Genomic DNA, 230,686 nt, shown 5'->3' with positions numbered 1-230,686 from the left:
TGTTGACGACATACGCTGCCGCCCTACTGTGCAACTCAAAATCTATTGGGTATGAAATGACAATATTTGTTTAAGCTATATTGGGCTCATGGTGAGCTTGAATATTTCAATTAATAATAAGCTATTTTCAGAATTTGGCCATACAGTTTTAATCCCCGAGGTTAGGCAACAAATAACGCATATACCCATGCTAACCAGCAACCGGGATAGGTATTTTATCTGATGAAAAGATAATCTGCACAATAATGGTGAGCACAAATAGCGCATAACGCCATTATCTGCCAGGGGATGTGGCGCAAATGTCCCCCCAGGCCCAGGAATGGCGCTTTTTTCGGCGGTGACGGTGTGTTTTTGTTCCAGTGCCCTGTCTCGGCGTACGATGGCGCCACTTGAGTGACGTGACGGTTACCATCACGTCTACTTTATTACCAGGATAGTCGAATAGGGTATAAGAAAAACTAACAAAATGTGAGCTAAACCTCTTGTTTTCTTTTATAAGTAAATGAATAAATATTCTCGAATATTGCATTGGACGTTAGCATGTGTTTGCGCTAAGGTTATCGATAAATGGTACAGAAATCATGACAGTGGTTAACGCTATAATCCGCCAGGTGAAACTTTCAGCGGGTAGTAGATAGTGTCGCCTCTTGAATGTAACTGAACGATTTAATTATGTGCGACATATCCGGCCCTGGTTAAAAATGGCTTGCCATTGATAACAGAGTATGTGATAACGCAATTGAGTAAAACGAGGTACAGTTCTGTATATGAATGGCATTTTCAGTAAAGAAGTTTTGCGTAAAGACGATATCGTTGCATACCGCTTCTCTGCCGATCCTAATCTTAGTGCCTCAAGCAGTAACGACTCCAGTTTGTCTCTGTCTCGCCTTAGGGCGATTTAAACACTCCAAAGGAAATATGCAAGATGGCAAAGATCAAAGGTCAAGTGAAGTGGTTCAACGAGTCTAAAGGTTTTGGTTTTATCACTCCGGCCGATGGTAGCAAAGATGTGTTTGTTCACTTCTCCGCTATTCAGGGTAACGGCTTCAAAACTCTGGCCGAAGGCCAGAATGTAGAATTCGAAATCCAGGATGGCCAGAAAGGCCCTTCAGCAGTTAACGTAACTGCTCTGTAATCCACGTTACGTCAGTAACACTCAGTCTGTTGACTGATGGATAACATGTCTTCCCCTGCCAGTCCAGAACTGGCAGGGTGTTCAATTCCCCACATTGTCATGATTCCTAAACACTGACTGCTGCGCACACTACTGCTACGCACACTCAATGTTTTTTTATCGCCCTGAACCCTATGGTAAGATAAGTAACCCTGAGTGTTGATTCCGCCCGCTGATAGTGGGATAACGTGGGTCAACGGCGCGTCTATGGCTGTTGCGACGAAAACTGGTGTACCGAAAACTGGGCTCCTGCCGCGTATTGTCTGTATTCTTGCTGGTGCTGGTCGTGCAAGTAGTACTGACAGGACTGACAGGACTGACAGGACTGATAGAACTGATAGAACTGATAGAACTGATAGAACAAATAGTGCAATGACCAATATCATCCACTGCCCTAAACCCCAAATGCTCGAGTTTATAGCGAGCAATCCCAGGCAGATCCAAGTGTCGATAGGTCGGATTGACCAGTTTGGCTGGAATGGGTAATACCGTTAAAAATTCGGACACCAGTTTTTCATCGACTTCATAACAGCACGGACCGGCTGCCGGCCCGATGACCACGACCCACTGACCGACATCATCATCCTGCGCCAGCACATCGGCAAACCTTTCGATAATGCCGGCCAGCAGTCCGCGCCAGCCAGCGTGCAGCACGGCGATGCGTTTGCCATCACGGCGGCAAAATAACAGCGGAAGGCAGTCGGCGGTCAGCACCGTCAACAGCAGACCTGGCGTCGATGTCATCAATCCATCGGCGTCACCGCAGTGTTCGCCCGGCTGTGTCACCTGGTGGACATGGGTGCCATGAACCTGTTTTTTTATCGGTAAGCTATGTTGCCAAGGCTGCAACGCTGCCGGTAGCAGCGCGGTTTTATCGCCAAAGGCATGCAAGACTCCGGGGATGCTGTCAATAAGAGAAGAGTGCGCTGTCATATCCGCCTGGTGGAAGTGGGGCAAGCATGTTTTAAAAAACCAGTTTAGCGCGCTTGCACCAGAACAAAAGATCAAAAGTGTCTCAGTGGGAATAAATTCGCGCTTTGTTGCAAAATAATAGACCTTGTAGCACTGTTTTATCCCTTATCGCGGATGGGATCAGGTTTAATGCCAGCAATCAGCATTGGCAACAAGAGGATGGCGTGAAAAAAAGTTCTGATAAGGGAAAGCAAAACTTTATCCAATGGCGTTTCGGTTTGATGTGCGTGGGTATTTCTTTAATTTTGGTGGTTCTACTCATTCGCATTGGCTGGCTGCAGGTGATCAAACCCGATAACCTGGTGGCGCAGCAAAACATGCGTTCGCTGCGGGTTGAACAAACACCGATTCCACGGGGTATGATCACCGATCGTAATGGTCAACCGTTGGCGGTCAGCGTGCCGGTGGACGCTATTTGGGCCGATCCTTATGAAGTCGCGCAAAAAGGCGGGGTGGTTATTTCGTCTCGTTGGCAGGCGTTGGCGCAAACGGTGAACATACCGCTTGATGAGTTATCCAAACGGATAAACCAAGACCCGCATATGCGGTTTATCTATCTGGCACGGCAAATCGAACCTAATGTGGCGGATTATATCAAGCAACTCAAGCTGCCCGGCATTTATTGTAAACAGGAATCGAGGCGTTTTTACCCAGCAGGGGAGACGACCGCCAATTTGGTGGGTTTTACCAATATTGACGATCAAGGTATCGAAGGGGTAGAGAAAAGTTTTAATCGCCTGTTAACCGGTGTCGCTGGCGAACGGGTTGTCAGGAAAGACCGGTTTGGCCGGGTGGTTGAGATGTTGTCATCCACCGACAGTTCGCCGGCGCATAATCTCGCGTTAAGTATCGATCTGCGGCTGCAACGTGAAACCGAAGAGGCACTGAGCAATGCGGTCGTCTTTAATAAAGCCGATTCTGGCGCCGCGGTGTTGCTGGACGTCAATACCGGCGAAATCCTGGCCATGGCGAATTATCCCACCTTCAATCCCAATAATCGCACCGGCGCCACCGAGGAAGATTTTCGCAATCGCGCCATCAGCGATATTTTTGAACCAGGCTCGACGGTCAAACCGATGGTGGTGATGACGGCATTAAAACAGGGGATCGTGACACCCAATAGCCTACTTGATACACGCCCTTATACACTCAGCGGCCATTTGATCCGCGATGTGGCCTATTATCCGCAATTAACCTTGACGGGCGTATTGCAAAAATCCAGCGATGTTGGCGTATCACGTTTGTCCTTGGCAATGCCGATCACCGCGTTGTTAAAAACCTATGAGGGATTTGGACTGGGTAAACCCACCGACTTGGGTTTGACCGGGGAGAGTTCCGGGCTAATGCCGCATCGAAAGCGCTGGAGCGAACTGGATCGAGCTACCTTTGCATTTGGTTACGGTCTCATGGTGACGCCGTTGCAGCTGGCCAGGGTCTATGCCACCATCGCTACCGACGGGATTTATCGACCTTTGTCCATAACCCGTATCGATCCGCCGGTACCGGGACAGCGCGTGATGGACCAAGCGTTAGTGCATGAAGTCAAGCATATGATGGAGAGCGTCGCGTTACCAGGCGGTGGCGGAATAAAGGCGGCAGTCCGTGGTTACCGCGTGGCAGTAAAAACCGGTACCGCCAAAAAAATCGGCCCTAATGGCCAGTACATTGATAAGTATATTGCGTATACCGCCGGTATTGCGCCCGCCAGTCGTCCGCGATTTGCCTTGGTGGTGGTGATAAATAACCCCCAGGGGGGTAAATATTATGGCGGTGCGGTATCGGCACCGGTATTTAGCACCATTATGTCGGAGGTACTGCGCATCATGAACGTTGAGCCGGATGCCTTGCCTGACCAGGGCGACCATCTGGTTCGCATCAACCGACTGAATGGGCCCGCTTCCTGACGGCGTTCAGGATAAAGCAGACTGCCGCAGACCGGGGTTTTGCGCTAAGATAGGCGCCACATTGTTTTTAGCCCGGATCCGGTTATGCCCTGTTACCAATGCCCTCTTTGCCACTTACCACTCGTACGCTCAGATAATGTCTGGTCCTGCGAGGGGCTGCACCGTTTTGACTGTGCCCGCGAAGGCTATGTCAATTTACTGCCGGTGCAATTCAAACGCAGTAAAATACCCGGCGATAATCAGGACATGATGCATTCCCGTAGAGCATTTCTCGACGCTGGGCATTATCAGCCGCTACGCGAGCGGGTGGTTGGCGCCATCTTGGCGTTACAGCCGCAGCCGACCGGTAACTGGTTGGATATCGGTTGCGGGGAAGGTTATTACACCGCAGCATTGGCTGAACTCGTTTCTCAGGGGCAGGTATACGGCCTGGACATCGCCAAGAACGCAATACGGGCAGCGGCGAGGCGGTATCCACAGGTCCGCTTCTGTGTTGCATCCAGCCAGCGCCTGCCGTTTAATGACCACGCACTGGACGGTATCCTACGCATTTACGCCCCTTGCAACCCGGCCGAAATGTTACGCACCGTTAAGCCTGGTGGGGTGGTGGTGACGGTAGCACCGGGGCCACGGCATCTTTTCCAGCTAAAAGCACAAATCTACCCACAGGTGCTGCTCCATGCGCTAAAAGATGAGCAGTTTCCCGGTTTCACCCCGGTGCTATCGGAGAGTTTGTCCTATGAGATGGATTTGTCAGGCGCCGCCGCTGCCGCCCTGCTGCAAATGACACCGTTTGCCTGGCGCGCCTCCATCGACGTTATGGCGCGACTCAGCGGATTGTCCCACTTTACCTGCGAAACAGATTTTATTATTCGGGCTTGGCGCCGGGATAGCGAATCTTATGATCCGATTATTGCGGCCTGACCGAGATGGGTATAAAGAATATTGCAGCCGATACCGATAAGGACAACCCCACCGATAATTTCGGCCTTTTTACCGAGCAGGGGGCCAATAAACCGGCCGAGTAACATCCCCAAGGTGGCCATTAGCATGGTCGCCATACCGATAATCATCGCGGTATGCACGATGTTCACTTCCAGGAATGCCAGTCCCACGCCAATCGCCATAGCATCCAGGCTGGTCGCGATGGCGGTGGTGACCAGAACCCGCAGGCTATGATGGCCGATGAGCGGCAATTCGCTGGTGGGGTGTTTGCAACCGGTCACAATCATTCTTACGCCCAGGCAGCCGAGCAACGTAAAGGCGATCCAGTGGTCCCACGCCATAACGTAGCGGCTGGCAATCAGGCCAAGTGACCAGCCGATTAACGGGGTACAGGCTTCGATAACGCCAAAGATGAGTCCGGTACGCAGTGCTTCGCGTAGCGGTGGTTTATGCAGGGTGGCGCCTTTGCCAATAGACGCAGCAAACGCATCCATGGACATGCCAAATGCCAGAATTAACGTTGAAGAAAGGTTCATCATACTTTTTGTCTCGGCTGGGGCCAGTATCCACGCTTCCCCATCTCCCAACCTAACGATGGTTATTCGTGTCTATAGTCTCGCCTACCTTCCTGGTCGTCCGCACCACGTTTTAAACTAACAACGAGTATGTTGATACGGACATTTCCGCTTAACAACAACGGAAATCGGCTACTCCCCAATGACAAGGCAACCTTACCATAATATTTCCGCCCAAAACAACAATAAAATAATAATGGTCTTTTAAATGCAAATGATATCTATTATCAATAAAATAATATAGCCAATGCTATATTAAAAATAGGCAAAAAAAGCAGCTAAGATTGTAGAAAATGTATCCATATACGCGGCGACCATACTAATACCTTATCAGTAAGAATTGTATTTATGTTAATGATTTTCTAAGAAAAACTTATAAATTGTCTCTAAGTCGTCTAATTTTCGCACTTGAATCAACAAGCGTCGTGTTTCGAGGTCAATCACCAGATAACCGTCTTCGGATAAATTCATATTCTTGATACGGTTATATTTAATAAACATATTGGCATAAAAAAAACCTTCCGATTTGAAGATTAATTTGGGTTGTCTGATATAGGCCAGATAGATTGCCATGACAATGAGAATTAATAATAATGTTGTCGTAAAGACAGTGCCGTTATTAATAATATTCTGATACACCAGAATCATCACCAGGCCAATAAAAATCATGCCGTCGACCCGACTTAACCGGCGTAACCCGATTTTTAGCTGGGTCTTGCCCTTAAGTGCCCAGTCGACGATAAACTCATCGTAGAGTGCAAATGCCAAAGCCAAAGCGATAATTATCACCAAAACCATATCGGTGAGGGACATGCTTCCTCCTGAAAAATAAACATAAAAAAACCGGGGTATTTACCCCGGTGGGTTCAACCATGTAATTCGACATCTATTGGCTATGTTATAGGCCCAGCAGCCCGATCCAATAACCGAAGATACCCAGAGCAAAGAAGCCGACGATAATCCACAGCGCATTGACCTTGCGACGCAACAGCCACATACACCCGAAGGTCAGCAGCAGCGGTACCAGGCCTGGCATCAACTGGTTGAGGATAGATTGTACCGTGGTGACGGTAGTCTGACCATCAGGTCCAGTGATGCGTGATACCACCATGGGAATATTGACATGGGTCCACTTATTGACCAGCGCCCCCATGACAAACAGCCCCAGAATGGAGGCACCCTCCGTCAGTTTCTGTAGCAAACCACCACCCATATCGCTAACGATATCGGCACCTTTGCGATAACCATAAGCCACGCCATAATAACGGGTGGCCAAACGCACGGCATTGAACAGAATAAAGAATAACAGCGGACCCAGCAAGCTGCCGCTCATGGCAATACCGGCGCCCAATGCGGCAAATACCGGTCTTACGGTACCCCAGAATATCGGGTCGCCGACACCGGCTAACGGCCCCATCAACCCGACTTTAAGGCCGTTGATGGCCGCATCGTCGATGGGAGCACCGTTGGCGCGTTGTTCTTCCAGCGCCATGGTCACACCTAATACCGGAGCGGCCACATAAGGATGGGTATTAAAAAATTCCAGGTGACGTCTAATCGCCTGTTTGCGATCTTCGTTGTTCTCAGGGTACAGGCGACGGATCACCGGCACCATGGAGAAACAAAAACCTAACGCCTGCATACGTTCAAAGTTCCATGATCCCTGAAAAAGGTTCGAGCGAATAAAGACCGCGCGCACGTCGCCGGGAGTCAGTTTCTTTTGACCAGTAGTTTCGACCATTTCTCTCACCTTTTAATCAAGTTCATTATCAAGATCGTTAGTGCCCTGGGACGGGCCGCCATTACCACCCGAGGTGCGATTGTATTTCGGGCTTAACTGGATATAAAGGACTGCCATGACCACACCAATCACACCCAAGGAAACCAGGTTGAAATTGGTGAAGGCCGCGGTAACAAAACCCAGGTAGAAGAATGGCATCAGGTAGCCAGCGCGCATCATGTTGATGACCATCGCATAACCCACTACCACGATCATACCACCGGCGATATTCAGACCGTTGGTCACCACTTCCGGAATGGAACTCAGCAGCGAATGGACGGCGTCGGTCCCGACGGAAACCGCGACGATCACGGCCGGAATCGCAATACGCATGGCCTGCAATAACAACGCACTCACGTGTATCCAGCTGATGGCGCTGAGGTTGCCGTTTTCTGCGGCTTTATCCGCGGCGTGCTGGAAAGCAACGGTAATGGTACGCACGATAATGGTCAGTACCTGTCCTGCGGCGGCCAGCGGTATGGCCAGGGCAATACCGGCACCCACACTTTGATTACCGGCAATAACCAGAATGGTTGAAATAATCGAGGCCAAGGCGGCATCGGGTGCCACGGCAGCGCCGATGTTCATCCAGCCCAGTGCAATCATCTCCAACGTACCGCCGATGATGATACCGGTTTTCATATCGCCCAAAACTATGCCGATTAATGTACAGGCGACCAGCGGACGGTGGAACTGAAACTCATCGAGGATAGAACCCATGCCTGCAATACAGGCCACTAAAAAAATCAGCACAATTTGAAGCGTGGTGATCTCCATTGTACTTCTCCTATGACAAACGTAAGAAAGCGGTAAATCAATATGTTACGTAAATTTAAGCGCTCTTGAGTGTGTAAGTTCTGATCGGCAACGTTACTTGCCAAGTTTATTAATTAAATCCATCATTTTTAGTGGCGTGTCTGAAGAAACCTTGCGGACTTCAAGTTCGATTCCCCTGTCATTTAATTTATGAAACGCGGCAATATCATTTTCATCTACTGACACTGCATTGTTCACCTGGGTTTTACCTTGGCGAAATGCCATACCACCAATATTCACCGTGGTAATTTTTACTCCGCCTGCCACAACACGTTCGACATCGGTCGGGTTGGTAAATAAAAACATCACGCGATCTTTAGCGTACGCCGGGTTGTCGTAAACGCGGATGGCCTTGGCGACATCAACCACGTGAGCGGTAACGCCCGGAGGTGCGACCTGGGTCAACAAGGTTTTGCGCACGGTATCGGCGGCGACTTCGTCACTGACCACGATAATGCGTTTAACGTTGGTTTCTTTGGTCCAGCGGGTGGCGACTTGGCCATGGATCAGACGATCATCAATCCGTGCCAGACCGATGGTCATGTGTTCACCCGCATTTGGATGGGCGGCGGCAGGCGCTTTTGCGACCACCGGTGCCGCTTTGGCGGTTGTTTCTTCCGGTGCTTCTGGCGCTTTTAACGCCTTAACGCCGGCACGTCCGGTTTCTACTGCAATGCTGACCAATTCAGCAAACCCCGGATTGTCATCGCGGGCCATAAAGGTCTCTGCCAGCATGGGGATATTAACGCCGGTAACGACTTCATAATGATCTTTATCTACTGCAATGCGACTGGCAGCGTTGAATGGACTGCCTCCCCAGGTGTCCACCAGAAATAACACACCTTCCTTGGTATCAAGTTCCGCTAGGCGTGCAGTATACTTTTCAATCAGTGTCTCAGCATTTTCACCGGGTATAAAATCAATCCAAGCGACATTTTTCTGGTCGCCTAATATCATTTCCGCGGTTTTAAGCAATTGCTCCGCCGCTGACCCGTGAGTGCCAATTATGATAGCAATACTCACTGATACCTCCTATGTTAACAAATGGGTTAAGCGGTCAAACACCCTGACATTTGAATGTCTTAAGTGGGAAGAAAGCTCGCTTAGCCAGGGTAAAATTCGCCACCCTGTTTGATGTCCGCGTTGTTAGTTGAATCGATTCATGCAAACTAAACGATTCAAATACGGTTAAACGCGATTTATTTTAGTGTGTAAAAAAATAAAAATTGTGACGACGCTCAGCTATTTGCGTATGAAGAACTCAATTAGCACACAAACCATTGTAGATGACTCTTATTGCACCTTGTAGGCAAAAAAATTTATGCGTCGCAATATTTACCTGTTAGAGTGAGCAGTGTTGATGAAACAGGAGTGAAGGGCCGCAGCCCCCCGTATGGACTGTCACCGAAAAAACAACATCCCCGATTTTTATTTGTTAACGTTATTGATCCCGATCCCCTCGGCGTTTTTCGCCGTTTCCCTGCGATACCTCAATGTGGGCCTGTTTGGCCGAACAACGGCCTTTGTGATGCGTAAACCCGCGAGCCTCACTTTTTTTTGTCTTCTCGGCCCAGTGTGGGATTTTCACGCATCATTTGCGAGGTATCGCCGCGCAGGTGATGGGCAGGCGATCGTGGGTCATCAGATCTGTTTTGCATGGTTATTACCCTGGAGCATTGAATGGAATTCTTAATGGACCCGACCTTGTGGGTGGGCCTGCTGACCCTGGTCTTGCTGGAAATCGTCTTGGGCATCGATAATCTGGTGTTTATCGCCATTCTGGCGGAGAAAGTGCCACCCAGACAGCGCGACAAGGCACGGGTTATTGGCTTGGCGCTGGCGCTGCTGATGCGCTTGGGGCTGCTGTCGTTGATCTCATGGATGGTGACGCTGACCAAACCGCTGGTCACGCTTGGGGATTTTAGCTTTTCCGGCCGCGACCTGATTCTGTTGTTGGGCGGCTTGTTTTTGCTGTTCAAGGCCACCACGGAACTGCATGAGCGTCTGGAAAATCGTGACATACATAATAACGCCGAACGCGCCTACGCCAGTTTCTGGGTCGTCGTGGTCCAGATTGTTATTCTGGATGCGGTGTTCTCCTTGGATGCCGTCATTACCGCCGTGGGGATGGTCAACAACCTGGCGGTAATGATGACCGCAGTCGTGATTGCCATGGGCATCATGCTGCTGGCGTCCAAGGCATTGACCCGCTTTGTGAATGCGCATCCCACCGTGGTCGTGCTGTGCCTCAGCTTTTTGCTGATGATTGGTTTGAGTTTGATAGCTGAAGGTTTTGGCTTCCACATTCCCAAAGGGTATCTGTACGCGGCCATCGGCTTCTCGGTGATCATCGAATTTTTTAACCAGATTGCGCGGCGCAATTTTTTGAAAAACCAGTCACGTGGCCCGATTAGGCAACGTACCGCCGAGGCCATTATGCGACTAATGGGCGGCGCAAAATCTCGGCAGCAGGGCGAACCGGCTTCAACCGACATTCCTAAGGAACAAGAGTTTGCGGATGAAGAACGTTATATGATCACTGGCGTGTTGTCTTTGGCATCACGCTCTTTGCGCAGTGTGATGACGCCACGTAATGAAATCTCCTGGGTCGATTGCCGGGAGCAACGGGCAGATCTGCGTGCTGCGCTACTCACTACGCCGCACAGCATGTTTCCGGTTTGCGACGGTGAGCTGGATCAACTGATCGGTATTGTCCGCGCCAAGGATTTGATGGTTGTGCTGGATCAGGGGGATGATGTTCGGGCCTATGCGGAGAAAAATCCGGCTATTGTGGTACCGGAGACGCTGGATGTGCTCAACGTGTTAAGTGTTTTGCGGCGCGCGCGCGGCAGCCTGGTGGTGGTGTCTAATGAGTTTGGCGTCATCCAGGGGTTGGTCACACCGCTTGACGTGTTGGAAGCCATCGCTGGAGAATTTCCCGATGAAGATGAAACCCCCGATATTGTGGTCGAACCGGACGGCTGGTTGGCCAAAGGGGGGACGGATTTACATGCGCTGCAGCAGGCGCTAGACAGCTATGAACTGATTCAACATCATACCAATGCGGCGTCACTGGCCGGCATGCTATTGGCTGAACGGGATACGTTGCCGGTGGTAGGGGAAGTGATTGAACTGGAACCGTGGCGTTTTACCATCTTGCAGATGCATGAATACCGCATTGAGCTGGTGCGAATTGAGCGGATTAGCCCAGTGGAAAGTGAGGCAGACGAGTAAGACTCACCGATCTGGTGAATCAGAAGGTACTCATTGCCCCACAACAAAACCTGCACCGGATGACCATCAACTCAATCGCACTGCACCTTAATAGCCAAACCACCGCGTGAAGTTTCGCGGTATTTGGCATTCATGTCCTTACCGGTCTCGTACATGGTTTCAATCACCTTATCCAGCGACACCCGCGGAGCGCTGGTGCGTCGCAGCGCCATGCGCGAGGAATTGATGGCCTTGACCGAGGCTATGGCGTTGCGTTCAATACACGGCACCTGCACTTGGCCTGCCACCGGGTCGCAGGTCAGCCCCAAATTGTGCTCCATGCCGATTTCCGCCGCCACGCAGACCTGCTCGGGGCTGCCGCCCATCAGTTCGGTCAGTCCGGCGGCTGCCATGGAGCAGGCCACGCCCACTTCGCCTTGGCAGCCGACCTCGGCCCCGGAAATTGAGGCGTTAAGTTTGTATAGAATACCTATAGCGCCGCAGGCCAGGAAGTACTGCAGATAAATGGCGGGGGTGACCGGTTCGATAAAATGATCATAATAGGCCAGCACCGCCGGCACAATGCCGCAGGCGCCGTTGGTTGGGGCGGTGACGACCCGCCCACCAGCGGCGTTCTCTTCATTCACCGCCAATGCAAACATATTGACCCAATCGATCACGATCATGGGATCAGTATTGTTTTTGTCTGACGAGACCAACATACGCCGCAGTGCAGCGGCGCGGCGCGGTACCCGCAGCGGGCCTGGCAGCACGCCTTCGGTATTCAGACCGCGGTCGATACAGGCGCGCATGGTCTGCCAGATATCAGCAAAGTAGCTGTCAATCTCGTCACGTCCGTGCAATGCCAGCTCATTAAGCAGTACCAGCCCGGACAGTGAGAGGCCGGTTTCTTTGCAATGATCGAGCAGTTGTTGGGCGCTGGCAAAAGGATGCGGTACGTTAACTCGGTTTATTACCGGCTGACCGAAATGCGCTTCATCCACGATAAAACCGCCGCCCACAGAGTAATAGGTCTGGCTGTAGAGTCGCTGATCTGCGGCGAAGGCATGGATGCGCATGGCATTTTCATGTAAAGACAGGTAATCGCTATGGAACACCATGCCGCCTTCTCGCGGGAAGTCAACCTCATGGGGGCCACCGGCTAGCATCAGTCGCTCGCGCTGTTCAACATCACGAATAAATGCCGGGATCGCATTGATGTCCACTGTGTCGGGACGATTACCCGCCAGACCCAGGATAATGGCAATGTCGGTATGATGTCCCTTGCCGGTCAGCGATAATGAGCCGTACACATCAACGACGACACGGGTAACACGGTCAAGCAGTTGTCGTTCCACGAGATCATCCGCGAATTGTTTACCGGCTTTCATGGGCCCAACGGTATGGGAACTAGACGGGCCGATGCCGATTTTAAACATCTCGAAAACGCTAAGCACGGTAACTCTCCTAAAACGTATAAATGATGCATACCTGATGGTAATGCCGTTAAGTGTAATAACCTGCCCCAAGCTGAGCGTGTGCACGCTGCATGAAATAAATAAATCAGGTTTATAAAACACCAATATATATTATGTATGTATATTATATTCTGTTTTTTTCTTATTGGCGGAATATTCTAACGACAATTTGATTTTTTGAAAGGACTTTATTGCTGTGTGATAATAAAAGTATAGGTCATGATTTTAATGATGAATCTGTTCACCTAATCGATACAGGATCTGGGCGGTCATACCCCACACCATATGGCTTTGATACCATGAGAAATAGACCCGCAGGGTTTTGGCATTCCGCTGTATTTGCAACGGGGTATAACTGGCTAGGGTCAGTGCCTGATGCAATGGAATTTCAAAAATTTCTGAAACTTCATCGCGGCTAGCGTGAAAGGATGTTCCGCTGTCCAGCAGCCCGATAATGGGCGTGACCTGAAAACCACTGTTGCTGTCCACCGGTGGCAGTTGGCCTAAAATCCTCACCGCATTGCTGGGAATCGATACCTCTTCTTGTGCCTCGCGTAAGGCGGTGGCAATCAGTGAGTCATCCCCTGGGTCCGCAGAACCGCCGGGAAACGCCACCTGACCGGCGTGTTTGCGCAGCGAGCTGGCGCGCCGAGTGAGCAGTACGGTGGGGGTCTGATGACAAATAATCGGGATCAGCACCGCCGCCTGGCGTAGATTGCGCGATGGCGGATAATTACCCGGTGGCTGCAATTGAAAACGGGCGATAAACTCAGCTAACGCCAGGGTATTATTTTTATTTTTCATGGGTGCGATCCAGCGACATTATTCATCGGTGTTTAACTCAGCCAACAGCGGCAGAATTTTGGCCACTTTATCCAGGGTTTCCTGGTATTCCGCTTGCTCCTCGCTATCGGCCACGATACCGCCGCCGGCCCAGCAGTGAATATACCCCCGCTCGGTCAGCAGTGTGCGGATGGCAATATTGCTATCGACGGTGCCACACAGGCTAAGGTAACCGATGCTTCCACACCAGGCATTACGGCGCTGGGGTTCAAGTTGGTCGATGAGTGTCATGGCTTTTACCTTTGGCGCGCCGGTAATGGAACCGCCGGGAAAGCAGGCGCGCAACAGCTCACACGAAGAGCGGTTGTCGGGCAACCGGGCGGTAATGGTGCTTACCATATGGTACACCGCCGGGAATTTTTCGATTTTGAATAATTCGGGAACCTGTACACTGCCCGGTACCGCAAGACGGCCGATATCATTACGCAATAAATCCACAATCATCAGATTTTCCGCTCGATCTTTTTCCGAATCCGCCAACTTTTGCGCCTGCAGGCGATCTGCTGCCGGATCGGCCAGCCGCGGCAACGTACCTTTGATGGGGCGGGTTTGAATCTCTCGCTGGCAAATACGCAGGAATCGCTCCGGCGACAAACTTAACACTGTCTGCTCAGACAAGCGCATAAACGCGGAAAACGGGGCGCCGTTGTCTGCCAGCAGGCAAAGGAATGCTTGCCATTCATCCCCCGAGTAGGTGGTGCTAAACCGCTGGGCCAGGCAAATTTGGTAACAATCGCCGGCTTGCAAATGCTGCTGGATGCGGCGGAATTTCTCTCCGTATTCGCTGCGGGTCATATTCGCTTGCCAGGGGCGAGTTAAGTGAAATGGCGGGCATTGGGTAATAGGTCCAACGGCCATTAACCTTTTGAGCAACGGTGCCGGATCGCTATAGCTCACCAACGTCAGTCGTTTAAGCCGGTGGTCGGCGATAACCGCCCACGTGTAGATGCCTATGGCCATGTCGGCCAGTGCCAGATCCGCATGGGCATGGTTGGGCAACACTTCAATTCGTCGCCCTAAATCGTAGCCGAACAGGCCAAGAGCGCCACCGAGAAACGGCAGATCCTCCCGAGCGTCGGGATGGCAACCCAGGCGGTCGAGCTGCTGTTGCACCAGGGTAAAGGGATCCTCTGGACTATGGCGCGATATGCCGTTGCCGCAGATATGGGTATCTGCACCCTGGGTGAGCAAGGTGACCGTTGGTTCCGCTACCATGATATCGAAACGGCTGTCCTGGTGTTCAGCATGCCCCGAATGGAGTAGAGCAGACCACGGCTGCGAGGCAAAGGGGGCGAATAGCGCCATGAGGGCATCGCGTTGATAGGGTAAAACGCTCAGGTGTGGCTGCCTTTGCTGCATATAAATTCACAAGATCCAGAACAATTGACGATGAAAAGAACGGCCAGCGAAACGCGCAGGACCTGGAGACAAGAATAATAACGGCTCCAGTGGCTAACATAAAGCGCATTGATTGGCGTGTCTCACGCCGGCGTGAGACAATGACCCGCCGATAAGCCTACTGGAGAAAAATCATGCTGACTGATATGCCTGCGTTGAATCACCAACAACAGCAAGAGGCCGTTGAGCGCATTCAGGCGCTGATGTCTGAGGGAATGAGTAGCGGTGAGGCCATCCGGTTGGTTTCCAGCGAAATTCGCGCCAATCATACGGGTGAACGGGTATCGATACGCTGGGATGACGATGACGATGACGATGATGAGGATGAGGATCAGGAACGTGATCGACCCGATGCCGCCGGGCAGGATGATGAGGTTTTTGACGATGACGATGAAGAGGGTGCGATCTAGACGGCATCCCGCCCAGCGCTCAGCGGCTTTCGGCGGGAGACGCGACCTGGCCAGATTTAGATTGCTGCGATGATCTTGATTTCGACTTTATAGCGTGGATTCATCAGGCGCGCTTCCACGGTGCAGCGTACCGGGGCGTTACCCGGCACTACCCAGGCGTTCCAGGCAGCATTCATCGCGGCAAAGTCATCGCCATCGGCAAGAAATACTGTGACATCTAATAGGCGGGTTTTATTGGACCCCACCCGTTTTAATAACCGATCAATGATGGCGAGCGCATCGGCCGTTTGTTCAGTGGCATCGGCGTCGAGGTTCTCCGGCACGCTGGTGTAATAGACGGTCTGATTATGGACTACCGCCTCGGACATTCTGGCACCGGCATCGATACGTTCGATGGTCATGTGATCCTTGCCGCTACGTTCATGGGGCATTCTGTCATTGGTCATGTTAATTCGCCTGAGGCCTTACTGAAAAAAAAACAGCATAACATAGGCGGGTTTTAAGCGACCAGCCGAGTAGCAAAATCCTCGAGATGACATCCATTAACGGCAACCGTAGCAAGGGTAGAACGAGTGACTGACGATTTTGCGCCACAAGGCGCGTTGGCCAAGGCCATTACCGGTTTCAAACCGCGCGAGTCTCAGCGTCAAATGGCCGACGCCATCCGCGAGGCCATCTCCTTAAAGCAGCCGCTGGTGGTGGAGGCCGGCACCGGTACCGGAAAAACCTATGCGTATTTGGTACCGGCGTTGCGATCCAAACAAAAAGTCATTATATCCACTGGTTCCAAAGCGTTGCAGGACCAGCTTTACGCCCGTGATTTGCCCAAAGTGGCTGAAGCATTGGCTTACAGAGGCCAGGTAGCCTTGTTAAAGGGGCGCTCAAATTACCTGTGTCTGGAGCGTTTGGAGCAGCAAACCCTGGCCGGTGGCAATCAGGCTCCGGAAACTCAGGTTGAACTGGTGGGCGTGCGCGGCTGGTCTTCGCGCACGGTGGATGGCGATATCGCGAACTGTACCGGTATCGCCGAAGACAGCCCGGTATGGCCACTGGTGACCAGCACCAATGACAACTGCCTTGGCGGCGATTGCCCATTGTATAAAGACTGTTTTGTGGTAAAGGCGCGGCGCAATGCCATGGAAGCCGATGTGATCGTGGTGAACCACCACCTGTTCCTGGCCGATATGGTGGTGAAGGAAGGTGGCTTCGGGGAATTGATCCCCACCGGTGATGTGATGATTTTTGATGAGGCGCATCAGCTACCGGATATTGCCAGCCAGTATTTTGGCCAGCAGTTGACCAGCCGTCAGTTAATGGATTTGGCCAAGGACTTGACGCTGGCCTATCGCACCGATGTGCGTGATATGGCGCAACTGCAAAAAAGTGCCGATCGGCTGGCCCAAAGTACCCAGGATTTTCGCTTGGCATTAGGCGAACCGGGTTTTCGTGGCAACCTGCGCGAGGTACTGGCACAACCGTCATTGCAACGCGCCTTACTCTTGCTCGATGATGCCCTGGAGTTGTGCCACGACGTGGCTAAACTGGCGTTGGGGCGTTCGGCGTTACTGGATGCGGCGTTTGAACGGGCGGCGCTGTATCGCGAGCGCCTCAAACGGCTGAAAAATGTTCAGGAGCCCGGCTTCAGTTATTGGTTCGAATGTAACTCGCGATATTTTGTGCTGGCGTTGACACCACTCTCCGTGTCGTCACGGTTTCGCGAGGTGATGGGCGAAAAAGCAGGCACCTGGATATTTACATCGGCGACACTTTCCGTCAACGATCGGCTGGAGCATTTCACCCAGCGTATCGGATTGGAGGACGCGAAAACCTTGCTGTTACCCAGCCCATTTGATTATGCCACCCAGGCGCTGCTTTGCGTGCCGCGTTTTTTACCTGAACCTAATCAGCGAGGCATTGCGGTGCAACTGGCGCGCATGCTGCTGCCGGTGATCATTGCTAACCGGGGACGCTGTTTTTTCCTCTGTACATCCCATCAAATGATGCGGGATTTGGCGGCTGAATTCCGCGCCTCGCTAACGCTTCCGGTGCTACTGCAGGGCGAAACCAGCAAACGGCAATTACTGGAACAATTTGTTACCGCCGGCAACGCCCTCTTGGTGGCCACCAACAGTTTTTGGGAAGGAGTAGACGTACGCGGTGATGCGTTATCCTGCGTCATCATCGACAAGTTGCCCTTTACCTCCCCGGACGATCCGCTATTAAAAGCACGCAGTGAAGATTGCCAACTGCGTGGGGGCGATCCCTTCGCCGACGTTCAGATCCCCGAAGCGGTGATTGCCCTTAAGCAGGGGGTTGGCCGGTTAATCCGCGACAGCGATGATCGAGGGGTGCTGATTATCTGCGATCAACGCCTGGTCACGCGGCCTTATGGACAGATTTTCTTGAAAAGCCTGCCCCCGGCGCCTCGGACGCGTTCGTTGCAGCGGGCCATTGATTTCCTGCAGGCACGCTGAGGCCTTAGCGCGCCACGTTGGCAGGTGAGCGTGGCGATCACGCATGGGACACTGCCTGGGCATATCCCTTTGCCGGATCGGGTGTGTTATGATGCCCCTCTATTTTGGCGATATTTTTCCCCGCCTGAGGTTTGGCATGTCTACGCGAATTTTAGCCCTTGATACCGCAACCGAAGCGTGTTCTGCGGCGCTTTGGATTGATGGTGAAATCAGCGAACGTTACGACGTTTGTCCCCGAGAACACACTCAACGTATCCTGCCCATGGTCGATAGCCTGCTGAGCGCAGCCGGCATCGAACTCAAGCAGCTTGATGCGTTGGCCTATGGTCGCGGTCCCGGTAGTTTCACCGGTGTACGCATCGGCATTGGTATTGCCCAGGGCCTGGCATTGGGTGCCGGGCTGCCGATGATGGGGATTTCGACCCTGGCGGCACTGGCGCAAGGGGCTTGGCGCCGGACTGGCGCGGCGCGGGTCTTATGCGCTATTGACGCCCGTATGGGGGAAGTCTACTGGGCGCAGTATTGCCGGCAAAACGACGGCACTTGGCTCGGAGAAGAGAGTGAGCAGGTGATCAAACCGTCCGAACTCGCGCCTAAGGTCGCCGGACTACGCGGCGCATGGGCCCGGGCCGGCACCGGATGGGAAACCTATCCCGATCTGGTTGTAAACGCCGACGTTGGGCTGGTTGCTGGCGAGACGACGCTGCCGGCGGCGGCGGATATGCTGCCATTGGCAGTGCGCCGCTGGCTGGACGGCGGAGCACAGGCGGTAGAACTGACCGTACCTACCTATTTACGCAATGAAGTCGCATGGAAAAAATTGCCCGGACGCGAATAAACGACAACGTCCCGTTTTTGCGGCAGGTCAGCGGAAGGTCAAAGGCAGTGTGGCAGCGACGGTCGTTATCATCCTTCTGCGACCCACGGGCATCAGCGTGAAAGGCAACTATAATTATCGGTACCCTGATAATGATTTTCGGATCCGAGCAGCATGGGGAATAGGGCAATGATGGGCAATATAGGAACAGTGCGCGCGATGTTCAAAGTAACCCGCGTCACTCGCGGTTGTCGCCGGGGAGGGATGGGCATGGGATTGGCTCTTATCCTCGCGCTGTCGGGTTGTGCTACCGTGCCGCAAGCGGTGCGCGGTACCTCGGCTACCCCCCAGCAGGATTTGGTGAGGGTGCTGAACGCGCCTTCACTCTACGTTGGTCAGGAAGCCCGCTTTGGCGGCAAGGTGGTGAAGGTGACTAACCTGCCTGGTCGTACCCGCCTAGAGATTACCAGTGTAGGCCTTGATGACTCCGCTCGCCCACAGATGCATCTACAGTCTGATGGCCGCATTGTTGCTTACGTCAACGGCTTCCTTGAACCTGCGGATTTCGACCATCAGTGGGTAACGGTGGTGGGGCCCATTGTCGGCACCGAGCAGGGTACCATCGGCCAGACACATTATACTTTTGTGGTGATTCGCGCCGAGGGTTATAAACGTTGGCAACTGGTGCGCCAGATTGTGGCACCCATGGGGCCGCCTATGTCTCCTTGGGGTTGGGACGGACGTTATGGGCGCGGTTGGGGACCGGATTTCGGCATGGGTTACGGCTACGGCAACGCCGAAGTAGAAAACGTACTCGAATAGTTGCCTGACAGGCCATGGGAAACCACTATGAACACATCAGACGATACCGGTCGGGCCATGGAACGTATTTGGACCGGCCGCTACCCCGCCGATGTCCCGGTGGAGATCAACCCCGATCACTATTCCTCCCTAAGTGAACTCTTGGATAATGCGGTGCAGCGTTTCGCCGACCTGCCTGCGTTCATTCATCTCGGCCAGGCGTTGACCTTCCGTCAGTTGGATAAACAAAGCCGAGAGTTTGCTGCGTATTTACAGCAAGGCTTGCTGCTCAAACCGGGAGACCGTGTTGCACTGATGATGCCTAATGCGCAACAATATCCAGTGGCGTTGTTCGGCATCTTGCGCGCTGGCATGGTGGTGGTGAATATTAACCCCCTTTATACGCCGGCGGAGTTAAAGCACCAGCTACTCGATAGCGGGGCCAGTGCGATTGTGATTATGGCCAATTTTGCCCATACTCTGGAACAGGTCGCTCAGGAAATTCCCGTCGGTCATGTGATTTTGACCCAATTAGGTGACCATTTCCGCTGGTCTAAACGTCTGGCCATTCATTTTGTGCTGAAATATATCAAACGCAAACAGCCGGCGTTCCGTCTGCCGGGTGCGATCTCTTATCGGCATTTACTCCGCCAGGGGCGCCAAATGCGCTTTACCCAACCTGATATTGCCCCCGGGGATTTGGCCTTCTTGCAATACACCGGCGGCACCACCGGCCCGTCGAAAGGCGCCATGCTGACCCACCGCAATATGCTGGCTAATTTGGAACAGGCTAAGGCTGCATATGGGCCCATTCTCCACCTCGGTGCCGAACTGATGGTCACCGCGCTGCCGCTATATCATATATTTGCGTTGATGGTGAACTGTCTATTGTTCGTGGAAATGGGCGGATGCAATTTGCTCATCACCAACCCACGGGATCTGCCCGCGATGGTAAAGCAAATGCGTCGTAACAGGTTTACCGCCATTTCTGGGGTGAATACCCTATTTAATGCGTTATTACATAACCCGGCTTTTCGTCAGCTCGATTTTTCGTCGTTGCACCTCTCTGTAGGCGGGGGAATGTCGCTGCAGCCATCGGTAGCGGACGAGTGGCAGGCCCTGACGGGTAAACATTTACTTGAAGGTTATGGGCTGACCGAGTGCTCACCGTTGGTGTGTGGCAATCCCTATAACCTAAAGCAGTTCAGCGGCAGTATTGGTTTGCCAATACCCTCGACAGATATCCGTCTGGTGGATGCCCAGGGCCACGATGTACTCCCCGGGCAGCCCGGCGAGCTGTTGGTGCGCGGGCCACAGGTGATGGTGGGGTATTGGCAGCAACCGCAGGCGACCGCCGATGCGCTTAAAGACGGCTGGCTTTCTACCGGCGATATCGTTACAGTGGATCAACAAGGCTTTGTCCGCATCGTGGATCGCAAAAAAGACATCATTCTGGTATCCGGATTTAATGTCTTTCCTAATGAAGTTGAAGATGTCGTCGCGCGGCATCCTAAAGTTTTGGAAGCGGCGGTAATAGGCGTTCCCAGCGATGATTCAGGCGAAGCGGTTAAAATCTTCGTGGTAAAAAAAGAGCCTTCCCTGACCCGCGATGAACTCCTCCACCACTGCCGGCAGTACCTGACCGGTTATAAAGTGCCAAAACTGGTGGAGTTCCGCGACGAACTACCCAAATCCAATGTCGGTAAAATCCTGCGCAAACAGTTGCGCCATGAGAACCGGTATACTTTCCCCCGGTAAATCCATTTTTTGCCGCCAGACAACATCAAGAGACTGCAGTGTCAAACTACCAATTAATTACCAACGACGACGATTTACAGCAACTGTGCGAACGTGCCCGCCAACATCCCCAGGTTGCACTGGACACGGAGTTTGTTCGAACCCGCACTTATTACCCCCAATTAGGGTTAATCCAATTATTTGATGGCGAGACGTTGTCGCTCATCGACCCGCTGGCGATTGGCGAGTGGCAACCGTTTAGGGAGCTGTTGGCTGACCAGACGGTGGTGAAGATTCTTCACGCCTGCAGCGAGGATCTTGAAGTGTTTTTACACTCTTTTGGTCAAATGCCGATACCGATGATCGACACCCAGGTGCTTGCGGCATTTAACGGTCGACCACTGTCATGTGGTTTTGCCATGCTGGTGGCGGAATACCAACAGGTGATCCTGGACAAAAGCGAATCGCGTACCGATTGGCTGGCTCGGCCACTGAGTCTAAAGCAGTGTGACTATGCCGCAGCTGACGTTTATTGGTTGTTACCGATGGCCGGCCAATTGATTCAACAGACCGAGCAAGCTGGCTGGACCTTGGCGGCTGGGTTGGAATGTGCTGCCCTTTGTCAGCGCCGCCAGGAGATTGTAGACCCCGAACTTGCCTACCGTGAAATCGGTAACGCCTGGCAATTGCGGAGCCGGCAGTTGGCTTGTCTGCAGAAATTGGCCTCTTGGCGCCTGCGTAAAGCCCGCGAGCGGGATATGGCGGTCAATTTTGTGGTGCGTGAGGAAAATCTTTGGCAGGTAGCGAGGTATATGCCGGATTCGCTAGGGGAATTGGATAAACTGGGTCTGAGTGGGCCGGAGATTCGTTACCATGGCAAACAACTGTTGATCCTGGTGCAGGAAGCGGAGGCGGTGCCTGAGGATGCGCTACCTGAGCCGGTGGTTAATCTGATCGATCACCCAGGTTATCGCACACTGTTTAAAACCATCAAGGAACATATTGCCACGGCCAGTGATCAATCCGGACTTAGCGTGGAACTTTTGGCTTCTCGCAGACAAATCAATCAGTTGCTTAATTGGCATTGGGCATTAACGCCACGTCGAAAGATGCCTGAGCTGTTGAGTGGCTGGCGTGAAGCATTATTTGGCGAGACACTGCGTACCCTACTTAACGGCGACGTGGTTCAACAAAAGTGAGCCTATTCCCCCTGCGCGTGGCAGGGGGGTTATGAACGTGGCATCATTTCGGCGTTTCTTCCGTTTCAGGTAGCGTCACGTTTAACTCAAGAATAGAAATATCGCCTTCTCGCTGTTCAAGCTGGACGGATACCATTTCTGGATCGATTTGCACATATTTGCAAATCACCGCAAGAATGTCCCGTTTCAGTTGAGGTAAGTAGTGGGGTTCACTATCACCTCGCCGACGTTCCGCAACGATAATCTGTAGCCGCTCCTTGGCTATATTGGCTGTCGTTTTTTTGCGGGAGAGAAAAAAATCGAGTAATGCCATGGTTTATCCCCCAAACAGGCGTTTTAAGAAACCCTTCTTTTCTTCTTCAATGAAGCGGAAGGGGCGTTCTTCTCCTAACAGGCGATCAACCGTATCCGAATAGGCTTGTCCAGCATCGGATTCAGCATCGAGTATCACGGGTTCGCCCTGGTTGGACGCGCGCAAAACCGACTGATCCTCCGGGATCACACCCAGCAGGGGAATTCTCAGTATTTCAATAACATCCTCCATGCTGAGCATATCACCACGACTCACGCGTCCGGGGTTATAGCGGGTCAGCAGCAGATGTTCCTTAATCGGATCCTGACTGTTTTCTGCACGACGGGATTTAGAGGACAGTATGCCCAGAATCCGATCGGAATCGCGTACCGAAGAGACTTCCGGATTGGTGGTGATGATCGCCTCGTCGGCAAAATACAGTGCCATCAGCGCACCGGTTTCAATGCCGGCCGGTGAATCGCAGACGACAAAATCAAAATTCATCTCATTGAGGTCGTTGAGAATTTTTTCAACACCTTCACGAGTAAGTGCATCTTTATCGCGGGTCTGAGACGCGGGCAGAATATAAAGATTATCGGTCCGCTTATCTTTGATTAACGCCTGATTCAGGGTTGCGTCGCCCTGAATGACATTAACAAAGTCATAAACGACTCGCCGCTCACATCCCATAATAAGATCAAGGTTGCGTAAGCCGATGTCAAAATCAATGACCACGGTTTTTTTTCCTTTCCGGGCCAGGCCAGTAGCAATGGCCGCACTTGATGTGGTCTTGCCTACGCCCCCTTTGCCCGAAGTAACAACTATAATACGTGCCATAAATGGATTCCTTGTCAAGGGCTTAATTTAGCGGTTGAATGGTCAGCGCGCTGTCTTTGAGGCTAAGATGGGCAGCTTTGCCTAAAAATTCAGGCGGGATTTGGTCGCTTAACCAATACTGACCAGCAATTGAAACGAGTTCAGGTAACAGGTGGGTGCAAAAGATTTGACACTGCCCATCCCCGGACGCACCCGCTAGAGCCCTACCTCGCATCATGCCATAAATATGGATATTACCATCCGCAATCAGTTCGGCGCCGGCGCTTACACTGCTTGTGACAATCAGGTCACAGTTGCGTGCATAAATCTGTTGGCCCGAACGTACCGGCGTATCAATCCGTTTCGTTTTCTGGGTGGCCATGACCACCTCTGCGGGTGCCGCGCGTTTTGACGACTTGCCTTCGTTTAGCAACGGTAAGCCGCTGCGTACGATGGCCTGTTTAAGACGCTCGTCTTTGCACCCACTTACCCCAACTACATGCAGGCCGCTGGCAATAAAAGCCTGACGCAAGTGTTCCCAGTCCGTCTCGCGCGTCAAACTCGCGACGTTAATGACGACCGGTGCATCCTTTAAAAATGTAGGAGCCTGATCAATTTTTTCCTGTAATGCCTGACGAATATCCTCAGGTTTGGCGTCATGAACGTGAATTACCGATAAGGTAAAACTACTGCCTTTTAACTCAATGGGCGTCTGTGACATCTATCCTGACTCAGTCATATACCCTTTATATTTCACGTTGCAGGCGTGTTGGCAATACTCGGCTCTTCCCTTGGCCTAGCCCCTAACGGGGCCGCGACAGATTGGGCTCAAATCTGTTCCAAACAGATTTGTCGTGGTGTTACCATCACCCTGCAACTCGAATTATTTAGGGTATAACTCATGTATTTCCCGGCAAGCTGCCGGTAAGCGATATTCCGAAACACTGCATGCATGTTATAGTTACTACTATATACAGGCAAGACAACAAACCACGCAAATCGGGTAAAAAATATGTTTTGTGCGATCTACCGGAGTACCAAACAAGATCAAACCTATCTTTATATCGAGAAAAAAGACGATTTTTCCCGAGTTCCCCTGGATTTAATGGCTCGTTTTGGTAAACCGGTGCTGTCAATGCTGTTTCCATTAAATGGTAGCAAAAAATTGGCCGCAGCGGATATAAATAAAGTTAAGCAAGATCTTCAGGACCAAGGATTTTATCTGCAGTTGCCGCCGCCAATTGAAAATCTTCTGTCACTCCATCAACTCAGCGCGAAAAAAGGCTGATCATTAATCCACTATTATCATCCTAATAATTTAATAATAGGAGACATGCCGTATGTATCAACATCGTGATTGGCAAGGTGCGTTACTGGATTTTCCGGTCAACAAAGTGGTCTGTGTCGGCAGCAATTACGCGGATCATATTAAGGAGATGGGGAGTGCAACACCCAGCGAACCCGTGCTGTTTATCAAGCCGGAAACCGCCTTATGTGATATTCACCAGCCGATTGTCATTCCCACGGGCCTGGGTGAAGTCCATCACGAGATTGAGTTGGCCGTGTTAATCGGTTTGCCGCTTAAGCAGGCAGACGACGATCGTGTCGCTCGGTCTATCGCCGGCTACGGGGTTGCGCTAGATCTGACGCTGCGCGATTTACAGGCGACATTTAAAAAAGCCGGCCAGCCTTGGGAGAAAGCCAAAGGTTTTGACGGGTCATGCCCAATATCCGGTTTTATTCCCGTTGCAGAGTTCGGCAATGCGCAGCAGGCTCGCTTAACGCTGAAGATCAATGGTGACGTTCGTCAACAGGGATCTACTCAGAATATGATTTCGCCCATTGTGCCGTTGATTGCATATATGAGCCGCTTTTTCACCCTGCGCCCCGGCGATATTATTTTGACGGGAACGCCTCAAGGCGTTGGAAAACTGAGTTCAGGCGATCAGCTTGAGGTGTTGCTCAACGATTTGGCGATAAAGACCCGTATCATCTGATAAATGACGCCTATAAGCCGTTCCGAAGACGGAACGGCAAAAAGAGTTGCATCTTGTCGCCGGACGATTTATAAAACCCGCCCATTTACCAGCAGGATCCCATGATGACAACACGCCCTTTCTGGCAGGATAAAACCCTGGATGAGATGACCGACCAAGAGTGGGAGTCATTATGTGATGGCTGTGGCCGCTGCTGTTTGCACAAGCTGATAGACGACGACACTGAAGAGATCTATTTTACCAATGTGGCTTGCAATCAGCTCAACATCAAAACCTGCCAGTGCCGTCATTATTCCCACCGTTTCGAATACGAGCCTGATTGCATCAAGCTTACCCGGGACAATTTGGCAACGTTTGATTGGTTGCCCCCGACCTGTGCGTATCGCCTGGTGGCGCAGGGCGACCCTTTGCCCCATTGGCACCCGCTACTTACCGGTTCCAAGGCCGCTATGCATGGGGAACGTATCTCGGTGCGTCACATTGCGGTGCGAGAAAGCGACATGACCGAATGGCAAGATCATATTTTGAACAAACCTGACTGGGCACGTTGAGAACCACAATAACCCTAAAAAAAAACAGCCCGCCGTTAGCGAGCTGAAACAGGGTAGAACCACAGCAACTTTTACAATTGCCTACCTTGATCTTAGTTCACGTGGGAAGGGCTGCACAGATAATCGGGATGAACAGGATGTGACAGGGCCATAATAAGTCGTGGCGAATAGCCCTATTTTTTTACATACTCATGGTGAATTTTTTACATAAGGGGGGCGATCCCCTTATGTATTTTCGGTTCAGCGATTGAACAAATCGCGTTTTTTCGGACGAAATGGCTGGGCTATCAGTACGAGCACCCCCACCACGAAATAGGCGCCGAAAATCACAATCATCCATTGCGGCATTTCCAACGACATAAAATGCCATTGCCTTACTGCGCAATCGCCAGTAGCGCTGAATATTGACGGTATCCATTTATCCAGCGGTAGCCAGGAAGGGAAATTGACGAAAAAATCGCAGGTGACGAAAGGCGAGGGATTGAGCTGAATATCCGTATGTTTCATTGCCAGCAGCAAACCTTCCCAAGCACTGTAAAGCCAAATGGCAATGGCCCCATAACGTAGCGGCGTCGACGGGGCAATTGCGCCCACGATACCGGCGCCCATGATGCCATATAATGCACAACGCTGATAAATACACAGCACGCAGGGCTTTAATAACATGACATGCTGAAAATAAAGCGCCACCATCTCAAGGACAAATGCGGTGAAGGCTAATAATAACCAGGCACCGCGTCCTCTTGAACAGCGGTTAAGAAATTGCAACATAAATTATTATCCAGGACAGTTGCTTTCAAACAGGCAGTTTAAATCAATTAATGCCAGATGCCAGCCTCTTTTTTACGGATTGTGTCGGTTAATGGCATACTTGTTTCGTTTTTATTCAAACTTATAGCGTCGATGGTTTTTCATGTCGATCCTATGGCCACGTTGATACGACTAGCCAAGCCGTTACCGCCCATCTAATGAGACTGAAAACGCTAGCCTGGCTAGGGTCTTGACGACGCAAAAGTGAAAAGCAGGACACATTATTACCACCCATAACCCGGTTTTACTGTTACTCTCTCTATCACCCTATGTCGGCACTGTTTGTTCTGCTATCATTAGGCCGTTTTTAGCTATCATACGCATGCTGCTACGGAACATATATTATGGTCATTAAGGCGCAGAGTCCTGCCGGTTTTGCGGAAGAGTATTTGATCGAAAGCATCTGGAACAACCACTTTCCTCCGGGTTCAATTTTGCCAGCGGAGCGTGAACTGTCTGATGTTATCGGTGTGACGCGCACCACGCTCAGGGAAGTGCTGCAACGTTTGGCCCGCGATGGCTGGTTGACAATTCAACATGGCAAACCCACCCGGGTGAACAATGTTTGGGAAACCTCAGGGTTGAACATTCTGGAAACCCTGGCTCGGTTGGATCATGACAGCGTACCCCAGTTGATTGATAATTTATTGTCGGTGCGCACCAATATCGCCTCGATTTTCATCCGTATGGCGGTCCGGTTTTACCCTGACAAGGCGCAAACAGTGCTGGCTCAGGCTCAGGATTTGGAAGATCAGGCTGACGCCTTTACCGAAATGGATTACCGCATTTTCCATGAACTGGCCTATGCGTCCGGTAATCCAATTTACGGTCTGATTTTAAATGGTCTAAAAGGTTTGTATCTGCGAGTGGGGCGATACTATTTTTCGAATCCCCAGGCTCGTGATCTGGCGCGTAATTTTTATACCCATCTAGCGGGCCTATGTCGGGACGGATTATATGATCAGGTTATCGAACTGGTGCGTCACTACGGTAAGGAAAGCAGCGTCATCTGGAGCAGCATGCAGTCCACCATACCTCACGATATTGCTGAACTAAGACGCTGATGGAGCGGCAACAGTGAAGGTCAACAGACAGTGACCCTCACCGCTTCGTTTGTTGCCAACCCAATGGGTTACAATGGAATATTCCGTGGTGGACAGCGTTCAAGCAACTCCACATTGCCGTCCTCGTTGACCTGCTCCATATACACATCAAAACTCCATAACCGATGTATGTGTTTCATTACCTCACGGCGATTTTTAGCCAGCGGTGCGCGATTTTGTGGCGTATACCGCAGCGTTAGCGATCGATCGCCGCGCAAATCCACACTCCAAACTTGAATATCCGGCTCCAGATTGCTCAAATTGTATTGTGAGGAGAGCTCTTGACGGATAGCCCGGTATCCCTCTTCATTATGGATGGCAGAAATTTCCAGGAAATTATTATGGTCGTCATCCAGCACGGTAAACAGCTTTAAATCGCGCATAATTTTCGGCGATAGAAACTGGCTGATAAAACTTTCGTCCTTAAAATTATGCATGGCGAAGTGCAGTGTTTCCAACCAATCACTGCCGGCGATATCAGGGAACCAATGTCTATCCTCTTCGGTAGGTGATTGGCAGATACGCTTGATATCCTGGAACATGGCGAACCCCAGGGCATAAGGATTGATGCCGCTATAATAGGGGCTATTGTAAGGTGGTTGAAACACGACATTGGTATGGCTATGCAGAAATTCCAGCATAAACCGATCGGTGACTTTCTTCTCATCATAGAGATGGTTAAGAATGGTATAGTGCCAAAAAGTCGCCCAGCCTTCGTTCATGACCTGGGTCTGCTTTTGCGGATAAAAATACTGGCTGACTTTGCGCACGATGCGTAAAATTTCACGCTGCCAAGGTTCAAGCAGTGGTGCATTTTTCTCCATAAAATAAAGCAGGTTTTCCTGCGGTTCATGGGGATAACGGCTAGCTTGTGTCGAGGGCTCCTCTTTTTCGCGTCGTGGTAACGTGCGCCATAGTTCGTTGACCTGGCTTTGCAGATATTCCTCACGGCTTTTTTGACGTGATTTTTCTTCCTGCAAAGAGATCTTTTGCGGACGCTTATAACGGTCAACGCCATGGTTCATCAAGGCATGGCAAGAGTCGAGCAACTGTTCCACCTGCTCAACACCATAACGTTCCTCACACTGACTAATGTAACTGCGCGCAAAAATCAGATAATCAACAATTGAGCTGGCGTCGGTCCAACTGCGAAACAGGTAATTATTTTTGAAAAAGGAATTATGGCCGTAACAGGCATGGGCTATCACCAATGCCTGCATGGTCATGGTGTTTTCTTCCATAAGATAAGCGATGCAGGGGTTCGAATTAATGACTATCTCATACGCCAGTCCTTGCTGACCCTGTTTGTAACGCTGTTCGGTTTCAATAAATTTTTTACCGAAAGACCAGTGTGTATAATTAATGGGCATGCCGATGCTGGAATAGGCATCCATCATCTGCTCAGAGGTGATAACTTCGATCTGGTGTGGGTAGGTATCCAGGCGATAGTGTTTTGCTACCCGGTCAATCTCGTCCAGGTACTCTTGTAGCAGTTCAAATGTCCAGTCGGGTCCATCGCTAAGACACAAGGTATTCTTAACACTTTTTTCAAGAGAAATTGTCATCAGCGCACCTCATTGTTACAGACAGTACGGGATCATGCTGGCTTATAATTAATCGTAGTGCAAGATGAAATTCACGCGGTGGCGATCCATACAAATATAATGAACTGCAAAGACTTTCGGCCGGGTTCACAATAATCAGGAATATTACAATGCGGGTTATTATTCTGGGAAGTGGGGTGATAGGTGTGGCAAGTGCTTGGTATCTTGCCAAAGCGGGTCATGAAGTGACGGTGCTCGACCGGCAACCTGGCCCGGCGCAAGAAACCAGCGCTGGCAACGCCGGTCAGATATCCCCTGGCTACGCCGCGCCGTGGGCGGCACCGGGTGTGCCGCTGAAAGCTATTAAATGGATGTTTCAACGGCATGCCCCGTTAGCCATTAGGCTCAGCGCCGGCGATCACCAGTTGCGCTGGATGTGGCAAATGCTGAGCAATTGCGATAGCCACCATTATTATGTCAATAAAAGCCGCATGGTTCGTTTGGCTGAGTACAGCCGTGATTGTCTCAAGGTGTTGCGCGCTGAAACGGCCATCAACTATGAGGGCCGTCAAGGCGGCACGTTGCAGTTGTTTCGCACCGAGCAGCAATATGCGGGGGCCATCAAGGATATTGCCGTCCTGCGCGACGAGGGTGTTCCTTATCAACTACTGGAATCACATCAGTTGGCCACGGTCGAGCCGGCGCTGGCAGGGGTGGCGCATAAGCTGACCGGTGGGCTGCGATTACCCAATGATGAAACTGGCGATTGCCAATTGTTTACGCAACGGTTGGCAAATATGGCCGCCGAGTTAGGCGTCACTTTTCGCTATAACAGCAATGTCACGGGCCTGATGCGCTCGGATAAACTGATTGCCGGTGTGAAATGTGATGGTGAACTGCTGCAGGCTGACGCCTATGTGCTGGCGTTGGGTGCATATTCCACCGCCATGCTCCGGGACATTATGATGACCATTCCGGTCTACCCGCTAAAAGGCTACTCACTTACGATTCCTTTAGCTGATGAGGCCGCGGCACCGTTATCGACCATCCTGGACGAAACCTATAAAGTGGCCATTACCCGTTTCGATCAGCGCATTCGGGTCGGCGGCATGGCGGAGATTGCCGGCTTTAATACCGAGCTTAAAAAAGCCCGCCGAGATACGCTCGAAATGGTCGTCAAGGATCTGTTTCCCCACGGTGGTCATATTGCACAGGCAACTTTTTGGGCCGGATTACGGCCGATGACGCCGGACGGCACGCCAATAGTGGGTACCACGCCACTGAAAAATCTGTATCTCAACACCGGTCACGGCACCTTGGGGTGGACCATGGCCTGCGGCTCCGGCCAGCTATTGGCCCACATTATCAGTGGCATTCGGCCGGATATTCCTTGTGATGATCTCTCGGTTGCACGTTATGCCAACAATTTTCATCCTGGCATCGAACCCACCGCGTAGTGGCAGCGCACGACCACAGCATGCTGCGGCCGGATCGGCTAGGGTTGCGACGCGATGGAGGTAAGCCGACCCGATAAGCGGCGTGTATGCGCCCGCGCCACCCCGGCAAATATCGCACCCAGTATCATCACCAGCGCCAGCGACAGCTGAGGCGGCAGGGGTAGGGCAATAAACGTCAGGCTCACGGCGGCAGCACCGGCCATTTGCACAAAGCCGTTAAGCGCCGACGCCACGCCAGCTTGATGGGGATACGGCTCCAATGCGTAACTGGTGGCGGGGCCCATGAGAAATGCCAGGCCAGAGCAGGCAACCGCCACTGGCAGCATATAACCCAGCCAGTTCAATTGCCAGGGGGTAGGCAGTACCGTGAGCAGCGCCAGCAGCATAATGCCGCCTAGCGCCATCAGCAGCGCCCCTGTGGACAAGCAGGCAGGGCGTCCCACTTTACGTATCACCCGGTTGGCAATAACGCTGACAAACATGATCCAAAATCCATTACAGCCAAAAGCGAGGGCGAATTGTAGGGATGTCAATTGGGCATCGCCCATCAACACCTGTGATGACAATGAGACATAGGTCAGCGCCATGGCCATGGCGCCGGTGTTGACTAAAGCAAACACCACGAATCGTCGTTGTTGTAGAATTGACCAATACGCCTTAAACGGTAGGTTGAGTTTAGGATTGGTCTGTGCCGGGCGGGTTTCCGCCAGTCCGAGCAGAACCAGGGTGAATACCACCAATGAATAGGCCGCCAGTGCCCAGAACGGCGCGCGCCAACCCAAATGTGCCGCCAGCAGACCGCCGGCCAGGGGCGCCAGGGCTGGGACAATATTCAGGGTACCATTAAGAAAACTGAACGCGCGCGCGGCGTCATCGCCATTAAGCCGGTCACGCACACAGCTAAATAGCGCCACCGTCGTTGAGCATACCGCCAGCCCCTGCAGGATTCGGGATGCGATAAACCAGGTTGGTGTTGGCGCGAGGGCTGCAATCATCGCACCGATACCATATAGGGCAATTCCAACCAGTGCCATAGGCCGGCGACCGAAGTAGTCCACCAGCGGGCCGGTCAGCAACTGTCCCATGCCCATCACCAAAATAAACAATGGAATGGTGGACTGTATCAAGGCTTCGTTGCTACCCAATCCTTTGGCAATTAATGGAATCACCGGCAGGTAGAGATCAATACCAAGCGGGCCGAGTAACACCAATAGTAATAACAGCAGCAAGAATTTTTGCATTAGGAACCAGATTGCACAAAGACCTTTAGGATAAAGTCTGTTTATGGGCATTGAAAGCAGAAAAGTGCTGTTTATGCGCTTATTTTACCTATCATGACGCCAAGGACAATTTTATGCACTTGACACTGGCTCCAAGGCTGGAGCGCTGCGCCTGTTCCGTAGTACAAAGCTGCTCTGTCATTGGTTTTTCGGGGCAATGTATGCTAATTTTTACTTGTTATTATTAGCTTGCCACTGACTATGAATATTGAATATAAAAATTTTTCTAAATTATTACATCTCACCTCGCGGGCATTGCGCATGGCCATCGATCGCCGATTGAAATATCTCGGATTGAGCCAGGCGAGCTGGGTCGCCGTGGCCGCCATCGCCAGTGCTCAAGAGCCTTTGTCGCAAAGTGAACTTGCCCAATTTCTGGGCGTTGAGGGGGCGACCATCGTCTCGATGGTCGATAGATTGGTCAAGCTGGATTTAGTGCGGCGGGTACCGACGCTGGCGGATCGGCGCAAAAAATTGTTGGTAGCGACTGTTCAAGGAAAGGAACTGTATGAAAAGGTTCGTAGCGAGGCCGACGCCATTGGTAAGGAAATTCTGGAAAACGTCGCTGAACAGGATATGCAAATAGCCATGCAGGTGTTAACCAAAATTTATGCTGCGACTGAATCCCTTTCTTAGCCAAATCCGCCGTAAAACCTCGCTCAACATGCCTGAGGGGCTATAAGGCTCTAGGTTCTCCTCAGCCGCCGAGAGCATCAATGATGCTCTTCGTTGATTTTAATACCGATCTTGCTGACCCGCTGATCGTCTTTTTCCGCAATAGTCCAAATCAGGCCATCGGATATCACGCTGTCGCCGACCACGGGTTCGCCGCCGCCCAAAAGCCCCATGACATATGCCTCTAACGTCAGCGACGGATCGTCTGTTTCTACCCGATCAAGTCCATAGATTGCCGCCACGTCCTCGAGTTTTGTCGTGGCTTCTAGAATAAAATCGCCGAAGAAGCGTTGATCTAATGCCACCGGTGGTGATTGGCTAAACAAACGGCCCAAGGCCGGGAGATCGCGTTCGCGGCCGATAACACATAGCACGTCACCCTCCTTCAGTCGGGTATTACCGGTAGGATGCATCATCACATTATCGCGAAACAGTGCCGCGATACGGGTATTTTTCGGCATTTTCATATCACGTAATGCAGCGCCGACGCACCAATTCTCATGGTCTAATTGGTAAATGAACTGTTCCCAAGGATTTTCTGGATGAATATCCATGCCGACCCGACTAATGGGTGAGGCGGTTGGCGGCACAACCACTTTTGCCAGCTTAGCGGCGAACCCCAAAGAGGTGCCCTGTAACAGTAACGAGATAAGCACAATAAAAAACGCGACATTAAAATAGAGTCGCGCATGATCCAGCCCGGCCATCATGGGAAATACCGCCAAAATGATCGGCACCGCGCCACGTAAACCGACCCAGGAGAGAAAAAAACGTTCGCGGGTGGTGAAACTGCGAAACGGCAGCAATCCTACCCAAATTGACAGCGGCCGGGCAATGAGCATCAGCCACAGGGATAAAATGAGTGCCGGGACAGCAATGACCCAAAGATCGCTTGGCGTAACCAGCAGGCCCAACACCAAAAACATACAGATCTGGCTCAGCCAGGCCATGCCGTCAAAGGTTTGCAAAATACCATGACGGTTACGGATAGGCCGATTACCCAGCAAAAAGCCGCACAGATAGACGGCTAAAATGCCACTGCCTTCCAGGGCGGTGGTCAGTGCGAAAATCATGATGCCGCCGCTTACCGCCAGCAAAGGATAGAGACCATTGGCCAGTGAAATGCGATTAATGGTTTGTAGCAGCAGCCAACCGCCCCCTAGGCCGAACAACAGTCCCAGGCCGAATTGTTGGATCAGATGTACCAGGAACATCCAGCTTAAATGCGATTCATGGCTCTGAATCATCGAAATCAGCGTGATGGTCAGAAACACCGCCATAGGATCATTACTGCCGGATTCAATTTCCAGTGTGGCGTTTACCCGTTCATTGAGGCCTTTATTTCCGAGTAAGGAAAATACTGCTGCGGCGTCGGTTGAACCAACGATGGCACCGAGCAACAGCCCCTCGATCAGATTCATGTGAAATAACCAGGCAGCGACCATACCCGTCAGCCCAGCGGTAATCAGTACCCCGACTGTCGCCAATGAGAGCGCAGGCCACAGTGCAACACGAAATGAGGCGGCGCGGGTGCGCATACCCCCATCCAATAGGATAACCGCCAAAGCCAGGTTACTGATCAAATACGCGACAGGATAATTGTCAAAACCAATACCGCCGATACCATCTACGCCAGCCAACATACCAATAGCTAGAAATATCAACAGGATAGGAATCCCCAATCGCGTTGAAAAGGCGCTAAGCAATATGCTCCCGCCGACCAGGATGGAACCAATAATAAATAAACTAGTGATGGTACTGCTGTCCAAATCGAGTTCTCCTTTTGATCACCATTTCTTATCCCGATTTCCAAACCGGACCTAAACAAACTACCCGCTTTTAGCGCAACAAAAAAGGCGTTTTTTATTAAAACACCGCTTTTTAGCGATTTGGCGTGATAAAATAAGGATAAGCCTTAAAAATCACGTATCCATCCTGCATTAGTCAATTTGGCGATCTCTTCGGGTTGACTTGCCTCAGGCGAGTCAACCTGTCACAAGACGGCTTGTATCAAGGCGCAGGCGATGAAAACTGGTCGGGACTGCGGCAACCGGAAGCGTTCGACATCGTTTATCTGCGGTGAGCTTGGAGGATTTTGAGTGGGTGAATAACCGGTCGGTGGTGTGGAATCAGCCAGAAAACACATGCTGTCTGGCTGATTGTCAGCTGAGGGTTATCTTTCATTGACCTGTTTGTGAAACAATTCGCGAAACACCGGATAAATATCGTCCTGATCACGGATATGTTGCATGGCAAAGTTTTCATATTTGTCCTGCAAATCCTCATATTCGCGCCACAGGGTTTGATGAGCCCTGCGGGTAATTTCAATGTAGCTATAATAACGCACCATGGGCAGCAGTCGGTTGGCCAGCAGCTCGTGGCACAGCGGAGAATCATCCGCCCAGTTGTCACCATCGGAAGCCTGCGCCGCATAAATGTTCCACTGCGCCGGATCATAACGGTCTTCTACCACCTCTTCCATTAACTTCAACGCGCTGGATACTATGGTGCCACCGGTCTCCTGAGAGTAGAAGAATTCATGTTCGTCCACTTCTTTGGCTTGGGTATGATGGCGGATATACACGACATCAACGTTCTTATAGGTACGACTAAGGAATAAGTACAACAAGATATAAAAGCGTTTTGCCATATCCTTGGTCGCCTGGTCCATTGACCCGGAGACATCCATCAGACAAAACATAACCGCCTGGCTAGAGGGTTCTGCACGGCGTTCGAAATTTTTGTAACGCAGGTCAAACGTATCAATGAACGGCACGCGGGCGATTTTTTGCCTTAGCTCTGCAATCTCCTTTTGGATCCGCTCTTCTTCGAGCAATTGTACCGGTTCGCTATTGGCCAAGCGCGCCAGCTCATCTTCCAATTGCCGAATGGTGCGACGTTTACCTGCGGTCATGGCGGTACGCCGCACCAATGAGTTTTGCAGCGAACGCACTACACTGATATTGGCCGGTACCCCGGTAGAGGTATAACCGGAACGATGTGTTTTAAATTCATTAAGCTGTTTATGCTGGTTTTTGCGTAAATTAGGTAACGCAAGATCCTCGAACAGCAAGTCCAGATATTCATCTTTTGAGATTTCAAAGACAAATTCATCCTCGCCTTCGCCATCTTGGCTGGCATTACCCTCACCACTACCGCCGCCGCCACCCGCTGGTGGCCGTTCGATCCGATCGTTAGGGACAAAATGATCGTTTCCCGGGTGCACTCGATGGCGCAACCCCCCTCGTCCTTGATGGAAAAAAGGCTCATTGATATCGGTATTGGGAATTGAAACGGATTCCCCGCTCTCTATATCGGTAACCGAACGCTTGTTGATGGCCCCGGCAATCGACTGTTTGATTTGCGACTTATAACGACGCAAAAAGCGCTGGCGGTTAACCATGCTCTTATTTTTACCGTTAAGTCGTCGGTCAATAAAGTAGGCCATATTTCTCCTCCGGACGACGGTGTCCACACGCTGCGGTGATATTTTTTTGGCGCCGCGACACGAGTAGCGACGCCATCAGCAATACTATCTCACCGCAATCAAGACGATTTCCTGACCCGTAAATACCATTCACACAGCAGGCGTACCTGCTTACGGGTGTACCCTTTTTCCATCATGCGGTCGACAAAGTCGTCATGTTTTTTCTGTTCGTCGTTGGACGTTTTTGCATTAAATGAAATAACGGGCAGTAACTCTTCCGTATTGGAGAACATTTTTTTCTCAATGACGGTACGCAGCTTTTCGTAACTGGTCCAGTTCGGATTGCGGCCGCTATTGTTGGCGCGGGCGCGCAATACAAAATTTACAATCTCATTACGAAAATCCTTCGGGTTACTTATGCCGGCTGGTTTTTCAATTTTTTCCAATTCGGCATTCAACGCTTCTCGATCGAATAATTGACCGGTATCGGGATCACGGTACTCCTGATCCTGAATCCAGAAATCAGCATATGAAACGTACCGGTCAAATATATTTTGACCATATTCCGAATAGGATTCAAGATAAGCGGTTTGAATCTCCTTACCGATAAATTCCGCATATTTTGGAATCAAATAGCCCTTAAGATGCTCAAGGTATTTTTCAGCAATATCCTGTGGAAATTGCTCACGTTCGATTTGCTGTTCCAAAATATAGAATAAATGAACTGGATTGGCCGCCACTTCACCATGATCGAAATTGAAAACCCGCGAAAGGATTTTAAAAGCAAAACGGGTAGATAAACCGTTCATGCCTTCATCCACCCCCGCGTAGTCCCGATATTCCTGGTAGGATTTAGCTTTAGGATCGGTATCCTTTAGGCTTTCACCATCATAAATCCGCATCTTGGAATAGATGCTGGAGTTTTCCGGCTCTTTCAAACGAGAAAGAATCGAGAACCGCGCCAGGGTTTCCAAGGTGCCAGGGGCACACGGAGATTCAGACAGTTCACTATTAATTAACAGTTTTTCATAAATTTTCATTTCCTGCGATACCCGCAGGCAGTAAGGAACCTTAACGATGTACACCCGGTCAAGGAATGCTTCGTTGTTTTTATTATTGCGGAACTGTACCCACTCTGATTCATTGGAGTGAGCCAGAATGATGCCACTGAACGGTAGGGCGGCAATGCCCTCGGTTCCGTTATAGTTACCTTCCTGAGTGGCGGTTAACAGCGGATGCAGTACCTTGATCGGTGCCTTGAACATTTCAACAAATTCCATAATGCCCTGGTTGGCTCGGCACAACGCGCCTGAGTAACCATAAGCATCGGGATCGTTTTGGGCGTGATCTTCGAGTTTGCGGATGTCTACTTTACCCACCAAGGCAGAGATGTCCTGATTGTTCTCATCGCCGGGTTCGGTTTTAGCAATGGCGATTTGTTCCAGAATCGAAGGCCAGACCTTAACCACCTTAAATCGGGTGATATCACCACCAAACTCGTGTAAACGCTTGGCAGCCCAAGGAGACATAATGGTGCCAAGGTATCGGCGGGGTACGCTGTACTCTTTTTCCAGAATAGTGGCATCCTCGATGGGATTGAATAAGCATAACGGATGATCGTTAACCGGGCTGCGTTCTCCATTGGCGCTAAGGATATAAATAGGCACTCGTTGCATCAACGCTTTTAGACGTTCCGCCAGGGAGGATTTACCGCCACCCACCGGACCGAGCAGATACAGGATCTGTTTTTTCTCCTCCAATCCCTGGGCAGCATGCCTCAGATAAGAGACGATTTGCTCAATGGCTTCTTCCATGCCATAAAATTCTTCAAACGCAGGATAGCGCGCGATGACACGGTTTGAGAAAAGACGGGAAAGCGGCGGCTCCTGGGCGGTGTCCACCATCACTGGATCACCGATAGCCATTAATAGCCTTTCCGCGGCATTAGCGAATGCGCTGCGGTCCTGGCGACAGATAGTGAGAAATTCCTGTAAGGTGAACTCTTCGTCCTTGGCAGCTTCGTAGCGCTGACGATATTGGTCAAATATGTTCATGGCGATGCCCGTCCTTCGTTATTAGCACAGGTAAAAGGAGCCAATGTCGATATTTAGCAGCCCCTGAAAAAAACGGTTTCTCCTTTAGGTAGCAACAACTCTACAGCAACAGCTATGCCAACTTTGTTCGCCGCGTAGGCTACCTGCTGAAGGAAAACCATTCTCTATAATAAAGTCTAGTTGGCATCTGGCAAATGTCATTTAAGTGTTACCGCATTTTTTAAGTAATATCAATGACTCAATTAACGTTTTTACATGAAGCCTTGTTTGGTGCGGCCTGCAGGCCAATCCTGGCTGATTCAAAAGCATATATAGAATTAAGATATAATTTATATGTTTATTGTTTATTTCTGTAAATATTAGGCAGCCCGCTACTGTTTCCTTTACACTTCTTGTTTATATTTATGTAGTACACTCTTTTTTTTAACACTACAGGAAGCATCCATTGTGAAAACTCATACTTTTTCATTGCTCGGTATTGTACTGGCCTCCAGCCTTTGCGCACCGTTGGCTCTGGCTGGAAGTTGGTCACTGGGCGCTTCCGCGCTGCACGCGACCAGCCCATACAGAGGTGCTGACGATAAGACCTTACCCTTCCCCATAGTGAACTATGATGGGGATAGTGTCTATCTTCAGGGCCTGAGTGCCGGCTACTACCTATGGAAAGATCCGCAAAATCAACTGTCTTTAACGGCGGAATATTTACCTTTCGGTTTTAAACCCAGCTCCAATGATTATGGTGATATGAAACATCTGGATCGGCGTGATGGCACGGTGATGGCGGGTCTGCGTTATAAATACAGCGCTCAATGGGGTATCATCCGCACCGCTTTTCTGGGCGATATCCTAGATAATAGTAATGGTCTCACCGCCGATCTGGCTTATCTTTATCCGTTTAATCGCGATAAATTGACCATTTTGCCAGGCATTGGCGCCTCCTGGGCTAGCAGTAACCAGAATGATTATTATTATGGGGTTAGCCAAAGCGAATCCCGGCGCAGCGGAATAAAGGCCTATGACGCCGGTGACGGCTGGTCACCTTACGCCGAGCTTACGGCCATCTACGCGCTGAATGAAAATTGGAACGCCTCGTTGATGGCGCGCTATACCCGATTAAGTAGTGAGGTGAAGGATAGTCCTATGGTGGATGCAAAATCCACTACGCTTATCGGTGTAGGTATGACCTATAGCTTCTAAATAGAGCAGGGCATGCAACATTTTGGTGCACATCACTCTATTTGCACCAAAATTGACCGCCCGACAGTATGGCATGACAGGAGGAGGTATGTCGAAGAATCCGGTGCTGTTTCCTGATGGGCAGACTGTGCCCGCTATCGGTCAGGGTACGTGGTATATGGGCGAGCGAAATAGCGATGTTGTCAGCGAAGCCCGCGCATTGCGTCATGGTCTTGATTTGGGCTTATCGCTAATTGATACTGCGGAAATGTATGCAGATGGCGGGGCAGAAAAGGTGGTGGGCCAGGCGATTCATGGGCGGCGAGATGAGGTGTTCCTGGTCTCTAAGGTCTACCCACAAAACGCCGGTGGCCAAAAAGCGGCGGTGGCCTGTGAAAATAGTTTACGTCGTCTGCAAACTGACTATATCGATCTTTATTTATTGCACTGGCGTGGGGGTATTCCATTATCCGATACCATTGATGCCATGGAACAACTGCAGCGGGAGGGTAAAATCAAACGCTGGGGCGTGTCGAACCTTGATGTCGCGGATATGGAAGAGTTGTGGTCTTTACCGGGAGGTAGCGACTGCATGACCGATCAGGTGCTTTATCATTTGGCATCACGGGGTATTGAGTTTGATCTCCTACCCTGGTGCCAGCAGCGTTCTTTGCCAATAATGGCCTATTGTCCACTGGCGCAGGCCGGTAATTTGCGCAGCGGTTTACTGGACAACCAGTCGGTACGAGATATTGCCTATCAGTTGGGTATTACCGTGGCACAGGTGCTGTTAGCATGGGTTATCAGTCGGCCAGGCGTGATGGCTATCCCAAAAGCGACGAGTATTGATCATGTCACAGAGAATGCCGGCGCATTGGCAGTGACTCTGAGTGAAGCACAATTGCAAACGTTGGATAAGGCCTTTCCCGCGCCAGCGCGAAAAACACATCTGGATATTGTGTGATCCTTGTCTGACACCTGCAACTGGGCTAACACTGTTGGGTAAAACCTACGGGTGGGGCAGATTGACTGACTCACCCGTTTTAACCTAACCGCAAAAAATCAGGCTTTGCGAACGCTAAACCGGGTCGCCAATTTTGCAGGTGCTACATGTGACGCGTGCAGCGGTTTATTCACGCGCGCGGTTTCCACGCAAACATAGGTTTTATACCCATCATCAGCAACATCACTCATTTTACGCGCTAATTCGGCACCAGGATTCCAGGCTACCACGTCACTAAAATGCTGATGCTGGACTTCAATGATACGTTTATTCAGCCGGTCGTGGATCAGGCTGGTGCTGTCTGGGTGGGTGTAGATCCGATCCACTTCGCCGAGAAAGGTGACATCCCCATCTTGGCGCGCACTGACGCCGCCATTGACCTTGTCAACATAGCTGGTACCCAACCCGCCGACACTCACCTGAGCGATGTCGCCAATATTGAAATAGGTATGTAATGCGCTGGTGTTTTGGAAATCACCGTCGGCTTGCAGTTCGATGCTGCAGGTTTTACCCAACACAAATGTAACGCTTAAGGTAAACGGTTTCGGCCAGTATTGCTCGGTGACGGCGCTGTCGCTCAGCGTTAGCGTTAAGGTCGCTTGTTCGGCGTCTTCGTGGTGCGCGGTTAATTGCCACGGCAAAATACGCGCAAAACCATGGTTGGGACTGGCAATCTTTCCGAACCAGGGCCAGCAGATAGGCACGCCGCCACGGATGGCTACGCCATCTTTAAATTCGCTAATATCACTTAACCACAACACGGGTTGCTCGCCAGCAGGTTGCCAGGCTAATAAATGTGCCCCCTGTAGTGTAATGGCAGCTTTTACTTTGGGATGGTCGATAACGATAACCGGCAATTCATCCAGCTGGCGCAGGCTGATGGTGGCAGAGAGTTGCTCTTTAACCGGTAACGCAAAAAGAGAGTCGTGCATGGAGTGGACCTTCTTGGGTTAACATGCGAGTCAAATAAAAAGGGCGACATGACTGTCGCCCCTATAACCATAAGCCGTACACGCTATATTTTTTCCCACATTGCAACCGTGTTGACTACGTTCGTTCACCCGAATCACTTACCTGAGGCAACTCCGGGTTTGCTCACATGCCACCGTGGTGCAACGCAAAATCAAGAGGATATAGCGACGATAACTACTTGGCGATATGGGATATCAGATCCAATACTTTATTAGAGTAACCGGTTTCGTTATCATACCAAGCTACCAGTTTCACAAAATTCTTATTCAGTGAAACACCGGCTTTGGCATCGAATACGGAAGTCAGTTTTTCACCATTGAAATCGGTGGAAACTACGGCTTCATCGGTATAACCCATGACGCCCTTCAGTTCGCCTTCAGCTGCGGCTTTCATTGCCGCGCAGATTTCTTCGTACGTTGCGCTTTTTTCAATGCGCGCAGTCAGATCGACGACGGAAACGTTAGGGGTCGGAACGCGGAATGCCACACCGGTCAATTTACCATTCAGTTCTGGGATAACTTTACCCACAGCCTTGGCGGCGCCAGTTGAGGACGGAATGATATTCTGTGACGCGCCACGACCGCCGCGCCAGTCTTTATGAGACGGGCCGTCAACGGTTTTCTGAGTCGCAGTGGTAGCATGTACTGTCGTCATCAGTGCTTCAATGATACCGAACTTGTCATTCAGTACTTTAGCCAACGGCGCCAGGCAGTTGGTGGTACATGACGCATTGGAAACAATATCCTGACCATCATAAGACTTGTGGTTCACGCCCATAACAAACATTGGGGTGCTGTCTTTAGAAGGGCCAGTCAGAACGACTTTTTTGGCGCCGGCAGTGATGTGCTTACGCGCAGTTTCGTCGGTCAGGAAAAGACCCGTGGCTTCTGCAACCACGTCGACACCTACGTCACCCCATTTCAGGTTAGCCGGATCACGTTCTGAGGTGACACGGATGGTTTTACCGTTGACCACCAGGTGGCCATCTTTTACTTCCACGGTGCCGTTGAAACGACCGTGGGTCGAATCGTACTTAAGCATGTAAGCCATGTAATCAGCATCTAACAGGTCGTTGATCGCAACGATTTCAAGATCTTTACGTTCCTGCGCGGCACGGAAAACAATACGGCCGATACGGCCGAAACCGTTGATACCTACTTTGATAGTCATATATTCCACCAGCTATTTAATAGTGAATAAAAGGTTGCCTGTAAACTTACAAAAACCTCACGCAGCGTCAAGCGGAATCGTGTCAATTGTTGCTAAAAATCAAACCCAATCGCACCTTTTGAACGTTAATTGTTCATTCCGCTACCCGCACAGCTACGAATAAGATGGAGGCCTGAGCCCGCCGTGTAAACTGCACTTGGCAGCTAAGTGTGATGTGCGTCACACTTACCGCTCACGTTGTTTCTCGTCCCTTAGTTTATGCTAAAAATGGCTTCGACGTTGTTAATTATTTGTTATAATGCGATAGATCGAGCCTTATTCATTTTATTACCCGGCAGAGAATCGCACTTATGGCTAAAAATGATCCCACCCCGTTAATGCCTGATTCCTTAACCGACATGCAGCGCCACGTCACTCAGGAGAGGGGCACCGAACCGCCCTTTAGCGGTAAGTTACTGGAAAATAAGCGCACCGGCCAATACCATTGTCTTTGTTGCCATGCGCCGTTGTTTTTTTCTGAAACAAAATATGACTCAGGCTGCGGCTGGCCGAGTTTTTATCAACCAGTAGATGATAACGCCATCCGTTATTTGGACGATAACTCGCACGGTATGCAGCGGGTGGAGATTCGCTGTGCCCGGTGTGATGCGCATCTTGGCCATGTTTTTCCTGACGGTCCCCAACCTGGTGGTGCCCGTTATTGCGTTAACTCCGTCTCGTTGCGTTTCAAAGATCAGGATAACGGTGAGGAGATCGTTGGGTAATATCCCGGCACTGAGTGCCGTTCGCCCGGTTTTTTTGTGACGATAAAATTGCAAACTTAATCGATTCAGCTAATTATTCTTATGCAAGGAATTTTTCGTGGACGTTGATGGGCTAATGGCGAACGTAACGCCGGAAATTTACCAGCGGCTAAAAACGGCGGTAGAACTGGGTAAGTGGTTGGATGGTGTGGCTCTGACGGCCGAGCAACGCGATAACTGTCTGCAGGTGGTGATGTTATGGCAGGCGCGGCATAATCATCAACCGGAGCACATGAGCATTGGCACCGACGGTCGGGTGGTGATGAAAAGCAAACGTGAACTGTTAGATGAACTGCAGGGGAACGCGCCGCCGTTGGCGCGGTTTAAACCCTAACGTGTGTGCGGCACTATCAGCAAGGGGCGGCAGCAAGGGGCGGCAGCAAGGGGCGGCGCGTTGGCAAAATTCATCCAGGGTAACGGCCAACGCGCCCTGATTGCACATCTGTGCCATCGCCTGACTGCCGTCGGTAGGGGCGAGGTTAACGGCGCGACACCCGCTACTGATGACCTCAACGGTGTAACCCAGCGCTAAGGCGTCCAGCACGGTGAATTTCACGCAATAATCCGTCGCCAGGCCCATCACCACGAGCTCAGTGATATGACGTGCGCGTAGCCACTGGTCCAGTTCGGTGGTCCGACGGTGGCCGTTATCAAAAAAAGCGCTGTAACTGTCAACCTCTACCTGCTGTCCCTTATAAATGCGTTTGGTGATCCCTTGTTGGTTCAAGCGAGGGTGTAACCGTGCACCTTCGCTTTCTTGCACGCAATGTGCGGGCCACCATACTTGTGGCAAGCCGTCCAGGATTCCGGTGCCGCCAACCTCATGTCCCGCGTTGATGGCAAAACTGCCGTGATTGCCTGGATGCCAGTCCAGAGTCGCGACAACGGGTATATTCGCCTGTTGGCAGTATGCCAAGGCCTGATTCGCCACATCGATAACATCGTCGCCGGCCGGAACGGCCAGTGCGCCGCCGCGGCAGAAATCATTCTGTAAATCTATCAGCAATAGTGCTTTGCTCATGGCAGCCTCTGGATTAATCGTTAGCGGTTAACTCACCACGTAAGTCCTGTTGCATTAGCTGGCGTATATCCTGCGTGCTCAACGCTGGTTGCAGCCGTGACGGAGGTAACTCGGGCGGGTAGGTCATTTGCTGACTGAGTAAAAAGTGCAGTTTGGTCAGGCTGGCTTCTACCGTCATATCAAAGCCGCTAATGACGCCGGCCTGCGCCAAAGCGTTGCCGGTGGCATAGCCCCCCATATTGACCCGGCCGGAAAAACATTGCGTTAGGTTGACTACCACGCTGCCGCGATCCACCGCTTGGCGCAATTCATTGAGTAATGCCGGATGCTGTGGGCCGTTGCCCACTCCGTAGGAACGTAAAATTAGCGCTTTGACCGGCTGGCGCAGAAAATTGCCCACCACGTCGGCGGAAATGCCGGGATAGAGCGTAACGACCCCCACCGGCTGTGGTGTTATCGGATGGACGATCAGTTGAGCACCAACCGGTTGGGGCCGCTCAGCCGCCAGCCGACGAATATGGATCCCGGCTTCAAGCAACGGCGGCAGGTTGGGGGAGGCAAAGGCATCGAAACCATCGGCGTGCGCCTTGGTTGAACGGTTGCCACGAAACATTTTATTATTAAAAAACAGTGTGACTTCGTTGATCGGATAATTGGCGGCCAGATACAGCGCGTTAAGTAAATTGGTTTGCCCGTCTGAACGAAGCTCCTCCAGGGGGATCTGTGACCCTGTCACTATTACCGGTTTATTCAGATTTTCCAGCATAAACGACAGCGCCGAGGCGGTGAACGCCATGGTATCTGTGCCGTGTAGTATGACAAACCCATCGTAGCGGTGGTAGTTTTGCGCGATGTCCTGGGCAATATTCTGCCAATCGACCGGGCTCATATCGGAGGAGTCAATTAGCGGCACAGACTCATGCACGGTAAAGTCAGGCATTTCGTCGCGGTAAAACTCAGGCATTAGCGCCAGTTGGCGCTGCAAATGTCCCGATACAGGAATATAGCCATTTTCGGACCGTTGCATACCGATAGTGCCGCCGGTATAGGCCACATAAATAGATTTTTTAGACATGTCTGAGATAAGGGGTTAACGGGGCAATGCGGTAATTATACGGCTAAACGGTAATAAAACCAGCGTGGCCTTGGTGCTGCAGGTAATAAGGCGCCCGAGAGCGCCTGGAGAGAATAAGGGGCCGGCGAACCGAACCCTATTGGTTATTGTACGTCACCGCAGGAAAGACAGTAAGCGTAGCGATTTTGTGGATCGGTAAGATGTGCGAAAAATACAGGTTGGGCATTAAACAGCGCATTAACCTGGCTGGTGGGTACCGGCAGGAAGGCTTGAATCATGGCCGGCAGATGGGCATAGATCGATACGCTGGCTTGCGACAAGATAAGATCGATCAAGCTCGGTTCCTCAATATACCAATTCAGATGAAATTGCTGCAGTTTGGCCAGCTCAGCAGCCTTGGCTACCGCATCATCGAAATCGCCCAGTTGGTCGACCAGGCCGTTGGTTTTTGCATCTGTACCTGCCCAGACGTGGCCTTGAGCAATTTTATCCACCTCTTCGGGGGTTTTATTGCGTGCTTTGCCGACCAGGGTAATAAAGTTTTTATAACCGTTCTCAATATTAAGCTGCATCATCTGCGAGAACTCTGGCGGCAACGCTTTGGTCGCTGACAAATCGGCCAGCGGCGAGGTAGCCACCCCGTCGGTGTGAACGCCGATGCTGGCCAGGGTATTCTCGAAGGTATTGACGACACCGAAAATCCCTATCGAGCCGGTCAGCGTGCTGGGACTGGCGATGATATAGTTGGCCGGCGTAGATATCCAATAACCGCCGGAAGCGGCCATTCCGCCCATAGAGACCACCACCGGCTTGCCTGCCTTACGTGCCGCTTCGAGCTCGGAGCGAATCATCTCGGAGGCACTGACGCTGCCGCCGGGACTGTTTACCCGCAAGATGATCGCTTTGACATTCGGATCAAGACGGGCATCGCGAATTTGACCTGTGGTGGTATCGCTGCCGACTGATCCCGGGGTCTCTGGACCGTCGATGATCGCGCCATTAGCAAAAATCACCGCAATTTCGCCGCCTTTTTGTGGCTCCGGCGTCATGCGGTAATCATAGATACTCACCGCGTTAAACGCTTTTTTCTGTTTGTTCCAGCCAAACGCTTTGATCAGGTCGCTTTCAATGCTAAAACGCGAGGCAATGGTGTCTACCCATTTATTTTTCAGGGCGAACTGTGCGGTATCGCCATCGACTGAACGCAGGTCGGCGAGCATGGTTTGCGCACCAGGGAACAGTTGCTGGGGGGTGATCTGACGATTAGCGGCTACGGTATTGAGATAATTTTGCCATAGAACGCCGACCCAACGTGAGTCCGCGTCGCGGGCATCGGGTGACATATCATCACGCATGAAGGGCTCAACGGCGGATTTATAGGTACCGACGCGGAAGATGTGCGTGCTGACTTTCAACTTGTCCAGCAACGACTTGTAGTAAAGGCTGTTGGTCGCGAGGCCATGCAGATCCACGGCACCCTGCGGCGTTAGGTAGATTTTATTGGCAAAGCTGGCCAGGTAATATTGTGCCTGATTATAACTGTCGCCAATGGCATAAATAGGCTTGCCGCTATCGCGAAATTCCCGCAGTGCTTTGCCGATATATTGCAGCGATACCTGATCGGCCCCGACAAAATCCTTCAGTGAAAGCACCAACCCGGTAATGTTTTTATCGGTTTTAGCCTGGCGCAGCATATCCACCAAATCAAATAAGGCGTTTTCCTGCAGTCGATTACTGGATGCACCCAGCAATTCTCGGCCTATCTGACTTAACTTGTTCTTAACCGAAGGCTTTTCAACCACCACGCCGGCAAGGTCGACCAACAGCGCACCTTTATCAGGCTCAGGTGATGAACGATGGGTTTGTAGATAAACGCCCACGCACACGACAATGATAAAAATCAGAAACAGATTTAGAATGAATTCGCGGATGAAATTCAACAAACGCCAGCACCACTTGAACGGGCCGGATATTATTCGCCACAATGTGCGCATGTGCTCTCCATAAAAACTACGTTTGCAGGAATCATAATGTAAAATCTTACCGGACGCATTTAACATCAACGCCGGGAGGGTTAATTTTTAGTGATAAGACCTATCTGACAGCAAAGACAGGTATCCTAAAGATCCCCTCGGCAAAAGTCAGCACTAAAGATAATAAAAGTATCGACAAAAAAACGTCATACTGTTTCCTGCGAATGGCCTCGCATGGGGGCAGCGAGTCACCGACAGCCTACATTTCAGGAGTAAAATAATGGATGCATTAGAACTATTGTTACATCGCCGTTCCGCCAAAAGGCTCATTGAACCCGCGCCCTCAGGGGAAATTCTGGACAATATTATCCGTGCCGGGATGCGGGCACCCGATCACGGTACACTTCAGCCTTGGCGGTTTGTGATCATTGAAGGGGAGGGGCTTGCACGTTTTAGCAAATTACTGCATCAGTCGGCGCTCATTGTTGGAATGGACGAGAAAGGTGTGGAAAAAGCCGTGCAGGCACCGTTTCGTGCGCCGCTGATTATCGCGGTGCTGGCGTGGTGCGATACCCAGACTAACGTGCCCCATTGGGAGCAGGTGGTTTCGGCCGGGTGCGCAGTACAGGCAATGCAAATGGCGGCATTGGCCCAGGGGTTCAATGGCATCTGGCGCACCGGCCTTTGGGCGACTCAGCCTGAGGTGAAACAGGCTTTTGGCTGTCGCGATCACGATGAAATTGTCGGTTTCCTCTACCTGGGCACCCCGCAGCTAAAAGCGTCCAGCGCGCAGATCCCACCGGCGATCGAGCCGTTTGTCCGCCATTTTTAACCAGGTTGCCATCGGCCCGCGTGGCCTGACGCGGACAACGATGGTATTCTACTGCCCGCAGATAAAGACATGACAAGACGTCAAAGGGTGAAATGTGATGGTGCATGATGCAGCTTTTTATCGCTGAAAAACCCAGCCTGGCGCGGGCCATTGCCGATGTTCTACCTCAACCCCATCGCCGTGGCGACGGGTTTATTGCCTGTGGGCCGGATCATATGGTGACCTGGTGTATTGGTCATCTGCTCGAGCAGGCACAACCGGATGCCTACGATGGGCGATACGCGCGCTGGTCGCTGGCAGACTTACCGATAGTACCGGATAAATGGCAACTACAACCGCGTCCCTCGGTGCTTAAGCAGTTAAACGTGGTGAAAAGATTGTTGGCTGAAGCCACTGAAGTCATTCATGCCGGTGACCCCGACCGTGAAGGACAATTGCTGGTGGATGAGGTGCTGGATTATTTGGCGCTGTCCGGCGATAAACGGCGCAATGCCAAGCGTTGCCTGGTGAACGATCTAAATCCTCAGGCGGTGAGTAAGGCGATCTCGCGCCTGCGCGAAAACCGCGAATTTATCCCGCTGTGCGTATCCGCATTGGCCCGTGCGCGGGCTGATTGGCTCTATGGTATTAATATGACCCGCGCCTATACGTTGCTTGGGCGCAACGCGGGTTATCAGGGGGTGTTGTCCGTAGGGCGCGTACAAACGCCAGTGCTGGGTTTGGTGGTCAAGCGCGATGAAGACATCGAGAACTTCGTTCCGAAAACCTATTTCGAGGTGAAAGCCCATATTCTGACCCCGGCGCAGGAGCGCTTTGTGGCGTTATGGGTGCCCAGCGATGCCTGCGAATCTTATCAGGATGAAGAAGGTCGACTGCTGCATCGCCCGCTGGCGGAGCATGTGGTGACCCGGATTGCCGGTCAACCGGCATGGGTTGCTGCCTATCAGGATAAGCAGGATCCGGAAATCCCACCGTTGCCTTTTTCCTTATCCACGCTGCAAATCGAAGCGGCTAAGCGTTATGGGCTTAGCGCTCAACAGGTGCTAGACGTTTGCCAACGCCTGTACGAGACTCACAAGCTGATTACCTATCCACGTTCCGATTGTCGCTATTTGCCAGAAGAGCATTTTGCCGGCCGACAGGCAGTGCTAAACGCGATTACGGCACACCAGCCGGGGCTGATGGAACAGGCCACCCTTAATCCTACCCAGAAAAATCGTTGCTGGGATGATAAGAAGGTTGATGCACATCATGCCATCATCCCCACCGCCCGCGCCGGTAAAATCTCGTTAACCGAGAACGAACAGCGGGTTTATGCCCTGGTGGCGCGGCAATATCTGATGCAGTTTTGCGCTGACGCAGTATTTCGCCGCTGCGTGATCAACGTGGATATTGCTGGCGGCAAGTTTGTCGCCAAGGCGCGGTTTTTAGCCGAAGCGGGCTGGCGCACGTTGTTGGGCGGTAAGGAACGTGATGAAGAAAATGATGGTACGCCGCTGCCCGTGGTGGCTAAAGGTGACCAGTTGTTATGTGAGTCCGGTGAAGTTGTTTCCCGTGAAACCCAACCGCCCAGGCCGTTTAACGATGCGACGCTGCTGTCAGCCATGACCGGTATTGCGCGGTTTGTTCAGGATAAGGAATTGAAAAAAATCCTGCGGGCCACCGACGGTTTGGGAACTGAAGCAACCCGTGCTGGAATTATTGAATTGTTGTTTAACCGTGGTTTTTTATTCAAAAAAGGTCGGAATATTCTTTCTAGCCCAACTGGACGTGGTCTGATCCACGCATTGCCGCAGAGTGCCGCCAGCCCTGACATGACCGCCCATTGGGAAGCGACCTTAACCAAAATCAGTGAAAAACAGTGCCGTTATGAGGATTTTATGCAACCGTTGACCCAAACGTTGCATGGTCTGATTATCCAGGCCCGCCAGCAACCGTCGCCTCCTTCGCTGCGAGGACTTCCTGCGGCCATACGTTCGTCGGGCGGCAAGACTGCCAGCGCTAAATCGACGCGGTCGACACCGAAAAAATCACGCAAACCTGCGGCAAAGCCATAATAGTGACAATGTCACCATTATGGCGGCTACCTCCTGAACCGGACTGACTTACAGCAGTCGATTCATTGGCCAGCCCCAGGCCAGTCTCTGGATTACAGCGTAAAATCAGCCCAAATGGGCGCATGGTCTGACGGTTTTTCCATGGCGCGGATGTCATAATCGATGCCAACGGCAGCACAAGCCTCGGCCAGTGGTTTGGAGGCTAGTAGCAAGTCGATGCGCAGACCCCGGTTTTCATCGAACCCACGTGAGCGGTAGTCAAACCATGAGAAGCGGTCGGCGCTATCGGGATACTGTTGACGGAAGGTATCAATTAATCCCCAATCTTGTAACCGGGCAAGCCATTGCCGTTCTTCGGGCAAAAAGGAACACTTGCCGGTGCGTAACCAGCGCTTACGGTTTTCCTCCCCGATACCGATATCCAAATCGGTGGGGCTGATATTGATATCACCCATAATCAACAGCAGTGATTGGGCATGGTGATTTTGTTCTACGTAGTGCTGCAGATCCTGATAAAACCGTTGTTTGGCCGGAAATTTTATGGGGTGATCGCGACTTTCCCCTTGAGGGAAATAGCCATTCACTACCGTGAGGATCCCCTGTGGTGTGGTGAAATCCGCCATAATGATTCGGCGCTGGGCGTCAAGTTCATCGGTGACGAAACCCTTACGGATGGCCAATGGCGCCTCGCGGCTAAGTAGCGCTACGCCGTAGTGGCCTTTTTGCCCATGATAATAAACGTGATAACCATACTTGCTAACATCCTCAAGCGGGAACATGTCATCGTGGACTTTGGTTTCCTGCAGGCCGATAACATCGGGCTGATGTTGCTCGATTATCGCTGCCAATTGATGTGGTCTGGCACGCAGGCCATTGATGTTAAAGGAGACAAACTTCATTATGCACGCCATCGAAAAGAAGGTTGAATGATGGTAGCAGAAAAAGGCGTGCTTTCAAATGCATCGGCTCGAACCTTGGTGGGCCGATGCAACGCATCGTTGTCTCGCTACGCTCGGCTCGAACCTTGGTCGAAGGTTCTCATCCTCCCCCTAATGGGAAGTCTGTTAATTTGGTGGTGTTGATAAGGCGGGTGTGACTCTGTGAAATGGTGGTGGGGGAAGGATAATTCGTCACTGCGTTCCTCACCCTGCGGGCCGATGCAATGCATCGTTGTCTCGCTACGCTCGGCTCGAACCTTGGTCGAAGGTTCTCATCCTCCCCCTAATGGGAAGTCTGTTAATTTGGTGGCGTTGATAAGGCGGGTGTGACTCTGTGAAATGGTGGTGGGGGAAGGATTCGAACCTTCGAAGTCAGTGACGGCAGATTTACAGTCTGCTCCCTTTGGCCGCTCGGGAACCCCACCAGGGGTATCGGTATTATCGCGTTAAGCGGGGCGCATCATATCAAATAAAGGCACAGTGTAAAGAGTAAATATCTCTATAATGATTCACTTGCCGGTTTTTTCAACATAAGGCGGCAAAAGCCGCCATTGTGAAACTGTTGCCCACGTAAAAGTTCGTGGGCAGCGTCATTTACATGCTAGAGAATAATGGTGCGGTTGCCATAGACAAATACCCGCTGTGCCAATACGCGGTATAACGCCCGGCTCAAAACATTTTTTTCCACATCACGGCCGGCACGCATCATATCTTCCGCAGTATAAGTGTGGTCCACGTTAATGACATCCTGGCTAATAATCGGCCCTTCATCAAGATTGTCATTAACGTAATGTGCCGTGGCGCCGATGATCTTGACGCCGCGTTCGTAAGCCTGATGATAAGGGCGGGCGCCAATAAAGGCGGGGAGGAACGAATGGTGGATATTGATAAGCTTATTGGGATAACGGCGGACAAATGTCGGCGTTAACACGCGCATATACTTTGCCAACACCACATAATCCGGTGCATAGGTATCAATTGTCTCCGCCATGTGCTCGTCATGTTCCTCGCGGCTAAAGCCTTCATGGCTGACCAAATGAAACGGAATCGCGAAACGCTCGACCAGGGTACGCAGCGTATCATGATTACCAATAACGGCAGCGATATCCACGTCCAGACCGCCGTAGGCGCTTTTCATCAACAGATCACCCAGACAATGCGCCTCTTTGGTCACCAGAACCACGATTCGCCGCCGGCCGGCATATTTCAACTCTCGAATCGTGCCCTGAGGCAATACCCGATCGAGGTCGTCCAGCAGACGTTGATCATCAAACACCCCTTCGAGCTCGGTACGCATAAAAAAACGCCCGCTGCGGTGATCAACATATTCATTATTTTGCACGATATTCAAATTGTGACTGAAACAAATGCTGGTGATTTGTGCAATCAAACCCTTCTCGTCCGGGCAAATAGTACGTAATATTTTTCGTTGGATATTTTGCGACTGCATTAACGTGCCAATCCTGTACATACTGAACTAATGATAAAAGGTTGTGGAATGCCGAGCACATATTTCGGTTTAGCCGCCACAGCACTTTTTGAATTTTTTACCCGAACCGCAGGGGCAGGGGTCATTTCTAGCGGGCAACTTATGCACACCGTCCACATAATACCAGCGTTCAGCCATTCGGACAAAGCGGGAGCGCTCATGAATAAAACCCGGCTGCTGTTTTGCTTCATCATAAAACCGAGCAATAAACTCCACATAGCCTTCATCGGATTGCTTAACCTCTGTCGTGTGCAAAATAGCCAGTCCAAGCCACTGCGTAGTGGCGAAATTTGCGGAAATTTCACTACGCCACTGGGCCGCCTTGCAGTCCGGATACCAGGTGGCAATCAGGTAATCCACATTTTGCAGTACAAAGGCGGTATAACGTGAACGCATTAATTCGACGGGCCGCTCCGGTTGCCGAGTTCCGGCTATCAGCGGAGCGCAGCAGTGCTGGAAATCTACACCGCTTTGGCAAGGACACAAATTTTCCACATAACCTCGGTTGATGGTGGTGTCTGTTGGGTGTGGGATCGAGGGGGTTTATCCCGAGATATAAAAACGATAATTAGGATTTTTCGCACCACAATCTGGCAAAAATGCTGAGATTTTTTAGCGCCTAACTCGGGGTAAGTCTAAGCAAAAACGTAATACTTTTGAACCACTAATGATACGAAATTTCAATGAAATGGCTATTTAACCTTGTAAAGCTGCCGACAAAGCTCCATCATTTTGCCCCGATATGATGCTTTTTTACCTAATGGCGACTAGGCTCCTTAGTAAAGTAGCATCATTTTAACGCTGTCGTCGACGCTCTCCGGGGGGGTTAAAAAGGTTATCAGGGGGCGTTAGATACGTCACAAGGTAAAAGGTGGAACATACGGATAAAAGTATAGTAGGCAACACTCGTAACCCCTGACATTTCTTAAAGTAAATGTGGTATGGCTGAGCCACGGCGAAGCTGATCGCGGCAAGGGGTCTTTAATGGCGAATCCGTTAGTAAACAAACAAATTTTGATTGTGGAGGACGAGGCTGTATTTCGGTCCGTACTATCTGAATTTCTGACGTCGCTGGGAGCACTGGTGCATCAAGTCAACCACGGACGCGAGGCGCTCAACTTGTTGCCATCCATCCGTCCTGATCTGGTGATATGTGATTTGGAAATGGGGGAAATGGACGGGTTGACCTTCGTGGAACGTTTTCGCGCGGTGGATGCTGCGACACCGGTGCTGGTGGTTTCCGGTACCGATCAAATGACAGATATCGCGAAAGTTTTGCGTCTTGGGGTTCAGGATGTGTTGCTCAAACCAGTGGATGACTTTGTTCGCCTACGCGAAACGGTGCTCGCGTGCCTTTACCCCGATATGTTCACCTCGCAGGTGGATGAAGAGGAACAGCTATTTCAGGACTGGGACGCACTTAGCCAGCATCCTGGGGCTGCGGCTAAACTGCTTAAGCAACTCCAGCCACCGGTCCAACAATATATAGCCCGTTGCCGAGTAAATTATCGGCAATTAACCGTGGCTGAACAGCCGGGCATGGTCTTGGATATTGCTGCACTTTCAGAGCATGATTTGGCCTTTTATTGTCTGGATGTCACCCGCGCCGAGGAAAATGGGGTACTGGCGGCCCTGCTGTTACGTGCATTATTTAACGGTTTGCTACAGGCGCATATGGCTAATAGAGCACATAAGTTGCCTGAGTTGTCTACGCTGCTTAAGCAGGTGAACCAATTATTGCGCAAAGCCAATCTTGACGGCCAATTTCCTTTGCTGGTGGGATATTATCACCGTGGCTTGAATAACTTGATTCTGGTATCGGCGGGACTGAATGCGACGCTGAACGCCAATAACCAACAAATACAGTTAAATAGCGGCGTACCGCTAGGCACCATGAACAGTGCTTATCTTAACCAGGTGAGCCTGAATTGCACTGCCTGGCAATGTCAGGTCTGGGGCGCGGGCGGTAAGTTAAGATTAATGCTGTCCGCTGAATAATTCACCACCGGTTGCCCTTACAGCCGGTTACTGCTTATTTGAACCAGCAAGTTATTAATTTTTAAACCATTCCAATATGGGTAATTGTCCTAAATTCTCATCAAACCCCTCCTTTCATTGAGCACCTTTTTGGTAAGCTGGTATACTTGATAGGTTTGAAATTAAATAATTAAATTTATTATTTTGATGATAGAAGAGAGGTGGTTGATGTCTACTAATAATACCAAAGTTACAAAAGCCGTAATACCGGTTGCGGGATTGGGAACGCGAATGCTGCCGGCAACCAAAGCTATTCCTAAAGAGATGCTTCCATTGGTAGATAAGCCGCTGATTCAGTACGTTGTTAACGAGTGTATCGCCGCAGGTATTAACGAAATCATCCTGGTTACTCATTCATCCAAAAACTCGATTGAAAACCACTTCGATACCAGTTTTGAACTGGAAGCTATGCTGGAAAAACGCGTTAAGCGCCAGCTATTGGCCGAAATCCAAGCCATCTGTCCGCCTCATGTCACCATTATGCAGGTTCGCCAGGGGTTGGCTAAAGGTCTGGGCCATGCGGTGATGTGCGCACATCCGCTGGTGGGTGACGAACCCGTGGCCGTTATACTGCCTGACGTTATTATCGATGAATATGAATCTAATCTGAAAACCGAGAACCTTAGCGAAATGCTGGCCCGTTTTTCTCAGACCGGCCGTAGCCAAATCATGGTTGAACCCGTTGATGACGTCACCAATTATGGCGTAGTGGATATTCAGGGCCGTGAACTGCAACCGGGTGAGAGTGCACCCATGGTGAATGTGGTGGAAAAACCAGCGGCCGATGAAGCACCGTCTAACCTGTCGGTGGTAGGGCGTTACGTGTTGTCAGCCGATATTTGGCCGCTATTGGAAAAAACGCCTCCCGGAGCGGGTAACGAAATCCAACTTACCGACGCCATCGCGTTATTGATGGAAAAGGAAACGGTGGAAGCCTACCACCTCAAAGGCCTTAGCCATGACTGCGGTAACAAACTGGGTTATATGGAAGCCTTTGTTGAATATGGTATGCGACATGAAACGTTGGGCGAAGAATTTACCCAATGGCTTAAAGAAACCATCGTAGAGTAACGATTTTACATATTTTCAGAGTTAATTTTCAACCGGGAATTTCAACATGAAAGTGACTGTATTTGGTATTGGATATGTGGGTTTAGTACAAGCCGCAGTGTTGGCGGAAGTGGGTCACGACGTTCTTTGCGTCGACGTAGATGAACGTAAGGTGGAAAACCTAAAAAACGGTAATATCCCAATTTACGAACCGGGTCTTACGCCACTGGTCCAGCAAAACTATGAATCTGGCCGCCTGCAATTTACCACGGATGCCAAGGCCGGTGTGGATCACGGTGTTATGCAGTTTATCGCCGTGGGTACCCCCCCCGATGAAGATGGCTCGGCCGATCTGAAATATGTTACAGCGGTGGCTCGTACTATTGCTCAATATATGACCGACCATAAGGTGGTATTGGATAAATCCACCGTACCTGTAGGCACGGCGGAAAAAGTTCGTTCGGTCATGCAAGAAACACTGAATGGCCGCGATAGCACGCTGACCTTCGATGTGGTTTCCAATCCGGAATTTTTAAAAGAAGGGGCGGCGGTAGCGGACTGTATGCGTCCAGAACGCATTGTGGTGGGTACCGACAATGATGACGTTGTTGATCTGTTGCGCGAACTGTACGAGCCCTTTAACCGCAATCATGACCGCATGATCCTAATGGATATCCGCAGTGCGGAATTAACCAAATATGCCGCGAACTGTATGCTGGCCACCAAGATCAGCTTTATGAACGAGATCTCTAACCTGGCAGAATTGCTGGGTGCGGATATTGAGAAGGTTCGTCAGGGGATCGGTTCGGATTCGCGTATTGGTTATAGCTTTATCTACCCCGGTTGCGGTTATGGTGGTTCCTGCTTTCCGAAGGATGTCCAGGCGCTGATTCGGACTTCCGAACACATCGGATATCAACCGAAACTGTTGCAGGCAGTGGAAGATGTTAACTATCAGCAAAAAGATAAACTGCCGCAATTTATCAAGCGTCATTTCGGTGAAGATTTACAGGGGAAAACCTTTGCCCTCTGGGGACTGTCGTTCAAACCTAATACCGATGACATGCGTGAAGCTTCCAGCCGAGTGCTGATGGAAGCGTTATGGCAAGCTGGCGCACGGGTGCAGGCGTTTGATCCCGAGGCAATGGATGAAACCCAGCGAATTTATGGTGACAGGAGCGACCTGGCGTTAATGGGGACCAAAGAAGCTGCGCTTCGTGGTGCTGATGCGCTGGTCATTTGTACCGAATGGCAAAATTTCCGCGCGCCGGATTTTGATACCATCAAGTCAGCCCTGAAACAACCCGTTATATTTGATGGCCGTAATCTTTATGATCCAGAGCGTGTAGCATCACGAGGATTTGTTTATTACGGCATTGGACGCGGTGCATCTCTCACGTCATATAAGTAAGAGGCAGCATGAAATTTTTGGTAACCGGCGCAGCTGGGTTTATTGGTTATCATGCCAGCGAGCGTTTACTCGCTGGTGGTCATGAGGTTGTGGGTATCGACAACCTCAACGACTATTATGACGTTAATATCAAGCTTTCACGTCTTAATCGTTTACGCGATAACCATGCGTTTCAATTTATCAAGTTGGATTTAGCCGATCGACCGGGTATCGCCGAGCTTTTTTCTCAAGGTCAATTCCAGCGGGTCATCCATTTAGGCGCACAAGCCGGGGTGCGCTATTCGTTGCAAAATCCTTTGGCATATGCAGATTCTAACCTGATTGGTCATCTGAATATCCTAGAAGGGTGCCGACATCACCAGGTGGAACATCTTCTTTACGCTTCATCTAGCTCAGTATATGGCCTAAATCGCAAACTGCCATTCTCGGCGGATGATGCTGTTGACCACCCGATTTCATTATATGCGGCCACCAAAAAAGCCAATGAGTTAATGTCTCACACTTATTCACACCTTTATCAACTTCCTACTACTGGGTTACGCTTTTTTACGGTTTACGGACCCTGGGGCCGGCCGGACATGGCTTTGTTTAAATTCACGCAAGCAATGCTAGCCGGACGTGATATTGATGTTTATAACCGTGGAGATATGTGCCGAGACTTTACCTATATTGATGATATAGCCGAAGCGATTTTCCGTTTGCAAGAGGTGATACCTCAAATCGATAGCCGTTGGACGGTGGAAACCGGTTCTCCCGCCTCCAGTTCTGCACCCTATTGCGTATATAATATAGGCAATGGCCAACCGATGAAATTGATGCAATACATCCAGGCGTTGGAAAATGCATTGGGTATTAAGGCAAAAATGAATTTAATGCCGATGCAGCCGGGTGATGTGAGGGAAACCAGTGCGGATACCGAGCCTTTGTATCGAGCCACCGGGTTTAAACCGCATACGTCGGTAATCGAAGGTGTCAAAAATTTTGTCAATTGGTATCGTGATTATTACCAACAATGAATCAATGCAACAATGTTTTTGGTCGTTGGATAACAACGGGAAGAGGTGGCTATAGTGCCGCCTTTTTTGATCCTGCGGATATGATTCGATATTGTAGCCAATAACTTTTGGGCGGGGAGGTTTTTCGGCGCGATACCTGTCGTAAGGTCAATGGATAATTTTTCTGCTCATAATTTACACATAATGTGATTTGTTGTCGTTTTTGAACGCAAAAAAAACACCCGCTGAGTATTCAAACGGGTATTTAGAATAGTGATATATTGGATTACAGCAAGAAATCGTCCAGCGTTTTGCCTTCATCTTCAATCGATTTTTTGATGACAGCTGGGGTACGGCCTTGGCCGGTCCACGTTTTACTTTCACCATTCTCATCGATGTACTGGTATTTAGCCGGACGAGCTGCACGTTTCGTTTTACCAGTTGCTTTAGCAGCGCTCATGGTTTGCAGCAATTCATTCGGATCGATACCATCAGCAATCAGCATTTCACGATATTGCTGTAATTTGCGGGTGCGTTCTTCGATTTCAGCCTGTACTTGACTGTCTTCCTCACGGCGTTCGTTGACAACGACTTCAAGTTTCTCCAGCATTTCTTCCAGAGTTTCAAGAGTACATTCTCTAGCTTGCGCACGCAGAGTTCGGATGTTGTTAAGAATTTTAAGTGCTTCGCTCATTGTCCTAATCTCGAATAATATAAATGGGGCGTCGAGGTAATAATAGAGCGGTAGTTTCTTTTCTGCAATAGCTAGTTTGTAAGTTAAGTGAAAAATAATCTTTTTTTTAAACCGCATCGCGGTGGTAAAGGTAAATATAAGGAACATTCAGGCTAATGACAAATTGATTCGTGTTGTGGGGATTTCCAGCGCCAGAGCGGGCGGCAGCACATATTGCACCTACCGTTTCATTATGAGGCATGTTTATATCGGTTGAAAAACGCGGGTTTATAACATTCTGATTAAACGCGGGCGGCAAAAAGACAGTTAGTGACCTGTTGCACATACCGACGGAAGGTAACAAATCACTAGCCAGTGAATGGTAAACAGGCATAGAAATGATTCAGTAAAATTACTGAGATTTTATTCGACCTTAGCGGGTCTACATTATTAACCTTGTGACCGCTGCGTGCCTGGCCTAACCGGGTGGGGCCGCCGCTGCGTGATACCGGTCCCGTGCGTTAAACATTATGATACACTTACGGCAATATTTATTATCCTGATGGTTTCTGCCGGAGTGATGGGTTGATGGCTCAACTATATTTTTATTATTCTGCAATGAACGCGGGTAAATCCACCGCACTACTTCAGTCTTCGTATAATTACCAGGAGCGCGGCATGCGCACTCTGGTATTTACCGCTGATATAGATAATCGCGATGGTCACGGGCTGATCAGTTCGCGCATTGGTCTTTCCTCCCCGGCGCAGCTTTATCACACCGATACCGACATGATGGCCATTATCAGCCAAGAGCACCAGCAGCAACCGTTGCATTGTGTGCTGGTAGACGAAAGCCAGTTTTTAACCCGCGAACAGGTAAATGGACTTTGCGAGGTGGTTGATCAATTGGAAATCCCGGTACTTTGTTATGGATTAAGAACGGATTTTCGCGGGGAATTATTTCCCGGCAGCCTATTTCTTTTGGCCTGGGCGGATAAATTAATTGAATTAAAAACCATTTGCTACTGCGGGCGCAAGGCCAATCGGGTGCTGCGCTTGGACGATATGGGTAAACCCATACATGATGGGCAACAGGTGTTTATTGGTGGCGACGATCGCTACGTCTCGGTATGCCGCAAACACTACACCCTAGCACTACGACAAGAGATCCCCGTACCGGGGTATATACACCTGACACCGTCGAGGTGATGGTTTCGGTGGTCGGGTTGACCCTCAGTCTCAGTGGCACCATTCACAACAACCAGCTTGGCACCGTTACCCGATTGTGGTTCTAACCACGTCGTTAAGCTGGCTATCGGCGCCGTGACGGCCTTTGTTGACCTTACCCTATCAACACACAGCCTCTCGGTTGCCAATGTGCCACTGAGGGTTGTGTGCCACCATTAAGATGATGGGCTTGCGTTTGATGGACGTTGTTTCCGTCTGGCCATGGGGCTGGTCGACTGGTGGATGCCGCAGCGCCATAAGTCCATCGGTGCTGGGAACTGATAAGGACGTGCAGGGGTAAAAACGAAGCAGATTCTAGCTCGGCTCAACGGCCCTGTGTGGCGTTGGGTTCGCGGACCATCACACAGTGCCAGCCAAACGAAAAAAGCCCCCTGCGGGGCTTTTAGGCGTCCCCCCACAAGGGCGGGGAATCTCAGTGGATCCGGCCAAGCCGGATCCACTGAGATTAATCAGCTAATGACTTTCTTACCTTTTTTGTCGGTTTTTTCGACCTTGGCTTCGTGCGTGGTCGTTTTGCTATTGCCTAACGGTGCCGCAGCAAGCGATGCCGCTACGACATTTTCAAAGGGCTCAACGAACTTGCGTCCATAATAGGTATCCAACAGGATTTGCTTGAGCTCGGCAATCAGCGGATAGCGCGGGTTAGCGCCGGTACATTGGTCATCAAACGCATCTTCAGACAGTTTATCCACCTTGGCCAGGAAATCGGCTTCCAGCACACCGGCTTCGCGAATTGAAGCAGGAATCCCCAAATCGGCTTTGATTTCATCCAGCCAGGTCAGTAGATTCTCAATCTTCTGCGCGGTGCGATCGCCCGGCTTGCTCAGTCCCAAATGATCGGCTACTTCAGCGTAGCGACGACGCGCCTGCGGACGGTCATACTGACTGAACGCGGCCTGCTTGGTCGGGTTGTCGTTGGCGTTATAACGGATCACGTTGGAGATAAGCATGGCATTGGCCAGACCATGGGGAATATGGAACTCAGAGCCCAATTTATGGGCCATAGAGTGACATACACCCAGGAAGGCGTTGGCAAATGCAATGCCGGCGATGGTGGCGGCATTATGTACGCGTTCACGGGCAACCGGATTTTTGCTGCCTTCGTGATAGCTTGCTGGCAGGAACTCTTTTAGCAGCTTAATTGCCTGCAGCGCCTGACCGTCTGAGAACTCGGTGGCCATAATGGACACATAGGCTTCCAGGGCGTGGGTCACCGCATCCAGTCCGCCAAAGGCGCACAGAGATTTAGGCATATTCATCACCAGGTTGGCATCGACAATCGCCATATCCGGCACCAGAGCATAATCGGCTAACGGATATTTCTGGCCGGTTGCGTCATCGGTCACCACGGCAAACGGCGTGACTTCCGAGCCGGTACCCGAGGTCGTAGTTACCGCGATCAGCCGGGCTTTGACACCCATTTTCGGGAACTTGTAGATACGCTTGCGGATATCCATAAAGCGCAAGGCCAGTTCTTCAAACGGAGTGCCTGGATGTTCGTACATCACCCACATGATTTTGGCCGCATCCATCGGTGAACCGCCGCCCAGAGCAATGATCACGTCCGGTTTAAAGGAGACCATCTGTTCAGCCCCTTTGCGCACGATGCTCAGGGTCGGATCCGCTTCCACTTCAAAGAATACTTCGGTTTCGACGCCCTGATTTTTCAGCACTGAGGTGATCTGGTCGGCATAACCGTTGTTGAACAAATAACGGTCGGTGACGATGAACGCGCGTTTGGCTCCGTCGCTGACCACTTCATCAAGCGCGATAGGTAATGAACCACGACGGAAATAGATGGATCTAGGAAGCTTATGCCACATCATATTTTCAGCTCGCTTAGCCACGGTTTTTTTGTTGATCAGATGCTTGACCCCGACGTTCTCGGAAATCGAGTTACCGCCCCATGAACCGCAACCCAGCGTCAGTGACGGCGCCAGTTTGAAGTTGTATAGATCGCCGATGCCGCCTTGGGATGCTGGGGTGTTGATCAAAATACGCGCGGTTTTCATCTTATCGCCGAAGAAATTCACGCGTTCCGGTTGATTGTCCTGATCGGTATACAGGCAGGAGGTATGGCCGATACCGCCCATCTCTACCAGTTTTTCCGCTTTGGTCACGGCGTCTTCAAAGTCTTTGGCGCGATACATGGCCAGCATAGGGGAGAGTTTTTCGTGGGCAAAAGGCTCAGAATCATCCACCAGCGTCACTTCACCGATCAGCACCTTGGTATTACCGGGTACCTTAATTCCGGCCATGTCGGCGATTTTAGCTGCCGGTTGACCCACGATAGCGGCGTTAAGTGCGCCATTTTTGAGGATGATCCCCTGAACCGCTTTGAGTTCGTCCCCGTGCAGCATATAACCGCCATGGCTGGAGAAGCGTTCGCGCACGGCGTCATAGATCTGATCGACAACAATAACCGACTGCTCGGAGGCGCAGATCACGCCGTTATCGAAGGTTTTTGACATCAATATTGAGGCGACAACCCGTTTGATATCGGCGGTTTCATCCACCACTACCGGGGTGTTGCCGGCACCGACGCCAATGGCGGGTTTGCCGGAGCTATAGGCGGCTTTCACCATGCCTGGCCCGCCGGTAGCGAGGATCAGATTGACTAGCGGATGATGCATCAACTGGTTCGACAGTTCGACGGTTGGCTCGTCAATCCAGCCGATAATATCTTTCGGTGCACCCGCGGCAACGGCGGCCTTAAGCACGATTTCTGCCGCGCGATTGGTGGCGTTTTTAGCGCGTGGGTGAGGGGAAAAAATAATGCCGTTACGGGTTTTCAAGCAGATAAGCGCTTTGAAAATCGCCGTAGATGTAGGGTTGGTGGTCGGGACGATACCGCAGATAATACCGATAGGTTCGGCAATGGTGATGGTACCGAAGGTGTCATCCTGGCACAGGATGCCGCAGGTCTTTTCATCTTTATAGGCATTGTAGATATATTCGGAAGCGAAGTGATTCTTGATCACTTTGTCTTCCACAATACCCATGCCGGATTCTGCCACAGCCAGTTTAGCCAGGGGAATACGGGCATCGGCCGCTGCCAGAGCGGCGGCACGGAAAATCTTGTCCACCTGCTCCTGGGTAAAATTGGCGTATTCGCGCTGAGCTTTTTTCACGCGTTCTACCAAAGTGTTAAGTTCAGCGACATTAGTAACAGCCATAATGCTCTCCTAATTAATGTTAAAATTTGGGTTAAATTGTTAAACTCTTTAAGTCAAAAGTCTATGCGCCTAAATATAAGTATAAGACGCATTTTATACTAGGTAGTCTATCTGCCTAATGGAAAATAGGCATAGGCACAAAAGGCTATTGACTTAACGAGTCTAAATAACACACTAAGGCAACATTTTTATAACAAAAACCACACTTGAATTCGCTGCCCCGCGCGATAATGACCGAAATAGTAAAGTGTATTGCGGGAAATAATCGTGATATAAATCACAAAATATTGATGCTGACTCCATTCAGCATGCAAGAGTTAGCTGAAATGTTACAACTATTCCATTACAACGTTAAACGATGAAATGTTGGGATAAATCGAAAAACAATATTTTGACAATTTGTTTTCAAATAAACGTAAGTTGTTTACTTCGCCACGGGACAGGGCTGGGGATTGATTGCCAGCTGACGTGTTGACGTATATAGGCACAAAACGCGAGCAAAAACAGCATATGCATTATAGGTTCACGCCACCCTGTGATCTTCGCAGGTTCTTACAATCGTAATAACACGTTTGCTAGCAAGTGTATAAATATTCTGCTATCCACCCGGACGGTAATGCTCCGTTGAGTGTATATAAAGCATAGCTTGCACCAATCTGAACAACATGCACCTTTTTGTGTCACCTTTTTTTTTCAGTGGTTGATATCGTTAGGCAACCTTTTCCTTATCAAATAAAGAATAAATCAATAATAGATTCATGGAGATAAGCTAACGATGAAAAATCAATCCGTTTTTTTTTATCACTATTCTACAAAGGGTCTTGTCACCATTGGCTACAGATGTTATTAGTGTTTGCAGATCAATCATTAGGGATTTATCCTCTTTACAGACGATATTTAACCTTATGTTTTTTATGTAACAAACTATTAATTAATGATTTTTTAAGGCTGATATTCTTTGTTTTCACTATGACGGAAAATGACTTATTAAAGGGCCTGCGTCCCATTACCCTCTCCCATTTACCGGTACAAACCGGAATGTTTCTCATGCTTGTTTTTTGCGTGTCCTCTCTAGAGTGTGTAAATAAAGAATATCGTCCTTTTACCCTGCGGTTTGGTTTGTCTCAATGGGTAGGGTGTTGTTATACCCGGTTATCGGGAATCTGCGGGTCCTATAGCAGGGCCATGCAATAATAAAAAAACTGGAGTGCACTGATAATGACCAACATCACGAAAAAAACGCTGCTGGCAGCCGGGGTTATCGCCGCGCTAGGAGCGGTATCGGCAGGAACTTCTTTCGCCGCCGATGTCCCCGCCGGAGTACAGCTTGCTGCCAAGCAGGAGTTGGTACGTGGCAATGGCGCTGAACTTCAATCGCTCGATCCCCATAAAATTGAAGGGGTACCAGAATCCAACGTCAACCGTGATTTGCTTGAAGGGCTGACGATTACCGATCTACAAGGTCATGTCCAACCAGGCGTTGCCGAGAGTTGGGAAACTAAAGATTCCAAAGTCTGGATTTTCCATTTACGTAAAACCGCCAAATGGAGTAACGGCGATCCGGTAACGGCACAGGATTTTGTCTACAGTTGGCGCCGCCTGGCCGACCCCAAAACCGCTTCGCCGTATGAAAGTTATCCGCAGTATGCGCATATGCAAAATATCGATGAGATCATTTCAGGGAAAATGAAGCCCGATACGCTTGGCGTGAAAGCCATTGATGCCAATACTCTGGAAGTGACGCTAAGCGAGCCGATTCCTTATTTTCCTAAGTTGTTAAGCCACCCGTCTATGTCGCCGGTGCCGCAAAAAGTGGTGGAAAAATACGGTGATAAATGGACTCAACCAGAAAATTGGGTCGGTAACGGTGCTTATAAATTGAAGGATTGGGTGGTCAATGAACGTATCGTTCTGGTACGTAATTCAGATTACTGGAATAATGCGAAAACCGTTATTAATCAGGTGACCTATCTGCCGATTCCTTCTGAAGTTACCGACGTAAATCGCTATCGCGCCGGCGAATCGGATATGACGTATAACAATCTGCCCATTGAACTGTTCCACAAATTAAAGGCTGAAATTCCCAAAGAAGTCCACGTCGATCCCTACCTTTGTACTTATTATTATGAAATGAATAACCAAAAAGCGCCGTTTAATGACGTCCGGGTACGTACCGCGCTTAAATTGGGTCTGGACCGTGATATTATTGTCAATAAAGTTAAGGCTCAGGGGGATCTCCCGGCCTACGGTTTCACTCCTCCCTATACCGATGGTGCAAAATTAACCCCACCAGCATGGTTTGGTTGGTCCCAGGCAAAACGTAATGAAGAGGGGCGTAAGCTGCTTAAAGAAGCGGGATATACCAAAGATAAACCCCTGACGTTTGATCTGTTGTACAACACGTCTGATCTGCATAAAAAACTGGCCATTGCCGCAGCGTCCATATGGAAAAAGAATTTGGGCGTGAATGTGAAATTGGAAAATCAGGAATGGAAAACATTCTTAGATACACGTCATCAGGGTACTTATGATGTGGCCCGCGCTGGCTGGTGTGCCGATTATAATGAACCCTCGTCGTTCCTGAATATTATGCTAACCAATGGTTCGAGCAATACTGCTCACTATTCTGATCCAACCTTTGATAAACTGATTGGCGAAGCGGTGGCCGCGTCATCAACCGAAAGCCGCGCCGGCTTGTATCAGCAAGCTGAACAACAATTGGACAAAGATTCTGTAATTGTTCCCGTCTATTATTATGTTAACGCCCGTTTGGTGAAACCCTACGTTGGCGGTTATACCGGGAAAGATCCACTGGATAATGTGTACGTGAAAGATCTCTATATCATCAAACATTAACCGCGTGTTAGTGACGATCACAGGGCAGGGCCTTTACGGGCCATGCCCTGTTTTTACTGTTCAGTGTGAACGCTTCAACAGTGCACGTTATAGGTATTAGGCATGTTAAAGTTCATTATCCGTCGGTTTCTGGAAGCCATACCGACGCTATTTATCTTGATTACCCTCTCATTTTTTATGATGAGATTGGCACCAGGCAGTCCGTTTTCCAGTGAACGTGGTTTGTCGCCGGAGGTGATGGCCAATATCGAAGCCAAGTATCATCTCAACGATCCCATGTTAAAACAGTATGGTGATTATTTAGTTCAATTAGCCCATGGGGATTTTGGCCCGTCCTTTAAGTACAAGGATTATTCGGTCAACGATTTGGTCGCCAGCTCGTTCCCGGTGTCGGCTAAACTCGGCTTGGCCTCCTTTATTCTGGCGGTACTACTGGGGGTCACTGCCGGGGTTATCGCGGCGCTGCGGCAAAATACCAAGTGGGACTATCTGGCAATGGGGTTCGCCATGACCGGCGTTGTGATCCCCAGTTTTGTCGTGGCTCCGCTGCTGGTGCTGATTTTCTCGATTACCCTGAGATGGCTGCCCGGGGGCGGTTGGAACGACGGTGGTTTGCGCTACATCATGCTGCCGATGATTGCCTTGTCGTTGGCCTATATTGCCAGTATCGCCCGTATCACCCGAGGTTCGATGATTGAAGTGTTGCACTCCAACTTTATTCGCACCGCCCGGGCCAAGGGATTACCCATGCGGCGTATCATTTTTAACCACGCGCTCAAGCCCGCCCTGTTGCCGGTTATCTCTTACATGGGGCCCGCGTTTGTGGGGATTATCACCGGATCCATGGTAGTAGAAACCATCTTTGGCTTGCCTGGTATTGGTCAGCTGTTTGTTAACGGCGCCCTTAACCGCGACTATTCGCTGGTACTAAGCCTGACCATTCTGGTAGGTACCTTGACCATTTTCTTTAATGCGATTGTCGATGTGTTGTATGCGGTGATCGATCCAAAAATACGTTATTAACGCTGGAGCACTCACCATGATGGTAGGTAATAAAAATAGCGAGGCTCTGGAGAAATTCAGCGAAACACTGGAAGTAGAAGGCCGTAGCCTCTGGCAAGATGCCCGTAGGCGTTTTATTCATAATAAGGCGGCCCTCACCAGTCTTGTGGTCTTGGGGCTCATTGTACTTTTCGTTGTATTTGCGCCCTCGCTAGCGCGGTTTAGCTATTATGATACGGATTTCTCTATGATGTCGAATGCGCCGGACTTAACGTCCGGACATTATTTCGGCACTGACTCATCCGGCCGCGACTTGCTGGTGCGAGTTGCTATTGGCGGACGTATTTCGCTGATGGTCGGCGTCGCCGCCGCGCTGGTGGCGGTGGTTTTAGGAACCCTTTATGGCGCCATGTCCGGCTATTTAGGCGGCAAAATTGATTCACTCATGATGCGGTTGCTGGAAATCCTCAACTCGTTTCCATTTATGTTTTTTGTGATTTTGCTGGTGACGTTTTTTGGTCAGAATATTTTCCTGATATTTGTCGCTATTGGCATGGTTTCCTGGCTGGATATGGCACGTATTGTGCGTGGACAGACCCTAAGTCTAAAACGTAAGGAATTTATCGAGGCGGCGGTGGTTAGCGGCGTTTCCACGCGTAATATCGTCTTGCGGCATATCGTACCAAACGTACTGGGCGTGGTGGTGGTCTATGCGTCGCTATTAGTGCCCAGCATGATTTTGTTCGAGTCTTTTCTCAGCTTCCTCGGCTTGGGTACGCAGGAGCCGCTGAGTAGCTGGGGCGCGTTGCTCAGTGATGGCGCCAATTCAATGGAAGTCTCCCCGTGGTTGCTGGTCTTTCCTGCGCTATTTTTGGTGGCTACGTTGTTTTGTTTTAATTTCATCGGCGATGGCTTGCGTGATGCCCTCGATCCGAAAGATCGTTAAGGAGTCCCGTTATGAGCATAATCGACAGTTCCACCCAGGTTAGCGCGGATCAAGAGCCGGCGTTACTGGATGTTAAGGCGCTGCGGGTCTCGTTCGCCACATCCGACGGTGACGTTACCGCGGTTAATGATCTGGACTTTACCCTGCGCGCCGGGGAAACCTTGGGCATCGTGGGAGAATCCGGCTCCGGGAAATCCCAAACTGCCTTTGCCCTGATGGGTTTGCTGGCCAGCAACGGCCATATCGAGGGTTCGGCTAAATTTAACGGCCGCGAGATCCTTAATTTGCCGGATAAAGAACTCAATAAGCTGCGCGCGTCAGAAATGTCCATCATCTTCCAGGATCCCATGACCTCACTCAATCCCTATATGCGGGTAGGGGAGCAGCTTATGGAAGTCCTGATGCTGCATAAAAATGTCAGCAAACATGATGCGTTCGAACAATCGGTGCAGATGCTGGATGCGGTAAAAATGCCGGAGGCCCGCAAGCGGATGCGCATGTATCCACATGAGTTTTCCGGTGGGATGCGCCAGCGGGTCATGATCGCCATGGCACTGATGTGCCGTCCCAAACTCCTCATCGCAGATGAACCCACTACGGCGCTGGATGTGACGGTACAAGCCCAGATCATGACGCTGCTCAATGAGTTAAAGCGGGAATTCAATACCGCCATCATCATGATCACCCATGATCTTGGTGTGGTGGCCGGTATCTGTGACCGGGTACTGGTCATGTATGCTGGACGGACTATGGAGTATGGCAAAGCACGGGATATTTTTTATCGACCCAGCCACCCTTATTCCATCGGCCTGCTGGCTGCGGTTCCGCGCCTCGATGCCGACGGGTCGGAGATGATGGTGACCATACCGGGTAATCCACCCAATTTGCTGCGTTTGCCACAGGGATGTCCCTTCCAGCCCCGCTGTCCTTTTGCCATGGATGTGTGTTCTACCATACCGCCGTTAAAGCAGTTTGATGATCAGCGTCTGCGCGCATGCCACAAATCACTGGAGGAGTTGGTATGAATGCCATGGCCGATAATAAAAAGGTGCTGCTTGATGTCGAAAACCTGAAAGTGTATTTCGAGGTGAGGGGCGATAAACAATGGTTCTGGCAATCAGCCAAAAACCTAAAGGCGGTTGATGGGGTCTCTTTGCGGCTCTATGAAGGCGAAACCCTAGGGGTCGTGGGAGAGTCTGGTTGCGGTAAATCGACTTTTGCTCGTGCATTAATAGGATTGGTTAAATCCACCAGCGGGCGAATTGCCTGGTTGGGTAAAGAATTACAAGGGATGAACAGCGCGGAATGGCGGGCGACGCGTAATGATATCCAGATGATTTTTCAAGATCCGCTGGCGTCACTGAACCCACGTATGACCATCGGCGATATTATCGCCGAGCCGCTGCATACCTACCATCCGAAGATGCCGCGTCAGCAGGTCAAAGACAAAGTGAGAAATATGATGTTGAAGGTGGGGCTGTTGCCCAATCTGATCAATCGTTATCCTCACGAGTTTTCCGGTGGTCAATGCCAGCGTATCGGCATTGCGCGCGCGCTGATCCTGGAACCCAAGCTGGTCATCTGTGATGAGCCGGTGTCGGCGTTGGATGTTTCCATCCAGGCCCAGGTGGTGAACCTACTGCAGCAACTGCAGCGGGAAATGGGATTATCGCTGATTTTTATCGCCCATGACCTGGCGGTGGTGAAGCACATCTCAGATCGGGTGTTGGTGATGTATTTAGGTCATGCAGTGGAGTTGGGCACCTATGATCAGGTGTATCACAACCCGCAACACCCCTACACCAAAGCCTTGATGTCGGCGGTACCAATACCCGATCCGGACAAGGAGCGCAATAAAGTCATCCAACTGCTGGAAGGGGATCTGCCGTCGCCGATAAACCCACCGTCCGGCTGTGTGTTCCGTACCCGTTGTCCAATGGCTAGCGAAGAGTGCGCGGTCACCATACCGGTACTGCAGGGCAGTTTTCGCCATGCGTGTTCCTGTATTAAGGTGGATATAAGCCAGTTGGCCCAATAGCCATACCCATACCCGTCATACTTCACGTTGCAGGCGCGTTGGCTTCCTCGCTCACCCCAGTCTTTTACTGATGTAAGCTCCTGGGGTTCACTGCGTTGCCGCCTTCCTGCCACGCGAATTATTTAGGGTATCCCGTCATACTTCACGTTGCAGGTGCGTTGGGAGGCAACGCACTTGACGGTGCGCTTCAGACTGCTGACAAACGGGCCCGCTAACACGCCTTTGCCATCAAGCACGAGTGCACCTGGGGCTGCGCGTTTATTCTTTCCAGATGATATGGCAGATTTTTTCTGATTTATCGCGGCAAATGAGCATACGGGCAAAGATATCATTGACCGGTGATCCTTCATCTTCCGCCAGGCCAATGACCACTTCAGCGAAAAAATCTGGATTAAGATCGAAATCTACCTGTTGGTGCCATTCTTGTGAGGGGTCGAACAACTCTGCTGCACCACGCTGTTCGAACTGCAGATTAAACAGCAGCAGATCCGCCTGATCAAGGTTATCAGGGGCCAGCTCAAGGAAAATATCGTAGGCCTGTTCCAGGGTTTCATCGTCCGTCAGCCGGTTGTCTAAGTCCATAATACGTGTCCCGTTGTCCCCATATCAATAATTATCAGCAAGGCCAGGTTTGGGCGATTAGGGTCGCGCCATAACCTATGTAGGTCCATTACATCACGACCTGCAACTCTTTCACAGTAATGGGCTGAAAAAATAGAATAAGCGTTCGACAATACGCTGCCAGTAAGGTCGCTTGGCCCATACGGCCGGGTCAATGGGTTGCGAACGGGCAATATAATCCTCTTGTACCCGTGCCAGATCACTGCCGAAATCATCATCGTCAATCACTAATGTGATCTCAAAATTCAGCCACAGACTACGCATGTCCAGGTTCACCGTGCCAACCAGGCTTAACTGCCCGTCCACCAGCACGCTTTTGGTATGCAGGAGGCCACCTTTGAACTGATGTATATTGACACCGGCTTCCAGCAGCTCGGCAAAAAATGCCCGGCTGGCCCATCCCACCAGCAATGAATCATTTTGATACGGCACCACGATATGCACCTCGACGCCGCGCTGGGCAGCGGTGCAGATGGCGTGCAGCAGGTCGTCACTAGGCACCAGATAGGGTGTGGTCATGATCAACTGTTGATGGGATGAATAAATAGACGTAAGCAAGGCCTGATGAATCACCCCATCGGGAAAACCAGGGCCTGACGCGATAACCTGAATGGTATGGCCGGTAGCCTGTTCAAACGGCATGATATTGACATCCGGCGGTGGTGGTAGCACTCGGTCGCCGGTTTCTATTTCCCAGTCGCAGGAATAGATGATTCCCATGGCCGTGGTAACCGGACCTTCCATTCTGGCCATCAGGTCGATCCATTGACCCACGCCGGCATCTTGCTTGAAAAACCGAGGATCGACCATATTCATACTGCCGGTATAGGAGATATAGTTATCAATTAAAACCATTTTACGATGCTGCCGTAAATCCATGCGACGCAGAAACACCCGCAGTACACTAACGTGCAACGCTTCAACCACTTCCACTCCGGCACTACGCATCATGGCCGGGTAGGGGCTGCGAAAAAATTTCACGCTGCCAGCCGAATCAAGCATGATACGACAACGTACACCGCGTCTGGCGGCTGCCATCAGGGCTTCCGCCACTTGATCCACCAGGCCGCCGGTTTGCCAGATATAAAACACCATCTCAATGTTGTTTTGCGCCAAGCCAATATCTTTAATCAGCGCTTTGAGTGTGTCCTCGGTGCCGGTAAGTAACTGCAGCTGATTGCCTTTCAGCCCACCCATTCCCTGACGGTGTTCACAGAGTTGAAATAAGGATTGTGCCACTTCGCTGTTTTCGGTGGCGAAAATACGTTTGCACTGTTTGAGATCGAGCATCCATTTTGCTGTGGAAGGCCACATGGCCTTGGCGCGCTCAGCCCTGCGTTTACCGAGATTTAATTCCCCAAACAGCAGATAGGTAATGATACCCACCAGAGGAAGAATATAGATGACCAATAACCAGGCCATGGCGGAAGGAACCGCGCGCCGTTTCATTAACACCCGCAGGGTAACACCGGCGACAAGTAACCAGTAGCCGAACACCACTAGCCAATTGATTACAGTAAAAAAAGTTGTCATAGAGGCGAAAGATCCTGTTCGCAAGGTATTAGGCATGAGTGTACGCATAAGGGGCGGAAAGAGGAAATTGTTTTCCACCGATGGTCATTTTCACACCTACGGCGCGGTAACCGACAGCTTGGCTAGTGGGCGAAAAAGTCTATAATACGTTTTTATCGTTTTGCAAGAGTCTGTCCAGTCATGAAAAGAAGCAGAAATGAAGTCAGTCGCTGGCGTATGCTTAGGCAAGCCCAGCGCAGGCGTAGCCAGTGGGTTGAAGCTCAGTCACGCACCTACCGCCATCTGACTCGTTTGCGGCATCTTCAGCTGAAACAGCAGCGTCGTTCACTGTTGTTCACCATGGTTTATGAGGCCTGATTTTAGGGCTATGCGATTGAGTCAATTAAAAAAAACCGGCTTTTAGCCGGTTTACTGTAATTAAGTTGTCTTGATACTGATTAATCTGGCCTATCCTTGGTAGTAACGCAAAATCTAGTGGGTATAACAACGGTAATTTACTGCGTGCTGGTGGTGGTTGACGTGGATGTTGACGTTGACGACCCCGTGTCCTGCGGATCGCTGGCCGATGCTACCGCCGCTACCGAACCGGCAATGATTCCCGGATCGCTGATGGTGGTTCCTGACGCGCTTTCGGTAGCCGCTTCTGTCGTCCCTGCCGCACCCGCTGCAAATGCTGCAGTGGTGCAGGCGGCATAAGCTACCAGTGTTGCTATCATAATTTTCTTAAACATCGTTACCTCCAGTTGTGAACATCTTAACGGGGAGTACAGCCCTATAAACGTATTAGATAATGATGTGCTCATCAAATTACTTTTTTATTTGGCTAAAGGTTTTTTCAAATAAAATAGCTTTTTTACGGTGTAACAATATGAAACTAGGCTGGTTATTTTTTATACTAAGAATAGTCTTAAATAAGAACAAATGGTATAATTGGCCTCGAAAAATTGACTTATACACATTCTGAATGTGAGTCGTTATTGGATGAAATAATGATTTTTCCATAAAAAAATTAAAAATTAAAAGTATATTAGTATTGAGTTAATTCTTAAAATTTTAACTAAATGTGATATAAATATACTCATAATCTATTGACTATAATCAATTAATTAAAAATGTGCGTCTCTATCAGAGTTGATAATCACGTTGTTGTGTTTTGCCTGATGGGCTTAGTGTGAAAATGAGGATATGCCGACTCTCGGTGCCGGCGAAAATGAATAATTCAACGATAGCGATACAGCATATCGTCATTAATTGGCGTGGTGGTATGTGAGTCGTAGTGCGGTAAGTAGTGCGGTAAGTAGTGCGGTAAGTAGTGCGGTAAGTAGTGCAGTAAGTCGTACAGTAAACTGAAACCACATAAAGCATTATTATAATTTATGAGTAGACAGTTGGGATGTTAGAATAACTAACCTATAACAAGAAAGGAGTGGTGCTTATAAACAGTCGTCGAAGGGATAAAAAAGGTCGCGATGGCGACCTTGTGGACCCGTCGGTTACTGTATTAGAAGGTTTTCCGGTAGGGTTTCACGGCGACCTGTTGGTAAACACCCGCGGCGACATAGGGATCAGCGTCTGCCCAAGCCTGTGCGGCCTCAAGGGCATCGAATTCGGCGATGATCACTGAACCGCTAAATCCAGCTGCGCCGGGTTCATGGCTATCTATAGCCGGTAATGCCCCGGCCGTGAGCAAACGCCCCTGATCACGCAACAATTGAAGACGCGCAACATGGGTAGCCCGGACGGACAGTCGTTTATCCAGGGAATCGACCACGTCTTGAGCATAAATAACATAAAGCAAGTGCATTACTCCCAAAGAATTGGATTTACACAAAGAGATTCACGTTATGACATTGGCTTGTGGAGCGCAACAAAAAATATCTTCTGTTACGTGCGTTGCGTAGAAAACTGTGGGGGCCAGGCTAGAACACATTTTTTGTGGCATAAAAGAGTGATAGTTTGTTGTGGCTTATTGAATATGATTGCTATTTGCATTTAAACTTCACCCCCTAATGGATCTTTTTGTTGATATGGCGTAGATAATTTTGAATCCGATTGGTCGAATTTCGTGGTCATTTGTCCTGTCTGCCGTGCTGCATACCTCGTTGATTGCGGGTATGCTTTATGCTACGGCTAATCAAATAACCACCCCCACCGCGGCAGAGCTACCAATGAGCGTGACGCTGGTAGCCCCCGCGCTGGAGCCCGTTAGGCCGCCGCAACGGCCCACCGTAGAACCCGCCGTAGAACACCCAGTGGAGCCACCTGACGAGCAGCCGGTCATTGAGGACAGCCTTGCGCCGCAAGTCCAGCCTGAACCCCCAGCCCCGGTCCAGCAGCCAAAACCTAGACCTAGACCTAAACCTAAACCTAAACCTAAACCAGTTCATAAGCCGGTGGCCAAGGTGGAACCAAAAGAACTCGCTCCACCCCCGTCTGTCGTCAGCATACCCCAGAACACGCCAATACGGTCTGCTCCGGCATCTCCAACTGCACCGGCGGTCGCCAAGGTGAGTAGCGGACCCAAAGCCGTCAGTCGCCCAGACCCGGCTTATCCTGAGCGAGCCAGAGCGCTGGGGATTGAAGGGACGGTTAAAATACGTTTCGACGTGAACGATGATGGATTGCTGGAAAATGTGCAGGTGATCTCTGCCTCGCCACGCAATGTCTTTGAACGTGACGTCCGTCAGATCACCCGACGCTGGCGCTATGAAAGCGGTAAACCGGGTAAAAACATTGTCGTGACCATCCAGTTCAAGCTTACCGGCGTCAGTAGCGCTACACAATAAGTAACATGTTGGCAGATCGGCAAATAGCCTTGTTATTGCAACCTGAATGCACTGAAATCGGCCCGGGGTTACCGGGCGTCGGGTCAGACGAGGGGCGGCGAAAAATGCTGTTTCTCTTCGGGGATGGGGCGTGCCTTGCCTGAATCGTCCACGGCGACGTAAGTAAAGGCGGCCTCGGTGGCGCGATAACGCTGGCCAATAGGCGCGGACGACACTTTTTTAACCCAGACTTCCACAAAAATATTCAATGAGCTGTTGCCGGTGCCGGTACACCGGGCATAGCAGCAGACAACATCACCCACCGCGACCGGTTTAAGGAACGTCATGCCATCTACTCGCACCGTGACGACCCGGCCTTCAGCCATTTCCTTGGCCAGGATTGCACCGCCCATATCCATTTGCGACATTAGCCAACCACCGAAGATATCCCCATTGGCATTGGTATCCGCAGGCATAGCCAACGTGCGTAACACCAATTCACCGCTAGGTAAAATCGCGTTTCCACTCATATACAGCTCCACTGTCCGCTCATGAAATAACCCGACACGCCCTGGCGACGCGGCGGGTTGCATATTATTGTGAGTTTTTTTGGTCTTCGGTCATATGGCGATAGACATATATGCCGCTTAGCAAGGTGAAAATCAGCGTCAGGCCGGTAAGTCCGAACACTTTGAAATTTACCCAGACGTTTTGCGGTAACCAGAAAGCGATATAAATATTGGCTGCACCGCAAATCAAAAAAAACAACGCCCAGGCAATATTGAGATTGTTCCAGACTTGGGGGGGTAAGGTCAGCTCCTTGCCGAGCATGCGCTGGACCAGCGGTTTGCCCAGGACGAACTGGCTGACCAGCAGAGCAATGGCGAACAGGGAATAAATCACCGTCACTTTCCATTTAATAAACTCGGCATTGTGGTAATACATCGTTAGCGAGCCAAAAATGGCGACCATGACAAAGGTCAGCAAGGTCATTTTTTCGACTTTACGATATTTTAACCAGGTAAACGCCAAGACCAGAGCTGATGCGGCGATCAATGCACCGGACGCGACAAAAATGTCGTAGAGTTTATACACAACAAAAAATACCACTAATGGCAGAAAATCGAGAAACTGCTTCATAAACAAATCCGTGGTTGGTTAAGGATACCTATACCTGCTTTAGGCCTGGCGCAGCAGCATGTACAGACGGTACAGATAAATCAATAATAGTGCGGAAATGATATTACTTAAGCCATTGAGCAGTACTGCGGCAATCAGTGACGAGACCTCAGTAAACTGGACTGCCAGCAACAGTACTGCCGCCTTGGCAAACAGCCAGATCACCACGGCGGGCATAATCAGGCGCACATTGGCAAACGCCATTTTACTACTGAGTCGCATGGACTTGAATGCGCCTAGGTTTTCACTGGTGGCAATCACGGGTGCCAGGCTAAGCGCAATAGCAATAAGAATACCCGGCACCACGATTAATAATAACCCCAACTGTACCAGCAGTGTGGTGATAAAAACCAATAATAATAACCGTGGCAGGATGGGCAGCGACAAACCCACGGCGCGCAGTACACTGACCGGCTGACGGTCGGAGACCAACTTGATCATGGTTAATAGCGCGCCAGCCAAAATAACATTGCCTACCAGCCCGGCAATGGTTCCGGCGGCGGACGCCTTTAATAATACACTCTGCTGCTCCGGCGTCATCTGTTGGACCAGATCCTGCAGGCTCATTGTGGCAGTATCGGTCGCGTCAGTCGTTGCTGTGCCCATCATCACCAGCTGATCGGTGCTGGGCGATAGCGCATGGCCTAATACTACACTTACCAGGGCGGTCAGTAACGCCAACAGGACGATGCTGGCAAACTGGTTGCGGGTAAAATTCAACGTGTCTCGATATAGGGTACTTGCCATAATTGGCATGAGGGCTCCTTGGCAGAACAATCAACAATATTTGCCCGGTATTCTACCCTGTTAATCGTTCTCTGGGCACCCCGATGCCGCCTGCCGGTCCGTTTGCGTCGCAATAATTGCTCCTGGCTTACATTTGGATAGTGGAGGCAGGTTATATTGCGCCCTGGCGCGGTCACACGCGTCATTGGGTTGTCCCTGCTCCCCGGCACGGTTAAATTCACGGCAAGGTGAGGGTCGGGAAGCATAGATGGTGCAGCGTACCGATTTGCCGACCTGGCCGCTTAATGCCTGGCAGCGGGGCTGGCGCTGATTGGTGCCTTTCATACAGCATAAAAACGGGGATAGTGGCTCGGTGAAATCCTCCGGGACTATTATGCTATCACCGTTACCACGACTACCCTCACTGCCCAGGTATTCCCCCCAATAGAATGACACCCGGAAATAAGCGCAGCAGGCACCACAATCCATACAAGGATTGTCATCGTTGCTCATGGTCATTACCCGCCAACTCCACGATCGAATACCTGATTGGTGAATAAAATTACGCCAGGCACTGGCGAAAGCAATGGTTATTCGTCGACCCCGCTTTTTTTGTCCATATTTGCGCTGAATGCGTGTCGATTGATATGGATCAACCTCATGTTTATCCATCCGTTGGTATAAAACAGCATTAACACGTTTTACCTCAAAAAGGCCCTGGGCTATAGCAAAGGTGTATTTGTGATGTGGATCAACTTTGCTGCGGCAAAAATATAATCTTAATAAGGAGTGGCAAATGAAAACGTTGGCGATTGGCATTGCGGTGGCAGCGGCACTACTGTCAACTGCGGTACAGGCGCATCAGGCAGGTGATTTTATTTTTCGCGCAGGCAGCGCAACGGTAAGGCCGAACGAAAGTTCACATGATGTACTTGGGCTGGGCGATTTTAAAGTGGATAACGATACGCAGCTCGGTCTGACTTTCGGTTATATGGTGACGGACAATATAGGTGTAGAACTGCTGGCGGCAACCCCCTTTAGTCATAATGTCGGTTTGAAAAGTACCGGTGATATTGCTTCCGTAAAACAGTTGCCACCGAGCTTGATGGCGCAATACTATTTTGGCGATGCTGAGGATAACTTCAGGCCTTACTTAGGGGTTGGGGTAAACTACACCACCTTTTATGATGCGCACTTTAACCAAACCGGCCGCGATGCGGGACTGACCGATTTAAGTCTGAAACACTCGTGGGGCCTCGCCGGCCAAGCCGGGATGGATTACAACCTGACGCCAAACTGGTTGGTCAATATGTCGGTGTGGTACATGGATATTGATACCGATGTGCGGTTTAAAGCTGGCGGCCAGCAACAGTCGGTACATACCGAGATCAATCCTTGGGTGTTTATGTTTGCTGTGGGCTACACATTTTAAGTGGCAGGCTAAATGGCTGTTGTTTAGTCATCCTGGATAAAGACTGAATTCAGCATCAATATCAATCCGGAAGCACCGGGGTGCCTCCGGATTGTTGTTTATTTTATGCTGATATCGTTTTCCACCGATCTGACGCCTTTGACACCCCGAGTGATGACTACGGCCCGACTGGCTTCGCTTCTGGTACCGACAAAACCACTGAGCTGAACACGTCCTTTAAAGGTTTCGACGTTAATCTCGCGAGATTTTAAATTTTCGTCCTTTAGCAACTCGGCTTTTACCTTGGTGGTGATCACGGTATCGTCGATATAACCGCCGGTACCTTCCGTCTTGGCGGTCGGCGCGCATGCGGTTATCACCACCGCCAACATGGCGGTGATTGCCAGAGCGGTAATGGATTTTAATAATTTCATAATATCACTCCTTAATTGTGATCCTAGTACCATTTTTGTGATGTTGTGGGACACAGACTGACCGTAATGAGTGTTAACGATAAAATGAAATTTATCAATGTTAACCGCGCGTTGCTGCTTTCATTTTGCTGACGAAGGCGCCCAGCTCAGTAAGCATCTTCGCCGGATCCGCAAGATGATGTTCGATAATTTTAACGATAGCTGAACCGGAAATGGCTCCGGCGGCTCCCGCCGCCAATGCTTCGCGCACCTGGTCAGGTTCGGAAATCCCAAATCCCTGCAAGGCCGGTGCTGCGTTAAATTCTTTTAACATCGAGACGAGATGACCCAGCGGGACATGGCCGTGGTTTTCACTGCCGGTCACCCCGGCGCGGGAGAGCAAATAAGTATAGGCACGACCAAAAGAGGCGATCTCGCGCAACAGGTCCTGGCTGGCGTTAGGCGGACAGATAAAAATCGGCGCAACACCATGACGCATTGCCGCCGTGCGAAAGGGCAAACTCTCCTCCAACGGCACGTCAGCCACTAACACCGAATCGACGCCCACCTGAGCACATCGGGCATAAAACTCATCAATGCCGTTATTGAACACCAGATTGGCATACATCAGCAGACCGATGGGGATCTCGGGATACTTTCTCCGGATAGCGGCCAACATGTCGAAACAGCCGCCAGGGGTGACACCGGCGGCGAATGCGCGCAGCGTAGCACTTTGGATGGTTGGGCCGTCGGCCAGCGGGTCGGAGAACGGAATACCTAACTCCAGCGCGTCGGCACCGGATTCAATCAGTGTGTCGATTATCTGCAGCGATAGCTCGGGATTGGGATCGCCTAGCGTGACGAAGGGGACGAAGGCGCCCTCATGGCGATGGTGCAGCGTAGCGAACAGTTTTGCATAGCGTTCCATTAGATTTCTCCTCGCGCTTTTAAAATATCATAAACGGTAAAAATATCTTTATCACCGCGTCCGGAGAGGTTAACCACCAGGATCTGCTGTTTGTCCGGCTCCGCTTTGATCATTTTCAACGCATGCGCCAGGGCATGGGAGGATTCGAGCGCCGGAATAATCCCTTCATGACGCGACAGGCTTTTAAATGCTTCCAGCGCTTCTTCGTCGGTTATTGACACATATTGCGCACGGCCAATGCTGTCCAGATAGGCATGCTGTGGTCCCACGGAAGGAAAATCCAGACCGGCGGAGATGGAATAAGACTCTTCAATCTGGCCGTCGCTAGACTGCATCATCGGTGACTTCATGCCAAAATAGATGCCCAACCGGCCGTGTTTTAGTGACGCGCCGTGTTGGCCGGTCTCTATTCCATGCCCTCCGGGTTCGACGCCGATTAATTGCACCGTGGGTTCGTCGATAAAATCGGCAAACATACCGATAGCGTTGGAACCGCCACCGACGCAGGCCAGTACCGCATCCGGCAGGCAGTGCTCACGTTCTTGCATCTGCCGCTTAGTCTCTTCGCCAATCATACGTTGGAATTCACGCACAATCGTGGGGAAAGGATGCGGGCCAGCGGCGGTGCCCAGCATATAGTGGGCCTTGTCATAACTGCCGGACCAATCGCGCAGGGCTTCGTTACAGGCATCTTTAAGGGTTGACGAGCCGCTATGAACGGGAATGACTTCGGCACCCATTAGACGCATGCGAAACACATTGGGTGACTGGCGTTCAATATCCTTGGCCCCCATATAGATACGGCACTTCAACCCCAGCAAGGCAGAAGCCAGGGCGGAGGCCACGCCATGCTGGCCGGCACCGGTTTCGGCGATAATCTCGGTTTTGCCCATCCGTTTGGCCAGCAGGGCTTGCCCCAGGACCTGGTTGGTCTTATGCGCGCCGCCGTGCAATAAATCTTCACGCTTGAGATAGAGTTTGGTTTTGGTACCGGCAGTCAGGTTGCGGCATAAGGTCAGGGGGGTGGGCCGGCCGGCGTAATGGGTCAGCAAATCGCTGAATTCGGCTTGGAATGCCGGATCGCTTTGGGCACTGACAAAAGCTTCTTCGAGCTGCAGCAAGGCTGGCACCAGAATTTGCGGCACATACATACCGCCAAATTCGCCAAAATAGGGATTAAGTAATGTCATGCGTTGTAATCTCTTGGTTGTCTGGACAATGGATTAATAGGCGCGCAGCGTCTGAAATACCGTAGCCAGTTTATGATGATCTTTTATACCCGGGGCGCTTTCTACGCCGGAGTTGAAATCCAATCCGATACAGCCCAACTGCGCGGCCTCGACACAGTTGTCTGCCGCCAGTCCGCCCGCCAGCATAACGTTGTCCAGCGGTTGACCGGCCACCAACGACCAGTTGAAGGTTTGGCCGCTGCCGCCGCCATTATCCAACAGATAACGATCGACATCGGTTAAGTCGTAGTGGGGCGAGTGGGTGCGCATATCCAGCGCTTTCCAGATCCGGCATGCGGGGGGCAGCGCCTGGCGCAGTGCGGAAATATAGGCCTGATTTTCAGCACCGTGCAGTTGAACCGCGTGCAAGGACAGTGCGACGGCAATGGTGACCACCTCGCTGATGGCGCTATCGCGAAAAACGCCGACGAAGCGCAGTTCACTGCCTGCCATCACGTCGCGGGCGCGGATAATATCCACCTGACGCGGCGAACCGGGCACAAAAATCAAACCGCCATACAGTGCGCCGGCGGCCTGGGCGGCAGCGGCATCTTCTGGACGTGTCAAACCGCACACCTTATTTTCGCCCAGCAATACCCGGCGCACTGCATGGTGCAGATTCGGTTCGGCCATTAGCGCACTGCCGATTAAAAAACCGTTGGCGAAGTGACTCAACTCTCTGACCTGGCGATAGGCGGTGATGCCGGATTCGCTGATAACCGTCACACCTGGCGGCAGCAGTGGCGCCAGCCGACGAGTGCGACTCAAATCAATGGTGAGATCACGTAAATCGCGGTTATTAATGCCCACCACTTTGGCGCCGAGTGCCACGGCGCGCTGACATTCCTCTTCGGTAATGGCTTCGGTAAGTACCCCCATATCCAGGCTGTGCGCCACTGCGGCCAGTTCCCGATAACGCTCGTCGTCCACTACCGATAACATCAGCAAAATGGCGTCAGCCTGATGATAGCGGGCCAGGTATATCTGGTAAGGGTCAATAATAAAATCTTTGCACAGCACCGGCTGGGAGATAACGGCGCTGATCTGGCGCAGAAAATCGAAACTACCTTGAAAATATTTTTCGTCGGTAAGTACCGAAACCGCTGAAGCATAATCTTTATAGACGCTGGCAATCGCTGCGGGGTCAAAATCTTCGCGGATCAAACCTTTTGATGGCGACGCTTTTTTGCATTCCAGGATAAACACCGTGCGCGAACCGCTCAGCGCATGATAAAAGTTGCGGGTACTCGGTGTAACCGCGTCGCGAAAGCCACTTAACGGCTGGCGTTGTTTACGCTGCGCGACCCAGAGATGTTTATCAGCAACGATTTTTGTCAGTACCGTATCCTGCATATCCTATCCTCTTGCTGCCAAAGCTGTTACCCGTTCATAAGCAACACCACTGCGGATGACCGCCAATGCCCTTTGGGTATTGTCACGCAAATCCTCTTGTCCGAATAATTTCAACAGCAGGGCCACATTGGCGGCCACCGCGGATTCGTGAGCGGGATCTCCTTTACCTTGTAACAACCGCGCCAAAATGTCACGATTTTCCTCCGGCGAGCCCCCCAGCAAGGCGTCGGCCGGTTGGTGCGTGAGGCCGAAATCAGCCGGCAGCAACGGGTAACTGTTGATCTCTCCGTCCTTCAGTTCTGCCACCTGGGTCGGGCCGTGCAGCGCCACTTCGTCCATTCCGCTGCCATGCACTACTGCCGCCCGTTGGTAGCCGAGCACACGCAGCGTCTGGGCAATCGGCAGCACCAACTCGGGACTGTAGACACCGATGAGCGCCAGCGGTGGGCGGGCCGGGTTAATCAGCGGACCCAGGACATTAAATAAGGTGCGGGTTTTTAATTGCTGGCGTACCGGCATGGCATGGCGAAAACCGCTATGGTAAAGCGGTGCAAACAAAAAACACACGCCCAGTTCATCCAATGCCTGGCGCGATTGTGCCGGCGGCATATCCAAGCGAATGCCGAAGGCTGCCAGCAGATCCGACGATCCTGAGCGGCTTGACACGCTACGGTTGCCATGTTTTGCCACCCGGACGCCACAGGCCGCGGCAACAAAGGCGCTGGCGGTAGAAATATTGATGCTGTTGGAACCATCTCCGCCGGTGCCGACGATATCGGCAAAGGGGTAATCCGGGCGAGGGAAGGGCAATGCATCGGCCAACAGTGCGCTGGCGGCCCCGGCGATTTCGTCGGGATGTTCGCCGCGTATTTTCATGCTGATCAGCGCCGCCGCCAGTTGCGCGGGGGCCAACTGGCCTTGAATAATCGAGCCAAACAACTGCTCGCTCTCCTGTCGACTGATGCGCTCGGCGCGATATAATTTTTCCAGTATCTGTTGCATGGGTAGAGTCCTTTGAGTCAAGCCAGCGCCCAGGCTAGGGTCTGGTTGAGTAAACGCGCGCCTTGGGTGGTGAGGATGGATTCCGGATGAAACTGAAAGCCGCAGACACGGTCGGCATCATGCCGCACTGCCATCACCATATCGTTAAAATGGGCGTTAACGATAAGCCCTGCCGGGATGTTGCTGCCGACCAATGAGTGATAGCGGGCCACCGGCAGGGGATTTGGCATGCCAGCGAACATGCCGATGCCGTCATGATGTACCAGCGAGGCTTTACCGTGCAGGATTTCCCCTGCCTGACCAACATAACCACCATAAGCCTCAACGATGGCTTGGTGTCCCAGGCAGATACCGATGATCGGCATCTGGCCACGAACCTGAGCCAGTAATTGCGGCATACAACCAGCCTCGGCTGGGGTGCCTGGACCAGGGGAAAGTAACAGAACCGGGTTTTCCATCTCCCGTAAACGGCCGATAATATGTTGCGCCGACAGTTGGTTGCGGTACACCACCACCCGATGGCCGGTGGCACGCAGTTGATCCACCAGATTGTAGGTAAAGGAATCGATATTATCGAGCAATAGGATCTCAGCCATCAGAACACCTCCCCGGCATGATGGGCACTGGCAATGGCGCGGAGCACCGCGCGCGCTTTATTACGGCTTTCATCGGCTTCGGCCTGTGGTACGGAATCTAATACCACCCCGGCGCCAGCCTGAACGGTGGCGATGCCGTCCTCAACATAGGCTGAGCGGATGACAATGCACGTGTCCAGCATGCCACTGCCGGTGAAGTAGCCAATCGCACCACCATAACTGCCGCGGCGGCTCCCCTCGGCCGCAGCAATCAGCTGCATGGCCCGTACTTTCGGTGCGCCGCTCAGGGTGCCCATATTCATACAAGCCCGATAAGCGTGTAGCACATCAAGATCGGCGCGTAAGGTGCCTACCACCCGCGAGACTAAATGCATCACAAATGAGTAGCGATCCACCTGGGTGAGATCGGCCACATAACGGCTGCCCGGTTCGCAGATGCGCGCCAAATCGTTACGCGCCAGATCGACCAGCATAAGGTGTTCCGCCAGTTCTTTTTGGTCGGTGCGCATCTCCAGTTCAATGCGGCTGTCGAGATCGGCATCAAGGCTGCCATCGGCACGACGTCCCCGAGGGCGGGTACCGGCGATGGGGTAAATTTCAATTTGCCGATTGCCTGCGTCATATTTCAGTGAGCTCTCCGGTGAGGCACCGAACAGCGTGAAAGCATCATCCTGCATAAAAAACATGTAGGGGCTGGGATTACTTTCTTTTAAGGTCTGGTATGCCGCTAACGGCGACGGGCAGGGCAGGGAGAAACGGCGGGACGGCACCACCTGGAAAATCTCGCCGGCTCTGATGGCCTGCTGCATCTGGGTGACCACCTGGCCGAATTCGTCGTCGCTTTGGTTGATCTCAAGCGTCATCGAGTTGATCGCCTGATGAGGTATCGGTCCCGGTGCTTGCAACAATTGATGCTGCAACTGTTCGATTCGCTGCTGCAAACGCAATTTTTCAGCGGCATTGGGCGTAAACAAACTCCCCTGCAGTGTACAGGTACGCTGCTGGTGATCGAGCACCAACAGGGTCTCAGCGAGATAAAAGCAAAAATCGGGGCAGCGAGGTCCTTGGCTTACCGGCGGCAGCGCTTCGAACCCGGCCACTAAATCGTAGGCGAACAGGCCGCCGAGAAATAACGCCTGGGGGTGTTCTGGTGGGAACGGCACCAGCGTTAACAGTAGGCGCAGGCAGTCAAATACCGATAAGGACCGTAGACGTGCATCTTCATCCATTTGGTCGCCGCCGGCGGGAAACAGCAGTTCGCGTCGGTTGGGATGTTTTTCAATCGACACCTCTGGCGGTAGCGCGGCGTCCAGTAACGGCAACAACGCCGCACCGTTGGCGGTGAGCGCCTGTAGGGTGACTTGAGGTCCCATGGCGGTAATACGTAACGCACTATCAAGCACCATTAGGCTTTGCAGATCGCGCTTATTATCAATTTCTGCGGATTCCAGCAGCAGTGTAGCCTGACGTGCGCCACACAACTGATTGAATAACGCAGTAGGATCGTCGCGATATGTCGCTGCGGCGTGAAGAACTTCGACTTCTGGTTGTGTGGCTTGCATATAATGTTCCCTGATTAACGCCCATAAAAAAAGCCCGCTTAATAAGCGGGCTGTTGGGATCTTGCTCTGCCTGATGACAGCAACGCATGATAACACCACCCGCTAAAGGGAGGTGCGCCACCAGCAAAGCGTTACCACGGTTAAGATTATCATCAGCAGATTCTCATCGGTCATATTGATGCGTACTAGTAAACTAGTTCAGCAATGAAATGTCAACAAACGTCGCTTAAAATCAGTTAATTATTTTACTGGTTCGGTTAAACACTGTTTGACGCTATGATATGCGCGTTTATTCTTAAAGGTAACTGACCCTTGACCGGCACTTATGTTAAATCACCATTGCTGACCCTGTACGATTTGCACAGCCATACCACAGCGTCGGATGGGGTACTCACCCCATCGGAATTGGTGGCTCGAGCCGTAGCCATGGGCGTGGACGTGCTGGCGATCACCGACCATGACACTGTCTCTGGCCTGGCTGAGGCCAGTTGTGCTGTGGAGCGGGGTTCGCTGGCGTTGACATTGGTGCCTGGTGTGGAAATTTCCACTCAGTGGCAAAATCACGAAATTCATATTGTTGGCCTGGGCTTCGACGCCGCTCATCCGGCGATGTCGGCCTTGTTAAGCGCTCAACGTGAAAAACGTCTGGCGCGGGCCAAGATGATTGCGCAACGCCTGGAGCACGCTGGCATCCCTGATGCCTGGCAAGGAGCAAATCGCTTCGCCGAGGATGAGTTGGTCACCCGTGGGCATTTTGCGCGTTACCTGGTCAGTATTGGTGTTGCCGACAGCATGGCCAAGGTCTTTAAAAAATACCTGTCCAAGGGCAAAACCGGTTATGTGCCCCCGCAGTGGTGCACTATTCCTGAGGCCATTCTTGCCGTGCAACAGTCGGGGGGACAGGCGGTGGTAGCTCATCCGGGTCGGTACCAACTCTCTCCTAAATGGTTGAAACGGCTGTTGGATGATTTTGCCAGCGCTGGAGGGGATGGGATGGAAGTGGCCATGTGCCAGCAGTCACCACAGGAAAAAACCGTTTTGGCCGGGTATGCGCGGGAACGTGAGCTGTTCGCATCCCAAGGGTCAGATTTTCATCAGCCCTGTGCCTGGATCGAACTTGGAAGGAAGCTTTGGCTGCCCGGTGGCGTAGAGCCCATTTGGCGCGATTGGCCGGTTGCACGACGCAACCTCTCTGTTTAGTAGGATAACGCGGTTTGCCGGGGGAACGTCCTCGATAAACGATTTAAGGAGTTTTAATGAGCCAGTTTTTTACTATACATCCAGAAAATCCGCAGCCTCGTCTCATCAGCCAGACCGTCGATTTGCTGCGAAAGGGCGCGGTCATTGTCTATCCAACTGATTCAGGTTATGCCTTGGGCTGCCGTCTGGAAGACAAAACAGCAATGGAAAGAATCTGCCGCATTCGCAAGCTGGACGGCAATCATAATTTCACCTTGGTCTGTCGCGATCTCTCGGAGTTATCCACCTATGCCCATGTGGATAATCAAGCGTTCCGTTTAATGAAAAACAACACGCCGGGTAAATACACTTTTATTCTTAAGGCCACCAAGGAAGTTCCCCGGCGTTTGATGAATGATAAGCGTAAAACCATCGGCCTGCGCGTTCCGTCTAATCCTATTGCGCTGGCACTGTTGGAGACGATGGACGAGCCGCTAATGTCCACGACGCTGATGTTGCCGGGCAATGATTTTGCCGAGTCCGATCCCGAAGTGATCAACGATCACCTCGGCAAGCTGGTGGATGTAGTGATCCACGGTGGTTTCCTTGGACAGCAGCCGACCACGGTTATTGACTTAACCGATGACACGCCGGTGGTGGTGCGCGCTGGTGTGGGCGATATATCGCCGTTTCTGTAGATCTCAATGCGCCGCCTGTGGAGGGGCGCGTTGAGTGATACTCACGAAGAATGATTGTTATCGATGTGGCAATGATGTAGAATACCGGGCTAACTTAATTTTAAGTTGCTGAAAAATATGGCGAAAGCCACCATTCGACGCCTGTGAAGGCGACAAGCGAGGTTGCTCAGTGAGCGAAAAGTTGCAAAAAGTCCTGGCGCGTGCCGGGCATGGTTCCCGCCGCGAAATTGAATCCCTGATTGAACAAGGCCGTGTTAGCGTAGATGGCAAGATTGCCACGCTGGGCGATCGGGTTGATGCCGTCAGTTCAATGAAGATCCGTGTCGATGGGCGGGTGATATCGATTACCGCGTCCAGTGAGTCGGTGTGCCGGGTATTAGCCTACTACAAACCGGAAGGGGAACTGTGTACCCGCCGGGATCCCGATGGTCGTCCTACGGTGTTTGACCGCTTACCCAAGCTTACCGGTTCACGCTGGATTGCCGTGGGTCGTCTGGATATCAACACCTCCGGACTGCTACTTTTCACCACCGATGGTGAGCTGGCTAATCGCCTGATGCACCCCAGTCGTGAAGTCGAGCGGGAATATGCTGTACGGGTCTTTGGTCAGGTGGATGATGAAAAGCTGCGCCTGTTGACCAAGGGCGTGACGCTTGATGACGGCACCGGCGCATTCCGCACCCTGAGTTTCCAGGGCGGAGAGGGGCTGAACCAGTGGTATAACGTCACCTTGACCGAAGGCCGTAACCGCGAGGTCAGGCGCCTGTGGGAAGCGGTTGGTGTACAGGTCAGCCGGTTGATTCGTACCCGCTACGGTGCTATACCCCTGCCGAAGGGATTGCCTCGCGGTGGCTGGACTGAATTACCGCTGGCGGAAATCAACTATCTGCGCGAATTAGTGGAAATGTCTGCGGAAACCGTGACCAAGGTTCCGGTGGAACGTGAGCGCCGGCGCATGAAAGCCAATCAGATCCGCCGGGCGGTCAAACGCCATAGCGTGGTGACACCTACCCGTCGCGGTGGGCAGAGCAGTAAGCGTAATTCTGGTTCTTGAACAACGGGTTCTTGAACAATGGGTTCTTGAAAAACGGGTTCTTGAAAAAACGGGTTCCTGAAACGGTGCGTCGCACCCCCCCAGGGCCGGTTATCACCAATCCACGCCCTGCTGTGCTTTGATACCCGCGTCAAACGCGTGTTTGACCGGGCGCATTTCGCTGACGGTATCCGCCAGATCCAGTAGTTCACGATGGCAGGCCCGCCCGGTAATGATCACCGTTTGCCGGGGCGGGCGATTTTTTATCGCGGCGATCACTTCTGACAAATCCAGGTAGTCGTAGGTGATCATATAGGTCAGCTCATCGAGCAACACGACATCCAGGCGTTCATCCGCCAGCATGCGCAGGCCATGTTGCCAAACTTGCTGGGCTGCCGCCCGGTCGGTTACCCGGTTTTGCGTATTCCAGGTAAAACCGGTGGCCATTACCTGAAACTCGACACCATGCTGTTCCAGCAGATTCCTTTCGCCGTTCGGCCATTGCCCTTTGATAAACTGAATGACTCCGGCCTGCAGGTCATGCCCAACCGCTCTGGTCACCGTACCAAAACCGGCGGTGGTTTTACCTTTGCCATTGCCGGTAAAAACGATGACAATACCGCGCTGTTCGTTTGCGCCTGCAATACGGGCGTCCACTTGCTCTTTTAACCGCTGCTGGCGCTGTTGGTGACGATCTTCACTCATGCTGTTGGTCCTGTGTTAAAGCGCCGGGCCCGGTTTCCGGTCCGGCTGGGCATCAAAACTGATACCGGTTTTGCGACAACTATCGTCACCCATCAGGTAAAGGTAAATTGGCATGATATCCGCCGGGGTCTTTAGCCGATTGCTGTTTTCATCGGGAAACGCGTTGGCACGCATACCGGTACGGGTACCGCCGGGATTAATACAGTTCACCCGTAACGTGGTAGCAGGGTACTCCTCGGCCAATACCTGCATCATGCCTTCGGTAGCAAATTTTGACACCGCGTAGGCGCCCCAATTGGCCCGCCCCTGGCGACCGACGCTGGAACTGGTGAACACCAGGGAAGCATGCGTTCCGCGCAATAACAGCGGCAGCAATGCCTGGGTTAATAAAAACGTGCCGTTGACATTAACCTCCATCACCTGACGCCAAACGTCGGCAGACTGCTGGGCCATCGGCTGGACTTGCCCGAGCTGGCCGGCATTATTGAGCAATCCATCCAAGCGTGGGATTTCCGTCGCCATGCGACCAGCCAACTGCGAGAAATCCTGTGCGTTGGCGGTGGCTAAATCCAACAGATAGATCCGCGCTGGGGCTCCGCCTTCGGCGGCAATCTGCCTTTGCACTGCCGTCAGAGTGGCCTCGGTTCTGCCTAGTAGCAATAGGGATGCGCCATAACGCGCATAGGTAAGCGCCGCTTCGCGACCAATACCATCCCCAGCACCGGTGACCATAATAATACGCTGGGACAATAAATCTTGCTTGGGGTGATAGTTCACGGCGGACTCCTTAGTTAAGCTGGCGCCGTTCGACAGCGAAGGTAAATATGCCCTCACCGTGTCAACGGCGACCCCCCATTTTATGCCTGAAACAGGGATGATTTTCAATCTGTACCTGTTAACTTGGCGCCGAAGACGCTATTCCCTGTGGCTAGTCTGGCTTGAAAAGGTGTAAATCCGGGGGTTTATCACGATTGGCAGGTATAATATTCTGATTTATCAGGCGACGCGAACCAGGACCTTAGCTAGAATAGACCCAACAGAAATCATTTTCAGCAAGGCGGTAGTGTGGAATTTTTAACGCTTTATGGACTTTTTTTAGCGAAAACCGTCACCGTAGTGGTGGCTATCGGCGCGATCCTTATATTGACGGTGGGAGTGCGTCGGCGTCGGCGCAAAGGCGAAATTCAAATCACCGATATGGGCAAGCATTATCGCGAGATGCAACGTGAGATGCAACTTGCCCGCATGGGCGAAGCCGAACAGCGTATCTGGCACAAACGTTATAAAAAGCAGGAAAAAAGTGAGTCTAAAAAGGCGCGCGTTCAGGCGAAAAACGGTGAAAAGGTCGCGCAAAAACCCTGTCTTTATGTCTTGGATTTTAAAGGCAGTATGGACGCTGGTGAGGTCGTGTCTCTGCGTGAGGAAATATCAGCAGTACTGGCGGTGGCCAAACCGGAAGACGAAGTGTTGCTGCGCCTTGAAAGCCCCGGCGGGGTGGTGCATGGTTACGGCCTGGCTGCATCTCAGTTACAACGCTTGCGCGATAAGGGTATTCGCTTGACCGTAGCGGTGGATAAAGTGGCCGCCAGCGGCGGTTATATGATGGCTTGTGTTGCCGACCGTATTGTCGCTGCGCCGTTTTCCATTATCGGTTCCATCGGTGTGGTGGCACAGATCCCCAATTTCAATCGTCTGTTAAAACGAAATGATATTGATATGGAATTGCACACCGCCGGGGCCTATAAACGTACTCTGACGTTGTTTGGCGAAAACTCAGCAGAAGGTCGTGAAAAGTTCCAGCAAGATCTTAACGAAACCCATGCATTGTTTAAACAGTTTGTGCATGATATGCGCCCGTCGCTGGATATTGATGCGGTAGCTACCGGTGAGCATTGGTATGGCAGTCAGGCGAAAGAAAAGGGATTGGTTGACGGTATCGGCACCAGTGACGATTTGCTGATTGCTGAAATGAGTAACCATGAGGTAATAAAGGTGCATTATGCGCAACGTAAACGGTTGCTTTCGCGATTTACCGATAGCGCAGCCCTGAGTATCGAACAACGTTTGATGTATTGGTGGCAACGAAGCAATAAACCACTGCTCTAGGCTGAGTCGAGTTATTGCCGGTGGTATCACCACCGCCCCAATCGCCGCTTATCAAGGTGCGGGGTTTGGGGTGGGTAAACAGACTCACCGAATAACCGAATGCCGTCACGGGGCCGGCCCGTTAGCCGACGACGCCGATTAACGGGCTTGGGCAAACGCTTAATCCACCAGATGGTATTTATCGGATAACACGACGGCCAGATGTTTAAACATATTAAATATTGCCGTGGTTTTTCGGGTGGGTATACCGTCTTGATCGAAAAAAAATTCGCCACGGAAAATCAAAACACCGCCTTTTTGCTCAACTTCGGTCGCTTCCATACCATGCATATATTCATCATGGGCCCGGATAATCCTATTTGCTTCTAGCAGCAGGCTGTGGCGATCAATGGGAATAGTGTTGCCTTGCATCGTTTTAAACTCCTACGTTAGTCTCTTGGGCTATTGTAATACCCGGTTGTGTTTGGCTGCAAACAGACTAAGGTTTATTCGAACGATCAGGTGTTTTTTAATAGGGTAACCGGTTGAGTATGTTCTTTGTACTGTTAACGCTAATCAGTTGCACCAACTTTTTTATCATGTAGAGTGTGGGCCTTCATCAGGTTAGGGGACAAAATAGGTCTTAAATCTGAGCGAATTTATCAATGTTTAATAACAATATTGATAAATTCACTATATTTTTCAAAGGATTAATCTCATGGCAAAGGCGAAAAAGCAGACCGGCTAAACAGAGGTTGATTTTCGGCGGCGTTGTCGCAATATAAAATTCGAGGTATGCCCAGCCAGAGTCTGGCGCACAAAAAGCTTCTTATTACAGAAGAAATAATTTAGGTAAAGGTAAAAATGGGTAAAGCTCTCGTTATCGTCGAATCCCCGGCAAAAGCCAAAACGATTAATAAATACTTGGGTAATGACTATGTGGTTAAGTCCAGCGTAGGCCACATCCGCGACTTGCCCACTAGCGGTTCAACGGCTAGCAAAAAGACCACTGACGCGCCTAAAAAGAAAAAAGTCAAAAGTGACGCGCAAACCGCACTGGTTAATCGCATGGGTATCGATCCTTTCCATGATTGGAAAGCCCATTATGAAGTGTTGCCCGGTAAAGAAAAAGTTGTCAGCGAGCTGAAAGCGTTGGCGGAAAAAGCGGACCATATCTATCTCGCAACTGACCTTGACCGCGAAGGGGAAGCCATTGCCTGGCACCTGCGGGAAGTGATTGGTGGTGATGAATCGCGCTTTAGTCGGGTGGTATTTAACGAAATCACGCGCAACGCCATTACCCAGGCGTTTAAAACCCCCGGCGAACTCAATATTGACCGGGTAAATGCCCAGCAGGCCCGGCGGTTTATGGACCGCGTAGTGGGTTATATGGTTTCGCCACTATTATGGAAAAAGCTGGCCCGTGGGTTGTCTGCCGGTCGAGTGCAGTCAGTGGCGGTACGACTGGTCGTGGAACGTGAACGGGAAGTTAAAGCTTTTGTGCCCGAAGAATACTGGGAATTGCATGCGGATTTACAGGTTTCCGCACAGGCGCAATTGCAAATGCAGGTTACCCATCACGCTGATAAGCCGTTTAAACCGGTAACTCAGCAACAAACTCAGGCGGCGGTAACCCGGCTTGAATCGGCCGATTTCATCATTGCCGATCGCGAAGATAAACCGACCAGCAGCAAGGCCGGAGCGCCATTTACGACTTCCACGCTGCAACAAGCCGCCAGTACGCGTCTTGGCTACGGCGTCAAAAAAACCATGATGCTGGCGCAGCGTTTGTATGAGGCGGGGCATATTACTTATATGCGTACCGATTCAACCAACCTGAGTCAGGATGCGCTGAATATGGCGCGGGACTACATTGCTGCAGAGTTTGGTGACAATTATTTGCCCAAACAGGCTAACGAATATGCCAACAAGCAAAACTCCCAAGAAGCCCATGAGGCGATTCGCCCGTCCGACGTGGCTAATCTGGCTGAGCAGCTAAAGGATATGGAAGCGGATGCACAAAAACTTTATCAGCTGATTTGGCGCCAGTTTGTTGCCTGCCAGATGGTGCCGGCGCTTTATGATTCCACGACCCTGACGGTGAAGGCCGAAGATTACCTGCTCAAGGCCAAGGGCCGAATCCTGCGCTTTGATGGCTGGACCAAAGTGATGCCTGCGTTGCGTAAGGGCGATGAAGATCGCACCTTGCCCCAGGTGACCGTAGGCCAGCAGTTGGATCTGAATACACTGCTTCCCAGCCAGCACTTTACCAAACCGCCAGCCCGTTATAGCGAAGCGTCACTGGTTAAAGAGTTGGAAAAACGCGGTATCGGACGGCCTTCCACCTATGTTTCCATTATTTCAACTATCCAGGACCGTGGTTACGTTCAGGTGGAAAACCGCCGTTTTTATGCGGAAAAAATGGGTGAAATCGTCACCGATCGTCTGGAAGAGAATTTCCGCGAACTGATGAATTATGACTTTACCGCCAGGATGGAGGATAAACTCGATCAGGTGGCGAATAATCAGGCAGAATGGAAAGCGGTATTGGACTCGTTCTTCAAGGAGTTTAGCCAGCAGTTAGAAACAGCGGAAAAAGATCCGGAAGAGGGCGGTATGCGCCTCAACCAAATGGTGATGACCAGTATTGATTGCCCCACCTGCGGCCGCAAAATGGGAATTCGTACCGCCAGCACCGGGGTGTTTCTGGGGTGTTCTGGATATTCCTTACCGGTGAAAGAGCGCTGCAAAACCACCATTAACCTGATTCCGGAGTCGGAAACCCTAAACCTGCTCGAAGGCGAGGATGCTGAAACCAATGCGCTGCGCGCCCGTCGACGCTGTCCAAAATGCGGTACCGCCATGGACAGTTATTTGATTGATAATACCCGAAAATTGCACGTATGTGGGGCCAACCCGCTATGCGATGGTTATGAAATCGAGCAAGGCGAGTTCAGAATCAAAGGGTATGATGGCCCGGTGGTAGAATGCGAGAAATGTGGGTCCGATATGCACCTCAAACTGGGGCGCTTCGGCAAATACATGGGTTGTACTAGCTGCACTAACACCCGAAAAATCCTGCGTAATGGTGATGTGGCTCCGCCAAAAGAGGACCCGGTGCCATTGCCGGAACTGCAATGTGAGAAATCCGATGCCTTTTTTGTTCTGCGTGATGGCGCCGCAGGCGTGTTTCTGGCTGCCAATACGTTTCCCAAATCACGGGAAACCCGCGCACCCCTAGTTGAAGAGTTGGCCAGGTTCAAGGATCGTTTGCCGGAAAAATTGAGTTATTTAGCCGATGCGCCGGCTGAAGATCCGGAAGGGAATAAATCGTTGGTGCGTTATAGCCGCAAGACCAAACAGCAATATGTCTCTTCAGAAAAAGACGGCAAAGCCACCGGCTGGACAGCATTCTTTATTGACGGCAAGTGGCAGGTAACTAAAAAATAAGCGTTTTTTGGCTTTTTGTCTGATAAAAAAGCCAACCTACCCGGTTGGTTGAGTTTGTTGAGAAAGCCGTGCTAGCGGGCATGATGGGCAAGATCGTAAAGACGCCGTGAATACATCCATGTAGGCTCGTGCGCGCCATCCTTGGCGCGCTACGCTTTACTCTCCTTACCCATCATATCCGCCGTTAGCTCACATGCACGTTTGTCAGCAGTCTGAACCAACCTACCCGGTTGGTTTTTTTTTGGCTTATCTCTCCGTCGGACTTAGGTTGCCGGTGTTGCGGCCACACGAATTATTTAGAACATAAATAGGTTATATATAGCGTTTTTTTATGATTAAATAGTATTAATTATAAGAACTGCTTTCCCGCCCGTGTGCAGGGAATGCTTGCTGCCTGTCGTCAGCGACCCGGAACAGCGCTTATGCCCTGTCCATGCCAGGATAATAATCAATGAAATTGCAGCAGCTCCGTTATATTGTGGAAGTGGTTAATCACAACCTTAATGTGTCGTCCACCGCAGAAGGACTCTATACTTCCCAACCTGGCATCAGTAAACAGGTACGTATGTTGGAGGATGAGCTGGGGGTGCAAATTTTTGCCCGCAGCGGCAAGCATCTTACCCAGGTGACGCCGGCGGGGCAGGAGATCATCCGTATCGCACGGGAAGTGCTATCGAAGGTCGATGCCATCAAAGCGGTGGCCGGCGAGCATACTTATCCCGATAAGGGTTCGTTGTATGTCGCCACTACCCATACTCAAGCCCGCTACGCATTACCCGATGTCATCAAAGGTTTTATCGAACGTTATCCGCGAGTGTCACTGCATATGCACCAGGGGTCGCCGACGCAAATTGCCGAGGCGGTGTCTAAAGGCGTGGCTGATTTTGCCATTGCCACTGAAGCGTTGCATCTGTATGAAGATTTGGTGATGCTGCCATGCTATCACTGGAATCGGGCCATCGTCGTGTTGCCAACGCATCCGCTGGCGAATAAAACCCATGTTACCATCGACGAATTAGCTGCCTACCCATTAGTGACCTATACCTTTGGTTTCACCGGCCGGTCTGAATTGGACACGGCGTTTAACCGGGCTGGACTGGTGCCGCGTATCGTGTTTACCGCCACTGATGCTGATGTGATCAAAACCTATGTTCGCATGGGACTGGGGGTTGGGGTGATCGCCAATATGGCGGTGAGTGACGAGGCCGATCCGGATCTGGTAAAAATCAGTGCCGAAGCGATGTTTGCCCTGAGTACCACCAAAATCGGTTTTCGACGCAGCACGTTTTTGCGCAGTTATATGTATGATTTTATTCAGCGTTTTGCTCCGCATTTAACCCGTGATGTAGTGGATACGGCCATTGCGCTACGCTCCAATGAAGAGATTGAAGCCATGTTCAAAGATATAAAACTGCCGATTAAATAATGACGGTCGATGCTGCGCGTGAGCGCAGTGGGCACTTTATGTTATAAAAAAGTTATCATTTTCTTGTTAAATGTTTACCGCAAAACCTCAACCTACACAGGGTTATGACTATACTGAAATAAAAGTCAGGAGGAATTATGCCGTCAACTCTTCGAGAAGCCAGCAAGGATACATTGACCGTGCTGGGTAAAACCTATCGTTATTTCAGTCTGCCACTCGCCGCCCGGCACTTGGGGCGCCTCGACACTCTGCCCAAATCACTCAAAGTTTTGTTGGAAAATCTGTTACGCAATCAGGACGATAAAATCGTTACCGAAGTGGATCTACGTGCTGTAGCCGGTTGGCTGGAGCAGGCCCACGCGGAGGGTGAAATTGCCTATCGCCCGGCACGGGTGCTGATGCAGGATTTTACCGGCGTACCGGCGGTAGTGGACCTGGCCGCTATGCGCGAGGCGGTGAAACGTCTTGGTGGCAATGTTGACAAAGTTAACCCGCTGTCGCCGGTGGATTTGGTCATTGACCACTCGATTACCGTTGATAGCTACGGTAACGAAGGTGCCTATGGCGTAAACAATCAATTGGAAATGAAACGCAACCTGGAACGCTACAAGTTCCTGCGTTGGGGACAACAGGCATTTGATCGGTTTCGTGTGGTGCCACCGGGAAACGGTATTTGCCATCAGGTCAACCTGGAATACTTAGCGCAAACCGTCTGGCATGAAACGCAGGATGGCGAGTTAGTGGCCTATCCCGACACCTTGGTGGGTACCGACTCCCACACCACCATGGTCAATGGACTGGGTGTGCTGGGGTGGGGCGTTGGCGGTATTGAGGCCGAGGCAGCGATGCTTGGCCAACCGGTATCCATGCTGATACCTGACGTGGTAGGTTTTAAGCTTGAAGGTAAACTCACTGAGGGGATCACCGCCACTGATTTGGTGCTCACAGTGACACAGATGCTACGTAAACATGGTGTTGTAGGTAAATTTGTCGAATTTTATGGCGATGGATTGGATACGCTGCCGTTGGCCGATCGTGCCACCATTGCCAATATGTCCCCGGAATATGGGGCGACCTGTGGTTTTTTCCCGGTTGACGCTATTACGCTGGATTATTTGCGTTTGACCGGGCGCAGCGAAGAGCAAATCGCCCTGGTGGAAGCCTATTGCCGGCAGCAGGGATTATGGCGCCTGCCGGCGGAAGAACCGCGTTTTACTAGCACCTTGACGCTGGATATGGGCAGCGTGGTCGCGAGCCTGGCCGGGCCGAAGCGGCCGCAGGATCGAGTGGCTTTGCCGGGGGTCCCCGCAGCGTTTCGTGCCAGCGATGAACTGGACTTTACCCGCCGCAGCGATCGTCGTGAGTTTCAGCATGTTGAATTGGATGGACAGCAGCACGAACTGCACCAAGGGGCGGTGGTCATTGCGGCCATCACCTCATGTACCAACACCTCCAACGCCAGTATTATGATGGCCGCTGGCTTATTGGCCCGTAATGCGGTCAATAAGGGGCTGCGTAGCAAACCCTGGGTGAAAACGTCACTGGCACCGGGTTCCAAGGTGGTCACTGATTATCTGGCGGCTGCAGGTCTGACGCCTTATCTCGAACAGTTGGGTTTCAATCTGGTGGGCTACGGATGCACTACCTGTATTGGTAACTCCGGCCCGCTTAAGGAACCTATTGAAGCGGCGATAAAAGCGGGCGATCTTACGGTTGGCGCGGTGTTGTCGGGTAATCGTAATTTTGAGGGGCGCATCCATCCGTTGGTAAAAACCAATTGGTTGGCCTCGCCGCCGCTGGTGGTAGCTTATGCCTTGGCCGGCAATATGCAGGTTAACTTGAGCGAGGATCCGCTGGGCAGCGACGCCCAGGGACAACCTGTCTATTTAAAAGATATCTGGCCTAGCTCGCAGGAAATAGCCGATGCGGTCGGCCTGGTGAACAGTGACATGTTTCACCAGGAATACGGTGCGATTTTTACCGGTGATAAGGATTGGCAGGATATAGAGGTCAACCGCACACCGACCTACAACTGGCAGGATGACTCCACCTATATCCGCCTGACGCCGTTTTTTGACCAAATGCTGCGCCATCCCGCACCGGTACAAGATATTGAGGGTGCGCGGATATTGGCGCTGTTGGGCGATTCGGTGACCACCGATCATATTTCCCCAGCCGGTAATATCAAACTTGATAGCCCGGCCGGCATCTACCTGCGTGAAAACGGCGTTGAGGCGGCTGATTTTAATTCTTATGGGTCGCGGCGCGGTAATTACGAAGTGATGATGCGAGGCACCTTTGCCAATATTCGGATCCATAACGAGATGGTGCCTGCTATTGAAGGGGGTTATACCCGGCACGTGCCATCCGGTGACGAATTGACGATTTACGACGCCGCCATGCGCTACCAGCGCGACCAGGTGCCGTTGGCGGTCATTGCCGGTAAAGAGTACGGTTCCGGCTCCAGTCGCGACTGGGCGGCCAAGGGGCCGCGGTTACTGGGGATCCGGGTAGTGATTGCCGAATCTTTCGAACGGATCCACCGCTCCAATTTAATCGGTATGGGAATATTGCCACTGGAATTCCCGGCGGGGGTTACCCGCAAGACGTTAGCGTTAACCGGGAATGAAATCATCCGTATCGGCGGCCTGAGTGCGCTTGCACCCAGTCAGACGGTCATGGTTGATATCGGTTATGCCGATGGACACCATGACCAGGTGCCTACCCGCTGTCGCATCGACACCGGCAATGAACTGATTTACTACTGCCATGACGGTATCCTTAATTATGTGATTCGCAACATGCTGTGATGGCGGCGGCGCGCACCTTTCTACCAGGAAGACGCGCGCCGCGAGGTCATTTACCGCACCTGTTTGAGTCAGGTGATCTCATCAGCTGGTGGAAAAGGTGTGTGACATTCATGACCGAGGGTATATTATTTAGCGGTTATTGCGTGAATGTGTTAATGAAATAACCAAAGGTATTGGTCTAGAATATGTTCCATGTTATTATTGTCGAAAATAAAGTATCAATAAAGAAACTTTAAAATGAATAAGAGATAAAATATCAGTTGTGAGTTTTTATTTTAAAATTGATTATACATCATAATAATTGTCTCCTTCCGTTTTGTGATCCCTGCGGGGTTATTATATTTCCTCTTTGAGATAGAATGCCCCCACTGCAAAGAAAGTGTCGAAAAGGAAATGTTGTATATTTAATTGAGGTTTTTTTGTTAACTTTCATGCAAGGTTGTTAACATATTTATAGTAGCTATATTACCCTATTTATTTCCCGGTGCGGGCAACACCATTGCAACGGGAAAAACGACGAATTAATGTCCGTTCCCTAAGGAGAACATATAATGAATAGCATGACTGAGACTGCGTCGGTTATCGATGCATCCTCCACGGCCACCTGGCGCAAGACTGACACCATGTGGATGCTGGGACTCTATGGTACAGCTATTGGCGCCGGCGTCTTGTTTTTACCGATTAATGCTGGCATCGGTGGTATTATTCCGCTGATAATCATGGCTATCATTGCCTTTCCGATGACATTTTATGCACATCGGGGTTTGTGCCGTTTTGTTTTATCCGGTAAAAAAAGTGGTGAAGATATAACCGAAGTCGTTGAAGAACATTTCGGCGTCGGTGCGGGTAAATTAATCACATTGCTGTATTTTTTTGCTATATATCCTATCTGTTTGGTTTATGCTGTTGCTATTACCAACACTGTTAACAGTTTTATTACCCATCAGCTTCATTTGACCGCACCACCGCGCGTGTTATTATCGTTGATATTAATTCTTGGCCTAATGGCTATTGTGCGTTTCGGTAAAGAAATGATCGTCAAGGCGATGAGTGTGTTGGTGTTCCCATTTGTTGGGGCATTAATGCTGCTAGCACTTTATCTAATTCCTAACTGGACTTCCGCTATTTTTAACAGCTCCACTATAACCAATAGTATGAGCGGTAATAGCATGCTTACCACGCTGTGGTTGGCAATCCCGGTCATGGTGTTCTCCTTCAATCACTCGCCGATCATCTCGTCTTTCGCGGTAGCCAAACGTCAGGAGTATGGGGTAGGGGCGGAGAAAAAGTGTTCTCGCATCCTGGCCTACAGCCATATCATGATGGTGTTGACCGTGATGTTTTTTGTGTTCAGCTGCGCACTAAGCCTATCTACTGCGGATCTGTTGGAAGCCAAATCGCAGAATATTTCTATTTTGTCCTATTTAGCCAATCATTTTAACAATCCTCTGATCGAGTGGGTCGCGCCGCTGATCGCTGCGGTGGCCATCACTAAATCCTTTTTGGGCCACTATCTTGGGGCGCGAGAAGGTTTTAATGGCATGATGATCAAATCCCTGCGTAGCCGTGGAAAAACCGCATCGGAAGATAAACTGAACCGGATCACCGGCATTTTCATGCTGTTGACTACCTGGTTGGTGGCGACGCTCAATCCCAGCATCCTTGGCATGATCGAGACCCTGGGCGGGCCCATTATTGCCATGCTGCTGTTCTTGATGCCGATGTACGCCATTCAAAAAGTTCCGGCCATGAAAAAATACAGCGGCAAATTGAGCAATGTCTTCGTGACCTTAATGGGGCTTATTGCCATGTCGGCGATTATTTTCAGTCTGTTGGGATGATCTCCCATCCATTATAAGTCCGGTGGCGTAACGGTTACGTCGCCGGTACCGTAAATAGGGATAGGTTATGGTTAGCATTTTCGATATTTTTAAAATAGGCATCGGTCCTTCCAGCTCACATACAGTAGGGCCGATGAAGGCCGGTAACATGTTTATCGATGAAGTGAGCGCCAATGGATTGTCTGCTTCAATGAGCCGCATTGGGGTGGATGTGTATGGTTCATTATCATTAACCGGCCGGGGGCATCATACCGATATCGCGATCATCATGGGCCTGGCCGGTAAAGCGCCGGATACGGTTGACGTCGATACTATTCCGCAGTTTATTAACCTGGTACGTGAGCAGGGCCGATTACCGTTGAGCGATGGCCACGAGGTCAGTTTTGATGTGGCCTCGGCAATCAACTTTCGTAATGAAAATCTGCCATTGCATGAGAACGGCATGATCTTTAACGCCTATGCGTTAGATAAACTTATTTTCAGTAAAACCTACTACTCCATCGGTGGCGGGTTTGTGGTGGATCGGGAGCATTTCGGTCAAAAAGATCCCGTAGAGCAGGTGGTGCCATTCCCCTTCTTCTCGGCGCAGAATTTGCTGCGTCATTGCCGCGACAACTGCTTATCCCTGTCGGCGGTAGTGATGAAAAATGAGCTGGCCTTGCACAGTAGGGAAGAGATTGAACACTATTTCGGCAAGGTGTGGAGCACGATGCAAAGTGCTATACATCGTGGCATGAATACCGAAGGCGTATTGCCGGGACCCATAAGGGTGCCGCGTCGGGCGTCCAGTTTGCACCGGTTATTATTTACCAATGATCGTTTTTCCACCGATCCGATGAATGCCATGGATTGGGTAAATATGTTTGCCATGGCGGTGGCCGAGGAGAACGCCGCAGGGGGCCGGGTGGTTACTGCACCGACCAATGGTGCCTGTGGCATTATTCCGGCGGTGTTGGCATATTATGACCATTTTATCCAGCCGGTGACGCCAGAGGCGTATTTGCGTTTTTTCCTGGCATCGGGTGTGGTGGGGGTCTTGTATAAAATGAATGCGTCAATTTCCGGTGCCGAAGTCGGATGCCAAGGTGAAGTAGGTGTTGCGTGTTCCATGGCTGCCGCAGGATTGGCGGAATTGATGGGGGGGAGCCCAGAGCAGGTGTGCATCGCGGCGGAAATCGGCATGGAGCACAATCTGGGGTTGACCTGCGATCCGGTGGCCGGGCAGGTACAGGTGCCCTGTATTGAGCGCAATGCCATCGTCGCGATGAAAGCCATCAACGCCGCCCGCATGTCGGTTCGACGCACTAGCGAACCACGGGTTTCGTTGGATAAAGTGATTGAGACTATGTACGAAACCGGCAAGGATATGAACGCGAAATATCGAGAAACCTCGCGCGGCGGTTTGGCGATAAAGGTGGTGTTATGCGAATAAGCCAACTGCCGGTGGCGTTGGGCAACAGGTCTACCAGATAACGTTATTTTCAGCCGCCGAGATGTACCAATCCACTGCCGTAGGATCGACCTTCTTGTCCAGCAGTGGTTTTTCGGTCTCGTCGGCGGTAATAACGGCTCTTTTACGAATACGCAGCGGCGTATTTTGCCGTTCTCCGCTGATCTGGGCATTAAAAGCACGGACCTCGGTATCAAACAGTACCCCTTCGAGCTGGTGTAAACGATTTAACCCACGCAGAATACAAATCAAGGTGCTTAAGGTAACGGAACCCCCCATTTCGGCACGCTTAATGGTGGCGATACCCAAACCCGATCGTTCCGCCAGATCGATTTGCGACAGTCGCTGCTCGATACGCGCGTCTTTTATCCGGCAACACAGATCGGCGATAATCTCACTGTCGCTCATGGTATTGAACTTCATGGTTTACATGTCCGCATGTCAAAAATTTATTATACCTCAACACCCTGGTGGACATTCAGTGACCGATCGCACAATGCCCACCCCCTAGTCCAATTGAAATACCGTACTTGAGCGCGCAACCGCGCAACGCGACGCTTATCTCATCGCTTGCCCGGCACTGGGTTGATAGGCTGGAGGCGCCATGGTGGGAGATTGGCAACAAGAGATGATCTCACCACGCCTTGGCGCTAACCCAGCAGATGCCCCATCTTGGTCGCTTTGGTATTCAGGTAACGTTCATTTTGCGGATTACGCCCAACGATCAGTGGCACCCGCTCGGTAATATTGATCCCGGCCTCGGTTAAAATTTCCACTTTTTGTGGGTTGTTGGTCAACAGACGCACCGACTCTACCCCCAGCAGCTTGAACATATCCGCGCACAACGTAAAATCTCGCTCATCAGCAGCAAAACCTAATTGATGATTGGCTTCAACGGTATCGGCACCTTTATCTTGCAGGGCATAGGCCCGAATTTTATTAAGTAGACCGATGTTACGTCCTTCCTGCCGGTGATAGAGCAATATTCCCCGGCCTTCTTCTGCGATGTGGGCGAGTGCCGCTTCCAACTGGAAACCACAATCGCAGCGCAGGCTAAATAGCGCATCACCGGTCAGACATTCGGAATGAACCCGTGCCAGCACCGGCAGGTTGCCGGTAATATCGCCCAGTACCAACGCCAGATGATCGTGTCCCGTGGCTAACTCCTCAAAACCGACCATTAAAAAGTCGCCCCAGGGTGTTGGCAGTTTGGCTTCTGCCACACGTTTAAGCTGCATTTTTCTCTCCAAAACCAAAATAACGACGCACCACCCGTTGGGGGATTATACCGGCCGGCCAGCCCGTTACGGATTCCCCCGCCAACGAATGTGCAAACATCCATTAACGCTAACCGACTATATTGCCATAAGTTTACCGAAAATTTACCAACGATAATTCTATTCAATGGCAAAATAGTCATTTGATTGTCACAATTACTTACCTACGCAGTGCGATTGGTAGGTTTTTTCCAAACCACTGACGCTAATCGGTCAACGGTAATGGAAATTTAATGGAATGGCTATATATGTTTGAAATTGCAAAACGCACCGGTTTTGGTGCGATGGTACTTATCATAATACCATTTTTGGTTTGGGTCAGTGGCTGGCTGTGGCATCCGCAAAATGAAGCCGCCTGGTGGCGCTTGATGTTCTGGATTACGCAAACCGCTACCGCGCCTTGGAGTATGATCACCAGCACCCTGTTAATGGTCTGGTTGCTCTGGTGCCTGCGCTTTCGTTTCAAACCGGCTCTGGGTCTGGTTTGCATTGTGGCCGCGGCGTTGCTGATCGGCCAAAGCCTGAAATCCTTTATCAAACAGCAGGTCCAGGAACCGCGACCTTACGTATTATGGCTTGAGCATACTCATAATATTGACGATCGGGTATTCTACTCCTTGCCGCGTAATGAGCGGTCACTGTTGGTCAAGTCGGAGTTGCAGGACCAGCAGAATATCCCACCATGGTTGGGTCACCACTGGCAGCATGAAACCGGGTTTGCTTTTCCGTCGGGCCATACGGTTTTCGCCGCGAGTTGGGCCTTGCTGGCGCTTGGGTTGTTATGGTCACGTCGCCACGTTGTTTCGTTGACGCTGATTGTGGCGTGGGCAGCGGCAGTGATGTGCAGCCGTTTGGTGCTCGGTATGCACTGGCCGCGCGATTTGATCGTCGGTACCGCACTGAGTTGGCTTATCATCACACTGGCCTGCTGGCTGGTGCAGCGTTGGATAACAATGCCGACCCCCGATCCCAATCCTCAGCACGACAGGACATAATCTCCTCGCTCCGCGCCTAGAAGGCGCGGTACCCCCGAGGGTTAAACGGCCTTGCCGCTTTTTTGCAACATAAAGTATAACGGGGATACCACCCTGCAATCACGGGCTGATAGTGATCGTGTGTTTGATTCGCCGATGCTGGATGTTTGTGATCACTTTGTTGCTTTTTGTGACCGCTCTCGCTATTCCCAATAATCGCCGTGGACATTAAGCAAGCGACTTGCGACACTCAAGTTGAATATAAAATCAAAAGTGAATATATATTCATGTGATGTATTCATACTGGAGAATAATAATGAACACCTTCCTACAAAAACCCTGTCTTGCCGCCGTTTTGCTGTCACTGTCAATGGCGTCGTTTGCCGCAGACCAAGGGTTGATAGCCATTATCACCCCCTCCCATGACAATCCCTTCTTTAAAGCTGAGGCCGATTCGGCGTCGGCAAAAGCGGCCTCCCTCGGCTACACGACGCTGGTGGCTTCCCATGATGATGATGTCAGTAAACAAAATCAGCTGATTGAAACCGCAATTGCCCGTAAGGCCAAGGCCATCATCTTGGATAACGCCGGTTCGGACGCCACCATCGGGCCGCTAAAAAAAGCTAAGGCCGCCGGCATACCGGCATTCCTGATCGACCGTGAAATTAACGCCACCGGTGTGGCCGTGGCGCAGATCGTGTCAAATAATTATCAGGGGGCACAGCTTGGCGCCGAAAAATTCGTCAAATTGATGAAGGGTAAAGGCAAGTACGTAGAGCTACTGGGTAAGGAGTCAGATACCAATGCCCATGTCCGTTCGCAGGGGTATCACGATGTGATTGATGAATATACCGGACTGAAAATGGTGGCGCAGCAAACCGCCAACTGGAGCCAGACTGAAGCGTTTAGTCGTATGGAATCCATTTTGCAGGCTCACCCGGATATCACCGGTGTGATTTCCGGCAATGACACCATGGCGCTGGGTGCGGAAGCGGCGCTAAAGGCTGCCGGGCGCAAAGACGTGATCCTGGTGGGTTTTGATGGTAGCGATTATGTGCGTGACTCGATTCTTGCCAACGGCAATATCAAGGCCACAGTGCTGCAACCGGCCGCAGCACAGGCAGAAATGGCGGTTGAGCAGGCGGATACCTACTTGAAAACCGGCAAGGCCCTAAAGGAAGAAAAACAGCTAATGGACTGCGTACTGATAGATGAAACCAATGCCAAGAACCTGAAAACCTTTGGCCTGAGTAAATAATCCAGGCGGCGACGCAGCGACAAATCTGTCTGGAGCAGATTTGAACAGCCCTGGCGGCTGGCCTGAAGGGTGAACCTCAGGGATGAGGTTCATTAATCCCCAGGAGCTTACGGAGTGACTGGGGTGAGTGAGGCAAGCCAACACACCTGCAGCGCGAAAGATGAAGGGTAATAGGAGAAAGTATGCAGCTCAAGGCATTACGAAACGCAGGACTCGGCAGCTTGGCGCTATTGTTGCTGTGCGCCTGTACGGTGGTGGATTTAGATAGCAGTGGCAACCCGATTATTCCAACTGATCCCTCAGCCGAGCCGAACTTTACAAACCAGACGCCGGCGCAAATCGCACAAGGTTTATGGGCAAGTAAAATTCTGCCGGCGGCCCATACCCAGGCGCTTGACTGGACGGCGTTAAAACAGGCCCAGTCAGGGCTAAAAGAGGCACAAACCCAAAGCGTTTACGCCAGGATCAGCGGCAAGATAACCGGCCTGGATACTGAGGGTCTGCAACGCAAGCTAACGGTAACGGTTAATGGTGAGTCGGTGGTCATGCAATTGGGGCCGATCATTAAAGGCAATGCGGTGCGCGATGCCGCGGGGTTCATCCATTTTGATGATTATAAGAACCAGGTGCAGTTCGCCCAGGTTGCCAAGGCGCTAAATAAAGAAGCCTTAAGCAGCCTGCCGGCGTTGGATGCTAGCTGGGTGGGCCAGTCTGTCGATGTGCTGGCTGCCTTTACGCTGAGCCCGAATAGCGTAGATGATGGCGTCCCGATGGAGATTAAACGGGGGGCAACACAATGACTGACACTGCCGATGTGATTCTACGCGCAGAGGGGATCACCATGCGTTATCCAGGTACCTTGGCGCTGGATGACGTGAATTACCATGTCTACCGCGGCAAGGTCAACGTGATTATCGGTGAAAATGGTGCCGGTAAATCCACATTGGTGAACGTATTGGCCGGGGTGCAGCCGCCGACTTCTGGCACCCTGTCGCTTAACGGCAAGGCGGTACGCTTTACCAACACCCGTGAAGCAGCGGTGATGGGTATCGGTATGGTGCATCAGGAACTGAACCTGTCGGAAAATCTCAATGTGGCTGAGAATATTTTTCTCGGCCGTGAGCACCAGTCTGGATTATGGCCAATTGATCAGGCCAGCCAGGAGCGTATTGCTGCGGAGCTGATGGCGCGGCTCGATCAGCCCATTTCACCTCGTGAACTGGTTTCCAACCTGAAAGTGGGCCAGCAGCAGATGGTGGAAATTGCCAAAGCCCTGGCGGAGCAGGCAGATATTCTTATTTTGGATGAACCTACCTCGGCGTTAAGTAAAACGGAAGTGGACGTGTTGTTTCGGGTCATTCGTGAACTGACCCGCCAGGGGGTGTCGATTATCTATATTTCCCATCGTCTGGAAGAGTTGATGGCTATCGGCGACTACATTACGATTTTGCGTGACGGTCGCTTTCAGGCCGAAGCCCGTGTTGATGAAATCGATGTGCCATGGATAGTGCGTGAGATGCTTGGCGGTGACCCTGTCACAACTTTCCTTAAACCAGGACGTACTTTTGGTCTGCCGGTGCTGCAGGCCGATCACATTACCTGTGTTAACGACGTGGGTCATCCGGTGGTGAACGATGTCAGCTTCAGTGTGCGCGTCGGCGAGATTGTCGGTATTTATGGCCTGATGGGTGCGGGTCGTACTGAGCTGTTTGAATGCTTGCTGGGTACCGAGACACATTATCTTGGCAAAATCTGGCTGGGGGATTTACCCATCGCTACGGGCATGTCCACCGCAAATAGGATCAGGTTAGGGATGAGCTTGGTGCCAGAAGACCGTAAAAAGTCCGGGATATTTCCCGCCTCTTCGGTGGCGATAAATTTGACCATCGCCAGTCTTTGGCGGCGGCTGCAACATGGTTTTAGCATTATGCGTCGCCAGGAAGAGCAAGTGGTGGCGTCTACCATCGGCAATCTGTCGATCAAAGTCTCGTCGCCGGACGTAGAAATCCAGGCGCTGAGTGGGGGCAACCAGCAAAAGGTGGTCATCGGCCGTTCGCTGCTGACCAACCCTAAGCTGTTACTGCTTGATGAACCGACGCGCGGTATTGATGTGGGCGCCAAGGCCGACGTGTTCAAAATGATGGTGGCGTTATCCGAGCAGGGCATTGGCGTACTGTTCTCCACCTCGGATTTAAAAGAAATCATGGCGGTCTCCGACCGTATCCTGGTGATGTCGAATGGTCGGTTGACGGCGAATGTGGAACGTCAATCGGCGCAGGAATCGGCATTAGTTTCGGCGAGTGCAAAAGGGTTTTGATATGAAAGCAACCAACATCGTGACAATGGTGCCCCTGACCGGCAGCCGCGGTTTTCGCTCCCGCGAAAATATGCTGCTGATGCTGTTAAAGCTGCGCACCTTTATTGCGTTATTTTTGATCCTCGGGTTTTTCACCACCACGGTACCCGGTTTCCTGGACACCGGTAGCATCATCATTATGGTGAAGCATATTTCCATCAACGCATTTCTTGCGCTGGGTATCACTTTTGTCATCATTACCGCCGGTATTGATCTGTCCATTGGCGCCACTCTTGGTCTGTGCGGCATGTTTGCCGGTTGGCTTATCACTCACGGTATCGTGCTGCCAATGTTTGGTATCGCGATTTTCCCAAGCGTCTGGGTGATTGTTCCTTTGGTTTTGGTGCTGGGTGCGCTGATTGGTGCCCTCAACGGCTGGATCATTACTCGCTACAATGTTGCCCCCTTTATTTGCACTCTTGGCACGATGTATATCGTGCGCGGCGCGGCGATGTTGCTGTCGAACGGCGAAACCTTTCCCGGTTTGGATGGCAATCCGCGTCTGGGCAATACCGGGTTTGACGCCATTGGTGCCGGATCGCTACTGGGCGTCCCTTACAGCATTTGGCTGATGTTTATCTTGGCGTTGATTATCGCCTATGTGGCCAAACGTCTGCCGTTTGGCCGCCATGTCTATGCCATCGGTGATAACGAACGTGCCGCCGAACTGTCCGGGATCAAAGTCAGGCAGGTGAAAGTGTGGGTTTACACCATTTCAGGCTTGTGTGCGGCGGTGGCAGGGATTGTGGTCTCATCACAGCTGGTGGCCAGTCATCCCGCTACCGGTACTGCTTTTGAAATGAACGCTATCGCGGCGGTGGTGTTGGGCGGAACCTCCCTGGCCGGTGGACGCGGCACCATTATTGGCACGCTGATCGGCGCGTTTGTCATCGGTATTCTGGCGGACGGCTTGGTGATGATGGGGGTCAGTGAATTCTGGCAAATGGTCATCAAAGGTATGGTGATTATTGTGGCGGTCATTATCGATCAGATGCAAAACCGTATGCAGCATAAAGCGGCCATCGTTTCACAAAAAATCATCAAAGAGGAAACCACGGAATAAACCGCCAAAAATCAAACAGGCAGCGGTAGGCCTTTTTTTTGGCCACCATTGAATAAATATTCTTTACTGAGTAAAAATTCTAAATTAAGAGGTGATGTCATGAATCCATATGCATTGTCCGTGGATGAACTGGTTAACAAAGCGCGGCAGATTCGCCGTCAAATCGTGCGGTTAAATGCCGGCAGCCCGGCGGGAGGTCACACCGGTGCCGATCTCTCCGAGGTGGAAATCTTAACGGCATTATATTTTCGTGTATTGAACTGTGCGCCCGATCGCCTCGATCAGCCGCAGCGGGATATTTATATCCAATCTAAAGGGCATGGCGTCGGTGGTTATTATTGTACCTTGGCTGAAGCGGGTTATTTCCCCCGCGATTGGTTACCCACCTACCAGCATCCCAATTCTCATTTACCGGGCCACCCGGTGCGGCATAAAACACCGGGCATCGAACTGAATACCGGGGCGCTCGGTCACGGTTTGCCGGTGGCGGTAGGCATTGCCCTGGCTGCTAAACGTGACCATAACCCACGTAAAGTCTTCGCCTTGACCGGCGATGGTGAGTTGGCCGAGGGCAGCAACTGGGAAGCCGCGCTGGTGGCCGCCCATTATGGGCTGGATAACCTGATTATCATCAATGATAAAAACAGGCTACAACTGGCAGGTTTTACCCGCGAGATCATGAATACCGATCCGCTGGCGGATAAATGGCGGGCGTTTGGACTGAATGTTACCGAGTGTGCCGGCAATGATATGCAGTCAGTGGTGGATACGCTGGAGCATCTGCCGGCCAATGGCAAGCCTAATGTGGTGATTGCCAATACCGAGAAAGGTGCGGGAATTTCATTTACCCAAGGGCGGGCTGAATGGCACCACCGCGTATTTAAAGGGGATGAAATCACCCAAGCCTTGGAGGAATTAAAAGATGAGTCACTCTGAACACTTAGCCAGCGTCATGGTTGAACAATTAATTAAGGCTGTGGACAACGGAATTGATGTGGTACCGGTGCTGGCCGATTCGACGTCAACGGCCAAAATTGGACCGTTTATTGCCCGTTTCCCCGATCGGATTGTTAACGTCGGTATTGCTGAGCAGGCCATGGTGGGCACTGCCGTTGGTCTGTCTATCGGCGGCAAGGTGGCGGTTACCTGCAATGCAGCACCGTTTTTGATCTCCCGGGCCAATGAACAGGTAAAAATCGATGTCTGTTATAACAACTGCAACGTAAAACTGTTTGGGTTAAACGCCGGCGCCAGTTATGGGCCGTTGGCCAGCACGCATCACAGTATTGATGATATTGCCGTGTTGCGCGGATTTGGCAATATTCAGATATTTGCTCCGTCCTCGCCAGAGGAGTGCCGGCAGATTATCGATTATGCGCTGTCCTATGTCGGTCCGGTTTATATCCGCTTGGACGGTAAGGCCTTGCCGGCGCTGCATGATGCCGACTACCGTTTTGTCCCAGGGCAAATTGATGTACTGCGTCACGGTGGCGACGTGGCGCTGGTCGCCATGGGGTCGACGGTGCACGAGGCGGTGGATGCTGCGCAACAGTTAGACGAGCAAGGGATTTCTGCAGCGGTCATCAATCTATCCTCTATTCGCCCATGCGATACTCACCAATTGCTGGCACTGTTGCGGGAGAGTAAACAGGTGATCACCCTCGAAGAGCATAATATCAATGGCGGTATCGGCAGCCTGGTGGCGGAGGTGCTGGCCGAGGCAGGTTGTGCTATTGCGTTGGTGCGTTTGGGCATTGGCGACGGCGAGTACGCCATTGCAGCGGATCGTGCGTCGATGCGCGCCCACCATGGTTTTGACGCCGCAGGTGTGGTGCGTACTGCGCTGCGCGTTTGCCGGGGAGTCTGATCATGTCCATTCCGATTATATTGGCCATTGACGAGGGGACGACCAATGCCAAAGCCATCGCCGTGGGCCGCGATGGTCGGATGTTAGCCAAGGCGTCTGTCCCCCTGTTACTTGACCATCCCCGTCCTGGCTGGGCGGAGCAGGACCCAATAGCCATTTGGCAGGCCGTGGTCCAGGCCATAGGGGACTGTCTTGCTCGTCTGCCTGACGTTCAGGTGCAGGGCGTCGCCATTAGCAATCAGCGCGAATCAGTGATGATTTGGGAGCGATCGAGTGGACGGCCGTTAACGCCGGTGGTCAGTTGGCAGTGCCGGCGTTCGCAGGATTTCTGCCAAGAACTGGCACAAAGCGATCGGGCGGCGCTGATATACCAGACCACCGGCCTACCGGTTGATCCGCTGTTTCCTGCGGCTAAAGTCCGTGGCATGCTGGCGGCATTGCCGCTGGGCGTCGAGCGCGCCGCACGCGGGGAACTTTGTGCTGGCACGCTGGACAGCTGGTTGAACTGGCAATTTACCGCGGGACAGTCCTTTAGTACCGATTATTCCAATGCTTCTCGTACCCAGCTGTTTAATATTCACCAAGGCTGTTGGGATGAGGCGCTGTTGGCCATTTTCGCGGTACCGGCCGCCAGTTTGGCGCACGTTAAACCTTCAGCCGCTATCCACGGCTATACCCAATCCGGTCAAGTGCCAGGATTGGCGGGCGGTATTCCCATTGCCGCGCTGATTGGCGATTCCCATGCCGCGCTTTACGGGCAGGGCGGCAATCAGGCGGGTGATGTCAAAGCCACCTATGGCACTGGCTCATCGTTGATGCTGGCGATGAACCATCTTCCCGATCATGGGCAGGGCTTGGGTTCAACCGTAGCCTGGCATGATGGTCAAATTCGCTACGCTCTGGAAGGCAATATTACCCACACTGGCGCAGCACTTTCCTGGGTAGCTCGCTTGCTGGGTGTTTCCTCGCTGACCCATTTGTCCGACATGGCGCTTAGCGTGTCTGGTAACCAGGGCGTGTTTTTTGTTCCGGCCCTGTCCGGCCTGGGCGCCCCTTATTGGGATAGCCAGGCGCGCGGCCTGATTTGCGGGCTGACCGATGCCGCCACCCCGGACGTCCTGGCGCGGGTAGGATTGGAGTCGATTGCCTATCAGGTGGCCGATGTGTTTTTTGCCATGGAACGCGCGGCGGGCCATCGTCTGCCCGCACTCAGAGTGGATGGTGGCGCCACGCAAAACCATTGGTTGATGCAGTTTCAGGCCGATTTACTTCAGCGACCGCTGATTCGTAATCTCAATGCCGAAGTGTCGGCGTTAGGGGCAGCCTATCTGGCGGGTAAAACCCTGGGCTGGTGGCCGGATAATGCGCACATCGCGGCGTTGCCGCGTGAAGTGGAATATATCGAACCCTGCGCTGAGACCGCACAGATGCATGATAATTATAAACTCTGGCAAATGGCCGTTGCACGCGCCCGTTATCAGCCGGAATAATCCTATTGGGAGTAACCTAATGTCGAGAAAAATAGTAGAGCAGCTTACCCTGGCGGTGATCGTTGGCAATCGTGGATTTTTCCCCAGTTATCTGGTGGCAGAAGCACGCCGCGATGCGTTACAGGTGTTTGAACGTCTGGGTATTAATACCGTGATGCTGAACGAAGATCAAACCAAGCTGGGTGGGGTAGAAACCTGGCAGGATGCCAAAGTCTGTGCGGATCTGTTGCGCCAACATCGCGATGAGATCCACGGCATTGTCATATTGCTGCCCAACTTCGGCGATGAAAAAGCCGTGGCGGACGCTATTCGGCTGTCAGGATTAACCGTGCCGGTGCTGATTCAGGCGGAGCAGGACAGTTTAGATAAAATGGGTTTGGCCACCCGGCGCGACAGTTTTTGCGGCAAAATTTCATTATGTAATAATCTGCGCCAATGCGGTATTCCCTTTACGTTGACTCAACGCCATGTCTGTACCCTGACCGGATCTGACTTCGCGCAGGATTTGGGCCAGTTTACCCAACTTTGCCGGTTGGTTTACGCCATGAAAGGGGTCAGGATTGGTGCCATCGGAGCCCGCCCCGCAGCGTTTAATACCGTGCGTTATAGCGAAAAACTCTTGGAACGTTTAGGTGTTTCGGTGGAAACCCTGGATCTGTCGGAAATTTTTACCCGCGTGGGTTATCTGCAAGATCATGATCTGCGGGTTGGGGAGAAATTGGCGTTGCTCAAGGACAATGCTGATACTGCGGCTATTCCCGCCGACAAGCTGCATACCATGGCCAAGCTGTTTGTGGTGATAAGCGAATGGGTGGCCGCTAATGATATCGACACTACCGCCATTCAGTGCTGGACCTCGCTACAGGAAAACCTGGGTATCAACGTCTGTTCCATCATGAGCGTCATGTCCGGGCAACTGATGCCGAGCGCGTGTGAGGTGGATGTGATGGGCGCACTGTCGATGTATGCACTGGCCAGTTGTTCGTTGTCGCCGGCTTCCATCGCCGATTGGAATAATAATTTTGGTGAAGAGCAGGACAAATGCGTATTGTTTCACTGCGGTAATTTTCCCAGCGTCAGTCTGGAAGCGCCGACAATGGGTACGGCAGATATCATCGGTACCACTGTGGGCTGCGAAAACACCTGCGGCGCAGTGCATGGGCGCATGAAAGCGGGTCCGTTGACCTATTTCCGCCTGTCATCCGATGACTTTACCGGTAAGATCAAAGCGTATGTTGGCGAAGGTTCGGTCGTGGACGACCCGTTGGATACAGTGGGATGCCGCGCGGTAGTACAGATCCCAGCAATGGAACCGCTGCTGCGTCATATTTGCGAAAATGGGTTTGAACATCATGTGGCGATGAACCACTCGGCCACTGCGGCGGTGTTGTACGAGGCTTTTACCAAATACCTCAACATCGAGTGTTATTGGCACGCTAAACCTTAAGGGGTACGAGGCACGATCATGTGAGAGGCAAGCAAGGTCGGTCGACTCAAGTGTGCGTCGGCCGTTCTCGTCGGATTCTCGTCAGATTGTCCCGGCACCTGAACCTGTTGGCATGACTGGCGTTTTACACAGAAGAGCAACCGGCCGGCGAGCTAGCAGCAACAACGCTGGGGGCAATGAGTCACCTCTGCCGTAAACCCTCGCCCAACATACGGGCGGGGATATAAGCACACGTACACAGACCTTGTGATAGGACATCACGCCAGACGTTCGGCCACCAGGCGATCGGTGATCAGAACATCGATATAGCGTCCTTCCAGGGCACCTTTAATAGCCGCAACTTTTTCCGAACCACCGGCTAGCGCCACCACCCGGGTGCATTCTCGTACCTGTGGCAGTGGCATGCCGATCACGGGATCTTCATCATCAGCCAGCACGGCATCTCCCTGCGCATTGAAATAATGTAGGCAAATATCGCCCACCGCACCACGGCTGGCCAACAACCGCAGCATGTCTTCCTGGTAATAGTTACCTGAATTCATCAGCAACTGCGAGGGCTCCAGCGCACCAATACCCACTAATGCCACATCAACCTCAACAAATTTCGCCACCACCTCTGCCACGTCGCTACTATTGAGCAGGCGGCGGCGATCTTCCACCGAGCGTTCTATACTTTGTGCCGGCAGCAGATAAGCATGGCAACTGAGTTGATCCGCTAATAGCTGGGTCAACAATGTCGCTTGTACATTGCCATTTGGCCCCACACCACCAAGCAGTTGGATCACGCCGCGGGCTTTAACGGTCTGGGGATGCAGGTTGTCTACCATCTCGCGCAAGGTACTGCTCCAAGACGAAATACCGACCAGATCGTCAGCACGGATACTGGTTTGCATATAATGCGCAGCCGCTGAACCAATGGCCTGTTTGATGTGCTGGGCATTGGCGTCGTCAGGGACGTCCACCACAATGGCCTGGTCAATGTTGTAGCGTTGCTGGATAGCCGATTCCAGTGCCATAAACATGTTCGGCGGTTGAACCACGCTGATTTTTACCACACCATCTTTGATACAGCGGGTGATGGCCCGGGAAACAAACGATTGCGACAAATGCAACGCGGCGGCAATGTCCGACTGCTTACGGTTTTCCGTGTAATAGAGGGTGGCAATTTTAACCAATAATCGCTGTTCATCCTGTTTGGACATGCGGCGTTTCCTGTCCTGATTAAGCTTGAACCACATTTTTATTCATTACTGAATAAATAACAAGAGAGGCTGGGTGGTGGATCGGTTTTATGCTGTGTTTTGCGGGCGGTTTGCGAGTGCCTTCGGACAGCCCAACAGCAGATAATGCGGTTATGTTGTCTACAATATTTCCTTCACAAGGCTGAAAATGCTAATTTATACACACTGGGTGCCGTAAGATCGGCCAGAGCCCTCCGAATAACGTCGTTGCAGGAATAAATGTGAAATATGTTCTGATATTTTTGTCTGTGCTGGTGATTTTTATCATTTCGGTCACCTTTGGAGCGCATAACGATCAGGTTGTCACCTTTAATTACATACTGGCTCAAGGGGAATACCGCGTATCGACGTTGCTGACGGTACTGTTTGCCATGGGTTTTTTTCTCGGCTGGGCAATCTGTGGCCTGTTTTACCTGCGTGTGCGTATCACGCTGATGCGCGCCAAACGTAAGCTCAAGCGAGTAGAGCAGCAGTCAGTGCCGACAGTTCCGGTTGGCCATGACGTCAGCAAGGAATAACCGGTTATGTTAGAACTGCTGTTTCTGTTGTTGCCCGTCGCCGCCGCATATGGCTGGTATATGGGGCGCAGGAGTGCGCAGCAGGATAAGCAGCAAAATGCCAACCGCCTGTCGCGCGAGTATGTTGCTGGGGTGAACTTCCTGCTGAGTAACCAACAGGACAAGGCAGTGGATCTGTTCCTCGATATGTTAAAGGAGGACAGTAACACCGTTGAAGCCCATTTAACCTTGGGAAACCTGTTTCGCTCCCGTGGCGAGGTCGATCGTGCCATTCGTATTCACCAGGCCCTGATGGAGAGTACCTCCCTAAGCTTTGAGCAGCGTCTGTTGGCCATCCAGCAACTGGGCCGGGATTATATGGCGGCTGGCTTTTATGATCGCGCCGAGGAGATGTTCAACCAATTGGTGAATGAGGATGAGTTTCGCGCCGGCGCGTTACAGCAGTTATTGCAGATCGACCAAGCCACCAGTGAATGGGCCAAAGCCATTGAGACCGCTGAGAAGCTGGTAAAAATGGGCAAGGAACAGCGCCGGGTCGACATCGCGCATTTTTACTGCGAGCTGGCCTTGCAGGCGATGGGCAGTGATGATCTGGATAAGGCCATGGTGTTGTTGAAAAAAGGTGGGGCGGCGGATAAAAATTGTTCGCGAGTGTCCATCATGATGGCGCGAATTTTCATGGCGCGGGAAGATTATGCCGCGGCGGTTGCCCTGTTGCAGCGGGTATTGGATCAGGATAAGGAAATGGTCAGTGAAACGCTGCCCATGCTGCAAACCTGCTATCAGCATCTGGACCAGCCGGAGGCCTGGGCGGCATTTTTAACGCGCTGTGTTGAATTAAATACCGGGGCGGTAGCTGAACTATTGTTGAGCGAGGTTATCGAGCATAATGACGGCAGCGAAGTGGCCCAGGTGTTTATCAACCAGCAGTTGCGGCAGCATCCCACCATGCGCATGTTTCACCGGTTAATGGATTTTCATCTAAATGAAGCTGAGGATGGCCGGGCTAAGGAAAGTTTGCAGGTGCTGCGCGATATGGTGGGCGAGCAAATTCGCACCAAACCCCGCTATCGTTGCAACAAATGTGGTTTTACCGCGCATAGCCTGTATTGGCATTGTCCTTCCTGTAAATCCTGGGCATCCATTAAACCCATACGGGGTCTTGACGAGCAATAGAACGGCACTGGACTAGGAAAAAGACGCGGCTACAGGTAATATATCCTCATAAATCAAGGCCGTTACCAGCGCATGGCCTTCCATTACGTTAAGGTTTTATCATGACTCGCGATCCTATGTCGACCACGGCGTCGACGCCATTATCTCCCGTTATCGTCGCATTGGATTATGCTGACCAGCGTCAGGCATTGGCGTTCGCCGATCGGATTTCGCCGGCGGACTGCCGCCTGAAAATCGGCAAAGAGATGTTCACCCGTTTTGGCCCCGATCTGGTGCGTAGGTTACAGGAAAAAGGCTTTGATATTTTCCTCGATCTTAAATTCCATGACATTCCCAATACCGTGGCCAAAGCGATCGGCGCAGCGGCGGAATTAGGCGTTTGGATGGTCAACGTTCACGCCGCAGGCGGCGAACGTATGATGCGTGCGGCAAAGTCGGCATTGGTTCCCTTTGGCGACCATGCTCCTCGGCTGATTGCCGTGACGGTGCTCACCAGTATGGCGGACGAGGATTTGCTTGGTCTGGGTATTCCTTACACTGCGGCACAATACGCCGGGCGGCTGGCGGAGCTGGCGGCGCGTTGTGGTCTGGACGGCGTAGTGTGTTCCGCCCACGAAGCGGTGGCGTTTAAATCGCGTTTTGGCGCTGGGTTTCAACTGGTCACCCCAGGCATTCGTCCCGAGGGCAGCGCGGCGGGCGATCAGCGGCGCGTGATGACGCCGGCGCAGGCGCAGCAGGCGGGTGTGGACTATATGGTGATCGGCCGTCCAATTACCCAAGCTGCCGATCCTGACGCCGCGCTGCGCGCGATTTTACTTTCATTAGCCGCGGAGTTGGATCATGAATGACAATAGCCGGTTGGTTTATTCCACTGACGGTGGACGTCTTGAACACCAAGCCCCGGCGGCAACGCGTCCGGTGGGTGATGGCATTGTCCGTATCCAGCGGCAGACCAGCGGCAGGAAAGGTAAGGGGGTATGCCTGATTAGCGGCCTGGATATGCCCGACGAGGCGCTTAATCACCTGGCCGCTGAATTAAAGAAAAAATGCGGCTGCGGCGGCTCGATAAAAGCAGGAATTATTGAGATTCAGGGTGATAAACGGGAACTGCTAAAACAGCTACTGGAGGCTCGGGGCCTCAAGGTCAAGCTGGCGGGAGGCTGACGGGCAACCCGGCTCAGCTTCTCCCACCTTAATGAACCTGATGACCAATAATACCACCGACCGCCGCGCCACCAACGGTACCCAATCCACTGCCATTGGTCAGCACCGCACCACCTACTGCACCGGCACCAGCGCCAATGGCGGTGTTACGATCACGTTTAGACCAGTTGGAGCAGGCGCTAAGGGATAAAGTGAGGGTAATCACTAACGCCGCGACGGCCCTATGTTTGTTGTTCATCGTCAATTTCTCCATGGGTAGCGTTATTATCAGTAATGATTATAGTACCTACCTGATGTTTTAGCTTACGCTGACATGAATAAACCGTACTGGAGTCTATGGGTTGTTGAATCGGCGCCATACAGATGGCTAAACCGGCTTCATAGCAGAAGCCTGCCTGATCTTTAGCTGTTTACGCCATACCGGATGCCGTCGCGGGCCGGGACAATGAGTGCTAAGCTTTTAGAGGACACATTAATGCTGAACGAATTAAAACAACAGGTGCTGGCCGCCAATTTGGCGTTGCCACAACATCACCTGGTGACGTTTACCTGGGGCAATGTCAGTGCGGTAGACCGTGCCCAGGGTCTAATGGTGATTAAACCTTCGGGCGTCAGCTATGACCAGATGACAGTAGACGACATGGTGGTGGTGGAACTTGAAAGCGGCCGTGTCGTGGAAGGCACGAAAAAACCTTCTTCAGACACGGATACGCATCGGGTGCTGTACCTGGAATTTGCCGGCATTGGCGGCATTGTGCATACCCACTCGCGCCATGCCACTATCTGGGCGCAGGCAGGGCAGGACATTCCGGCCTGGGGTACCACCCACGCTGACTATTTTTATGGCGCTATCCCTTGTACCCGTCTGATGACCGACGCTGAGATTCACGGGCGTTATGAATGGGAAACCGGCAAGGTTATTGTAGAAACGTTTGCCACCCGCAAGATCGAACCGGTCGCTATCCCTGCCGTATTAGTCAATTCCCATGGTCCTTTTGCCTGGGGACCTGATGCCGAAACTGCAGTACATAATGCCGTTGTGTTGGAGGAAGTGGCCTACATGGGCATATTTTCTCGTCAGTTGACACCGCAACTGGGTGCCATGCAACCAGAACTGCTGGATAAACATTACCTGCGCAAACACGGTAAAAACGCCTATTACGGTCAATAACCCCGCTTTGGTTTGGTGGGTGCTATGCCTGTCCCCGGTGTGGACAGGGTAGCGCTTCACCCCTTATTTATCAGCCTCACCGCTTCCCTATGCAAGACCACTCTGGCCATCAGTGACGGTTCATTTACTGCTGATGCCTGTGCGTTATCCTATTGCCTGATGGTTCACCATATGAAATATATTGTGTAGTTAACGCGCTATCTCGCTGTTATCTGCTGGAGAATAGTGTGTTTGAATCGTGATTCAGTCTTCATTTTAAAACCACTTACGCAAATATATAAAACTATCTTTCTTTAAAATAGGAACATTGTTTCAATATATGCTTTAGATCACTGTATTGCAGAATGTAACCGGTTATTTTAGCAATGAAGTGACCCTGTCGACGAATAGGGCATGACCAAGGAACGGTACCCTACGAATCATGGAATTTATTCGAACTTAGGTGGAATCACGATGCAAATCAAACGTGCAATTGACAAAATCCCGGGTGGCATGATGTTGGTGCCGTTGTTTATCGGCGCGTTATGTCATACTTTCTCGCCTGATGCGGGCAAATATTTTGGTTCATTTACCAACGGCCTGATCTCCGGCACTGTGCCGATCTTGGCTGTATGGTTTTTCTGTATGGGGGCGTCAATTAAGTTAAGTGCCACGGGTACCGTATTACGCAAGTCCGGTACATTGGTGGTGACAAAGATCGCTGTGGCCTGGGTAGTGGCGGCCGTGGCCTCTAGGATATTGCCGGTAAACGGTGTTGAAATGGGGTTCTTTGCCGGCCTGTCCACATTAGCGCTGGTTGCGTCAATGGACATGACTAATGGCGGCTTGTATGCATCAATCATGCAGCAATATGGGACCAAGGAGGAATCCGGAGCGTTTGTGCTCATGTCGCTGGAATCCGGTCCGTTGATGACCATGGTTATTTTGGGCACCGCTGGTATTGCGTCGTTTGAGCCGCATGTGTTTGTGGGGGCGGTACTCCCGTTCCTGATCGGTTTTGCCCTGGGAAACCTGGATCCCGAGCTTCGTGATTTCTTCAGCAAAGCGGTGCAAACGCTGATCCCGTTCTTCGCTTTCGCGTTGGGTAACACCATTAACCTGAATGTGATTGCCCAGACCGGCCTGTTGGGAATCCTGTTGGGTGTAGGGGTGATTATTGTTACCGGCATTCCATTGATTTTGGCTGATAAATTTATTGGTGGTGGGGATGGTACTGCCGGGATTGCCGCGTCAAGCTCTGCCGGTGCGGCAGTGGCCACCCCGGTATTAATTGCTGAAATGGTGCCGGCGTTCAAACCGATGGCCCCGGCAGCAACGGCACTGGTGGCGACGTCGGTGATTGTGACGTCAATTCTGGTACCGATTATTACCGCGCTGTATTCTAAGAAAGTGCGCAAAAATCATGTACGGGTTATGGATGAAGTCCCGCTGGCTGGCGGTAAGTAAACCGACGCTGTAAACGAGACAACACTCACCCTCTGGCGATCATTTCCAGAGGGTTTTCACATTTTAGGCAACGAGTTAGCCGTTCCGACGATCCCGATAAAACGTAACCGCTATTGCATGTTTTTCGTGATATCGGTGGTTTAAAAAAAAGCCCTCATGCCAAGCAAGGCATGAGGGCTTTTTTCGCGCCAGCCACAGCCGTCGCGAGCATCTTATTCACCTCAGGCCGGTCGGGCGATCACCGAGCGGGTTTCCTGCCGGACTTCGGCCACGGTGACCTCCATGGTGTCTCCCTGGCGATAACGTTCTTCACCTTTTACCAATACCGTACCGGTGTCCTGACTGCAGACAAGTTCATCACGCACGTTATGGATAAATGGCGCCGGGATAAATGCTACCGCACCGTTTTCCATTAAACGCACCCGCATACCACCACGGGAAACGTCGATGATTTCCGCGGCATAACGTTTATCACCGCCGGCCTGGTCCTTAAGGAAACGGGCGTACAGCCAGTCCCCCACATCACGCTCAGCCATGCGGTTCAGCCGACGACGCTCCGACATCCGCACGGTGATCTCCTCGGAGGGGCGACTGGCGGTGCCCTGGCCTAACAGCGCCTTAAGCAGGCGATGATTGATCATGTCGCCATACTTGCGGATCGGTGAGGTCCAGGTCGCGTATGCTTCCAGACCCAAACCGAAGTGGGGGCCTGGTTCGGTGCTGATTTCCGCAAAGGTCTGGAAACGGCGAATTCGGCTATCGAGGTAGGAGGTTGGCATAGCGTCCAACTGACGACGCAAACGGCAAAAACCCCCAAGAGTCAGTAACGTAGCCGCATCGGCCTGCACGTCGTTAGCCGCCAGCACGGCCACCGCCTGTTCCACCAAAACTTCATCAAAGCCGTTATGAACATTGTACAGCCCATAACCAAGGCCGGTGCGCAGTACCTGTCCGGCACAGATGTTGGCCGCGATCATCGCTTCTTCCACCATGCGATTGGCGATACGTCTGGGTTCGATCTGAATCGACAGCACATCACCCCGATCGTCGAGCACAAACCGATAATCCGGGCGGTCCTTAAACACCAGTGCATTGGCCTTACGCCAAGCCGTGCGGGATAAGCATACGCGTTGTAATAAACGAATTTGGTCGGCGACAGCGTCGTTGGCCGGCTGCCAGGTACCCTGGTCCTCCAACCAATCGGAAACCTCGTCGTATACCAGCTTGGCTTTTGATTCCACCCAAGCCGCAAAGAAATGCGGTGTGCCCAAGCTGCCATCAGCGCTAATGGTGACGCGACAGGCCAATGCCGGTCGGCGTTCGTTAGCGCGTAATGAGCAGATGTTATCCGACAAATCCCGGGGGAGCATGGGGATATTAAACCCAGGCAGGTAGTTGGTAAACGCGCGTTCACGGGCGATATTGTCCAGCGGACTGTCAGCCTGTACGTACGCGGTGGGGTCGGCAATGGCAACGGTTAATATCAGTTGGTCGTTCTCACCGGTTTGAACATACAGGGCGTCATCCATGTCCTCGGTGCTGGCGCTGTCGAGGGTGACAAAGTCCAGCGCGGTCAAATCTTCGCGCACCAGATTGTCATCATGCAGTTTCAGGGCTTCCGGCATCTGCGGCGCTTCACGCTCCAGATTATGTCTGGCCAAGGTGACCCACCAAGGCGCGAAATGGTTATCGCCGGTAGTGACCAAATGGGTGATTTCAGCGTAAAACTGGCGATCGCCTTTTAGCGGATGGCGGCGCATTTCCGCCACAGCCCAATCGCCGGTTTGGAAAGCATGCTCAAGGCCGCGTAACGGCCGGCAAGGGATAACCTCCCTGATCAACGGGTGGTTCGGCACAATGGATAGACGATCGTCTTTTAACTGAACACGGCCGACAAAGCGCGATAAAAATGGCTCAAGCAGCTCTTCCGGCTCAGCTATCTCCTTGTCTTTTTCGGCACGCACCCTGGCGGTGATCCGATCGCCGTGCATCACTTTTTTCATAAAGGGCGGCGGAATGAAATAGCTTTTTTGAGCATCGACTTCAAGGAAGCCAAACCCTTTATCAGTACCTTTGACCACGCCTTCGACACGCGGCGTCTGAGAGTGAAGCTGCTGTTTAAGCTGCGCTAGCAGCGGGTTATCTTGAAACATAATGTCCAGAAATATGAGTGTAAAAGACTTCAATAACGGCTGATAGTTTTACGCGAATCGACCGGCGGCGGCAAGCATAACGACCTGATCTCGGCAGAAAAAAAAACCACCCGCGCCGGCGGCGGGCGGCAAAAGCAGGTAAAAAAGCTAGATAATTCGGTCGGTGGCGACGTTTTGTGCTCGGGTCAGGCGTACGGGTACCGACTTAGACGTCGGGGTATGGGTGCCATCGCCAAAGCTCGATAGTGGCACCAGTGGGTTGGTTTCGGGATAGTAGGCCGCTAAATTACCGCGGGGAATATCATAAGCGATGGCCTTAAATCCAGTGACTCTGCGGCTAACCTTATCATGCCACAGGGTTTCAATATCCACCCGGTCACCGTCTTGCAGCCCAAGCTCAGCCAGATCCTGCGGATGAACAAATACCACGTCCCGCTGGCCGTAAACGCCGCGATAGCGATCGTCCATGCCGTAAATGGTGGTGTTGTACTGATCGTGGGAACGCAGGGTTTGCAAGGTAAAGGGTACTGCCTGTCCGGCGATCTGTGGGAACAGCGTGTCCGGCAGCGCCGCCGTGCTAAATTGGGCCTTACCGGAGGGAGTAGTAAAACGCAGTTCAGCGGCGGTGTTGCCTAGGTAGAATCCACCCGGCTGTTCGCAGCGCTGGTTAAAATCGGTAAAGCCGGGCAGGGTGGCGGCAATATGGTCGCGTATCAAATTGTAATTGCCCGCCAACTGCAGCCAGTCCAGCGTCTGTGCGCCCAGTACCGCGTCTGCGATGCCGGCCACTATGGCGGTTTCAGAACGTTGCAGCGGGGATATTGGCGGGTTCACGCCTTCTGACGCATGCACCATGCTAAAGGAGTCTTCGACGGTGATATATTGACTTCCGGTCGCCTGGATATCGCGATCGGTGCGGCCAAGGGCCGGTAAGATCAACGCATCCTTGCCGGTAATGAGGTGGCTGCGGTTAAGTTTGGTGGCGATATGCACCGTCAGTTCGCAGCGGCGGATGGCACTTTCGGTGCGGGCGGTATCGGGTGCTGCCACAGCCAGGTTGCCGCCGAGGGCAATCAGGATTTTGCTCTCACCCGCCAACATCGCCTCCAGCGCTTCGACGGTGCTATGCCCCGGGGCGCGGGGCGCAGCGAAGTGAAAATGCGCCGACAGGCTGTCAAGCATTGCGGCAGGCGGCTTCTCGTCAATCCCCATGGTACGATTGCCTTGGACATTGCTGTGACCGCGTACCGGACACAGTCCAGCGCCCGGTTTACCTATCTGACCGAACAGCAACTGCAGGTTAACGATCTCCCTGACGGTATTTATGGAGTGTTTATGTTGGGTGATGCCCATTGCCCAGGTGCAAATGACCCGCTTGGCCCGCTGGTATATTGCTGCTGCTTCACGCAGTTGTGTCTCGCTAAGTCCAGACTGGGCCACAATTTGTTGCCAGGGGGTGGCGTCTACCGCCGCTAAATACTCTGCTACCTGTTGTGTATGCAAGGTAATAAACTGTTCATCGAACAGTCCTGCAAGGCCTTCAGCTTGATGCTGACGGTGGGTCTCCAGTAACGCCTTGACCATGCCGCGCACTGCGGCCATATCGCCACCCAGATTGGGTTGATAATAGCTGCTGCTGATCCGCCCTGATTTCGGCGTCAGCAATTCGAGGGGGTTTTGCGGATCGGCAAAACGCTCAAGACCGCGTTCGCGCAGGGTATTAAACGTCACGATGCTGGCCCCACGATCGGCTGCGTGGCGCAGGCTGTGCAACATGCGGGGGTGATTGGTACCGGGATTTTGCCCGAAGACAAAGATGGCGTCAGCAGACTCGAAATCATTCAAAAGAGTGGTGCCTTTTCCGACGCCAATACTTTGTTTAAGGCCGCTGCCGCTGGCTTCATGACACATGTTGGAACAGTCAGGAAAGTTGTTGGTGCCGAACATCCGCCCGAACAGTTGATAAAGATAAGACGCCTCGTTGCTGGCACGTCCCGAGGTATAAAGTTCCAGCTGGTTGGGGTTATCCAGCCTGTGCAGATGCTGGGCAATCAGTGTGAACGCCGCCTGCCAGCTTATCGGCACATAGCGGTCGGTTTGAGCGTCGTAGCGCAAAGGCTCGGTGAGACGGCCTTGATACTCTAAGAAATAGTCACTTTGTTGATACAGCTTAGCCACACTGTTTTGCGCAAAAAATGCGGTGTTCAGCCCTTTACGTGTGGCTTCCCAACTGACCGCTTTGGCGCCGTTTTCACAAAAGCTGAATGTGCTGGTATTGTCATCGCCCCAAGCACAGCCGGGACAGTCGAACCCCTTGGATTTGTTGACCCGCAGCAGGTTGCGGATGTTTTTGAACGCTTGTTTACTGTCTAATACGTAGCGGGTAGTGGCCTCAAGCGAATCCCAGCCTCCCGCTGCACCTTGGTAAGGTTTGACCGACGGTTTAAATTTCATGTTGCCTGTTCGCAGGTGAATAATAATGGATGGATGTTAAATGATTTTTAACACCTTGGTCTTATCCGGTTAATTCTAGTGAGTTAATGATAATGAGTCTAATCGAATGGCGTTATCACAGGATAGACAATGACTATGACTATGACATAGGGGGCGATTGAGCTTGAAATAGCGAGATAACTGTGAGGTTGTTCAAGGTTTAGACCATAACTGTCGTTGACGCGCCACCAATTAATTCTGTTGACTCATAATTAACGTTCTTAAGTTAACCTGAGAATCCCGTTTATGACAGAATTTGCCAGCAAAATCCATGGATTAGGCAAGGCGTTGATGATGCCGATTTCGGTGATTGCCGCTGCAGGTATCTTTCTCGGTCTGGCGGCAGCGATGCAAAACCCGGCGGTCACCGGTGATGCGTTTGCTAGTTTGAAATATCCTCAACTCGCAATTGGTTTTATTCGCCAGGTGGCCGGTGCGGTATTTGGCAACTTGCCGCTGTTGTTTGCTCTGGCTTGTGCTATCGGTTTGGCTAAGGCGGAAAAACCGACGGCGGCGTTCGCCGCAACGATTGGGTTTATTGCCATGCATGTCGGCATCAGCGCCAGCCTGGCGGCACAGGGGATAACCCAGGCGACCACAACGGTGGCGGCGCTGACCGCGCGCGGGATGTCCATGAATGATGCCCTTATCTATTCATCGCAATTTGCGCCAACGCTCGGTGTGTTTACCTACAATATGAGCGTGTTGGGAGGGGTGATCGCCGGTTTAATTACGGTGGCACTGCATAATCGCTGCTATACCATCGTGTTGCCGACGGCAATCAGCTTTTTTGGTGGCCGGCGTTTTGTCCCCATTGTGACGGTGGTGGTATTGCCGTTGATCGGCATTTGTCTGGCATTTATCTGGCCGACGATTGGCGCGGGCATCGCCTGGGTAGGCCAACTTATCGGCAAAAGCGGCCAGTATGGTATGTTTTTGTATGGTTTTGCCGAACGGTTGCTGATCCCTACCGGTTTACACCATATTCTCAATGAAACTGCGCGCTTTACGCCCATAGGCGGCACTGTCACTGTAGATAACCAGACTATCGTTGGGGCGCTGAACATTTTCAATTTCGCGCTGGCCCATCCCGGCCAGCTAAACGATGGGGTGGTACGCGAGGCTACCCGCTTCCTGGCTCAGGGTAAAATTCCGGTAATGATGTTCGGCCTGCCCGGCGCAGCGTTGGCCATGTATCACTGTGCGCGCCCAGAGCATAAAATACGCGTTAAAGCCCTCATGATGGCCGGTATGCTGGCGTCCTTTACCACCGGTATTACCGAACCGCTGGAATTCTGTTTTATCTTTGTCTCCCCGGTGCTGTATTTGTTCCACGCCGTTATGAGCGGCCTGTCGTTTATGCTGATGGATCTGCTGCAGGTCATGATTGGTAATGTCCAGGGTGGTGCGATCGATCTGATCGTGTTTGGGGTGCTGGGTGGTACTAAAACCCATTGGTGGTATCCGGTAATACTCGGCGCGATCTACTTTTCACTTTATTACTATGTGTTCCGTGTAGTGATTATCCGCATGGCGGTTAAAACGCCCGGTCGCGAGGATGAGGAGCCTGATGTTGTGCAACGCCCGCCCCTCGCCGCGGGCCAACGGGCGGTCAATATCATTTCCGGTTTGGGCGGGGCGCCCAATATCACCGAGGTAGACTGCTGTTTTACCCGGTTGCGGGTCAGGGTCCAGGATATGCGCTTGGTGATCGATCGTACGCTGATGCTCAGTGGCGCCAGCGGGGTCAAGCGAGTCAGTGAGAATGATATCCAGGTTATTTATGGCCCTCAGGTGGAAAAAATCGCACAGGATGTGAAAACGGCGCTGGGGACAGCCACCTGATACGCCGTAGGCAGTTGTTGAAGATGATATACTGGCAGTATCGTCCAAGCCCGGCAGGATCCCCTCGACCTTATGGATATAAAGCAGCTTATTTATTTGTGCAATCTTGAACGTGAGCGCCATTTTGGGCGCGCCGCCGAAGCCAGTTTCGTCAGCCAGCCCACGCTTTCTGTCCGCCTGAAAAACCTGGAGCAGGAACTGGGCGTGGCGTTGATTAATCGTGGTAACAGTTTTCAGGGGTTTACTGCCGAAGGGGCGCGGGTATTAACCTGGGCGCGGGAGATTGTCTCGGTTTACCAGGGTTTGAAACTGGAGGTTGAATCGCTCAAGCACGGGCAAGCAGGTACGTTGCGTATTGGTATAGTGCCCCAGTGCAGTATTCCCTTGGCGCAATTGTTGTTTGATGCCCGCCTGGACTATCCGGCGTTGCAATATCAGGTGACAGTACTCAGCGCCGATGCGTTGGTCGAGGCGCAGGCCAATCATAGCATTGATATGAGCATTGGTTTTTTTGAGCTGGGATTATTGCATGAATTACATTACCAGGTAGCGTGCTTGCCGGATGCGCCAACCGAATTGCTATTTCATCCAGGTCATTTTCCCGCCATCGTGGGCGACGGGGCATTGACCCTCAATCAACTGGCCGATCTGCCGCTGTGCCTGACTGAACCCAGCCGTTATTTTCGCCGTTACCTGGATGAACATTTCCGCGCCGCCGGGGTGATACCCCATATCACGTTGGAAAGTGCATCGATTTTTCAACTGCTACAAGGGATATTTACCGGGCTGGGTTGTGGCATCATGCCGCGCGGCCATTTGCTGCCCGGCATGACGCCAGACCTGCATACCCGAACCCTCACGTTACCGGCCATGAAACGCCAAAGTGCGATTGTCATCGCCGAAACTGGCCGGGCGACGCCGCTGGCCACCACCTTGTTCGGTTTCGCCCGCCTATGGCTGGCTAAACGCGCCGATCCGGCTGTGTTGCTTTAGTCTCACCGCCGGTTGAGTTCAACCGGTGCGCGCTGCGGTTAACCGGGGTCAGCCCATCAGCCATCACCCCATCACCCCATCACCCCATCACGGCGCCAGGCATCCGCGGTCAGTGCTTCGCCAAAGTGACTGGCTATCAGTCGTTTGGTCAGGTCGTGCAGCGGGGCGGCCAACACGTCCGCCGTATTGCCGCGTTCCACTACCTCGCCATGTTGCATCACCATGATTTGATCGCTGATATGCTTCATCATGCCTAAATGCTGGGTGACGTAGATATAGGCGATGCCATGTTTAGCCTGCAATTCCAGCATCAGATTGATAATTTGCGAGCGCATGGACATATCCAGTGCAGCCAACGCCTCGTCCGCCACAATCACTTTTGGTTGCAGGATCAGCGCGCGCGCCAGGCCGACGCGCTGTTTTTGCCCGGGGGCCAACATATGGGGATAATAAAATGCGTGGTCAGGGCGCAAACCCACCTGGCGCAGGGTCTTGTTGATAATACGTTCGCGTTCTGGCGCGGGCAGGTCGGTATTTAATCGCAATGGAACATCCAGCAACGGCCCGATGCGCTGGCGGGGATTGAGCGAGTTGCCGGCATCCTGAAAGATCATACGGATACGCTGGCTACGATAGCGATAGTCACCGAAGGTCAACGGATGATCGTCAATCAATAATTCACCACCGGTGGGTTCCAGAGTACCGGCCAGCATCTTGGCCAGGGTGGATTTGCCTGAACCGTTTTCACCGATAATGGCCAGAGTTTGTCCCTCACGCAGGATAAAACTCAGGGGTTTGACCGCGTCTATCTGATGCCGGGTAAACAGCCCGGTACGATAACGAAAGGTTTTGGTCAAATTGCGTGCTTCCAATAAGGTTTCCATGATTATTGTTGCCCTTCCATATTCAGCGGAAAATGACAAGCAAACCAATGGTTCTTTACCGGCATCAGGGGCGGCATTTCGACGCAGGTCCTTTGGGCGTAAGGGCAGCGTGGTCCCAAACGACAGCCAATGGGCAAGTTTTCCAGCGAAGGAATGCCGCCCGGTAACGTATTGAGCCGGCTTTTGGGCGGCATCGAGCGACCAAAGTCAGGGATGGCGCGAATAAGCGCCTGAGTATAAGGGTGGTGCGGCGTGGCGATTAATTCCTCGCAGGTGGCGCTTTCTACGGTCTGTCCGCAATAAAGCACGTTGATTCGGTTAACCCATTTGCTCATCATCTGAATATCATGGCTTATCAGTAGAATGGTGGTGTTGTTGTTCTGGTTCAGTCCTGCGAGCAAACGAAAAATCTGCGCTTGGGTGGTGGGTTCCATGGCGTTGGTGGGTTCATCAGCGATCAACAACCGAGGCTGGTTGGCCAGTGCGATGGCAATCATCACCTTTTGGCATTCGCCATCACTGAGCTCATAAGGGTAGCTGCCCATGATGCCTTTATGGTCTTTAATGCCAACCCGGTGCAGCAGCTCGACGGCGCGGCGTTTGCGCCAGCCAAACCGGTGCCATAAGGTCCCTTTATAGGTCCATCCAGGGATGACTTCCATCAACTGGCGGCCGATGGTTTCCGACGGGTCGAGGCACGATTGTGGTTCCTGAAAGATCATCGATACATTATGGCCCACCAACCGGCGTCGCTCACGGGGCGTCAACTGCAGCAGATCAATATCATTAAAACGAAAACGGTCCGCCGTCACGTGCCAATTATCCTTGGTGACGCCGCAGATGGCTTTGGCAATCAGGCTCTTGCCGGAGCCAGATTCGCCTACCAGCCCGCGGACCTCACCTTCGGTCAGGGTAAAACTGACCCGATCGACGGCTTTAACCGGTCCTTCGTCAGTCATAAATTCAATGGTTAAATTACGGATATCCAATAATGGCATTATTCAACCCCTGAAATTAACGCGCGGCGTAGGCCATCGCCCAGCAGATTTACGATCAACACGCTGGCCATAATTACACCACCGGGCAACATTACCGTCCAGGGTGCCACATACACTAAATCCAGGGTATCCCCCATCATGGCACCCCATTCCGGTGACGGCAGTTGGGCCCCCAAATCCAGGAAACCCAGAGCGGCGATATCCAGTATGGCCATAGATAATGCCCGGGTAAATTCCACGACCAACTGGCTGGCAATATTTGGCAGCACCGCATAACGCAGAATATGCACCATGGACGCGCCGTCAATGCGTACCGCCAGGACGTATTCCTTTTCCAATTCTTCATGCACCGCGCTGTAAACCGTACGCACAATACGCGGCAACAAGGCTAGCCATACCGCCAGCATCGCATGTTCAAGCTTGGGACCAAGAAACGCCACCACCACAATGGCCAACAGTAGCGAAGGGATAGACAGCAACGTATCCAGAATATGATTAAGTGCCGCCGAGCGAAGCCCGTGGGTCACGCCCGCCAGCACGCCAACCGCCACGCCGCACACCGAAGCGACAAGGGTGACCAGCAGTGCTGAACCCACGGTGGGGGCGGTACCGGCCAGCAGTCGGCTGAGCACATCGCGACCCAGATCATCGGTACCAAGAAAAAACGAAACATCACCATAACGTGACCAGGAAGGTGGCAGCAGTTGGTAACCCAGAAACTGTTGATCCAGCGCATAAGGTGCTATCCACGAGCCAAATACGCACAGCAAGATCAGCAGTAGAAAACCATACAAACCAATCATCGCCATGGTGTCGTGATAAAAAATACGGCCGACATAACGCAGCGGTCCTGGCATGCGTTTTTCACGGTAAATATTATCTGAGAGCATACCATTCCTTATGGCGCAGCGGGTTTGCCAGGGCACCAAGCACATCTGTCAAGACGTTAGTGCCAATGACCAGCGCACCGACCACCATGACCCCCGCAGAAATCGCGGCATAATCCTGTTGGCGAATGGCATTCACCAGCCAGCGTCCAAGACCGGGCCAGCTAAAAACCACTTCGGTGATCATCGCCAGCGTCAGCATGGTAGAGAACTGCAGTCCCAATTTGGGAATGATTGGTGGCAATGCGTTATGCAGCACATGGCGGCGAATAATGGTCGTCAGGGTCAGACCCCGAGTGGCTGCCGCTTTGACATAGTTACTGCCGAACACGTCGGCGGTGCTGACCCTCATCAACCGGATCACCTCGGTGGTGGGTGCGACCGCCAGCGCGGTGATCGGCAATATCATATGCCGCAGTGCGCTGGTCATCATTTCCTGGCGATACGGCGAGTCGGATAACCAGGCGTCCAGCAGGGTAAAACCGGTAATCGGTTTGATCTGATAGAGCAAATCGTAGCGGCCTGAGACCGGTAACCAGCCGAGATGCAGCGCGAAAAACAGCGTTAACAGCAACGCCAGCCAGAACACCGGCATCGATAAACCAAGCAAAGCAAACACACTGATACTCACATCCTGCCACTTGGTTTGGTTTACGCCAGCAATAATGCCCAAAGGAATGCCGATGGAAAGCGCCAAAATAAACGCCAGCACACAAAGTTCCAACGTAGCGGGAAACACACTGCGTAACTGCTCGCCGATGGGTTGGCCATTAATGTTCGATACACCAAAATTTAAATGTAACAGGCTATTGAAGTAATACAGATAGGCATCGGTGATGGCCGCGCCGCTCAGCGGCGCATTGGGTGTGAAATAGCTTAGACTGAATCCAACCAACGTCAGAATAAACAGCGTGATCAGTAATAAAACAATCCGACGCAGAGTAAATATAATCATGGTTTGGATTCCTGATCATCGTCACGGTATACCCCGGCAAACGAGGCATTACCAAATGGGCTGAGAATTAAACCCTTGATGTCGTAGCGATAGGCCTGTAGGCGCAGCGATGACGCCAGTGGCAACACCGGCAGCTGTTGTTCTAGGATCTTTTGCGCCGCGCGATAAGCGTCCATCCGCCCGGACAGCTGTTGCGACAACAGCGCCGAGTGTAATAACTCATCGAACGCTGGCTGGCACCAGTGAGCATAGTTGGTTTGCGAGCGGATGGCGGCACAACTGAGTAATGGCCGGAAAAAACTGTCCGGATCGTTACTGTCGGTTGACCAGCCGGCCAGCGTCAGGTCGTGATCGGTGGCCATTAATCGCGCTTCCTGGAAACGGCCTTCCACCGGCACAATATTCACAGTGATGCCTACCAGTGCCAGATCGGCCTGGATTAACTCCGCAGTTTTCAGCGGGCTGGGGTTATAGGATTGAGAGGCGGTGGGGACCCATAAACTCAACTCGAGATGCTCTTTGCCCAGGTCATGTAATATCTGCCGTGCTTTTTGCGGGTTGTATTCAGTCACCTTGGCATCATTATCATAAGCCCACGATGCGCGTGGCAGTATGGATGCCGCTGTCTCTGCGGTGCCGTAATAAATGGACTGCATCAGGCGCTGGTTATTGATCGACAAGGCGATCGCATGGCGCACCCGTATATCGTCCAAGGGCGGTTTGCCGGTATTAAACGCCAGATAGGCAATGTTCATGCCTGGGCGCAGAGTGAGTCGCAAGCGGGGATCGTCGCGTAGGATGCTTAACTGGCTGGCTGCCGGATAGGCCAGTACATCGCACTCGCCGGTCAGTAACTTGGACAGTCGGCCGATACCGCCGGCGCCCAGATCGATAACCACCTGGCGCATGCGCGGCAGGCCACGCCAGTAGTGATCATTGCGCAGCAGACGGATAAACTGGCCGGCGTGGTACTCATCAAGCATAAACGGGCCGGTGCCCACCGGTTGGCGATCAATCAGCTCTTGATGATCGGCAGCGCTTAATTGCTTGGCGTACTCATCAGAGAGTACCGGCGCATAATGGGTCGCGATATGCCACAAAAAAGAGGCATCGGGGTTTTTCAGTCGAAACTCGACGGTATCGTTATCGAGTTTGCGCACGCTTTGCACCGAATCGGGAAACTGCAGACTATCAAAATAGGGGTAATCGCCGCCGTTCACGTCATGATAAGGATGATGCTTATCAAACATGCGGGAAAAACTGAACACCACATCGTCCGCGTTAAGCGTGCGGGTAGGGGTAAACCAGGCAGTGTGCTGGAACTGGACGTTTTTACGCAGATGAAACCGATAGGTGGCACCATTGTCCAGCACTTCCCAGCTTTGCGCCAGCTCGGGGATGAGCCGGTAGGTATAGGGGTCGACCCCCAACAGCCGATCGTAAAGCTGCGCTGACAGCGTATCCACGGTTAATCCGTTGCTGACCATCTGGGGATTAAAAGTGTTGAGCAGGCCGTTAACGCAGTAAACAAAACCGCTTTGGCGAATGTCCTGCAGGGGAACCGGCTGTGGTGCGGCAACCGTGTGCGGACTGAATAATAACGGGGTGAGGCCAAAAGACAGCGCCAGCCAAAAAGAACGTTTAATTCCCATAACCACTTACATTCTGCCAGTCAATACTATCAGTTTACCTCACTCTGGCCTCACGCCCAATCGCGGCGCACATAAACCTGCGGCCAAGGCGTAAAAAGCCGGTGATGGAGAAAAAGAACCCCAATAACTGTATGGTAATGATAAAGATTATCATTAAATCACTTTACAATTGCTAGTGATAAGCATTATCATTCACATGCCGTTGGATGATAAGCCCCACTTAGCGTTCTCCGGCACGACATTGCTCACATTGCTTCCTGTATTATTTTTATTGCCGGCCTAGATGCCGGCTTTTTTTTGGGGGGAGGCTTACTCGACGGTCTCCTCTTCATTGCCGTTTCCGCCGATTCGTATCGCGTGTTTTTTCATCACACCGCGCAATTGATGATAGGTCAAGGACAGTAATTCGGCTGCCTGACGCTGGTTATAATGCGCCTGCACCAGTGCGCGCTCCACCCACGTTCTCTCCTGCAACTCCAGCCATTGTTTTAAATCCAATGGGAGGGACGCCCTTGCCGTGTCGTCGATTGTGACGTCGAGCGGCGGTGTCTGCTCCACCAGTGCAAAAGCATCCAACAGGATGTCGTCTAACGGTTTTTCGCTATTGTCATGACGGTAAATCGAACGTTCCACCACATTTTTCAATTCGCGGATATTACCGGGCCAGCCATAGTTCAACAGGGTTTGGCGCGCGTTCGGGGTAAAACCAGGGAACAAGGGCAGATTGATTTCGCGACACATTTGAATAGCAAAATGCTCCGCCATCAGCATAATATCTTGCTGGCGTCGGCGCAGCGGCGGCAGAGCTACCACGTCAAATGCCAGCCGGTCCAGCAAATCGGCGCGAAACAGTCCGGTCTTGGCTAATCGAGGTAAATCGGCGTGGGTGGCGCATACCAAGCGCACGTCCACCTGCAACGAGCGGTTGCCGCCAACCCGCTCGAGTTCGCCATATTCGATCACCCGCAACAGCTTTTCCTGCACCATCATCGGGGCGGTTGCCAACTCATCAAGGAATAACGTTCCCCCGTCTGCACGTTCAAACCGGCCTTGATGACGTTTTTGCGCACCGGTAAACGCACCGGCTTCATGACCAAACAGTTCTGAGTCCAGCAGATTTTCATTAAGCGCCGCGCAGTTCAAGGAAATAAACGGGTTTTGCCAGCGAGGGGAGAGATAATGTAACCGGCGTGCAATAAGTTCTTTACCGGTACCTCGTTCACCAATAACCAGCACCGGCTTGTTCAGCCGCGCCAGCCGGGAAACCTGCTCCAACATCTCCAAAAAATTGTTGGATTGGCCCAGCAAATTGTCATGGTTTTCGCTCATGGTAAATTTCGCCAACTAGTAGTGTTAATTATCACTATAGGAGATGCTGTGATGGAGTCAATTTAAAAAATGGCTTAAAATCAATAAATTAAATTTACAGAACTCTTGGCATGATTATTGTAAATAACTCTACTGTAATCGTTAATTCGGCTGTCACGGATAACTCAATTTTCAGCCACCACTGTTTAAGAGGATGACATCATGGGGATTTTTTCTCGTTTTACCGATATTGTGAACGCTAATATCAATGCCTTGTTGGACAAAGCCGAAGACCCGGAAAAATTGGTACGTTTGATGATCCAGGAAATGGAAGATACCCTGGTCGAGGTTCGCACCACGTCGGCTCAGGCGTTGGCAGAAAAGAAACAGCTGTTACGGCGCATCGATCAGGCCGAAACCCAGCAGGCCGATTGGCAGGAAAAGGCCGAGTTGGCGCTGGTGAAGAATAAAGAAGATCTGGCCCGTGCCGCGCTGATGGAAAAGCAGCGTTTGACCAAACTGATCACCCTTTTGCATCAAGATGTTGCGGTGATAGAAGAGACCCTAGAGCGCATGAAGCGTGAAATCGGTGAACTGGAAAATAAGCTGTCGGAAACCCGTGCCCGACAGAAGACCTTGGCGCTGCGTCACCAGGCGGCGGCATCGTCGCGCGATATTCGCCGTCAGTTGGACAGTGGCAAAATTGATGAGGCCATGGCGCGTTTTGAGCAGTTTGAGCGTCGGATCGATCATATGGAAGCGGAAGCGGAAAGTGTCGGTTTTGGTAAACAAAAGTCGTTAGACCAGGCGTTCGCCGAACTCAAGGCCGATGATGAAATCAGCGCGCAGTTGACGGCACTCAAGGCGCGGATGAATAAAATAGAGTAGCGGGTGCGGCAGGGTTCGCCTGCCGCCGGGGCAGGGTGGTCGACGCCAGTTGGGGGCGATCCTACGCGATATCAACAGAATATAATAAGGAGCAAACATGGAAGCCCTGTTTATTGTGCTTGCCATCCCGTTAACCATTTTCGTCCTGTTTGTGGCGCCGGTGTGGTTATGGTTGCATTACAACAGCCAGCGTCGACAGGGATCGGTGCTGCAGGCGCAAGACAGTCGCCGCTTGGTTCAGCTAACCGAAGAGGCGGAGCGTATGCAGGCGCGCATCCGCGCGTTGGAAGATATATTGGATGCTGAACATCCCAACTGGAGGCAGTGATTATGGCCAGGCGCGAAAAGCCACAGCTTTATCTCAGACCCGATGAAGGCATGATCAAAGGCGTCTGCGCCGGGGTGGCGCATTATCTTGACGTGCCGGTGAAACTGGTGCGTTTAATCGTAGTGTTATCGATGTTTTTTGGTCTGTTTCTCTTGACTATCATCGCTTACGTGATCCTGGCATATTGGCTTGAACCGGCGCCAGCCCAGGAAACCGCGAGACGTTATATTTCACCGGCGCGGCAGTTGGAACGGGTGGCGCTGCAATTACAAGACGACGAGCAGCACCTGCGCCAGGTGGAGCGTTATGTGACCTCTGAGGCCTTCGGCCTGCGCAACCGATTTCGCCAACTGTGATCTGCGGTATTATGTCGCTGCGTGCGGGCGGATGATGCCCCTTGCCTGAGTAAATTTGTTTGTTGGCTGATTGGGCGACATAATAGACTTCTTTTTATCGGGAGACATGATGTCCATGAACCGACTGCAAAGCGATCTCGGCGCGCTGGTCAACCGCGGCCTAGACCGGCATTTGCGCCTGGCGGTCACCGGATTAAGCCGCAGTGGTAAAACTGCATTTATTACTTCCATGGTTAATCAACTGCTGATGGTTAACCATGGCGCGCGATTACCGATGTTTTCCGCGGTGCGCGATGGACGGTTACTCGGGACCAAACGGGTTGCGCAACGTCATCTGGGGATCGCGCGTTTCGCTTATGATGAAGGCCTCGCGCAGCTATACGCCACCCCCCCAGCCTGGCCGACACCGACGCGTGGTGTCAGCGAGATGAGGCTGGCATTGCGTTATCGAACCCGTGACGCCCTGTGGCGCCATATCAAAGATACCGGCACACTCTACTTGGAGATTGTCGACTACCCCGGCGAGTGGCTGCTGGATTTACCGATGCTGGAACAGGACTATGTGTCCTGGTCGCGGCAGATGAACGGCCTACTCCAAGGTGACAGGGCACAGTGGGCTGCGCCTTGGCTGGCCAAATGTGCTGCGCTTGATCCTCTGGCGCCGGCTGACGAGCGGGTATTGGCGGACATTTCCCGCGCCTATACCGATTACCTTTTGCGCTGTAAAGCTGAAGGGCTGCATTTTATTCAGCCGGGGAGGTTTGTGCTGCCGGGTGATATGGACGGCGCACCGGCGCTGCAATTTTTTCCCTGGCCGGCCACGGCCGACGTCGACGCGCGGCTGGCATCGGCCAGCAAAAGTTCGACGCTTGGCGTACTGCGTAGCCGTTATCAATACTACTGCCAACACGTGGTGAAAGGGTTTTATAAACAGCATTTCACCGGTTTTGACCGGCAAATTGTGCTGGTGGACTGCCTACAACCCTTGAACCATGGCCCACATGCCTTTAACGATATGCGCCTGGCCATGACCCAATTGATGAGAAGCTTTCATTACGGTAAACGCAGCCTTTACCGCCGTCTGTTTTCTCCCTGTATCGACAAACTGATGTTTGCCGCCAGTAAAGCCGATCACGTGAGCACCGATCAGCAGGCGAATTTGGTGTCATTACTGCAACAACTGGTTCGCGACGCCTGGCAGGACGCGGCGTTTGAAGGTATTTCCATGGATTGCGTCGGACTGGCTTCGGTACGCGCGACCGAAAGCGGCCTGGTTAATCACGAGGGGCAGCAAATCCCGGCATTGCAAGGGCATCGACTGAATGATGACCAATTGCTGACGTTTTATCCGGGCGATGTGCCGGCCAGGTTACCTGACGCGGCGTTTTGGCAAGGACAGGGTTTCCAGTTTGAGAGCTTTCGGCCGCGCAGCATGGACCCGGACGGGCCGCTGCCGCATATCCGTTTGGACGCGGTGATGGAGTTTTTATTGGGAGACAAACTACGATGAACGATCCTGTCAAACCGCGTATTGATTTTACCTCCCAGGATTTACCCGCGCCGACGCCGGAGGCCGCACCGCTGCGCTCTGCGCAAAACTTTGATATGCAAAAAAACGCGCAGTTTCAGGCCCAGCCTGAGCTCGATGAGCCGGGGCGGCCCGAACAACTGTTGACTCAAACCCTGCGGCCAAGGCGCAGTGTGTGGCGGGGCATGGTGATGGCTGGCGCAGGGTTGTTGGTGTTTAGCGCGGCGGCTCAAGGCATAGTCTGGTCGGTGCACGCGTGGCAACAGCAGGATTGGCTATCACTGGGGACCCTTGCCGCCGGCACGCTGTTCGTCATGGCAGGTGCCGGGTCGCTGGTCACCGAATGGCGCCGGTTATACCGGCTACGACAGCGTGCCGACGAGCGTGAGCGGGCGGGTGAGCTACTACAAAGCCACGCACCGGGCCAGGGGCGGGCATTTTGTCTGCGTCTGGCGGAACAAGCCGGAATAAACCAGGATCATCCCGCCTTGCAGCGCTGGCAAGCGATGTTACAGGAAACCCAAAGCGATCGTGAAGTGGTGACGCTGTACGCCAAAATAGTGCAACCGCTGGTTGATGTTCGGGTACGTAATGCGATCAGCCGCTCCGCCGCCGAATCGGCGTTGATGATTGCCGTGAGCCCATTGGCTATTGTCGATATGGGGTTTATTGCCTGGCGCAACCTGCGGCTGATTAATCATATTGCCAGCCTTTATGGGCTGGAAGTGGGCTATTTTAGCCGTATTCGGCTATTTCGGCTGGTGTTGCTCAATATTGCTTTTGCCGGCGTCAGTGAATGGGTCACCGAGGTGGGCATGGACTGGATGTCGCAAGATCTGACCGCCCGGCTTTCTGCTCGTGTGGCGCAAGGCATGGGGGCAGGACTGCTGACCGCGCGTCTGGGGATCAAAGCCATGGAACTGTGCCGCCCGCTGCCCTGGATCGACGGTGACAAACCCCGCCTGGGAGACTACCGGCGCGAAATTTTCGCACAGCTGCGCGCGATGATGGATCCTAAACCGCCTGCTTAAGCCGGCGGGTTGCCCGCCTGGACACCGAACTTTTCCCGGCAACGCGGCGTTCACCACGCGACCGTCTTTCCATACTGTCAACTTTTTGTGACAGATGACTTCATCCCGGGTGCGCCAGCACGTATTATGGTCAAAGAATTTTTCTTCACTACCACTGCTCCGCTAAGAGGCGCTACATGCGATTGGAAGTCTTTTGTGAAGACCGCCTGGGGTTAGCCCGGGAACTGCTTGATTTATTGGTCGCACGCAATCTGGATCTGCGCGGTATTGAGATCGATCCGCAGGGCCGGATCTACCTGAATTTTCCGCCACTGGCATTTGAACCGTTTCGGGCAATGATGGCCGATATTCGCCGCATCAGCGGCGTTACTGATGTCCGTACTGTCGAGTTTATGCCATCGGAACGCGAACATCGGGCACTGGACGCTATTTTGACAGCCATGCCTGAACCGGTGCTTTCCATCGATTTGAAAGGTCGAGTGGAATTGGCCAATCCCGCCGCCATGGCGTTGTTCGCGCAAGGTTATGACCAGATGCATCATCTGCCTATTGGTCCGCTCATCGACGGTTTTAACTTTACGCGTTGGCTGGAAAGTGAGCAGCCGTTGCCCGACAGTCGACCGGTAGTGATTATGGGGCAGGATTTCCTGTTGGAAATCATTCCGATTCATCTCACCAGTGAAACTGACCAACTCGCCATCGCTGGGGGCGTGATCCTATTGAAATCCGCCGTGCGTATGGGACGACAACTGCAACAACACGGGCCGATCGACGATCGTGAATTGGGTCATGTGATTGCCGTGAGTCAAAAAATGCGCCAGGTGCGCGAACAGGCACGCAAACTCGCCATGCTAGACGCGCCGTTATTGATAAGCGGAGAGACGGGGACCGGAAAGGATTTATTGGCCCACGCCTGTCATATGCGCAGCGCGCGCGGTACACACCCCTTCTTGGCGCTCAACTGCGCCGCCTTGCCCGATGATGTGGCCGAGAGCGAATTGTTTGGTCATGCGGCGGGGGCCTATCCCAATGCGTTGGAAGGCAAAAAAGGGTTTTTTGAGCAGGCACAGGGTGGGTCGGTATTGCTTGATGAAATCGGCGAGATGTCGCCCAATATGCAAACCAAACTGTTGCGCTTTCTTAACGACGGGACCTTTCGCCGGGTTGGCGAAGATCGCGAAATGCATGTCGACGTGCGAGTTTACTGTGCTACTCAAAAAAATTTGCTGGAATTGGTGCATGAGGGCCACTTTCGCGAAGACCTCTATTACCGCCTGAATGTGCTGACGCTTAATCTGCCTGCGTTGCGCGATCGTCCAGACGATATTATGCCGCTGGCAACGCTGTTTATTGCGCAATTTTGCGACGATCAAGGCATGACTCGCCCTGCCATGTCGCCGGAACTGTCGGTCATGCTGACTCAGTACGCCTGGCCGGGCAATGTCAGACAATTAAAAAATGTGCTTTACCGGGCGATGGCCCAGTTAGAATCAGCCGAACTGACAGTAAGTGATATCGACCTACCTCAAGTGGCTCAACCGCTGGTGGCGCCGATCACCGAAGAGGTGCTAGACGGGTCACTCGATGATATCAGCAAACGGTTTGAACGCTCGGTGCTGACCCACCTTTATCGCTCTTATCCCAGTACCCGCAAGTTGGCCAAACGGCTGGCAGTATCCCATACTGCTATTGCCAATAAGCTGCGTGAATACGGTCTGAGTGCAAAGAAAACGGGCGAGGAGGAGGGCGAAGAGTAAATTTTCGCCTGCAGCGACCGGTGGGATACGTCCCTCGTCGCGTCGCATAAACCACCCTACCGCTGCAGGTGTCGCGCTGGGGAAATATGTTCAGTCCCTTGCGTTTATCGGTATGGTTGGCTAACGTTATATCCGATATGTCTTTGGCCATGAGCGGATTATCCGGTAAGTCATTGTCTATCAGTGAAAAATGTAGTGCCCGTTACGCCCGATTACAGTTGCTGTCCGCCATACTCACCGCGGAATTAGCCAGAAAATGTACTGTCTGCGTCATATCTAAGCCCTTGTTCCAGACTGATAACTGGGTCAGTCTGGAATTTGCCACAATACAATGATAGTGATCTTGCCCAGGGGATGCTATTTTTCATTACCACTGGATGTGGATGCAACTTTTTGATTTTATTAAAAATAATTTGAGGGTTAATGATGAGAATGATGCATTTCTATCCGGAGTCCTGGCCGTTGCATACGCCTTTTGTGATTTCTCGGGGCAGTCGTACCGAGGCCAGGGTGGTAGTGGTGGAGATTGAGCAGGATGGTATAACCGGGGTGGGTGAATGTACACCCTACGCGCGTTACGGCGAAAGTGAACAATCGGTCATTGTGCAGCTTGCTAGCGTGACGCACGCCATGGAGCATGACGTCTCACGGGAGATATTACAACAACTGTTGCCGGCCGGGGCTGCCCGCAATGCGGTAGACTGCGCGTTATGGGACCTTGAACGACAGCTCAATAACAAAACCTTGGCTGAGCTGGTCGGTGTGACGTTACCGGCGCGCATCGACATGGCCCAGACGTTAAGCATTAACGAACCGGAACTGATGGCGCAAGCGGCCTTGGAATATTGGCAAGCCGGGGCTCGGTTATTGAAAATAAAGCTCGATGACAGCTTGATCACCGAACGCATGGTCGCCATCCATACCGCAGTGCCAGACGCGACGCTGATAGTCGATGCCAACGAATCCTGGCAGCCCGAAGGCTTGGCGGCCCGCTGTCAGTTGCTGGCGGACCTCGGTGTGGTGATGTTGGAACAACCGCTGCCGGCGGAACAAGACTCCGTGCTGCAGCACTTTATCCACCCACTGCCAATTTGTGCCGATGAGAGTTGCCATACCCGCCAGCAGCTACCGGCGTTAAAAGATAATTATGAAATGGTCAATATCAAGCTGGATAAAACCGGTGGCCTGACCGAAGCGTTATTATTGGCGCAGCAGGCCAGCGATCAGGGCTTCGCCGTTATGCTGGGGTGCATGTTATGCACCTCGCGCGGCATCGCCGCTGCGTTACCGCTGGTGTCTTTTGCCCGATTTATTGATCTTGACGGACCGACCTGGTTGTCGATGGATGCGGCTCCTCATCTTAAGTATCGCTGTGGCTCAATCACCCTGTGACAAGGTTGGTGGGTAGTCAAGCAGGTCGACCAGCGCATCGAGATAATGGCTGGTGGCAGCATCGGCGGAAATAGCCGGTAACTCGACGGTAATACAGGGTAAGCGACGATCTTCACACCAACTGCCGAACGAGCCCGGGGTGGCGTAACCGACGCTATCGACCAATGGTAAGGCTAACCGCGCGGCCAGCCAAACGGCCAGCGGTTCTCTCGTGGCTTGTTCAACGCAGGCCAGCGGCTCATGAAAAGACACTACCCACGGTGGATTGAGCTGTGTGATGAGTTGGCAAAGCGCGCTGGTTTCCGGTTCAGAACCGGCATAAGCACCGGTGGATAACAGCACATCCCGTTGTGTTGTCTCACTGGTCCAGCGGTATACCGTTTCTCCCGCTTGCCAATTAGCCGCGGGAAAATTGCGATTCACATCGACGCCGTTGGCGTTGGCTCTAAGGCCCAATTGGCATCCGTCGGGATTCACTGCCAAAATCACATGATGACGCCTGACGCCGGATGCCAGCGTACGCAAGGCGCAAGACAGCGCCACGACGCTTGCGGTTTCGTCACCGTGGGTGCCGGCGATCACCAGCCCGCTGTCGGAGCTGACCCTCTCTGCAGGGAAATAGAGCAGGGGGGCGCCAAGCACCGATTTGCCATATACACTGCCCAACGAAGATAACGCGCCTCGGCGCGATCGCGCTTGAAATGTCGTCATGCTGTTTCCTGACCGAAAATAATAGGTTACATTTGCAAACTACTTTACCCTAAAACGTCCGGTGATTTTACCCTCGGTGGCAGTTTTCGCCGGGTAACTGCCAAGTGGCCATCGGCACTGATGATCGAAGCAAGGATAACGCGCTATGTTGCAATTCAACCTTCAGCCGTTCAAATACCGGTTTTGTGTCTCGTTAATCATGGCCCTTTGCGGCAATCTTTGGGCTGCCACGGTTCCCGCTGGCACACAACTGGCTAAACAGCAGCACATCGTGCGGCAGATAAAAGACGAGCCGGCGTCCCTTGACCCTATCAAAGTCGTGGGTCTGCCCGAGGCTCAGGTGGTGCGCGATCTGTTTGAGGGACTGGTTAACGAAGATGCTAAAGGAAAAATCATGCCAGGGGTGGCCACCGATTGGCAAACTCATGATAACCGTACCTTTATCTTTCATTTACGCCGCGATGCACGTTGGTCGAATGGTGACCCTGTCACGGCACATGACTTTGTCTACAGCTGGCGCAGGCTTGCCGATCCGAAAAACCTTTCGCCCTTTGCCTGGTTTGCCGATTTGGCCGGATTGGAACATGCGGGGGAGATCATCGCCGGCAAATTGCCGTCTGATCAATTGGGCGTCAGTGCGCCCGATGATTACACGCTAAAGGTGCAACTTAGCAAACCGGTACCCTATTTTGTCAGCCTTACCGCTAACTTCAGCCTGTTTCCGGTCCACCGCGCCACGGTGGAAAAATACGGCAATGACTGGACCTCGGTGGGCCATTTGGTGGGTAACGGCGCATTTAGCCTGCAGCAACGGGTGGTTAATGAAAAAATCGTGTTAACCCCCAATGTGCACTATTGGGACCATCAGCACACGGTGCTGACCCAGGTCACCTTTATTCCTATTAATAAAGAGTCTGCGTCGCTCAATCGCTACCTGGCCAACGATATTGATATCACGGAATCTTTTCCGAAGAATATGTACCAAAAGCTGTTGACGGATATTCCCGGTCAGGTTTATACCCCCGATCAACTGGGGACCTATTATTACGCGTTTAACACTCAGCGTGCGCCGATGAACGATGTCCGGGTGCGCAAAGCGTTATCTTATGCCATTGACCGAAAGATCATTGCCGAAAAAGTGGTTGGCACTGGAGAAAAACCCGCCTGGCATCTGACGCCGGACGTGACGGCTGGTTTTCAACCGGCCAAAAGCACCCTCCAGCAGCATACGCAGGAAGAATTGGATAACCAGGCCAAAATATTAATGAAAGCAGCCGGTTACGGCCCTGATAAACCTTTGAATCTAAGCTTGTTATATAACACCTCCGAGGTACATGAAAAAATAGCCATTGCCGTGGCATCCATGTGGAAGAAAAAACTGGGCGTTAACGTGAAGCTAACAAATCAGGAGTGGAAGACCTATATCGACAGCCGCAATAGTGGTAATTTCGACGTGGTACGCGCTTCCTGGGTGGGCGATTATAACGAACCTTCAACCTTTCTTTCCCTGCTCACTTCAACCCATAGTGGCAATATTGCGAAATTTAATGACCCGCAATACGACAGGCTGCTTGAGCAGGCCAGCCTTGAAACCAACCCTCAGTTACTGAGCGCGGATTATAATAAAGCCGAGGCGATTATTGCTGATCAGGCGCCCATCGCACCGATTTATCAATACACCAATGGCCGGCTGATTAAACCTTGGGTAAAGGGTTACCCTATTACCAATCCGGAAGATGTCGCGTATAGTCAAACGATGTATATTTTGCGGCATTGAGTCTATTCAGCACCTTCATTGCGTTTCATAACGCTTCATATACTACACTAACATGCTGATAAAACAGTATGTTAGTGTCTATGTCACATCATAACTATTCAAGTATGAGCAAAGGGTGCAAAAAAACAGAGCAATACATTCCTTTGCTGCCGTCTCAATTCTCGGTATGTAGATAAATATAAGTCTGCTGAAAGGCTTTTAGAGAAAACAAGAGGATCAATTATTAGTAGGGTTTTAGCGAACGGGAAAAATGTGTTCTAAAACGGTAAACAGATGGAGTAAATGATGATAATTTTATGCTCATCCCGCCACGCCAAAAACCGCGCTGCGGGTTTTATCAATGCAGTATATCTTTACTGATGACGAGAAGTCGGTGGGTATGGCAATCCTTATCATCACCCCAGCAAAAATTTGCCCAAGTGCTATAGAAATCATCCCAACTGGTCATGAAGGTAAGCGGGCGATCCTGCTGCGTTCCATCAGACACATAGACTTGATATCCTGGCGTTGATATCGCCCATGATATCATTTTTTCCCAAAATCTGCGGCCTTCGCGGGTCTGCTGTTCATCTGACACAACGATCGAGTAATTCTCCAGAAAGTGCTGGAAAAAAATCTGGGGCAGACCATATACAGCATGCTCATGCTGAGCATGGATAGTTCTCCACACCATAATCTGTGTACAGGTACGACGCGTGGCTATGATGTCGTCTCGGAAAACGAGCCTAACGGCATAGACAGTTTCTGGAACCGGGCTATCAGTGATAAGACGATAATGATCGTCCGGTATTGATTTGACCAAACGATAACCATAAGGCACTGTATAAACAGGCAAGACAAAGTCCACAACGCCTTTCTCAACGAAGGCACCGGTGTGTTCTATGTTCTTCTTTATCACACTGAGCTTTCTATCGAAATCGGCTTCTGGGATGTTATATGGCATCTGAATTATCGCTAGGTGAGATCGCATAATGTCCTCCGTTGTGTGTCGGACAATAAAAGGTAATCCAATTTCTGGTGCCAACAATGGAATAAATACCAAGTCGACATGCCACTATTCAATGAAAGCATGGTTTACCCTATCGTCAATACTAGAGCAACCCGAAGAACTATTCAACTACAGGTTGAGTAATGATGGACGGAAAGTGCAAGGATTCATTGGGATTTAGATAGAGGACCGGACTAGCTGGCCCTTGGTTTTACCCTTCAACCTGATGCAAGATGTACGCCGCAGCGCGGGCCTCTGATTGAGAATTCACATTGGTGATGTACAAGGATGGAAAAGGCAAGTGGGCCTATGTCGGTACTTGATGATGGTTGACGTCAAGCCGGTATACCAGGGCATGCGCCTGTCAGCGAAAAAGTGCACACAGGTGACTCTGCTTGAATCTAATAAGGCTATCGCCTGGGTAAACCAACATGTCAGTGTTGCGGTCACTGAGCCACAAATTACCGGGATCGCCCCATTCATCAAGCATTTAATCGGTATGACGGGTTGGATCGCATAGACTGCCCCCAGCCCCCACTAAACGTAGTGGGGGCTGGGGGTGATATGTCGTCTCGTCGCGTGAGCATTGATACCGGCCCCTATTGAGTTGCCGGCGTTAATGCGGCGCGATAAGCATTAAGGACACATTGGCGGATGGGTATTGGGGATACATTGCTTCTCGGGCCGTTCTTGTGCATCGATTCTGCTTATCCATCCTTGGCCGTTCTGGCTCTGAAATTGATAATTAGTTGAATTAATAAACAGGTTGCCGGTGATAAACCGACCATCGGCGGAAAGCGTCATGCTCAGTTGTCCTATATGTTGTAAATACTGTGAGGCAATATCTCCGGTAAAGCGTTTTATATCATTATAAGGTGAAGTTGCCTCCACAGTAACAATATAAGGTGCGCCGTTGGCCGCAAGGGTAAGGCGGAATTTATCACCGGACGTTAACTGTCGTACCATGCTGGTATTCAGGGCAATGGGAATTTTATCCTGATGATGTTGAGGATTAGGCAAATACGTGTAAAGCGACGCCAAATGAGTGGCGGGTTGATGCTGAGTCGTGGGTTCTGATATTGGTGTGCTTACCGTTTTCGCCATAACAAAGCCGCCTGGAAGCAGGGCCAGAAATAGCATCACTCTTGCGATATGGAGGTTCATTTTAATTCTCCTCTAACGGAATGCGGCGACGGCCGGGGAATTGAGATTCATCATTCTTAGCGCATCAACAGAATTAACTGCCCCCATGGCCAAGCCATTACTAAATAAAAATCTCTGTGGCGTTGAAAAGAAAGAAATACTATTACCTGCCATAATTGTTCGGGTATTCTCGTCCCCTCGAGCCCAAAGTGGGGTTGGGGTACTGTTTCCATGAAAGATACCCATATTATGACCCCACTCATGCCTTTGAACTATGTTTCCACAAGTGATACTGTCGGTTGCTACCATAAAATTTGCATTAGGCGTCACATTCACAAAAGCCAGACCGCAAAATTCTCCGCCACGATTAACATAGTTCACCGCATCCGCCCGCAGTTCATTACGCCAACGCTGTACTGTGGGATGAGTTAATATCAGCGGCAAAAATACCCGTTCTGTGGTCCAATTTGCCGGTTGGGTCAATTCTCGTAAACCGACCAGACGCACACGGTAATTTGCGCCCGTGTTTTCCAATGCATCGTTGGTTAATCCTAGACCCTCAATATTATGCGCACGCACGGCCTGCGTGCCGACTCTTTGCCGCGCAAGATCGGCATAGATCATGAGCAGATCGATAGTAATCGTCTCACGCTGCCACTGGCCGTTCGCGCCAACCCTAAACGAGACCAGATCGTCATGGGGAACAGTGAGGTTTTGCCCGGAAAAAAGTATTCTCACATTGAGAGTTGCGGCTTGATTGATCACAACCCGACTGCCGACGGCTTGGCCAGGCGGTAGCGATATCTCCGGGACCCAGTTGGCGTTAGCAAACTCTACCCGGGTTACGGGGGTGGTTAAAGGCGGCAGGATTTGACTCGTCAGCGTACGTGCCTGAATCACGTTGACGGGATGATCAATCAACTGCCATCTTTGCCCCTGTGGATTGGTGCTGATAAACATAAAGTGGTATTCGTTGCCCGCGGATAAACGCATGGGCCCATTTTGGCTAACGCCATCGTGGCTAATTTCAGATGTCAGGCTAGCCGTGGAGCGGATAACAATTTTATCGCGATTATTGGCGTTATTGGGCAGTCGAATGATCGGGATCCGGTGTTGGTTGGAAAAATCAACAATGGTGAGCGGTACCACCGGTACGGGTATCTGTGCAACAGCCGGGCTGGCATTTAACTCCCGTTGCGCCGGGGTAGAGACAAGCCAACGCCTTAGAAGATTGTTAAATATCAGCAGATAAGCGTCATTGTTGGCGATGGCTGTGCTGCTGTTAAACATCAAATTATTCGGCATGATGTTGGATGCCCAGGTTGCAGTGGAAATAATCATTATCTGGGCATCTGGGCGACTTTGGACTGGTAACATTATCTGCCCGGCCCAGTTGCCGTCTGACAATTGATATACGGTTAAGGGGGTGGTTAAATTAGGTATGGTTGCACCAACGGTATTAGGGGAAATAATAGTCACCTGCGGGCTGGCCAAAGGTTGCCATATTCTTAAATTTGCCTGATATATGAAAGAAAATTGATTGCCATTATTAATGTTTAACGAACCATTCCCCCTTGGGATCATATTAAAAAGCTGGGACATAAATTGGGCATGAGACACTATGGTTACCCGATCATTTTGATTTGGATTGACAGGAAAAAATATGTCTCTAGTCCAATTACCGTTCGAAACAGTAAACGTTATTTGTTGAAAACCTGATGGCAGTTGCCCCCTGCCGCCATTAGTGTTGGGTGATAGATTTATACCCCAGGATGCATAACTAAAAAAAGTCAAAAAAATCACTATCAGCCAAGTTACTCTAGTACGGAGAACGTATTTCATTGTGACCTCCATGAGCGAAGATACTTTTTATTAAAAAGCGATCACCGTGATCTTTTTAAATAAAAAAATATTGTCATTCGCGTTGATGTTGCTAAGGTAGCCGTACGACATCAGCATGATTTTTATTAAAAAACATGCCCCATCCTATTTTGGTGTAATAGGCTTGAGTTGATATTCCGGTAAATTTAACGGGTAAATATATTTAATACAATCACAATGCTTGCAATTCCAATTTTTGGCACATCAAGAAAATATACAATGAGTGTGGTTAATTGCGCTGATTTATCAATACACCAACGGCCGGCTGATTAAACCTGGGGTAAGGGTTACCCGATTACCCATCCGGAAGATGTTGCGTATAGTCAAACGATGTATACCCGTCATACTTCAAGCTGCAGGTGCGTTGGGGGTGTTTGAAAACGGTAAAAGAAAAAACCTCTCACGAGGCTTTGTTGACAACAGGTAATCCAATTTTTGAGATGATCGCCAGCCGGTTTTGGTAATGCTCAGGATCTCCCCAAAGCCATTGTTCCTGTCGGCCTATGTCATCCTCGGTGGTTATCGTACGCAACTCACAGCTAATGATGTCGTAAGCATAAACTTTTAAACCATAAGCAACAGCATCGTATATGCGAGCCTGCCAGAATGACATACCATCGTGTGTCTGGTTCATGTCTGATACAATAATATCGTATTTTTCAAGAAGATAGTCTAAAAAAATTGTTCCAGCCAATTCATGAAGTACCGCTCGATGCTCTCTTTTCTGATTACGCCACACCAGAACCTGAGTCACAGGCTTGCAATTGAGAAAACAATCAGGCTGAATAAGAACGCGATTATAATAGACAACTTCTTCAACTACATCATTGACCAATGCTATCTCGAAATGCTGCTGTTCTATCTTTTCTGGCACTCGATTATCCACACGGACGATACGATACCCAGGAGTCAGTGACAGTCCCTTGATTTCTGCTGCTATATCAGTACCCCATGCTAGCGTTAAGTACAGCGTGCGGTTGTCCGTGCTTTCACTCAGATGAGCAAAAACCTCGTTAACCTTTGCGGTATTAAGCAGTTTATGTGGCATGACCTGTCACCAAGTTCAAAGAGGAGAGATAGAAAAAATTTATTTCGACCGACCAACAAAAAGTTGATTTAATCAACGCTTATCATACGCTAATGAGCTTAATAAATCAATAAATCTGGCAAAAAAGGTCGCTTATACCAGATTGATTTTTAAATTTAACGAACAATAAACACCCATAAAACCCGAGAGTGGGCATGACAGTAACGTTGTAAGTAAATCACGCTACATTTGGCGGTAACGGCGTCACGGCGGTATTTCCCTTCACTTTTTTGTATGCTTAGTTCAACCCTACTGGTTGTTACGGTCATCTATACCGCCTGTACTGTCAACATATTTACGTTCGGCACTTATTACACCATTATCGGAGTATTTCCTTCTCATCCGGGATAAACTTAAGCGTCATTATCTTTGGTAAGGGTTACACGTTGGACGGGATCGATAGCGACGCGTTAAGTATCGACGGGGTGGCGTATGCCGGTCAGTTGGACGGCGAGGGGGGTATCACGTCCATTGAAGGGGCGGATATCGCTCATTGTGCCCATCCTTGCTGGCTTCATCTGGATATCGCCCATCGGGCCAGCAGTGAGTGGTTAAGCTCTTCATCGCTGATCCCCGATGCCGTACGAGAATCTCTGGCAGGCAATAGCACTCGACCACGGGTTAACCGTATCCCGGAAGGCGCGCTGATTATATTGCGCAGCATTAATTTTAATACGGAAGAGTATCCCGAAGAGCTGATCGTTTTGCGGATTTATATCACCGAAAAACTGATCGTCACCACCCGCAGCCAACCTATCCAGGCAGTGGAGGAGATGCGTGACGAGTTGCAAAAACAGCAGGGGCCGGTAGACAGCGGATCCTGGCTGGTGGATATGTGCGATACGCTCACCGATCATACCGGCGAATTTATTGAAGATATGCACGACCGGGTCACCGCTCAGGAAAATGATTTATTGGAGCAGCGCATTCCCCCGCGGGGAGAACTGTCCCTGTTACGAAAACAACTCATTGTACTTCGCCGTTATATGGCGCCGCAGCGCGATGTGTTTGCCCGCCTGGCCAGTGAGCACTTGCCCTGGATGGGGGACGATGACCGGCGGCGGATGCAAGATATCGCCGATCGTCTGGGGCGGGGCATCGATGATATTGATGGGGGCATCGCCCGGACTGCGGTGGTGGCCGATGAAATTAACTGGATCACTGCCGAATCCATCAATCGCCGGGGTTATGCTATGTCCTTGATGGCGATGATCTTCTTGCCATCAACCTTTTTAACCGGGTTGTTTGGCGTTAATCTCGGCGGGATCCCGGGTAATAATATGCGTTTCGGTTTTAGTATCTTTTGCGTGTCGCTGGTGCTGGTGGTGGCCGGGGTGGCCCTATGGTTAAAACGGCGAAAATGGCTGTAAAAAGCCTCATAATATTGAGCAATATCAATATGAGCATTATTAATATAAGGCAGTATAGATATCGCAGGTGAATGCAACGTCAAGCGATGGGCGTTGCGCTCCATATTGTCTTACTTCTAATTTTGAATTATTGCATAGCATAATTAATTCATATAGTGCCAAGTCTCTGACTTGGCATTTTTTTTGTCCTTTTTTTGCGGGATCACCCCGTTGACCCGGTCAAGGTTTGTCCAGAACAACATAACGCACTATGCTTAAAGCAAGCGGATAACCATACGCCATGGCGTAATGGTTACCCTTTTTTTGCCTACTTTTTGCGAGGTGGATACAATGCACAGCACAACAACCCTGGTTGGGGATGACACAACTCATGGTTATCGTTTGAGCATCTCCGCTGCGCCGCTGCCCAGCGAACCCATCCCTACCGACCCACCGCCGATCCCGTCACCCATCCCGGATCCGCCGTTGGACCCGCCCTATAACCCGGATCCAAAACCCATTGAGGATCCACCGCCGTTTAGAATGTAAATCGGTTATTTCAGCTCAACTACCGGCAGTCGCAGGTTCTCCGGCGGCTGCTCCCGTTGATCGTGTTCGTCTAACCACGTCGCTGCGGGACCGGTTATCGGAACCGGGTCAAAGGCGAGGTCACCCCCATCGATGATGTCATCGCCAATGCTCAGCCCCTTGAAGTCAAATATGTTGCCGTCGGCCAAATGGGAGGGCACGACATTTTGCATGGCGCGGAACATGGTTTCGATCCGACCTGGATACTGCCGATCCCAGTCATTGAGCATGTTGCCTATCACCTGACGCTGTAGGTTAGGCTGGGAGCCGCACAGATTGCAGGGGATAATCGGAAATTCACGGGCGACGGCAAAGCGCGTTATGTCTTTTTCCCGGCAATAGGCCAGCGGACGAATGACGATCTGTTTGCCATCATCGCTCATTAATTTTGGGGGCATGGCTTTAAGTTTGCCACCATAAAACATATTCAGGAACAAGGTTTGCAACATGTCATCACGATGATGCCCCAGGGCTATCTTGGTTGCTCCCAACTCGGTAGCGGTGCGGTATAAAATGCCGCGCCGTAATCGCGAGCACAACGAGCAGGTGGTTTTTCCCTCGGGAATTTTATCTTTTACGATGCCATAGGTATTCTCTTCGACAATCTTGAATTCAACACCGGCAGCCTTCAGGTAAGCCGGCAGGATGTCCGCTGGAAAACCGGGTTGTTTTTGGTCAAGATTTACCGCCACCAAAGAGAAATGTATCGGCGCGCTATGCTGCAGATTACGCAGAATTTCCAGCATGGTATAACTGTCCTTGCCGCCGGACAGGCACACCATAATCCGATCGCCTTCTTCAATCATATTGAAATCGGCGATAGCCTGGCCTACGTTACGGCGTAGGCGCTTATGCAATTTATTCAGGTTGTACTGCTCTTTTTGATTAACCACGTTGTCGAATACCTTTGATTTATTCTGGCGCGCCGCGAGCTTACCGCGACGCAATCGATCGGTGTTATACCCGCCATGCATCAGGTTGCAGGTGCGTTGGTTTGCCTGCAGTTCGGATTATTTAGGCTATAGAAGGGCTATGGCAAGGATTGTACGCGATAATGCCTTTTGGGTCACCGCCGGGGCGCATATGGGTGTTGTGCGCCGCCGTTACGGGTTAGACACTTGCGCCAATTGCTCATTGATCGCGATAACCGCCAGGTTTCCTCGTTTAATATGGATCAGGATGATATCCAGATCGGGGTCGACGCGATGCCCGAGGCGCACAGTGTAGGACTTGGACAGCCAACTGATAAAACCGGCTTCACAGGACAACTCATTTATATCGCTCCAGGGCATGCCTTCAATTCCACGCCGCCACGGCAATATCCCGCGCGATACCCATACGCCGTCGCGATCATAATAAAATCGAAAACGCCGCCGCAAGGCAACATCATAAAAGGCCTTGATGATGGCAAAAAAAAGAATGCCGTAGCCGGCCAGGATAAAATTCGCCCCTTGGGCGGATTGTGACACGATAAGGCCAATGGCGGCTTGGGCCATAAACAATGCCCATGGCCGGATATATGCGACCCAGGAGAGAACATACTCGTGGTACACCCGATGAGTATAGGTCGCTTGTATAACGCTATGATTATTGACCTGATCCATCGCTCACCTATATTGCTCACTTAAACTGCTCACTTAAACTGCTCACTTATGTCGATCACCTACATTACTCATCAACAGAGGTACATGTAGCAGGTGGAGGATACCTAAAACCGTTCTTGCTCGACAAGCCAAACGTCGACACCGGTTAGCCGTCGGCAAAGATTACCCACGGCTTGCCAGGTTTGATTAGCGCGTGCCCGGCTCCGTATCATCCCCTTTACCGGCCATGCGGGCCAGAAAATCGTATTTTATTTTAAGATCGTTCTCCGCTGCCTGATAAAGCGCCTTGGCGACATCCGGCTGCTGGTTATTCAGCCGTCGAAAGCGCTGCTCGTTAAGCAAGGTGGCGCTGAGATCGCTGCTGGGTGGTCGTGAATCCAGGGATAACGGTAATTTGCCTTCATCGCTGCGCCGTGGGTCGAAACGATAAAGCGGCCAAAAACCGGTGGCCGTGAGCTGGCGCATCTGATCGTGACTTAACGCCAGGTCATAGCCATGTTCCTCGCAGGGGCTGTAGGCGATAATCAGCGACGGCCCGGGATACGCCTCTGCCTCTTGAATCGCCTTGACCGTTTGATTGAGCTGCGCGCCCAGGGAAATCTGCGCCACATACACATGACCGTACATCATCATGCTGACGCCGAGATCCTTGCGTGCCTTGCGTTTGCCCTGTTCACCAAATTTGGTCACTGCACCCAGCGGGGTGGCTTTAGACTGCTGGCCGCCGGTATTGGAATAGCATTGGGTGTCGAGCACCAGAATATTGACATTCTCTGTTAAGCTCAAAACATGATCAAGCCCGCCGAAACCGATATCGTAGGCCCAGCCGTCACCACCGATCAACCAAATGGACTTATCCACCAGATAATCGGCATCCTTTGACAACTGCCTGAGGCCATCCTGAGCATCCGGCGCAAGCAGCTTATCGTTTAGCTCGGCGCGCAGTTCGGCGATTTGCCGGCGGCGCTCCTCCACCGTGACTGACTCCGCGCGCAACCCGGCCACCAGGGACTCAGGCAGCAGGGCTGCATAGTGGTTCAGCAGGCGGGTGACACGTCGACGGTGGTGATCCACGGTTAGGCGAAAACCGAGGCCGAATTCTGCGTTATCCTCAAACAGGGAGTTGGCCCAGGCCGGACCGCGTCCCTCGGCGTTGGTGGTATAAGGCGTTGAGGGCAGGTTGCCGCCATAAATCGATGAACAGCCGGTGGCGTTGGCAATCAGCAGCCGATCACCATACAGTTGCGTCAACAGTTTGATATACGGGGTTTCGCCGCAACCGGAGCAGGCGCCAGAGTATTCAAATAACGGCGTGATTAACTGCGACGTGCGAATATCAATACGCTCTAGATCGGATACCGCCATTTCCGGTAGATCGAGGAAGTATTGATAATGGACTTTTTCTGCTTCCACATGCTCCAGACGCGAGGCCATATTGATGGCTTTGATGTCCGGGTTTTGCCGATCTTTGGCCGGGCAGACTTCTACGCAGAGATTACAGCCGGTGCAATCTTCTGGTGCGACTTGCAACACATATTTACGCCCACGCATATCGCGGGATTTAACGTCCAGTGAGGCCAACCCGGCCGGTGCTGCGTCCAAGGCTTCCGGCGCGACCACTTTGGCGCGAATGGCTGCATGGGGACAGGCCGCAACGCAGTGATTACATTGGGTACATAACTCCGGTTGCCATAACGGGATCTGTTCGGCAATGTTGCGTTTTTCCCATTGGGTGGTGCCCACGGGCCAAGTGCCGTCCGGCGGCAGGGCCGAAACCGGTAGGGCATCGCCCAAACCGGCCAGCATGGCGGCGGTGACGGTCTTCACAAAATCTGGTGCGGCATCGGAAACCACCGGCGGGCGCACTGGGCTGTGGTTATCCACCGGACGCAGTGGCACGGCGTGTAAGGCTTCACGCGTGGCGGCCAGCGCTTGCCAGTTACGCTCCACTAACTCCTGACCTTTGCTGCTATAGCTACGGGCGATAGCCGACTGCAGTGCCGCCAGTGCGGCGTCCGGTGGCAAAATAGCGGTCAGTTGGAAGAACGCCATTTGCATGACCGTATTGATGCGCGCACCCAACTGGCATTCACGGGCAATTTGCGCCGCGTTAATGATATAAAAATGCGCCTGGCGCGCGTTGAGCAACGCCTGAACTTCTTGGGGCAGTCGCGGCCAAATCTCATCGACGCTATAGGGTGTATTGAGCAGAAAAATACCGCCGTCGCGCAGTCGTTCCACCATTTGATATTTGTCGATGAACTGCGACTGATGGCAACCGATAAAATCGGCTTCCCGGATCAAATAGGCGGAATTAATCGGTTTTTCACTGACACGCAGATGGGAAACCGTCAGACCGCCGGCTTTTTTCGAGTCGTAGACAAAATAGCCTTGGGCGAACATCGGGGTACTGTTACCGATGATTTTAATATTGTTTTTAGTCGCTGACACTGAGCCGTCGCTACCTAAGCCGTAGAACAGCGCCTCTAGCTTGGCCAGCCGGGGCAGATGCGTGGTGGGCAGCGGCAGTGACAGGTGGGTGACATCGTCATAAATGCCTACCGTAAAACGTGCTCTGGGCTGCGCCAACGTCAGTTCTTGAAAAATGGCCAACACACAGGCCGGATCGAACTCTTTGGACGATAGACCATAACGACCACCGATGGTGCGCGGCAACGTATCACGCAAACCCTGGCTGTAAGCTTCCGCTAGCGACGTCATCACGTCCAGGTAAAGCGGCTCGGCAAGTGCCCCAGGTTCTTTGGTGCGATCGAGCACGGCGACGGCTTGTACTCCGGCCGGGATCACCGCCAGCAAATGCTGGGATGAAAAAGGGCGGTACAACCGGACTTTGACCACCCCGACCTTTTCACCTCGGGCAAGTAGGGTATCGATCACCTCCTCGCAGGTGCCAATAGCCGATCCCATCAGCACGATCACCCGCTCGGCCTGAGGATGACCGTAATATTCAAACGGACGATATAACCGGCCGGTGGCCTCGGCGAACACATTCATCGCCTGCTCAACGTGGGCATAGGCGTGGTTATACCAGGGATTAGTGGCTTCACGTGACTGGAAATAGGTATCGGGATTGGCCGAAGTGCCGCGAATCACCGGATGATCGGGGCTTAACGCCCTGGACCGATGGGCATCGATCGCCGCCTGGGGCAGTAAGCGTTTTAATGTATCATCCGAGAGCGGGGCGATTTTATTGATTTCGTGTGAGGTACGAAAACCATCAAAGAAATGGATGAACGGCAGACGACTATTCAAACTGGCGATTTGCGCTATCAACGCAAAATCCTGCGCTTCTTGCACATTGCTCGCACACAGCATGGCGCAGCCGGTTTGGCGTACCGCCATCACATCGGAGTGGTCGCCGAAAATCGATAACGCATGGGTGGCTACGGTACGGGCGGCTACGTGCAACACAAACGGCGTCAGTTGCCCGGCAAGTTTATACAACGTCGGGATCATCAACAGCAATCCCTGAGAAGAGGTAAAGGTTGTGGATAACGCGCCGGTCTGCAATGCACCGTGCACGGTGGCGATAGCACCGCCCTCCGACTGCATTTCCATAACCCGCGGAACATCGCCCCATATATTGGTGGTACCGACCTCAGACCAGGCATCTGCCTGTTCGGCCATCGTGGAGCTGGGCGTAATAGGGTAGATGGCGATAACTTCATTAATTCGGTAGGCTACCGATACGACCGCGTTATTACCGTCTGTGGTGATCATGGTTTACCTTCTGTGCTGCGACAACGGTGTAAGACTGATAGCCAATAAATCATTGGCTTATCCTTATGCGCGCAGTATATCAGTCGCCACCTTGGGGGATTTTTGCTTTTGTGCGATGGTGTGAGCCAAATCGGCCATTAAACCCGTGCAATAAGGCCTATACGCTCGTATTCGGCCAATATGTAAAAATTTGACGTGGGTTCTCGACGTGAATGCTGTGTGCGTCTACACTGGCGTTTCCAGAATATTCCGAAATTAAACGCGCCGGGAGTAGAACGATGACGTTTTCACGGTGGCTGATAGCCATTTTAACGCTTTTGCTAGTCGCCTGCAGCAGTACGCCCAACGATCAAGAGCCTGAACAAATGGCCCAACAGGCATCCTCGTTGCAACAACCCAGGATGGCGAATACAGCCCACTGTCAGAATGCCGGCGGCAACATGACACTGAGCACTCAACTGGACGGCAGTGTGGTGGCGATGTGCCAATTGGCCAACGGCAAGCGGTTTTAGCGTCGGTATCGCCAATTGCCATGTTCAACCGGGTTGTTTTTTTCGTTAGGGCAGGTAAACGTGCCACTGCGTAAACTGCTGTTTATTTGCGTGACCACCTTACGTTCAAGCGATGGGTTGCGCAAGCCATGGCACATTAGCGTCGCTTGGACGTGATGTTGGCCAAGCGATTGATTCACCGGTAGCCCCATCGCATATCTTGTCAAAAACCCCACAGGTCTTCACTATTGACCCTTCATTTAATAAAGGGGTGTTACTTTTTGGTATAAATAACCAGATTTATAAGTTTCTTACGTCGCTAATTATAGGCTGGCCAATTGGGTGGCGAACCTATGAAAAATACAGTTGGCCAAAAAATCTTGGGTTTAGGTCATTATTGGTTGAAACTAAAATATCATTAATTAAATTAAATACGTATTGTTTCAGATGATTTTATTTTTTTTGATGGTTATATCAATATATCAATATATTGATGTATATTTTATAAAGGTGTAATTTGAAGGGTATTTTATTGTTTTTTATATAATTATTTTTTCTGATATGGGATCAGCATATAAATGTTTGAGTTTAATGGTTAAAATAGACAGTGCAACGGATTGTTTCAGATAATAATGCTTTTAAGGATGAAATTTATGCATAGCAATTCTATGACCGCCACAACGAACCCATCTGGTCAAGGTGTCAAACCACCATCAGTAATGGCGCGGTTAGCGGGAAACGCTAGTTTTAGCGGTATTTATTCGGTAGAAAATCGGTCGGAAAACATAAACGCATTCACCCCCGCGAAACCACCTATGTTTCCGTTACCCAGCCCGGTTCGATTTTCCGTAGCGCCGCCGCCCAGTCCTGCTCCGCGCCAGGAGCGACTTTCCGCAGTGCCGTCGAGTCCTGCTCCGCGCCAGGCGCGACTTTCGGCTGTGCCGCCCAGTCCTGCTCCGCGCCAGAGGCGATTTTCGGCTGTGCCGCCGAGTCCTGCTCCGCGCCAGGAGCGATTTTCGGCTGTGCCGCCCAGTCCTGCTCCACGCCAGGAGCGATTTTCGGCTGTGCTGCCGAGTCCTGCTCCGCACCAGGAGCAGGACTCGGCGTGTGCCCTGTCATCCCAAACACTGACACAACCGGCCAAGCACGAGAGACTGCGACAGTGGCTAGAGAACCAGTTTGTGGGCCCTGAGAGGGATATATCAGATAAGTGGCAGAGTATCCCTGCCCAGGCTGGCACGAGCCGCCGCCTAACGAAACATCATGACGGTGAGTTCGCGCCTAAGGGTAGTGTTTTACCTTTAATGAATGTTAAAACCCAGCTATCATTAATTTTGGCAGACAAGACTGCTGTGGCGTATCACATTAAAGACGAATGCCAAAAAAGTGGGAATCAAGAGCTTTTTTTGAAATCGTTGTTAGCCGAAGCCTATGTTGCACACCCTATCGCCGATACAGTATTAATTATTTCTGAGGTGTTTGGCATGGCGAAGGCAACTCATCTATCAGAAAAAATAAAAACCTTTTATGCAAGATTGCAAAGAAAAAATCGGTTTAGAACCGAACAGTTAATCATCTATCTCACCGCAGCAGAAGCGTTGGTCACCGGGGATTATCTTAAAGTGGGTAATCGTTATAATATAACCAGTCGAGGGTTGAACTATTATTTATCCTCACTATCTAATCTTAATAGTAGTCTTGACTCGCATGAATTCCACTCTCTTTATAATAATGGTTTTCCGCGTCGGCATTCGGTTGAAACGTGCGAATTCAATGAATGCCGATTGGCAGGTTGGCCAGATATGGAAACTATGTATGCTAAGCTAATTAAACTCATGGAAACTGACGAAAACAAAAAAGTAAAATGGCTGGAAAAATTAAGCTGGGATTTGTCAGAGCATGCTAAAGCGTGGTTGATGCTGGAGCATTGGCAGGTGAACGATCCATCCTATAAGATATTTTCTTCGTATAACCCAACATTTAACGCGTACAGTGATAAAATAAGACAGCGCTATAACCTACAGCATGAAATAGGTTCAGGGAGTGACAAGGACCATGATAATAGCCAGCAAGAAAAATTATATCCAGTTATTATGACATGGAGTGGCCATTTGATTAGTGCAAAGTCTCGTTTTTTTGGCACCTTAGGTAAAGATTCAGTGCGTTATGCCTAATATCTCTTTGCTAAACTAAGCCGCCTGGGAACCTAAACTCACCACCGACCCGCGTTATCCACGGGTCGGTGTTATTCTCAACTGGCGTTTAACACATTAGGGCAAGTTTCCCCTTTGCTAAGCTGCAGTAAATTTTGCAGCGTGACCTGACTAATGCTGGTCAGGGCTTCTTCGGTCAAAAATGCCTGGTGGCCGGTGAATAAAACATTATGACAGGCGGACAGGCGGCGAAACAGGTCATCCTGAATCACATCGTTGGAGTTATCCTCAAAAAACAGATCCTGCTCATTTTCATAGACATCCATGCCCAATGCGCCGATTTTCTGTTGCTTAAGCGCTTCGATCGCTGCCTGGGAGTCGATCAGGCCGCCGCGGCTGGTGTTGATGATCATCACGCCGTCCTTCATCTGGGCAAAGGCCTCTTTATTCAGCAGGTGATGATTTTCCGGCGTTAGCGGGCAATGTAATGTGATCACATTGGATTCGGCGAACAGCGTTTTAAGGTCCACATATTCGGCACCCAACTCCAGTGCTTGGGCGCTGGGGTAAGGGTCAAAGGCCAACAGACGCATGCCGAAGCCTTTCAGAATACGCATACACGCCACGCCGATTTTGCCGGTACCAATCACGCCGGCGGTGCGGTTGTGCATATTAAAGCCGATCAGGCCTTCGAGTGAAAAGTTGGCGTCGCGGGTACGCTGATAGGCACGGTGGATGCGGCGATTCAGGCACATCATCAGGCCGATGGCATGTTCCGCCACGGCTTCTGGTGAGTAGGCGGGTACTCGTACCACCTGAATACCCAGCTCTTTTGCCGCCACCAGATCGACATTGTCGAATCCGGCGCAGCGCAGCGCGACGATCTTGACCCCGAGATCGGCCAGTACCTGCAGTGCTTCCCGGTTACCTTCGTCATTGACAAAAATGCACACAGCATCGCAGCCTTCAGCGGTTTTTGCGGTGCGCGGCGATAATTGGAATTCAAAAAACTCCAGCTGAAAGCCAAAGTCTTCGTTCACTTTTGATAAATATTTACTATCATAGTTTTTAGTACTATAGACAGCGAGTTTCATCGATTTTCCCTAAGTTTGGACAAATGTGCAGCGAACGGAGCAATATACAAATATATCCTCATTATACCCTAAATAATACACGTTGCCCGAAGTCAGCAACGCAGCGACAAATCTGTCTGGAGCAGACTCGAACAACGCTGGCGCTGGCCGAAGGATGAGCCACAGGACGAAGCTCATCAATCACCAAGTGCCATGACTGCACGGATTAACGCCATCTTGGCTACGCCAGCACAAAATAATATCAGGTTTTAAGTATGGTATCTTGCAGGCATTGGGACAATAAAGGAATGTCATGACCAACCTAACCGGCACTTTGGGGGCTGCATTCCAGCGAATCGCTGCTTTTTTGCGCCAAGCAGCGGCGGTTCCACGCGGCTTGTTGGCAAGATCGCTGGTGATAGTGCTGGTGATAGTGCTGGTGATAGTGCCGCTGATCGTGCTGCTGTTATGTACCATAGCCTGGTATTTTTCCCCCCAGTGGGTGCCGCCGCTCGCCGCGCGATGGTTGCCCACCGGCGTCAGCCTGGTGCTTGATGGCCGACCCGTTTGGCATCAGGGCGCGCTTAGATTGCCGGGTTTAGCCCTACAACAGGGGCAATGCGACTGGGTCAATGTACAGTCCGTCAGCGCGTGGCGACAGGCTGGTGTTTGGCAACTTGGCGCCGGGCAGGTGCGGGTGGACAGTGCGTGCATGTCAACCCTCGCCGCCGGCGGGAAGGATAAGCCATTATCCTGGTCAACCTTGGAAAACACACTGCCATCGATAGATGTGCACATTGAACAGTTGATGCTCACTGCTTGGCCAGACTACAGCGGCAGTCTGGATCTGAGCCTGCGTACTGATGTCTCCCGCATTCAGTTTCACAACGACCGTCTGACGCTGGCTGCGCAACTGCACGAACGGCAGCTGACACTGGAACAGCTTACGCTAACCCCGCCAACCCTGACCGCCAAAACGCAGAATTTTTCCGGTTGGCACATCACGCTACGCGGCGGCGTTTTGCTGTCTTCACCTGTGGCAGCCCTGCCGGCACAGGGTGCGTTAGCGGCTGACGTGACGTTGCCAAGCGGTGCGCCGCTCACACTAAACCTCGACTGGCGGCAATCCCAAGGGGTGCTTCGTGTCACCGACCCTCGCAATGCGATTACCCTGGCGCAACTGCCTTGGGTCATTGATCAGGACAACCTGAGCATTATCGACGGTCATTGGCGCTGGCCCTATGCCACCCAGCCCTTATCGGGGCAGATCGACGCCACCTTGGGGTATCGGCAGGCTGCTTTGGGCCAGCTCAACATCTCCTCCGCGCGCATGAATATGTTGACACAAGGTCTACATGGCAAAGCCAATGCGGTGCTTACCGTAGGGCCCGGTCTGCTGAGACTGACCGATAACGCACTGGATTTTCAATTTACCGGCCAGGCCAATGCCAATGATTTATCACTATATGCGTCGATTCCTGGTCAATTGCGCGGCCAACTGACTGATCCCACGCTGGCGCTGCTGCCCGGCGCGTTATTAAGGGTGGTGGGCCCGGTTTCATCGGCGCTGAATATCAATAGTGCGCGTTTCCCCCTGGCCGGGGTACAACTCTCATCCCAAGGTATTAACGGGCGTTTACAGGCGATTTTGCAGGCGGATGCGACACATTACGGCCGTTTTGGCCTGCATATGGACGGACAGGCGGTCAACTTCTTGCTCGATCGCGGACAATGGCACTGGCGTTACTGGGGCGGCGGTTATTTTGCTCCGTTCAGCGCCCGTTGGGATATTAACGGTCGGGGGTCTTGGCTGCAGCAAACCATTGAGCTTAGCGAGTTATCCAGCCGTTTCAACCAGATAAACTATGGTTTGGTCAAGGCGACGACACTGCATCTTTCGCTGTTGGCGCCACTTCGCTGGCAGCGCGGCGCGGCACAACCAGTGCTCAGCGGCGCATTACGTCTTGATGCCCGCCGGATTGATATCACCCACGGAGGTTATGTGCCACAACCCTCGCTTACGCTGCGACTAAAGGGTACCGACCCACAACATTTTATCTGGCATGGCGAGCTGCAGGCCGGCGGGCAATCTCCAGGCCCGGTCATCGGTCCGGTGCGGCTGAACGGCCGCTGGGACGGTACCCGACTGCGCGGTGAGGCGTGGTGGCCACGACAGCCGCTACAGGTATTTCAATCGTTGCTCGAACCCTCGTTGAATATTACTCTGCGTGACGGCGAGTTTTATGCACAAAGCGCCTTTTCCGCCGCCGCGGGACAGGGATTTTTGGCCGGAGGTCATGCGGCCATCCGCGGGGGAGATATCTGGATGGGCGAAAATCGGTTGCGCGGTGTTGGGCTGGACCTCTCCTATCGTTTACGTGATCAACGCTGGACGTTAGGCGTTAAACGGCCCATCGCCTTACGTATTGAACGCGTGGACACGCCGGTGGTGCTCTCGCAGGTGGCAATGGGGTTGCAGGGCTATTACCCTTACGACGAGAGTCATCCTCTCACTCTGACCTCAGTGGATTTGGACACGCTCGGCGGTAGGGTACATCTGACCCCACTGCGTCTGCCGCAACGGGTCCCGGCGCTGCTTAAAGTGGACTCCATTGAAATGAGCCGATTGATCACTGCGCTAAAACCCAAACAATTTGCCATTTCCGGCCGGGTAAGCGGCGAACTGCCATTGCAGTTCAACGACCCGCGCGGTTATATTCGCCACGGCTGGATTGTCAGCGATAACCTGATGACGCTGCGCCTGGATGAGCAATTTGCCAATGCCCTGGCTAACCGTAATCTGGCTACTGGCGCGGCGATTAATTGGCTAAGATATATGGAGATAACCCGGTTTCGGGCAGAATTGGATGTTGACCGTTCGGGGGAAATGGATATGCTCGCGCATATTATCGGCACCAATCCACAGATTAATGCGCAGCGCGAAGTCAGATTTAATTATCGACAGCAGCAAAATATTTTTCAATTATGGCGCAGCCTGCGATTTGGGGCCAATGTGGAGCAGAAGTTGGAAAAACGAGGCGCGATGTTAGGCACGCTACCCAACTCGGTACCCAGCACTATGCCCAGCACTATGCCCAGCACTATGCCCAGCACTATGCCAAGTACTACGCCCGCTCAGCCGACAAGGGGAAAACCATGAAACCAGGCAACCTACCGCAATTGTGTCTGATAGTCAGGCTTACGATAGTATTGGCTGCATCTACGGTTGGCGCTTGTGTACCGCGTATTGAATTGGCGATGCCCAAAGAGCCCATCACGATCAATATGAATGTTAAAATCGAACATGAGATCACCATCAAGGCCGATCCGCAAAGCGCCGCGCTACTGCAGCCCACGATTTGCCAGGCCACTCAACGCTGCCCAGCGGGGCAATAAAACAGCGCATCAGCGGATGCGCTTGGGCCCGTCTTATGCGACTACAAACTGGCTGATGGCCGTTTTGGCATCGACCTGCGCCTTGCTTGCCACTTCCGGTCCGTAAGCAACACCTTCGGCAAACACAAACTGCACATCGGTCATGCCCAGGAAACCCAGGAACAGGCGCATATAGGCGGCGACCAAATCACTTGGGGTATCTTTATGGATGCCGCCGCGGGTGGTTAACACCACCACACGCTTACCGGTGACCAAACCTTCCGGACCTTGTTCGCTATAGCGGAATGTCACGCCGGCGCGGGCAATCAGGTCAAAGTAATTTTTTAACTGGGTAGGGATATTGAAATTGTACATGGGCACCGCCATAACAATGATATCGCTATCCTGCAACTCACTTATCAGCGCATCGGAAAGATCTAACGCTTCCTGCTGACGCGGCGTCAGGGTTGCATCGGCGGGACGCAGTGCGCCAACCAACTCACCATCCAGCACCGGTACCGTTTGTTCAGCCAGATCACGAACGGTAATCTGATCGGCAACATGGTTTTTACGCCACTCATCGATAAAAAAATCGGCCAGTTGGTTGGACTGGGAAAACGTGGACAGGATGCTTGATTTGAGAATTAATACCTTACTCATTGTTTTTTTCCTTAATCATTCTAGGTCATTGACCCTCAGTCGATAGCCATCACTCTAAGGGATTAACCCCAGACAGGGATAGCGTAATAATTCGAGCTGTTTGTTCGAAAATATTGAACGATCGCAAAGCGGGTCAAGTTGACGCTTGGGATATGATAAACTGTCATTAACGGTTAACACGCTTCGGGGTCGGCACGGTACGCCATGTACGGCCGGATGAAAGGAAAGTTATTGTGAAGTCTTCTTTGGCGGCACTGTCCGCTTCGCTCGAGTCGGTGATGCTGCGCGATAAAACAGTTTTACGGCGTCGGTTGCAGGGGGCGCAGAAAGTCGCGCAGCTTGATGCGCAATCTGCCGTTGTGGATCATATTGCCGCTGATATTCAGGCTTCAGCCCAGCGCGCGGCAAATCGGCGCGCAGCTTGCCCGGCGATAACCTACCCGGAAAATTTGCCCATCAGCCAGAAGCGGGGTGACATTTTTGCGGCGATCCGCGACCACCAGGTGGTGATTGTCGCCGGCGAAACCGGTTCGGGCAAAACCACTCAAATACCCAAAATTTGTCTGGAGCTGGGCCGCGGCATTACCGGCCTGATTGGCCACACCCAACCCCGACGCCTGGCAGCCCGCAGTGTGGCCGATCGCATCGCGCAGGAATTGTCGACCCCGCTGGGCGCAGCGGTAGGTTACAAGGTCCGTTTTAACGACCACATCAGCGAAAATACGCTGGTGAAGCTGATGACCGACGGTATCCTGCTGGCGGAAATCCAGCAGGATCGGCAGCTGTTGCAATATGATACGCTGATCATCGATGAGGCCCATGAACGCAGCCTTAACATCGACTTTATTCTCGGTTATCTGCGACAATTATTACCCAAACGCCCGGATTTAAAGGTGATAATCACCTCCGCGACCATCGACCCCCAGCGCTTTTCGCGCCACTTTAACCAGGCCCCGATCATTGAAGTCTCCGGGCGCGCTTATCCGGTGGAGGTGCGTTATCGGCCCATGGTGGAGATCGAGGATGAAAATGAACGCGATCAATCCCAGGCCATCTTCGATGCCGTAGAGGAACTTAGCCACGAGGGGCCAGGGGACATTCTGATCTTCATGAGCGGCGAGCGTGAAATCCGCGATACCGCGGATGGGCTGAACAAACTTGATCTGCCGCATACCGAGGTGCTGCCACTCTACGCCCGGCTGTCCAACAGTGAGCAAAACCGCGTATTTCAATCCCATAGCGGCCGGCGTATTGTCCTGGCGACCAATGTCGCCGAAACCTCGTTGACCGTACCGGGCATCAAATATGTTATTGACCCCGGCACCGCCCGCATCAGCCGCTACAGCTTTCGCACCAAAGTGCAGCGCTTGCCCATTGAGCCGATTTCTCAAGCCTCGGCCAATCAGCGTAAGGGGCGCTGCGGTCGTGTATCGGATGGTATCTGCATCCGGCTTTATTCCGAGGAGGACTTTCTCTCCCGGCCGGAATTTACCGACCCAGAAATTCTGCGAACTCACCTGGCGTCGGTCATTCTGCAGATGACGGCGCTGGGACTTGGTGATATTGCCGCGTTTCCGTTTGTAGAAGCGCCGGATAAGCGTCATATCCAGGATGGGGTCAGGCTGCTTGAGGAGTTGGGTGCCTTAGCGGATGATTCCACCCATGGCTACCGGCTCAGCCCGTTAGGCCGGCAATTGGCGCAATTGCCGCTGGATCCGCGCCTGGCCAGAATGGTGCTGGAGGCCCGTAATAACGGCTGCGTACGTGAAGTGATGGTGATTGCTGCCGCGCTGTCTATTCAGGATCCGCGGGAACGACCGTTGGATAAGAAACAGGCCTCAGATGAAAAACATCGCCGTTTTGCCGATAAAGAATCTGATTTTGTCGCTTTTGTAAACTTGTGGGACTATCTCCAGGAACAGCAAAAAATCTTATCCTCAAGCCAGTTTCGCCGCCAGTGTCGTACTGATTTTCTCAGTTATCTGCGGGTGCGGGAGTGGCAGGATGTGTATACCCAGTTGCGCCAAACGGTTAAAACGCTGGGGCTGCCGGTAAATACCTTACCGGCGGAGTATCAAAGCCTGCATTGTGCCTTGCTGTCTGGGTTATTGTCCCATCTTGGGCAAAAAGATGTCGAAAAACAGGAATATACCGGCGCACGCAACGCAAAGTTCTCAATCTATCCCGGCTCTGGGCTGTTTAAAAAACCGCCAAAATGGGCCATGGTGGCCGAACTGGTGGAGACGACACGGCTATGGGGACGTATTGCCGCGCGTATCGATCCGGAATGGATTGAACCGCTGGCGCAGCATTTGGTTAAACATAGCTACAGTGAGCCACACTGGGAAAAAGCCGCCGGCTCGGTGATTGCGCTGGAAAAAGTCACTTTGCTCGGCCTGCCGATCGTCAATGCCCGCAAAGTAAACTATGGCCAAATCGATCCGCAACTGTGCCGAGAGTTGTTTATTCGCCATGCGTTGGTTGAGGGCGATTGGCTAACGCGTCACCCCTTTTTCCATGCCAATCGCCGTTTATTAGTCGAAGTGGAGGAACTGGAACACAAATCGCGGCGCCGCGATATTTTGGTGGATGACGAAACGCTGTTTGCGTTTTACGACCAGCGCATCGGCCAGGAGGTGGTGTCGGCGCAGCATTTCGATACCTGGTGGCGGCAGGCGTCCAAGCAGGATCCGGAACAGCTGAATTTTGAAAAAAATATGCTGATTAAAGAGGGCGCCGATAGCATCAGCGCACTGGATTACCCCAATGTTTGGCAACAGGACAATATTAAACTACGGCTCAGTTATCAATTTGAGCCCGGTGCCGATGCTGACGGGGTGACGGTACACATTCCGCTACCGGTGTTAAACCAGGTCAATACCGCCGGTTTTGATTGGCAGATACCCGGGGTACGGCGGGAACTGATTATTGCGCTGATCAAAGCCCTACCAAAACCGTTACGCCGTAACTTTGTACCGGCACCAGATTATGCCCAAGCATTTCTTGGCCGAGCCAATCCCGCCGACGGTGCGCTGCTGGATGTGATGGAACGTGAGTTGCGCCGCATGAGTGGTGTTACCATTGACCGAGAGGCCTGGCAGTGGGAGCAGGTTCCCGATCATCTTAAAATGACGTTTCGGGTGATCGACGATAAACGCCGGACACTGGGTGAAAGCAAGGACCTTGATGGTTTAAAACGACAGTTGAAAGACAGCATTCAGCAAACGTTATCCGCAGTGGCGGATGATGGCTTGGAACAGCAGGATCTGCATATCTGGAGCTTTGGTAACCTACCTGAACGCTATGAACAGAAAAAAGGTGGTTACTCGCTAAAAGCCTATCCGGCGTTAGTCGATGAGAAACAAAGCGTGGCGATCCGTTTGTTTGAAACCGAACATGACCAACAACGGGCTATGTGGCTCGGCATCCGCCGCCTGTTATTGCTTAATATTCCTTCACCGATCAAATATCTGCATGAGAAGTTACCCAATAAAGCCAAGTTGGGCCTGTATTTTAATCCATTTGGCAAAGTACTGGATTTGATTGATGACTGCATCGCCTGTGGTGTCGATAAGCTTATGGAACAACAGGGCGGTTTAGTCTGGCAAGAGGCGCAATATGCTGCGCTGCAAGAGCATGTCCGCGCCAATCTTAATGTCACTGTGGTCGATATTGCCGTCCAGGTGGAGCAAATTTTGACGGCGGTTTTTACCATCAACAAACGACTTAAAGGCAGTGTGGATATCGGCTTGGCACTGGCATTGTCGGATATCAAGCAACAAATGAGCGGCCTGGTCTATCGTGGATTCGTGAGCGGCAATGGCTGGAAACGTCTGCCCGATACATTGCGCTATCTGCGGGCTATTGAACGCCGGTTAGAAAAGTTGGCTAACGATGTCCACCGCGATCGCGCTCAGATGTTGAAGGTAGAACAGGCGCGGCAGGCTTGGCGCCAGTGGTTGGATAAACTGCCGCCGTTACGGCGTGATGATGACGATGTCAGCGCGATCCGCTGGATGATTGAGGAGCTACGGGTAAGCTATTTTGCTCAGCAACTGGGTACACCCTTTCCCATCTCGGAAAAACGTATCCTGCAGGCGATGGATCAAATTCAACCCTGATAGCCCATGGGCAACATTACTTTGCCGGTGTGCCAGTCGTGGTCCCGGCATGATGTTTTGCTTTGCCGGCAAGCATCAACAATGCATTTTGTATAGCGGTGACCGCCAACGCACGGTTATCGGCCCGATAGCGATCCTTGGGTAAGGGGGCTGAGCTTTGAATGGCAATTAAACGCCAACCGGTGCGGGTATAGAGCATAAGCGGAGATCCGCTATCACCGGGCAGTGTATCGCAGCGATGAGAAAGCACTTCAGATTGCGCCCACCCGGTCACCAGACAATTTTGGTGACGATAAAGCGTATCTAAATGGTCTTCGGGATAACCTGCCTGGGTGACCTCATGTCTGGCCTGCTTCAATTGCAGTGTCAACTCTTGGTGATCACCTTGCCATAAGGGGAGCGGTTTTATGTGTTTAAAGACAGTTGTCAAATAGATCAAAGCAAAGTCGTTGGCGGCGGCTTGTGGCGGAACAATCCATCCATCACCCGACGGCTTAAGCTGTTGTCCTAACGTCTTATCCACTAGCGTTTCTATCGCGCTGGTCTGGTAACGCCAAACTTGGTTTTCAGCGACAAACCGCAACATGATTGCTTTATCAATCGTGCCGCCCGGTGCCAAAACACAATGGCCGGCGGTTAACGCCAGATGGGGGGCAATGAGGGTGGCAGTGCATAAATTACCGCTGGCGGTTTCTACCTGACCGATGGCTTGCCATGGCCATTCATTGGGCGAGGTTATCGCCTGACGGCGATCATGGCCAAAAAATAGGGTCTTCTGCTCTTTACTTAAGGTAGCCGAAGCCGTGTTGTTGATGCCCAGGGATACCAGACACAGCAGCAAAAGCGGGACAGTTCGCATAAACCAGCTTGCCTTATGAATAAGAACAGAGATCATACATGAAAAACAGTAGCTTACTTAATATAGTTTATAATGCGTGATGTGAGGATAAAATTTATTGTGTTTCAGTACGCTAAGCGCTTAGGTAAAACATCTGATGCGACTACGGTAACCAATAAGACGGGGCTAAATAAAAAAAAAGGCGCAAACCACGGCGCAAAGAATCAGACTACCCAAGATGATTTCATATAAATAGCGGCGCAGCATAGACGTAACCTTAAGAAACCGACACCCGGAAAACCGGGTGTCGGATAGTCAATAATAATGCGCTAGAATTACAATTTCATCAGCTCTGACAGTCACATATTACGTGCGGGCCCTGTCAAGGTAGCATTAACCCGTTCAGGTTTGGCGCGTATTATGCTGCCGGAGTTGCAGTCGCTGCGGCAGGAGCGGCTTTATGGGCTTTTTTCACGTGTTTTACGTGTTTTTTAGCAGCTTGTGCAGTTTGAGCGGCAGGAGCGGCTTTCTTATGGGCTTTTTTCACGTGTTTTTTAGCGGCCTGGGCAGTTTGCGCAGGAGCGGCTTTATGGGCTTTTTTCACGTGTTTCTTGTGATGAACAGCCTTAGCCGGAGTTTTGGTGGTAGTCGTGGTGGTTGCAGTAGTTGCTGGAGCAGCAGCTGGTGCAGTAGAGGTGGTATCAGCAGCAAAAGCAGCGCTGGACAATCCCATGGTGGCAGCAATAACCAGTGCGAGTACTTTATTCATTGTCAAATCCTCAGAATTGCGGTTTCTATTTTCAACCCCAGTACGGGGCCGGTAGACATACAATAGGGATTTAATCGTTCACTGTCCGTGAGTGTTTGGTTTCGGCGTGTAACCGAATGTACTAGATGATATCAGTTACTTTAGTTACAACATACACTGGTTCAGATTATCGACAACATCGGCATTAGTGCAGACTGGTAAGTATACTGCTATTAAGGTCAAAAAGGGCTTTTAATATCCAGCGGATCGCGTGAGCCGCTGTTGAGTGGCCAACGGTACAGCAAACGTGCTCCGCCCAAGGAACTGGTCTCAGCGATCACCTGGCCTTCATGGGCCTGGGCAATGGAGCTCACTATCGCCAGCCCCAGACCGCAGCCGCCGGTGCTGCGGTCCCGGCTGGGGTCAAGACGAACAAAGGGTTCAAACACCCGTTGACGCTCGTTTTTCGGAATTCCAGGACCGTCATCATCGACCTGAATGAAACCGTAGTGGTTGTCCAATCCCAGACTTACGCTAATTTTATGCTGGCTGTATCTCAACGCGTTATTAACCAGGTTATCTAAAACCCGCTCCATGAGACGGGAGTCGATTTGGCCGAAATCACCGGCATCAGGTATCTTCTGTTCAATAATCCGGTCGGCGTGTACCAATCGAATGTCGTCCAGTTTTTCTCGCAACCAGTGGGGCAGGTCCATCGGGGCCAAATTCAGTGTCACCTGTGGCCGATCCAACCGGGCAAAGGTAAGCAGTTCGTCAATAAGGCCTTCTAGTTGACTCACATCATGATTTAGCCGCTCTTGCTCCTCATCGGATAAACCCTCGCTCATCGCCAGACGATAACGCAACCGGACCAAAGGCGTACGCAGCTCATGGGCAATATTATCAATCAGCTGTTTTTTACTGGCGATCAGGGTATTGACGTTATCGGCCATCTGATTAAAGGCCACACCAAGGCGGAACAGACTTGATGAATTATCAAAATGGATGCGTTCTTTCAGGAAACCGGCACCAAGGCGCTGGGCTGCGGTTTCCAGTCTTAACATGTCCTGCCAGTGTGGGCGCATCCAAATAAACACCGGAAACGCCAGGGACAACCCGATAAAAACCAGCAATGCCAAATCCAGCAGCCTCATTTCGTGTATAAAAAATAAATAAGGGATTGGGCCCACTGCCAGGACATAATTACTGCGGGGTATGCGCTGGATAAACGTATATTCATTATCCAGCGCGACGATCTCACCCTGGCGCAGACGGCTGCTGTCGTGGGGGTTAAGATTGTATTTTTTCAGTGATTCAATTTGCAGTCTGAACGAGAGATTAAGATCCAACTTATTGATGGTTTTATTCCAATCCCGTGGGGGAATGGTTCTCAATTCATTACGCATTAAGTACAACGAGCTTTTCATCAAATCATCCATCGATTTTCTGCCGGCTCGCTCAGCGGTCACCTTGTAAACCAGACCGACCAACAGAGTCATCACCAGGAAACACACAAATAGCAGCAGATAAAATTGAATGAACAGCTTTCTCATGAACTCGTCTTCTCCCAAGCATTGGGTGCAAAGAGATAACCTTTATTACGCACGGTTTTTATTCGAAACGGTTCTAGTGCGTTATCATGCAGTTTTTTACGTAAGCGTGAAATGGCCACATCTATGCTACGGTCCAGCCCATCATAGCTAACGCCACGCAGGTTTTTCAGTAAAGCTTCCCGATCCATAATGTGCCCAGCATGGGTTGACAGCTCCCATAACAGCTCAAAATCGGCAGTGGATAATAAAATCGTTTCCGTACCCAAGATCACTTCACGATTATTCAGATCGATACACAACTGCCCAAAGTGAAGTACTCCTGCATTGGACGCCACCCCGAGTGGTGTATCACGTGCCACAGTTGGGTTCTGGCGCAAATGCAAACGCACGCGGGCTAACAGTACCGCCGGTGGCGTCGTTTTCAGGATATAGTCGTTTGCGCCCATCTCCAGTGCCAAGATATGATTCATATCGCTGTCCAAGGACGTAAGCAGGACAATCGGGCCCTCATAAACTGGACGCAGATCGCGGCAAATAGTCATACCATCTTTGCCTGGCAACAAAATATCCAACAGCACCAAATCAGGTTTCTCGCGGGTAATAACCTCCTGGGCTAAATCCCCCCGGGTTTCGATAATCACCTCGAAATCATGTTTACCCAACCAGGCCGCAATCAAATTTCCGACTTCAATATCATCTTCAACAAAAACAATCTTATTCATTGAGCATAGTATCTGTGTAAAGTAATGAGATTTATCGGCAACGAGCATACCGCCTAGTAGAGGGTTACGCTATCGGATAAGTATCATCTTTCACGTTGCAGGTGTGTTGGCCGCACTCTTTCACCCGAACCCCTTTTTTTGTAAGCTCATCGGGTTGTTTCGTTTGCCGTCATTTTGGTGTTTTATTGCGCTATATACCATTAGTCAATTATGTATATTGATATGCTATAGTTACTATTGATAGGGTTTTACCCCCATCTTTAGGATGGATAATCTGCAACGGGTCAACAGGGGGACAAGCAGCATGACCAAACATCTGCTTGCGGCTGCCGGTCAAGAAGATCGGCTTTGCTTTGATTACACGCATTATTTATCGGCAAGCTGCAAAAAACGCTGGAGTTTTCTTGATGCTATTTATGGCGTAATGCCGTTTTTTGGTATTGTGATCAAAACACCGGCCGCCGGTAGCCAAACGCACCAAGAACAGCTCAAAGCATTGGCGTTACAAGTCTTATCCACCCAGGTTAATGATGAAACCAATATCATTCGTTTGATTGCCCTGGCACATCAGCAGGGGATAAAGCAGTTTGATATTCAGCTTCCTTATGCGTTGGATGCCAAACAGCTTAATGCCATCGAGCAGGAATTTGGCGCCCATCTGTGTTTAAGCCAACGGGGTGAATGCTTAAGCGTATCGCAAGCGTCACAATCGCAAAACTAACGGTTTTTTCTGCCGATTTACTCCACGGATGATGGCGTAAAGGGCCAAAACGTCAGTTTGCCTTTTCAAACGACAAAAAAAGGGCAAGTCTCCTCGCCCGTTGTGACCTCTTTTTTACTGGACGACTAAAGGACAAGTTTCCTCGCCCATTGTGTTGTCTTTTTTGCTGGACTACTCGGTTTTTTTTAGTCGCTATTTATAAAGATCCGCGCTGATCGTCAGATTGCCACCGCTTTGGTTCTGTTCCCATTGACGGGTAATATGGTAATATTTTGCCCCTTTTTTGGCACCTAAGCGGGCAACTTCCTGAGATATATCTGTGGAGCTATTATAATGGCCGGTAAAGGTCACCGAATCAAAAGGCACCATTTGCGCTGCAGTGATTTTATTCACTTCTTGCACTTGTGTACCGTCGGGTAAGGTTACGGTGTAACGCTTGCCGGTGGATGATTGTGTTTCGAAGAACCGACCTACATCACGACTTGGCGAAGCAGAAGAAGCGACCCCGGGGATCTCAACCTTGGCGGCGGCGGCACCACCTGCGGCCAGCGCGGCTCTACCTGCTTCGGAATCAGCAGGAATGGCGTCGGGGCTCTGTACTACACGTTTTGCTGCGTCGGCTTTATAAACAAACGCCGTGATATATTGGTTTCCGCCCTCGTTGGCATCCACTTGGCGCACGATTGAGAAGGACGCAGCCCCTTTGGCCTGTGCTGCCTTGGAAATGGCATCGTTGATATCAGGTTGGCTATGGAAGAACCCTTTAACGGTGACCGTATCAAAAGGTTCCAGCGCGTTGGCTTCTTTGCTGGGTAATTCTTTGATGCCATTGAAGAACCGGTACTTGACCTCTTGTGATGCAGCGGGGGCGTCCTTATGGTAGATATCTGCAGTTACCCGCCAGTTGCCACTGTTGTTTGCGTCGTTGATGCCCTGAATATAGAAGGCATAAGCCCCTAAGGCGTCTGCCCGTTGAGAAATGGCATCGGCCGCGTCGTTTATTGCATTGAATCTACCGGTAATGGATATCCGGTCAAAAGGCTGCAGACTGGCTGCTTTTTCTGGCGTCAGCTCAACAGCTGCCTGCACAGATAAAGCCGTCATCGTCAGTAATGCCGTTACCAATAGTGTGTTCTTCAGCTTCATAAAAAATCCTTTCGAATTACGCTTTCACGCTAAACATGCTGAACTGTTGATGTATAACAGATTAGCCGTCGATTATGGCATGTAATAATGGTGAGTGTCTCAGCAATTTATGTCACTGTGAATAAGAATTGATGGCGTCGTGTCGAATGATGTGACGTTTTGGCCGAAAATGCATTTTGGCGGCACAAAATATAGACCGGCGATTTTATTTTAAGTAGGTTATTGTGTGACTCATGTTGGGTGATCCTTGGGTCTGCCGTATGACACATTTGACACTTGGGTCAGGATGACGATTGTTTTTCAAAAGAACTGATTAAAAAGGGAATGCTATGCGTATTGGTGTACCAAAAGAACGCTTGGCCAATGAGGCCCGCGTTGCCGCAACCCCAAAAACGGTCGAGCAGTTGCTTAAACTTGGTTTTACTGTGGCGATTGAAAGCGGTGCAGGAAAATTGGCAAGCTTTGACGATTCGGCTTTTCTGGACGCCGGCGCGTCCATTACGGATACCGCCGATGTATGGCAATCCGATATCATTTTGAAGGTGAATGCACCGGCGGATGATGAAATTGCCTTGATTAAACCTGGCAGCACGGTAGTTAGCTTTATCTGGCCGGCGCAGAACCCGGCACTATTGGAAAAGCTGTCCGCTAATAATATTACTGTGATGGCGATGGACTCCGTACCCCGCATTTCGCGGGCGCAGTCTCTGGATGCGCTTAGCTCAATGGCGAATATTGCGGGTTATCGGGCGATAGTTGAAGCGGCTCATGAATTCGGTCGTTTCTTTACCGGGCAAATTACTGCGGCGGGCAAGGTGCCGCCAGCCAAGGTGATGATCATCGGTGCGGGTGTCGCTGGATTGGCTGCCATTGGCGCTGCCGGCAGCATGGGCGCCATCGTACGTGCCTTTGATACCCGCCCAGAAGTAAAAGAACAGGTCCAGAGCATGGGGGCTGAATTCCTCGAACTGGATTTTGAAGAGGAAGCAGGGAGCGGCGATGGTTATGCGAAGGTCATGTCCGACGCTTTTATAAAAGCAGAGATGGCGCTATTTGCTGCCCAGGCTCAGGATGTGGACATTATCGTTACCACGGCGCTGATCCCCGGCCGGCCGGCACCAACGCTTATCACTAAAGAAATGGTAGCCACCATGAAACCGGGCAGTGTGATCGTCGATCTGGCGGCGCAAACTGGCGGCAACTGTGAACTGACAGTGGCCGATACCATTACCACCACGGAAAACGGTGTGCGAATCATCGGCTACACCGATTTACCCAGCCGTTTACCCACCCAATCGTCCCAACTCTACGGCACCAACCTGGTTAATTTGCTAAAACTGCTTTGCAAAGAAAAGAATGGCGAAATCCTGGTGGACTTTGACGATACCGTGATTCGCGGTGTCACCGTGGTAAAAAACGGCGAACTCACCTGGCCAGCACCGCCTATCCAGGTTTCAGCCCAACATCAACAGGCCAAGGTGGCCCCGTTGCCCAAACCGGTTGATAAACCCACGTCACCCACGTTGAAATATGGCTTGATCGCGCTGGCCATCATCCTGTTTGGCTGGTTGGCGAATGTCGCTCCTCGCGATTTTCTGTCTCATTTTACCGTGTTTGCTTTGGCTTGTTTTGTCGGTTATTACGTCGTGTGGAACGTCAGTCATGCTCTGCATACCCCGTTGATGTCAGTTACCAACGCCATCTCGGGAATTATTGTGGTGGGTGCCTTGTTGCAGATCGGTCATGGCGGATGGGTTTCATTCCTTTCCTTTATTGCTGTGCTGATTGCAAGTATCAATATTTTCGGTGGTTTCACCGTTACCCAGCGCATGCTGAAAATGTTCCGTAAAAATTAAGGGGAAAACCCATGTCTGAAGGATTAGTCACAGCGGCGTATATCGTTGCCGCTATTTTGTTTATTTTCAGCCTAGCGGGATTGTCCAAACACGAAAGTTCCAGGCAAGGCAACCTGTATGGTGTTATCGGCATGGCCATCGCGCTTATTGCGACGATTTGCGGGCCCCATGCCGGCAATATTGGCTGGATCATTGTGGCTATGGTGATCGGCGGCAGTATAGGCGTTTATTTAGCGCGTAAGGTTGAAATGACCGAAATGCCGGAACTGGTGGCCATATTGCACAGTTTTGTGGGTCTTGCGGCGGTGTTGGTAGGTTTTAACAGCTATCTTGATCACGGCGACATTGTTAATGCAGTACTGGAAAATATCCATCTGACCGAAGTCTTTATCGGCATCTTTATCGGTGCGGTAACCTTCACTGGATCCATTGTGGCCTTTGGCAAACTACGCGGAAAAATATCGTCCAAACCGTTGATGTTGCCCTATCGCCATCATATGAATCTGGCGGCACTGGTGGTCTCGTTTTTATTGCTGGTGTTGTTTGTTAAAACTGAAAGCGTAGCATTGCAATCCATTGCGCTGCTCTTGATGACCATTATCGCCCTGGTATTTGGTTTGCATCTGGTGGCCTCCATTGGCGGTGCCGACATGCCGGTTGTGGTCTCGATGCTTAACTCCTATTCAGGATGGGCAGCGGCGGCGGCCGGGTTTATGCTCAGTAACGATCTGCTGATTGTAACCGGTGCGTTGGTAGGATCGTCAGGGGCAATCCTGTCATTTATTATGTGTAAGGCGATGAACCGGTCGTTTCTCAGTGTCATTGCCGGCGGATTTGGTACCGACGGTTCCGGTGGCGGTGAAGACACCGAAATGGGGGAATATCGTGAAACAACGGCGGAAGACGTTGCCGATTTGCTGAAGAATTCGACCTCGGTCATTATCACCCCGGGGTATGGCATGGCCGTTGCGCAGGCACAATATCCGGTGCATGACATCACGGCAAAATTGCTGGCACGTGGCATTAAAGTGCGTTTTGGTATTCACCCGGTGGCGGGGCGTTTACCAGGGCACATGAACGTACTGTTGGCTGAAGCCAAGGTACCCTATGATGTGGTGCTGGAAATGGATGAGATTAACGACGATTTCACTGACACCGATACCGTTTTGGTTATCGGTGCCAACGATACGGTTAATCCGGCAGCGCAGGAAGACCCACGTAGCCCAATTGCAGGGATGCCGGTGCTTGAGGTTTGGAAAGCGCAAAACGTCATTGTGTTTAAGCGATCGATGAATACCGGTTATGCAGGTGTGCAAAACCCGCTGTTCTTTAAAGATAATACTCAGATGCTGTTTGGCGATGCTAAAGCCAGCGTCGAGGCGATATTACGCGCCTTGTAAGTTTACATTTAAGATAAAAATCCCGGCAATGCCGGGATTTTTTTGATAATTATTCGTACTGGTCACCCGATTCGAGCGTGACTGGCGAAACATAATCATCTGGCTTGATAGCCAACAAATCGCATTTGAGATGATCGATCACCAGTTCAGTCGTATTGCCGATAAAGGCTGCGGAAAAACCGGTGCGCCCCATACTGCCCAACACCACCACCCCCGCATCCAAATATTCGGCCAAATCTGGAATGACATCCTCTGGCAAGCCCTTTTCCACATGGGTAAATTTTTCGTCTAACTGGAATTTTTGCCGCAAACTCTTCATCGCGATTAAGTGCTGGCCGCGAATGGCATCGTTATAAACGCTAGGATCGAAGTCCGGTAACTCAATAGCGATATTGATTGGTGTGACCGGATAGGCGCCAATTAAATGAACCTCAGTCTGGTTGACTTGTTTTGCCAGCTCCAATGTTTCGGTTACCAATTTAATATTGAGCGGATCGTGATAAGGTTCTTCACCAGAGAGGTTGACCGCGACCAGTGCTTTGCCGCCTTCGGGCCAAGGCTGATCTTTTACCATCCAAACCGGGCAGGGACATTTGCGTAATAGATGCCAGTCGGTGGGGGTGAAGATGACCGATTCGAAACGGTCATGCTGATGGGCCATTTTTAACACCAGATCGTGTTTATAGGTCAGGACTTCCTGGATAATGGCCTCAAAAGGCCGATTGTGCCATATCACCTTAATATCGATTGGGACACCGGTGCTAATATAATGTTGGCACTGCTCTTCAATCCAGGCGGTACGCTGATCGATCACCCCTTTACGCATCGAGGTTCGTTCATCGGGTGATAACAGCGTGGTCATTTCATAAGAAAAATCATAAATCGGCAGGAAGGCCTTAATCGCGCCCCCTAATTTATGCACAAGATAGACTGCCCGCCGTAACGCGGGTTGATCGTCCTGATCTGGATCTATTGCGACTAACAGGTTGCGATACTTTGCCATTGAAGACTCCTCATTTCTCGTACTCGATCGAGTGATAAAATAAGAGTAACTCATTGGGGCATTCATCGACAGGGTATAACCGAAGACGGATCAATTATTTAAAAAATTTTTCCGTCCAGGCAATACATCTTCGTGTTTTTAGATGGGTAACGGCGCTTTTGTCGCTGTCATTGGGCAATGGCGGGCACAGTCTGACCGCCGTGGGTTCAGCACACCTTCTGGGGCGTGCCTGCCAATTCGGCCAAAGCGTCGCCGTCCTCGATCGTAATGTATTTGCCTTTTACCGCCAGCATGCCGCTTTTCTGAAAACGGCCCAACAGCCGGCTGATGGTCTCTACTGTCAAACCCAAATAGTTGCCAATATCGCCCCGGGTCATGGTGAGCCGAAATTCTCGCGGTGAGAACCCGCGCTGAGCAAACCGCCGGGAAAGATTATAGACAAAGGCTGCCAGGCGCTCCTCGGCGTTCTTTTTCGACAGTAGCAGGATCATATCCTGATCACCCTTAATCTCACCGCTCATCAGGCGCATCATTTGCTGGCGCAGGTTAGGCATTTTACCGGACAAGTCATCGAGAGTCTCAAATGGAATTTCACAGACCATCGAGGTTTCCAGTGCTTGTGCAAAGCTTGGGTGCTGACCTGCGCCGATGGCGTCGAATCCCACGAGATCGCCCGCCAGATGGAAACCGGTGATCTGTTCGTCACCCTGTTCGGTGATGGTATAACTTTTGATGGTACCTGACCGTATGGCATAGAGGGATTTCAGTTCATCCCCAGCCTTGAACAGTGCCTGGCCTTTCTGAATCGGTTTTTTGCGCTCAATGATGTTGTCGAGCTGGTCCAGTTCATGCTCATTTAGCGTAAAGGGAATACACAATTGGCTGATACTACAATCCTGGCAGTGGATGGCACAACCGCCAGACTGGATTCGTCTGATAACACGCTTTTCCTGGATGATCATATGTCGCCACTCATGCATTACTTGATTTGGGTCAATTTTAACATCAATTGGTACCGTTGATAAAGTATCCAACGTCATGGGTGCACATTTAGCTAAAATAAGTCCCGGTAGAAAGGGAATATTGGGGTGGGTTTTGCTTTTTAAAAGGAGTAATGTAAAAAAATATTATAGCTAAATGTCTTTAAAATCAGGAGACAGGGATATGAGACGGATCGTGGGAATTATCGGTACCGGCCATGTTGGCGCCGATACGGCTTTTTCGCTGGTCACCCAAGGATTGTGCGATGAAATTGTACTTATTGACGATAATGAGGCCAAAGCGCGCAGTCAGGGATTGGAATTACGCGATATGGCATCGCTGGTAACGTCGCGCGTGCATATCCGGGTAAATGATTACTCCGCGTTGCGACAAGCACATGTGATAGTCATGGCCATCGGCCCCAAGACGTTGCTGCGTTCAGACCGCATGGAAGAACTGCTGGAAACCAGCGCCACGGTCAGGCAGGTGGTACCACGGATCATGGACAGTGGTTTTGACGGTGTCATTATCAATATCACCAACCCCTGCGATGTTATCACCATGATAATACAACAGGTCAGTGGTCTGCCTAAGGCGCGGGTATTGGGTACCGGCACGTCGCTCGATACGGCGCGTATGAAACGGGTGGTCGGTGAGTTCTTTGACGTCGATCCGAAAAGTGTTAGTGGTTATGTGATGGGCGAACATGGCGAGTCTCAATTCGTTGCCTGGAGCACGGTACGCATCGGCGAACGCCCGATAACCGAATGGGAAACCACAAAAAACCTCGATTTGGCCGCGCTAAAGGATCAGGTTCGCGGTGGCGGTGGGGACATTCTTTTAGGCAAGGGATGGACCAGTTTTGGCATTGGGACCGCGAGTGCGCGTTTGGTCGACTCGGTGTTGTGCGATGCTCGTACGGTATTTCCAGTGTCGGCTTGGGATGAGCCGCAGGGGGTTTATATCGGTCAACCAGCGGTTATTGGTGCCGCCGGGATTGTGCGCGCGCTGCCTGTTCCCCTTACTGCGCTGGAACAGCAGGCTTACGCAGCATCCGCCTCAGTGATCGGCCACGCGTTCGCATCGCTTTGACGGATAAAAGCACAGATATGAACTGGTGGTTGCCGTTGGGGCGAGCTTATAGTAAAACAAAGATCGACGTAAAATAGCACTAGCATCATCTATGTGTGAATGATCCACCCAGGGTGGGGGCGGCCCCGCCCGCGACGCGTGAGTGACAAGCAATGACCGCTAATGATGATAGGTTGTTCAAAGAGGCCATGAACGATGTCAAACCGCTGAAAGATACTGCCAATGTGGTTTTTTTACAGCAGAAACCCGGTCGGCCATCACATCGGCCACAAGAAGATACCGGCGCCGATAATTTTCTCACCACGGACTTTCTCGATGTCATACCGCTCGATACGCCGTTATCCTATAAACAAGACGGGATTCAGCAAGGCGTGCTGGATAAGTTAAGCGCTGGCCGCTATCAACCGGATGCCAGTCTGAATCTGACTCGCGCGCCGGTGGAAACCTGTCGGCAACAGTTGTTTGAATGTATGCAGAGGCTAGAGCGAACCTCCATTCGTACGGTGCTGATTATTCATGGCAAGGGTCGCCACGACCGCAGCCATGCCAATATTGTTCGCAGTTTTGTGGCCCGCTGGTTGGCACAGTTTCCTCAAGTGCAGGCTTTTTGCCTTGCCCAGCAGCACCATGGGGGTGCTGGCGCGTGTTATGTTGCATTGAAAAAATCAGAAGCGGCCCGGGTTGATAATGGGGAGCGTTTTGCTCGACGCCGACGCTAACGGTATTATAGGGGCCTGCCACGATCGTTTATTGTTACCCGTAAGCCTCAGCTTTATCCTTTCTCCATGTTGTTTAACCGACGTGTACCGCTAACGCCCCGTTAGCGGTACACGTCGGTGGTTGATTCGACACGTCATTGTTCTTGGCCAGAATACAACGTTTCGGTAGGGCGTTTTTTCGTGCAACATTTTTTGAATAAATGATTTATCAGCAACAACAAGCTTTCTTGTCGTAAGACTGAGAGCTAGAACATATTATTTTAATGGCCGAATAAAAACATATCATCGATAATTAACAGGTATTTTCCCCACAAGGAAATATCATATTTCCATGTGGGGAAAATGGAAAAAATGAATAATTTCCTTTATAAGCGGGAGGGGTATGAAGGTAATCGACAAAACGTATTCACGTTTTGAAACGGGCGTAATAAAGGGCGATGCGGCCATTTTTAATGATCAACACAAGTTCGATGTTACATCAGTAGTAGATAAGTTAACAAAAATTCATAATACCCCACAATCGTCGTCATTGCCACTGTCAAAAAATATATCTGTCCCTGACGCTTTGCATGCTCATGCCAGTATAACTTCATGTAGAGAGGGGCAATTATCATTTCCATTACGACGAACCAAGGTCATTCCATTGCCCGTTTTATCCTATCCTGAGATGATAAGCAGCAACAGCACGTTGTTCTATGTGTGTTTAAATAACGAGTATTTGCTTGATGCTGAAAATTACCTTTATTTGGGTGCATTACAGCATAATTGTGTTTTACATCAAGGTATCACCCTAGATGATGCAGGCAATCTGCTATTAATTAAAGGTAAATCAAAAGGTTTAATGAAGTATTTGTGGAAAAAATTTCGTGGCATGAAGACATTTTACTGTGCACCGATAGAATTGAAGGATAAGTATCACCTTACATTCGAAAAATTATGGGTAAACAGCCATGGGAAATTGCTCGCCAAGGTGAAAAATCTTGATCTGTATTATGATGTAGAACTCAGTACTAAAATGATAACCAAGCACTTTAGTGTTGATGATATTAATGAGTTGTCTTCAAGTATCAATATCCGTCTGCGAAAAACCATCTTGACCGCGGAACGCCCGGACAGGGTCAACATCAGGTTGGATGAACATTGCTCAGTGTCGTTGATCTTACATGAAGGTTCATTATATCTAAAAAACAACATGGGAAATATTGATAATTTTAATCATAGGGTTACGCTCAAACGTTTAACGTTGCCTTTACCCTTGGGGTGCCGAGTAGAAGCCGTGACCACGCTATTCAATGTGATTAAAGTTGTTAGCACCCTCGGCCATAAAAAACAGGTGTACTATTTTTCTCCTCGGCATATCGACATATACCGCTATAGGGTCAGACATCTGAGTCATAAACCACCGCAGGGTGTTCTTTCGGGTATGGGCGAGGATCCCCATGAAAAAGTGCATTCCGGATTGCCGTTCGACAGCGGGCGTTTGGGCAATTTCAGTAGCCGTCATATTCCGTTGGTATCCGTTCCTATAGATACGTTTCGCGAAAAAGCCAAGGTGGCGAAACAACGCCACTACGCGGGTGATAACCGCCAGGCGGTCAAGGAATTAGTAAAAGGACTCGACCCCGGATTCTACTATCTGGCACAATCGGCACGTTATGCGGTGAAGAAAAACCCGATTTCATCAATCCGGGATATTTACCGCGATTTCGACGATGAAATCGATGAAATCGGCTCAATTGCCCGTAACCCAGGCATGAGCAGGGTGTTTGACTCGGCGACCAGTTATCTAGAGGTGCGCGACCATATCGCGAATAAAATAAAATATGCTATTAATTTATTAGGCGCTAAAGATTCAATATCATTAAGTGATATGTTTGAAGCCTCTTTTTTCTTTGGTATTGCTGCTGCCGGGATCCCGTTTATGCCAGGGTGGTTTAGCGGCATTCTTTTTCGTAAACAAAAAGGTGCGGCACTGTTATGTTCAAAACTCGAAAACGGTAACATTAAGCTGGTGTATGAAAGAACCCGTGTTAAGTCTTGGATCGGGCTACTTGGAACCGGGCAGGGACTTGAGGATAATTTTAAGTTAACAACCCTGAATGGCATTGATCTTGGAACGATTTTGCCGGTTGAAATGAATATTATTCTAGTGCATAAATTGGAGTTAAACCGAAACTTTAGCTTTGATTTTGCTGTTGAACATTTGGATATATTTATTGAATGTCTATTTTTGTTGCGTGCGCGCGAGGGTGAACTCAACGTACTCGCAGAAAATATCTCTCTAAAAGTGAACAAGAAAAAAAATTCCACATTGCTTATCGAAGGGAAAAGCGAACTGCGTGCCCAGGTGGGTTTTATGGCTACCCCCTCAACGTTTGTGGTGCTGCCGCGCACGGCGTTGGGCATTGGGGGGGCACTTAACTTTTTCGAGATCAATAAACAAAAAACAGAGAACGTGACATTTCAGGATGATAAATCTTATCAGCAAATAAATACCCGAAATGAAGCCTATCTTGTCCCGTCTGGGTTTGCCTTTCGGGAAATGAAGATCATGCCGATCCCAATGACACGAGCGCCTTATTTCAGTGATGATCTTTTTTGCTTGCCAATGCCCTTGTTAGAAGAATTCAACCAAAAATTACCCACCACCAGACTACCACTTGCCAGGCATTATCGCATTGACGGCGCAACCCTGCGTTTAGACGGTAGCCCTTTGGTTTCAAATAGCGAAAGCCATACTATTGCCAGACCGAAAGTCGATTCCCAATCCAATATGATAAGCCCCGCGGGTGTGGGCATAGATGCCCACATAGGTTCTTTATTAAATAAGATACCGCAGGATATTCATCTGCTGCTTTGCACAATACGCGAGGGTTTACGTAATGCGATTAACCACGATTATGGTTATCAAGAAACCAAGTCCGGCAAAAATATCAGCACCTTCATTTTATCCAAGGGTGACTATAAAACCAACCTGTCCTTACTGGCATGCTGCCTGATCCCGGAAGTGGGCAGTGTGCAACCCAACATCAGGCTTTCCTGGCCGCGCAGAATAAAACAATCTTTGGCGTTGTGGACTAAAAACACCACATTGGGTGAGTTTTTAGCGCTAAAGGATCGGGTGTTAGTGGGTAACAATAAAATGCGTAAAGGAACCGATTATACCGCCCATCAGTTTATTCAATCGCTGGAACGTTATGCCGCCAGGAACCACAGGAACAATCTAGGTAAAAAATACAAACTGATGGCGGTGGCGACCTACAGGATCCAGACCGAGGTCTTGCGGCAGATCCAGGGGACGTTTGTGGCGGCGCTGCGTGATATGCAAACTGACATTGAGTCGAATCATGATATCTATAACCACTTGGCGGTTTTTCGGTGTTTTGCTGCGATATTTAACGTTGCCAAGCTGCAGGACAACCCTTTTTTGCAGCTTGATACTATCACGCTGATGAAAAAAAGCACCCTGACGCGACGTAGAGGAACGATTCCTTGTACTATCGTGAATATTGCTCACAAGCGAGAACTCACGCATCTTGCGCATCTTGATAGTATCAAGTTTGAATACCGCGGGAGAGAATTGTTCCCCTATCGATTAAGTTCAACATTAAACATCATGCCTGACCTTCAATAAAAGGGTAAAGCCCGCATTATGCGGGCCGGCTTTCCTTACTGATTTATCGGACCTTGTCCATGAATGACGGGGACTTCAGGCGGATGATCGGGTGGGTTACAATAATCGGATTATGAATACATTATTGCTTCGACCGTTTTATGACCTTGCTCCCCTTGTTGGCCGATGATGACGAAATATTTCCCACCTTTTTCACCGACGGCTTTTGCCAGTTGGGCATTATCCATAACAAATCCGTCTTGAGTTATGGATATATCACCTATTTTTTGGTGTTTAGCTGCATCGGAATGCGTAATTTCTTGTGCCTTCATATGATGTTGCTGTACACCAGAATTCAGCGACTGAGAGCCATTCAGGGTATTTGCGAAAGCGGTGCTACCTAAGCCGCTCAGTACCATGGCCAATACAGCAATTGGGATTAAACGTTTCATAAAAATTCTCCTAAGTTGCGCATCTGTCTGCGTAATAGAGAATCTACAGCAGCAAACTTAGTCGAGACTGAGGGAGGAAAAATAGTAGCTCGCTATTTGCAACCGGGCGTTTAAGCAGGCCTTAAGGAAATGTTTAGGGTTCGTCAGAACGCTGCTCCCTTACTTGCCGGAATGTCCACATTAAACCATTCTCGTTTTCAGCTATATAATGGGTTGAGTGCACTGCTATGGGTTTATATCATGACTAAGATAGGGGGCATGATTACCACTATCCCAAAATTACCCCATCACAGTAATTTGGTTATGGAAATATTGCTCATCTTACTGGTTGTTTTTCTTGGTGCCGGCGTGATTACTGCGGGTCTGCTGGTCTGGCAAAAACGCATCAAAAGCAATAAATAATGTCGGAAGAGCACTAGATAGCAGCGGCGCTCTTTTGTGATGAGAAACGGACTACGCATTTGTGGTTTTGCTGAATAAGGATAGATAACGTATGCGATTACTTCTGGTCGAAGATGATCCTATGGTGGGTAAAGGATTACAACAGGGTCTAAAAAAAAATGGCTACACGGTCGACTGGGTTCAAGACGGTATAGCTGCTGCCTTAGCGCTGGAGACAACCCCTTACGCACTTTTGCTGCTTGATCTTGGGCTGCCAAGGCAGGACGGAATGTCAGTGCTCAAAACGCTACGACGCCATAACGAAATACTTCCGGCTATCATCATTACCGCCCGAGATGCACTGAGTGATCGGGTCGATGGACTTAATAATGGTGCTGACGATTACATCGTGAAGCCATTCGCGCTGGAAGAACTGCTAGCGCGCATTAATGCAGTATGTCGTCGACAGTCAGGCCGGGTAAAGACTGAATTGGTGGTAGGCGCGCTAAGACTTGACCCTGTTCGTCATATGATCTGGTTTGATGATCAGCCGGTCAGTTTATCGGTCAAAGAATTTGCGATCTTACATGAACTGATGCGTGAACCTTATGCGGTGTTGTCACGCGAGCAGTTGGAGGAGCGCTTGTATGGGTGGGGGGAGGAATTGAGCAGCAATGTGATCGAAGTCCATATTTCCAATCTGCGAAAAAGACTCAGCCCGGGGGTGATCCGCACGATACGTGGCGTGGGTTATCGCATTGGTGAAGGAAAATGAAAGCCTGGATTCGCCGCCCACATCTCTGGTTCATGAAATCCCTGCGCCGTCGGTTGCTGTTATGGTTACTCCCAGCAACATTTCTTGCCGGCGTGCTGGCGAGTATTGGTACTTATTTGGGCGCCTCCAGTGAGCTGAATGACTTGCTTAATGATCAAATGCGTTACATTGCAGAACACACCAACATTTCGGGAGATACCCAGGTTGATTTCCTTAGCAAAGTAAAGCATAAGGAAAAAGTTGATGTAGACAAAGTTCTGTTGCAGGTGTGGAGTCAGGACAAAATGATTTTTTCAACTGATCCTTCACTGACACCACCTGCGCCAAAGGGCGAAGGATTGCAGAATATCGTTTTTCTCGGACAAACATGGCATACCTTTGTTGAGCGACGCGGCAACCAGGTTATTCGTGTCGCCCAGGCACAGGACGCGCGATGGGAAGCACTGGCCGGTTTGTCAATCCATCTGTTCTGGCCGGTTCTCTCATTGCTTCCATTATTAGCCCTATTTTTGTGGTTTGGTATTAGCTATGGATTGAAACCCTTGGGAAAAATCGGCGAGGAGCTGGGTCGTCGCGATGTCAACAGCCTGACGCCAATTATGCCCGAGTCATTACCGGAAGAGGTTAAGCCACTGGTATATAGAATTAATGACCTGTTACAACGACTGGACCAGGCATTTATTATGCAGAAAAATTTCATTGCCGATGCGGCTCATGAATTGCGCACACCGGCAATGGCAATTGGTATTCAGAATCAACTGGCGCAGCAAGCCGGTAATGAACAGGAACGCCAACTGGCATTGGCCGAACTTCAGTATGGTGTTGAGCGGTTTTCTCGTTTGGTACAACAGTTATTGGCCTTAGCAAGGCTTGAACCTGATGCTCTGGCGTCGTTGTGTCCAGTTGATTTGTTATCGCTGTGCCGAACCGTGATTATTGAGCACCTGCTGAGTGCTGAAATCAAAGCAATCGATCTGGGGCTGATTACGCAGGATAAAATTAGCGTCACCGGGGATCAAGAGGCATTGCATATTTTGCTCAGTAATCTGGTCAGTAATGCACTGCGCTACACGCCTCGGCATGGTCAAGTTGACCTTGCTGTTTATCGGAATGAGGGGGCGGTTGTGCTGTCCGTCTGTGATACCGGCCCCGGTATTGCGGAAAACGAACGTGCACGGGTTTTTGAGCGATTTTATCGTGCGCAAAGTCAGGACTTCGCAGGAAGTGGACTGGGATTATCCATAGTAAAACGCATTGCCGAATGTCACCGCGCAAGCGTATTACTCAGCGCCGGTGCGCGAGAGCAGGGGCTTTGTGTGCAAATACGTTTCAACATCATCGAGTAAGGTAAGCGTTAAGTAAACGTTAAGAAATCTGTAGTAGGCTTGGTATCTAACAAAATCCGACGGAAAGGAGCATGTATGTTGGCAACTGCTTTTAACCTGATGCGTTCCAAAGCCTACTTTGTTCATCAGTTTATTAAACATCCTCGCAGTATGGGCAGTTTGACTCCATCCTCGGTTACGCTGTGCAATACCATGGCGGAGGGTGCAGACTGGTCTTCTGCTCTGGCTATTGCTGAGTTGGGTGCTGGAGATGGCGTATTGACGCGAATTTTACTCTCGCGCATGTTGCCCCAGGCTGGGCTGGATGCGTTTGAAATCAGTCCATCCCTGTTGGTGAAGCTGCAGGCGATTGATGATCCCCGTTTAAAAGTCCGGCCGTGTTCCGCAGAGTATCTGGCTGGGGAATATGATGTGATTTTTTCTGGTCTACCCTTATTGTCGCTCCCGGTGAACGTCCGCCGTGCTGTTCTTGGCGCTGTTCGAGAGTCACTTGCGCCTGATGGCGTTTTTATTCAGTTTCAATATACCTCATTGACCCAGGCGGATTTGTCCCGTTGTTTCATCTGGCAACGCACTCGCGTGTTAAAAAATATGCCGCCAGCCTGGGTTTATCGTTGCATGCTTAAGTGAGTCGTCAAAACGTGTCAACTGACGCCTCCCGCAACCAGATGAGTCACATGTTGATGCGGGTAATGTAATAAAATGCCGGCTGTGTCGAGCCGTGCCAGCAGTTGTTGCGGGTCGTGCTGGCGATGGTCAAACAGTAATCCGACTACGGTACCGCTATGGGCGACGTTGATCCCATAGAGATCCTGCTGTTCCACCACTCGCCGTAAGCCGTCGAAGGCGGGTTTTGGCAAATACTGGTTGCTGGCACAGGCGCTGAGCATGGCGGCTTCGCCTAATCGCCGCAAGGATTGGCTGCGACTGGCCAGTTGGAACTGCCGCCAGGATTTATCTAACTGGTGTGCCTGACGCTGTAGATGGCTGAGCCCCACCCGGCGATGAAAATCGGCGGTGGTGAGGGTCTGTGCACTTTCCAGGATCAAAATGTCCAAAGAGGGCTGCCAATGGCAGGATATACAGCACTCTCCATGCCGGTGATCAAACAACGTCAGCGCGCGAAAGATGGTGCTATCGGTGGGCTCAATCTGCAGGCACAACCTGGCCAGCGTTGCTTCATCCAAGCTTTGTCGCAGCAGGCGTGCCGTGGCGACGGCGGTGGCGGCAATATCTGCGGTGCTGCTGGCGAGTCCTTTGGCGATGGGAATGGTCGAGCGGCATTCTATGCGCAGCGGTGGTAGATCGTTGGCGCGATAGCCAAAATGTTTTATCACCTGATTCAACATACGGCGGCTAAGTTGGCGCTCATCGCCAGCGGCATCGCCTTCGCGCACCTCCACTTCACTATACCAATCAATCGGGCATGAGATGAGCTTCTCGCCACCGGCGATCCAGCCCTGGATGAGTTCGCCGCAGGAGGCGGGGCAGCGGGCTTCAGCCATAGGAAAATACCCGTTGCAGTTCGTGTAAAAGAAGCTGGTTATCTTTCGGTCCCTTGATGGCTACACGATAAAAATTGCCGTTCAGGCCAGGATAGTTTGCGCAACGCCTGATCAATGGCCGGGGCGAAAGGGTGATGACCTCAGCGGCGCCGGTGGCGACTACGGGGCTCAGTAATGCCGCTTGTAGATCCAGCGCCGGACGCAAGCAGCGGAAAAAAATGTAATTTGCCGTCGGCTGCCAGACCCGCAACTGCCGTATCGTACGCAGGCCTGCGGTCAGGGTGGTTTGTTCTTGTTTTAGCCAGCGCCAGGTAGCGTGTTGGTAGTCTCGGTCGTCGAGCAGGATTTCACCCGCCAGTGCGGCGAACGCATTGAGCGTCCACGGGGGGCGCCTTTGCCGCAGTTGTGCCATGGCCGTTGTGTTGCTGCTCACCATATAACCTAGTCGCAGGCCTGGAATAGCATAAAATTTGGTTAATGAACGCAGGACAAATACCTGGCTGAATCGTTGCAAAGAGTCAGTCAAACTGACACCGTCGGGGATAAAATCCATGAAAGCTTCATCTACCACCAGCATAATCGACAGTTCCTGGCAGCGTTGGGCGATAGCCAGCAGCAGGGATGTCTCCATCAGCTGTCCGGTAGGGTTGTTGGGGGTACAGAGAAATACGCAGTCGATGCCTGGTCGCAGAGCGGCTAATAACCGCGTGTCCGGACGAAAATCATCCTCTTCCGCCAGGGGATACTCCTCCAGTCGGCAGTCCATCCATTGCAGCGCGCGCCGGTATTCGCCAAAGCTTGGTGTCAATAGCAACACGGTTTTATGCCGCAACAGGCTGGCAAGATCGAAAATCAGCTCGGTGGCGCCATTCCCCGCCAGGATCCAGGATGCTGGACAATGATGATGCTGGGCCAGCCGTGCATGCAGCCGCTGATATTCAGGGTCGGGGTAGCTTTCCGCCAGATCAAGCCGGTTAACGATCGCCTGCTTCAGACTTGTCGGCATGCCTAGGGGATTAATATTGGCGCTAAAATCAAGGATCGCCGTTTCGTCCAACCCCCATTTTTGTGCCATCTCCCGCACGTTACCGCCATGTTGTCCGCGCTCGTCCATAGTGACTCCATTACCTCTGGGTTAACCCAGAATGCCATTACGCAGCATCCCACTCCGGTGAGATGATTACAACGATTGTAACAGCGCCAACGATGTCACTTCACCAATCACGATCAGCGACGGCGCGGACAGGCCCGCCAAGGTGGCCTGTTCCGACAGTTCCCCTAACGGCGCTAATACCATACGCTGCTCGGGATGGCTGGCGTTCATGACGACGGCGGCAGGCGTATCGGCCCGACGACCATGCGCGATTAACGTCTGGCAAATTTCGGCCAGACGTGACATGCCCATCAAGATCACCAGCGTGCCGTCCAACTGCGCCAGCAGCTGCCAATTATGCGGATCTTTACCCTCGCGCAGATGCCCGGTAATTACATGAAATGACGAGGCAAAGTCACGGTGGGTCACGGGTATTCCGGCGCGTGCCAGTCCGCCGATGGCTGAGGTAATACCGGGCACCACTTCACAGGTAATGCCTGCGCGCACCAGCGCTTCGGCTTCTTCACCGCCGCGGCCAAAGACAAAAGGATCGCCACCTTTTAATCTGACTACATTGCGACCCAGACGCGCCTGCTCGATCAGAATGCTATTGATCTGCTCCTGGGGGATCGGGTGATGATCCGCCCGTTTTCCTACGTCAATCAATACGCAGTCTGCTGGGGCTTGCGCCAGTAGCAGGGGATTCACCAGCCGGTCATAAACCACCGCATCCGCCTGGTGCAGGCATTCCATCCCCATTAACGTAATCAGCTTGGGATCGCCAGGGCCAGCGCCCACCAACCATACCTTACCCGACATGTTGCACCTCTTGCATATATCTTAGACCGACACGCATAAGGTCGCGCGCGTTCAATCACCCTTCGTTGGTTGGGATCACCGCCAGCGCTGAGCGGGGGTTACCCATTTCGGCGGCGCTTAACATATCACGACAATCAGTAGAGATCCCAGAGACACCAGGCAGACCAGATGGGTTATTCATGATCTCGAGCAATGGTTTGGTAGATTTATGTTCATGCTCGGCAATAAACGACAACATGGGAAGATCACCACCGCCGCTGCGGGTGTCCATCATTAATTCCACCACGTTCAATTAAATAAGCGTCAGCGGACCTTTTTTTGATCCAATCTGGGGTATATCGCTGTCAGATACTTTAGATTATCAATAGCAACATCATTATCAGGTCAAACGCGCCGCAAGGCCGTAAGGGAAGGAGGTGAAAATCCTCCGCAGCCCCCGCTGCTGTAATGCCGACGAATCCGGTGTCACCACTGATCAATTCAACCTGATTGGGAAGGACCGGATGAGGATGACGCTCAGCCAGAAGACCTGCCTGATAATTCGTAGCCTAGGCTCAGTAACAACTCCTTCGGTGGGAAGTGGGTTGTCCTAACACTGCCGTTGGGTTGAAGGCGACCCGCAGCCGTTGTTTATGACAATCCCGTAGTCCATCCAGGGTCTTACGGGATTAAGATGAAAGCAATTCTGATCGGCGGGGCGCAAAGCGGGGCTGGAAAAACCTTGCTGACGCTTGGGGTGTTACGCGCGCTGGCGTTGCGCGGCCTGCGGGTACAACCGTTCAAATGCGGACCGGACTATATTGATACCGGATGGCATCACGCGGTCAGCGGCATTGCCTCACACAATCTTGATGCTTACATGTTGCACCCCGACACCCTGTGCGGGTTGTTTAGCCAACATATGGCCGACGCCGACGTGGGGATTATTGAAGGCGTGATGGGTCTGTATGACGGTTTGGGGAGCGAAGGGGAGTGTAGCAGTGCGGCGCTGGCCAAACTGTTGGGTGTGCCGGTGATATTGGTTATCGACGGCAAGGCGGTTTCCACCTCAGCTGCCGCTATGGTGCTCGGTTTTCAGCTGTTCGATCCTGCGGTGAATATCGCCGGGATTATCGTTAACCGCGTGGCCACACAACGTCATTACCATTTAATTAAGACCGCTATTACCCGTTACTGCGATGTGCCGGTGTTGGGCTATTTACCACCACTAACAGAGTGGGAACTGCCTTCAAGACACCTTGGGTTGGTGCCTGCCCAAGAGAGTCCTCGTCTACAAGAACAATGGGACCAACTGGCCGCCTGCGTCGAACAGCATATCGATATCGACCAACTGCTGAGCTTATCCGACTGCACCCCGACTACCGGACGGCTCCCCATGCCACCGGCTAATATTCGTTATCCACGTCTGCGGCTGGCTCTGGCACAAGACGAAGCCTTCCATTTTTATTATCCAGATAACCTGCAATTGCTGCAGGATATCGGTGTCACCATCATCCCCTTTAGCCCACTGGATGATAACGAACTCCCCGACTGCCAGATGGTGTATATCGGCGGCGGTTTTCCTGAAATGTTTGCCGAACGCTTGGCGGGTAACCACGCGATGCGCGCGTCGCTGCTGCGTGCCGGCCAGCGTGGGACGGCCATTTACGCCGAGTGCGGCGGTCTTATGTATCTTGGCGCTGCTCTGGAAGATCGGCAGGGTCTTTCTTTTCCCATGGTAGGACTGCTGCGCGGCACTAGCCGGATGAGCGCCGGGCTAAAGCGTTTTGGCTACTGCGAGGCCGAGGCGCTGTGCGATAACCTGCTGACCGAACGGGGCGACGTGTTGCGCGGTCATGAATTTCATCATTCTGAATATATTACTGACGAGCCCGCGTTGTTTAGCCTGAGCAAAACCCACGCCGACGGTCAGGTACAGCGGTGGCACGGCGGTTATGGCAGCGGCCATATTCTGGCCAGCTATTTGCACGTGCATTTTTATCAACGCCCGGCGCTGCTGCGGCGCTGGCTAGAACAAGGGTGTGAACAGCTATGACACTCAGTGCGCTGCTGGTCGGGTATTTGCTGGATTTATGGTTGGGTGATCCCCCGCATTGGCCACATCCGGTGCGCTGGATGGGTGGTGCCATTACCGGCATCCAGCGGGTCATTCGCCGTGGTTGCCATAGCCAACGCGCGCTCTATTTCGGTGGCGGCGTGTTGTGGGTGGTAGTGGTGGGTGGTACCTGGTTGTCGATCAGTGTGCTAATGGACATTCTGTCGTTCAATTCATTCCTAACCTGGCTGGCGCAAGCCTGGTTAACCTACACCCTGCTGGCGACCCGCAGTCTGCGGGATGCGGCCATGGCGGTCTATTACGCGTTGCGTTCCGACAGCCTGGAAGCGTCCCGCCAGCAACTCTCCTACATTGTCGGGCGTGATACGCAGAATCTGTCGCGGCCACAAATCATGCGGGCGGTGGTGGAAACAGTGGCGGAAAATACCGTTGATGGGGTGATCGCGCCGCTGTTCTGGTTGTTTATCGGCGGGGTGCCCTTGGCCATGGCCTATAAAGCGGTGAATACCCTGGATTCCATGGTGGGATACCGCACGCCGCAATACCAGGCAATCGGCTGCGTATCGGCCCGGATGGATGACTTGGCCAACTGTCTGCCGGCACGCTTGGGTTGGGTAGTACTGGCGCTGGCCGCCGGGGTGCTGGGCCTGGATGGACGCAATGCCTGGCGTATTGGCTGGCGTGATCGGTATCAGCATAAGAGCCCGAATTGTGCCTGGTCGGAAGCCACCGTGGCCGGCGCACTGGGCATCCGTCTGGGCGGCCCCAATACTTATTTTAACCAACGGGTAGAAAAACCCTGGATTGGCGAAGCGCGGCGCGACATCGTTTTGGACGATATTACCGCCAGTATCCGCCTGATGTATGTCGCCTCAGCCCTGACCCTGGTGGTCATGTGTTTGTTTACCGGCAGTGTCGTCGGGATAGTCTAGCCGGAGTACGTTAACAGGGCCGATGCCCGGAGCCGTTCCACAATGAGTTATATCAAGCAACCGCAGCAAATCGAAAGCGCCAGTTTTGAGATTATTCGGACACTCATTGCACAGGAGCGGCCAAAATATCGCTTCGCCGACCTGTGGCAGCAGAGCATTATTCTGCGGGCCATCCATACCAGCGCGGATTTCGACTGGCTGGATATCCTGCATTTTTCCGCCGATGCACCGCAACGCATTGCCGACGCGTTGCGCCAGGGGTGCACACTCTATACCGATACCACCATGGCGCTCTCTGGTATCAATAAAACTGAATTAGCCCGGTTGGGTTGCGATATTCGCTGTTTTATCGGTGATACCGACGTGGCCGAGCAGGCGCGGGCTGCGGGCATAACCCGTTCAATGGCCGCGGTAGATCGGGCGGTATGCGCGCCCGGCAAGAGCCTATTTGTTTTTGGCAACGCCCCCACTGCACTGTTTCGCTTGTTGGAGCACTGCACCGCCGGGCAGGGGACGCGGCCAGAAGCCGTCATTGGCGTACCGGTGGGGTTTGTGGGGGCTAGCGAATCCAAGCAGGCGCTGGCGCAAAGCGATCTGCCCTGTATCGCGGCGCTCGGACGCAAGGGTGGCAGTAATATTGCCGCCGCGATTGTCAATGCCATCGTTTATCAACTGCGGGAGGAATAATGGAAGACGTGGTTTGGTATAACGGCAAGGCACTGCGTAAAGGTTATACCACCGGATCCTGCGCCACCGCCGCGGCCAAGGTTGCCGCCCTGATGCTGCTGCGCCAGCGGGTAATGGATACGATCTCCATTATTACCCCCTCCGGCGTGACGTTGCGTCTGAATGTGGAAATGCCGCTTATCAGTCCCGGCGAAGCCACGGCGGCGATCCGTAAAGACGGTGGCGATGATATCGACGCTACCCACGGCATGATGATTTTTGCTCGGGTTAGACTGCGCGACGATACCGCCATTGTCATCGATGGTGGCATTGGTATCGGGCGAATTACGCGCCAGGGTCTTGGGCTGGCGATCGGTGCGGCGGCGATCAATAAAACCCCTCGGCACACCATCGAAACAGCGGTGCGTGAGGCCATCGGCCCAGAACGTGGCGCGCAGGTGGAGATTTTTGCACCGGAGGGGGAAACGCGGGCGCAAAAAACCTTCAACGCTCGGTTGGGTATCCTTGGCGGCATTTCAATTATTGGTACTAGCGGCATCGTTACGCCCATGTCAGAAGAGAGTTGGAAAAGCTCCCTGTCGCTGGAACTGGGTATGAAACGGGCGGAAGGGATGGATCGCGTGATTCTGGTACCCGGCAACCACGGGCAACGGTTTGTGCAAGAACAGCTACATCTCGACTCACGTTACGTTGTCACAATGAGTAATTTTGTGGGGTATATGCTCAAAGAAACCGAGCGACTGGGTTTTGAGCAGGTGTTACTGGTGGGACATTTCGGCAAATTAGTGAAAGTGGCGGCGGGGATCTTCCATACCCATAGCCATATCGCAGACGGGCGTTTTGAAACCCTGATCGCCTGGCTGGCCCTGAGCGACGCCCCACGGGCGCTGATACATCAGGTGGCGGAGTGTGTCACGACGGAAGAAGCCATGGCACACATTGATGCTGCGGGTTGGCAGCGGGTTTATCCGGCCATCGCCAGGCGCGTGGCGGAACGCATGACCGAACTGCTGCGGTTTTCCACCCATCCACCTCGCTGCGATGCACTGCTGTTCTCGTTTGATCAGCAGATATTGGGCAGCAGTCGCCCGGTGAGCGAACTCACGGAGGCCTTTCTATGACGCATGCCGCAGATACCGCCAATATCAGCGTAGTGGGTCTGGGACCGGGAGACAGTGATTATCTGGTACCACAGGCCAAATGGTTGATTGATCATTGTGAGGTACTGATCGGCAGCTCGCGGCAGTTGAACTGTTTTCCTGGTTTTTGCGGTGAGAAACGGCAACGTGAGGGATCCCTGGCACAGTTGGTCGTCTGGCTGAATGACCACTGCGAACAGCCCATTGTAGTGCTGGCTTCCGGCGATCCGATGCTGTATGGCATTGGCGATTATTTAAGCCGTCAGTTGGATCCCGCTCGGCTGCGCATCGTACCGGGCATCAGCGCGGCGCAATATCTGTTTTCCCGTCTGGCGCTCTCAATGAATGACGTTTTTTTGACCAGTAGTCACGGCCGGACGCCGGATTTTGATTTTGTATTACAACACGCCAAGGTCGCTATGGTCACCGACCAGCAGATCGGACCGTATGACATTGCCCAGCAGATTCTGGCGCGCGGTCTGCGTCGCAAGATGATTGTTGGCGAAAATCTGTCCTATCCCGACGAGCGTATCCTGCGTTTGGCTCCCGAACAGGTTGCGCGGCATTATGCGATGAATGTAGTGGTGATCCTTGATGAGAGATGAAGAGTTTATTCGTGGACCGGTACCGATGACCAAACGTGAGGTTCGGTTGGTGGCGCTGGAACGCTTGGAGTTAACCCAGGCCAGTCTGTTTATTGACGTCGGCGCTGGCACCGGTAGCGTGGCTATCGAAGCCGCCTACCGTTATCCACACTTGCGGGTGGCCGCATTGGAGCGCAATCCGGACGCGTTGGCGTTGATCCGCCAAAACTGCCAACGCTTCGACCTGACCCGAGTGGAGATTATTGCCGGCGAGGCGCCACTGCCGATGACTGAACGGGCGGATGCCCTCTTTATTGGCGGCAGTGGCGGTAATCTGGCGGAAATCATCCATTGGGCCGGTTCACTGCTGTTACCCGGCGGTCGTTTGGTGATTAACCTTATTTTGTTGGAAAACCTTAACCAAGCGTTGCAGTGTCTGGCTTTGGGCGGTTTTAGCGAGGTGGACTGCATCCAAATGCAGATTGCGACCCTGACCGGTCTTGGTAGCGGACATTATTTCAAACCTAACAATCCCGCTTTTATTATTTCCTGCCGTAAGGAGAACACCAATGACAGTGCCCTTTGACCACCGACTGGTTTGGTTTGTCGGCGCCGGACCGGGTGACCGGGAGTTGATCACGCTAAAAGGTTATCGCCTGTTGTGCGAAGCGGATGTGGTGATCTACGCCGGTTCATTGATAAATCCCGCCTTGCTGGAGTATTGCAAGCCGCAGGCAGCCTGTTATGACAGCGCCAGCATGAACCTACAGCAGATTATTGACGCTATGGTGCAAGGCATCAACCAGGGTAAGTTGGTGGTGCGTTTGCAAACCGGGGACCTGTCTTTATACGGCTCGATCCGCGAGCAAATCGAAGAGCTGGGAAAACGGGATATTGGCTTTAGCACCGTGCCGGGCGTCAGCGCGTTTCTTGGCGCGGCGGCGCGCATGGGGGTGGAGTATACGGTGCCGGAAGTGGCGCAAAGTTTGATTATCACCCGCATGGAAGGGCGCACGCCGACGCCGGAACTCGAATCGCTGGAAGCCTTTGCCGCCCATCGCACTTCTATGGCGATTTTCCTGTCGGTACAGGCCATTGAGCGGGTAGCGCAGCGATTGATCGCCGGCGGTTATCCCGAGGAAACGCCGGCGGCGGTCATCTACAAAGCCACCTGGCCGGAGGAAAAAACCGTACGCGGCACCTTGGCTGATATTGCCAGCCTGGCGCGCGCGGCGGGCATCGGTAAAACGGCGCTGATCCTGGTGGGCGCATTCTTGGGCGATGAATATCATTATTCGCAGCTATATCACGCGGAATTTTCCCATGAATACCGTCAAGCCTGAGTCAATCGCGCTGTTTTGCCTGACACCGGGCGGTATCACCCTGGCAAAACGCCTATCCGGCCTGTTGCCGATGACCTGTTTTACCAGCCAAAACCTGCTGGAACCGGGTTTTGAGCCGTTTGATGGCAGTATGGCTCATACGGTGGCGGACCTATTCGCTGACTCCTCGGCGCTGATTTTTATCTGCGCCACCGGTCTGACGGTGCGGATCATTGCGCCGTTGATCAAAGATAAATTCAGCGATCCGGCGGTGGTGGTCATCGATGATCAAGGCCACCATGCGATTAGCCTGTTATCCGGACATATGGGCGGGGCCAACGCCCTGACCCGATACATTGCCGGGCTGATCGGTGCCGAACCGGTGATCACCACCGCGACCGACGTCAATCAGTTGGCGGCAGTGGATATTCTGGCCCAACAGTTAAACGCCACCATGACAGACTTTCGCCAGAAGGTTAAAACACTCAATCAAATGCTGATCTGTGGCCGCAACGTTGGCCTGTATTGGGATCCCCGCTCGCTGGCCACGGCAAAAAAGCGTTGGTCCGAAGAACAGGTTGATACCCGTGGACTGGTGCTGGTGAGCGATCTGGACCCTCTGCCCGAATTGGACGCGCTGCTGTATGTCAGTTTGCATGACAGTGTGCCGGCGGTCCCAATTCCGGTGTTTAAACTGGTGCCGCGCTGCATTGTGGCTGGTATTGGCTGCAAGCGCGATACGCCGTTATCCACTGTGGCGCGTCTGCTCAAGCAGCAACTGGCAGAACTGCATATCGACCCGCTGGCGCTAAGCGCCATCGGCAGCGTCGCAATGAAACGCGACGAACCTGCGCTGCGTGATCTGGCTAACCAGTGTTGCGTACCCTTTGACATTTTTTCAGTCGAGCGCCTCAAACCCGCAGCGGCCCATTTTCCGGTGTCGGATTTTGTCGCGCGCATCGTTGGGATCGGCAGCGTTTCCCAACCCGTCGCCTGGCTGATGAGCAACGGTCACCTGATTGGCGACACGCTGCGAACCCAAGGTGTGACCATTACTTTAGGAGTTTCCTGCTGATGTTATATGTGATCGGTATCGGCCCGGGCAGCCAGGCCGCGATGACCCTTGAGGCGCTTGACGCCATACGCGATGCCGACATCATTGTGGGTTACAAGACCTATACCCATTTGGTGAAGCACCTGACCGGTGATAAGCAGGTGATTAAAACCGGCATGTGCAAAGAAATTGAGCGTTGTCAGGTGGCGCTTGATTTGGCGGTGGGTGGCCAAAAGGTGGCGCTGATCAGCAGCGGTGATGCCGGCATCTATGGCATGGCTGGGTTAATCCTGGCGTTGAGCACCCAACAGCAACTGGACGTGGAAATACGGCTCATTGCCGGCGTGACCTCCAGCACTGCCGCCGCTGCGTTGCTCGGCGCGCCGCTAATGCATGATTTTTGCCATATAAGCCTCAGTGATCTGATGACCCCTTGGCCCGTGATTGAGCGGCGAATTCTTTGCGCTGCCGAGGCGGATTTTGTGATCTGCTTTTACAATCCCCGCAGCCACGGCCGGCCAGACCATCTGGCTAAGGCGTTTGCACTGTTGCGCCGCCATAAATCGGACACCACCCCAGTGGGGGTGGTGCGTGCCGCGGGTCGCAAGAAGCAGGAAAAATGGCTGACCACCCTGGGCGAAATGGATTTTACGCCGGTGGACATGACGTGCCTGGTGATCGTTGGCAATCAGGCGACCTATTGCCGTGACGGACTGATGATAACCCCCCGAGGGTACCAGATTGCCGAGGACAACGAAGCAAGAGAATCTAACGATGAAACCGCGTATGAGTGATGACATCAACCAGGCTGACCCTCGGTCATTGACCGGTGGCCGGCAATGAACGCACTCAGCCCGGTGAGCCCAGGGAAGCCGGCTCACATCCATATTCTCGGGGGGACCTCGGACGCACTGATACTGTGCCGCACGCTGACCCGGCGTGGGGTGCCTTATAGCCTGTCGGTGGCCAGCGACACCGGTGCGGCCCTGGCGGGTGATCTGGGGGGCGAACTGCAGGTAGGGCGGATGGACGCCGATGCCATGGCCGACTGGCTACGGAACGCCCGCTGGGTTATCGACGCATCGCATCCCTATGCCGAGCTGGCGTCACATAATCTGGCTGCTGCTTGCGCCGAGTTGGGTTTGCCGCTTACCCGCTACGAAAGGCCCAGTGACATCGCCACGATCAACCACCCATTATTATTACCGGTGGACAGTGTGGAGCAGGCCTGCCAAACAGCTGCCGCCCTCGGTGAGCGCATTATGCTGACCACCGGCAGCAAACAACTGGCCGACTACGTCCGGTGGTTGCCAGGGAAAACGCTAATCGCCCGGGTCTTGCCGCTGGCCGGGATCCTGGCTGAATGCGCAACACTGGGCTTGGGCGTCAATCAAGTGATTGCCATGACCGGGCCCTTTAGCCACGAACTTAACGTAGCATTATATCGTCATTTCCGGCCGCAGGTCATGATCACCAAGGAGTCCGGCCGGGAAGGGGGATATACGGAAAAAGTGAGGCCCTGCCTGGAGATGAATATCCCCTGCGTCGTGATTCGTCGTCCCGTGATGCACTGGGATGACGTGATTGCCACGCCGGAGGCATTTGAGCGCCGACTGAACCAGTGGCTTGATGCCCTTGATGTGCCGACGGCTGAGCCTTTAAGGAACCCTGTATGAAAAAAGCGTTATTAACCATTAGCTTCGGCACGTCATATCCTGAGGCACGCATCTGCAATATTGAAGCCTGCGAGCAAAGATTGGCCGCCGTTTTTGCCGATCGCACACCGTTTCGCGCCTTTACCTCCGGCATGATTATGCGCAAGCTGGCGCGGCGAGACGGGTTGTTTATTGATTCGCCGGAGCAGGCGCTGGAAAAACTCTGGCAACAGGGTTATCGGGATGTGGCGATTCAGTCGTTGCACATCATCAATGGCGATGAATATGAAAAAATTCTTCACCAGGCTGCCTTATACCGTGAGCGATTTGGCCTGCTGCATATTGGCGCGCCCCTGTTAAATGACGAACGCGACTATCGGCGATTGATTAGCGCGCTGCAGGCGCAGATGCCGCCCTTGGCGGATGATGAACGGGTGGTATTTATGGGGCATGGCACCAGCCATCCCGCGTTCGCTGCTTATGCCTGTCTGGATCATATGCTGGCCGCTGAGCATATCCCGGCGTTTATCGGCGCAGTGGAAAGTTATCCCGATCTGTCGGGCGTGATTGAACGACTGCGTAGCCAACAAGTACGAAAAGTCCATTTAATGCCATTAATGTTGGTGGCGGGCGATCACGCGATTAATGATATGGCATCGGACCAGCCCGATTCCTGGTGCAGCCAACTGCAGCGAGCGGGTTATGAATGTCAGTGCTGGGTGCGCGGGTTGGGCGAAAATCCCTTAATCCAACAGTTGTTTGTTGATCACCTGAGTGAACGTATCGGTACGGAGGTGGGGCTATGAGCGGCAAACTGTATGCCATCGGTACTGGCCCGGGCGCAGCGGATTTGATCACCGTACGCGGTGCGCGCGTGCTCGGTCAGCTTGATGTTCTGTACGCCCCGGCGGGGCGCAAAGGCGGAGACAGTCTGTCTTTGAGCATTGTGCGTGAATACCTGGGGGCGGCAACCAGAGTGAAATCCCGTCATTTCCCCATGAACCAGGACGCCGATGAAAAAAACGGGGTCTGGGATGCGGTGGCTCAGGACATGGCCGCCGATGTGGAACAAGGGCTGCAGGTTGGGTTTATTACCCTGGGCGACGCCATGCTATATAGCACCTGGGTGTTTCTGCTGGCGCGCCTGCGCTGTCGTATTGCCATCGATATTATCCCTGGCGTCACCTCTTTTGCCTGCATCGCTGCCCGTGTCCAGGTGCCTTTGGCTATGGAGAGCCAATCACTGGCGGTGATGGCCTGTACTGATAATGATAGCGCGCTGGAAGCGGCACTCTTATCCCATGATTGCATCGTATTGATGAAGGTCTATGGCCGATTCGCCAGGATTCAGCAACTGCTGCGCCGTTTAGGGTTAATTGAGTACGCATTGCTGATGGCCAATGCCTCACTGCCGGACGAAGCGTGTTTCCTGGCACTTGATGACGTGGCTCCCGATCAGGCTTTGCCCTATTTTTCCACGGTGGTGGTCAATAAACGCTGGCGTACCGCCGCCGATCATGCTGTCACTCTCGTCTCGAACCAAGGAATCAACCAATGAACCTACAGGTAGGTAAGGGTGTTTTCGCCGGTGCCGCCGGCATGCCCCTGTTGCTGTTGATCGTGCTGCTGATAGCGCCGCAGAATGCTTACGCGATGCATATCATGGAAGGTTTTTTACCCCCCCTGTGGGCATTGACCTGGTGGCTGCTGTTTTTGCCTTGTCTGGCCATCGGCTTGACGCGCATGAAGCACATCGTAACCGAGGACAGTAACCGTAAGGTGTTGCTGGCGTTATGCGGCGCGTTTATTTTCGTATTATCGGCGCTAAAAATTCCGTCGGTGACCGGGAGTTGCTCCCATCCCACCGGCGTTGGGCTAGCGGTTATCATGTTTGGTCCCTGGGTCTTGTCGGTTCTGGGCGCAGTGGTGCTGTTGTTTCAAGCGCTGTTATTGGCCCACGGGGGCTTGACGACGCTAGGGGCCAATGCCATTTCCATGGCGGTGGTCGGGCCGATGATCGGTTATGGGGTGTGGCGACTGTCGTTACGTCTAGGGCTACGGCGCGACGTGGCGGTATTTTTGTGCGCGACGCTGGCTGATCTTTCCACCTATATGGTGACCTCACTCCAACTGGGTCTGGCGTTTCCCGATCCTACCTTTGGTTTCACTGCCTCGACGTTGAAATTTATGGGGGTGTTTTGCCTGACGCAAATTCCAATTGCCATTGCCGAAGGGTTGCTGACGGTAATGATTTACGACCAGCTTACCAAACGGCGGCTGATCGGTGCGGGGAGTCTGTAATATGAAAAAGATGCTGATATTGCTTTCACTGGTGGTGATGCTGATGGTCATGCCGTTTTTTATCAATCATGGCGGCAGTTATGATGGCTCCGACAACCAGGCGGAGAGTTTGGTAACGCGCATTGCGCCTCATTACAAACCCTGGTTTACCCCACTCTATGAGCCGGCCAGCAGTGAAATCGAAAGCCTGCTGTTTACGCTGCAAGGATCGCTGGGTACGGCGGTGATCTTCTATATTTTGGGATATTATAAGGGTCGTGATCGCCGGCGGACCCTCTTGATTAAAAAACCCGCCGGCAATAAGCGTATTCGGTATGGTCGCCATGCTGGAAATTGACCGCCTGGCGTGGCAAAACCGCTGGCATGATCGTTCCCCAATGGGGAAGTTTGTGCTCTATATGGTCTTGCTCGCGATTGCTCTGCTGACCTCGCCGCGTTATCAATGCGTCACATTGTTCGCACTGATGCCGCTGACCTGCTACGTGGCCCGCATTGGTTTTGGTCGTTATTTGCGCTGGCTGAGTTTGCCGCTGGGATTTTTGGCGGTGAGCCTGCTCAGTATCGCGGTCTCGTTTGCCTGGAACAGCCAGGGTATGCTCTATAGTCTGCGTTTGGGCAGCCTGTTTCTGGGCTTGGATCAGCATGGGCTGGTATTGGCCAACCAGGCCATGTGGCGCAGTATGACCGCGCTGGCGGCCACCTACTTTTTTGTCTTGACCACGCCGTTTACCCAAATCGTGTATATTCTCAAGCGTTGCCATCTTCCCCGGTTATTGATTGAACATACGCTGCTGTGTTATCGCTTTATTTTTATTTTTATCGACGAGGCGGTGGCGATTCGCCAGGCGCAGTCCCTGCGTTTTGGTTATCGCACGTTGCGCACGGGTTATCATTCATTGGCGATGTTGGTGGGAATGTTAATGCTGCGGGTCATGACACGTTATCACGAGATGTCGGTGGCGCTCGAGGTGAAGTTGTATCAGGGCGAGTTTCATCTATAAGGAGCATGACATGTTAGCTACCGAGGCACTGTGTTTCTCTTGGCAGCAGGATCAGCCGGCGTTATGCGATTTAACCCTCGACTTTAGCCGTGGCCGGGTGACCGGGATTATCGGCGCCAACGGTTGTGGAAAATCCACCTTGTTTATGAATCTGCTGGGCCTGCAGCGACCGCAAAGCGGTAGGGTACTCTGGCAAGGCGAGCCGCTGCGCTATGATAAGGCCAGCTTGTTAGCGTTACGCCAGCGATTGGTGCTGGTATTTCAGGAGCCGGATCACCAACTGTTTTATACCGATATCGATAGTGATATTGCGTTTGCCTTGCGCAATCTGGGCATGGCGGAGTCGGTGATCCAAGGCCGCCTGGAGCAAGCACTGGCGCTGGTGGGCGCCGGATCCTTCCGTCATCAGCCGATCCAGTATCTTAGCCATGGCCAGAAAAAGCGGGTGGCCATTGCCGGTGCGCTGGTGATGCAATCGGACTATTTGCTGCTGGACGAACCGACTGCCGGGCTCGATCCCCAAGGCCGCGCGGCGATGATTGAGATCATTAAGCGTATCAGCGATCAAGGGCGCCACGTGATTGTCGCCAGCCATGATATCGATCTGATTTATCACATTTGCGACTATATCTATGTGATGGCGCAGGGACGTCTATTGGCCCAAGGCAGTGAGCGCGACGTGTTTTTGCAATCTGCTCTGCTGGCCCGGGCGGGGCTCAGCCAGCCATGGTTAGTCAAAGCCCATACCCGGCTGGGAATGCCGTTGGTTAAGACCGAACAGGAATTGTTCGATATTGTCGGACAATCCCAGGAGATGCCATTATGACCTGGTCTATTATGCTGCAAGGTACCGCGTCCGACGTGGGTAAAAGTGTGCTGGTGGCCGGCTTATGCCGTATTTTCGCCCAGGACGGTTATCGTACCGCGCCGTTTAAAGCGCAAAATATGGCACTGAACTCCTGGATCACCCGCGATGGCGCCGAAATGGGGCGTGCGCAGGTGTTTCAAGCTGAGGCAGCGGGCATTGAGCCTGATGTGCGCATGAATCCGGTATTGCTCAAGCCAACCAGCGATCGCAAGTCGCAGGTGATTGTGATGGGGCAAGCGTTGCGCCATATGGACGCCATGGAGTATCACCGCTTTAAACCCCAGTTACGTGAACAAGTGGGGCAGGTGTATCGCAGTCTGGCGGCGGAGGTCGATATTATGGTGCTCGAAGGTGCCGGCAGCCCGGCGGAAATCAACCTGCGCGATCGGGATATTGTCAATATGGGCATGGCGGAACAGGCCGACGCGCCGGTTTTGCTGGTGGCGGATATTGATAAAGGCGGGGTGTTCGCCGCGATTTATGGCACCTTGGCGCTGTTGCGTCCGAAGGAAAAACAGCGGGTGAAAGGTGTGATCATTAATAAATTTCGCGGCGACCCGGCATTACTGAAACCCGGTATCGACCAAATTGAGGCGCTGACCGGTGTGCCGGTGGTCGGCGTTATGCCGTGGTTCGACGAGCCGATGGAAGATGAGGACGGTGTGGCATTGCAGGGCGATAAATACCACCAGAACGAGGTCCGGGAGTTAGATGTGGTGGTACTGCAATTGCCGCATATTGCCAATTTTTCAGATTTCAACGCACTGGCGTTCCAGCCGGATGTGCATTTACGTTATGTTAAACGCGGCGAATTCCTGGGGGTGCCGGATCTGCTGATCATCCCCGGTAGCAAGAACACGCTGGGCGATCTGCTCTACCTGCGCGATAACGGCATCGATCAAGACATTCAGCTCGCTCATCAGCAAGGTGTGCCAATCCTGGGCATTTGCGGTGGCTTCCAGATGCTCGGGCGCCAGGTTACCGACGGCGTGGAATCCGGTATTGGGCAGACCGATGGATTGGGGCTATTGGACTGTGTTACCCGCTTCGAACCGCTGAAAACCACCACTCAAGTTGAGGCGAACGTACTGGACTTGTCGGCGGGGATCTTCGCCGCCGGCAGCGGTATGTCACTTAAAGGCTACGAAATTCATATGGGTCAGACCCACTTGGGCGAGGGAGCTCAGCCTTTCGCCCGCCTAGTGCGGCAAATTGGCCATGACGGACAGCCGGGTGTGGAACGTGATGATGGTGCGATTAACGCCGCCGGCACCGTGGCCGGCAGTTATATTCACGGATTGTTTGACAACTCGCTGTTTACCCGGGCGTTGTTGAATGCATTACGGCAACGACGCGGCCTGGGGGCGCTGGACACGCCGGTCATAAGCTGGAGCGAGCGCAAACAACAGTCCTTCGATGCGTTGGCCAGTCAGATGCGCGCCCATATCGACATTGCGCTGCTGTATCGTGTGATGCGTGAGCATGCGTCGGCGGTCACCGAATCTTAAACCAAACCGCAAAAGGAACCGTACTATGATGTTGATCACCGGCGGCGCGCGCAGCGGCAAAAGCCGACTCGCCGAACGCCTGGCGCAACGGGAAAACGGCCCGGTGCTGTATATCGCGACCTCGCGGGTCACCGACCCGGAAATGGCCGCGCGGGTGGCAGAGCATCGCCAACAGCGCCCGGGGCACTGGCTGACCTGGGAAGGGTATCGTGACTGCGATCAGGCGATCCTCAACCACCGCGGACAGGTCAGCGCGGTATTGCTCGAGTGTGTCACTACCCTTATTACCAACCTGCTATTTGACCTGGCCGGGGATACGCCGGCCGAGCAGATGGACTTTGCCGCAATCGAGCAGCATATCGCACAACAGATCGACCGCCTGCTGGCCGCTTGCGCCGCGGCATCTTGCCCGGTGATCCTGGTTACCAATGAACTGGGTATGGGCATTGTGCCGGAGAACCTGTTGGCGCGACAGTTTCGGGACATCGCCGGGCGGGTCAATCAGCGCTTGGCTGCCGCCGCTACCGATGTCTGGTTGGTGGTCTGCGGTATTCCGGTCCATATCAAAGGTCATGACCCGATTGGAGTCGCGTGATGAAACAGTTTTTTGCCGCCCTGCAATTTATGACCCGTTTGCCGGTACCGGCACGCTGGACGGCGGATCTCTCGCTCAATAGTTATGCCCGTGGCGTCATCTGGCTGCCGGTGGTGGGATTGGTGGTCGGCGCTATCTGTGCGCTGGTGTTTGCCGTGACGCAGCCGTTATTTGGCACGCCGCTTGCTGCATTGCTCACGGTGGTTGCCAATGCCATGGTGACCGGCGCGTTTCATCTTGATGGGCTCGCGGATACGTGTGACGGTATTTTTTCCGCTCGCCAACGTGATCGGATGTTGGACATCATGCGCGATAGCCGTATCGGCACCAACGGCGCCTTGGCGATGATATTCGCCATTGGGCTGCGTTTGATGGCCATAGTGGCGCTGAACGGCATACCCGGCGGCGCGATCCCTTATATTATTGCCGCGCCTTGTCTGAGCCGTGCGCTGATCGGCCTGTTGATGTACCGCCAGCGTTACGCGCGTGAAAACGGACTGGGCAATGTTTATATTGGTCAGATTAGCGGCCATCATTTTGCGGTGATGCTGCTGCTCGGGTTCCTGCTGACGTTGTTATTTACCCGTATGCACGGCGCCATCGCTGGGCTTATCGTTCTGGCGATAGCCTACGGCTACCGCGCCAGGATCAACGCGGTGCTGGGTGGGCAAACGGGTGATACGCTTGGCTGCGGGGTGGAAATATTCGAGTGGCTGTTTTTACTGGCGGCACTTTTACTGGCGACACTTTTACGGACTACGCTTTTACACTTTACACCGGGGCTACTGCTATGAACCTCTATTTAGTGCGTCACGGTGAAACCCAGGCCAATGCTGATGGTGTTTATTGCGGCGTAAGCGATCTGGCCCTGACACAGCGTGGTCAATGGCAGGCACACCGGCTGGCGTGGCAATTGGCGGATATCTCCTTCGACCGTATTTTAACCAGCCGGCTGCGCCGTAGTCGGGAAACGGCACAGATCCTCCGTCCGCAGGCGGCGATGGAAGCCTGGCCACAGCTCGATGAAATGGACTTCGGCCAATGGGAACTGCGTCACCACCGGGATCTTAAGCACCAAGATGTTGAACGTTATGCTGCCTGGTGCGCGGACTGGCAGCATACAATTCCGCCGGATGGCGAAGGTTTCCAAGCCTTTTCCCACCGGGTGGTTGCTGCAACCAACCGACTGCGGCAATGGGACGGTGTTGACAATACACTATTGGTGGCTCACCAAGGGGTCTTGGGTATTATCCTGGCCACCTTGCTGGGATTACCTCCCGCCGCGATGTGGCATTTTACCTTCCAGCAGGATGCGTTTACCCAGGTCAGCTTAAATGACGGGTTCTGTGTACTAAAACAGGCTAATGACAGCGGCCGAGTACTGCTGTCCGGATATTAACACCGCGAACAGGTTGCTCAGGAGTGAGAGATAACATGAAGAGTTTGCAACAGATAATAGACGCTATACGTCCCTTGGACGCGGCAGCGATGAGGCGAGCACAGCATCGATTGGATGGACTGCTTAAACCGCCAGGCAGCCTTGGACGTCTGGAAACCTTAGCGGTCCAATTAGCGGGAATTATGGGTGAGCGGCCGCTGGATTTCACCGAAAAACAGATCATAGTGATGATTGCCGACCATGGTGTTTATGCCGAAGGTGTCGCGGTTTCACCCCGTATGGTCACCGCCATCCAAGCGGCCAATATGGTTAAGGGAACCACCGGGGTATGCGTGTTGGCGGCCAATGCTGGGGCCCGGGTGACCGCGGTCGATTTGGGCATTGACAGCGAACTGCCCATACCGGGTCTGGTCGACCGGCGCATACAACGCGGCAGCGGTAATATTGCCTGCGAAGCGGCCATGACCGATGCCCAGGCCCGCCACGTGCTGGAAGTCGGTGCGGATCTGGTGCATGGGCTGGTCGCACAGGGTGTGACATTATTTGGCGTGGGTGAACTGGGCATGGCCAATACCACCCCTGCTGCGGCTATGGTCAGCGTACTGAGCGGTGCGTCGCCGACGGATGTCGTTGGGCGGGGAGCCAATCTGCCGTTATCTATGCTGCAAAATAAAATTGACGTGGTTACGCGCGCTATTGCGTACCACCAGCCCGATCCACACAATGGTGTCGAGGTCCTCGCCAAGGTCGGTGGTTTTGACTTGGGCGGCATGGCTGGGGTGATGCTGGGTGCGGCGGCGATGGGCGTGCCGGTGATACTGGACGGTTTCCTTTCCTACGCGGCGGCGTTGGTGGCCTGTCGCATCGCCCCGCGCACACGTGACTATCTGATCCCCTCCCACCGTTCGGCGGAAAAAGGGGCGGCGATTGCGCTGGCACAGCTTGATCTACACCCGTATCTGGATATGGAAATGCGCCTGGGCGAGGGCAGTGGGGCTGCGCTGGCCATGCATCTAGTCGATGCCGCTTGCGCCATATATCATAATATGGGAACGCTGTCGGCCAGTGATATCACTCTGCCGGCCTAACGGTAAATGTGCGACGGCACATTCGTGCCTTTCCGCCGCGGCGGTTATCAACGCTTTAGGGGCGCAAGGAAGGTTGCTTTTGTCAATAATAACAACTAATAGCAACGGGTTGCCGTCCTCCTGCCATAATGTGCTGAACGGGGCGTTGATGCCGCCCCTGGCTTGCAAAATTTGACCTGTCGTCCTTATAATTGCCCCCTGTTTATCATGTTAAGGATCTCGTCATGGCCAAACCAAGCGTACGCGATAAAATCGTTGATGCTGCGCTTGAGCGCTTCCATACTCTGGGATTCAGCGCCTGTAGCGTTCAGGATATTGTCGATACCGCTGGCGTGCCTAAGGGATCTTTCTATAATTATTTTAAGGCCAAAGAGCTGCTGGCGTTGGAAGTGCTGTCTATCTATGGGCAGGATTGCAACCGTGAAATTCTTAATGACATCACCTTAGCGCCCATCGCGCGGCTACGGGCTCATTTTGAGTATATGGCAGCTTATTATGCGGAATTTGGCTATGAGAAAGGCTGTCTGATTGGAAATCTGGCGGCGGAAATGACCGACAACACCCCGTTGTTGCGTCAGGCGATTAAAAAAGCTCTTGAAAAATGGACTGCTGCAGTCACTGCCACTCTGCGGGAAGGACAGGCGGATGGCAGTATTACTACCCGACTTGATGCCGAAAAAGTCGCACGCTTTTTGATCAATAGCTGGGAAGGGGCGGTGGTGCGTATGAAAATTGCCTGTTGTCGTCAGCCGCTGGATGATTTTTTTGCGGTCGCCTTTCCATTACTAAGCCGTTCGATGGCAGAATAATTCAATCTCATACTTTATAGAACAGTTACAATTAGTCATTAATTAAATACGACCGGTCATATTATGTTGCGGTATTGTTACTGACGTTTACTCTGCCCACACCATTGCGCAGATCCACTCTTCTATAGCCGCGAGTTTACTAATGACTGGAAGAACCATTACGCTTGGGCAGCGGGCCAGTTTTTGGGTCGCTGCAGCCGTTGTCGCCCATACTATCTGGACCAGCGCCGCGCCGGCGATGACCTATCCGCTATATGCCGCACAATGGCGGTTGACGACCACCCAGACTGCAATGATTTTTGCTATTTATCCCATCGTGGTCGTCGGCATTTTGATCTGTTTCGGTGATGTTTCCGACTACATTGGACGCCGAACCACCATGTTATTGGGGCTCGCTGCGTCGTTTATTGGCGTATTGTTATTTGCCATCGCGCCTAATCTTCTTTGGGTCTATATTGGCCGAATGTTCATGGGCATTGGGGTAGGGTTGTCGGCCGGCCCTTCGACGGCGGCGGTGATTGAATTCAGCGCACCGGGTCAGGCGAAAAAAGCCAGTGCCATTACCACCGTGGCCCAGGCGACTGGCCTGGCGTTGGCTACGCTTATCGGCGGGGCGCTGATCGAATATGCGCCATTCCCCACCCGGCTCAATTTCTTGCTTTTGCTGCTAATCATAACTCTAATATTTATTGCCGCGTGGTTCTTGCCACGCCATAACAGCCAAACCCAGCGTGGGCGGTGGCGACCCCGTACGCCAACGATTTCGCCAGGATTAGGCATGGTGGTGCTGGCTGCCACTGCAGCGGTGGTCAGTGCTTATGCTATTGGCACCGTGGGACTCTCTCTAGGCGCGCAGATTGCGCGCGATCTGATTGGTTCGAGCAACGTATTGCTTAATGGCGCAACCATGTCAGTGTTTGCCGTGGTGTTAGGTGCAGTGGGCCTGTTATGCAAAGGCCTATCCTCACGCATGGCAATAATCGTCGGAGGTGTATGCGCCGTACTGGGCATGTTGTTTCTGGTGATATCAGTTGGCCAACATTCCTTGCTGATTTTCCTCGTGTTTTTGATGGCTGCGGGGTGCGGCTATAGCTTGTTATTTATGGGGGGGCTTGGGCTGATTAATACCTATGCACCAACCCATAACCGCGGCGGCACCTTGTCCACACTCTACTTGGTGGCCTATCTGGTCCAAGGTGGTTTAGCGCTGTTACTTGGGGCCATTGCCACGCACTGGGGCCTGGCGCGGGCAATCGATCTTGGGGCGTTGGCCATTATCGCCTTAAGTCTGGCGACTGCCGCCATAGCATTATTCATCATGGTACCGAAACCGCAGCATCTGGTTCATCGCTGTGGTGAACATAAATTGTAACGCTTATCCTCACCGGCACGACCAGACTATGATAATATTATCGTTCATTAATAAAAAGAGGTTGACTAATAATACGACCGGTCATATTGTTAGTGCAGAGTGAGTTTTTATGGAGAACGTCTAGATGAATCAGAACACCATTATTAAAGATCTGATCGATTGGTTGGAAAACAATCTGGATAAATCATTATCCTTAGACCGTGTGGCCGCCAAATCAGGCTATTCCAAATGGCACTTGCAGCGTATGTTCCGTCAGGTTACCGGCGACGCATTGGGAACCTATATTCGTACCCGTCGCTTGTCACGCGCGGCGTTGGAATTACGCCAAAAGGATAACACTATCCTGGATATCGCGTTGCAAAGCGGTTTTGATTCTCAACAGTCATTCAGCCGGGCTTTCAAACGTCAGTTTAGTCAAACCCCTGGCGCTTATCGCTCGAAAATGACGTATGCATGTCGTCAGTGCGAGACGCGCGAAAGCGGTTTTGTTCCGGCAAAACGTCCAGCAGTGGCAGCGGAATTAACCTATTAATTTCCGATAAAACCTGTGAGCTGACCGTTAACGGGATATACGGCCAACGGAAATATCGTGCCGTTGGCCGCAAGCGGTTAAGATGAGGCGGGTTTCGCTGTGATAGGGGGGAAATGCGCCATGATCTTCCCTAGCGCTTGTTGGGCCGCGGGAGACAGGTCTTGTGCACCGGTATAACCGGCATTTTGAATGATCAGCGCTTTTAGTCCAACCAGCCAGTCATAAATATAAAAGGCCGTTGTATTCACTGGCGCCAATGACAGACGGGTCAAGCGCTGTGAGCTGCCCCAATCCTGTGGCGCAAGGGTCATTCGTTCAAATATTTTATGGCCGGGATTGACGATACTATCCGGACGTTGCGTGGTGTCTTTTCCTTGAAATCCCAACCAACCGATAAAGTCGCCTAGTACGGTGAGCACTTGCGCTACCTGTCTGTCGGCCTTGCTTTCAGCTTTGCCATCAGTTGCCATGGCTGCACCATCATTGGTCAAGGCGCGTAGTAATATCTTGCTGAGATCCAACCGATGAGCCGCCGTGATCAACTCCTCCATCAGCATTTCTAATTCGGCTTTGGTCAATCCAAGCAAGGCGGCCAACGGACCATTATCCGGCAGGCTTCGCAGATGATTGATCCAGTAATGCATTACTCGCCGCGCAAATGCCCGTTCATAGTCATAATGCGCGTCGGCACTGCCCGTTTGCCTGGCAGCTGTCGGCTGGCGTACCTCAGTCGGCTGCGCGTCGAGCAAATCGATAAACAAGCCCACACCGAAACTGGAATTATCCGTTAACGGTGAGGTTTCAGCACCCGGATCTTGCACCTGCAGGTAGAGTGGCGCATCAGGAGAATGTAAATACAGTGGACGCAGATTATCGCGGGTGGGCAGCAGTTTCTCCAGCAACTCCCCATGCACGCCGGCGCGGGTTTGCAGTATTTTAAGCAAGGTTTCCGCAACCCGTGTTTTTGCTGCACTGTCGGCTTCTTCGGCAGATTGGTACCAGCGACCCAGTAGATTGTCCGTAAGCTCTCGCCGTAACTCGGCAAACCGATCGCTGAGGCGGGCACATTGGGTCGCACGGCTCAGTTCGACGGACACATAGTCCGCCATGCGATCCAGACCTCCGGCATCCAGCGTCAACATGCTACCCCAGGCGTCGCCTGGTGAACCCACCAAGCGTTGCACTGCCGCATCGTGCTGCCGGGCTTGGCTACTCTGTGGGTCAAAGGGGGTCAGTACCCAGATCAGCCCCGGTTTATGACCTTTGCGGCTAAGCAGGGTTTCACCTTGGGTCTGTTGGACCCAATAAGCCAACGCACGGCCAACCTGCTTGACCGCCGATTTTTGACCGGCGGCGTTGCATACCATGAGTAAGCCAAGTTCCTGGCGATCGGTATAGCGCGCCAGTAAATAAGCTCGCTTGGCCTGCGCTAGGGTTTTCTCCGACAGTGGGGTAGGCTTGCCATCGTGCACATCGGTCCCGCCAAGGTTATCACCAGGGAAATCGACGAGATCGATGTGTTCAAACTTGGGCCGCTGGCAAGAACCCTGTAGCGGAACCCGCAGCTCAGCTGCCAGCGCCCATACCAAGGCAGCGGACAATGCTACCGGCTGACTCTTCTGTTTTGTCAATAACGGCCGCACCAGAAGCTCGTCGTTTGACACGAGGTCCCGGGATAAAATCTTCAGCGGCGCCTGCACGCTGGAGGCACCATGCAGCTTATGCAGCGTGTGAGCTAATTGCCGGTATGTCGTGGTAAGTTCAACGTCTTCGCCCCATAACAACGAGAACAAGCGTGCGCGATCGTCGACGAGCAAAAAAGGTGCCAAGTCGATCGCGGCTGGCCAAAAACGATCGTTAAACCAAGGTTCCTGGCGTTGACTACCTTGGCGGTCCAAATAATCCCATAACGCCACCATATCATCGCCGCTGATACCGGCTAACGGTTCCGACTGGCGTAGTAGCCGCAGTGAATCGAGTCGATCGTCGCAAACTTGTCGATCCAGCGCGATCCCGGGTCCGGTGCGGCTAAGATCAACAGTGGCCAATATTTTCGCGACCTCAATTTCCTCAAGCAGTTGCAAATGCACTGGATAGTCTGGATCCAAGGTCACGGCCTGGCGGCTAAAGCGGGTAACCACTACGCCCGGCAGTTGGCCGGTCATCCAAGGCATAACCTCAGTCGATTCGACGTCAAGCGCCGTCTTGATGGCGCCATTTTCATCGGCAGCCAGCGCAGAGATAAGATGGATTTTCCCCGGCTGCGACTGGCCGTAAAATCCTAAGGACAAGGGGGCTAATGTCGCATTAGAAAACGCAAGCGCATGAATTCGCGCGCGACGCAATTTGATGCACAATCCCTGAGCTTCTATATCCAGGCGAGGCGCTTCCAGTCGAGTATTTTCGACCCAATCTATACCTTGACCAATGCCTTGTGTCATAAGCCGCAGCGGTTTGAGCAGCTGGTTTTGCCGGGCGGAAGGTGAGGCTAAGGAGGGTGATTTCATTTGTTGTATATGCTCCCGCTGTCTATCCAGTAATACGTTTCGCCTAAGGCACTTTCCGCCAGAGTATTCAGCTTGAGTTGCAAATGATGCAATGGGACTTTTCCGCCATCCTCAAGCCGGGCCTCGGCGATGACCAGACGCTCTGGCTCATCCAGGGTATCGCCATGAACCAACGCCAGCTTGACCTGCAATGTGCTATTGCCGGACACCCGCCGGGCTAATTGTTGGTCAACAATGGATAACATATACAGCGGCGATGCGGGCCAACGTTCGTTGTCCAACTGTCGAAACCCGAGACACAAGGTACCACGCATTTGAAAGCTGTTTTTTCGATCCAGAACAAACGTCGGGTCGTCCAGATCGATATCCTGATAATAAACATTATCAATGCTCAGGATATTATTGCTGTCAAGCATGCCCAGATAACGTACGGTTGAGTAAGGTTGAAACTCGCCCGCTTTGAAATAGAAGCCCGGCAGCCGAAGATCGAGCGCGAGCAAACACAACATGGCGCCAACCGCCGCGGTGGATTTTGGATTTTCTATGCGGCCATGCTGGTTAAAGGGATACCAATCGCTGGTGTGATAACCGTCCAGTGACACAATCCGACCAATCGGCAATGGCTGTAAGTGGCGAAACAGCGCCTGAATGCCGGGAAAACGCGACGGGCGTCCGGTAAGCAGGAGTACATCACAGGCGTAAACCGCGACCACTTCGGACAGTGAACGCAGCGCCCGGGTAATGCTCATGCCGGTGGCGAGAAATTCACCATGCAGTTTGCTCAATGGCAAAATCAGCGGTACCTGCAGCAAAGAAAACGCGGCGGCGTCCGCTGGCAATTCGCGCTGAACTGCGGCGTTAATATAGTCCAGGACACCCGGCGTGGGTACCTGAGTTAATAATTCGCCGAAGGTGTTCTCAATTTCCGCATTGATATCTAAAGGATCATAGCGTTCATAGTGTTGCAGGATACATTGGCCGATGGGCTTAAAAATTTGCAAAGTAGCCTGTTGCCGTAAAGCCGTTTGCCCACTGATCCGACCGTCTCGGCCAAACAATTTGGTCATCACCAGGTCCGGACTGGCCACGCCGGCCTGTTTTATAGCCAGTTCTAACGCCGGCAACACATAGAGTTGGATAACTTCCAGCAGAATATCGTCACCGGCAACTTTAAATCCCTCACGGAATAACAGTCGTGGCGTGATCTTAACATTACTACCGATACCATCATCGAGCCGGAATTGCGTAATAGCCAGGTCGGTGGTGCCACCGCCTATATCAATAGACGCGATGCGCAGACTTTTACCCGGCGACTCTCCCTCTAAAGGAAGGGAATCCGGCCTGGACATACCCGCAAAAAACGACTCGGTGCGGCCACCAAAGTTCATCTGGGTTTCATTATACAAATAAACCATTTGGCCGCAGGTTGCTTCATCCCACTCCATTTGTACCTCGGGTACCGGTACCTGGCTTTTAACGCGATCGGCCGGGGTGCTAAAATCCTCATCCATCGGATGCCAACCCATTGCTTTCCAAACCAGGCCAATGGCCTCCTTCATCCGCTTAAGAAAGATGCCTCGCTCGGGTTTGGTCATTGCAGAGGGTAGGGTAAGAACAATCGTGCGCAGTTGCCTAGGGACCGTGCCGCGCGGCATTTTCAGTCGCTGAGCCACGCTGTTTATCTGCATCAAAGCTTGTGCCAGCAGTTCGGACAGCATAAAAGCCATCAGAGAGCTACGACTGTAGTGAGGCGAAAATACCGGTAAACGCTCATCCAGCGGCAGACTGAACAGTGGCTGCCCTTCATCGTTTAGCAAATTGGTCAATGGTGCCGCGATGGCCAAGGGTTCCCGAACGTCAGATTTTCCATGATGACTAAACCGCCATCCGGCGGTATAACCCTCCTCGTCCCACAGATAGCGGCGCGGACTGGAAATTCCCGACGATCCCAAGATGCCACTGCGCGCCGCGGCCATACGGCAGGCTTCCCGGCCCACACGACTAATGGAGGGCCAGATAAAGGCATCGTCACGACCGCTTTCCATGGAGAAGTTTGGTTTACCAAAGCGAGCCATAGCAAACTCAACGCGGCTATCAAACAATTCATTATAGAGATAATGAGGTTGGTCCAGATCGCGGACTTGCAGTTCGTAGGTTTGCTCCAGTCCATTGATTTCGTCCGCATGATCTTCGACCAGAATGCCACAGGTATGGGAGTTACCCACATCCAGAATCAGGTCTACATTCACCGCTGGCGCCTGCAGCGTTTGTGCGACGATTTTGACTTCCGGGACCGACAACTGTGTGCCCAGCATAGCCAATAAATTCAAATAATGTGCTTGGTATTCAAAGCTTCTGAGCGCGGCGGCTATATCACGTTCGTGACGTTGTTCAATACCTGCCGCCTGCTGAGTGAACACTTCCCTTAACCAACCGTCGACCCAGGTATGATCTAAAAAACGCCCTAAATCTTCACTATGATGCACCACGGCAAAATTGACGCCGGTTTTAGCATCATGCTCCGTCGGGGCCAGCGTTTCATCAACGCTGTCCACCGGATAGGTCTTGGTATCAAAAGCAATACACACGCGGTGAGTTGCACCGTTTTGATCGGGCGCATCCAAGGCCAAAACCTGCACTCGAGCCCAGTTATCGGGCCCATGAGTAAACGTACGTGGCGGGTTGAAGCGGAAAAATGGCAACGGCAGCCATATTTTATCCAGCAATCGCAACGAGTGTTCCAGTGCAAAGCTAAACTCGGGCCTGACTAATTCCGGCGGCCGGCCGGCGGGCACCGGAACCGAGTATTTACCACTAAGCACGTTGTAATTAAGCCGTAGCAGCGGCCCATTAGCGCTTTGGCGCACAAATTTACCAGGTAAATCGTCATGTTGTGGCGTGATGGAAAAATCCAGAAATTGAACGCCACTATTTTGGACCAGGGTAATGCTTGATGGGTAATCTGTGATGGTCGCCAGCATAACTTACTCTTTCTCACGCTTTATGGTCATGGGAAACGCGGTCTCAGCGTTGTAACTGCCGGTACAATCGGTGGTGCCGTTCTCGTCCCGCGTACAGGTAATTTCCGGCATTCGGTAGCGAGAACCATCGCTACACTTAGCCTTAATACGGCTATTGATCACCAGATTGCCTGATGGCATAAAGCCGGCGCGGGTATTTGTCCGGCAGGTTATGCCAGCACCATAGATAATTTTTACCGTGCCATGACCCTGTTTAAACTGATATGTCAGGCTTGGTTGTTTGCCGGTGAGCGGATCTTGAACATCCAGGATCCCCCGCCAGGTACCATTAAGAAAATCGATCGAGCCTCTTTTCATCGCATCGGCGGACAGCGACAAGGAATTTTTACTCATTGGCACCGCGGCCTTCTCGGCATCGGTATGTTTCGGTGGCGTATCGGCTGGCTTGATACGTGTTTGAGGTATCGTGGCCGCCGTGGTCTGCTTCATCTCTGATTGGGTGGATTGATTTACGCCCGCTGACACCGTATTTGTCGATGGCGGTACTGGTAACGTGGCCGCCGAAGCAGCTGACGAAACCTTATCGCCGGAAAATACGTCGGAATGCGCGTTCATCGACGCGGGTACTGGTGTGGTGACGGCCGTTGATATGGGACGATTTTTCGGCGGAAGACGCGTTAGAGGGGATTCCTGTGGCGCAGGTTCCTTCCCAATAATCCAAGCACGAACCTGCAGCACAAGAAATAACAGCAGCATAATACCCGCCAACCAGACGAAATAACGGCGAAAACGCCAGATAGATTTAGCCGTAGCAGGGGGTAATATTACTGCAGTCGTTAGGTCAGGGGCAACATCTTGACTGGCGAGAGTAATAGGGGGCGCCTCAAGCTCAGGTTCATCACTGAGCGTATCAAAGGAAACGTGTAACGCTTCCTGTGGCGGCGTTCGTAAACTGGCCAACGCATCTTGGGATAATTTGTGTTGCGGGCTAATGAACCCCCAGAAAGTGATAACCGGTTTTTCCCCTACCAAATAAACATAATTATGGTCTGGAAACCGAATAGCATTAGCCAATAGCGCGCCAAATAATTGCCTGGCGGTTTTATCAGCATTGAGCGCCCTTTGGCTGATGTCCGCAGCCATGGCTAAACAATCCTCCAACTGGCTTAGCGCCGTTGCACGTTGCGCCATGTTGGCTGCTCCCCAAGACATTACCTTACCGTTTATGGGCGAGTACCAGTCTATGCGATCCCCGGTTTCATTCGGTTGGGGAATCGCTAAACAATCCGCTATCGCTTGATTGCGCGTTAACCTTAGACTTTCCCGGATCTGCAGTGCCGAGGCATAGACCGGTTGGCCATTTTCGCCTAATGCAAAAATATCATCCAGACTGCCGCTACGTAAAAAGAGTTTTGCCACGCAATAGGAACCCTGTGTCATCGATTTTGGGGCAGAAAATAAGGTCTTATCTGCTATTGCAGCTACTTTAAAGCGTCACTAGGCAAATCAAACGCTGAAACAAAGGGTAAAAAAGGCGAGTATTCGTTCTTTATACTGGTTCCATAGCAAAACTGTCGATTTTTTCACCATTGAGATGACTGCCGATCGCCCAGGTCGGGAGAGCCGTTTTACCCTACATAATAGACATTTTTACTCGGTACTGAACCGTCGTAAACCATTGGTTTGAAATGTATTGGTTATAATAATGCCTAGAAGTGCCACTTACATCCCAACCCCGTATGGACAAAAAGGAACATCATGCCGGTAGTCAATATGTTAGCAACCCCATTAAACGGCTTTACCAAAAATAATGCTATTGAAATCAGTGATACAGACCTTTTTTTTTACGATCAAAAGATTAATTTTATGGAAAAAACCATTGGATTCTTAGATGGGGCAATGAGTGAGACTGACTTTATTCTCAATTTTAATAAAAACTATTCAAAACATAAAATGGCGCCACTCTTTACTCAACAACAATCCTCCCAGTTTGAGCAGTTATTCCATATATTAACCGAAGTTGTCTTGCTTGATAGCAGCACTGATCTTTCCCAAATAAATAGCCATCATATAATGATGGCAAGACAGATAATCAATGATTTTTGTACTGAAATGACTAATGATATTTATGCAAAGTTATTTGATGAACATATAATAAAGAATGGCAAAAAAAACCTCTCGATTTATCAAGAAAAATATGACCTATTACAGGTCGCTTATGTACAATCTCAGCTCCTTATGATTAAAAGCAGTGATGCCGATTGGGAAGAATACGCATTATCATGTGAGGTATTTGATAATATAAAAAATTTCCTAAAAAGTGCATGTTGCAGACTGACCGAAGAATATAAAATACGTTACAATGTCACGTATTGTGATATCTTATATGCCTTTCAATGTTGCCAATATAATTTTGCTCATTCGTTGTTGTATCGACAGGTTGCCAAACCTTTAGATATAAATAATATTGACTATTACACTATCGTTGAAAATAAAAAACAGCGAGTCCCGGAGCAAGTCGCTTATGCGATAGCTAATTCGGAAAATGCGTTGAGGTTATGTCAAACATCATTAGCTAATGATGTGATCAATCAAGAAGATAAACTACTCTCTGCTGCACGTTTTTTGAAAAATTTTTATGACATTTATCTAATTTATATAGAAAAAACATCACATTCATTCTGTGAAGATGCATTTATTGATGTAAAAGGACAGGCAAAAATAGCTGTTGATGAATACAATTTATTCATCCCTGATGAAGTAAAAATGGATTTGCAGTTGTTGTAAGAGATAAGCATCACCTGCAAATATCACCCCCTCGTCGTTTATCTATTTTGATTCAGGGCCATTTTCAACTTCAGGCATGGTTATGAATTTTTCGCTGAGGGGTGTTGCCCTTAATACCGATGTTGCAATCTGAATCGCACAATTTATGCAAAAGTGAAATTATGTGTATTTGAAATGTGATCCGCTTTGCTAAATTTAGAAGGTGGTATTTGTAGGTTGGTCTTTGTTTATAATCTGTGGAGTTTTTCTCTGATAAATTTAGGGGATGAAAACATACCCAACACCACATGATTCTTTATTTAAAAAGTTTTTTAGCGATGTCGACATTGCCCGTGACTTTCTCAGTATACATCTGCCGCCTTCGTTGAGGGAACTGTGCGATTTTAGCTCACTCGCCGTCACGGCATGCACATTTGTTAACGATGACCTTGGCACACAGCATTCAGATATGCTTTACAGTCTGAAAACCTCATCAGGTCCAGGTTATATTTACTGCTTAATCGAGCATCAATCACGGCCAGATAAGTTGATGGCATTCAGGCTGATGCGCTATAGCATCGCCGCGATGCAATACCATTTAGACCAGGGACACAAAACGGTACCTCTGGTGATACCTATGTTATTTTATCATGGAAAAAAAACGCCTTATCCTTATAGTACCTGTTGGTTTGATTGTTTCCACGATCCCATGAGGGCCAGAGAGGTTTACAACGAGGTATTTTCCTTAGTTGATTTGACAGTCATTTCTGATGAGGAAATTAAAACGCATAAAAAAGTGGGTGTACTTGAATATATACAAAAACATATATGGCAAAGAAATTTTGCTCACTGCCTGCAAGATTTTATCCATCTGCTTGAGATTTCATCACTCACCAAAGAACAAGTTAAATCGTTGTTAAACTATTTGGCGATTAAAGCTAATATTATTGACACGAAAGGATTCATCGATAAGCTGGTTGAAAATGCACCTGATCATAGGAAGGAAGTGATGACTATTGCTGATTATATGGAACAACAGGGTTTACAGAAAGGCTTACAGAAGGGCTTACAAAGGGGACGCGATGAAACCCGTGTTGAAATTGCTCGTAACCTACTATCCATGGGCATGGAACCGTTGGCAATAACGCATTCCACCGGACTCACGGAAAGTGAACTGGCCGCTCTACGCAGCAAGGCGTCTTAACCAGAACCGCCTGAGTTGCGAGATGAGTTTGCCTATGTCGCTCGGCATCACGCCTGTTATGTGTAGGCTACGACCTGTGATTGGGACATCATTGCCTAATAGCAAACCCAAGAAAATGACTTCAAATACGTTGGGCTTGTTATACAATAACCCCATTGGAATAAACATGGAGTTAGGCAATGAAAGTATTAACGTTCGGCGAAATGATGCTGAGATTGAAACCGTTGGGCAGCAATCGTATTATGCAGTCTGACGTTTTTGAAGCGACTTATGGCGGCGCAGAGGCAAATGTAGCCGTTTCTTTAGCGCTGCTGGGTAACGATGTTGCCTACTTGACTAAGTTACCCTCCAATTTACTGGGGGAAAGCGCGTTGTCTACCTTGCGTAAATTTGGTGTAGATACCGCCAAAGTGTTACGCGGGGGTAACCGTTTAGGCATCTATTTCTTTGAAAAAGGTGCCAGCGTTCGCTCTTCCAACGTGGTTTACGACCGTGCAGGCAGTGCCTTCGCTGAGGTTAAACCCACTGAATTTGATTGGGCCTCACTTTTCCAAGACGTTGATTATTTTTATTTCTCTGGGATTACACCCGCGATCTCCGATGAGTTGGAACAGATCGTCACCACTGCGTGTGCTTATTGCAAGGCGCACAACATACCGGTGGTCTGCGATATGAATTATCGTGGCAAAATGTGGTCTCCTGAAAAAGCCCAACAGGTTATGTCGAAATTAATGAATTATGTTTCGATTTGCATTGCCAATGATGAAGATTTTGAAGCGACCTTAGGCATTAAGGCTTTTGACGGTGATATGTCCCGTGGTATCGAGCAAATGGAAGCATTCAAAGCGGGTATGCTTGCGGTAACCCAAAAGTATCCAGGCTGTAAAGTTGTCGCCAGTGTATTACGTAACATCCATTCTGTAGAAGAGAGTCAGTGGATGGGACTGATGCTGAAAGACGGACAATTTTATGAGTCCATTAGTTACAATATGCACGTGATGGAAGGCGTCGCCGCAGGCGATGCTTTTGGCGCGGGTTTAATGCACAGTATGCTGCATGAATTTTCTACTCAGGAATGGATCGATTTTGCTATCGCCGCCAGCGTGTTAAAACTGACCGTCAGCGGTGATTTAAATCTGGTTCAGGAATCTGACATTCGCGCGGTGATGAAAAAAGGCGGCGGTGCTAGCCTCAGCCGCTAAAAATTTTAACCCTTACCACATTATTAATAATGTGGTAGACCGAGGGGCGGTTTTAATAAATTCCGTTTTACCCTTACCCTTATCGAGTGCCGATGGGGTAAAACGGAAAGACGGACACCCTTTGCTTAGCGGCTGTTTTATTCCTAACATTCCTTTAAAAATAACAACGATAATAATAAAATATTTGTTTAATATGGTTGCGTACAATTATTTCACTTTTTAATGCGACCGACGTTTCGCCACTTGGTGAACCGAATATGCAAAACTGTTTATTTGAAGCCCATTATGATTTTATCAATTTATGCTGCATTCTTTTTTTTCATGATTTTCAGGAAACAATAAAACTTTATCGATATTTTTCCAATATTATTGAGAAATGTGACATATGTCGCATTCACATGATATTTAAATAATAATCTATCATCTACCGATAACAAATAAAGACATACTGCCGATAACTATTATTTAAAATACGGCAATATCAGCGGTTTAAGATAAAGGTTAATAACCGCATGGTTGATTTACTTTTTTGTCAATTACGATAGGGACAATGAAATCATGGGTATTCTGTCAGTTTTTCGATCCGAAAATAAACCAGCCAGTGGTGTATTTGACAGTGGAAATTTGCCCACATCCCTCAAATCTTTGGGTATTGCGGATAAGGCAGGTCTATTGCTGGCCTTCATACCACCCGAGGCTAATTTTGCCAAAGTTCACGGCGGACTACAGCGATTGGCAACAACGAATAGAACGGTATTGAGCTTGTCATCTACCGGCGCACTATGCAGCCAAGCTGGTGCATCAACCTATTGCGATATGGCGGGGCCGCAAGGCAGTTGGTTATGGTTGCCACAAACGCTGATTTCCCACCATGAAGTCCATTCGGTAGACTTACATGTCCAGGATAAAGCGAATGTACGTCAGCGAGTCGAGGCTATTCGCCAAGAACTCGATAGAATACGCGTCAAGATGCCATTGTCGTCTGACCGAACATTCGCGCTAATCTATTGTGATGGGCTGGCGGCTTGTGAAGGTTTTCTGATGCAAGCATGGTATGCCAGCGGCCGTTTTCCATGTTTAGCTATTGGCGGTTCGGCCGGTGGTTTGCTTGATTTCAGTGCCACCCATATCGGCATTGGTAATGCTGTACTGCAAGGTAAGGCGGTACTGGTATTTTGCCGGATGGCTAAAGGTAAATCCTTTGCACCGTTTAAGAGCCAGAATTTCGAGCCGACATCGCAAAGTTGGCTCGTTGCCGAGTCCGACCCCATTACGCGCACTGTGACGTCGCTATTTGATGAGAAGGGCCGTCCGCAGCCAATTAACGCCGTTTTGGCCAAATATTTCAACTGCGAACCTGCGCAGATCGGCCAGAAGTTGGAAGGGAAAACCTTCGCGATTAAAGTAGATGATGAATATTATATCCGCTCGGTTGCCACATTGCAGACCGATCGCATCAGTTTTTTCTGTGATTTGGAATTTGGCGATCGATTGTATCTACTCCAGTCCACCGACTTTCTTACTACTACCCAAGGTGATTGGAAACGTTTTATTGCCGATAAGGGCAAACCCTCGGCATTGTTGCTCAATGATTGTGTCCTTCGACGGGTAGGAAATGCCGCCAGTCTGGCTAAAGCGCATTTTTTTGACAATGTACCGGCTGCGGGTTTTTCCAGTTTCGGTGAGATCTTCGGTGTTCCCATCAATCAAACCCTGTCAGCCTTGGCATTTTTCGACCATGATGTTAAAGCTATGTCACTCTTCCCTATTGAATATGCTGCGTATTCTGGCCATTATGCTTTGCGGGCGTTGCGTCGCTGGCAAGCATTACATGCTTTACAATCCAATGTTATCGACCATGTTGTGGACTACCAACAAGAGCTGAGTCCGTTGCTGACTGCGTTGCCGCAGCTAGAAAACGCTACGATGCGTCAAACTGAGACACTTGCACTGGCAGAATCCAGCATTCGATCCATAAGTGATGCGGCTATTCGAACCCGTGCTGCGCAAGACCGGCTGGAAAATGAGCTTAATGCTCTGGAAAAAATTTCTCATGGCATAACAAAAATCACCAGTGGGATCAGTGCTATCGCCGATCAGACCAACCTACTGGCCCTTAACGCCGCCGTTGAAGCGGCTCGGGCAGGAAGTGCAGGGCGAGGATTTGCCGTTGTTGCTGACGAGGTCCGGCGATTGGCTCGATCGGCCAAAGAACAGGCGGACGCCACAACACAAAACATTGCCGAGGCGGCAGATACCATATCTCGAATACGCACTGTTGCTCTGGAAACTATCGGTACCACTCAGGATATGGCCGATCAGAGTATTTCTGCCGCTGAACAGATTGCGCTAATGGGTTCCGAAACCAGCAAGGAGCGGAGCAATGTGAAAACAAATCTGGGCCGGTTAAACGATCTCACCAAAGGCATGGATGCTATGCATGACGCGGTTGAACAACTGACGACGCTGAAACATTTGGCCTCATCTTAATGGGTAGGTTATTTTTTGCCGAGCCATGGTGCTGTGAACAACGTACATTTTTGGGTGGTGTTGCGTAATCACAGGACCTGTATTGATCGTTTTAGCCGGGCAGGGAACCATTGCTTTTTGCGGGGTTGATCGTTATTTATTCTGAACGTGGAGCCTCTTTATTTCCATGCCAATGGCTCCACGGACCGCCGGTAGGACTATTCGTTTTACTGGTTTCCAGCTCGCTTAATAAATCAAGATACAGTGCTTCAACTTCTGCGCGCGCCCACGGTGTCCGACGGAGAAACTTCAGGCTGGATTTGACGCTGGGATCGTTTTTAAAACAATTAATGTTAACGCGTTTGGCGAGTTCTGCCCATCCAAAATGAGTCACCAGTTCATTCACCAGCATTTCCAACGTTTTTCCATGCAAAGGATCTTTTGAGGGTGAGGTATTCATATTGGGTCCAGTCACGTTAGAACGATGGGCATACCAAACGGGCTATGAAAGCGTTCAACACGTTAGCACATTCTGCAAACTGATCCTATAGAGATAGACGGCCGCCGTTATCACGGCGGCCGTTCAGCCTACGGTGATGGCTAGCGGACGCCAATCTGATCCACCGTTAGTGGCTATGGGTTGGTACTCTATAGCAATATAAAATGAAGCAATTTCTATTTATGCTAGGGCAGGGTAGTCAGTATAACCGACGCCACCTTCGGCATAAATTGTCTTGTTGTTGAGCGGATTAAGCACGGTATTGTCCTTAAAGCGCCTGACCAGATCCGGATTGGCGATATAGAGGTTACCGAAAGCTGCCGCATCGGCTTGACCTTGGCTAATCAACGCTTCGGCTGATGCTTTGGTCAACCCATCATTAGCAATCCAAGCGCCAGAAAAAATCTTTCTTAACTGTGGACCAAAACGATCCGGGAAATCCAATGCTTCACGGGCAAAGATAAAGGCTAAATGACGTTTATTGAGTTCTTCAACCACATAACCAAACATAGCCCGAGGATCAGAATCCTGCATTGAATAAGAATTAGACATCAAATTGAGGTGCACACCGAACTGGTTTGCTGGCCAAATGGCTAATAATGCATCAACGGTTTCCAGTAGGAACCGAGCCCGATTGGCAATGGAACCACCATATTGATCGGTACGTAAGTTCGATCCGTCATGCAGAAATTGATCAAACAAATAACCATTGGCTGCATGGATTTCTATCCCATCAAAGCCAGCGCGCTTGGCATTTTGGGCTCCGCGCCGAAAATCATCTACGATGCCAGCAATTTCTTCCGTCGCCAATGCCCGAGGTACCTCATAGGGTTTTAGCGGCCGCAGTACAGAAACGTGACCTTCAGGAGCGATGGCGCTGGGGGCCACCGGTAAGTCGCCGTTCAAATATGCGGGATCTGATATACGTCCTACATGCCATAACTGAATGACCATTTTTCCGCCGGCCTGGTGTACCGCATTGGTCACCTCGCGCCAGGCGGCGACTTGTTTTTCCGACCATATGCCGGGTGTATTCGGATAACCCACACCCTGGGGGGATACTGACGTCGCCTCGGTGAAAATCAGTCCGGCGCTTGCGCGTTGCACATAATATTCTTTGGTTATTGCGCCGGGGCTGCGTTGGTCAACAGCCCGCATCCGAGTCAAGGGGGCCATAATGATACGATTGCTCAATTCTAGGGCCCCGAGGCTAAGCGGTTCATACAATGTTGGCATAAAATTTGTCCTATCGATATCAATGATATTTGACTGATTTTAGCGCGTTTTTGTTGTTTGTGGTGTTACTGTCCGTGCTACGAGTCACTCTCATCATACCCGGAGATACCTGGGGCCAATGCACTATTAAAAATAGACGGAAGCAAATATATGCCGTCGGCATGGAGCTGATACCTCAACAACAGATTCTTCTCAGTTCAGGGTTGATGCATTCATCTCAATATCTATATCTGTTATATTGGCGACCCAGATCACAAAATATACTAGAGGATGATAACGCCATATGAATAACCGTTTCACCCTGGCCTGCATTGCTGCCGTATTGACGCTAGTAGGTTGCGCTAAACACTCAATAGTGAAGCCTGTAGCAGATTTTTCTACTGGCGATACGCTGGTTATTGTGACTCATGTCCCTGCTCTTACTTCAGACGGTACACCTTTATTTGTTACCGTTGATGGCAAAAATGTTGGCGGATTAGCCAAGGGAAAAAGCGTAGAGCTGCATATCCCTGCTGGCAAGCATGATATTGGGGGCTATGCACGATCACTGTTTGGCCTAGTCACTATTCCATCTGTGCAGGTAACCACCAAAACCGACAGGATTAAGCATGTTCTTTATACAGTGGTTCATAGGAAAACGGTATTTACAGAAGTAAAAGACATCCCGAACCCACAGCCCCAAGAAATAGCAGCGATAACCACCGCACCGGCCGCAACGATAACGATAATACCGGCCTTGCCCACAGTCGCGGCGATAACCACAACACCGGCGATAACCACAACACCGGCAATAACCACAACACCGGCAACAACTATGGCACAGGCAACAACTATGGCACAGGCAACAACTACGACACCGGTTCCGACAAACTAAACATAAATAGTTGCTGTGTATAGTAGAAGGACTCTAGCTGGGGTCCGCTTGTAAAACGGAAATATCCCACGCTAAGACTTTTTTGTATGGTCGATGTTTGCATCTAATTTAACCCTCTGAACTTTCGTTTCTTTATTTGTAATCAGGTACCACGTTGAAATTCTCACCTGATTAACTCGCGTGGATAGTGCCAGATGGATTTCCTTTCGTTCACTGTACCGGTCGTTTTCGCTAAAGTGTCTGCATGAAGGTTTAAGGAGAGTTCCACATATGATCACCACGCCTGCCTCGGTAGAATCTTTCCGCAGCATTATTCATTTTGTGACAGCCGCGAATTTTCTAAGCTTTACGGAGGCGGCCGGTCAGCTTGGGATTTCAAAATCCGCGATTGGAAAGAGCATTACTCAGCTGGAGCAAAATCTGGGGACCACGCTTTTTCATCGTACTACGCGGAAAATCAGTCTGACCACTGAAGGTGAGGCTTATCTTGCCAGCTGTTTAAATGCACTTGAAACGCTGCAAGTTGCTGAAAATTCATTACGTTCAAAAATGACGGAACCTTCAGGAACGGTCAGGATTGACATGCCAGCAGCATTTGGGCGATCCGTAATGATGCCCATCCTGCTTGATATGGCTGAACGCTTCACGCAGTTAAAATTTACCATCACCTTCAATGACAAAATTATCGACCCATTGGATGTCGGCTTCGATTTGGCGATTCGCTTTGGTCCAATGAAAGATAGCGCGGACCTGGTTGCCAAAAAACTTAATGAACAGCATTTGGTATTTGCGGCCTCACCGGCTTATCTCGAAAGATACGGCACGCCAAAGACGCTTGAAGATTTAACGCAGCACCGCTGCATCATGGCCTGGCGCGGGGGAAGACCGTTAAGTTGGCTGGTCAGGAAAGCAAAAGAAGATGTGCGGATTAATCCGGCGCCATTTCATCAAATTAGCGATGGTGATGCGATGATGGATGTTTGTGTATCAGGTGCCGGAATTATTCAATTTCCCGAATTGCTGTTAAGACCCTATGTGCATAAAGGGGAGCTGATTTTGATTCTTCCAGAACTGATCCCCCGTGCTACCGAGCTGAATGTGATCTGGCCAAGATCACGCCACTTGCTGCCGGGTGTTCGTTTTATTATTGACCAACTTTCTGTGTTATCAGAACAAAATGTCTTCAGTTGATTGACGAAATAAATTCTACACTAAGTGCACTTTTAGGCTGTTTATCAACTTTTGAGGTGGAGTTAATATGTTCTCAAGGTCAGGTAGACCTGACAACACAGTTAGCTCAACCTTAATGAGGATATACCATGCCAGTCGTTAATATTCAGATGTTTGAAGGCCGTGATGAAGCTAAAGCAGCAATCGCGAAAGCAGTAACTGATGCTATCGTCACTGAAGCGAAAGTTGACCCACAATACGTCTACGTTATTTTCAATGACGTTAAAACTGAAAACTGGGCTATTTCAGGCGAACTCTTTTCTGAAACATTGAAAAAAATGAGCTAACCCTCTTTGTTTAGCCGCGTATTTTGAACACACCGCTGTCGACTCAGACAGCGGCATCGTTCTCTCCGATTCAAGCTCATTTTAAAGGAGTATCCGATGACAACTTCAACTAATGAAAATAATACAGCAACCTCTGAATATGAATCAGAAGGCGTTGAATCAGTCGAACTGGTAAAAAGTGGTAGTGCCTGGAATGGCAAAAGTTATGATAAATACCCGGAAGGTAAACCCTGTCTGACGGTAATGAAAATGCGCTTTGAGGCAAAGACTGCCTTACCCTGGCATACTCATCCCATGCCCAATGTTGCCCATATCATTTCCGGTTCTTTAACTATTGAAGACAAGGAGACGGGCGAGAAGCACGAGTTTAAGGCAGGAGAGGCTTTCAACGAATCAGTAGGCGATGTTCATCGCGGTTACACCACTGATGAACCTGTTGAAGTTGTCGTGACTTATGCGGGTGTGGAAGGCCAACCGTTATCTGTGCCTTATCAGGCATAGAGAATCCAATAAATTATTATTGTTTCGAAATTAAATGGTTTAAGATTTATTATGAAACTTTACGTTTACAGAATTTGAACATGGCAGTTCAAGGCACTATTTCAGCGAGAAGAAAGAATCAGTATTTGGCGGTTTCACAGCCTTGATGG

General features: G+C 51.4%; 203 protein-coding genes, 1 tRNA gene, 2 other RNA genes, 4 pseudogenes, 2 riboswitches and 1 other annotated feature. Of the genes and pseudogenes, 121 read left to right on the top strand and 89 right to left on the bottom strand.

Going from position 1 to position 230,686, the window contains the following annotated elements; all coding sequences use genetic code 11:
- Positions 1-767: 767 nt before the first annotated feature.
- Positions 768-902 (top strand): DUF2627 domain-containing protein, encoded by a 135-nt coding sequence (locus SJI19_RS02910; protein ID WP_132921323.1) that lies wholly within the window; start codon positions 768-770, stop codon positions 900-902.
- A 23-nt stretch (positions 903-925) separates the two neighbouring features.
- Positions 926-1,135 (top strand): transcription antiterminator/RNA stability regulator CspE, encoded by a 210-nt coding sequence (gene cspE, locus SJI19_RS02905; RefSeq protein WP_005968829.1) that lies wholly within the window; start codon positions 926-928, stop codon positions 1,133-1,135.
- A 171-nt stretch (positions 1,136-1,306) separates the two neighbouring features.
- On the opposite strand, the gene pgeF is transcribed toward cspE, so the two are convergent.
- Complete coding sequence (pgeF, locus tag SJI19_RS02900; RefSeq protein WP_323476760.1) at positions 1,307-2,107, bottom strand: peptidoglycan editing factor PgeF; 801 nt, start codon at positions 2,105-2,107, stop codon at positions 1,307-1,309.
- 203 nt (positions 2,108-2,310) lie between these two features.
- Between pgeF and ftsI the strand changes: the two genes are divergently transcribed.
- On the top strand, positions 2,311-4,050 hold the full coding sequence (gene ftsI / locus SJI19_RS02895; RefSeq protein ID WP_323476759.1) for a peptidoglycan glycosyltransferase FtsI: 1,740 nt from the start codon (positions 2,311-2,313) through the stop codon (positions 4,048-4,050).
- An 84-nt stretch (positions 4,051-4,134) separates the two neighbouring features.
- Positions 4,135-4,974, top strand: a complete 840-nt coding sequence (gene rlmA, locus SJI19_RS02890) for a 23S rRNA (guanine(745)-N(1))-methyltransferase (protein ID WP_323476758.1) — start codon at positions 4,135-4,137, stop codon at positions 4,972-4,974.
- Here the strand turns inward: rlmA and mntP are convergent.
- From mntP to manX, 5 genes are all read right to left on the bottom strand, one after another.
- The gene (gene mntP, locus SJI19_RS02885) at positions 4,950-5,531 is read right to left on the bottom strand and encodes a manganese efflux pump MntP (protein WP_323476828.1); all 582 of its coding nucleotides are present in this window, start codon (positions 5,529-5,531) and stop codon (positions 4,950-4,952) included. The genes rlmA and mntP overlap by 25 nt on opposite strands.
- A gap of 13 nt (positions 5,532-5,544) precedes the next feature.
- Positions 5,545-5,723: riboswitch (yybP-ykoY riboswitch) on the bottom strand.
- Between the two features lie 198 nt (positions 5,724-5,921).
- Positions 5,922-6,383: a DUF986 family protein gene (locus SJI19_RS02880; protein ID WP_323476757.1), complete on the bottom strand. Its 462-nt coding sequence runs from the start codon at positions 6,381-6,383 to the stop codon at positions 5,922-5,924.
- A gap of 85 nt (positions 6,384-6,468) precedes the next feature.
- Positions 6,469-7,311, bottom strand: a complete 843-nt coding sequence (locus SJI19_RS02875; protein WP_416347488.1) for a PTS mannose transporter subunit IID — start codon at positions 7,309-7,311, stop codon at positions 6,469-6,471.
- Between the two features lie 12 nt (positions 7,312-7,323).
- Positions 7,324-8,127: a PTS mannose/fructose/sorbose transporter subunit IIC gene (locus SJI19_RS02870; RefSeq protein WP_323476755.1), complete on the bottom strand. Its 804-nt coding sequence runs from the start codon at positions 8,125-8,127 to the stop codon at positions 7,324-7,326.
- 93 nt (positions 8,128-8,220) lie between these two features.
- On the bottom strand, positions 8,221-9,189 hold the full coding sequence (gene manX / locus SJI19_RS02865; RefSeq protein ID WP_323476754.1) for a PTS mannose transporter subunit IIAB: 969 nt from the start codon (positions 9,187-9,189) through the stop codon (positions 8,221-8,223).
- A gap of 657 nt (positions 9,190-9,846) precedes the next feature.
- Between manX and SJI19_RS02860 the strand changes: the two genes are divergently transcribed.
- Entirely contained in the window at positions 9,847-11,400 is a 1,554-nt protein-coding gene (locus SJI19_RS02860; protein ID WP_323476753.1) for a TerC family protein, read from the top strand.
- A 71-nt stretch (positions 11,401-11,471) separates the two neighbouring features.
- On the opposite strand, the gene SJI19_RS02855 is transcribed toward SJI19_RS02860, so the two are convergent.
- The 3 genes from SJI19_RS02855 to pabB all read right to left on the bottom strand — a co-directional run bounded on the left by SJI19_RS02855 (position 11,472) and on the right by pabB (position 15,059).
- Positions 11,472-12,836, bottom strand: a complete 1,365-nt coding sequence (locus tag SJI19_RS02855; RefSeq protein WP_323476752.1) for an L-serine ammonia-lyase — start codon at positions 12,834-12,836, stop codon at positions 11,472-11,474.
- Positions 12,837-13,082: 246 nt separating this feature from the next.
- Positions 13,083-13,661 (bottom strand): CoA pyrophosphatase, encoded by a 579-nt coding sequence (locus SJI19_RS02850; RefSeq protein ID WP_323476751.1) that lies wholly within the window; start codon positions 13,659-13,661, stop codon positions 13,083-13,085.
- Between the two features lie 18 nt (positions 13,662-13,679).
- Positions 13,680-15,059 carry an aminodeoxychorismate synthase component 1 gene (gene pabB, locus SJI19_RS02845; protein ID WP_323476750.1) on the bottom strand — a complete coding sequence of 460 codons (1,380 nt, stop codon included), beginning with the start codon at positions 15,057-15,059 and terminating at the stop codon, positions 13,680-13,682.
- A gap of 173 nt (positions 15,060-15,232) precedes the next feature.
- Here pabB and SJI19_RS02840 point away from each other — a divergent pair, with 173 nt between their 5' ends.
- Positions 15,233-15,508: a YoaH family protein gene (locus SJI19_RS02840; protein WP_323476749.1), complete on the top strand. Its 276-nt coding sequence runs from the start codon at positions 15,233-15,235 to the stop codon at positions 15,506-15,508.
- Positions 15,509-15,564: 56 nt separating this feature from the next.
- On the opposite strand, the gene SJI19_RS02835 is transcribed toward SJI19_RS02840, so the two are convergent.
- Positions 15,565-15,909, bottom strand: a complete 345-nt coding sequence (locus SJI19_RS02835) for a RidA family protein (protein ID WP_323476827.1) — start codon at positions 15,907-15,909, stop codon at positions 15,565-15,567.
- Between the two features lie 171 nt (positions 15,910-16,080).
- Between SJI19_RS02835 and SJI19_RS02830 the strand changes: the two genes are divergently transcribed.
- The 5 genes from SJI19_RS02830 (at position 16,081) to rnd (ending at position 22,536) form a co-directional block, all read left to right on the top strand.
- On the top strand, positions 16,081-17,982 hold the full coding sequence (locus tag SJI19_RS02830) for an ATP-dependent DNA helicase (RefSeq protein ID WP_323476748.1): 1,902 nt from the start codon (positions 16,081-16,083) through the stop codon (positions 17,980-17,982).
- Between the two features lie 136 nt (positions 17,983-18,118).
- A complete protein-coding gene (gene tsaB, locus SJI19_RS02825) occupies positions 18,119-18,820 on the top strand; it encodes a tRNA (adenosine(37)-N6)-threonylcarbamoyltransferase complex dimerization subunit type 1 TsaB (RefSeq protein WP_323476747.1) in 702 nt (233 codons plus the stop codon).
- Positions 18,821-18,991: 171 nt separating this feature from the next.
- A complete protein-coding gene (locus tag SJI19_RS02820) occupies positions 18,992-19,621 on the top strand; it encodes a Slp family lipoprotein (RefSeq protein ID WP_416347492.1) in 630 nt (209 codons plus the stop codon).
- 57 nt (positions 19,622-19,678) lie between these two features.
- Positions 19,679-21,358, top strand: coding sequence for a long-chain-fatty-acid--CoA ligase FadD (gene fadD, locus SJI19_RS02815; protein WP_323476826.1), 1,680 nt, complete (start codon positions 19,679-19,681; stop codon positions 21,356-21,358).
- A 38-nt stretch (positions 21,359-21,396) separates the two neighbouring features.
- Positions 21,397-22,536 carry a ribonuclease D gene (gene rnd, locus SJI19_RS02810; protein ID WP_323476745.1) on the top strand — a complete coding sequence of 380 codons (1,140 nt, stop codon included), beginning with the start codon at positions 21,397-21,399 and terminating at the stop codon, positions 22,534-22,536.
- 43 nt (positions 22,537-22,579) lie between these two features.
- Here rnd and minE read toward each other — a convergent pair whose 3' ends face one another.
- From minE to minC, 3 genes are read right to left on the bottom strand one after another with little or no spacing between them, the layout of a single operon-like run.
- A complete protein-coding gene (gene minE / locus SJI19_RS02805) occupies positions 22,580-22,849 on the bottom strand; it encodes a cell division topological specificity factor MinE (protein WP_323476744.1) in 270 nt (89 codons plus the stop codon).
- Positions 22,850-22,852: 3 nt separating this feature from the next.
- Positions 22,853-23,665, bottom strand: coding sequence for a septum site-determining protein MinD (gene minD, locus SJI19_RS02800; protein WP_323476743.1), 813 nt, complete (start codon positions 23,663-23,665; stop codon positions 22,853-22,855).
- 22 nt (positions 23,666-23,687) lie between these two features.
- A complete protein-coding gene (gene minC / locus SJI19_RS02795) occupies positions 23,688-24,365 on the bottom strand; it encodes a septum site-determining protein MinC (RefSeq protein WP_323476742.1) in 678 nt (225 codons plus the stop codon).
- 291 nt (positions 24,366-24,656) lie between these two features.
- Here minC and SJI19_RS02790 point away from each other — a divergent pair, with 291 nt between their 5' ends.
- From SJI19_RS02790 to SJI19_RS02780, 3 genes are all read left to right on the top strand, one after another.
- Positions 24,657-24,932 (top strand): YcgL domain-containing protein, encoded by a 276-nt coding sequence (locus tag SJI19_RS02790; RefSeq protein ID WP_323476741.1) that lies wholly within the window; start codon positions 24,657-24,659, stop codon positions 24,930-24,932.
- Between the two features lie 52 nt (positions 24,933-24,984).
- Complete coding sequence (locus SJI19_RS02785) at positions 24,985-25,641, top strand: fumarylacetoacetate hydrolase family protein (RefSeq protein WP_323476740.1); 657 nt, start codon at positions 24,985-24,987, stop codon at positions 25,639-25,641.
- Between the two features lie 104 nt (positions 25,642-25,745).
- Positions 25,746-26,192: a YcgN family cysteine cluster protein gene (locus tag SJI19_RS02780; protein WP_323476825.1), complete on the top strand. Its 447-nt coding sequence runs from the start codon at positions 25,746-25,748 to the stop codon at positions 26,190-26,192.
- Positions 26,193-26,432: 240 nt separating this feature from the next.
- Here SJI19_RS02780 and dsbB read toward each other — a convergent pair whose 3' ends face one another.
- On the bottom strand, positions 26,433-26,963 hold the full coding sequence (gene dsbB, locus SJI19_RS02775; RefSeq protein ID WP_323476739.1) for a disulfide bond formation protein DsbB: 531 nt from the start codon (positions 26,961-26,963) through the stop codon (positions 26,433-26,435).
- Between the two features lie 383 nt (positions 26,964-27,346).
- Between dsbB and fadR the strand changes: the two genes are divergently transcribed.
- The gene (gene fadR, locus SJI19_RS02770) at positions 27,347-28,066 is read left to right on the top strand and encodes a fatty acid metabolism transcriptional regulator FadR (protein ID WP_323476738.1); all 720 of its coding nucleotides are present in this window, start codon (positions 27,347-27,349) and stop codon (positions 28,064-28,066) included.
- Positions 28,067-28,134: 68 nt separating this feature from the next.
- On the opposite strand, the gene SJI19_RS02765 is transcribed toward fadR, so the two are convergent.
- Complete coding sequence (locus SJI19_RS02765; RefSeq protein WP_323476737.1) at positions 28,135-29,670, bottom strand: SpoVR family protein; 1,536 nt, start codon at positions 29,668-29,670, stop codon at positions 28,135-28,137.
- Positions 29,671-29,819: 149 nt separating this feature from the next.
- Here SJI19_RS02765 and SJI19_RS02760 point away from each other — a divergent pair, with 149 nt between their 5' ends.
- Positions 29,820-31,106, top strand: coding sequence for a D-amino acid dehydrogenase (locus SJI19_RS02760; RefSeq protein ID WP_323476736.1), 1,287 nt, complete (start codon positions 29,820-29,822; stop codon positions 31,104-31,106).
- Positions 31,107-31,144: 38 nt separating this feature from the next.
- On the opposite strand, the gene SJI19_RS02755 is transcribed toward SJI19_RS02760, so the two are convergent.
- Positions 31,145-32,347 (bottom strand): multidrug effflux MFS transporter, encoded by a 1,203-nt coding sequence (locus SJI19_RS02755; RefSeq protein WP_323476735.1) that lies wholly within the window; start codon positions 32,345-32,347, stop codon positions 31,145-31,147.
- A 240-nt stretch (positions 32,348-32,587) separates the two neighbouring features.
- On the opposite strand from SJI19_RS02755, the gene SJI19_RS02750 reads away from it, so the two are divergent.
- Positions 32,588-33,022, top strand: coding sequence for a MarR family winged helix-turn-helix transcriptional regulator (locus SJI19_RS02750; RefSeq protein WP_323476734.1), 435 nt, complete (start codon positions 32,588-32,590; stop codon positions 33,020-33,022).
- Between the two features lie 77 nt (positions 33,023-33,099).
- Here SJI19_RS02750 and SJI19_RS02745 read toward each other — a convergent pair whose 3' ends face one another.
- From SJI19_RS02745 to SJI19_RS02735, 3 genes are all read right to left on the bottom strand, one after another.
- The gene (locus tag SJI19_RS02745; RefSeq protein WP_323476733.1) at positions 33,100-34,830 is read right to left on the bottom strand and encodes a potassium/proton antiporter; all 1,731 of its coding nucleotides are present in this window, start codon (positions 34,828-34,830) and stop codon (positions 33,100-33,102) included.
- 404 nt (positions 34,831-35,234) lie between these two features.
- The gene (locus tag SJI19_RS02740) at positions 35,235-36,509 is read right to left on the bottom strand and encodes a YeaH/YhbH family protein (RefSeq protein ID WP_323476732.1); all 1,275 of its coding nucleotides are present in this window, start codon (positions 36,507-36,509) and stop codon (positions 35,235-35,237) included.
- 98 nt (positions 36,510-36,607) lie between these two features.
- A complete protein-coding gene (locus tag SJI19_RS02735) occupies positions 36,608-38,542 on the bottom strand; it encodes a PrkA family serine protein kinase (RefSeq protein ID WP_323476731.1) in 1,935 nt (644 codons plus the stop codon).
- A gap of 447 nt (positions 38,543-38,989) precedes the next feature.
- On the opposite strand from SJI19_RS02735, the gene SJI19_RS02730 reads away from it, so the two are divergent.
- A complete protein-coding gene (locus SJI19_RS02730; RefSeq protein WP_323476730.1) occupies positions 38,990-39,739 on the top strand; it encodes a MipA/OmpV family protein in 750 nt (249 codons plus the stop codon).
- A gap of 88 nt (positions 39,740-39,827) precedes the next feature.
- On the top strand, positions 39,828-40,682 hold the full coding sequence (locus SJI19_RS02725; protein ID WP_323476729.1) for an aldo/keto reductase: 855 nt from the start codon (positions 39,828-39,830) through the stop codon (positions 40,680-40,682).
- A 98-nt stretch (positions 40,683-40,780) separates the two neighbouring features.
- Here the strand turns inward: SJI19_RS02725 and SJI19_RS02720 are convergent, their stop codons facing one another.
- Together SJI19_RS02720 and gapA are read right to left on the bottom strand one after the other, a co-directional pair.
- Positions 40,781-41,653, bottom strand: coding sequence for a D-hexose-6-phosphate mutarotase (locus SJI19_RS02720; RefSeq protein ID WP_323476728.1), 873 nt, complete (start codon positions 41,651-41,653; stop codon positions 40,781-40,783).
- Between the two features lie 214 nt (positions 41,654-41,867).
- Entirely contained in the window at positions 41,868-42,863 is a 996-nt protein-coding gene (gapA, locus tag SJI19_RS02715) for a glyceraldehyde-3-phosphate dehydrogenase (protein ID WP_323476727.1), read from the bottom strand.
- Positions 42,864-43,213: 350 nt separating this feature from the next.
- Here gapA and msrB point away from each other — a divergent pair, with 350 nt between their 5' ends.
- Both msrB and SJI19_RS02705 read left to right on the top strand, forming a co-directional pair.
- Positions 43,214-43,627 carry a peptide-methionine (R)-S-oxide reductase MsrB gene (msrB, locus tag SJI19_RS02710; RefSeq protein ID WP_323476726.1) on the top strand — a complete coding sequence of 138 codons (414 nt, stop codon included), beginning with the start codon at positions 43,214-43,216 and terminating at the stop codon, positions 43,625-43,627.
- Positions 43,628-43,724: 97 nt separating this feature from the next.
- Entirely contained in the window at positions 43,725-44,000 is a 276-nt protein-coding gene (locus tag SJI19_RS02705) for a YeaC family protein (protein ID WP_323476725.1), read from the top strand.
- Between the two features lie 66 nt (positions 44,001-44,066).
- Here SJI19_RS02705 and pncA read toward each other — a convergent pair.
- The 3 genes and pseudogenes from pncA to sppA all read right to left on the bottom strand — a co-directional run.
- Positions 44,067-44,687, bottom strand: a pseudogene (gene pncA, locus SJI19_RS02700) (bifunctional nicotinamidase/pyrazinamidase); the annotation flags it as partial.
- Positions 44,688-44,700: 13 nt separating this feature from the next.
- Positions 44,701-45,762: an asparaginase gene (ansA, locus tag SJI19_RS02695; protein WP_323476723.1), complete on the bottom strand. Its 1,062-nt coding sequence runs from the start codon at positions 45,760-45,762 to the stop codon at positions 44,701-44,703.
- A gap of 143 nt (positions 45,763-45,905) precedes the next feature.
- Positions 45,906-47,756, bottom strand: a complete 1,851-nt coding sequence (gene sppA, locus SJI19_RS02690) for a signal peptide peptidase SppA (RefSeq protein ID WP_323476722.1) — start codon at positions 47,754-47,756, stop codon at positions 45,906-45,908.
- Between the two features lie 259 nt (positions 47,757-48,015).
- Between sppA and SJI19_RS02685 the strand changes: the two genes are divergently transcribed.
- Positions 48,016-48,567, top strand: coding sequence for an NAD(P)H nitroreductase (locus SJI19_RS02685; protein ID WP_323476721.1), 552 nt, complete (start codon positions 48,016-48,018; stop codon positions 48,565-48,567).
- A 107-nt stretch (positions 48,568-48,674) separates the two neighbouring features.
- The gene (locus SJI19_RS02680; protein WP_323476824.1) at positions 48,675-50,624 is read left to right on the top strand and encodes a DNA topoisomerase III; all 1,950 of its coding nucleotides are present in this window, start codon (positions 48,675-48,677) and stop codon (positions 50,622-50,624) included.
- Between the two features lie 92 nt (positions 50,625-50,716).
- On the opposite strand, the gene xthA is transcribed toward SJI19_RS02680, so the two are convergent.
- The 6 genes from xthA to SJI19_RS02650 form a co-directional block, all read right to left on the bottom strand.
- Positions 50,717-51,523, bottom strand: a complete 807-nt coding sequence (xthA, locus tag SJI19_RS02675; protein WP_323476720.1) for an exodeoxyribonuclease III — start codon at positions 51,521-51,523, stop codon at positions 50,717-50,719.
- A 31-nt stretch (positions 51,524-51,554) separates the two neighbouring features.
- Positions 51,555-51,687, bottom strand: a non-coding RNA gene (locus SJI19_RS02670) — RtT sRNA.
- Positions 51,688-51,730: 43 nt separating this feature from the next.
- Positions 51,731-51,859, bottom strand: a non-coding RNA gene (locus SJI19_RS02665) — RtT sRNA.
- A gap of 43 nt (positions 51,860-51,902) precedes the next feature.
- A tRNA-Tyr gene (locus SJI19_RS02660) sits at positions 51,903-51,987 on the bottom strand.
- A gap of 176 nt (positions 51,988-52,163) precedes the next feature.
- Positions 52,164-53,012, bottom strand: coding sequence for a formyltetrahydrofolate deformylase (gene purU, locus SJI19_RS02655; RefSeq protein WP_323476719.1), 849 nt, complete (start codon positions 53,010-53,012; stop codon positions 52,164-52,166).
- 69 nt (positions 53,013-53,081) lie between these two features.
- A complete protein-coding gene (locus SJI19_RS02650) occupies positions 53,082-53,546 on the bottom strand; it encodes a YchJ family protein (RefSeq protein WP_323476718.1) in 465 nt (154 codons plus the stop codon).
- Positions 53,547-54,035: 489 nt separating this feature from the next.
- Between SJI19_RS02650 and rssB the strand changes: the two genes are divergently transcribed.
- The 4 genes from rssB to SJI19_RS02630 all read left to right on the top strand — a co-directional run bounded on the left by rssB (position 54,036) and on the right by SJI19_RS02630 (position 58,565).
- Complete coding sequence (gene rssB / locus SJI19_RS02645) at positions 54,036-55,049, top strand: two-component system response regulator RssB (protein ID WP_323476717.1); 1,014 nt, start codon at positions 54,036-54,038, stop codon at positions 55,047-55,049.
- Positions 55,050-55,256: 207 nt separating this feature from the next.
- Positions 55,257-56,159: a UTP--glucose-1-phosphate uridylyltransferase GalU gene (gene galU, locus SJI19_RS02640; protein WP_323476716.1), complete on the top strand. Its 903-nt coding sequence runs from the start codon at positions 55,257-55,259 to the stop codon at positions 56,157-56,159.
- A gap of 46 nt (positions 56,160-56,205) precedes the next feature.
- On the top strand, positions 56,206-57,549 hold the full coding sequence (locus tag SJI19_RS02635; protein WP_323476715.1) for a UDP-glucose/GDP-mannose dehydrogenase family protein: 1,344 nt from the start codon (positions 56,206-56,208) through the stop codon (positions 57,547-57,549).
- Between the two features lie 8 nt (positions 57,550-57,557).
- Complete coding sequence (locus tag SJI19_RS02630; protein ID WP_323476714.1) at positions 57,558-58,565, top strand: NAD-dependent epimerase; 1,008 nt, start codon at positions 57,558-57,560, stop codon at positions 58,563-58,565.
- 265 nt (positions 58,566-58,830) lie between these two features.
- On the opposite strand, the gene hns is transcribed toward SJI19_RS02630, so the two are convergent.
- Entirely contained in the window at positions 58,831-59,238 is a 408-nt protein-coding gene (hns, locus tag SJI19_RS02625) for a histone-like nucleoid-structuring protein H-NS (RefSeq protein ID WP_323476713.1), read from the bottom strand.
- Positions 59,239-59,805: 567 nt separating this feature from the next.
- Between hns and SJI19_RS02620 the strand changes: the two genes are divergently transcribed.
- Entirely contained in the window at positions 59,806-60,426 is a 621-nt protein-coding gene (locus SJI19_RS02620; protein ID WP_323476712.1) for a thymidine kinase, read from the top strand.
- A gap of 488 nt (positions 60,427-60,914) precedes the next feature.
- Here the strand turns inward: SJI19_RS02620 and adhE are convergent, their stop codons facing one another.
- The gene (gene adhE / locus SJI19_RS02615) at positions 60,915-63,641 is read right to left on the bottom strand and encodes a bifunctional acetaldehyde-CoA/alcohol dehydrogenase (protein ID WP_416347487.1); all 2,727 of its coding nucleotides are present in this window, start codon (positions 63,639-63,641) and stop codon (positions 60,915-60,917) included.
- Positions 63,642-64,859: 1,218 nt separating this feature from the next.
- Between adhE and oppA the strand changes: the two genes are divergently transcribed.
- From oppA to oppF, 5 genes are all read left to right on the top strand, one after another.
- Positions 64,860-66,497, top strand: coding sequence for an oligopeptide ABC transporter substrate-binding protein OppA (oppA, locus tag SJI19_RS02610; RefSeq protein WP_323476711.1), 1,638 nt, complete (start codon positions 64,860-64,862; stop codon positions 66,495-66,497).
- A gap of 102 nt (positions 66,498-66,599) precedes the next feature.
- Positions 66,600-67,520: an oligopeptide ABC transporter permease OppB gene (gene oppB / locus SJI19_RS02605; RefSeq protein WP_323476710.1), complete on the top strand. Its 921-nt coding sequence runs from the start codon at positions 66,600-66,602 to the stop codon at positions 67,518-67,520.
- 16 nt (positions 67,521-67,536) lie between these two features.
- Positions 67,537-68,445, top strand: coding sequence for an oligopeptide ABC transporter permease OppC (gene oppC / locus SJI19_RS02600; protein WP_323476709.1), 909 nt, complete (start codon positions 67,537-67,539; stop codon positions 68,443-68,445).
- 11 nt (positions 68,446-68,456) lie between these two features.
- Positions 68,457-69,470, top strand: coding sequence for an ABC transporter ATP-binding protein (locus tag SJI19_RS02595; RefSeq protein WP_323476708.1), 1,014 nt, complete (start codon positions 68,457-68,459; stop codon positions 69,468-69,470).
- Entirely contained in the window at positions 69,467-70,483 is a 1,017-nt protein-coding gene (gene oppF / locus SJI19_RS02590) for a murein tripeptide/oligopeptide ABC transporter ATP binding protein OppF (protein ID WP_323476707.1), read from the top strand. The genes SJI19_RS02595 and oppF overlap by 4 nt, the downstream gene beginning before the upstream one ends.
- A 258-nt stretch (positions 70,484-70,741) precedes the next feature.
- Here oppF and SJI19_RS02585 read toward each other — a convergent pair whose 3' ends face one another.
- Both SJI19_RS02585 and cls read right to left on the bottom strand, forming a co-directional pair.
- Positions 70,742-71,065 (bottom strand): HI1450 family dsDNA-mimic protein, encoded by a 324-nt coding sequence (locus tag SJI19_RS02585; RefSeq protein WP_323476706.1) that lies wholly within the window; start codon positions 71,063-71,065, stop codon positions 70,742-70,744.
- Positions 71,066-71,176: 111 nt separating this feature from the next.
- Complete coding sequence (gene cls, locus SJI19_RS02580) at positions 71,177-72,637, bottom strand: cardiolipin synthase (protein ID WP_323476705.1); 1,461 nt, start codon at positions 72,635-72,637, stop codon at positions 71,177-71,179.
- 180 nt (positions 72,638-72,817) lie between these two features.
- On the opposite strand from cls, the gene SJI19_RS02575 reads away from it, so the two are divergent.
- A complete protein-coding gene (locus tag SJI19_RS02575) occupies positions 72,818-72,994 on the top strand; it encodes a YciY family protein (RefSeq protein WP_323476704.1) in 177 nt (58 codons plus the stop codon).
- Between the two features lie 137 nt (positions 72,995-73,131).
- On the opposite strand, the gene SJI19_RS02570 is transcribed toward SJI19_RS02575, so the two are convergent.
- Both SJI19_RS02570 and SJI19_RS02565 read right to left on the bottom strand, forming a co-directional pair.
- Positions 73,132-73,368, bottom strand: coding sequence for a hypothetical protein (locus SJI19_RS02570; protein ID WP_323476703.1), 237 nt, complete (start codon positions 73,366-73,368; stop codon positions 73,132-73,134).
- A gap of 770 nt (positions 73,369-74,138) precedes the next feature.
- Positions 74,139-74,435 carry a YciI family protein gene (locus SJI19_RS02565; protein ID WP_323476702.1) on the bottom strand — a complete coding sequence of 99 codons (297 nt, stop codon included), beginning with the start codon at positions 74,433-74,435 and terminating at the stop codon, positions 74,139-74,141.
- 244 nt (positions 74,436-74,679) lie between these two features.
- Between SJI19_RS02565 and SJI19_RS02560 the strand changes: the two genes are divergently transcribed.
- Positions 74,680-75,423: a TonB family protein gene (locus tag SJI19_RS02560; RefSeq protein WP_323476701.1), complete on the top strand. Its 744-nt coding sequence runs from the start codon at positions 74,680-74,682 to the stop codon at positions 75,421-75,423.
- 83 nt (positions 75,424-75,506) lie between these two features.
- Here the strand turns inward: SJI19_RS02560 and yciA are convergent, their stop codons facing one another.
- The 4 genes from yciA to SJI19_RS02540 form a co-directional block, all read right to left on the bottom strand.
- On the bottom strand, positions 75,507-75,932 hold the full coding sequence (gene yciA / locus SJI19_RS02555) for an acyl-CoA thioester hydrolase YciA (RefSeq protein WP_323476700.1): 426 nt from the start codon (positions 75,930-75,932) through the stop codon (positions 75,507-75,509).
- Positions 75,933-75,996: 64 nt separating this feature from the next.
- Positions 75,997-76,542: a septation protein A gene (locus tag SJI19_RS02550; RefSeq protein WP_323476699.1), complete on the bottom strand. Its 546-nt coding sequence runs from the start codon at positions 76,540-76,542 to the stop codon at positions 75,997-75,999.
- Between the two features lie 39 nt (positions 76,543-76,581).
- Positions 76,582-77,337 (bottom strand): YciC family protein, encoded by a 756-nt coding sequence (locus SJI19_RS02545; RefSeq protein ID WP_323476698.1) that lies wholly within the window; start codon positions 77,335-77,337, stop codon positions 76,582-76,584.
- A 51-nt stretch (positions 77,338-77,388) separates the two neighbouring features.
- Complete coding sequence (locus SJI19_RS02540) at positions 77,389-77,820, bottom strand: YkgJ family cysteine cluster protein (protein WP_323476697.1); 432 nt, start codon at positions 77,818-77,820, stop codon at positions 77,389-77,391.
- Between the two features lie 283 nt (positions 77,821-78,103).
- Here SJI19_RS02540 and ompW point away from each other — a divergent pair, with 283 nt between their 5' ends.
- Complete coding sequence (ompW, locus tag SJI19_RS02535) at positions 78,104-78,739, top strand: outer membrane protein OmpW (RefSeq protein ID WP_323476696.1); 636 nt, start codon at positions 78,104-78,106, stop codon at positions 78,737-78,739.
- A 98-nt stretch (positions 78,740-78,837) separates the two neighbouring features.
- Here ompW and SJI19_RS02530 read toward each other — a convergent pair whose 3' ends face one another.
- From SJI19_RS02530 to SJI19_RS02505, 6 genes and pseudogenes are all read right to left on the bottom strand, one after another.
- Positions 78,838-79,152 (bottom strand): BON domain-containing protein, encoded by a 315-nt coding sequence (locus SJI19_RS02530; protein WP_323476695.1) that lies wholly within the window; start codon positions 79,150-79,152, stop codon positions 78,838-78,840.
- 100 nt (positions 79,153-79,252) lie between these two features.
- Positions 79,253-80,059 (bottom strand): tryptophan synthase subunit alpha, encoded by an 807-nt coding sequence (gene trpA / locus SJI19_RS02525; protein WP_323476694.1) that lies wholly within the window; start codon positions 80,057-80,059, stop codon positions 79,253-79,255.
- Positions 80,059-81,249 carry a tryptophan synthase subunit beta gene (trpB, locus tag SJI19_RS02520; protein ID WP_323476693.1) on the bottom strand — a complete coding sequence of 397 codons (1,191 nt, stop codon included), beginning with the start codon at positions 81,247-81,249 and terminating at the stop codon, positions 80,059-80,061. The genes trpA and trpB overlap by 1 nt, the downstream gene beginning before the upstream one ends.
- A 33-nt stretch (positions 81,250-81,282) precedes the next feature.
- Positions 81,283-82,641 (bottom strand): bifunctional indole-3-glycerol-phosphate synthase TrpC/phosphoribosylanthranilate isomerase TrpF, encoded by a 1,359-nt coding sequence (trpCF, locus tag SJI19_RS02515; protein ID WP_323476692.1) that lies wholly within the window; start codon positions 82,639-82,641, stop codon positions 81,283-81,285.
- A 3-nt stretch (positions 82,642-82,644) separates the two neighbouring features.
- Positions 82,645-84,239, bottom strand: a pseudogene (trpD, locus tag SJI19_RS02510) (bifunctional anthranilate synthase glutamate amidotransferase component TrpG/anthranilate phosphoribosyltransferase TrpD).
- The gene (locus SJI19_RS02505; RefSeq protein ID WP_323476691.1) at positions 84,239-85,801 is read right to left on the bottom strand and encodes an anthranilate synthase component 1; all 1,563 of its coding nucleotides are present in this window, start codon (positions 85,799-85,801) and stop codon (positions 84,239-84,241) included. The pseudogene trpD and the gene SJI19_RS02505 overlap by 1 nt, the downstream one beginning before the upstream one ends.
- A gap of 24 nt (positions 85,802-85,825) precedes the next feature.
- Positions 85,826-85,930: a sequence feature (Trp leader region), on the bottom strand.
- A 183-nt stretch (positions 85,931-86,113) separates the two neighbouring features.
- Here SJI19_RS02505 and rnm point away from each other — a divergent pair.
- From rnm to rluB, 3 genes are all read left to right on the top strand, one after another.
- Entirely contained in the window at positions 86,114-87,001 is an 888-nt protein-coding gene (gene rnm / locus SJI19_RS02500; protein WP_323476690.1) for an RNase RNM, read from the top strand.
- A 56-nt stretch (positions 87,002-87,057) separates the two neighbouring features.
- Positions 87,058-87,678 carry an L-threonylcarbamoyladenylate synthase gene (locus tag SJI19_RS02495; RefSeq protein ID WP_323476689.1) on the top strand — a complete coding sequence of 207 codons (621 nt, stop codon included), beginning with the start codon at positions 87,058-87,060 and terminating at the stop codon, positions 87,676-87,678.
- 169 nt (positions 87,679-87,847) lie between these two features.
- The gene (gene rluB / locus SJI19_RS02490; RefSeq protein WP_323476688.1) at positions 87,848-88,732 is read left to right on the top strand and encodes a 23S rRNA pseudouridine(2605) synthase RluB; all 885 of its coding nucleotides are present in this window, start codon (positions 87,848-87,850) and stop codon (positions 88,730-88,732) included.
- A 93-nt stretch (positions 88,733-88,825) separates the two neighbouring features.
- On the opposite strand, the gene cobO is transcribed toward rluB, so the two are convergent.
- Complete coding sequence (cobO, locus tag SJI19_RS02485; protein ID WP_323476687.1) at positions 88,826-89,416, bottom strand: cob(I)yrinic acid a,c-diamide adenosyltransferase; 591 nt, start codon at positions 89,414-89,416, stop codon at positions 88,826-88,828.
- 15 nt (positions 89,417-89,431) lie between these two features.
- On the bottom strand, positions 89,432-90,193 hold the full coding sequence (locus tag SJI19_RS02480) for a YciK family oxidoreductase (RefSeq protein ID WP_323476686.1): 762 nt from the start codon (positions 90,191-90,193) through the stop codon (positions 89,432-89,434).
- A gap of 288 nt (positions 90,194-90,481) precedes the next feature.
- On the opposite strand from SJI19_RS02480, the gene sohB reads away from it, so the two are divergent.
- Positions 90,482-91,522: a protease SohB gene (gene sohB, locus SJI19_RS02475; RefSeq protein WP_323476685.1), complete on the top strand. Its 1,041-nt coding sequence runs from the start codon at positions 90,482-90,484 to the stop codon at positions 91,520-91,522.
- A gap of 159 nt (positions 91,523-91,681) precedes the next feature.
- On the opposite strand, the gene SJI19_RS02470 is transcribed toward sohB, so the two are convergent.
- Positions 91,682-91,933 carry a YciN family protein gene (locus SJI19_RS02470; RefSeq protein ID WP_323476684.1) on the bottom strand — a complete coding sequence of 84 codons (252 nt, stop codon included), beginning with the start codon at positions 91,931-91,933 and terminating at the stop codon, positions 91,682-91,684.
- Positions 91,934-92,365: 432 nt separating this feature from the next.
- Between SJI19_RS02470 and topA the strand changes: the two genes are divergently transcribed.
- From topA to SJI19_RS02445, 5 genes are all read left to right on the top strand, one after another.
- Positions 92,366-94,951: a type I DNA topoisomerase gene (gene topA / locus SJI19_RS02465; protein ID WP_323476683.1), complete on the top strand. Its 2,586-nt coding sequence runs from the start codon at positions 92,366-92,368 to the stop codon at positions 94,949-94,951.
- A gap of 451 nt (positions 94,952-95,402) precedes the next feature.
- The gene (gene cysB, locus SJI19_RS02460; RefSeq protein WP_323476682.1) at positions 95,403-96,377 is read left to right on the top strand and encodes an HTH-type transcriptional regulator CysB; all 975 of its coding nucleotides are present in this window, start codon (positions 95,403-95,405) and stop codon (positions 96,375-96,377) included.
- 137 nt (positions 96,378-96,514) lie between these two features.
- Positions 96,515-99,187: an aconitate hydratase AcnA gene (gene acnA, locus SJI19_RS02455; protein WP_323476681.1), complete on the top strand. Its 2,673-nt coding sequence runs from the start codon at positions 96,515-96,517 to the stop codon at positions 99,185-99,187.
- A 560-nt stretch (positions 99,188-99,747) separates the two neighbouring features.
- Positions 99,748-101,028, top strand: coding sequence for an HAAAP family serine/threonine permease (locus tag SJI19_RS02450; protein ID WP_416347491.1), 1,281 nt, complete (start codon positions 99,748-99,750; stop codon positions 101,026-101,028).
- Positions 101,029-101,095: 67 nt separating this feature from the next.
- Complete coding sequence (locus SJI19_RS02445) at positions 101,096-102,460, top strand: L-serine ammonia-lyase (RefSeq protein WP_323476679.1); 1,365 nt, start codon at positions 101,096-101,098, stop codon at positions 102,458-102,460.
- A gap of 30 nt (positions 102,461-102,490) precedes the next feature.
- Here the strand turns inward: SJI19_RS02445 and SJI19_RS02440 are convergent, their stop codons facing one another.
- Together SJI19_RS02440 and ribA are read right to left on the bottom strand one after the other, a co-directional pair.
- A complete protein-coding gene (locus SJI19_RS02440) occupies positions 102,491-102,901 on the bottom strand; it encodes a helix-turn-helix transcriptional regulator (RefSeq protein ID WP_323476678.1) in 411 nt (136 codons plus the stop codon).
- A 227-nt stretch (positions 102,902-103,128) separates the two neighbouring features.
- A complete protein-coding gene (gene ribA, locus SJI19_RS02435) occupies positions 103,129-103,716 on the bottom strand; it encodes a GTP cyclohydrolase II (protein WP_323476677.1) in 588 nt (195 codons plus the stop codon).
- A 287-nt stretch (positions 103,717-104,003) separates the two neighbouring features.
- Here ribA and pgpB point away from each other — a divergent pair, with 287 nt between their 5' ends.
- The 9 genes from pgpB (at position 104,004) to SJI19_RS02390 (ending at position 114,210) form a co-directional block, all read left to right on the top strand.
- A complete protein-coding gene (pgpB, locus tag SJI19_RS02430) occupies positions 104,004-104,750 on the top strand; it encodes a phosphatidylglycerophosphatase B (protein WP_323476676.1) in 747 nt (248 codons plus the stop codon).
- A gap of 295 nt (positions 104,751-105,045) precedes the next feature.
- The gene (locus SJI19_RS02425) at positions 105,046-105,987 is read left to right on the top strand and encodes a D-ribose ABC transporter substrate-binding protein (RefSeq protein ID WP_323476675.1); all 942 of its coding nucleotides are present in this window, start codon (positions 105,046-105,048) and stop codon (positions 105,985-105,987) included.
- 182 nt (positions 105,988-106,169) lie between these two features.
- Positions 106,170-106,787 carry a DUF2291 family protein gene (locus SJI19_RS02420; protein ID WP_323476674.1) on the top strand — a complete coding sequence of 206 codons (618 nt, stop codon included), beginning with the start codon at positions 106,170-106,172 and terminating at the stop codon, positions 106,785-106,787.
- Positions 106,784-108,304 (top strand): sugar ABC transporter ATP-binding protein, encoded by a 1,521-nt coding sequence (locus SJI19_RS02415; RefSeq protein WP_323476673.1) that lies wholly within the window; start codon positions 106,784-106,786, stop codon positions 108,302-108,304. Before SJI19_RS02420 ends, SJI19_RS02415 begins: the two co-directional genes overlap by 4 nt.
- 1 nt (position 108,305) lies before the next feature.
- On the top strand, positions 108,306-109,406 hold the full coding sequence (locus SJI19_RS02410; protein WP_323476672.1) for an ABC transporter permease: 1,101 nt from the start codon (positions 108,306-108,308) through the stop codon (positions 109,404-109,406).
- A gap of 99 nt (positions 109,407-109,505) precedes the next feature.
- On the top strand, positions 109,506-110,342 hold the full coding sequence (locus tag SJI19_RS02405) for a transketolase (RefSeq protein WP_323476671.1): 837 nt from the start codon (positions 109,506-109,508) through the stop codon (positions 110,340-110,342).
- Positions 110,329-111,273 carry a transketolase family protein gene (locus SJI19_RS02400; protein WP_323476670.1) on the top strand — a complete coding sequence of 315 codons (945 nt, stop codon included), beginning with the start codon at positions 110,329-110,331 and terminating at the stop codon, positions 111,271-111,273. The genes SJI19_RS02405 and SJI19_RS02400 overlap by 14 nt, the downstream gene beginning before the upstream one ends.
- 2 nt (positions 111,274-111,275) lie before the next feature.
- Positions 111,276-112,763 (top strand): FGGY-family carbohydrate kinase, encoded by a 1,488-nt coding sequence (locus tag SJI19_RS02395; protein WP_323476669.1) that lies wholly within the window; start codon positions 111,276-111,278, stop codon positions 112,761-112,763.
- Positions 112,764-112,782: 19 nt separating this feature from the next.
- Positions 112,783-114,210 carry an L-fucose/L-arabinose isomerase family protein gene (locus SJI19_RS02390; RefSeq protein ID WP_323476668.1) on the top strand — a complete coding sequence of 476 codons (1,428 nt, stop codon included), beginning with the start codon at positions 112,783-112,785 and terminating at the stop codon, positions 114,208-114,210.
- A 257-nt stretch (positions 114,211-114,467) separates the two neighbouring features.
- Here SJI19_RS02390 and SJI19_RS02385 read toward each other — a convergent pair whose 3' ends face one another.
- On the bottom strand, positions 114,468-115,412 hold the full coding sequence (locus SJI19_RS02385; protein ID WP_323476667.1) for a sugar-binding transcriptional regulator: 945 nt from the start codon (positions 115,410-115,412) through the stop codon (positions 114,468-114,470).
- A gap of 260 nt (positions 115,413-115,672) precedes the next feature.
- On the opposite strand from SJI19_RS02385, the gene SJI19_RS02380 reads away from it, so the two are divergent.
- The 4 genes from SJI19_RS02380 to yciH all read left to right on the top strand — a co-directional run bounded on the left by SJI19_RS02380 (position 115,673) and on the right by yciH (position 118,309).
- Positions 115,673-115,969, top strand: a complete 297-nt coding sequence (locus SJI19_RS02380; protein ID WP_323476666.1) for a LapA family protein — start codon at positions 115,673-115,675, stop codon at positions 115,967-115,969.
- Between the two features lie 6 nt (positions 115,970-115,975).
- Positions 115,976-117,145, top strand: coding sequence for a lipopolysaccharide assembly protein LapB (gene lapB, locus SJI19_RS02375; protein WP_323476665.1), 1,170 nt, complete (start codon positions 115,976-115,978; stop codon positions 117,143-117,145).
- A gap of 101 nt (positions 117,146-117,246) precedes the next feature.
- Positions 117,247-117,993, top strand: a complete 747-nt coding sequence (pyrF, locus tag SJI19_RS02370; RefSeq protein ID WP_323476664.1) for an orotidine-5'-phosphate decarboxylase — start codon at positions 117,247-117,249, stop codon at positions 117,991-117,993.
- On the top strand, positions 117,983-118,309 hold the full coding sequence (yciH, locus tag SJI19_RS02365; RefSeq protein WP_323476823.1) for a stress response translation initiation inhibitor YciH: 327 nt from the start codon (positions 117,983-117,985) through the stop codon (positions 118,307-118,309). The genes pyrF and yciH overlap by 11 nt, the downstream gene beginning before the upstream one ends.
- Before the next feature lie 28 nt (positions 118,310-118,337).
- Here yciH and osmB read toward each other — a convergent pair whose 3' ends face one another.
- Positions 118,338-118,547, bottom strand: coding sequence for an osmotically-inducible lipoprotein OsmB (gene osmB / locus SJI19_RS02360; protein ID WP_416347486.1), 210 nt, complete (start codon positions 118,545-118,547; stop codon positions 118,338-118,340).
- Positions 118,548-118,784: 237 nt separating this feature from the next.
- On the opposite strand from osmB, the gene araD reads away from it, so the two are divergent.
- A complete protein-coding gene (gene araD / locus SJI19_RS02355) occupies positions 118,785-119,480 on the top strand; it encodes an L-ribulose-5-phosphate 4-epimerase (RefSeq protein WP_323476663.1) in 696 nt (231 codons plus the stop codon).
- A gap of 453 nt (positions 119,481-119,933) precedes the next feature.
- Positions 119,934-120,926 carry a 2-keto-3-deoxygluconate transporter gene (gene kdgT, locus SJI19_RS02350; protein WP_323476662.1) on the top strand — a complete coding sequence of 331 codons (993 nt, stop codon included), beginning with the start codon at positions 119,934-119,936 and terminating at the stop codon, positions 120,924-120,926.
- Between the two features lie 221 nt (positions 120,927-121,147).
- On the opposite strand, the gene SJI19_RS02345 is transcribed toward kdgT, so the two are convergent.
- Positions 121,148-123,079, bottom strand: a complete 1,932-nt coding sequence (locus tag SJI19_RS02345; RefSeq protein ID WP_323476661.1) for an exoribonuclease II — start codon at positions 123,077-123,079, stop codon at positions 121,148-121,150.
- A 147-nt stretch (positions 123,080-123,226) separates the two neighbouring features.
- Complete coding sequence (locus SJI19_RS02340) at positions 123,227-125,533, bottom strand: FdhF/YdeP family oxidoreductase (protein ID WP_323476660.1); 2,307 nt, start codon at positions 125,531-125,533, stop codon at positions 123,227-123,229.
- A gap of 285 nt (positions 125,534-125,818) precedes the next feature.
- Between SJI19_RS02340 and SJI19_RS02335 the strand changes: the two genes are divergently transcribed.
- Both SJI19_RS02335 and SJI19_RS02330 read left to right on the top strand, forming a co-directional pair.
- Positions 125,819-127,417, top strand: coding sequence for a PTS transporter subunit EIIC (locus SJI19_RS02335; RefSeq protein ID WP_323476659.1), 1,599 nt, complete (start codon positions 125,819-125,821; stop codon positions 127,415-127,417).
- 72 nt (positions 127,418-127,489) lie between these two features.
- Positions 127,490-128,410, top strand: coding sequence for a LysR family transcriptional regulator (locus SJI19_RS02330; protein WP_323476658.1), 921 nt, complete (start codon positions 127,490-127,492; stop codon positions 128,408-128,410).
- Between the two features lie 71 nt (positions 128,411-128,481).
- On the opposite strand, the gene sapF is transcribed toward SJI19_RS02330, so the two are convergent.
- The 6 genes from sapF to pspF all read right to left on the bottom strand — a co-directional run bounded on the left by sapF (position 128,482) and on the right by pspF (position 135,115).
- Complete coding sequence (gene sapF, locus SJI19_RS02325) at positions 128,482-129,294, bottom strand: putrescine export ABC transporter ATP-binding protein SapF (RefSeq protein ID WP_323476657.1); 813 nt, start codon at positions 129,292-129,294, stop codon at positions 128,482-128,484.
- A 2-nt stretch (positions 129,295-129,296) separates the two neighbouring features.
- Positions 129,297-130,292: a putrescine export ABC transporter ATP-binding protein SapD gene (gene sapD / locus SJI19_RS02320; protein WP_323476656.1), complete on the bottom strand. Its 996-nt coding sequence runs from the start codon at positions 130,290-130,292 to the stop codon at positions 129,297-129,299.
- The gene (gene sapC / locus SJI19_RS02315; protein ID WP_323476655.1) at positions 130,292-131,182 is read right to left on the bottom strand and encodes a putrescine export ABC transporter permease SapC; all 891 of its coding nucleotides are present in this window, start codon (positions 131,180-131,182) and stop codon (positions 130,292-130,294) included. Before sapC ends, sapD begins: the two co-directional genes overlap by 1 nt.
- Positions 131,169-132,134 carry a putrescine export ABC transporter permease SapB gene (gene sapB, locus SJI19_RS02310; protein ID WP_323476654.1) on the bottom strand — a complete coding sequence of 322 codons (966 nt, stop codon included), beginning with the start codon at positions 132,132-132,134 and terminating at the stop codon, positions 131,169-131,171. Before sapB ends, sapC begins: the two co-directional genes overlap by 14 nt.
- Positions 132,131-133,786: an ABC transporter substrate-binding protein SapA gene (gene sapA, locus SJI19_RS02305; protein WP_323476653.1), complete on the bottom strand. Its 1,656-nt coding sequence runs from the start codon at positions 133,784-133,786 to the stop codon at positions 132,131-132,133. Before sapA ends, sapB begins: the two co-directional genes overlap by 4 nt.
- A 309-nt stretch (positions 133,787-134,095) precedes the next feature.
- Positions 134,096-135,115, bottom strand: coding sequence for a phage shock protein operon transcriptional activator (pspF, locus tag SJI19_RS02300; protein WP_323476652.1), 1,020 nt, complete (start codon positions 135,113-135,115; stop codon positions 134,096-134,098).
- A gap of 201 nt (positions 135,116-135,316) precedes the next feature.
- Here pspF and pspA point away from each other — a divergent pair, with 201 nt between their 5' ends.
- From pspA to ycjG, 8 genes are all read left to right on the top strand, one after another.
- Positions 135,317-135,982, top strand: coding sequence for a phage shock protein PspA (gene pspA, locus SJI19_RS02295; protein ID WP_323476651.1), 666 nt, complete (start codon positions 135,317-135,319; stop codon positions 135,980-135,982).
- 97 nt (positions 135,983-136,079) lie between these two features.
- The gene (gene pspB, locus SJI19_RS02290; protein WP_323476650.1) at positions 136,080-136,310 is read left to right on the top strand and encodes an envelope stress response membrane protein PspB; all 231 of its coding nucleotides are present in this window, start codon (positions 136,080-136,082) and stop codon (positions 136,308-136,310) included.
- 2 nt (positions 136,311-136,312) lie between these two features.
- Positions 136,313-136,666 carry an envelope stress response membrane protein PspC gene (pspC, locus tag SJI19_RS02285; protein ID WP_323476649.1) on the top strand — a complete coding sequence of 118 codons (354 nt, stop codon included), beginning with the start codon at positions 136,313-136,315 and terminating at the stop codon, positions 136,664-136,666.
- Positions 136,667-136,781: 115 nt separating this feature from the next.
- Complete coding sequence (locus SJI19_RS02280) at positions 136,782-138,176, top strand: YcjX family protein (RefSeq protein WP_323476648.1); 1,395 nt, start codon at positions 136,782-136,784, stop codon at positions 138,174-138,176.
- Positions 138,173-139,225, top strand: coding sequence for a TIGR01620 family protein (locus SJI19_RS02275; RefSeq protein WP_323476647.1), 1,053 nt, complete (start codon positions 138,173-138,175; stop codon positions 139,223-139,225). Before SJI19_RS02280 ends, SJI19_RS02275 begins: the two co-directional genes overlap by 4 nt.
- A gap of 176 nt (positions 139,226-139,401) precedes the next feature.
- The gene (tyrR, locus tag SJI19_RS02270; protein ID WP_323476646.1) at positions 139,402-140,982 is read left to right on the top strand and encodes a transcriptional regulator TyrR; all 1,581 of its coding nucleotides are present in this window, start codon (positions 139,402-139,404) and stop codon (positions 140,980-140,982) included.
- A gap of 86 nt (positions 140,983-141,068) precedes the next feature.
- A complete protein-coding gene (locus SJI19_RS02265) occupies positions 141,069-141,317 on the top strand; it encodes a hypothetical protein (RefSeq protein WP_323476645.1) in 249 nt (82 codons plus the stop codon).
- 91 nt (positions 141,318-141,408) lie between these two features.
- Entirely contained in the window at positions 141,409-142,374 is a 966-nt protein-coding gene (gene ycjG, locus SJI19_RS02260) for an L-Ala-D/L-Glu epimerase (protein ID WP_323476821.1), read from the top strand.
- Here ycjG and mpaA read toward each other — a convergent pair.
- Positions 142,360-143,085, bottom strand: a complete 726-nt coding sequence (gene mpaA, locus SJI19_RS02255) for a murein tripeptide amidase MpaA (RefSeq protein WP_323476644.1) — start codon at positions 143,083-143,085, stop codon at positions 142,360-142,362. The genes ycjG and mpaA overlap by 15 nt on opposite strands.
- Positions 143,086-143,284: 199 nt before the next feature.
- On the opposite strand from mpaA, the gene SJI19_RS02250 reads away from it, so the two are divergent.
- Entirely contained in the window at positions 143,285-144,862 is a 1,578-nt protein-coding gene (locus tag SJI19_RS02250) for a peptide ABC transporter substrate-binding protein (protein ID WP_323476820.1), read from the top strand.
- 337 nt (positions 144,863-145,199) lie between these two features.
- Here SJI19_RS02250 and SJI19_RS02245 read toward each other — a convergent pair whose 3' ends face one another.
- The 3 genes from SJI19_RS02245 to SJI19_RS02235 all read right to left on the bottom strand — a co-directional run bounded on the left by SJI19_RS02245 (position 145,200) and on the right by SJI19_RS02235 (position 148,835).
- Positions 145,200-145,832 carry a hypothetical protein gene (locus SJI19_RS02245; RefSeq protein ID WP_323476643.1) on the bottom strand — a complete coding sequence of 211 codons (633 nt, stop codon included), beginning with the start codon at positions 145,830-145,832 and terminating at the stop codon, positions 145,200-145,202.
- 654 nt (positions 145,833-146,486) lie between these two features.
- On the bottom strand, positions 146,487-147,014 hold the full coding sequence (locus SJI19_RS02240) for a hypothetical protein (protein ID WP_323476642.1): 528 nt from the start codon (positions 147,012-147,014) through the stop codon (positions 146,487-146,489).
- Between the two features lie 12 nt (positions 147,015-147,026).
- Positions 147,027-148,835, bottom strand: a complete 1,809-nt coding sequence (locus SJI19_RS02235; protein WP_323476641.1) for a hypothetical protein — start codon at positions 148,833-148,835, stop codon at positions 147,027-147,029.
- A 271-nt stretch (positions 148,836-149,106) separates the two neighbouring features.
- Here SJI19_RS02235 and SJI19_RS02230 point away from each other — a divergent pair.
- Positions 149,107-149,252, top strand: a pseudogene (locus SJI19_RS02230) (hypothetical protein); the annotation flags it as partial.
- A 22-nt stretch (positions 149,253-149,274) separates the two neighbouring features.
- Here the strand turns inward: SJI19_RS02230 and SJI19_RS02225 are convergent.
- A complete protein-coding gene (locus SJI19_RS02225) occupies positions 149,275-149,922 on the bottom strand; it encodes a hypothetical protein (RefSeq protein ID WP_323476640.1) in 648 nt (215 codons plus the stop codon).
- Positions 149,923-150,347: 425 nt separating this feature from the next.
- Between SJI19_RS02225 and zntB the strand changes: the two genes are divergently transcribed.
- Together zntB and SJI19_RS02215 are read left to right on the top strand one after the other, a co-directional pair.
- Positions 150,348-151,331 (top strand): zinc transporter ZntB, encoded by a 984-nt coding sequence (gene zntB, locus SJI19_RS02220; protein ID WP_323476639.1) that lies wholly within the window; start codon positions 150,348-150,350, stop codon positions 151,329-151,331.
- Between the two features lie 330 nt (positions 151,332-151,661).
- Entirely contained in the window at positions 151,662-151,859 is a 198-nt protein-coding gene (locus SJI19_RS02215) for a hypothetical protein (RefSeq protein WP_323476638.1), read from the top strand.
- 5 nt (positions 151,860-151,864) lie between these two features.
- Here the strand turns inward: SJI19_RS02215 and ttcA are convergent, their stop codons facing one another.
- The 3 genes from ttcA to nifJ all read right to left on the bottom strand — a co-directional run bounded on the left by ttcA (position 151,865) and on the right by nifJ (position 157,243).
- A complete protein-coding gene (ttcA, locus tag SJI19_RS02210) occupies positions 151,865-152,791 on the bottom strand; it encodes a tRNA 2-thiocytidine(32) synthetase TtcA (RefSeq protein ID WP_323476637.1) in 927 nt (308 codons plus the stop codon).
- A 210-nt stretch (positions 152,792-153,001) separates the two neighbouring features.
- Positions 153,002-153,502, bottom strand: coding sequence for a hypothetical protein (locus tag SJI19_RS02205; RefSeq protein ID WP_323476636.1), 501 nt, complete (start codon positions 153,500-153,502; stop codon positions 153,002-153,004).
- Between the two features lie 186 nt (positions 153,503-153,688).
- Positions 153,689-157,243 carry a pyruvate:ferredoxin (flavodoxin) oxidoreductase gene (gene nifJ / locus SJI19_RS02200; RefSeq protein WP_323476635.1) on the bottom strand — a complete coding sequence of 1,185 codons (3,555 nt, stop codon included), beginning with the start codon at positions 157,241-157,243 and terminating at the stop codon, positions 153,689-153,691.
- Between the two features lie 278 nt (positions 157,244-157,521).
- Here nifJ and SJI19_RS02195 point away from each other — a divergent pair, with 278 nt between their 5' ends.
- Positions 157,522-157,755, top strand: a complete 234-nt coding sequence (locus SJI19_RS02195) for a DUF333 domain-containing protein (RefSeq protein ID WP_323476634.1) — start codon at positions 157,522-157,524, stop codon at positions 157,753-157,755.
- Between the two features lie 792 nt (positions 157,756-158,547).
- Here the strand turns inward: SJI19_RS02195 and SJI19_RS02190 are convergent.
- Positions 158,548-158,862 (bottom strand): hypothetical protein, encoded by a 315-nt coding sequence (locus SJI19_RS02190; RefSeq protein WP_323476633.1) that lies wholly within the window; start codon positions 158,860-158,862, stop codon positions 158,548-158,550.
- Positions 158,863-158,915: 53 nt separating this feature from the next.
- Between SJI19_RS02190 and SJI19_RS02185 the strand changes: the two genes are divergently transcribed.
- Positions 158,916-159,908: a hypothetical protein gene (locus tag SJI19_RS02185; RefSeq protein WP_323476632.1), complete on the top strand. Its 993-nt coding sequence runs from the start codon at positions 158,916-158,918 to the stop codon at positions 159,906-159,908.
- Positions 159,909-159,985: 77 nt separating this feature from the next.
- Here SJI19_RS02185 and SJI19_RS02180 read toward each other — a convergent pair whose 3' ends face one another.
- Positions 159,986-160,981, bottom strand: a complete 996-nt coding sequence (locus tag SJI19_RS02180) for a 2-hydroxyacid dehydrogenase (protein ID WP_323476631.1) — start codon at positions 160,979-160,981, stop codon at positions 159,986-159,988.
- Between the two features lie 292 nt (positions 160,982-161,273).
- Here SJI19_RS02180 and SJI19_RS02175 point away from each other — a divergent pair, with 292 nt between their 5' ends.
- Positions 161,274-164,120: a YdbH family protein gene (locus SJI19_RS02175; protein WP_323476630.1), complete on the top strand. Its 2,847-nt coding sequence runs from the start codon at positions 161,274-161,276 to the stop codon at positions 164,118-164,120.
- The gene (locus tag SJI19_RS02170; protein ID WP_323476629.1) at positions 164,117-164,356 is read left to right on the top strand and encodes a YnbE family lipoprotein; all 240 of its coding nucleotides are present in this window, start codon (positions 164,117-164,119) and stop codon (positions 164,354-164,356) included. Before SJI19_RS02175 ends, SJI19_RS02170 begins: the two co-directional genes overlap by 4 nt.
- 33 nt (positions 164,357-164,389) lie before the next feature.
- Here the strand turns inward: SJI19_RS02170 and SJI19_RS02165 are convergent, their stop codons facing one another.
- Positions 164,390-164,995: an FMN-dependent NADH-azoreductase gene (locus SJI19_RS02165; RefSeq protein ID WP_323476628.1), complete on the bottom strand. Its 606-nt coding sequence runs from the start codon at positions 164,993-164,995 to the stop codon at positions 164,390-164,392.
- Between the two features lie 311 nt (positions 164,996-165,306).
- On the opposite strand from SJI19_RS02165, the gene hrpA reads away from it, so the two are divergent.
- Entirely contained in the window at positions 165,307-169,116 is a 3,810-nt protein-coding gene (gene hrpA / locus SJI19_RS02160) for an ATP-dependent RNA helicase HrpA (RefSeq protein ID WP_416347490.1), read from the top strand.
- Between the two features lie 16 nt (positions 169,117-169,132).
- Here the strand turns inward: hrpA and SJI19_RS02155 are convergent, their stop codons facing one another.
- The 4 genes from SJI19_RS02155 to rstA all read right to left on the bottom strand — a co-directional run bounded on the left by SJI19_RS02155 (position 169,133) and on the right by rstA (position 172,977).
- Entirely contained in the window at positions 169,133-169,975 is an 843-nt protein-coding gene (locus SJI19_RS02155; RefSeq protein WP_323476626.1) for a serine protease, read from the bottom strand.
- A gap of 397 nt (positions 169,976-170,372) precedes the next feature.
- Positions 170,373-170,723, bottom strand: coding sequence for an acid resistance repetitive basic protein Asr (asr, locus tag SJI19_RS02150; protein WP_323476625.1), 351 nt, complete (start codon positions 170,721-170,723; stop codon positions 170,373-170,375).
- Positions 170,724-170,941: 218 nt separating this feature from the next.
- On the bottom strand, positions 170,942-172,255 hold the full coding sequence (gene rstB, locus SJI19_RS02145) for a two-component system sensor histidine kinase RstB (RefSeq protein WP_323476624.1): 1,314 nt from the start codon (positions 172,253-172,255) through the stop codon (positions 170,942-170,944).
- Complete coding sequence (rstA, locus tag SJI19_RS02140) at positions 172,252-172,977, bottom strand: two-component system response regulator RstA (protein ID WP_323476623.1); 726 nt, start codon at positions 172,975-172,977, stop codon at positions 172,252-172,254. Before rstA ends, rstB begins: the two co-directional genes overlap by 4 nt.
- 304 nt (positions 172,978-173,281) lie before the next feature.
- Between rstA and SJI19_RS02135 the strand changes: the two genes are divergently transcribed.
- A complete protein-coding gene (locus SJI19_RS02135) occupies positions 173,282-173,698 on the top strand; it encodes a hypothetical protein (RefSeq protein WP_323476622.1) in 417 nt (138 codons plus the stop codon).
- 192 nt (positions 173,699-173,890) lie between these two features.
- On the opposite strand, the gene ydgH is transcribed toward SJI19_RS02135, so the two are convergent.
- Positions 173,891-174,844 carry a DUF1471 family protein YdgH gene (gene ydgH, locus SJI19_RS02130; RefSeq protein WP_323476621.1) on the bottom strand — a complete coding sequence of 318 codons (954 nt, stop codon included), beginning with the start codon at positions 174,842-174,844 and terminating at the stop codon, positions 173,891-173,893.
- A gap of 329 nt (positions 174,845-175,173) precedes the next feature.
- Here ydgH and pntA point away from each other — a divergent pair, with 329 nt between their 5' ends.
- Positions 175,174-176,700 carry a Re/Si-specific NAD(P)(+) transhydrogenase subunit alpha gene (gene pntA, locus SJI19_RS02125; RefSeq protein ID WP_323476620.1) on the top strand — a complete coding sequence of 509 codons (1,527 nt, stop codon included), beginning with the start codon at positions 175,174-175,176 and terminating at the stop codon, positions 176,698-176,700.
- 11 nt (positions 176,701-176,711) lie between these two features.
- Positions 176,712-178,100 carry a Re/Si-specific NAD(P)(+) transhydrogenase subunit beta gene (gene pntB, locus SJI19_RS02120; RefSeq protein ID WP_323476619.1) on the top strand — a complete coding sequence of 463 codons (1,389 nt, stop codon included), beginning with the start codon at positions 176,712-176,714 and terminating at the stop codon, positions 178,098-178,100.
- Between the two features lie 49 nt (positions 178,101-178,149).
- On the opposite strand, the gene uspE is transcribed toward pntB, so the two are convergent.
- Both uspE and fnr read right to left on the bottom strand, forming a co-directional pair.
- Entirely contained in the window at positions 178,150-179,103 is a 954-nt protein-coding gene (uspE, locus tag SJI19_RS02115; protein WP_323476618.1) for a universal stress protein UspE, read from the bottom strand.
- Positions 179,104-179,309: 206 nt separating this feature from the next.
- A complete protein-coding gene (gene fnr, locus SJI19_RS02110; RefSeq protein WP_323476819.1) occupies positions 179,310-180,062 on the bottom strand; it encodes a fumarate/nitrate reduction transcriptional regulator Fnr in 753 nt (250 codons plus the stop codon).
- A gap of 205 nt (positions 180,063-180,267) precedes the next feature.
- Between fnr and SJI19_RS02105 the strand changes: the two genes are divergently transcribed.
- From SJI19_RS02105 to SJI19_RS02095, 3 genes are all read left to right on the top strand, one after another.
- Positions 180,268-181,176 carry an L-lactate dehydrogenase gene (locus SJI19_RS02105; RefSeq protein ID WP_323476617.1) on the top strand — a complete coding sequence of 303 codons (909 nt, stop codon included), beginning with the start codon at positions 180,268-180,270 and terminating at the stop codon, positions 181,174-181,176.
- A gap of 152 nt (positions 181,177-181,328) precedes the next feature.
- Positions 181,329-181,895 carry a DNA endonuclease SmrA gene (gene smrA, locus SJI19_RS02100; RefSeq protein ID WP_323476616.1) on the top strand — a complete coding sequence of 189 codons (567 nt, stop codon included), beginning with the start codon at positions 181,329-181,331 and terminating at the stop codon, positions 181,893-181,895.
- Between the two features lie 382 nt (positions 181,896-182,277).
- Complete coding sequence (locus tag SJI19_RS02095; RefSeq protein ID WP_323476615.1) at positions 182,278-185,529, top strand: hypothetical protein; 3,252 nt, start codon at positions 182,278-182,280, stop codon at positions 185,527-185,529.
- A gap of 110 nt (positions 185,530-185,639) precedes the next feature.
- Here SJI19_RS02095 and SJI19_RS02090 read toward each other — a convergent pair whose 3' ends face one another.
- Complete coding sequence (locus tag SJI19_RS02090; protein ID WP_323476614.1) at positions 185,640-185,960, bottom strand: DUF1471 domain-containing protein; 321 nt, start codon at positions 185,958-185,960, stop codon at positions 185,640-185,642.
- Positions 185,961-186,200: 240 nt separating this feature from the next.
- Between SJI19_RS02090 and SJI19_RS02085 the strand changes: the two genes are divergently transcribed.
- The 4 genes from SJI19_RS02085 to SJI19_RS02070 all read left to right on the top strand — a co-directional run bounded on the left by SJI19_RS02085 (position 186,201) and on the right by SJI19_RS02070 (position 189,092).
- The gene (locus tag SJI19_RS02085) at positions 186,201-186,362 is read left to right on the top strand and encodes a hypothetical protein (RefSeq protein ID WP_323476613.1); all 162 of its coding nucleotides are present in this window, start codon (positions 186,201-186,203) and stop codon (positions 186,360-186,362) included.
- A gap of 91 nt (positions 186,363-186,453) precedes the next feature.
- Positions 186,454-187,116: a response regulator gene (locus SJI19_RS02080; protein WP_323476612.1), complete on the top strand. Its 663-nt coding sequence runs from the start codon at positions 186,454-186,456 to the stop codon at positions 187,114-187,116.
- The gene (locus SJI19_RS02075; protein ID WP_323476611.1) at positions 187,113-188,462 is read left to right on the top strand and encodes an ATP-binding protein; all 1,350 of its coding nucleotides are present in this window, start codon (positions 187,113-187,115) and stop codon (positions 188,460-188,462) included. The genes SJI19_RS02080 and SJI19_RS02075 overlap by 4 nt, the downstream gene beginning before the upstream one ends.
- Positions 188,463-188,537: 75 nt before the next feature.
- Entirely contained in the window at positions 188,538-189,092 is a 555-nt protein-coding gene (locus SJI19_RS02070) for a methyltransferase (RefSeq protein ID WP_323476610.1), read from the top strand.
- 14 nt (positions 189,093-189,106) lie between these two features.
- Here SJI19_RS02070 and SJI19_RS02065 read toward each other — a convergent pair whose 3' ends face one another.
- The 4 genes from SJI19_RS02065 to SJI19_RS02050 form a co-directional block, all read right to left on the bottom strand.
- On the bottom strand, positions 189,107-189,967 hold the full coding sequence (locus SJI19_RS02065) for a GHMP kinase (protein ID WP_323476609.1): 861 nt from the start codon (positions 189,965-189,967) through the stop codon (positions 189,107-189,109).
- Entirely contained in the window at positions 189,960-191,081 is a 1,122-nt protein-coding gene (gene cobD / locus SJI19_RS02060; RefSeq protein ID WP_323476608.1) for a threonine-phosphate decarboxylase CobD, read from the bottom strand. Before cobD ends, SJI19_RS02065 begins: the two co-directional genes overlap by 8 nt.
- 66 nt (positions 191,082-191,147) lie before the next feature.
- The gene (gene cobA, locus SJI19_RS02055; protein WP_323476607.1) at positions 191,148-191,879 is read right to left on the bottom strand and encodes a uroporphyrinogen-III C-methyltransferase; all 732 of its coding nucleotides are present in this window, start codon (positions 191,877-191,879) and stop codon (positions 191,148-191,150) included.
- A gap of 55 nt (positions 191,880-191,934) precedes the next feature.
- Positions 191,935-192,153, bottom strand: a complete 219-nt coding sequence (locus SJI19_RS02050) for a hypothetical protein (RefSeq protein ID WP_323476606.1) — start codon at positions 192,151-192,153, stop codon at positions 191,935-191,937.
- Between the two features lie 90 nt (positions 192,154-192,243).
- Positions 192,244-192,431, top strand: a riboswitch (cobalamin riboswitch).
- Between the two features lie 121 nt (positions 192,432-192,552).
- Between SJI19_RS02050 and SJI19_RS02045 the strand changes: the two genes are divergently transcribed.
- From SJI19_RS02045 to SJI19_RS01930, 24 genes and pseudogenes are all read left to right on the top strand, one after another.
- Positions 192,553-193,914, top strand: coding sequence for a cobyrinate a,c-diamide synthase (locus tag SJI19_RS02045; protein WP_323476605.1), 1,362 nt, complete (start codon positions 192,553-192,555; stop codon positions 193,912-193,914).
- A complete protein-coding gene (gene cbiB / locus SJI19_RS02040; protein ID WP_323476604.1) occupies positions 193,911-194,867 on the top strand; it encodes an adenosylcobinamide-phosphate synthase CbiB in 957 nt (318 codons plus the stop codon). Before SJI19_RS02045 ends, cbiB begins: the two co-directional genes overlap by 4 nt.
- A 42-nt stretch (positions 194,868-194,909) precedes the next feature.
- Positions 194,910-195,554, top strand: coding sequence for a cobalt-precorrin-8 methylmutase (locus SJI19_RS02035; RefSeq protein WP_323476603.1), 645 nt, complete (start codon positions 194,910-194,912; stop codon positions 195,552-195,554).
- Positions 195,554-196,675 carry a cobalt-precorrin-5B (C(1))-methyltransferase CbiD gene (cbiD, locus tag SJI19_RS02030; RefSeq protein WP_323476602.1) on the top strand — a complete coding sequence of 374 codons (1,122 nt, stop codon included), beginning with the start codon at positions 195,554-195,556 and terminating at the stop codon, positions 196,673-196,675. Before SJI19_RS02035 ends, cbiD begins: the two co-directional genes overlap by 1 nt.
- Positions 196,672-197,298 (top strand): cobalt-precorrin-7 (C(5))-methyltransferase, encoded by a 627-nt coding sequence (locus SJI19_RS02025; RefSeq protein ID WP_323476601.1) that lies wholly within the window; start codon positions 196,672-196,674, stop codon positions 197,296-197,298. Before cbiD ends, SJI19_RS02025 begins: the two co-directional genes overlap by 4 nt.
- Complete coding sequence (locus tag SJI19_RS02020) at positions 197,288-197,863, top strand: decarboxylating cobalt-precorrin-6B (C(15))-methyltransferase (RefSeq protein ID WP_323476600.1); 576 nt, start codon at positions 197,288-197,290, stop codon at positions 197,861-197,863. The genes SJI19_RS02025 and SJI19_RS02020 overlap by 11 nt, the downstream gene beginning before the upstream one ends.
- Positions 197,847-198,620, top strand: a complete 774-nt coding sequence (locus tag SJI19_RS02015; protein ID WP_323476599.1) for a cobalt-precorrin-4 methyltransferase — start codon at positions 197,847-197,849, stop codon at positions 198,618-198,620. The genes SJI19_RS02020 and SJI19_RS02015 overlap by 17 nt, the downstream gene beginning before the upstream one ends.
- Positions 198,601-199,674 carry a cobalt-precorrin 5A hydrolase gene (gene cbiG / locus SJI19_RS02010; protein ID WP_323476598.1) on the top strand — a complete coding sequence of 358 codons (1,074 nt, stop codon included), beginning with the start codon at positions 198,601-198,603 and terminating at the stop codon, positions 199,672-199,674. Before SJI19_RS02015 ends, cbiG begins: the two co-directional genes overlap by 20 nt.
- Positions 199,674-200,447: a precorrin-3B C(17)-methyltransferase gene (locus SJI19_RS02005; RefSeq protein WP_323476597.1), complete on the top strand. Its 774-nt coding sequence runs from the start codon at positions 199,674-199,676 to the stop codon at positions 200,445-200,447. The genes cbiG and SJI19_RS02005 overlap by 1 nt, the downstream gene beginning before the upstream one ends.
- Before the next feature lie 45 nt (positions 200,448-200,492).
- The gene (cobK, locus tag SJI19_RS02000) at positions 200,493-201,329 is read left to right on the top strand and encodes a precorrin-6A reductase (protein ID WP_323476596.1); all 837 of its coding nucleotides are present in this window, start codon (positions 200,493-200,495) and stop codon (positions 201,327-201,329) included.
- Complete coding sequence (gene cbiK / locus SJI19_RS01995) at positions 201,326-202,114, top strand: sirohydrochlorin cobaltochelatase (protein WP_323476595.1); 789 nt, start codon at positions 201,326-201,328, stop codon at positions 202,112-202,114. The genes cobK and cbiK overlap by 4 nt, the downstream gene beginning before the upstream one ends.
- Complete coding sequence (locus SJI19_RS01990; protein WP_323476594.1) at positions 202,111-202,866, top strand: cobalt-factor II C(20)-methyltransferase; 756 nt, start codon at positions 202,111-202,113, stop codon at positions 202,864-202,866. Before cbiK ends, SJI19_RS01990 begins: the two co-directional genes overlap by 4 nt.
- Positions 202,863-203,609, top strand: a complete 747-nt coding sequence (locus SJI19_RS01985; protein WP_323476593.1) for an energy-coupling factor ABC transporter permease — start codon at positions 202,863-202,865, stop codon at positions 203,607-203,609. Before SJI19_RS01990 ends, SJI19_RS01985 begins: the two co-directional genes overlap by 4 nt.
- A gap of 1 nt (position 203,610) precedes the next feature.
- On the top strand, positions 203,611-203,946 hold the full coding sequence (locus SJI19_RS01980) for an energy-coupling factor ABC transporter substrate-binding protein (protein ID WP_323476592.1): 336 nt from the start codon (positions 203,611-203,613) through the stop codon (positions 203,944-203,946).
- On the top strand, positions 203,933-204,610 hold the full coding sequence (locus SJI19_RS01975; RefSeq protein ID WP_323476591.1) for an energy-coupling factor ABC transporter transmembrane protein: 678 nt from the start codon (positions 203,933-203,935) through the stop codon (positions 204,608-204,610). Before SJI19_RS01980 ends, SJI19_RS01975 begins: the two co-directional genes overlap by 14 nt.
- A gap of 10 nt (positions 204,611-204,620) precedes the next feature.
- Positions 204,621-205,436 carry an ATP-binding cassette domain-containing protein gene (locus SJI19_RS01970; protein WP_323476590.1) on the top strand — a complete coding sequence of 272 codons (816 nt, stop codon included), beginning with the start codon at positions 204,621-204,623 and terminating at the stop codon, positions 205,434-205,436.
- A complete protein-coding gene (locus tag SJI19_RS01965; protein ID WP_323476589.1) occupies positions 205,433-206,986 on the top strand; it encodes a cobyric acid synthase in 1,554 nt (517 codons plus the stop codon). Before SJI19_RS01970 ends, SJI19_RS01965 begins: the two co-directional genes overlap by 4 nt.
- Positions 206,987-207,011: 25 nt before the next feature.
- Complete coding sequence (gene cobU / locus SJI19_RS01960; RefSeq protein ID WP_323476588.1) at positions 207,012-207,581, top strand: bifunctional adenosylcobinamide kinase/adenosylcobinamide-phosphate guanylyltransferase; 570 nt, start codon at positions 207,012-207,014, stop codon at positions 207,579-207,581.
- Entirely contained in the window at positions 207,578-208,375 is a 798-nt protein-coding gene (cobS, locus tag SJI19_RS01955; RefSeq protein ID WP_323476587.1) for an adenosylcobinamide-GDP ribazoletransferase, read from the top strand. The genes cobU and cobS overlap by 4 nt, the downstream gene beginning before the upstream one ends.
- Complete coding sequence (locus SJI19_RS01950; RefSeq protein WP_323476586.1) at positions 208,372-208,980, top strand: adenosylcobalamin/alpha-ribazole phosphatase; 609 nt, start codon at positions 208,372-208,374, stop codon at positions 208,978-208,980. The genes cobS and SJI19_RS01950 overlap by 4 nt, the downstream gene beginning before the upstream one ends.
- A 35-nt stretch (positions 208,981-209,015) precedes the next feature.
- Positions 209,016-210,068, top strand: a complete 1,053-nt coding sequence (cobT, locus tag SJI19_RS01945; RefSeq protein WP_323476585.1) for a nicotinate-nucleotide--dimethylbenzimidazole phosphoribosyltransferase — start codon at positions 209,016-209,018, stop codon at positions 210,066-210,068.
- A gap of 224 nt (positions 210,069-210,292) precedes the next feature.
- Positions 210,293-210,877: a TetR/AcrR family transcriptional regulator gene (locus SJI19_RS01940; RefSeq protein WP_323476584.1), complete on the top strand. Its 585-nt coding sequence runs from the start codon at positions 210,293-210,295 to the stop codon at positions 210,875-210,877.
- A 142-nt stretch (positions 210,878-211,019) separates the two neighbouring features.
- On the top strand, positions 211,020-212,249 hold the full coding sequence (locus tag SJI19_RS01935; RefSeq protein WP_323476583.1) for an MFS transporter: 1,230 nt from the start codon (positions 211,020-211,022) through the stop codon (positions 212,247-212,249).
- A 124-nt stretch (positions 212,250-212,373) separates the two neighbouring features.
- Positions 212,374-212,685: pseudogene (locus SJI19_RS01930) on the top strand (helix-turn-helix domain-containing protein); the annotation flags it as partial.
- Between the two features lie 173 nt (positions 212,686-212,858).
- On the opposite strand, the gene SJI19_RS01925 reads toward SJI19_RS01930, so the two are convergent.
- From SJI19_RS01925 to SJI19_RS01915, 3 genes are read right to left on the bottom strand one after another with little or no spacing between them, the layout of a single operon-like run.
- Positions 212,859-215,288 (bottom strand): virulence factor SrfC family protein, encoded by a 2,430-nt coding sequence (locus SJI19_RS01925; RefSeq protein WP_323476582.1) that lies wholly within the window; start codon positions 215,286-215,288, stop codon positions 212,859-212,861.
- Entirely contained in the window at positions 215,285-218,269 is a 2,985-nt protein-coding gene (locus SJI19_RS01920; RefSeq protein WP_323476581.1) for a virulence factor SrfB, read from the bottom strand. The genes SJI19_RS01925 and SJI19_RS01920 overlap by 4 nt, the downstream gene beginning before the upstream one ends.
- A gap of 3 nt (positions 218,270-218,272) precedes the next feature.
- Complete coding sequence (locus SJI19_RS01915) at positions 218,273-219,688, bottom strand: SrfA family protein (protein WP_323476580.1); 1,416 nt, start codon at positions 219,686-219,688, stop codon at positions 218,273-218,275.
- Between the two features lie 339 nt (positions 219,689-220,027).
- On the opposite strand from SJI19_RS01915, the gene SJI19_RS01910 reads away from it, so the two are divergent.
- From SJI19_RS01910 to SJI19_RS01895, 4 genes are all read left to right on the top strand, one after another.
- On the top strand, positions 220,028-221,056 hold the full coding sequence (locus SJI19_RS01910; RefSeq protein WP_323476579.1) for a hypothetical protein: 1,029 nt from the start codon (positions 220,028-220,030) through the stop codon (positions 221,054-221,056).
- A gap of 265 nt (positions 221,057-221,321) precedes the next feature.
- Positions 221,322-222,239, top strand: coding sequence for an Rpn family recombination-promoting nuclease/putative transposase (locus SJI19_RS01905; protein ID WP_323476578.1), 918 nt, complete (start codon positions 221,322-221,324; stop codon positions 222,237-222,239).
- A 179-nt stretch (positions 222,240-222,418) separates the two neighbouring features.
- Positions 222,419-223,441 carry a sugar kinase gene (locus SJI19_RS01900; RefSeq protein WP_323476577.1) on the top strand — a complete coding sequence of 341 codons (1,023 nt, stop codon included), beginning with the start codon at positions 222,419-222,421 and terminating at the stop codon, positions 223,439-223,441.
- A 558-nt stretch (positions 223,442-223,999) separates the two neighbouring features.
- Complete coding sequence (locus tag SJI19_RS01895; RefSeq protein WP_416347485.1) at positions 224,000-225,931, top strand: methyl-accepting chemotaxis protein; 1,932 nt, start codon at positions 224,000-224,002, stop codon at positions 225,929-225,931.
- A 136-nt stretch (positions 225,932-226,067) separates the two neighbouring features.
- Here SJI19_RS01895 and SJI19_RS01890 read toward each other — a convergent pair whose 3' ends face one another.
- Positions 226,068-226,370 (bottom strand): VF530 family protein, encoded by a 303-nt coding sequence (locus tag SJI19_RS01890; protein WP_323476576.1) that lies wholly within the window; start codon positions 226,368-226,370, stop codon positions 226,068-226,070.
- Positions 226,371-226,589: 219 nt separating this feature from the next.
- A complete protein-coding gene (locus tag SJI19_RS01885) occupies positions 226,590-227,645 on the bottom strand; it encodes an alkene reductase (RefSeq protein ID WP_323476575.1) in 1,056 nt (351 codons plus the stop codon).
- Between the two features lie 283 nt (positions 227,646-227,928).
- On the opposite strand from SJI19_RS01885, the gene SJI19_RS01880 reads away from it, so the two are divergent.
- The 4 genes from SJI19_RS01880 to SJI19_RS01865 all read left to right on the top strand — a co-directional run bounded on the left by SJI19_RS01880 (position 227,929) and on the right by SJI19_RS01865 (position 230,537).
- Complete coding sequence (locus SJI19_RS01880; RefSeq protein WP_323476574.1) at positions 227,929-228,519, top strand: hypothetical protein; 591 nt, start codon at positions 227,929-227,931, stop codon at positions 228,517-228,519.
- A 270-nt stretch (positions 228,520-228,789) separates the two neighbouring features.
- Entirely contained in the window at positions 228,790-229,710 is a 921-nt protein-coding gene (locus SJI19_RS01875; RefSeq protein WP_323476573.1) for a LysR family transcriptional regulator, read from the top strand.
- Between the two features lie 128 nt (positions 229,711-229,838).
- Complete coding sequence (locus SJI19_RS01870) at positions 229,839-230,036, top strand: 4-oxalocrotonate tautomerase family protein (protein ID WP_323476572.1); 198 nt, start codon at positions 229,839-229,841, stop codon at positions 230,034-230,036.
- Between the two features lie 96 nt (positions 230,037-230,132).
- Complete coding sequence (locus tag SJI19_RS01865) at positions 230,133-230,537, top strand: cupin domain-containing protein (protein WP_323476571.1); 405 nt, start codon at positions 230,133-230,135, stop codon at positions 230,535-230,537.
- Positions 230,538-230,686: the final 149 nt, after the last annotated feature.

The organism is Acerihabitans sp. TG2 (assembly GCF_035013185.1).
In the GTDB taxonomy this organism is placed as follows: Bacteria; Pseudomonadota; Gammaproteobacteria; order Enterobacterales; family Enterobacteriaceae; genus Acerihabitans.
Note: the sequence above shows the minus strand (reverse complement) of the source record. Positions and strands in the feature narration are given on the sequence as shown.

Coding starts and splice junctions, on each gene's coding strand:
- SJI19_RS02910 (WP_132921323.1), top strand. CDS start 768: ATGAATGGCATTTTCAGTAAAGAAGTTTTGCGTAAAGACGATATCGTT.
- cspE (WP_005968829.1), top strand. CDS start 926: ATGGCAAAGATCAAAGGTCAAGTGAAGTGGTTCAACGAGTCTAAAGGT.
- pgeF (WP_323476760.1), bottom strand. CDS start 2,107: ATGACAGCGCACTCTTCTCTTATTGACAGCATCCCCGGAGTCTTGCAT.
- rlmA (WP_323476758.1), top strand. CDS start 4,135: ATGCCCTGTTACCAATGCCCTCTTTGCCACTTACCACTCGTACGCTCA.
- mntP (WP_323476828.1), bottom strand. CDS start 5,531: ATGAACCTTTCTTCAACGTTAATTCTGGCATTTGGCATGTCCATGGAT.
- SJI19_RS02880 (WP_323476757.1), bottom strand. CDS start 6,383: ATGTCCCTCACCGATATGGTTTTGGTGATAATTATCGCTTTGGCTTTG.
- SJI19_RS02875 (WP_416347488.1), bottom strand. CDS start 7,311: ATGGTCGAAACTACTGGTCAAAAGAAACTGACTCCCGGCGACGTGCGC.
- SJI19_RS02870 (WP_323476755.1), bottom strand. CDS start 8,127: ATGGAGATCACCACGCTTCAAATTGTGCTGATTTTTTTAGTGGCCTGT.
- SJI19_RS02860 (WP_323476753.1), top strand. CDS start 9,847: ATGGAATTCTTAATGGACCCGACCTTGTGGGTGGGCCTGCTGACCCTG.
- SJI19_RS02850 (WP_323476751.1), bottom strand. CDS start 13,661: ATGAAAAATAAAAATAATACCCTGGCGTTAGCTGAGTTTATCGCCCGT.
- pabB (WP_323476750.1), bottom strand. CDS start 15,059: ATGCAGCAAAGGCAGCCACACCTGAGCGTTTTACCCTATCAACGCGAT.
- SJI19_RS02840 (WP_323476749.1), top strand. CDS start 15,233: ATGCTGACTGATATGCCTGCGTTGAATCACCAACAACAGCAAGAGGCC.
- SJI19_RS02835 (WP_323476827.1), bottom strand. CDS start 15,909: ATGACCATCGAACGTATCGATGCCGGTGCCAGAATGTCCGAGGCGGTA.
- tsaB (WP_323476747.1), top strand. CDS start 18,119: ATGTCTACGCGAATTTTAGCCCTTGATACCGCAACCGAAGCGTGTTCT.
- SJI19_RS02820 (WP_416347492.1), top strand. CDS start 18,992: ATGGGCAATATAGGAACAGTGCGCGCGATGTTCAAAGTAACCCGCGTC.
- fadD (WP_323476826.1), top strand. CDS start 19,679: ATGGAACGTATTTGGACCGGCCGCTACCCCGCCGATGTCCCGGTGGAG.
- minE (WP_323476744.1), bottom strand. CDS start 22,849: ATGGCATTACTCGATTTTTTTCTCTCCCGCAAAAAAACGACAGCCAAT.
- minD (WP_323476743.1), bottom strand. CDS start 23,665: ATGGCACGTATTATAGTTGTTACTTCGGGCAAAGGGGGCGTAGGCAAG.
- minC (WP_323476742.1), bottom strand. CDS start 24,365: ATGTCACAGACGCCCATTGAGTTAAAAGGCAGTAGTTTTACCTTATCG.
- SJI19_RS02790 (WP_323476741.1), top strand. CDS start 24,657: ATGTTTTGTGCGATCTACCGGAGTACCAAACAAGATCAAACCTATCTT.
- SJI19_RS02785 (WP_323476740.1), top strand. CDS start 24,985: ATGTATCAACATCGTGATTGGCAAGGTGCGTTACTGGATTTTCCGGTC.
- SJI19_RS02780 (WP_323476825.1), top strand. CDS start 25,746: ATGACAACACGCCCTTTCTGGCAGGATAAAACCCTGGATGAGATGACC.
- dsbB (WP_323476739.1), bottom strand. CDS start 26,963: ATGTTGCAATTTCTTAACCGCTGTTCAAGAGGACGCGGTGCCTGGTTA.
- fadR (WP_323476738.1), top strand. CDS start 27,347: ATGGTCATTAAGGCGCAGAGTCCTGCCGGTTTTGCGGAAGAGTATTTG.
- SJI19_RS02765 (WP_323476737.1), bottom strand. CDS start 29,670: ATGACAATTTCTCTTGAAAAAAGTGTTAAGAATACCTTGTGTCTTAGC.
- SJI19_RS02760 (WP_323476736.1), top strand. CDS start 29,820: ATGCGGGTTATTATTCTGGGAAGTGGGGTGATAGGTGTGGCAAGTGCT.
- SJI19_RS02755 (WP_323476735.1), bottom strand. CDS start 32,347: ATGCAAAAATTCTTGCTGCTGTTATTACTATTGGTGTTACTCGGCCCG.
- SJI19_RS02750 (WP_323476734.1), top strand. CDS start 32,588: ATGAATATTGAATATAAAAATTTTTCTAAATTATTACATCTCACCTCG.
- SJI19_RS02740 (WP_323476732.1), bottom strand. CDS start 36,509: ATGGCCTACTTTATTGACCGACGACTTAACGGTAAAAATAAGAGCATG.
- SJI19_RS02735 (WP_323476731.1), bottom strand. CDS start 38,542: ATGAACATATTTGACCAATATCGTCAGCGCTACGAAGCTGCCAAGGAC.
- SJI19_RS02725 (WP_323476729.1), top strand. CDS start 39,828: ATGTCGAAGAATCCGGTGCTGTTTCCTGATGGGCAGACTGTGCCCGCT.
- SJI19_RS02720 (WP_323476728.1), bottom strand. CDS start 41,653: ATGCACGACTCTCTTTTTGCGTTACCGGTTAAAGAGCAACTCTCTGCC.
- gapA (WP_323476727.1), bottom strand. CDS start 42,863: ATGACTATCAAAGTAGGTATCAACGGTTTCGGCCGTATCGGCCGTATT.
- msrB (WP_323476726.1), top strand. CDS start 43,214: ATGGCTAAAAATGATCCCACCCCGTTAATGCCTGATTCCTTAACCGAC.
- ansA (WP_323476723.1), bottom strand. CDS start 45,762: ATGTCTAAAAAATCTATTTATGTGGCCTATACCGGCGGCACTATCGGT.
- sppA (WP_323476722.1), bottom strand. CDS start 47,756: ATGCGCACATTGTGGCGAATAATATCCGGCCCGTTCAAGTGGTGCTGG.
- SJI19_RS02685 (WP_323476721.1), top strand. CDS start 48,016: ATGGATGCATTAGAACTATTGTTACATCGCCGTTCCGCCAAAAGGCTC.
- SJI19_RS02680 (WP_323476824.1), top strand. CDS start 48,675: ATGCAGCTTTTTATCGCTGAAAAACCCAGCCTGGCGCGGGCCATTGCC.
- xthA (WP_323476720.1), bottom strand. CDS start 51,523: ATGAAGTTTGTCTCCTTTAACATCAATGGCCTGCGTGCCAGACCACAT.
- purU (WP_323476719.1), bottom strand. CDS start 53,012: ATGCAGTCGCAAAATATCCAACGAAAAATATTACGTACTATTTGCCCG.
- rssB (WP_323476717.1), top strand. CDS start 54,036: ATGGCGAATCCGTTAGTAAACAAACAAATTTTGATTGTGGAGGACGAG.
- galU (WP_323476716.1), top strand. CDS start 55,257: ATGTCTACTAATAATACCAAAGTTACAAAAGCCGTAATACCGGTTGCG.
- SJI19_RS02635 (WP_323476715.1), top strand. CDS start 56,206: ATGAAAGTGACTGTATTTGGTATTGGATATGTGGGTTTAGTACAAGCC.
- SJI19_RS02630 (WP_323476714.1), top strand. CDS start 57,558: ATGAAATTTTTGGTAACCGGCGCAGCTGGGTTTATTGGTTATCATGCC.
- hns (WP_323476713.1), bottom strand. CDS start 59,238: ATGAGCGAAGCACTTAAAATTCTTAACAACATCCGAACTCTGCGTGCG.
- SJI19_RS02620 (WP_323476712.1), top strand. CDS start 59,806: ATGGCTCAACTATATTTTTATTATTCTGCAATGAACGCGGGTAAATCC.
- adhE (WP_416347487.1), bottom strand. CDS start 63,641: ATGGCTGTTACTAATGTCGCTGAACTTAACACTTTGGTAGAACGCGTG.
- oppA (WP_323476711.1), top strand. CDS start 64,860: ATGACCAACATCACGAAAAAAACGCTGCTGGCAGCCGGGGTTATCGCC.
- oppB (WP_323476710.1), top strand. CDS start 66,600: ATGTTAAAGTTCATTATCCGTCGGTTTCTGGAAGCCATACCGACGCTA.
- oppC (WP_323476709.1), top strand. CDS start 67,537: ATGATGGTAGGTAATAAAAATAGCGAGGCTCTGGAGAAATTCAGCGAA.
- SJI19_RS02595 (WP_323476708.1), top strand. CDS start 68,457: ATGAGCATAATCGACAGTTCCACCCAGGTTAGCGCGGATCAAGAGCCG.
- oppF (WP_323476707.1), top strand. CDS start 69,467: ATGAATGCCATGGCCGATAATAAAAAGGTGCTGCTTGATGTCGAAAAC.
- SJI19_RS02585 (WP_323476706.1), bottom strand. CDS start 71,065: ATGGACTTAGACAACCGGCTGACGGACGATGAAACCCTGGAACAGGCC.
- cls (WP_323476705.1), bottom strand. CDS start 72,637: ATGACAACTTTTTTTACTGTAATCAATTGGCTAGTGGTGTTCGGCTAC.
- SJI19_RS02575 (WP_323476704.1), top strand. CDS start 72,818: ATGAAAAGAAGCAGAAATGAAGTCAGTCGCTGGCGTATGCTTAGGCAA.
- SJI19_RS02570 (WP_323476703.1), bottom strand. CDS start 73,368: ATGTTTAAGAAAATTATGATAGCAACACTGGTAGCTTATGCCGCCTGC.
- yciA (WP_323476700.1), bottom strand. CDS start 75,932: ATGAGTGGAAACGCGATTTTACCTAGCGGTGAATTGGTGTTACGCACG.
- SJI19_RS02550 (WP_323476699.1), bottom strand. CDS start 76,542: ATGAAGCAGTTTCTCGATTTTCTGCCATTAGTGGTATTTTTTGTTGTG.
- SJI19_RS02545 (WP_323476698.1), bottom strand. CDS start 77,337: ATGCCAATTATGGCAAGTACCCTATATCGAGACACGTTGAATTTTACC.
- SJI19_RS02540 (WP_323476697.1), bottom strand. CDS start 77,820: ATGAGCAACGATGACAATCCTTGTATGGATTGTGGTGCCTGCTGCGCT.
- ompW (WP_323476696.1), top strand. CDS start 78,104: ATGAAAACGTTGGCGATTGGCATTGCGGTGGCAGCGGCACTACTGTCA.
- SJI19_RS02530 (WP_323476695.1), bottom strand. CDS start 79,152: ATGAAATTATTAAAATCCATTACCGCTCTGGCAATCACCGCCATGTTG.
- trpA (WP_323476694.1), bottom strand. CDS start 80,059: ATGGAACGCTATGCAAAACTGTTCGCTACGCTGCACCATCGCCATGAG.
- trpB (WP_323476693.1), bottom strand. CDS start 81,249: ATGACATTACTTAATCCCTATTTTGGCGAATTTGGCGGTATGTATGTG.
- trpCF (WP_323476692.1), bottom strand. CDS start 82,641: ATGCAGGATACGGTACTGACAAAAATCGTTGCTGATAAACATCTCTGG.
- SJI19_RS02505 (WP_323476691.1), bottom strand. CDS start 85,801: ATGCAAGCCACACAACCAGAAGTCGAAGTTCTTCACGCCGCAGCGACA.
- SJI19_RS02495 (WP_323476689.1), top strand. CDS start 87,058: ATGAGCCAGTTTTTTACTATACATCCAGAAAATCCGCAGCCTCGTCTC.
- cobO (WP_323476687.1), bottom strand. CDS start 89,416: ATGAGTGAAGATCGTCACCAACAGCGCCAGCAGCGGTTAAAAGAGCAA.
- SJI19_RS02470 (WP_323476684.1), bottom strand. CDS start 91,933: ATGCAAGGCAACACTATTCCCATTGATCGCCACAGCCTGCTGCTAGAA.
- topA (WP_323476683.1), top strand. CDS start 92,366: ATGGGTAAAGCTCTCGTTATCGTCGAATCCCCGGCAAAAGCCAAAACG.
- cysB (WP_323476682.1), top strand. CDS start 95,403: ATGAAATTGCAGCAGCTCCGTTATATTGTGGAAGTGGTTAATCACAAC.
- acnA (WP_323476681.1), top strand. CDS start 96,515: ATGCCGTCAACTCTTCGAGAAGCCAGCAAGGATACATTGACCGTGCTG.
- SJI19_RS02450 (WP_416347491.1), top strand. CDS start 99,748: ATGACTGAGACTGCGTCGGTTATCGATGCATCCTCCACGGCCACCTGG.
- SJI19_RS02445 (WP_323476679.1), top strand. CDS start 101,096: ATGGTTAGCATTTTCGATATTTTTAAAATAGGCATCGGTCCTTCCAGC.
- SJI19_RS02440 (WP_323476678.1), bottom strand. CDS start 102,901: ATGAAGTTCAATACCATGAGCGACAGTGAGATTATCGCCGATCTGTGT.
- ribA (WP_323476677.1), bottom strand. CDS start 103,716: ATGCAGCTTAAACGTGTGGCAGAAGCCAAACTGCCAACACCCTGGGGC.
- pgpB (WP_323476676.1), top strand. CDS start 104,004: ATGTTTGAAATTGCAAAACGCACCGGTTTTGGTGCGATGGTACTTATC.
- SJI19_RS02425 (WP_323476675.1), top strand. CDS start 105,046: ATGAACACCTTCCTACAAAAACCCTGTCTTGCCGCCGTTTTGCTGTCA.
- SJI19_RS02420 (WP_323476674.1), top strand. CDS start 106,170: ATGCAGCTCAAGGCATTACGAAACGCAGGACTCGGCAGCTTGGCGCTA.
- SJI19_RS02415 (WP_323476673.1), top strand. CDS start 106,784: ATGACTGACACTGCCGATGTGATTCTACGCGCAGAGGGGATCACCATG.
- SJI19_RS02410 (WP_323476672.1), top strand. CDS start 108,306: ATGAAAGCAACCAACATCGTGACAATGGTGCCCCTGACCGGCAGCCGC.
- SJI19_RS02405 (WP_323476671.1), top strand. CDS start 109,506: ATGAATCCATATGCATTGTCCGTGGATGAACTGGTTAACAAAGCGCGG.
- SJI19_RS02400 (WP_323476670.1), top strand. CDS start 110,329: ATGAGTCACTCTGAACACTTAGCCAGCGTCATGGTTGAACAATTAATT.
- SJI19_RS02395 (WP_323476669.1), top strand. CDS start 111,276: ATGTCCATTCCGATTATATTGGCCATTGACGAGGGGACGACCAATGCC.
- SJI19_RS02390 (WP_323476668.1), top strand. CDS start 112,783: ATGTCGAGAAAAATAGTAGAGCAGCTTACCCTGGCGGTGATCGTTGGC.
- SJI19_RS02385 (WP_323476667.1), bottom strand. CDS start 115,412: ATGTCCAAACAGGATGAACAGCGATTATTGGTTAAAATTGCCACCCTC.
- lapB (WP_323476665.1), top strand. CDS start 115,976: ATGTTAGAACTGCTGTTTCTGTTGTTGCCCGTCGCCGCCGCATATGGC.
- pyrF (WP_323476664.1), top strand. CDS start 117,247: ATGACTCGCGATCCTATGTCGACCACGGCGTCGACGCCATTATCTCCC.
- osmB (WP_416347486.1), bottom strand. CDS start 118,547: ATGAACAACAAACATAGGGCCGTCGCGGCGTTAGTGATTACCCTCACT.
- araD (WP_323476663.1), top strand. CDS start 118,785: ATGCTGAACGAATTAAAACAACAGGTGCTGGCCGCCAATTTGGCGTTG.
- kdgT (WP_323476662.1), top strand. CDS start 119,934: ATGCAAATCAAACGTGCAATTGACAAAATCCCGGGTGGCATGATGTTG.
- SJI19_RS02345 (WP_323476661.1), bottom strand. CDS start 123,079: ATGTTTCAAGATAACCCGCTGCTAGCGCAGCTTAAACAGCAGCTTCAC.
- SJI19_RS02340 (WP_323476660.1), bottom strand. CDS start 125,533: ATGAAATTTAAACCGTCGGTCAAACCTTACCAAGGTGCAGCGGGAGGC.
- SJI19_RS02335 (WP_323476659.1), top strand. CDS start 125,819: ATGACAGAATTTGCCAGCAAAATCCATGGATTAGGCAAGGCGTTGATG.
- SJI19_RS02330 (WP_323476658.1), top strand. CDS start 127,490: ATGGATATAAAGCAGCTTATTTATTTGTGCAATCTTGAACGTGAGCGC.
- sapF (WP_323476657.1), bottom strand. CDS start 129,294: ATGGAAACCTTATTGGAAGCACGCAATTTGACCAAAACCTTTCGTTAT.
- sapD (WP_323476656.1), bottom strand. CDS start 130,292: ATGCCATTATTGGATATCCGTAATTTAACCATTGAATTTATGACTGAC.
- sapC (WP_323476655.1), bottom strand. CDS start 131,182: ATGCTCTCAGATAATATTTACCGTGAAAAACGCATGCCAGGACCGCTG.
- sapB (WP_323476654.1), bottom strand. CDS start 132,134: ATGATTATATTTACTCTGCGTCGGATTGTTTTATTACTGATCACGCTG.
- sapA (WP_323476653.1), bottom strand. CDS start 133,786: ATGGGAATTAAACGTTCTTTTTGGCTGGCGCTGTCTTTTGGCCTCACC.
- pspF (WP_323476652.1), bottom strand. CDS start 135,115: ATGAGCGAAAACCATGACAATTTGCTGGGCCAATCCAACAATTTTTTG.
- pspA (WP_323476651.1), top strand. CDS start 135,317: ATGGGGATTTTTTCTCGTTTTACCGATATTGTGAACGCTAATATCAAT.
- pspB (WP_323476650.1), top strand. CDS start 136,080: ATGGAAGCCCTGTTTATTGTGCTTGCCATCCCGTTAACCATTTTCGTC.
- pspC (WP_323476649.1), top strand. CDS start 136,313: ATGGCCAGGCGCGAAAAGCCACAGCTTTATCTCAGACCCGATGAAGGC.
- SJI19_RS02280 (WP_323476648.1), top strand. CDS start 136,782: ATGAACCGACTGCAAAGCGATCTCGGCGCGCTGGTCAACCGCGGCCTA.
- SJI19_RS02275 (WP_323476647.1), top strand. CDS start 138,173: ATGAACGATCCTGTCAAACCGCGTATTGATTTTACCTCCCAGGATTTA.
- tyrR (WP_323476646.1), top strand. CDS start 139,402: ATGCGATTGGAAGTCTTTTGTGAAGACCGCCTGGGGTTAGCCCGGGAA.
- SJI19_RS02265 (WP_323476645.1), top strand. CDS start 141,069: ATGTTCAGTCCCTTGCGTTTATCGGTATGGTTGGCTAACGTTATATCC.
- ycjG (WP_323476821.1), top strand. CDS start 141,409: ATGAGAATGATGCATTTCTATCCGGAGTCCTGGCCGTTGCATACGCCT.
- mpaA (WP_323476644.1), bottom strand. CDS start 143,085: ATGACGACATTTCAAGCGCGATCGCGCCGAGGCGCGTTATCTTCGTTG.
- SJI19_RS02250 (WP_323476820.1), top strand. CDS start 143,285: ATGGCCCTTTGCGGCAATCTTTGGGCTGCCACGGTTCCCGCTGGCACA.
- SJI19_RS02245 (WP_323476643.1), bottom strand. CDS start 145,832: ATGCGATCTCACCTAGCGATAATTCAGATGCCATATAACATCCCAGAA.
- SJI19_RS02240 (WP_323476642.1), bottom strand. CDS start 147,014: ATGAACCTCCATATCGCAAGAGTGATGCTATTTCTGGCCCTGCTTCCA.
- SJI19_RS02235 (WP_323476641.1), bottom strand. CDS start 148,835: ATGAAATACGTTCTCCGTACTAGAGTAACTTGGCTGATAGTGATTTTT.
- SJI19_RS02225 (WP_323476640.1), bottom strand. CDS start 149,922: ATGCCACATAAACTGCTTAATACCGCAAAGGTTAACGAGGTTTTTGCT.
- SJI19_RS02215 (WP_323476638.1), top strand. CDS start 151,662: ATGCACAGCACAACAACCCTGGTTGGGGATGACACAACTCATGGTTAT.
- SJI19_RS02205 (WP_323476636.1), bottom strand. CDS start 153,502: ATGGATCAGGTCAATAATCATAGCGTTATACAAGCGACCTATACTCAT.
- nifJ (WP_323476635.1), bottom strand. CDS start 157,243: ATGATCACCACAGACGGTAATAACGCGGTCGTATCGGTAGCCTACCGA.
- SJI19_RS02195 (WP_323476634.1), top strand. CDS start 157,522: ATGACGTTTTCACGGTGGCTGATAGCCATTTTAACGCTTTTGCTAGTC.
- SJI19_RS02180 (WP_323476631.1), bottom strand. CDS start 160,981: ATGAAACTCGCTGTCTATAGTACTAAAAACTATGATAGTAAATATTTA.
- SJI19_RS02175 (WP_323476630.1), top strand. CDS start 161,274: ATGACCAACCTAACCGGCACTTTGGGGGCTGCATTCCAGCGAATCGCT.
- SJI19_RS02170 (WP_323476629.1), top strand. CDS start 164,117: ATGAAACCAGGCAACCTACCGCAATTGTGTCTGATAGTCAGGCTTACG.
- SJI19_RS02165 (WP_323476628.1), bottom strand. CDS start 164,995: ATGAGTAAGGTATTAATTCTCAAATCAAGCATCCTGTCCACGTTTTCC.
- SJI19_RS02155 (WP_323476626.1), bottom strand. CDS start 169,975: ATGCGAACTGTCCCGCTTTTGCTGCTGTGTCTGGTATCCCTGGGCATC.
- asr (WP_323476625.1), bottom strand. CDS start 170,723: ATGAATAAAGTACTCGCACTGGTTATTGCTGCCACCATGGGATTGTCC.
- rstB (WP_323476624.1), bottom strand. CDS start 172,255: ATGAGAAAGCTGTTCATTCAATTTTATCTGCTGCTATTTGTGTGTTTC.
- rstA (WP_323476623.1), bottom strand. CDS start 172,977: ATGAATAAGATTGTTTTTGTTGAAGATGATATTGAAGTCGGAAATTTG.
- SJI19_RS02135 (WP_323476622.1), top strand. CDS start 173,282: ATGACCAAACATCTGCTTGCGGCTGCCGGTCAAGAAGATCGGCTTTGC.
- ydgH (WP_323476621.1), bottom strand. CDS start 174,844: ATGAAGCTGAAGAACACACTATTGGTAACGGCATTACTGACGATGACG.
- pntA (WP_323476620.1), top strand. CDS start 175,174: ATGCGTATTGGTGTACCAAAAGAACGCTTGGCCAATGAGGCCCGCGTT.
- pntB (WP_323476619.1), top strand. CDS start 176,712: ATGTCTGAAGGATTAGTCACAGCGGCGTATATCGTTGCCGCTATTTTG.
- uspE (WP_323476618.1), bottom strand. CDS start 179,103: ATGGCAAAGTATCGCAACCTGTTAGTCGCAATAGATCCAGATCAGGAC.
- SJI19_RS02105 (WP_323476617.1), top strand. CDS start 180,268: ATGAGACGGATCGTGGGAATTATCGGTACCGGCCATGTTGGCGCCGAT.
- smrA (WP_323476616.1), top strand. CDS start 181,329: ATGACCGCTAATGATGATAGGTTGTTCAAAGAGGCCATGAACGATGTC.
- SJI19_RS02095 (WP_323476615.1), top strand. CDS start 182,278: ATGAAGGTAATCGACAAAACGTATTCACGTTTTGAAACGGGCGTAATA.
- SJI19_RS02090 (WP_323476614.1), bottom strand. CDS start 185,960: ATGAAACGTTTAATCCCAATTGCTGTATTGGCCATGGTACTGAGCGGC.
- SJI19_RS02085 (WP_323476613.1), top strand. CDS start 186,201: ATGACTAAGATAGGGGGCATGATTACCACTATCCCAAAATTACCCCAT.
- SJI19_RS02080 (WP_323476612.1), top strand. CDS start 186,454: ATGCGATTACTTCTGGTCGAAGATGATCCTATGGTGGGTAAAGGATTA.
- SJI19_RS02075 (WP_323476611.1), top strand. CDS start 187,113: ATGAAAGCCTGGATTCGCCGCCCACATCTCTGGTTCATGAAATCCCTG.
- SJI19_RS02070 (WP_323476610.1), top strand. CDS start 188,538: ATGTTGGCAACTGCTTTTAACCTGATGCGTTCCAAAGCCTACTTTGTT.
- SJI19_RS02065 (WP_323476609.1), bottom strand. CDS start 189,967: ATGGCTGAAGCCCGCTGCCCCGCCTCCTGCGGCGAACTCATCCAGGGC.
- cobD (WP_323476608.1), bottom strand. CDS start 191,081: ATGGACGAGCGCGGACAACATGGCGGTAACGTGCGGGAGATGGCACAA.
- cobA (WP_323476607.1), bottom strand. CDS start 191,879: ATGTCGGGTAAGGTATGGTTGGTGGGCGCTGGCCCTGGCGATCCCAAG.
- SJI19_RS02050 (WP_323476606.1), bottom strand. CDS start 192,153: ATGATGGACACCCGCAGCGGCGGTGGTGATCTTCCCATGTTGTCGTTT.
- SJI19_RS02045 (WP_323476605.1), top strand. CDS start 192,553: ATGAAAGCAATTCTGATCGGCGGGGCGCAAAGCGGGGCTGGAAAAACC.
- cbiB (WP_323476604.1), top strand. CDS start 193,911: ATGACACTCAGTGCGCTGCTGGTCGGGTATTTGCTGGATTTATGGTTG.
- SJI19_RS02035 (WP_323476603.1), top strand. CDS start 194,910: ATGAGTTATATCAAGCAACCGCAGCAAATCGAAAGCGCCAGTTTTGAG.
- cbiD (WP_323476602.1), top strand. CDS start 195,554: ATGGAAGACGTGGTTTGGTATAACGGCAAGGCACTGCGTAAAGGTTAT.
- SJI19_RS02025 (WP_323476601.1), top strand. CDS start 196,672: ATGACGCATGCCGCAGATACCGCCAATATCAGCGTAGTGGGTCTGGGA.
- SJI19_RS02020 (WP_323476600.1), top strand. CDS start 197,288: ATGAGAGATGAAGAGTTTATTCGTGGACCGGTACCGATGACCAAACGT.
- SJI19_RS02015 (WP_323476599.1), top strand. CDS start 197,847: ATGACAGTGCCCTTTGACCACCGACTGGTTTGGTTTGTCGGCGCCGGA.
- cbiG (WP_323476598.1), top strand. CDS start 198,601: ATGAATACCGTCAAGCCTGAGTCAATCGCGCTGTTTTGCCTGACACCG.
- SJI19_RS02005 (WP_323476597.1), top strand. CDS start 199,674: ATGTTATATGTGATCGGTATCGGCCCGGGCAGCCAGGCCGCGATGACC.
- cobK (WP_323476596.1), top strand. CDS start 200,493: ATGAACGCACTCAGCCCGGTGAGCCCAGGGAAGCCGGCTCACATCCAT.
- cbiK (WP_323476595.1), top strand. CDS start 201,326: ATGAAAAAAGCGTTATTAACCATTAGCTTCGGCACGTCATATCCTGAG.
- SJI19_RS01990 (WP_323476594.1), top strand. CDS start 202,111: ATGAGCGGCAAACTGTATGCCATCGGTACTGGCCCGGGCGCAGCGGAT.
- SJI19_RS01985 (WP_323476593.1), top strand. CDS start 202,863: ATGAACCTACAGGTAGGTAAGGGTGTTTTCGCCGGTGCCGCCGGCATG.
- SJI19_RS01980 (WP_323476592.1), top strand. CDS start 203,611: ATGAAAAAGATGCTGATATTGCTTTCACTGGTGGTGATGCTGATGGTC.
- SJI19_RS01975 (WP_323476591.1), top strand. CDS start 203,933: ATGCTGGAAATTGACCGCCTGGCGTGGCAAAACCGCTGGCATGATCGT.
- SJI19_RS01970 (WP_323476590.1), top strand. CDS start 204,621: ATGTTAGCTACCGAGGCACTGTGTTTCTCTTGGCAGCAGGATCAGCCG.
- SJI19_RS01965 (WP_323476589.1), top strand. CDS start 205,433: ATGACCTGGTCTATTATGCTGCAAGGTACCGCGTCCGACGTGGGTAAA.
- cobU (WP_323476588.1), top strand. CDS start 207,012: ATGATGTTGATCACCGGCGGCGCGCGCAGCGGCAAAAGCCGACTCGCC.
- SJI19_RS01950 (WP_323476586.1), top strand. CDS start 208,372: ATGAACCTCTATTTAGTGCGTCACGGTGAAACCCAGGCCAATGCTGAT.
- cobT (WP_323476585.1), top strand. CDS start 209,016: ATGAAGAGTTTGCAACAGATAATAGACGCTATACGTCCCTTGGACGCG.
- SJI19_RS01940 (WP_323476584.1), top strand. CDS start 210,293: ATGGCCAAACCAAGCGTACGCGATAAAATCGTTGATGCTGCGCTTGAG.
- SJI19_RS01935 (WP_323476583.1), top strand. CDS start 211,020: ATGACTGGAAGAACCATTACGCTTGGGCAGCGGGCCAGTTTTTGGGTC.
- SJI19_RS01925 (WP_323476582.1), bottom strand. CDS start 215,288: ATGAAATCACCCTCCTTAGCCTCACCTTCCGCCCGGCAAAACCAGCTG.
- SJI19_RS01920 (WP_323476581.1), bottom strand. CDS start 218,269: ATGCTGGCGACCATCACAGATTACCCATCAAGCATTACCCTGGTCCAA.
- SJI19_RS01910 (WP_323476579.1), top strand. CDS start 220,028: ATGCCGGTAGTCAATATGTTAGCAACCCCATTAAACGGCTTTACCAAA.
- SJI19_RS01905 (WP_323476578.1), top strand. CDS start 221,322: ATGAAAACATACCCAACACCACATGATTCTTTATTTAAAAAGTTTTTT.
- SJI19_RS01900 (WP_323476577.1), top strand. CDS start 222,419: ATGAAAGTATTAACGTTCGGCGAAATGATGCTGAGATTGAAACCGTTG.
- SJI19_RS01895 (WP_416347485.1), top strand. CDS start 224,000: ATGGGTATTCTGTCAGTTTTTCGATCCGAAAATAAACCAGCCAGTGGT.
- SJI19_RS01890 (WP_323476576.1), bottom strand. CDS start 226,370: ATGAATACCTCACCCTCAAAAGATCCTTTGCATGGAAAAACGTTGGAA.
- SJI19_RS01885 (WP_323476575.1), bottom strand. CDS start 227,645: ATGCCAACATTGTATGAACCGCTTAGCCTCGGGGCCCTAGAATTGAGC.
- SJI19_RS01880 (WP_323476574.1), top strand. CDS start 227,929: ATGAATAACCGTTTCACCCTGGCCTGCATTGCTGCCGTATTGACGCTA.
- SJI19_RS01875 (WP_323476573.1), top strand. CDS start 228,790: ATGATCACCACGCCTGCCTCGGTAGAATCTTTCCGCAGCATTATTCAT.
- SJI19_RS01870 (WP_323476572.1), top strand. CDS start 229,839: ATGCCAGTCGTTAATATTCAGATGTTTGAAGGCCGTGATGAAGCTAAA.
- SJI19_RS01865 (WP_323476571.1), top strand. CDS start 230,133: ATGACAACTTCAACTAATGAAAATAATACAGCAACCTCTGAATATGAA.